General features: G+C 65.8%; 193 protein-coding genes, 2 tRNA genes, 3 pseudogenes and 3 riboswitches. Of the genes and pseudogenes, 77 read left to right on the top strand and 121 right to left on the bottom strand.

Features of this window, described 5'->3' with window-relative positions; translation table 11 throughout:
* Positions 1-71: 71 nt before the first annotated feature.
* Positions 72-1,343, bottom strand: a complete 1,272-nt coding sequence (locus J7024_RS02380) for an SGNH/GDSL hydrolase family protein (RefSeq protein ID WP_124831009.1) — start codon at positions 1,341-1,343, stop codon at positions 72-74.
* A 200-nt stretch (positions 1,344-1,543) separates the two neighbouring features.
* Between J7024_RS02380 and paaA the strand changes: the two genes are divergently transcribed.
* From paaA to J7024_RS02340, 8 genes are all read left to right on the top strand, one after another.
* A complete protein-coding gene (gene paaA / locus J7024_RS02375; protein WP_124831010.1) occupies positions 1,544-2,542 on the top strand; it encodes a 1,2-phenylacetyl-CoA epoxidase subunit PaaA in 999 nt (332 codons plus the stop codon).
* A 36-nt stretch (positions 2,543-2,578) separates the two neighbouring features.
* Positions 2,579-2,863: a 1,2-phenylacetyl-CoA epoxidase subunit PaaB gene (gene paaB, locus J7024_RS02370; RefSeq protein WP_006752453.1), complete on the top strand. Its 285-nt coding sequence runs from the start codon at positions 2,579-2,581 to the stop codon at positions 2,861-2,863.
* Between the two features lie 9 nt (positions 2,864-2,872).
* On the top strand, positions 2,873-3,676 hold the full coding sequence (gene paaC / locus J7024_RS02365) for a 1,2-phenylacetyl-CoA epoxidase subunit PaaC (RefSeq protein ID WP_124831011.1): 804 nt from the start codon (positions 2,873-2,875) through the stop codon (positions 3,674-3,676).
* 26 nt (positions 3,677-3,702) lie between these two features.
* Complete coding sequence (paaD, locus tag J7024_RS02360) at positions 3,703-4,266, top strand: 1,2-phenylacetyl-CoA epoxidase subunit PaaD (RefSeq protein ID WP_124831012.1); 564 nt, start codon at positions 3,703-3,705, stop codon at positions 4,264-4,266.
* 1 nt (position 4,267) lies between these two features.
* Positions 4,268-5,356, top strand: a complete 1,089-nt coding sequence (paaE, locus tag J7024_RS02355; RefSeq protein WP_124831013.1) for a 1,2-phenylacetyl-CoA epoxidase subunit PaaE — start codon at positions 4,268-4,270, stop codon at positions 5,354-5,356.
* A 129-nt stretch (positions 5,357-5,485) separates the two neighbouring features.
* Complete coding sequence (locus J7024_RS02350; protein ID WP_124828715.1) at positions 5,486-6,301, top strand: DUF1835 domain-containing protein; 816 nt, start codon at positions 5,486-5,488, stop codon at positions 6,299-6,301.
* Positions 6,302-6,323: 22 nt separating this feature from the next.
* Positions 6,324-6,929 (top strand): TetR/AcrR family transcriptional regulator, encoded by a 606-nt coding sequence (locus J7024_RS02345; protein ID WP_124828716.1) that lies wholly within the window; start codon positions 6,324-6,326, stop codon positions 6,927-6,929.
* 233 nt (positions 6,930-7,162) lie between these two features.
* A complete protein-coding gene (locus J7024_RS02340; RefSeq protein ID WP_124828717.1) occupies positions 7,163-7,810 on the top strand; it encodes a GNAT family N-acetyltransferase in 648 nt (215 codons plus the stop codon).
* Positions 7,811-7,877: 67 nt separating this feature from the next.
* On the opposite strand, the gene J7024_RS02335 is transcribed toward J7024_RS02340, so the two are convergent.
* Complete coding sequence (locus J7024_RS02335) at positions 7,878-8,402, bottom strand: Lrp/AsnC family transcriptional regulator (protein WP_096508218.1); 525 nt, start codon at positions 8,400-8,402, stop codon at positions 7,878-7,880.
* A gap of 200 nt (positions 8,403-8,602) precedes the next feature.
* Here J7024_RS02335 and hppD point away from each other — a divergent pair, with 200 nt between their 5' ends.
* A complete protein-coding gene (gene hppD, locus J7024_RS02330; protein ID WP_124828718.1) occupies positions 8,603-9,700 on the top strand; it encodes a 4-hydroxyphenylpyruvate dioxygenase in 1,098 nt (365 codons plus the stop codon).
* A 133-nt stretch (positions 9,701-9,833) separates the two neighbouring features.
* Here hppD and J7024_RS02325 read toward each other — a convergent pair whose 3' ends face one another.
* A complete protein-coding gene (locus J7024_RS02325; RefSeq protein ID WP_124828719.1) occupies positions 9,834-10,028 on the bottom strand; it encodes a hypothetical protein in 195 nt (64 codons plus the stop codon).
* A gap of 320 nt (positions 10,029-10,348) precedes the next feature.
* On the opposite strand from J7024_RS02325, the gene J7024_RS02320 reads away from it, so the two are divergent.
* Entirely contained in the window at positions 10,349-13,939 is a 3,591-nt protein-coding gene (locus J7024_RS02320) for an indolepyruvate ferredoxin oxidoreductase family protein (protein WP_124828720.1), read from the top strand.
* A 147-nt stretch (positions 13,940-14,086) separates the two neighbouring features.
* On the opposite strand, the gene J7024_RS02315 is transcribed toward J7024_RS02320, so the two are convergent.
* The gene (locus tag J7024_RS02315; RefSeq protein WP_175752257.1) at positions 14,087-16,357 is read right to left on the bottom strand and encodes an NADP-dependent malic enzyme; all 2,271 of its coding nucleotides are present in this window, start codon (positions 16,355-16,357) and stop codon (positions 14,087-14,089) included.
* A gap of 463 nt (positions 16,358-16,820) precedes the next feature.
* Here J7024_RS02315 and J7024_RS02310 point away from each other — a divergent pair, with 463 nt between their 5' ends.
* The 8 genes from J7024_RS02310 to J7024_RS02275 all read left to right on the top strand — a co-directional run bounded on the left by J7024_RS02310 (position 16,821) and on the right by J7024_RS02275 (position 25,595).
* Entirely contained in the window at positions 16,821-17,507 is a 687-nt protein-coding gene (locus tag J7024_RS02310; RefSeq protein ID WP_006752465.1) for an orotate phosphoribosyltransferase, read from the top strand.
* A 242-nt stretch (positions 17,508-17,749) separates the two neighbouring features.
* The gene (locus J7024_RS02305) at positions 17,750-18,352 is read left to right on the top strand and encodes a YbhB/YbcL family Raf kinase inhibitor-like protein (protein ID WP_124828722.1); all 603 of its coding nucleotides are present in this window, start codon (positions 17,750-17,752) and stop codon (positions 18,350-18,352) included.
* 228 nt (positions 18,353-18,580) lie between these two features.
* Complete coding sequence (locus J7024_RS02300) at positions 18,581-19,153, top strand: flavodoxin family protein (protein WP_096508212.1); 573 nt, start codon at positions 18,581-18,583, stop codon at positions 19,151-19,153.
* A 165-nt stretch (positions 19,154-19,318) separates the two neighbouring features.
* Complete coding sequence (argC, locus tag J7024_RS02295) at positions 19,319-20,269, top strand: N-acetyl-gamma-glutamyl-phosphate reductase (protein ID WP_124828723.1); 951 nt, start codon at positions 19,319-19,321, stop codon at positions 20,267-20,269.
* A gap of 487 nt (positions 20,270-20,756) precedes the next feature.
* Complete coding sequence (locus J7024_RS02290) at positions 20,757-21,749, top strand: IS5-like element ISBmu23 family transposase (RefSeq protein ID WP_007182917.1); 993 nt, start codon at positions 20,757-20,759, stop codon at positions 21,747-21,749.
* Positions 21,750-21,914: 165 nt separating this feature from the next.
* Complete coding sequence (locus J7024_RS02285) at positions 21,915-23,342, top strand: DUF2957 domain-containing protein (protein WP_124828724.1); 1,428 nt, start codon at positions 21,915-21,917, stop codon at positions 23,340-23,342.
* A gap of 161 nt (positions 23,343-23,503) precedes the next feature.
* Entirely contained in the window at positions 23,504-24,745 is a 1,242-nt protein-coding gene (locus tag J7024_RS02280; RefSeq protein ID WP_175752253.1) for a DUF2957 domain-containing protein, read from the top strand.
* Between the two features lie 16 nt (positions 24,746-24,761).
* The gene (locus J7024_RS02275; protein ID WP_124828726.1) at positions 24,762-25,595 is read left to right on the top strand and encodes an OmpW/AlkL family protein; all 834 of its coding nucleotides are present in this window, start codon (positions 24,762-24,764) and stop codon (positions 25,593-25,595) included.
* Positions 25,596-25,799: 204 nt separating this feature from the next.
* Here the strand turns inward: J7024_RS02275 and J7024_RS02270 are convergent, their stop codons facing one another.
* On the bottom strand, positions 25,800-26,720 hold the full coding sequence (locus tag J7024_RS02270; protein ID WP_124828727.1) for a LysR family transcriptional regulator: 921 nt from the start codon (positions 26,718-26,720) through the stop codon (positions 25,800-25,802).
* Positions 26,721-26,886: 166 nt separating this feature from the next.
* Between J7024_RS02270 and J7024_RS02265 the strand changes: the two genes are divergently transcribed.
* Positions 26,887-27,909, top strand: a complete 1,023-nt coding sequence (locus J7024_RS02265) for an MFS transporter (RefSeq protein WP_327796254.1) — start codon at positions 26,887-26,889, stop codon at positions 27,907-27,909.
* Positions 27,910-28,168: 259 nt separating this feature from the next.
* On the opposite strand, the gene J7024_RS02260 is transcribed toward J7024_RS02265, so the two are convergent.
* Entirely contained in the window at positions 28,169-28,804 is a 636-nt protein-coding gene (locus tag J7024_RS02260) for a LysE family translocator (protein WP_124828729.1), read from the bottom strand.
* A 71-nt stretch (positions 28,805-28,875) separates the two neighbouring features.
* Positions 28,876-29,922, bottom strand: a complete 1,047-nt coding sequence (locus tag J7024_RS02255) for an NAD(P)-dependent oxidoreductase (RefSeq protein ID WP_260435064.1) — start codon at positions 29,920-29,922, stop codon at positions 28,876-28,878.
* Between J7024_RS02255 and J7024_RS02250 the strand changes: the two genes are divergently transcribed.
* Positions 29,842-30,603 (top strand): Mut7-C ubiquitin/RNAse domain-containing protein, encoded by a 762-nt coding sequence (locus J7024_RS02250; RefSeq protein WP_234744768.1) that lies wholly within the window; start codon positions 29,842-29,844, stop codon positions 30,601-30,603. The genes J7024_RS02255 and J7024_RS02250 overlap by 81 nt on opposite strands.
* A gap of 79 nt (positions 30,604-30,682) precedes the next feature.
* On the opposite strand, the gene J7024_RS02245 is transcribed toward J7024_RS02250, so the two are convergent.
* Complete coding sequence (locus tag J7024_RS02245; RefSeq protein WP_124828732.1) at positions 30,683-30,916, bottom strand: hypothetical protein; 234 nt, start codon at positions 30,914-30,916, stop codon at positions 30,683-30,685.
* A gap of 369 nt (positions 30,917-31,285) precedes the next feature.
* On the opposite strand from J7024_RS02245, the gene J7024_RS02240 reads away from it, so the two are divergent.
* The 4 genes from J7024_RS02240 to J7024_RS02225 are packed head-to-tail and all read left to right on the top strand — an operon-like array spanning position 31,286 to position 35,544.
* Entirely contained in the window at positions 31,286-32,491 is a 1,206-nt protein-coding gene (locus J7024_RS02240) for an efflux RND transporter periplasmic adaptor subunit (RefSeq protein ID WP_124828733.1), read from the top strand.
* Between the two features lie 10 nt (positions 32,492-32,501).
* Positions 32,502-33,200, top strand: coding sequence for an ABC transporter ATP-binding protein (locus J7024_RS02235; protein WP_124828852.1), 699 nt, complete (start codon positions 32,502-32,504; stop codon positions 33,198-33,200).
* Between the two features lie 18 nt (positions 33,201-33,218).
* Complete coding sequence (locus J7024_RS02230; RefSeq protein WP_124828734.1) at positions 33,219-34,373, top strand: ABC transporter permease; 1,155 nt, start codon at positions 33,219-33,221, stop codon at positions 34,371-34,373.
* 4 nt (positions 34,374-34,377) lie between these two features.
* Positions 34,378-35,544 (top strand): ABC transporter permease, encoded by a 1,167-nt coding sequence (locus tag J7024_RS02225; protein WP_124828735.1) that lies wholly within the window; start codon positions 34,378-34,380, stop codon positions 35,542-35,544.
* Positions 35,545-35,576: 32 nt separating this feature from the next.
* On the opposite strand, the gene J7024_RS02220 is transcribed toward J7024_RS02225, so the two are convergent.
* Both J7024_RS02220 and J7024_RS02215 read right to left on the bottom strand, forming a co-directional pair.
* Positions 35,577-36,908, bottom strand: a complete 1,332-nt coding sequence (locus J7024_RS02220) for a carotenoid oxygenase family protein (RefSeq protein ID WP_124828736.1) — start codon at positions 36,906-36,908, stop codon at positions 35,577-35,579.
* A 16-nt stretch (positions 36,909-36,924) separates the two neighbouring features.
* The gene (locus tag J7024_RS02215) at positions 36,925-37,569 is read right to left on the bottom strand and encodes a DUF2239 family protein (protein WP_124828737.1); all 645 of its coding nucleotides are present in this window, start codon (positions 37,567-37,569) and stop codon (positions 36,925-36,927) included.
* A gap of 296 nt (positions 37,570-37,865) precedes the next feature.
* Here J7024_RS02215 and J7024_RS02210 point away from each other — a divergent pair, with 296 nt between their 5' ends.
* The 3 genes from J7024_RS02210 (at position 37,866) to J7024_RS02200 (ending at position 42,049) form a co-directional block, all read left to right on the top strand.
* On the top strand, positions 37,866-39,206 hold the full coding sequence (locus J7024_RS02210; RefSeq protein ID WP_124828738.1) for an MFS transporter: 1,341 nt from the start codon (positions 37,866-37,868) through the stop codon (positions 39,204-39,206).
* A gap of 62 nt (positions 39,207-39,268) precedes the next feature.
* On the top strand, positions 39,269-40,666 hold the full coding sequence (locus J7024_RS02205; RefSeq protein ID WP_124828739.1) for an enolase C-terminal domain-like protein: 1,398 nt from the start codon (positions 39,269-39,271) through the stop codon (positions 40,664-40,666).
* A gap of 408 nt (positions 40,667-41,074) precedes the next feature.
* Entirely contained in the window at positions 41,075-42,049 is a 975-nt protein-coding gene (locus tag J7024_RS02200; protein ID WP_175752245.1) for a hypothetical protein, read from the top strand.
* Here the strand turns inward: J7024_RS02200 and J7024_RS02195 are convergent.
* The 6 genes and pseudogenes from J7024_RS02195 to J7024_RS02170 all read right to left on the bottom strand — a co-directional run bounded on the left by J7024_RS02195 (position 41,992) and on the right by J7024_RS02170 (position 47,300).
* On the bottom strand, positions 41,992-42,273 hold the full coding sequence (locus J7024_RS02195; RefSeq protein WP_006761785.1) for a PAAR domain-containing protein: 282 nt from the start codon (positions 42,271-42,273) through the stop codon (positions 41,992-41,994). The two genes, J7024_RS02200 and J7024_RS02195, sit on opposite strands and share 58 nt — an antisense overlap.
* A gap of 10 nt (positions 42,274-42,283) precedes the next feature.
* The gene (locus J7024_RS02190) at positions 42,284-43,171 is read right to left on the bottom strand and encodes a DUF4123 domain-containing protein (RefSeq protein WP_175762221.1); all 888 of its coding nucleotides are present in this window, start codon (positions 43,169-43,171) and stop codon (positions 42,284-42,286) included.
* Between the two features lie 32 nt (positions 43,172-43,203).
* Positions 43,204-44,229 carry a hypothetical protein gene (locus tag J7024_RS02185; RefSeq protein WP_234744767.1) on the bottom strand — a complete coding sequence of 342 codons (1,026 nt, stop codon included), beginning with the start codon at positions 44,227-44,229 and terminating at the stop codon, positions 43,204-43,206.
* Positions 44,210-45,340 carry a T6SS phospholipase effector Tle1-like catalytic domain-containing protein gene (locus J7024_RS02180; protein ID WP_234744766.1) on the bottom strand — a complete coding sequence of 377 codons (1,131 nt, stop codon included), beginning with the start codon at positions 45,338-45,340 and terminating at the stop codon, positions 44,210-44,212. Before J7024_RS02180 ends, J7024_RS02185 begins: the two co-directional genes overlap by 20 nt.
* Before the next feature lie 42 nt (positions 45,341-45,382).
* A complete protein-coding gene (locus J7024_RS02175; protein ID WP_175762217.1) occupies positions 45,383-46,006 on the bottom strand; it encodes a DUF3304 domain-containing protein in 624 nt (207 codons plus the stop codon).
* 206 nt (positions 46,007-46,212) lie between these two features.
* Positions 46,213-47,300: pseudogene (locus J7024_RS02170) on the bottom strand (IS5 family transposase).
* 68 nt (positions 47,301-47,368) lie between these two features.
* On the opposite strand from J7024_RS02170, the pseudogene J7024_RS02165 reads away from it, so the two are divergent.
* A pseudogene (locus J7024_RS02165) lies at positions 47,369-47,581 on the top strand (DUF2130 domain-containing protein); the annotation flags it as partial.
* Between the two features lie 471 nt (positions 47,582-48,052).
* On the opposite strand, the gene J7024_RS02160 reads toward J7024_RS02165, so the two are convergent.
* The 5 genes from J7024_RS02160 to J7024_RS02140 form a co-directional block, all read right to left on the bottom strand.
* A tRNA-Ala gene (locus tag J7024_RS02160) sits at positions 48,053-48,128 on the bottom strand.
* Between the two features lie 64 nt (positions 48,129-48,192).
* The gene (locus J7024_RS02155) at positions 48,193-48,546 is read right to left on the bottom strand and encodes a c-type cytochrome (protein ID WP_124828762.1); all 354 of its coding nucleotides are present in this window, start codon (positions 48,544-48,546) and stop codon (positions 48,193-48,195) included.
* Entirely contained in the window at positions 48,543-49,340 is a 798-nt protein-coding gene (locus J7024_RS02150; protein ID WP_124828763.1) for a BON domain-containing protein, read from the bottom strand. The genes J7024_RS02155 and J7024_RS02150 overlap by 4 nt, the downstream gene beginning before the upstream one ends.
* Before the next feature lie 17 nt (positions 49,341-49,357).
* Positions 49,358-49,942 carry an SIS domain-containing protein gene (locus J7024_RS02145; RefSeq protein ID WP_234744765.1) on the bottom strand — a complete coding sequence of 195 codons (585 nt, stop codon included), beginning with the start codon at positions 49,940-49,942 and terminating at the stop codon, positions 49,358-49,360.
* Between the two features lie 126 nt (positions 49,943-50,068).
* A complete protein-coding gene (locus J7024_RS02140; protein WP_175761677.1) occupies positions 50,069-50,497 on the bottom strand; it encodes a YraN family protein in 429 nt (142 codons plus the stop codon).
* Positions 50,498-50,543: 46 nt separating this feature from the next.
* On the opposite strand from J7024_RS02140, the gene rsmI reads away from it, so the two are divergent.
* Positions 50,544-51,422, top strand: a complete 879-nt coding sequence (gene rsmI, locus J7024_RS02135) for a 16S rRNA (cytidine(1402)-2'-O)-methyltransferase (RefSeq protein WP_175761644.1) — start codon at positions 50,544-50,546, stop codon at positions 51,420-51,422.
* Positions 51,423-51,508: 86 nt separating this feature from the next.
* Here the strand turns inward: rsmI and J7024_RS02130 are convergent, their stop codons facing one another.
* Positions 51,509-52,120: a septal ring lytic transglycosylase RlpA family protein gene (locus J7024_RS02130; protein WP_124828767.1), complete on the bottom strand. Its 612-nt coding sequence runs from the start codon at positions 52,118-52,120 to the stop codon at positions 51,509-51,511.
* Positions 52,121-52,777: 657 nt separating this feature from the next.
* On the opposite strand from J7024_RS02130, the gene J7024_RS02125 reads away from it, so the two are divergent.
* The 3 genes from J7024_RS02125 to J7024_RS02115 all read left to right on the top strand — a co-directional run bounded on the left by J7024_RS02125 (position 52,778) and on the right by J7024_RS02115 (position 54,628).
* A complete protein-coding gene (locus J7024_RS02125) occupies positions 52,778-53,422 on the top strand; it encodes an MBL fold metallo-hydrolase (RefSeq protein ID WP_124828768.1) in 645 nt (214 codons plus the stop codon).
* The gene (locus J7024_RS02120; RefSeq protein ID WP_124828769.1) at positions 53,419-54,078 is read left to right on the top strand and encodes an exonuclease; all 660 of its coding nucleotides are present in this window, start codon (positions 53,419-53,421) and stop codon (positions 54,076-54,078) included. Before J7024_RS02125 ends, J7024_RS02120 begins: the two co-directional genes overlap by 4 nt.
* 79 nt (positions 54,079-54,157) lie before the next feature.
* A complete protein-coding gene (locus J7024_RS02115) occupies positions 54,158-54,628 on the top strand; it encodes an Lrp/AsnC family transcriptional regulator (RefSeq protein WP_006477376.1) in 471 nt (156 codons plus the stop codon).
* Between the two features lie 30 nt (positions 54,629-54,658).
* Here the strand turns inward: J7024_RS02115 and J7024_RS02110 are convergent, their stop codons facing one another.
* The 3 genes from J7024_RS02110 to J7024_RS02100 all read right to left on the bottom strand — a co-directional run bounded on the left by J7024_RS02110 (position 54,659) and on the right by J7024_RS02100 (position 57,361).
* A complete protein-coding gene (locus tag J7024_RS02110; RefSeq protein WP_175751681.1) occupies positions 54,659-55,816 on the bottom strand; it encodes a cation diffusion facilitator family transporter in 1,158 nt (385 codons plus the stop codon).
* 237 nt (positions 55,817-56,053) lie between these two features.
* Complete coding sequence (locus tag J7024_RS02105; RefSeq protein ID WP_096508184.1) at positions 56,054-56,347, bottom strand: H-NS histone family protein; 294 nt, start codon at positions 56,345-56,347, stop codon at positions 56,054-56,056.
* Positions 56,348-56,701: 354 nt separating this feature from the next.
* Entirely contained in the window at positions 56,702-57,361 is a 660-nt protein-coding gene (locus J7024_RS02100; protein ID WP_124828771.1) for a HugZ family pyridoxamine 5'-phosphate oxidase, read from the bottom strand.
* A gap of 281 nt (positions 57,362-57,642) precedes the next feature.
* Between J7024_RS02100 and J7024_RS02095 the strand changes: the two genes are divergently transcribed.
* Positions 57,643-58,857, top strand: coding sequence for an MFS transporter (locus tag J7024_RS02095; protein ID WP_175858632.1), 1,215 nt, complete (start codon positions 57,643-57,645; stop codon positions 58,855-58,857).
* Between the two features lie 94 nt (positions 58,858-58,951).
* On the opposite strand, the gene J7024_RS02090 is transcribed toward J7024_RS02095, so the two are convergent.
* Entirely contained in the window at positions 58,952-60,094 is a 1,143-nt protein-coding gene (locus J7024_RS02090) for a branched-chain amino acid ABC transporter substrate-binding protein (RefSeq protein WP_124828773.1), read from the bottom strand.
* A gap of 459 nt (positions 60,095-60,553) precedes the next feature.
* The gene (locus J7024_RS02085; protein ID WP_234744764.1) at positions 60,554-61,633 is read right to left on the bottom strand and encodes an NAD(P)H-dependent flavin oxidoreductase; all 1,080 of its coding nucleotides are present in this window, start codon (positions 61,631-61,633) and stop codon (positions 60,554-60,556) included.
* 261 nt (positions 61,634-61,894) lie between these two features.
* Here J7024_RS02085 and J7024_RS02080 point away from each other — a divergent pair, with 261 nt between their 5' ends.
* Both J7024_RS02080 and J7024_RS02075 read left to right on the top strand, forming a co-directional pair.
* Positions 61,895-62,587, top strand: a complete 693-nt coding sequence (locus J7024_RS02080; protein ID WP_096508180.1) for a dienelactone hydrolase family protein — start codon at positions 61,895-61,897, stop codon at positions 62,585-62,587.
* A gap of 76 nt (positions 62,588-62,663) precedes the next feature.
* Positions 62,664-64,142: an amidase gene (locus tag J7024_RS02075; protein ID WP_124828853.1), complete on the top strand. Its 1,479-nt coding sequence runs from the start codon at positions 62,664-62,666 to the stop codon at positions 64,140-64,142.
* Positions 64,143-64,232: 90 nt separating this feature from the next.
* Here J7024_RS02075 and metF read toward each other — a convergent pair whose 3' ends face one another.
* The 24 genes from metF to flhD all read right to left on the bottom strand — a co-directional run bounded on the left by metF (position 64,233) and on the right by flhD (position 88,973).
* Positions 64,233-65,063 carry a methylenetetrahydrofolate reductase [NAD(P)H] gene (gene metF / locus J7024_RS02070; RefSeq protein ID WP_096508178.1) on the bottom strand — a complete coding sequence of 277 codons (831 nt, stop codon included), beginning with the start codon at positions 65,061-65,063 and terminating at the stop codon, positions 64,233-64,235.
* A gap of 24 nt (positions 65,064-65,087) precedes the next feature.
* A complete protein-coding gene (locus tag J7024_RS02065; protein WP_096508177.1) occupies positions 65,088-65,441 on the bottom strand; it encodes a phage holin family protein in 354 nt (117 codons plus the stop codon).
* 98 nt (positions 65,442-65,539) lie between these two features.
* On the bottom strand, positions 65,540-66,958 hold the full coding sequence (gene ahcY / locus J7024_RS02060; RefSeq protein WP_124828775.1) for an adenosylhomocysteinase: 1,419 nt from the start codon (positions 66,956-66,958) through the stop codon (positions 65,540-65,542).
* Positions 66,959-66,990: 32 nt separating this feature from the next.
* Positions 66,991-67,113: riboswitch (S-adenosyl-L-homocysteine riboswitch) on the bottom strand.
* A 76-nt stretch (positions 67,114-67,189) separates the two neighbouring features.
* Positions 67,190-67,924: an RNA polymerase sigma factor FliA gene (locus tag J7024_RS02055; RefSeq protein ID WP_096508175.1), complete on the bottom strand. Its 735-nt coding sequence runs from the start codon at positions 67,922-67,924 to the stop codon at positions 67,190-67,192.
* A 15-nt stretch (positions 67,925-67,939) separates the two neighbouring features.
* On the bottom strand, positions 67,940-68,749 hold the full coding sequence (locus J7024_RS02050; RefSeq protein WP_124828776.1) for an AAA family ATPase: 810 nt from the start codon (positions 68,747-68,749) through the stop codon (positions 67,940-67,942).
* Positions 68,742-70,502, bottom strand: a complete 1,761-nt coding sequence (gene flhF, locus J7024_RS02045; RefSeq protein WP_175796541.1) for a flagellar biosynthesis protein FlhF — start codon at positions 70,500-70,502, stop codon at positions 68,742-68,744. The genes J7024_RS02050 and flhF overlap by 8 nt, the downstream gene beginning before the upstream one ends.
* Positions 70,499-72,601: a flagellar biosynthesis protein FlhA gene (gene flhA, locus J7024_RS02040; protein WP_124828778.1), complete on the bottom strand. Its 2,103-nt coding sequence runs from the start codon at positions 72,599-72,601 to the stop codon at positions 70,499-70,501. Before flhA ends, flhF begins: the two co-directional genes overlap by 4 nt.
* The gene (flhB, locus tag J7024_RS02035; RefSeq protein ID WP_175751686.1) at positions 72,598-73,794 is read right to left on the bottom strand and encodes a flagellar biosynthesis protein FlhB; all 1,197 of its coding nucleotides are present in this window, start codon (positions 73,792-73,794) and stop codon (positions 72,598-72,600) included. The genes flhA and flhB overlap by 4 nt, the downstream gene beginning before the upstream one ends.
* Positions 73,795-74,121: 327 nt before the next feature.
* The gene (locus J7024_RS02030) at positions 74,122-74,616 is read right to left on the bottom strand and encodes a VOC family protein (RefSeq protein WP_234744763.1); all 495 of its coding nucleotides are present in this window, start codon (positions 74,614-74,616) and stop codon (positions 74,122-74,124) included.
* A gap of 143 nt (positions 74,617-74,759) precedes the next feature.
* Positions 74,760-76,010, bottom strand: coding sequence for a DUF3443 domain-containing protein (locus J7024_RS02025; RefSeq protein WP_175751690.1), 1,251 nt, complete (start codon positions 76,008-76,010; stop codon positions 74,760-74,762).
* 16 nt (positions 76,011-76,026) lie between these two features.
* Positions 76,027-76,530: a DUF2844 domain-containing protein gene (locus J7024_RS02020; RefSeq protein ID WP_124828782.1), complete on the bottom strand. Its 504-nt coding sequence runs from the start codon at positions 76,528-76,530 to the stop codon at positions 76,027-76,029.
* Positions 76,531-76,774: 244 nt separating this feature from the next.
* Positions 76,775-77,506, bottom strand: a complete 732-nt coding sequence (gene cheZ / locus J7024_RS02015) for a protein phosphatase CheZ (protein ID WP_124828783.1) — start codon at positions 77,504-77,506, stop codon at positions 76,775-76,777.
* Position 77,507: 1 nt separating this feature from the next.
* Positions 77,508-77,903 carry a chemotaxis response regulator CheY gene (gene cheY / locus J7024_RS02010; protein WP_124828784.1) on the bottom strand — a complete coding sequence of 132 codons (396 nt, stop codon included), beginning with the start codon at positions 77,901-77,903 and terminating at the stop codon, positions 77,508-77,510.
* Between the two features lie 67 nt (positions 77,904-77,970).
* A complete protein-coding gene (locus tag J7024_RS02005; RefSeq protein ID WP_124828785.1) occupies positions 77,971-79,062 on the bottom strand; it encodes a protein-glutamate methylesterase/protein-glutamine glutaminase in 1,092 nt (363 codons plus the stop codon).
* On the bottom strand, positions 79,059-79,796 hold the full coding sequence (gene cheD / locus J7024_RS02000) for a chemoreceptor glutamine deamidase CheD (protein ID WP_124828786.1): 738 nt from the start codon (positions 79,794-79,796) through the stop codon (positions 79,059-79,061). Before cheD ends, J7024_RS02005 begins: the two co-directional genes overlap by 4 nt.
* A complete protein-coding gene (locus tag J7024_RS01995; RefSeq protein ID WP_175770506.1) occupies positions 79,793-80,746 on the bottom strand; it encodes a CheR family methyltransferase in 954 nt (317 codons plus the stop codon). Before J7024_RS01995 ends, cheD begins: the two co-directional genes overlap by 4 nt.
* 3 nt (positions 80,747-80,749) lie before the next feature.
* Complete coding sequence (locus J7024_RS01990; RefSeq protein ID WP_124828788.1) at positions 80,750-82,696, bottom strand: methyl-accepting chemotaxis protein; 1,947 nt, start codon at positions 82,694-82,696, stop codon at positions 80,750-80,752.
* Positions 82,697-82,733: 37 nt separating this feature from the next.
* Positions 82,734-83,249 (bottom strand): chemotaxis protein CheW, encoded by a 516-nt coding sequence (gene cheW / locus J7024_RS01985; protein WP_124828789.1) that lies wholly within the window; start codon positions 83,247-83,249, stop codon positions 82,734-82,736.
* 48 nt (positions 83,250-83,297) lie between these two features.
* The gene (gene cheA / locus J7024_RS01980) at positions 83,298-85,496 is read right to left on the bottom strand and encodes a chemotaxis protein CheA (protein ID WP_175761651.1); all 2,199 of its coding nucleotides are present in this window, start codon (positions 85,494-85,496) and stop codon (positions 83,298-83,300) included.
* A 33-nt stretch (positions 85,497-85,529) separates the two neighbouring features.
* The gene (locus J7024_RS01975; protein WP_124828791.1) at positions 85,530-85,907 is read right to left on the bottom strand and encodes a response regulator; all 378 of its coding nucleotides are present in this window, start codon (positions 85,905-85,907) and stop codon (positions 85,530-85,532) included.
* A 24-nt stretch (positions 85,908-85,931) separates the two neighbouring features.
* Positions 85,932-86,951, bottom strand: coding sequence for a flagellar motor protein MotB (motB, locus tag J7024_RS01970; RefSeq protein WP_124828792.1), 1,020 nt, complete (start codon positions 86,949-86,951; stop codon positions 85,932-85,934).
* A 13-nt stretch (positions 86,952-86,964) separates the two neighbouring features.
* Positions 86,965-87,825, bottom strand: coding sequence for a flagellar motor stator protein MotA (gene motA / locus J7024_RS01965; RefSeq protein WP_124828793.1), 861 nt, complete (start codon positions 87,823-87,825; stop codon positions 86,965-86,967).
* 177 nt (positions 87,826-88,002) lie between these two features.
* Positions 88,003-88,557, bottom strand: a complete 555-nt coding sequence (flhC, locus tag J7024_RS01960) for a flagellar transcriptional regulator FlhC (RefSeq protein ID WP_057930165.1) — start codon at positions 88,555-88,557, stop codon at positions 88,003-88,005.
* A 95-nt stretch (positions 88,558-88,652) separates the two neighbouring features.
* On the bottom strand, positions 88,653-88,973 hold the full coding sequence (flhD, locus tag J7024_RS01955) for a flagellar transcriptional regulator FlhD (protein ID WP_098550089.1): 321 nt from the start codon (positions 88,971-88,973) through the stop codon (positions 88,653-88,655).
* 665 nt (positions 88,974-89,638) lie between these two features.
* Between flhD and J7024_RS01950 the strand changes: the two genes are divergently transcribed.
* Positions 89,639-90,703 carry a glycosyltransferase family 4 protein gene (locus J7024_RS01950; RefSeq protein WP_234744762.1) on the top strand — a complete coding sequence of 355 codons (1,065 nt, stop codon included), beginning with the start codon at positions 89,639-89,641 and terminating at the stop codon, positions 90,701-90,703.
* A gap of 101 nt (positions 90,704-90,804) precedes the next feature.
* Here the strand turns inward: J7024_RS01950 and J7024_RS01945 are convergent, their stop codons facing one another.
* Complete coding sequence (locus tag J7024_RS01945; protein WP_124828854.1) at positions 90,805-91,101, bottom strand: H-NS histone family protein; 297 nt, start codon at positions 91,099-91,101, stop codon at positions 90,805-90,807.
* Between the two features lie 299 nt (positions 91,102-91,400).
* On the opposite strand from J7024_RS01945, the gene aqpZ reads away from it, so the two are divergent.
* Positions 91,401-92,144: an aquaporin Z gene (aqpZ, locus tag J7024_RS01940; RefSeq protein WP_175770507.1), complete on the top strand. Its 744-nt coding sequence runs from the start codon at positions 91,401-91,403 to the stop codon at positions 92,142-92,144.
* Positions 92,145-92,249: 105 nt separating this feature from the next.
* Here the strand turns inward: aqpZ and J7024_RS01935 are convergent, their stop codons facing one another.
* Both J7024_RS01935 and J7024_RS01930 read right to left on the bottom strand, forming a co-directional pair.
* Complete coding sequence (locus J7024_RS01935) at positions 92,250-93,083, bottom strand: Cof-type HAD-IIB family hydrolase (RefSeq protein WP_124828797.1); 834 nt, start codon at positions 93,081-93,083, stop codon at positions 92,250-92,252.
* A 145-nt stretch (positions 93,084-93,228) separates the two neighbouring features.
* The gene (locus J7024_RS01930) at positions 93,229-94,110 is read right to left on the bottom strand and encodes a BadF/BadG/BcrA/BcrD ATPase family protein (protein WP_124828798.1); all 882 of its coding nucleotides are present in this window, start codon (positions 94,108-94,110) and stop codon (positions 93,229-93,231) included.
* Between the two features lie 140 nt (positions 94,111-94,250).
* Here J7024_RS01930 and J7024_RS01925 point away from each other — a divergent pair, with 140 nt between their 5' ends.
* Positions 94,251-94,853 carry a DNA-3-methyladenine glycosylase I gene (locus J7024_RS01925; protein WP_124828799.1) on the top strand — a complete coding sequence of 201 codons (603 nt, stop codon included), beginning with the start codon at positions 94,251-94,253 and terminating at the stop codon, positions 94,851-94,853.
* A gap of 13 nt (positions 94,854-94,866) precedes the next feature.
* Here J7024_RS01925 and J7024_RS01920 read toward each other — a convergent pair whose 3' ends face one another.
* Complete coding sequence (locus J7024_RS01920; RefSeq protein ID WP_233409936.1) at positions 94,867-96,180, bottom strand: PepSY-associated TM helix domain-containing protein; 1,314 nt, start codon at positions 96,178-96,180, stop codon at positions 94,867-94,869.
* Between the two features lie 228 nt (positions 96,181-96,408).
* Between J7024_RS01920 and J7024_RS01915 the strand changes: the two genes are divergently transcribed.
* Complete coding sequence (locus tag J7024_RS01915) at positions 96,409-98,532, top strand: TonB-dependent siderophore receptor (protein WP_124828800.1); 2,124 nt, start codon at positions 96,409-96,411, stop codon at positions 98,530-98,532.
* A 121-nt stretch (positions 98,533-98,653) separates the two neighbouring features.
* Here J7024_RS01915 and rpsU read toward each other — a convergent pair whose 3' ends face one another.
* Both rpsU and J7024_RS01905 read right to left on the bottom strand, forming a co-directional pair.
* A complete protein-coding gene (gene rpsU / locus J7024_RS01910) occupies positions 98,654-98,866 on the bottom strand; it encodes a 30S ribosomal protein S21 (RefSeq protein WP_006401410.1) in 213 nt (70 codons plus the stop codon).
* 235 nt (positions 98,867-99,101) lie between these two features.
* On the bottom strand, positions 99,102-99,386 hold the full coding sequence (locus J7024_RS01905) for a hypothetical protein (protein WP_124828801.1): 285 nt from the start codon (positions 99,384-99,386) through the stop codon (positions 99,102-99,104).
* Between J7024_RS01905 and J7024_RS01900 the strand changes: the two genes are divergently transcribed.
* From J7024_RS01900 to J7024_RS01890, 3 genes are all read left to right on the top strand, one after another.
* Complete coding sequence (locus J7024_RS01900) at positions 99,385-100,926, top strand: flagellin N-terminal helical domain-containing protein (RefSeq protein WP_234744761.1); 1,542 nt, start codon at positions 99,385-99,387, stop codon at positions 100,924-100,926. The genes J7024_RS01905 and J7024_RS01900 overlap by 2 nt on opposite strands.
* Before the next feature lie 170 nt (positions 100,927-101,096).
* The gene (gene fliD / locus J7024_RS01895) at positions 101,097-102,599 is read left to right on the top strand and encodes a flagellar filament capping protein FliD (RefSeq protein ID WP_124828803.1); all 1,503 of its coding nucleotides are present in this window, start codon (positions 101,097-101,099) and stop codon (positions 102,597-102,599) included.
* A gap of 22 nt (positions 102,600-102,621) precedes the next feature.
* Complete coding sequence (locus J7024_RS01890; RefSeq protein ID WP_175751696.1) at positions 102,622-102,921, top strand: flagellar protein FliT; 300 nt, start codon at positions 102,622-102,624, stop codon at positions 102,919-102,921.
* 148 nt (positions 102,922-103,069) lie between these two features.
* Here J7024_RS01890 and J7024_RS01885 read toward each other — a convergent pair whose 3' ends face one another.
* Positions 103,070-104,659: a TIGR04222 domain-containing membrane protein gene (locus J7024_RS01885; protein ID WP_234744760.1), complete on the bottom strand. Its 1,590-nt coding sequence runs from the start codon at positions 104,657-104,659 to the stop codon at positions 103,070-103,072.
* 522 nt (positions 104,660-105,181) lie between these two features.
* Between J7024_RS01885 and J7024_RS01880 the strand changes: the two genes are divergently transcribed.
* Together J7024_RS01880 and J7024_RS01875 are read left to right on the top strand one after the other, a co-directional pair.
* Positions 105,182-106,462 carry a hypothetical protein gene (locus J7024_RS01880; RefSeq protein ID WP_234744759.1) on the top strand — a complete coding sequence of 427 codons (1,281 nt, stop codon included), beginning with the start codon at positions 105,182-105,184 and terminating at the stop codon, positions 106,460-106,462.
* Between the two features lie 54 nt (positions 106,463-106,516).
* The gene (locus J7024_RS01875) at positions 106,517-106,690 is read left to right on the top strand and encodes a hypothetical protein (RefSeq protein ID WP_234744758.1); all 174 of its coding nucleotides are present in this window, start codon (positions 106,517-106,519) and stop codon (positions 106,688-106,690) included.
* Between the two features lie 225 nt (positions 106,691-106,915).
* Here J7024_RS01875 and J7024_RS01870 read toward each other — a convergent pair whose 3' ends face one another.
* The gene (locus J7024_RS01870; protein ID WP_234744757.1) at positions 106,916-108,640 is read right to left on the bottom strand and encodes an ATP-dependent nuclease; all 1,725 of its coding nucleotides are present in this window, start codon (positions 108,638-108,640) and stop codon (positions 106,916-106,918) included.
* A 1,312-nt stretch (positions 108,641-109,952) separates the two neighbouring features.
* Here J7024_RS01870 and J7024_RS01865 point away from each other — a divergent pair.
* The 3 genes from J7024_RS01865 (at position 109,953) to J7024_RS01855 (ending at position 112,381) form a co-directional block, all read left to right on the top strand.
* Positions 109,953-111,052 (top strand): IS3 family transposase gene (locus J7024_RS01865; protein ID WP_175752763.1). Its coding sequence is split into 2 segments (ribosomal slippage): positions 109,953-110,205 and positions 110,205-111,052, totalling 1,101 coding nucleotides; the frame shifts between segments, so codons are not numbered across the junction.
* Positions 111,053-111,101: 49 nt separating this feature from the next.
* The gene (locus J7024_RS01860) at positions 111,102-111,437 is read left to right on the top strand and encodes a helix-turn-helix domain-containing protein (RefSeq protein WP_234744756.1); all 336 of its coding nucleotides are present in this window, start codon (positions 111,102-111,104) and stop codon (positions 111,435-111,437) included.
* Positions 111,350-112,381: a tyrosine-type recombinase/integrase gene (locus J7024_RS01855; RefSeq protein WP_268837713.1), complete on the top strand. Its 1,032-nt coding sequence runs from the start codon at positions 111,350-111,352 to the stop codon at positions 112,379-112,381. The genes J7024_RS01860 and J7024_RS01855 overlap by 88 nt, the downstream gene beginning before the upstream one ends.
* Positions 112,382-112,435: 54 nt before the next feature.
* Here J7024_RS01855 and J7024_RS01850 read toward each other — a convergent pair.
* Positions 112,436-112,511 (bottom strand) — tRNA-Arg (locus J7024_RS01850).
* Between the two features lie 250 nt (positions 112,512-112,761).
* On the opposite strand from J7024_RS01850, the gene J7024_RS01845 reads away from it, so the two are divergent.
* Positions 112,762-113,661: a c-type cytochrome gene (locus J7024_RS01845; protein WP_124828806.1), complete on the top strand. Its 900-nt coding sequence runs from the start codon at positions 112,762-112,764 to the stop codon at positions 113,659-113,661.
* Between the two features lie 108 nt (positions 113,662-113,769).
* Here the strand turns inward: J7024_RS01845 and J7024_RS01840 are convergent, their stop codons facing one another.
* Complete coding sequence (locus J7024_RS01840; protein WP_175751699.1) at positions 113,770-115,857, bottom strand: UvrD-helicase domain-containing protein; 2,088 nt, start codon at positions 115,855-115,857, stop codon at positions 113,770-113,772.
* Between the two features lie 277 nt (positions 115,858-116,134).
* On the opposite strand from J7024_RS01840, the gene J7024_RS01835 reads away from it, so the two are divergent.
* The 8 genes from J7024_RS01835 (at position 116,135) to J7024_RS01800 (ending at position 126,462) form a co-directional block, all read left to right on the top strand.
* Positions 116,135-116,845, top strand: coding sequence for an SGNH/GDSL hydrolase family protein (locus J7024_RS01835; protein WP_124828808.1), 711 nt, complete (start codon positions 116,135-116,137; stop codon positions 116,843-116,845).
* A 214-nt stretch (positions 116,846-117,059) separates the two neighbouring features.
* Positions 117,060-118,112: an oxidoreductase gene (locus J7024_RS01830; RefSeq protein WP_175751700.1), complete on the top strand. Its 1,053-nt coding sequence runs from the start codon at positions 117,060-117,062 to the stop codon at positions 118,110-118,112.
* 213 nt (positions 118,113-118,325) lie between these two features.
* On the top strand, positions 118,326-118,691 hold the full coding sequence (locus J7024_RS01825; protein WP_124828810.1) for a hypothetical protein: 366 nt from the start codon (positions 118,326-118,328) through the stop codon (positions 118,689-118,691).
* 111 nt (positions 118,692-118,802) lie between these two features.
* A riboswitch (glycine riboswitch) is annotated at positions 118,803-118,905 on the top strand.
* Positions 118,906-118,937: 32 nt separating this feature from the next.
* Positions 118,938-119,069, top strand: a riboswitch (glycine riboswitch).
* Between the two features lie 85 nt (positions 119,070-119,154).
* Entirely contained in the window at positions 119,155-120,273 is a 1,119-nt protein-coding gene (gene gcvT / locus J7024_RS01820; RefSeq protein WP_124828811.1) for a glycine cleavage system aminomethyltransferase GcvT, read from the top strand.
* 114 nt (positions 120,274-120,387) lie between these two features.
* Positions 120,388-120,768: a glycine cleavage system protein GcvH gene (gcvH, locus tag J7024_RS01815; RefSeq protein ID WP_124828812.1), complete on the top strand. Its 381-nt coding sequence runs from the start codon at positions 120,388-120,390 to the stop codon at positions 120,766-120,768.
* 61 nt (positions 120,769-120,829) lie between these two features.
* Positions 120,830-123,757: an aminomethyl-transferring glycine dehydrogenase gene (gene gcvP, locus J7024_RS01810; protein WP_124828813.1), complete on the top strand. Its 2,928-nt coding sequence runs from the start codon at positions 120,830-120,832 to the stop codon at positions 123,755-123,757.
* Positions 123,758-123,909: 152 nt separating this feature from the next.
* Entirely contained in the window at positions 123,910-125,046 is a 1,137-nt protein-coding gene (locus J7024_RS01805; protein WP_124828814.1) for an alginate lyase family protein, read from the top strand.
* A 27-nt stretch (positions 125,047-125,073) separates the two neighbouring features.
* Positions 125,074-126,462 (top strand): L-serine ammonia-lyase, encoded by a 1,389-nt coding sequence (locus J7024_RS01800; protein ID WP_124828815.1) that lies wholly within the window; start codon positions 125,074-125,076, stop codon positions 126,460-126,462.
* 67 nt (positions 126,463-126,529) lie between these two features.
* Here J7024_RS01800 and J7024_RS01795 read toward each other — a convergent pair whose 3' ends face one another.
* A complete protein-coding gene (locus J7024_RS01795) occupies positions 126,530-126,931 on the bottom strand; it encodes a type II toxin-antitoxin system VapC family toxin (RefSeq protein ID WP_124828816.1) in 402 nt (133 codons plus the stop codon).
* On the bottom strand, positions 126,931-127,167 hold the full coding sequence (vapB, locus tag J7024_RS01790; RefSeq protein ID WP_124828855.1) for a type II toxin-antitoxin system VapB family antitoxin: 237 nt from the start codon (positions 127,165-127,167) through the stop codon (positions 126,931-126,933). Before vapB ends, J7024_RS01795 begins: the two co-directional genes overlap by 1 nt.
* A gap of 304 nt (positions 127,168-127,471) precedes the next feature.
* On the opposite strand from vapB, the gene J7024_RS01785 reads away from it, so the two are divergent.
* Both J7024_RS01785 and J7024_RS01780 read left to right on the top strand, forming a co-directional pair.
* Positions 127,472-129,175, top strand: coding sequence for a thiamine pyrophosphate-binding protein (locus J7024_RS01785; protein ID WP_124828818.1), 1,704 nt, complete (start codon positions 127,472-127,474; stop codon positions 129,173-129,175).
* The gene (locus J7024_RS01780; RefSeq protein ID WP_124828819.1) at positions 129,172-130,263 is read left to right on the top strand and encodes a glycosyltransferase family 9 protein; all 1,092 of its coding nucleotides are present in this window, start codon (positions 129,172-129,174) and stop codon (positions 130,261-130,263) included. The genes J7024_RS01785 and J7024_RS01780 overlap by 4 nt, the downstream gene beginning before the upstream one ends.
* 49 nt (positions 130,264-130,312) lie before the next feature.
* Here J7024_RS01780 and J7024_RS01775 read toward each other — a convergent pair whose 3' ends face one another.
* From J7024_RS01775 to exaC, 3 genes are all read right to left on the bottom strand, one after another.
* On the bottom strand, positions 130,313-131,347 hold the full coding sequence (locus tag J7024_RS01775) for a helix-turn-helix domain-containing protein (RefSeq protein WP_175751702.1): 1,035 nt from the start codon (positions 131,345-131,347) through the stop codon (positions 130,313-130,315).
* Positions 131,348-131,553: 206 nt separating this feature from the next.
* Positions 131,554-132,093 carry a hypothetical protein gene (locus tag J7024_RS01770; RefSeq protein WP_124828821.1) on the bottom strand — a complete coding sequence of 180 codons (540 nt, stop codon included), beginning with the start codon at positions 132,091-132,093 and terminating at the stop codon, positions 131,554-131,556.
* A 310-nt stretch (positions 132,094-132,403) separates the two neighbouring features.
* Positions 132,404-133,930 (bottom strand): acetaldehyde dehydrogenase ExaC, encoded by a 1,527-nt coding sequence (gene exaC / locus J7024_RS01765; protein ID WP_124828822.1) that lies wholly within the window; start codon positions 133,928-133,930, stop codon positions 132,404-132,406.
* A gap of 322 nt (positions 133,931-134,252) precedes the next feature.
* Between exaC and J7024_RS01760 the strand changes: the two genes are divergently transcribed.
* Positions 134,253-134,681, top strand: coding sequence for a pyridoxamine 5'-phosphate oxidase family protein (locus tag J7024_RS01760; protein WP_124828824.1), 429 nt, complete (start codon positions 134,253-134,255; stop codon positions 134,679-134,681).
* A gap of 244 nt (positions 134,682-134,925) precedes the next feature.
* On the opposite strand, the gene J7024_RS01755 is transcribed toward J7024_RS01760, so the two are convergent.
* Positions 134,926-136,548, bottom strand: a complete 1,623-nt coding sequence (locus J7024_RS01755; protein ID WP_124828825.1) for an MFS transporter — start codon at positions 136,546-136,548, stop codon at positions 134,926-134,928.
* 146 nt (positions 136,549-136,694) lie between these two features.
* On the opposite strand from J7024_RS01755, the gene J7024_RS01750 reads away from it, so the two are divergent.
* Positions 136,695-137,579, top strand: a complete 885-nt coding sequence (locus J7024_RS01750; RefSeq protein ID WP_124828826.1) for a LysR family transcriptional regulator — start codon at positions 136,695-136,697, stop codon at positions 137,577-137,579.
* 42 nt (positions 137,580-137,621) lie between these two features.
* On the opposite strand, the gene J7024_RS01745 is transcribed toward J7024_RS01750, so the two are convergent.
* The 9 genes from J7024_RS01745 to J7024_RS01710 all read right to left on the bottom strand — a co-directional run bounded on the left by J7024_RS01745 (position 137,622) and on the right by J7024_RS01710 (position 149,488).
* A complete protein-coding gene (locus tag J7024_RS01745; protein WP_124828827.1) occupies positions 137,622-138,062 on the bottom strand; it encodes a hypothetical protein in 441 nt (146 codons plus the stop codon).
* Positions 138,063-138,241: 179 nt separating this feature from the next.
* Positions 138,242-138,529 (bottom strand): PAAR domain-containing protein, encoded by a 288-nt coding sequence (locus J7024_RS01740; RefSeq protein ID WP_175751703.1) that lies wholly within the window; start codon positions 138,527-138,529, stop codon positions 138,242-138,244.
* 1 nt (position 138,530) lies between these two features.
* A complete protein-coding gene (locus tag J7024_RS01735; RefSeq protein WP_233409935.1) occupies positions 138,531-139,976 on the bottom strand; it encodes a hypothetical protein in 1,446 nt (481 codons plus the stop codon).
* Positions 139,966-143,511: a type VI secretion system Vgr family protein gene (locus J7024_RS01730; protein WP_175770512.1), complete on the bottom strand. Its 3,546-nt coding sequence runs from the start codon at positions 143,509-143,511 to the stop codon at positions 139,966-139,968. Before J7024_RS01730 ends, J7024_RS01735 begins: the two co-directional genes overlap by 11 nt.
* 133 nt (positions 143,512-143,644) lie before the next feature.
* Complete coding sequence (locus tag J7024_RS37070; protein ID WP_260435085.1) at positions 143,645-143,767, bottom strand: hypothetical protein; 123 nt, start codon at positions 143,765-143,767, stop codon at positions 143,645-143,647.
* A gap of 378 nt (positions 143,768-144,145) precedes the next feature.
* Positions 144,146-144,937, bottom strand: coding sequence for an ethanolamine ammonia-lyase subunit EutC (gene eutC, locus J7024_RS01725; RefSeq protein ID WP_124828831.1), 792 nt, complete (start codon positions 144,935-144,937; stop codon positions 144,146-144,148).
* Positions 144,934-146,331, bottom strand: coding sequence for an ethanolamine ammonia-lyase subunit EutB (locus J7024_RS01720; protein ID WP_124828832.1), 1,398 nt, complete (start codon positions 146,329-146,331; stop codon positions 144,934-144,936). The genes eutC and J7024_RS01720 overlap by 4 nt, the downstream gene beginning before the upstream one ends.
* A 92-nt stretch (positions 146,332-146,423) precedes the next feature.
* Positions 146,424-147,836, bottom strand: a complete 1,413-nt coding sequence (eat, locus tag J7024_RS01715) for an ethanolamine permease (RefSeq protein ID WP_124828833.1) — start codon at positions 147,834-147,836, stop codon at positions 146,424-146,426.
* 188 nt (positions 147,837-148,024) lie between these two features.
* The gene (locus J7024_RS01710) at positions 148,025-149,488 is read right to left on the bottom strand and encodes a mechanosensitive ion channel (RefSeq protein WP_175770513.1); all 1,464 of its coding nucleotides are present in this window, start codon (positions 149,486-149,488) and stop codon (positions 148,025-148,027) included.
* Positions 149,489-149,821: 333 nt separating this feature from the next.
* Between J7024_RS01710 and J7024_RS01705 the strand changes: the two are divergent.
* A pseudogene (locus J7024_RS01705) lies at positions 149,822-150,382 on the top strand (AraC family transcriptional regulator); the annotation flags it as partial.
* Positions 150,383-150,465: 83 nt separating this feature from the next.
* On the opposite strand, the gene J7024_RS01700 reads toward J7024_RS01705, so the two are convergent.
* Complete coding sequence (locus tag J7024_RS01700; RefSeq protein ID WP_124828836.1) at positions 150,466-150,813, bottom strand: zinc ribbon domain-containing protein; 348 nt, start codon at positions 150,811-150,813, stop codon at positions 150,466-150,468.
* Between the two features lie 10 nt (positions 150,814-150,823).
* The gene (locus tag J7024_RS01695) at positions 150,824-153,409 is read right to left on the bottom strand and encodes a heavy metal translocating P-type ATPase (RefSeq protein WP_234744755.1); all 2,586 of its coding nucleotides are present in this window, start codon (positions 153,407-153,409) and stop codon (positions 150,824-150,826) included.
* Positions 153,410-153,490: 81 nt separating this feature from the next.
* On the opposite strand from J7024_RS01695, the gene cadR reads away from it, so the two are divergent.
* Entirely contained in the window at positions 153,491-153,922 is a 432-nt protein-coding gene (gene cadR, locus J7024_RS01690; RefSeq protein WP_124828838.1) for a Cd(II)/Pb(II)-responsive transcriptional regulator, read from the top strand.
* Positions 153,923-153,990: 68 nt separating this feature from the next.
* The gene (locus tag J7024_RS01685; protein WP_124828839.1) at positions 153,991-154,563 is read left to right on the top strand and encodes a PadR family transcriptional regulator; all 573 of its coding nucleotides are present in this window, start codon (positions 153,991-153,993) and stop codon (positions 154,561-154,563) included.
* A gap of 81 nt (positions 154,564-154,644) precedes the next feature.
* Here the strand turns inward: J7024_RS01685 and J7024_RS01680 are convergent, their stop codons facing one another.
* From J7024_RS01680 to J7024_RS01670, 3 genes are all read right to left on the bottom strand, one after another.
* A complete protein-coding gene (locus J7024_RS01680; RefSeq protein WP_124828840.1) occupies positions 154,645-155,433 on the bottom strand; it encodes an ABC transporter substrate-binding protein in 789 nt (262 codons plus the stop codon).
* 112 nt (positions 155,434-155,545) lie between these two features.
* Entirely contained in the window at positions 155,546-156,700 is a 1,155-nt protein-coding gene (locus J7024_RS01675) for a pyridoxal phosphate-dependent aminotransferase (protein ID WP_124828841.1), read from the bottom strand.
* Positions 156,701-156,912: 212 nt separating this feature from the next.
* Positions 156,913-157,593 carry a TetR/AcrR family transcriptional regulator gene (locus tag J7024_RS01670; protein ID WP_124828842.1) on the bottom strand — a complete coding sequence of 227 codons (681 nt, stop codon included), beginning with the start codon at positions 157,591-157,593 and terminating at the stop codon, positions 156,913-156,915.
* Between the two features lie 119 nt (positions 157,594-157,712).
* Here J7024_RS01670 and J7024_RS01665 point away from each other — a divergent pair, with 119 nt between their 5' ends.
* The 3 genes from J7024_RS01665 (at position 157,713) to J7024_RS01655 (ending at position 161,638) form a co-directional block, all read left to right on the top strand.
* Positions 157,713-159,365 carry an acyl-CoA dehydrogenase family protein gene (locus tag J7024_RS01665; RefSeq protein WP_124828843.1) on the top strand — a complete coding sequence of 551 codons (1,653 nt, stop codon included), beginning with the start codon at positions 157,713-157,715 and terminating at the stop codon, positions 159,363-159,365.
* 43 nt (positions 159,366-159,408) lie between these two features.
* The gene (locus J7024_RS01660) at positions 159,409-160,926 is read left to right on the top strand and encodes a class I adenylate-forming enzyme family protein (protein WP_234744754.1); all 1,518 of its coding nucleotides are present in this window, start codon (positions 159,409-159,411) and stop codon (positions 160,924-160,926) included.
* A 259-nt stretch (positions 160,927-161,185) separates the two neighbouring features.
* On the top strand, positions 161,186-161,638 hold the full coding sequence (locus tag J7024_RS01655) for a PAAR domain-containing protein (RefSeq protein WP_124828845.1): 453 nt from the start codon (positions 161,186-161,188) through the stop codon (positions 161,636-161,638).
* Between the two features lie 182 nt (positions 161,639-161,820).
* Here the strand turns inward: J7024_RS01655 and J7024_RS01650 are convergent, their stop codons facing one another.
* The 4 genes from J7024_RS01650 to hemE all read right to left on the bottom strand — a co-directional run bounded on the left by J7024_RS01650 (position 161,821) and on the right by hemE (position 171,186).
* Positions 161,821-162,960 carry a branched-chain amino acid ABC transporter substrate-binding protein gene (locus J7024_RS01650; RefSeq protein ID WP_124828846.1) on the bottom strand — a complete coding sequence of 380 codons (1,140 nt, stop codon included), beginning with the start codon at positions 162,958-162,960 and terminating at the stop codon, positions 161,821-161,823.
* 84 nt (positions 162,961-163,044) lie between these two features.
* Positions 163,045-166,977 carry a trifunctional transcriptional regulator/proline dehydrogenase/L-glutamate gamma-semialdehyde dehydrogenase gene (gene putA, locus J7024_RS01645; RefSeq protein WP_124828847.1) on the bottom strand — a complete coding sequence of 1,311 codons (3,933 nt, stop codon included), beginning with the start codon at positions 166,975-166,977 and terminating at the stop codon, positions 163,045-163,047.
* A gap of 404 nt (positions 166,978-167,381) precedes the next feature.
* Positions 167,382-169,643, bottom strand: a complete 2,262-nt coding sequence (locus J7024_RS01640; protein ID WP_175751715.1) for a primosomal protein N' — start codon at positions 169,641-169,643, stop codon at positions 167,382-167,384.
* 448 nt (positions 169,644-170,091) lie between these two features.
* The gene (hemE, locus tag J7024_RS01635; protein WP_279607702.1) at positions 170,092-171,186 is read right to left on the bottom strand and encodes a uroporphyrinogen decarboxylase; all 1,095 of its coding nucleotides are present in this window, start codon (positions 171,184-171,186) and stop codon (positions 170,092-170,094) included.
* A 149-nt stretch (positions 171,187-171,335) separates the two neighbouring features.
* On the opposite strand from hemE, the gene J7024_RS01630 reads away from it, so the two are divergent.
* Positions 171,336-172,130: a transporter substrate-binding domain-containing protein gene (locus J7024_RS01630; protein WP_175761673.1), complete on the top strand. Its 795-nt coding sequence runs from the start codon at positions 171,336-171,338 to the stop codon at positions 172,128-172,130.
* A 102-nt stretch (positions 172,131-172,232) separates the two neighbouring features.
* On the top strand, positions 172,233-172,571 hold the full coding sequence (locus J7024_RS01625; RefSeq protein WP_175751721.1) for a hypothetical protein: 339 nt from the start codon (positions 172,233-172,235) through the stop codon (positions 172,569-172,571).
* Positions 172,572-172,858: 287 nt separating this feature from the next.
* On the opposite strand, the gene J7024_RS01620 is transcribed toward J7024_RS01625, so the two are convergent.
* The 25 genes from J7024_RS01620 to J7024_RS01500 all read right to left on the bottom strand — a co-directional run bounded on the left by J7024_RS01620 (position 172,859) and on the right by J7024_RS01500 (position 202,053).
* On the bottom strand, positions 172,859-174,586 hold the full coding sequence (locus J7024_RS01620; protein ID WP_234744750.1) for an AMP-binding protein: 1,728 nt from the start codon (positions 174,584-174,586) through the stop codon (positions 172,859-172,861).
* Between the two features lie 245 nt (positions 174,587-174,831).
* The gene (locus tag J7024_RS01615) at positions 174,832-175,257 is read right to left on the bottom strand and encodes a F0F1 ATP synthase subunit epsilon (protein ID WP_096506708.1); all 426 of its coding nucleotides are present in this window, start codon (positions 175,255-175,257) and stop codon (positions 174,832-174,834) included.
* Between the two features lie 152 nt (positions 175,258-175,409).
* Positions 175,410-176,804: a F0F1 ATP synthase subunit beta gene (atpD, locus tag J7024_RS01610; protein WP_124830321.1), complete on the bottom strand. Its 1,395-nt coding sequence runs from the start codon at positions 176,802-176,804 to the stop codon at positions 175,410-175,412.
* Between the two features lie 66 nt (positions 176,805-176,870).
* Entirely contained in the window at positions 176,871-177,746 is an 876-nt protein-coding gene (atpG, locus tag J7024_RS01605; protein WP_124830320.1) for a F0F1 ATP synthase subunit gamma, read from the bottom strand.
* Positions 177,747-177,815: 69 nt separating this feature from the next.
* Positions 177,816-179,357 (bottom strand): F0F1 ATP synthase subunit alpha, encoded by a 1,542-nt coding sequence (atpA, locus tag J7024_RS01600; RefSeq protein WP_124830319.1) that lies wholly within the window; start codon positions 179,355-179,357, stop codon positions 177,816-177,818.
* Between the two features lie 48 nt (positions 179,358-179,405).
* Positions 179,406-179,945, bottom strand: a complete 540-nt coding sequence (locus tag J7024_RS01595; protein ID WP_124830318.1) for a F0F1 ATP synthase subunit delta — start codon at positions 179,943-179,945, stop codon at positions 179,406-179,408.
* 2 nt (positions 179,946-179,947) lie between these two features.
* A complete protein-coding gene (locus J7024_RS01590; protein WP_124830317.1) occupies positions 179,948-180,418 on the bottom strand; it encodes a F0F1 ATP synthase subunit B in 471 nt (156 codons plus the stop codon).
* A 128-nt stretch (positions 180,419-180,546) separates the two neighbouring features.
* The gene (gene atpE, locus J7024_RS01585; RefSeq protein WP_025990054.1) at positions 180,547-180,816 is read right to left on the bottom strand and encodes a F0F1 ATP synthase subunit C; all 270 of its coding nucleotides are present in this window, start codon (positions 180,814-180,816) and stop codon (positions 180,547-180,549) included.
* Between the two features lie 77 nt (positions 180,817-180,893).
* A complete protein-coding gene (atpB, locus tag J7024_RS01580) occupies positions 180,894-181,745 on the bottom strand; it encodes a F0F1 ATP synthase subunit A (RefSeq protein WP_124830316.1) in 852 nt (283 codons plus the stop codon).
* Positions 181,746-181,856: 111 nt separating this feature from the next.
* Entirely contained in the window at positions 181,857-182,393 is a 537-nt protein-coding gene (locus tag J7024_RS01575) for an ATP synthase subunit I (RefSeq protein WP_124830315.1), read from the bottom strand.
* A 560-nt stretch (positions 182,394-182,953) separates the two neighbouring features.
* Positions 182,954-184,084, bottom strand: coding sequence for an SLC13 family permease (locus tag J7024_RS01570; protein ID WP_124830314.1), 1,131 nt, complete (start codon positions 184,082-184,084; stop codon positions 182,954-182,956).
* A gap of 13 nt (positions 184,085-184,097) precedes the next feature.
* Entirely contained in the window at positions 184,098-184,991 is an 894-nt protein-coding gene (locus J7024_RS01565; RefSeq protein WP_124830313.1) for a ParB/RepB/Spo0J family partition protein, read from the bottom strand.
* A gap of 31 nt (positions 184,992-185,022) precedes the next feature.
* Complete coding sequence (locus J7024_RS01560; protein ID WP_124830312.1) at positions 185,023-185,802, bottom strand: ParA family protein; 780 nt, start codon at positions 185,800-185,802, stop codon at positions 185,023-185,025.
* A gap of 50 nt (positions 185,803-185,852) precedes the next feature.
* Entirely contained in the window at positions 185,853-186,539 is a 687-nt protein-coding gene (rsmG, locus tag J7024_RS01555; RefSeq protein ID WP_124830311.1) for a 16S rRNA (guanine(527)-N(7))-methyltransferase RsmG, read from the bottom strand.
* Positions 186,536-188,506, bottom strand: a complete 1,971-nt coding sequence (mnmG, locus tag J7024_RS01550) for a tRNA uridine-5-carboxymethylaminomethyl(34) synthesis enzyme MnmG (protein WP_175752071.1) — start codon at positions 188,504-188,506, stop codon at positions 186,536-186,538. Before mnmG ends, rsmG begins: the two co-directional genes overlap by 4 nt.
* A 538-nt stretch (positions 188,507-189,044) precedes the next feature.
* Positions 189,045-189,800: an ABC transporter ATP-binding protein gene (locus J7024_RS01545; protein WP_124830309.1), complete on the bottom strand. Its 756-nt coding sequence runs from the start codon at positions 189,798-189,800 to the stop codon at positions 189,045-189,047.
* Positions 189,800-191,584 (bottom strand): branched-chain amino acid ABC transporter ATP-binding protein/permease, encoded by a 1,785-nt coding sequence (locus tag J7024_RS01540; protein ID WP_175752067.1) that lies wholly within the window; start codon positions 191,582-191,584, stop codon positions 189,800-189,802. The genes J7024_RS01545 and J7024_RS01540 overlap by 1 nt, the downstream gene beginning before the upstream one ends.
* Positions 191,585-191,588: 4 nt before the next feature.
* Positions 191,589-192,644: a branched-chain amino acid ABC transporter permease gene (locus tag J7024_RS01535; RefSeq protein WP_124830307.1), complete on the bottom strand. Its 1,056-nt coding sequence runs from the start codon at positions 192,642-192,644 to the stop codon at positions 191,589-191,591.
* A gap of 199 nt (positions 192,645-192,843) precedes the next feature.
* Positions 192,844-194,001, bottom strand: a complete 1,158-nt coding sequence (locus tag J7024_RS01530; protein ID WP_124830306.1) for an ABC transporter substrate-binding protein — start codon at positions 193,999-194,001, stop codon at positions 192,844-192,846.
* 1,115 nt (positions 194,002-195,116) lie between these two features.
* Positions 195,117-196,091 (bottom strand): branched-chain amino acid ABC transporter permease, encoded by a 975-nt coding sequence (locus tag J7024_RS01525; protein ID WP_175752065.1) that lies wholly within the window; start codon positions 196,089-196,091, stop codon positions 195,117-195,119.
* The gene (locus J7024_RS01520; RefSeq protein WP_124830303.1) at positions 196,091-196,975 is read right to left on the bottom strand and encodes a branched-chain amino acid ABC transporter permease; all 885 of its coding nucleotides are present in this window, start codon (positions 196,973-196,975) and stop codon (positions 196,091-196,093) included. Before J7024_RS01520 ends, J7024_RS01525 begins: the two co-directional genes overlap by 1 nt.
* Positions 196,976-197,089: 114 nt before the next feature.
* Positions 197,090-198,289, bottom strand: coding sequence for an ABC transporter substrate-binding protein (locus J7024_RS01515; protein WP_175752063.1), 1,200 nt, complete (start codon positions 198,287-198,289; stop codon positions 197,090-197,092).
* A 77-nt stretch (positions 198,290-198,366) separates the two neighbouring features.
* Complete coding sequence (locus J7024_RS01510; RefSeq protein WP_124830301.1) at positions 198,367-199,122, bottom strand: ABC transporter ATP-binding protein; 756 nt, start codon at positions 199,120-199,122, stop codon at positions 198,367-198,369.
* The gene (locus tag J7024_RS01505) at positions 199,119-199,898 is read right to left on the bottom strand and encodes an ABC transporter ATP-binding protein (protein ID WP_096506728.1); all 780 of its coding nucleotides are present in this window, start codon (positions 199,896-199,898) and stop codon (positions 199,119-199,121) included. The genes J7024_RS01510 and J7024_RS01505 overlap by 4 nt, the downstream gene beginning before the upstream one ends.
* Positions 199,899-200,364: 466 nt before the next feature.
* Complete coding sequence (locus J7024_RS01500; protein ID WP_124830300.1) at positions 200,365-202,053, bottom strand: GMC family oxidoreductase; 1,689 nt, start codon at positions 202,051-202,053, stop codon at positions 200,365-200,367.
* Positions 202,054-202,355: 302 nt separating this feature from the next.
* On the opposite strand from J7024_RS01500, the gene J7024_RS01495 reads away from it, so the two are divergent.
* Positions 202,356-203,255 (top strand): LysR family transcriptional regulator, encoded by a 900-nt coding sequence (locus tag J7024_RS01495; RefSeq protein ID WP_124830299.1) that lies wholly within the window; start codon positions 202,356-202,358, stop codon positions 203,253-203,255.
* 213 nt (positions 203,256-203,468) lie between these two features.
* Positions 203,469-204,002: a class IV adenylate cyclase gene (locus J7024_RS01490; RefSeq protein ID WP_124830298.1), complete on the top strand. Its 534-nt coding sequence runs from the start codon at positions 203,469-203,471 to the stop codon at positions 204,000-204,002.
* Positions 204,003-204,056: 54 nt separating this feature from the next.
* On the opposite strand, the gene J7024_RS01485 is transcribed toward J7024_RS01490, so the two are convergent.
* The gene (locus tag J7024_RS01485) at positions 204,057-204,542 is read right to left on the bottom strand and encodes an Lrp/AsnC family transcriptional regulator (protein WP_006408082.1); all 486 of its coding nucleotides are present in this window, start codon (positions 204,540-204,542) and stop codon (positions 204,057-204,059) included.
* A gap of 106 nt (positions 204,543-204,648) precedes the next feature.
* Here J7024_RS01485 and phhA point away from each other — a divergent pair, with 106 nt between their 5' ends.
* Together phhA and J7024_RS01475 are read left to right on the top strand one after the other, a co-directional pair.
* The gene (phhA, locus tag J7024_RS01480; protein WP_234744748.1) at positions 204,649-205,581 is read left to right on the top strand and encodes a phenylalanine 4-monooxygenase; all 933 of its coding nucleotides are present in this window, start codon (positions 204,649-204,651) and stop codon (positions 205,579-205,581) included.
* The gene (locus J7024_RS01475) at positions 205,581-206,009 is read left to right on the top strand and encodes a 4a-hydroxytetrahydrobiopterin dehydratase (RefSeq protein ID WP_409333480.1); all 429 of its coding nucleotides are present in this window, start codon (positions 205,581-205,583) and stop codon (positions 206,007-206,009) included. The genes phhA and J7024_RS01475 overlap by 1 nt, the downstream gene beginning before the upstream one ends.
* 92 nt (positions 206,010-206,101) lie before the next feature.
* Here J7024_RS01475 and J7024_RS01470 read toward each other — a convergent pair whose 3' ends face one another.
* Complete coding sequence (locus J7024_RS01470) at positions 206,102-206,332, bottom strand: DUF3717 domain-containing protein (protein ID WP_069746363.1); 231 nt, start codon at positions 206,330-206,332, stop codon at positions 206,102-206,104.
* Between the two features lie 122 nt (positions 206,333-206,454).
* Between J7024_RS01470 and J7024_RS01465 the strand changes: the two genes are divergently transcribed.
* Both J7024_RS01465 and J7024_RS01460 read left to right on the top strand, forming a co-directional pair.
* A complete protein-coding gene (locus J7024_RS01465; RefSeq protein ID WP_006401494.1) occupies positions 206,455-207,147 on the top strand; it encodes a response regulator in 693 nt (230 codons plus the stop codon).
* A gap of 118 nt (positions 207,148-207,265) precedes the next feature.
* Positions 207,266-208,750, top strand: coding sequence for a sensor histidine kinase (locus tag J7024_RS01460; protein ID WP_234744742.1), 1,485 nt, complete (start codon positions 207,266-207,268; stop codon positions 208,748-208,750).
* 107 nt (positions 208,751-208,857) lie between these two features.
* On the opposite strand, the gene J7024_RS01455 is transcribed toward J7024_RS01460, so the two are convergent.
* The 7 genes from J7024_RS01455 to mnmC form a co-directional block, all read right to left on the bottom strand.
* Positions 208,858-209,388 carry an SET domain-containing protein gene (locus tag J7024_RS01455; RefSeq protein ID WP_124830294.1) on the bottom strand — a complete coding sequence of 177 codons (531 nt, stop codon included), beginning with the start codon at positions 209,386-209,388 and terminating at the stop codon, positions 208,858-208,860.
* A gap of 179 nt (positions 209,389-209,567) precedes the next feature.
* Positions 209,568-210,680: an NADH:flavin oxidoreductase/NADH oxidase gene (locus J7024_RS01450; RefSeq protein WP_124830293.1), complete on the bottom strand. Its 1,113-nt coding sequence runs from the start codon at positions 210,678-210,680 to the stop codon at positions 209,568-209,570.
* A 188-nt stretch (positions 210,681-210,868) separates the two neighbouring features.
* On the bottom strand, positions 210,869-211,579 hold the full coding sequence (locus J7024_RS01445; protein WP_124830292.1) for a glutamine amidotransferase: 711 nt from the start codon (positions 211,577-211,579) through the stop codon (positions 210,869-210,871).
* Positions 211,580-211,607: 28 nt separating this feature from the next.
* Positions 211,608-212,246 carry a MarR family winged helix-turn-helix transcriptional regulator gene (locus J7024_RS01440; RefSeq protein ID WP_096506737.1) on the bottom strand — a complete coding sequence of 213 codons (639 nt, stop codon included), beginning with the start codon at positions 212,244-212,246 and terminating at the stop codon, positions 211,608-211,610.
* 505 nt (positions 212,247-212,751) lie between these two features.
* Positions 212,752-213,867 (bottom strand): YbdK family carboxylate-amine ligase, encoded by a 1,116-nt coding sequence (locus J7024_RS01435; protein WP_096506738.1) that lies wholly within the window; start codon positions 213,865-213,867, stop codon positions 212,752-212,754.
* 14 nt (positions 213,868-213,881) lie between these two features.
* Positions 213,882-215,096, bottom strand: a complete 1,215-nt coding sequence (locus J7024_RS01430) for a cation:proton antiporter (RefSeq protein ID WP_124830291.1) — start codon at positions 215,094-215,096, stop codon at positions 213,882-213,884.
* 687 nt (positions 215,097-215,783) lie between these two features.
* Entirely contained in the window at positions 215,784-217,754 is a 1,971-nt protein-coding gene (gene mnmC / locus J7024_RS01425; RefSeq protein ID WP_175761979.1) for a bifunctional tRNA (5-methylaminomethyl-2-thiouridine)(34)-methyltransferase MnmD/FAD-dependent 5-carboxymethylaminomethyl-2-thiouridine(34) oxidoreductase MnmC, read from the bottom strand.
* Positions 217,755-218,142: 388 nt separating this feature from the next.
* Here mnmC and J7024_RS01420 point away from each other — a divergent pair, with 388 nt between their 5' ends.
* On the top strand, positions 218,143-218,421 hold the full coding sequence (locus tag J7024_RS01420; RefSeq protein ID WP_006401505.1) for an HU family DNA-binding protein: 279 nt from the start codon (positions 218,143-218,145) through the stop codon (positions 218,419-218,421).
* Between the two features lie 131 nt (positions 218,422-218,552).
* Here the strand turns inward: J7024_RS01420 and J7024_RS01415 are convergent, their stop codons facing one another.
* Together J7024_RS01415 and J7024_RS01410 are read right to left on the bottom strand one after the other, a co-directional pair.
* Positions 218,553-219,866: a GTP-binding protein gene (locus J7024_RS01415; protein WP_175761980.1), complete on the bottom strand. Its 1,314-nt coding sequence runs from the start codon at positions 219,864-219,866 to the stop codon at positions 218,553-218,555.
* 159 nt (positions 219,867-220,025) lie between these two features.
* Entirely contained in the window at positions 220,026-220,475 is a 450-nt protein-coding gene (locus J7024_RS01410) for a lytic transglycosylase domain-containing protein (protein ID WP_124830287.1), read from the bottom strand.
* A gap of 367 nt (positions 220,476-220,842) precedes the next feature.
* On the opposite strand from J7024_RS01410, the gene gspD reads away from it, so the two are divergent.
* Both gspD and gspE read left to right on the top strand, forming a co-directional pair.
* Entirely contained in the window at positions 220,843-223,173 is a 2,331-nt protein-coding gene (gene gspD, locus J7024_RS01405; RefSeq protein WP_124830286.1) for a type II secretion system secretin GspD, read from the top strand.
* On the top strand, positions 223,170-224,669 hold the full coding sequence (gene gspE / locus J7024_RS01400; protein WP_124830285.1) for a type II secretion system ATPase GspE: 1,500 nt from the start codon (positions 223,170-223,172) through the stop codon (positions 224,667-224,669). Before gspD ends, gspE begins: the two co-directional genes overlap by 4 nt.
* Positions 224,670-224,679: the final 10 nt, after the last annotated feature.

Here is a 224,679-nt window from a genome sequence, read left to right as displayed (position 1 = left end):
GCAACGAGCAACGTGCCGGTTGCGAATCTGACGTTACCCACAGCTCATCGCCCCCTATATATAAGACGCCATCACTTGCCGCCGGCCGCGGCCTGCAGTTGCTCCAACGGTACCGCTTCGGCCATCGCTGCGTAGCCGGCATCGCTCGGGTGAATGCCATCGCCGCTGTCGTACCGGCGCTGCAGTACGCTCGGGTGAGCCGGATCACGCAATATCGCGTCGAAGTCGACCACGCCGTCGAACCCGCCGCCACTCCGAATCCACCGGTTCACCTCGAGCCGGATCGCTTCGCGTCCGGCCGGCAACGCTGCCGGCGTGAGCGTCGCACCGAATACTTTCACGCCCTGGCGATGCGCGGCCTCGATCAGCCGGCGATAACCATCGATCAACGACCCGGCCGTGACCTGCGTATGCGGGCTGTCGCAATCGAGCCCCGCGCGCGGCGGCATCGCCGCAAAGTTGATGTCGTTAATGCCGATCAGCACGATCACGACCTTCACACCCGAGCGCGACAGCGCATCGTGCTCGAACCGCGACGCCAGCGACGTGCCATAGCACGCCGAGCCGCTGAGCAGCCGATTTCCGCTGATGCCGAGGTTCACCACGCCGAGCGCATCCGCACCCGACGCAATCAGCCGACGCGTCAGCGCGTCCGGCCAGCGATGGTTCCGGTTCAGGCTCGAACGCAGTCCATCGGTGATCGAGTCGCCGATCGCCGCGACACTCGCCCGCGCGGAACCAGCCTCGACCGCCAGTTCCGTCACCCAAGCATATTGAGTAAAGCGGGTACGGAATGCGCCGGTGCCTGGATCGCCCACATGATCGCCCGGCGCCGACACGTAATTGAACTGGTTCGACACACGGTGCCAGACGCTCATCCGCTGATTCGCTCCCATCCGGAGACTGATCGCATACGGTCGCCCGGCAGTCACGTCGATCGCCACCGGATCGCTTTCGAGTTCCTGGCCCGGCGCGAGCGTCACCGACGCCTTGCCGCCGAAACGCACCGGCGCAACCGAGCGTTCCGCCAGTGCTGCGCCGTCACCCGCACGCGCAAGACCGGCATCCTCGATCACCAACGGCGCGCGGCCGTATGCATTGCTGACGCGAATTCGCGCGGCACGCCCCGATACCGTCGGGTAGACAATCTGCCGAACGGTCCGCCCGGCCACATCGGGTGCGCGATAGAGCGGCGGCGGCGCAGCCAGGTCGGGAATCGGCTGCAACGCGGTCGCCCACGCAGCGACCCACCCGGCGGGTGCGGGCGCGGCCGAGGCCGCGAGCGGCGACAGAAAAACGGACGCGCCCAGTAAGGTCGCGACGAAACTGCTTCGGAATGACATCGGCGAAATCCTCATCGGAAAGCGGGCATTGTGCCGCAGAAGCCGCCCGTCTCACGCGACGGACCGCCTTCACGCACGACGATCGCGCCCCAACGCCTCTCGTTTACCCGAGTCTGACCGGAAATCCACAAGAAATTTATTAACCGACCGGTCGGTTGGTTTATACTTCGCACACATTCAACCGGACGAGAACCTCCGCCATGTACACGCAATCCCTCGACATCCCCGGCAACGTCGCGCCACTCGACGCCGCAGCCGAGTCGCCCGAGCAAGCGCGGTTCGACGCGATCATGGCCGCGGACGGCAAGATCGAACCTCAGGACTGGATGCCCGACGCCTATCGCAAGACGCTGGTGCGCCAGATCTCGCAGCACGCGCACTCGGAAGTCGTCGGCATGCTGCCGGAAGGCAACTGGATCTCGCGCGCGCCGAGCCTGAAGCGCAAGGCGATCCTGCTCGCGAAAGTCCAGGACGAAGCCGGCCACGGCCTCTATCTTTATAGCGCAGCCGAAACGCTCGGCGTATCGCGCGATTCGCTTATCGATGCGCTGCACGCCGGCAAGGCGAAATATTCGAGCATCTTCAACTACCCGACGCCGACCTGGGCCGACGTCGGCGTGATCGGCTGGCTCGTCGATGGCGCCGCGATCATGAACCAGATCCCGCTGTGCCGCTGCACGTACGGGCCGTACGCACGCGCGATGATCCGCGTGTGCAAGGAAGAGTCGTTCCACCAACGCCAGGGTTTCGACGCGCTGCTGTCGATGATGAAGGGCACCGACGCGCAACGCGCGATGGTCCAGCAGGCGGTGAACCGCTGGTGGTGGCCGGTGCTGATGATGTTCGGCCCGAGCGACGCCGATTCGGTCCACAGCAGCCAGTCCTCGAAATGGGGCATCAAGCGGATCTCGAACGACGACCTGCGGCAGAAATTCGTCGACGCGACGGTCGACCAGGCGAAGGTGCTCGGCGTAACGCTGCCTGACCCGGACCTGAAATGGAACGAAGCGCGCGGCCACCACGACTACGGCACGATCGACTGGGATGAATTCTGGCGCGTCGTCAACGGCGACGGCCCGTGCAACAAGGAACGCCTCGCGACCCGGGTGAAGGCGCACAACGACGGCGCATGGGTACGAGAAGCCGCGCTCGCGCACGAGGCGAAGCGACGCGCCCGCACCGAACAGCACGCCGCCTGAGCGGCAACCATCGAATACAGGATTCAGGAGAGAGTGATGAACAAGGAATGGCCGATCTGGGAAGTGTTCGTGCGCAGCAAGCAGGGCCTCGACCACAAGCATTGCGGCAGCCTGCACGCAGCCGACGCGTCGATGGCGCTGCGCATGGCGCGCGACGTCTACACGCGCCGCCAGGAAGGCGTGAGCATCTGGGTGGTGCCGTCGTCGGCGATCACCGCGTCGGACCCGGCCGAGAAGGCCGAGCTGTTCGAGCCGGCGGGCGACAAGATCTACCGTCACCCGACGTTCTATACGCTGCCCGACGAAGTCAACCACATGTAACGCCGCGCCATGACGATCACGCCCGAACACCTCTCCTACGTGCTGCGCCTTGCGGACAACGCGCTGATCCTCGGTCAGCGCAACGCCGAATGGTGCGGCCACGGCCCCGTCCTCGAGGAAGACATCGCGCTCACCAACATGAGCCTCGACCTCATCGGCCAGGCGCGCATGCTGTATACGCACGCAGCCGAACTCGAACGCCAGCTCAACGGCGCGGCGAAGACGGAAGACGATTACGCATACTTCCGCAGCGAGCGCGAGTTCGCGAACTTCACGCTCGCCGAACTGCCGCACTACGGCCCGATCGCCGGCACCGCGCACGCCGACAAGGACTACGCGGTGACGATCGTGCGCAACTTCCTCTACGCGACGCTGATGCTGCACGTGTGGACCGCGCTCGAAACGTCGACGGACGCGCAACTCGCCGCGATCGCCGCGAAATCGGTGAAGGAAACCCGCTATCACGTGCAACACGCGCGCGAATGGCTGGTGCGCCTCGGTGACGGCACCGACGAATCGCATCGCCGCGCGCAGGCCGCGCTCGACTATCTGATACCGTACACGCGCGAATTCTTCGCAGCCGACGCGATCGACGACGCCGTCGCCGCGCCCGGCATTGCCCCGGCACCGGCCGCGCTCGAAGCGGTATGGCGTGCGGATGTCGACGATGCGCTCGCGGAAGCGACGCTGACCCTGCCGGCGCCTGTGCAGCACGTGAGCACCGGCAAGCAGGGCGAGCACTCGGAACACATGGGTTACCTGCTCGCGGAAATGCAGAGCCTCGCGCGCCAGCATCCCGGCGCGACCTGGTAATCGACCGACCCAACGGAGAGCCGACGATGTCCGTCCAGACCGCAGCCCCCGCCAACGCCGCACCCGCCGCGCATCGCAACGATCCGTTGCTCGCGCGCGCGTGGGACGTGCTCGAAGCGGTGCCCGATCCCGAAATCCCGGTCGTGTCGATCCGCGAGCTCGGCATCCTGCGCGACGTCCGTCGTGCGGACGACGGCCTGCTCGAAGTCGTGATCACGCCGACCTACTCCGGCTGCCCGGCCATGTCGCAGATCGCCGAGGACATCGCCGCCGCGCTGCAGGCCGCCGACCTGCCGCCGCACCGGATCGAGACGGTACTCGCGCCCGCGTGGACAACCGACTGGATCACGCAGGAAGCGCGCGACAAGCTGCGCGAGTACGGCATCGCGCCGCCCGTCGGCCAGTGCGGTAGTGCCGCGCCACGGGAAAACGTCGTGCGTTTCATGCCGCCGCCTGTCGCGGCGCCCGTTTGCCCGCGCTGCGGCTCCGCCCGCACCGAGCGTCTCGCGCAATTCGCGTCCACGGCCTGCAAGGCGCTGTATCGCTGCATCGACTGCCGCGAACCCTTCGACTACTTCAAACCCTACTGATATGGCGACCCCGCAATTTCATCCGCTGCGTATCCGCGACGTGCGGCCCGAGACCGCCGACGCCGTTACCGTCTCGTTCGACGTGCCGCCCGAGCTGCGCGACGCTTACCGCTTCACGCAAGGCCAGTTCGTCACACTGAAGACCCACATCGACGGCGAGGAAACGCGCCGCTCGTACTCGATCTGCGTCGGCACGACCGACTACGACCGCGACGGCGAACTGCGCATCGGCATCAAGCGCGTGCGCGGCGGCCGCTTCTCGAACTTCGCTTTCGACACGCTGAAGCCGGGCCACACGATCGACGTGATGACGCCGGACGGCCGCTTCTTCACGCACCTGAACGCTGACCACGGCAAGCAGTACGTCGCGTTTTCCGGCGGATCGGGCATCACACCGGTGCTCGCGATCGTGAAGACGACGCTCGAACTCGAGCCGCGCAGCACGTTCACGCTGATCTACGGCAACCGCAGCGCCGACGCGATCATGTTCGCGGAGGAACTCGAGGACCTGAAGAACCGCTACATGAACCGCTTCGTCCTGTACCACGTGCTGTCGGACGATCAGCAGGACGTCGAGTTGTTCAACGGCGTGCTCGACCAGGCGAAATGCGCGGAATTCCTCGACACGCTGACGCCAGCCGACGCAATCGACGAAGCGTTCATCTGCGGCCCCGCGCCGATGATGGATGCGGCCGAAGCCGCGCTGAAGGCCGCCGGCGTGCCGCAGGCGAAGGTGCACGTCGAGCGCTTCGGCACGCCGCTGCCGCAAGCCGGCGCGCCCGTCGTCGAAATCACCGACCAGACGCCCGCGGCAGACCTCGAAATCGTGCTCGACGGCAAGAAGCGCAAGCTGCGCCTGCCGTACGAAGGCGTGAGCCTGCTCGACGTCGGCCTGCGCGCGGGCCTCGCACTGCCGTACGCGTGCAAGGGCGGCGTGTGCTGCACGTGCCGCGCGAAGGTGGTCGAAGGCGAAGTCCGGATGGAGAAGAACTACACGCTCGAGGAACACGAAGTGAAGGACGGCTTCGTGCTCACGTGCCAGTGCCATCCGATCAGCGACAAGGTCGTCGTGAGCTTCGACGAGCGTTGAGCGACGTCGCATCGGCGCGCCGCACCGGTTTCTCGTCGTCACACATCTCGCTTACACTAGGGGCCGCCGGCCGGCTGGACGTTGCAACGTCCAGCCGGCCGGCGGTTTTCTTTTGTTGATGACAGGCCGATGAGTACCATTCACGTGATTCAGGGCGGCACCGCTGCCGCGTCGCTGCGCGAGGCCCTCGCACAAGCCGGACGCGACGAGCTAGTCGTCGGATTGCTCGACGATCTCGCCGTCGGGCCGCTGAAGGGCGCCGACGAGACGCCCGACACGCGCGCCGCCTTCTGGCAGCGCGTGCTCGGCGACCAGGTTCCCGACTGGAACGCGGAAGTCGAACACGAATTCGCACGCCTCGACCAGCTCGCGATGGACACGGGTCAGGTGGTCGTCTGGCACGCGCCGAGCGTCGGCGACAAGCTACTGCTGCGGCGCGTCGCCTATCATCTGCGCAACGTGCCGCAGCGCCTGAACGAGGTACGGCTGTCCGCGGCCGACCTCGACGCGCCCGAGCGCGCGGCGCTGGCCCGCAGCGACCAGGCATGCTCGACCGGGATGTTCTCGCCCGCGGCGCTTGCCCGCAAACGGCCGGTGGCCGCGCCGATCTCGGTGCTGCGCATCGGTCGCCTCGCGCTCGAATGGCAGGAGGCGAAACACCTGAATGCCGAGCTGCGCTACTGGGTCAGCAACACGATCAAGAGCGGCCAGTACGCGGACCTCGATGCGCTGATCGTCGCGCATGCGGAACCCGGCTGGCTGCCCGCGCGACAGCTCGTCGGCGCCATCATGGCCGGCGCCGACCGCGGCGGGATGTTCGTCAGCGACGCGATCGCCTGGTGGCGCTGTCGCGAACTCGCGGCGGCCGGACGACTCGAGTTGCAGGACGACGCGCCGACCGCCCTCTCTTCCACGCAGGTGCGCGCGGCAGCCGCGTATCGCTAACGCTACTCTTCAGCATTCGACCATGGCCCGTACCCGAGCGCCCGACCACGAATCCCAGCGCGAGCAGATCCTCGATCTCGCCGCCGAGAAATTCGCGCAGACGAGCTACCCGAGCACGTCGATGTCCGATCTCGCAACCGCGAGCGGCACGTCGAAGGCACGTCTTTACCACTATTACGAGAGCAAGGAAGCGATCCTGTTCGACCTGCTCGATCGCTACACGAAGCGGTTGATGCTGATCATCGCGGAGGTCGAGGGCGCGAGCCAGCGGCGCGGGCTCAGCGAGCGCGACGCGTTCGCCGAACTCGTGCGCGCCTTCCTCGCCGAGTACGAGACATCGCACAGCCGCCACGTCGCGCTGCTCAACGACGTGAAGTATCTGGAGGACGCGCAGCGCGAAATCGTGCTCGATCGCCAGCGCGACATCGTCGCGGCCTTCTCGCGTCAGCTCGCGCGCGCCTATCCGGACCGGATCTCGAAGGAAAACCAGACGTCGGTCACGATGATGGTGTTCGGGATGATCAACTGGACGTTCACATGGCTGAAGCCGGGCGGCCGCCTCGGCTACCGCGACTTCGCCGAACAGGTCATCGACCTGATGGAACGCGGGCTGGCCACGGGCGCCTGATTGCCGCGCAGCAACATGCGTTGCGCAGCAGGCACAGTGCGGCGCCCCGCCGCACATTTCATGCGATGAATTTAAAATCCCTTTAAAATCAATAAGATATATTGTTAACTAAGCAGATTTAGAATTCATCCTCAAGACAAAGTACGGGTTTTCCCCAATCTTGGGGCTGCACTCGGGTAAAATGCTGCTGCAATGCACAACCCGTTGTGCGGTCACACACTGAGGAACCCACGATGAACATGCAATTCAACGGCCGTGCCGATGCTGTCGGCAGCGCCGCCAATGCGCCGGTTCTCGTCAGGGAACTGGCTTCCAAAGACCGTGAGCAAATGCTCACCCACTTTCTCTCGCTCGACGAAGAGGACCGCCTGCTGCGCTTCGGCCAGATGGTCCCCGACCACGTGATCGAGAACTATGTCCGTACGATCGATTTCGGTCGCGACACCGTATTCGGCGTGTTCGACCACGCGCTCGAGCTGATCGGCGTCGGCCATCTGGCATACCTGCCGGCCGACGGCGACAAGCGCACGGCCGAATTCGGCGTGTCAGTGCTCGAAAGCGCTCGTGGCCGCGGCGTCGGCTCGAAACTGTTCGAGCGCGCGGCCATCCGCAGCCGCAACACGCGCGTGACGATGCTGTACATGCACTGCCTGTCACGCAATGCAACGATGATGCACATCGCGAAAAAGTCCGGGATGCGTATCGAGTATGCGTACGGCGAAGCCGACGCGTACCTGTCGCTGCCGCCGGCAGACCACTCGACGATCGTCGCCGAGATGCTGCAGGAGCAGGCCGCGGTGTTCGACTACGCGCTCAAGCGCCAGGCCCACCGCACGTCGAAGTTCATCGAATCGCTGATGCCCGCCGCGCTGACGGCGTGACGTCGGCCGCCCGGGCTGCCACACGGCGCCCGGTCTTCTCCTTTTCCCTCCGCCACGGCGCGGCGCCCTAGCGCACCGACCGGATCGGCAACGCCGTCGTCTCCTTGAAACATTCGAGCGAAAAGCTCGTCTTCACGTCGATCACCGACGGATGGTGCAGCAGATGCTCCTGCACAAAGCGGGAGAAATGCGCCATGTCCTCGACCTGCACGCGCAGCAGGTAATCCATGTCGCCCGTCATCGCGTGGCACGCGACCACTTCCGGCCAGGTCTGCACGGCCGCGCGGAACAGCTCCGCGTGGGTCGCGCCCGCGCGCGCAGACGTCTCGTCGGCACGGACCGGCGCCAGGCCGCCGCGCTTCTCGAGCCGCACGCTCACATACGCAAGCAGATCGAGACCGAGCTTCTGCGGATCCAGCAGCGCAACGTAGCCGGTGATCACGCCGATCTCCTCGAGCCGCCGGATTCGCCGCAGACACGGGCTCGGCGACAGGTTCACACGCTCGGCGATCTCCTGATTCGACAGGCGGCCGTTCTGCTGAAGAATCGCGAGAATCCGCCGGTCGATCGCATCCAATTCGACCTGCGCCATTTTCTGCCCCCCATGAATTATTTTGAGACTAGTAATTGCGCCATCGTAGGCACGGACGATCAAGTTCGCAAGTTTACGCTCCGCCCTGCCCGCTACACTTTGTCGCATGAACCGATGCGTGGCGCGCGCCACCTTCGACATGAAACCGGCCCGGACCCTGTAACGCCCGGGCGAATCGCAAAGCACACTGGAGACACGGCATGCAGATCCCCAACTGGGAAAACCCCGTCGGCACCGACGGCTTCGAATTCATCGAATACACCGCACCGGATCCGAAAGCACTCGGACAACTGTTCGAACGGATGGGTTTCACAGCGATCGCACGCCACCGCCACAAGGATGTGACGGTCTACCGTCAGGGCGACATCAACTTCATCATCAACGCCGAACCCGATTCGTTTGCGCAACGCTTCGCGCGCCTGCACGGCCCGTCGATCTGCGCGATCGCGTTTCGCGTGCAGGACGCCGCGAAAGCATACAAGCGCGCACTCGAACTCGGCGCATGGGGCTTCGACAACAAGACGGGCCCGATGGAGCTGAACATCCCGGCGATCAAGGGCATCGGCGATTCGCTGATCTACTTCGTCGACCGCTGGCGCGGCAAGAACGGCGCGCAGCCGGGCGCGATCGGCGACATCAGCATCTATGACGTCGATTTCGAGCCGATCGCCGGCGCGAACCCGAACCCGGCCGGCCACGGCCTCACCTACATCGACCACCTGACGCACAACGTGCATCGTGGCCGCATGCAGGAATGGGCGGAATTCTACGAGCGCCTGTTCAACTTCCGCGAAGTGCGCTACTTCGACATCGAAGGCAAGGTGACGGGCGTGAAATCGAAGGCGATGACGTCGCCGTGCGGCAAGATCCGGATTCCGATCAACGAGGAAGGCTCGGACACGGCCGGCCAGATCCAGGAATACCTCGATGCGTACCACGGCGAAGGCATCCAGCACATCGCGCTCGGCACGAACGACATCTACGGCGCGGTCGACGGCCTGCGCGGCAAGGAAGTAAAGCTGCTCGACACGATCGACACGTACTACGAGCTGGTCGACCGCCGCGTGCCGAACCACGGCGAATCGCTGGAAGAGCTGAAGAAACGCAAGATCCTGATCGACGGCGCGCGCGACGACCTGCTGCTGCAGATCTTCACCGAGAACCAGATCGGGCCGATCTTCTTCGAGATCATCCAGCGCAAGGGCAACCAGGGCTTCGGCGAAGGCAACTTCAAGGCGCTGTTCGAATCGATCGAGCTCGACCAGATCCGCCGCGGCGTGGTTCAGGACAAGGCCTGACCCATCGCGCGATGCGGCGGCCCGAGGTAGCCCGGGCGTCCGCGCGAACCGGCGGCACAAAGAAAAAGGGCGGGAATCACGAGATTCCCGCCCTTTTGTCGTTCCGGCGCGGCCCGACGGCCGCGCGAACGGATCAACGCACGCTCGCCTTCGGCGCGACGGCGTGCCCGGCTGCCGGCTGCGCGTCGGCGTCCTGCGCCGGCGCGATCTGACGCATCTGTGTGCCTGCTGCCGCCAGCGCGCTCGCGCCTTGCGCGTGCACCGGGCCGGTCATCGCGAAAAACGCGGCGGACACGATCAGGAAACTCTGGATATGACGTGTGTTCATTGCACCTCCTTTAAAACTGCCGGCGCCTCCCCGGTTGCATCGAATCGGGCCGACGCGGCCGGGCACCTCCGGCAGGTCGACAAGATTAACGGCATTTGTAGGAAGAAGGGAACGGCTTTACATGCTTTTACATGATGTAACTCAGCGCCTCGCGCAATTTCGGTGATGCATCGCGGCAGGCCAGCTGGTGGGCGGCGGGTTTATCCCAGTGCTACCATCACTTAAAACCGGCCAATATGCCGGCCACTGCCGACATGTTCACAAGACATCGAAGCAACTGAAGTTTTGGAGATCCCAAACTGGGTGGAGGAGACATTTCAATGAATGCCCCGCTAGACGCAGGCCAACGCGCGTCGCTTGAAGCCGCGCTGAAGTCCGTCACGCTTGACGACAAATACACGCTCGAACGCGGCCGCGCATACATGAGCGGCATCCAGGCACTGGTGCGTCTGCCGATGCTCCAGCAGGAACGCGACCGCGCCGCCGGCCTCAATACGGCCGGCTTCATCTCCGGTTATCGCGGCTCTCCGCTAGGCGGCCTCGACCTGTCGCTGTGGAAGGCCAAGCAGCACCTCGCCGCCCACCAGATCGTATTCCAGCCCGGTCTCAACGAAGACCTCGCCGCCACCGCCGTGTGGGGCTCGCAGCAGGTGAACCTGTATCCCGGCGCGAAGCACGACGGCGTGTTCGGCATGTGGTACGGCAAGGGTCCTGGCGTCGACCGTACCGGCGACGTATTCAAGCATGCGAACTCGGCCGGCTCGTCGCGGCACGGCGGCGTACTCGTGCTCGCCGGCGACGACCACGCGGCGAAATCCTCGACGCTCGCGCACCAGTCCGAACACATCTTCAAGGCGTGCGGGCTGCCGGTGCTGTTCCCGTCGAACGTGCAGGAATATCTCGACTTCGGCCTGCACGGCTGGGCGATGAGCCGCTACTCGGGCCTGTGGGTCGCGCTCAAGTGCGTGACCGACGTGGTGGAATCGTCGGCATCGGTCGACATCGACCCTCATCGCACCCAGATCGTGCTGCCGACCGACTTCATCATGCCGGACGGCGGCCTGAACATCCGCTGGCCGGATCCGCCACTCGTGCAGGAAGCGCGGTTGCTAGACTACAAGTGGTACGCGGCGCTCGCGTATGTGCGCGCGAACAAGATCGACCGGATCGAAATCGATTCGCCGCAGGCGCGCTTCGGCATCATGACGGGCGGCAAGGCGTATCTCGACGTGCGCCAGGCGCTGATCGACCTCGGCCTCGACGACGAAACCTGCGCGCGGATTGGCATCCGGCTCTACAAGGTCGGCTGCGTGTGGCCGCTCGAAGCGCAGGGTGCGCAGGCATTCGCGCGCGGCCTCGACGAAATCCTCGTCGTCGAGGAAAAGCGCCAGATCCTCGAATACGCGATCAAGGAAGAGCTGTACAACTGGCCCGATACGCAACGGCCGCGCGTGTTCGGCAAGTTCGACGAGAAGGACGGCGCCGGCGGCGAATGGTCGGTGCCGATGGGCAACTGGCTGCTGCCCGCGCACTACGAACTGTCGCCCGCGATCATCGCGAAGGCGATCGCGACGCGTCTCGAGAAGTTCGAACTGCCGTCCGACGTGCGCGCACGCATCGCCGCGCGGCTCGCGGTGATCAACGCGAAGGAAATGGCGCTCGCGAAGCCGCACGTGCAGACCGAGCGCAAGCCGTGGTTCTGCTCGGGCTGTCCGCACAACACGTCGACCAACGTGCCTGAAGGCTCGCGTGCGATCGCCGGCATCGGCTGCCACTACATGACCGTGTGGATGGATCGCAGCACGAGCACCTTCAGCCAGATGGGCGGCGAAGGCGTGCCGTGGATCGGCCAGGCACCGTTCACCGAAGAAAAGCACGTGTTCGCGAACCTCGGCGACGGCACCTATTTCCACTCGGGCCTGCTGGCGGTGCGCGCGGCGATCTCGTCGAAGGCGAACATCACCTACAAGATTCTCTACAACGACGCTGTCGCGATGACGGGCGGCCAGCCGGTCGACGGCGTGCTGACGGTGCCGCAGATCACGCACCAACTCGCGTCCGAAGGCGCGAAGAAGATCGTGATCGTCACCGACGAGCCGGAGAAGTACGACAGCCAGAAAACGCTGCTCGCGCCGGGCGTGACGATCCATCACCGCGACCAGCTCGACGACGTGCAGCGCGAACTGCGCGAGATCGAAGGCACGACGATCCTGATCTACGATCAGACTTGCGCGACCGAGAAACGCCGCCGCCGCAAACGCGGCACGTATCCGGATCCGGCCAGGCGCGTCGTGATCAACGACGCGGTGTGCGAAGGCTGCGGCGACTGCTCGGTGCAGTCGAACTGCCTGTCGGTCGAGCCGCTCGAAACCGAATTCGGCACGAAACGCCAGATCAACCAGTCGAGCTGCAACAAGGACTTCTCGTGCCTGAAGGGCTTCTGCCCGAGCTTCGTCACGGTCGAAGGCGGCCAGTTGAAGAAGCCGAAGGCCGTGGCAGTCGACGGCGGTGGGCTGCCGCCGATTCCTGAACCGACGCTGCCGGCAATCGACCGTGCGTACGGCGTGCTCGTCACGGGCGTCGGCGGCACGGGCGTCGTCACGATCGGCGCGCTGCTCGGGATGGCGGCGCACCTGGAGAACAAGGGCGTAACCGTGCTCGACGTCACGGGCCTCGCGCAGAAGGGTGGCGCCGTGATGAGCCACGTGCAGATCTCGCACGCACCGACCGACATCCACGCGACGCGGATCGCGATGGGCGAAGCGGACCTCGTGATCGGCTGCGACGCGATCGTCACGGCCGGTGACGAATGCACGTCGCGGATGCGCCATGACACGACCCGCGTGGTCGTCAACAGCGCGCAGACGCCGACCGCCGAGTTCATCAAGAACCCGAACTGGGCGTTCCCGGGCCTGTCCGCGGAGAACGACATCCGCGCTGCAGCCGGCGAGGCCGTCGATTTCATCGACGCGAACCGCTTCGCGGTCGCGCTGCTCGGCGACGCGATCTACACGAACCCATTCGTGCTCGGCTACGCATGGCAGAAGGGCTGGCTGCCGCTCACGCTCGCGTCGCTCGAACGCGCGATCGAGCTGAACGCGGTGTCGGTCGAGAAGAACCGGGCGGCGTTCGGCTGGGGCCGGCGCGCCGCGCACGACCTCGCGAGCGTGAAGCAGGCCGCGGCCGGCGATGCACGCCCGGCGCAGGGCGCCACGGTAATCGCGCTGCACACGAAGAAGGCGGTCGACGCACTGATCGCGAAGCGTGTGACGGTCCTCACCGCGTACCAGAACGCCGCGTATGCATCGCGCTATTCGGCATTCGTCGACAAGGTGCGGGCAGCAGAACGCGCGCTGGCCGACGGCAACGCCATGCAGGAGCCACTGACCGAAGCGGTCGCGCGCAACCTGTTCAAGCTGATGGCGTACAAGGACGAATACGAGGTCGCGCGGCTGCAGTCCGATCCCGCGTTCCTCGCACGCCTGTCGTCGCAGTTCGAAGGCGACTGGAAGCTGAAATTCCACCTCGCGCCGCCGCTGTTCGCGAAGACGGATGCACACGGCCATCTCGTGAAGAAGGCGTACGGACCGTGGATGATGTCGGCCTTCCGGCTGCTCGCGAAAGCGAAGTTCCTGCGCGGCACGAGGCTCGACCCGTTCGGCCGCACCAGGGAGCGCCGCACCGAGCGCGCGCTGATCGGCGAGTACGAAGCGCTGATCGGCGAAGTGCTGGCCAGGCTGAGCGAAGCCAACCGCCCGCTCGCACTCGAGCTCGCGGCGCTGCCGGACGGCATTCGTGGCTACGGCCACGTGAAGGAGAACAACCTGCGCGCGGTGCGCCAGAAGTGGGACACGCTGCTCACGCAGTGGCGTTCGCCGACGGACGGTCATTCGCGCCAGCAGGTAGCGTAACGGCAGACGGCGGGCGTTCACGATCAGGATGCTCGCCCGCACTGCCGCGGTTCACCGGAAAGCCCATAAAAAAAACGCCACGGAACGCAGGTTCCGTGGCGTTTTTCATTGCGCCGCGCACGAGGCGCGGCACACGCGGGCGCGAACTTACTTCGTGTTCGCGTTCGCGGCGGCCACCGCCGTCATGTTGATGATCCGGCGCACGGTCGCGGCCGGCGTCAGGATGTGGACCGGCTTCGCTGCGCCGAGCAGGAACGGGCCGACCGTCACGCCTTCGCCGCCGACCATCTTCAGCAGGTTGTACGCGATGTTCGCCGCTTCGACGTTCGGCATGATCAGCAGGTTCGCTTCGCCCGACAGCGTCGTGCCCGGGAAGGCAGCCTTGCGGACCGCTTCGGACAGGGCCGCATCGCCGTGCATTTCACCGTCGACTTCGAGGTTAGGGGCACGCTCGCTGATCAGCTTGCGGGCTTCCGCCATGCGGCGCGACGACGCCGAGGGCGCGCTGCCGAAGTTCGAGTTCGACAGCAGTGCGGCCTTCGGCACGATGCCGAAGCGCTCGATCTCGGCCGCAGCCTGGATCGTCATGTCGGCGAGCTGTTCCGCGCTCGGCAGTTCGTTCACGTACGTGTCGCACAGGAACAGGTTACGGCCCGGCAGCATCAGCAGGTTCATCGCCGCGTAGTGCTCGGCGCCCTTCGCACGGCCCAGCACCTGCTCGATGAACTTCAGGTGCGTGTGGTACGTGTCGATCATCCCGCAGATCATCCCGTCCGCATCGCCAAGGTGCACGAGCATCGCGCCGATCAGCGTGTTGAACTTGCGCAGTGCGGCCTTCGCGACTTCCGGGGTCACGCCGTCGCGCGCGCCGATGTCGTGATAGGCCTGCCAGTAGCGGTGGTAGCGCGTGTCGTCTTCCGGATTCACGATCTCGAAATCGACGCCGGCCTTCAGCTTCGAGCCGATCTTCTGCAGGCGCATCTCGACGACCGACGGACGGCCGACGATGATCGGCTTTGCGATCTTCTCCTGCAGCACGAACTGAGCGGCACGCAGCACGCGCTCGTCCTCACCTTCGGCGAACACGATGCGCGCCTGCTTCTTCTTCGCGGTCGCGAACACCGGGCGCATCACCATGCCCGTGCGGTAGACGGTCGCGCCGAGCTGCTCGCGATACGCATCCATGTCCTCGATCGGGCGCGTGGCGACGCCCGAATCCATCGCGGCCTGCGCGACGGCCGGCGCGATCTTGATGATCAGGCGCGGGTCGAACGGCTTCGGAATCAGGTAGTCCGGCCCGAACTCGAGCGAGTGGCCTTCATAGGCCTTCGCGACTTCCTCGCTCTGGTCGGTTTCCTCGGCCAGTTCGGCGATCGCGCGCACGCATGCGAGCTTCATTTCTTCCGTGATCGTCGTCGCGCCGACATCGAGCGCGCCGCGGAAGATGAACGGGAAGCACAGCACGTTGTTGACCTGGTTCGGGTAGTCCGAACGGCCGGTCGCGACGATCGCGTCCGGACGCACGGCCTTCGCGTCTTCCGGGCGAATTTCCGGCTCCGGGTTCGCGAGCGCCAGGATCAGCGGGCGGTCGCCCATCGTCTTGACCATGTCCTGCTTCAGCACGCCCGCGCTCGAGCAGCCCAGGAACACGTCCGCGCCGACGATCGCATCGGCGAGCGTGCGTGCGTCGGTGGTCGCCGCATAGCGCTGCTTCGACGGATCGAGGTTGCCGCGCCCTTCGTAGATCACGCCCTTCGAATCGGCGACGAGGATGTTCGACTTCGAGAGACCGAGGTTCACCAGCAGGTCCAGACACGCGATCGCTGCGGCGCCCGCGCCCGAACACACGAGCTTCACTTCCGACAGCTTCTTGCCGACGACCTTCAGACCGTTCAGGATCGCGGCCGATGCGATGATCGCGGTGCCGTGCTGATCGTCGTGGAAGACGGGGATCTTCATGCGCTCGCGCAGCTTCTGTTCAATGTAGAAGCACTCCGGCGCCTTGATGTCTTCGAGGTTGATGCCGCCGAGCGTCGGCTCGAGCATCGCGATCGCCTCGACGAGCTTGTCGGGGTCGGACTCCGACAGTTCGATGTCGAACACGTCGATGCCCGCGAACTTCTTGAACAGGCAGCCCTTGCCTTCCATCACCGGCTTCGCGGCGAGCGGGCCGATGTTGCCGAGGCCCAGCACGGCCGTGCCGTTGGTGATGACGCCGACGAGGTTGCCGCGCGACGTGTACTTCTGCGCGTCGAGCGGATCGGCGTGGATCGCCTCGCACGCCGCGGCGACGCCCGGCGAATACGCGAGCGAGAGGTCGAGCTGGTTCGACAGCGGCTTGGTCGGGGTGACCGAAATCTTGCCGGGTTTCGGGTTCAGGTGATACGCGAGAGCAGCCTGCTTCAGTTGTTCGTCCATGATTGACCTGCGAGAGACATGCGAAATTTTGACGGTTCAGTACACAGCACCTTGAGCCGCGTCTGCTTGAATCGAGGGGATGGTCGACTGCGAGACGGCACGCGACGCGCCGGGTCGGCACGCCATCGAACCTTGGCGGGTAGTGGCAAGAAGAAAGTACAAAGTACTGAACGATTTCTAAGGGTCGCTTAGTGTACACCCCCTAAATGGCGCACGTTGGTGCAGCGCCGCATCCTCGGCATCAGCATCCAGCTGGTCGAACCCCGTTTGTTTCGCCGGTGGTGAGCGGCGCGCCGAACCTGCGCGAATTCCGCCGAAAACCGGCCTGAATCGGGTAAAATAGCGGGCTACGCGCGCAGCGATGCGATCGGCCCTCCGATCGCGCCCCGGCCCCTCCGGCAGGTTCCCCTTGCTGCGCCACCGGGCCCGCGCCCGCTCTTCGCTCATCACCCAAGGAATGCCCATGACAGGCTACGATCGTCAGTCGATCTCGGATACGACCGCCAAAATCCTGCTCGAAGTGCAGGCGGTGCACTTCAACGCCGAAAAACCGTTCATCTTCACGTCCGGCTGGGCGAGCCCCGTCTATATCGACTGCCGCAAGCTGATCTCGTATCCGCGTGTGCGCCGTGCGCTGATGGAAATGGCGGAAACGACGATCATGCGCGACGTCGGCTTCGAGCAGATCGACTCGGTGGCGGGCGGCGAGACGGCCGGCATCCCGTTCGCGGCATGGCTCGCGGACCGCATGATGGTGCCGATGCAGTACGTGCGCAAGAAGCCGAAGGGTTTCGGCCGCAACGCGCAGATCGAAGGTCATCTGGAAGAAGGTTCGCGCGTGCTGCTGGTGGAAGACCTGACGACCGACAGCCGCAGCAAGATCAACTTCGTCAACGCGCTGCGCACCGCGGGCGCGACGGTGAACCACTGCTTCGTGCTGTTCCACTACAACATCTTCAAGGAAAGCGTGTCGGTCCTGAAGGACATCGACGTCGACCTGCACGCGCTCGCGACCTGGTGGGACGTGCTGCGCGTCGCGAAGGCATCGGGCTACTTCGAGACGAAGACGCTCGACGAAGTCGAGAAATTCCTGCACGCGCCGGCCGAATGGTCGGCTGCGCACGGCGGCGCGACGGCCCCGAAGGAATGACGCCGCGCCGGCATGCAGGCCGGCATCCTGGCTGAAAAAAACCGCTCGCTTCATCGCGAGCGGTTTTTTTTCGTCCGTCGGATCCGCATCAGGAACGATCGAAGTCGCGCGCCGCACGTGCGTCGCTCATCGAACCCTAATGCTAGACTTGATCCATCGCCGCCATCAGCTGCGCGAGCTACGCACAACGCCAACAAACGCCGGGCTCGTCGGGCCGGCCCACGTGACGGGAGAAGCGCCATATGCGTGTGGATCGCCGGATCACTTCGCCTGCGCCCTCGGGTCGTCCGCCTGCGTTCATCGCCGCCCTTCTCTGCATCGCCGTCTGCGGCGCATTCGCCATTCGGCCCGCGCGCGCCGAAGGCCCGTTCACCGTGTCGAGCGACGACCTGACGCCGGGCGGGCGCGTCGGCCCCGCGAACGTGTTCGATCGCGGCGACTGCAAGGGCGAAAACCGCTCGCCGCAGCTCACGTGGCGCAACCCGCCCCCCGGCACGCGCGGCTACGCGGTCACGATCTTCGATCCCGACGCACCCGGCCACGGCTGGTGGCACTGGGCCGTCGCCGGCATTCCCGCAACCGTCACGAGCCTGCCCGCCGATGCGAGCGCGTCCGGCTTCCTGCGACGCATCGGCGCGAGCGAGGCGCGCAACGACTTCGGCACCGACGGCTACGGCGGCCCGTGCCCGCCGCCTGGCAAACCGCACAGCTACGTGATCACCGTCTACGCGCTGAAGGGAACGGACCTGCGCGTCGCGCAGGGTCGCCCCGCGCCGATGTTCGAGCACGAGATCGGCACGCTGACGATCGGTACCGCGCGGCTCACGGTCACTTACGGGCAATAGCCGAGCGCGCATCGCACGCACCGTATCGCGCCGGCCGCCTGGCCGATTCCCCGCAGCAACGAATTTCTGTGCGCGCACGGCGCGCGTTTTTCCCGTCATTCCGGCTTGCTAGACTCTGCTGCACCGGTCGCGGCATCCCGCCGTGCATCCGCCGCGTCGCCTGACCGCGACGCGTGACGCGGCAGGCCGCGGCGCCTGCCGTTGTCGTCCCTTTCCGGAGAACGCTTCATGTCGAACATCGTCATCGTCTATCACAGCGGCTACGGTCACACGCAGAAACTGGCCGACGCCGTTCACGCGGGCGCGCAGGACGCCGGCGCCACCGCACGCCTGATCGCCGTCGGCGAGCTCGACGACGCGAGCTGGGCTGCCCTCGACGCGGCGGATGCCATCGTGTTCGGCGCGCCGACTTACATGGGCGGGCCGTCCGCGCAGTTCAAGCAGTTTGCCGACGCAACGTCGAAACCGTGGTTCACGCAGAAGTGGAAGGACAAGATCGCCGCGGGCTTCACGAACTCGGCGACGATGAACGGCGACAAGTTCTCGACGATTCAGTATTTCGTCACGCTCGCGATGCAACATGGAATGGTGTGGGTCGGCACGGGCATGATGCCGGCCAACTCGAAGGCGGCCACACGCAACGACATCAACTATGTCGGCGGCTTCACGGGCCTGCTCGCGCAGTCGCCGGCGGACGCGACGCCCGACGAGGGCCCGCTGCCGGGCGACCTCGAGACCGCGAAGGCGTTCGGCCGGCGCGTTGCCGAAGCAACGGCCCGCTGGGTGGCCGGCGGCCGCTGAACGCGCCCGCGCCGCCGGCGAAGCAATGCCGGTGCGCGTCAAAGGGACACAAGACGGCCCGCAGGCCGTCTTTTTTTCGCCCCGTGCGGTGCAGGCCCGCCGGATGACGTCTTAAAATATTGGTTTAAGGGCGCCGCGGCTCCCGTTTCATTCAGCGAGAACGAAATGAGCACCAAAGTTTTTGTCGACGGCCAGGAAGGCACGACCGGCCTCAAGATCTTCGAATACCTGTCGGCACGCAACGACATCGAGATCCTGCGCATCGATGAGGCGAAGCGCAAGGACGTCGACGAACGCCGCCGCCTGATCAACGCGTCGGACGTCACGTTCCTGTGCCTGCCCGACGTCGCGTCGCGCGAATCGGCATCGCTGGTCGAGAACCCGAACACGACGCTGATCGACGCGAGCACCGCATTCCGCACGAGCGCCGACTGGGCGTACGGTCTGCCGGAACTGACCCGCACGCAGCGCGAGAAGATCCGCACGTCGAAGCGCATCGCGGTGCCGGGCTGCCATGCGTCGGCCTTCGTGCTCGCGATGCGTCCGCTCGTCGACGCGGGCATCGTCGCGCCGACGTTCGCCGCACACAGCTACTCGATCACCGGTTACAGCGGCGGCGGCAAGTCGATGATCGCCGAGTACGAAAGCGCAGCGCCGGGCGGCAAGCTCGCGAGCCCGCGTCCGTACGCACTCGCGCTCGCGCACAAGCACCTGCCGGAAATGGCCGCGCACACGGGCCTGGCGCACGCGCCGATCTTCACGCCGATCGTCGGGCCGTTCCTGAAGGGTCTCGCCGTGACGACCTACTTCTCGCCCGAGCAGCTCGCGAAGCGCGCGACGCCGCAGGACGTGCAGCGCGTGTTCGCCGAGTACTATGCGGACGAACCGTTCGTGCGTGTCGCGCCGTTCAACGCGGACGCGAATCTCGACAGCGGCTTCTTCGACGTGCAGGCGAACAACGACACGAACCGCGTCGATCTGTTCGTGTTCGGCAACGAAGAGCGCTTCGTCACGGTCGCGCGACTCGACAACCTCGGCAAGGGTGCGTCGGGCGCGGCGATCCAGTGCATGAACCTCAACATCGGCGCCGCCGAGGACAGCGGCCTGAAGCGCTGATCCTCCTTGCACGCGATGCAAAGCCGGCCGCTGGCCGGCTTTTTATTTACCCGTGCCAGGCAATATATAAAACCATGCCCGCGCATTTACAAATATTTACAAGCTTTCCATTGCGCGATTACCGGTGAATTAATTCACCCTTCTTTTTATCCAGTAAATCCCGAATAGGGATAAACCGGATACCGTCACTTTAAACGCTGCCGTTATACGCAGGAAGGCCGTTCGCAAGCCGGCCGTGCGTGGCAGCGGCCCCACTTCGGCAGCGCCTCGCCAGCCTCGTCGCGTTTTAATTCTTACTTGAAGCCCCATCCGGAAAGGAATTGAAACATGCAGGTCGTTTCAATCGCCTTTTTTAGACGAGTTCATCAATTGACAGCAAAAACCCAGGCAGCGACATTAGGGAAACACTGATCAATTCGGCTTGGCGGTCATCGCTGACGAGGCCAAGGGCGTTGTAGAAAGAAGCTCACGGAACGGACCCACGACGATGCAGCGGCAGATCGGTTTTGCGGAAGCGGAAAGTGCGGGCAAGAAGCGGGTGACCAAGCGTCAACGCTTTCTGGCCGAGATGGAGAAGGTCGTCCCTTGGTCGCGGCTGCTGTCGGTGATCGGGCCGTATTACCCGAAGGGCGAGCGTGGCCGGCCGCCGATTGGCCTGGAACGGATGCTGCGGATCTACTTGCTGCAGCAGTGGTACGGGTTGTCGGACGAAGGGCTTGAAGATGCGCTCTACGACAGCATCGCGATGCGCGCCTTCGCGGGCATCGACCTGGCGCGCGAGAACGTGCCGGACGCCACCACGCTGTTGAAATTCCGGCGCCTGCTGGTCGAGCACGCACTGACGCGAAAGCTGTTCGACGAGATCGGCATCGAGTTGTGCGAGCGCGGGCTGATGATGAAGGAAGGCACGCTGGTGGATGCGACGATCTTCGAGGCTGCGCCGTCCACGAAGAACGCCGGGAAGAGCCGTGACCCGGAGATGCATCAGACGAAGAAGGGCAACGACTGGTATTTCGGCATGAAGGCCCATGTCGGCGTCGACGCCGACTCGGGTCTGGTGCATAGCGTGGTCACCACGGCGGCCAACGAGCCGGACGTATCGCAGGCCCACGCCCTGCTGCACGGTCATGAGCAGGAAGCGTTTGGCGATGCGGGCTACACCGGCGTGGACAAGCGCGAGGAGATGAAGGGCAAGACGGTGAAGTGGCACGTGGCGCTCAAGCGCGGAAAGATCAGGGCGATGCAGGAAGGTCCGCTGAAGGACCTCGTGATCGCGGTCGAGCGAACCAAGGCGCAGATCCGCGCCCGGGTCGAGCATCCGTTTCATGTCGTGAAGAACCTGTTTCGTCATCGCAAGGTGCGCTACAAGGGTCTAGCCAGGAACACGGCACAGCTGTTCAGTCTGTTCGCGCTGGCGAACCTGGTGATCGCGAAAAATCAGCTGTTGTCGACTCATGGGAGCAATCCGTCATGTGTGTGAAAAACGCGGGAAGTGAGGCCCGAATACGAGCGAAACTCACCTCGCATGTCGTCAAATTCCTACGTCAATCTGAAAATTGCAACCTGCCTCGTCCGTTATGCGGACGACAGGCTCATTGATCAGCGTTTCCTTAGCTCGCACAATTAAACGATTGGAGACAGCGGCATGTCGCACGCCTTATCGAAGGGGGTGGCAACGGCCTTTGCCATCGCCCCTTTCCTGATTGCCTGTGGTGGAGGAGACGGCGGCTCGCCCGCGCCGATCAACACACCACAATGTTCCGGGTCGAACTGCGGCACGCAAGGGCCGCCGCCATCGCAGCCCGTCAGCGGCGCGCTGTGCCCGGCGGACGCCGACATCGTGAAGAGCACGTATCTCGGCGGCGCCGGTAGCGGCGAGATCGTCAGCGTCAACATCGACGCGGTCGCGATGACCTACACGCTCAAGTGGCTCGAATCGCCGATTCCGCTCGCGACCGGCACGGTCACGCCGAGCCGCGCCGGCACGACCATCACCGGCAAGGTGATCCACCCGCCAACGGGCACGCTGCCGACAGCCGAACAGACGCGCTGCGCGTTCGTCCTCACGCCGGGCACCGGTACCGCGCCGAACGGCTCGACCTATTCGACGGCCGCCGACTTCAACCAGGCGAATCCGCCGATGCTGCTGGTCGGCATGGGTGTCGCAGGCGGCGGCATTCCAGGGGCGACGGTCCAGTACGACGGGCTGACGATCAGCCTCGCCGGTATCCCGCTCTACAAGAACGTCGGCCAGGTGCCGAACCGCCACTTCGATTTCTATCCGTTCCTCGGCTTCGCGAACACGACGACCGATCTCACGAAGCTACCGGGCACGTACAACGCACTGCTCTACCACCTCGTGCCGTCGGGCAACTATGCGACGAAGGGCATCAACGCGAGCGAGACGTTCGACGCGAACGGCGCATGCACATCGACCTCCGGCAGTTGCGAAACGACCGGCAATCCGTGGACGGTGAACGCGAACGGCAGCTACCTCGACAGCACGCAGGCCCCGCAGATCCTGCCGCAAACGTCGCTCCCGGTGGTCGGCACGACGGGCAAATCGGGTACCGCGCACATGGTGATCGGCCAGCTCAACGGCGCGACGGTGCCGGTGGTCGTCCGCACGGGCTACGTGTATCTCGGCACCGATGCGGCGCTGCACACCGACGCAAAGGTCGACGACGAATCGGGCATCGCGGTGCTCGCCGCTGCGAGCGCGATCCAGTCCGGCGCAATCGACGGCGGCTACGCGGGCGCGGATTCGAACTTCAAGTACACGGCCGCACTGATCCGCGGCAGCAACGCGTCGTTCATCAATCCGACCACCCAGGCCGAAGAAGACGGCTTCACGCTCGACTACGGTCAGACGACGGCAGGCCTGCTGAACGCAACGACCACGCCGCAGAGCGGCGCGAGCTACCCGTCCGCATCGGGCGTGGTGATCGCGACGGGCGGGCTGTATGCGGCGCTGATCCAGGGCACGGTGAACGGCGGCGTCACTCAGACGTCGGCGAATTCGACGACATCGTCGACACCGTACTTCGGCGTGGGTGCGCAGATCAGCAAGTAGCGATCGGGGACGCGGCGGCGGCCGGTGCGCCGCCGCGTATGGCAGGGAGAGGAAGGCACGACACGACGGCGTCAGGCACGACGCAAGCGCAACGCGCACAAGCAAACAGAAGCGGTCGACAGGGAGCCGGCCGCCGTACAAGACAAATCTGGAGGAGCAACATGAAGCGCAACCTCATTCTGGCGGCGGCCCTTGCCGCCCCCCTTCTTTCCGGCTGCGGCGGTGGCGACGACAATCCGCCCCCGCTCGTCGAAGACCGGCTCTGCCCCGCGTCGCTCGACTACAGCACCGTATTCACGGGCGGTGCGGGCAGCGGCGAACTCGCGAAGGTCCAGCTCGACACGACCAAGATGACCTGGCAGGTCACCTACGTCGAATCGCCGGTTCCGGAAACGACCGGCACCGTCACGCCGACCCGCGCGGGCACCGTCGACAGCGGCACGCTCACGCAGGAAACGCTGCTGCCGACCAACAAGCTGAACCAGTGCGCGTTCCGCCTGAACGGCGCGAGCCTCGATCCGTCGCGCCCGGCGCGCATCTTCGTCGGCGAAGGCGTCGCGGGCGGCACGATTCCGGGCAAGGAAATCCAGTTCAACGGCGTGCTCGGTCAGGCCGCGGTGCCCGACACGAAATTCCCGTACTACCCGTTCATCGGCTTCTCGTCGATCGAAACGGACATCACGAAGGTCGCGGGCACGTACAGCCATGTCGGCTTCGGCGAAGTGCCGTCGCAGAACTTCGCGCCGGCGTCGATCGATGCGAAGGTGACGATCAACGCCGACGGCTCGTGGACCAAATGCGACACGACCGGCCAGTTCGCCGGCGGCGCGTGCACGCAGCAAGGCACGAATTTCGTACAGTCGGCCGACGGCAGCGGAGCGTTCCAGAGCAACAACTACCAGAGCCAGCTGAAGCCGACGCTGTCGGCGACGCCGCAGGGCAAGGGCTTCATGATCGTCGGCAAGCTGCGCAACCAGCTCGTGCCGATCCTTGTGCGCACGGGTGTCGCGAACCCGAACCCGACGCCGGACAGCAACGGCGTGCCGGGCCTGACCGCCGACGACGAATCGAGCATCTCGATCCTCGCGCCGCAAACGACCATCGCGCTCGGCTCGCAGAACGGCGAGTACATCGGCGTCGACAGCCAGTTCGACTACCGCACCACCGCTCTGGCCGACACGCAGGCCACGCTGCTCGATCCGTTCCAGCCGTCGCAGGCATCGCTTGCGACCGCGCTGAACCTCGACTACACGCAGGCGGTGCCGGGCACGGTCACGACGACCCACGTGGGCGCGAGCAGCACGACGCCGACCGGCAAGTTCATCTTCACGGGTGGCGTGTTCGGTTTCCTCGACAACGCGGGTTCGACGCCGTATTTCACGATCGGCGCGTTCGTCCAGTAAGAGGAGGCAAGCCGTGATGAAGAAGACCCTTCTCTGCGCGGCGGCCGGCGCCGCCGCCCTGGCGCCGCTCGCGGCGCACGCGCAGAGCGCCGGCAGCAACGTCGTCACGCTGGGCTGGTTCCACGTGATGCCGCAGCAGAGCAGCACGCCGATGACGACCAACGTCGCGCCGACGCCGATCAACACGCCGCTGCGGTTGCCGCCGTCGTTCACGTCGCCGGGTACCGGGCTGCGCACCAGCGGCGCGGATACCGTCGGCCTGACGGTCAGCCACTTCCTGACCGATCACATCGCGGTCACGTCGGTGGCCGGCGTGCCGCCGGTGTTCAAGGTGTCGGGCCAGGGCACGATCAAGCCGCCCGGCCCTGCCGGCGCGCTGGGCACGCAGAACATCGGGCTCGCGTCGGTCAACCCGATCGTGAAGAGCGTGCGGCAGTGGAGCCCGGCGGTGATCCTGCAGTACTACTTCGGGCAGGCGACCGCGAAGTTCCGGCCGTTCCTCGGCCTCGGCGTGTCGTACAACTGGTTCAGCGACCTGCAGCTCAACACGAACTTCATCAAGCAGACGCAGGACAACCTCGGCGCGATTCTCGCGGCGGGCGCGGGCAAGCCGGGTACGACATCGGTGGAGGCAAAGGCGTCGTCGTCGTGGCAGCCGGTGTTCAACGCGGGCCTGCAATACAACATGACCGAGCATTTCGGGCTGGTGGCATCGGTGACGTACATCCCGCTGAAGACGACATCGACGGTGACGATCAAGGCGGCCGACGGCTCGGTGCTCGCCGAGTCGAAGTCGGACCTGAAGGCGGACCCGATCATCAGCTACGTCGGGATGACGTACAAGTTCTGAGGCCGGCGACGGAGGACGAAACGAGGGAAGATGGATGACCCGCACCAAAAACGCGGGCAAAAAAAAGCCCGCCTAAGAGGCGGGCTGAATCCATATCAGAGGAGACATGGAGGAGACAGGTGTAACTATAGCGAATCGATTTCCGCATTGCAACATTTCCGTAGAGAAAATAAGGATTTTCCCTCGAATGCGCACTCTAGATCGCTAGTCAGTATCCGACCCCTTCATGTTTTCCCGCTCGAGCACGTCGCCGAGCGCATCGCCCAGCAGCGCGACCGGCCGCGTCAGGCGGACCGGCAGCGCGGCGTGCACGATCCACACGTTGATCCGCGTTTCCAGCCCCGTCGTTTCCACCACCCTCAGCGCATCGCGATGCGCGCTGCGTGCCAGCGCGTTCGGCGGCGCGATGCCGATGCCCGCGCCGCGCGCGACGAGCGACAACTGCAGCTCCGAGCCGAACGCCTCGACCGCGACATCGAACGGCAACCCGGCTGAGCCGAGCGCGCGGCTCAGCGCCGAGCGCATTCCGCAGCCGTCCTGGCTCAGCACCCACGGAAAACCCGACAGCACGTCAAGCGATAGCGGACCGTCCGGCAACGGGAAATCGCGCGCGGCGACGAGCACCGTCGGCTGCGTGCCGAGCAGGGTCGCCGCCAGCGTGTCGGGCAGCGCCGCGCTGGCCGGCACCATCACCGTCGCGACATCGAGCGAGCCGCGCTCGATGCCCTGCACGAGCGCCGGCGACCAGCCGGCCGTCACGCGCAACGTCAGCCGCGGAAATGCATCGCGCAACCGGTCGATCGGCCGCTCGAGCGCGAGTTCGGACAGGAACGGCGGCACGCCGATGCGCAGCTCGCCGGACGGCTCGCTGTCCGGCGCCCCCGCGGCCATCAGCTCGTCGACCGCGCACAGCACGTTGCGCGCGAGCGCGTAGACGTCGCGCCCGGCGGCAGTGGGCTTCAGCGGCTTGCTCTGCCGTTCGAGCAGCGACACGCCCAGCAGCGTTTCGAGATTCTGCACGCGGCGGGTAAGGCCCGGTTGCGTCAGATGGAGCCTCGCGGCAGCGGCGACCATCGATCCGCTGTCGACTACCGCGACGAACGCCTGGAGGTCACGCGTATTCAAAACAAACTCGCATAATCATGTTAGATATATTTCAATTGTCGCATAAACATCGGCCACCTACGATGGGGATTCCTTCGCTCCTCCCCCCAGGCTTCCGATGAACTGCCCTGCCGATTCCTGTCCTGCCGCCATGCGCCGCGGCGCACCGCCCGCGCTGAGCACGGGCATGACGCTCTTCTTCGCCGCGACGGTCGGCGTGATCGTGATGGACCTGTTCGCCGCGCAACCGCTGACGGGCCCGATCAGTGCCGACCTGCGCCTGCCGCCCGGCCTCACCGGCCTCGTCGCGATGCTGCCGCAGCTCGGCTACGCGGCCGGCCTGGTACTGCTGGTGCCGCTCGTCGACCTGCGCGAAAACCGCCGGCTGATCGTCGCGACGCTCGTCGCTTGCGCGGCGGCGCTCACGCTGCCGGCGTTCACGCGCTCGGGCGCCGTGTTCCTGGTCGCGACGCTGATCGCCGGCGCCGCGTCGAGCGTGATCCAGATGCTGGTGCCAATGGCCGCGTCGATGGCGCCCGAAGCACAGCGCGGCCGTGCGGTCGGCAACGTGATGAGCGGACTGATGCTCGGCATCCTGCTGTCGCGGCCGCTCGCAAGCCTGATCGCGGGCACGGCGGGCTGGCGGGCGTTCTACGCGCTGAACGCCGCCATCGCGAGTGCGGCCGACAGCGCATGCCGGCGCAGCTGGCGGTTGCCGGTGCGCCAACCGGCGGTGACGGCTGGCTATCGCACGCTGCTCGCGTCGATGGGCCGGCTGCTCGCCGACGAACCGGTGCTGCGCCGGCATGCGCTGTCGGCCGCACTCGCGATGGCGGCGTTCAGCGCGTTCTGGACGGCCATCGGGCTGCGGCTCGCGCAGCCGCCGTTCGGCCTCGACCTGCACGGGATCGCGCTGTTCGCGTTCGCCGGCGCGTGGCGGCGCGATCGTCACGCCGCTCGCCGGCCGCGCAGGCGATCGTGGCCACGGCCCGCTGCGCAGCGCATCGCGCACGTGACGATGCTCGTGGCGCTCGCCGTGCTCGGTGTCGCCGGCGCCGGCTGGTTCGGCTTTCGACGTGCACGCATCGCGGCGTCGCGCTGGTATTCGCTGGCCGGCGGCGCGGCGCTGCTCGACGCGGGCGTGGACCGCGTCGACCAGACGATCGGCCGGCGCGCCATCAACCTGTTGAACCCGCACGCGGGCGCCTGAACGGCTTGTTCCTGGTCGGGCTGTTTTCGTCGGCGGCGCACTCGGCGCGGCGCTCGCGGGCAGCGCGTGGGCGTGGGCGGATGGAGCGCCGTGTGCGGCGTCGGCTTCGCGTTCGCCGGCGCGGCCGCGGGGTTCGGTCTGTCGGCCGCGCGCCGGACCGGTGCGGCCGCATTGCCGCGCGCATAGGCCGAGGCCGGATGTGCAAACGCCCCGCCCTCTGACGAGGCGCGGGGCGTTGCGCAGGCCGCGAGGCCCGGAATCAGTGACGGACCAGCGCCATCATCGCGCCGAAACCGACGAAGATGCCGCCCGTCAGCCGATTGAAGATCTTCGCGACGCTTTGGCTCTTCAGCGTCGCGCCGATCCGCGTGCCGAACGACGCGTAGACGAGATACCAGCTCACCTCGATCACCGCGAACGTGACGACCAGGATGCCGAACTGCGGCAGCGTCGGCTCCGACGCGTTAATGAACTGCGGCAGCAGCGCGGCCGCGAACAGGATCGCCTTCGGGTTGCTGCCCGCGACCAGGAAGCCATTGCGGAACAGCGCCAGACGCGATGCCGACGCGCCCGGCGACACCGCGTCGACGTCGGCGGCCGGCGCGTCGTCGACGCGTGCGCGCCACGCCTTGACGCCGAGATAGATCAGATAGGCGGCGCCCGCGAAGCGCAACGCGTTGAACATCGCCGGCCATGCCTCCAGGACCGCGCCGAGGCCCGCCGCCGACACCGACAGCATCAGCACCAGCGCACTCAGGCAGCCGGCCATCGTTGACGACGAGCGGCGCAGCCCGTGCCGCGCGCCGTGCGTCATCACGAGCAGCATGTTCGGGCCCGGAATCGCCGACACGACGAACACCGTCGCCACGAAAAGCCACCACGTATGCAGGTTCATGACCGCCTCGACCGAAAGAAAAACGAAACGTCGATTATGCCGCGTGTGCCGCGCTTCTGTCGCGCGCCGGCTCAGCGGCCCGCGCGGCGCAGCGCGACTTCGCCGAGCACCGCGAAGTCCTGGTCGCCGCCGCCGTGCGCGAGTGCGTCGAGCAGGCTGTCGCGCACGACGCTCGCCACCGGCAGCGGCACCGCCGCCGCGTCGCCGGCTTCCAGCGCGAGCCGGACGTCCTTCAGGCCAAGCCGCGCCTTGAAGCGCGCGGGTTCGTAGCTGCGCTCGGCGATCATCCCGCCGTAGCCCTGGTAGACCGGCCCGGGAAACACGCTGTTCGTGATCACGTCGAGGAAATCGCGCATCGCAACGCCGTGCGCGCCGAGCAGCGCGGACGCCTCGCCGAGCGTCTCGATCGCCGACGCGAGCGTGAAGTTCGCCGCGATCTTCGCGACGTTCGCGTGCTGCGGCAGCGAACCGAACCGCCAGGTTTTCTGGCCGATCGCGTCGAACAGGGGCTGCACGCGGTCGATCGCCTCGGCCGGGCCGCCGGCCATGATCGTCAGGCGCGCGGCGGCCGCGACGTCCGGGCGCCCCATCACGGGTGCGGCCACGTAGTCGAGCCCGCGCGACGCATGCGCGTGCGCGAGCGATTCGGCCAGTGCGACGGAGACCGTCGCCATGTTCACGTGGATCAGGCCGCGCGGTGCCTGCGCGAGCAGCGCGTCGTCGAACACTTCGCGCGCGGCCGCATCGTCGGCGAGCATCGAGAACACGGCGTCGCCGCGAAACGCATCGGCTGGCGACGCAACGATCTGCGCACCGAGTGCCGCGAGCGGCTCGGCGCGCTCGCGCGACCGGTTCCAGACACGCACGGTGTGCCCCGCCTTCAGCAGGTTCGCCGCGATCGCCTGCCCCATTTCGCCCAGCCCGATAAATCCCAGATCCATTGCCCGCTCCTTCGATCCATGAAGCCGCGAGTTAAACACAGATGACGACGGCTTGCAGCGGCCGCGGCCGGCCGTGCGCGGTGCGATACTGGACGAATGGCGACCGCGACCTTCCGCTTCCACGGCGAACTGAACGCGTTTCTCGCGCGGGCGCGGCGCGAGTGCGCGTTCACGCATGCGTTTGCGCGCGACGCAACGCTCAAGCATGCGATCGAGGCGCTCGGCGTCCCGCATACGGAAATCGGTCAGCTTTGCGTAGACGGCGCGCCGGCCGACCTCGACCGGCCGCTCGGCGACGGCGAGCGCGTCGACATCCACCCGCAGCGCGCCAGGCAAGCCGCGAACGGCGCGCCCGCGCCGCAGCCGGACCGGTGGCGCTTCGTCGCCGACGCACATCTCGGCAGCCTCGCGCAGTTGCTGCGGCTCGCCGGCTTCGACACCTGTTACGACAATCACTACCGCGACGACGAGCTCGTCGCGCTCGCCGCGCGCGAAGACCGCATCGTGCTGACCCGCGACCGCGAGCTGCTCAAGCGCCGCGCGGTCGTACGCGGCTGCTACCTGCATGCGCAGCAGCCGGCCGAGCAATTGCGCGAGCTGTTCGGGCGGCTGGACCTCGCGCCGCACATGCGGCCGTTCCGGCTGTGCCTGCGCTGCAACGCGCCGCTGCACCCGCTGGAGGCGGCAGCTGCCGCGTCGCGGGTGCCGCCCGGCATACGCCAGCGGCACCGGCGCTTTGCCGCGTGCGACGTGTGCGGGCGCGTGTTCTGGGAAGGCTCGCACTGGCGGCGCATGCGCACGGTGGTCGACGCGATGCGCGCGCCACCGGCCGACGCGCCGGACATTCCAGACGCCTGAAAAAACAAAACCCCGCATGCCGAAAGCGTGCGGGGTTTCGCGACGGGCGGCCGGCGGTGCCGGCCCCGACGAGACGCGCTTAGTTCGCTGCGCCTGAGTCGTTCGTACCGGCGGCCGATGCGGCTGCGGCCTTCGCCTTGCCCTTTGCCGAGCCGTGGTGCTTCAGCATGTGCTTCGGCTTGCTGTGATCCTTCTTCATCGGTGCCGGCGCAGCAGCCGACGTGTCGGCGGCCGGCGCGGACGCCTGTGCGAATGCCGAAACCGATGCGAGAGCGAATGCTGCGGTCATGATCGAAGCGAGCGTCTTCTTCATTGTTCTTCCTTTAACGGAGAAAAAGTCAAACGTACCGGTAAAAGATGCGAGGCATCCGCATCGGAACGTCAGTCGCGCCGGGTTCACGGTCGCCGCCGGGCGGCTCGGCTCTCGCCTTTTCGCCTCGACAAATACTGACGCACTGGCTCCATAACGCACCGCCCGCGCGGCCAGTTGACACGTTCCTTGCAACCCTCGGGTTTCCCCGGAGGCGCAGGTTGCGGGCCCGCCCGACGTGCCGCCCGGGCCCGCGCCAATCGTCCGACAAACCGGCTCTCGCGCCCGCCGCAGCAACGCTATACTGGCCTCCTTCCGTTCCAACCGGATCGCGGCCGGTCATGAGACCGCCGCCGTCGCGAGGCGCCCAAATTGCCCGATCACAATCTGGACAAACTGAAAATCGACCGGCGTCCGATCGCGCCCGCGCCACGCCGGCGCCGGTGGGTCCGCCATGTGGTCGCGACCGCAATCCTGGTTGCCGCGATCGTCGCCGCGCTCCTCCTCACCGGCCGGCCTACGGTCGACACGACATCCGTCACGTCCGCCTACCCCTACCAGAACGACACGCAGCTCAATGCGACCGGCTACGTCGTGCCGCAGCGCAAGGCCGCGGTCGCGTCGAAGGGCCAGGGGCGCGTCGAGTGGCTCGGCGTGCTGGAAGGCACGCGCGTGAAGAAGGACGAGATCATCGCGCGGCTCGAAAGCAGCGACGTCGAGGCGTCGCTCGCGCAGGCGCTTGCACAGGTGAAGGTCGCCCACGCAAACCTCGGCGTCGAGCAGGCCGAGTTGAAGGATGCCGAGATCGCGCTGCGCCGCACCTCGGTGCTTGCGCCGAAGGGCGCCGTGCCGGCCGCCCAGCTCGACACCGACACGGCCCGCGTGAACAAGGCGCGCGCATCGGTCAACAGCGACCAGGCCGCGATCGCGTCCGCCGAAGCCAACGCGCAGGCCGCGCAGGTCGCGGTCGACCAGACGGTGATCCGCGCGCCGTTCGACGGGATCGTGCTCGCGAAGCACGCGAACGTCGGCGACAACATCACGCCGTTCTCGTCCGCGTCGGACAGCAAGGGCGCGGTCGTGACGATCGCCGACATGGACACGCTCGAGGTCGAAGCCGACGTCGCCGAATCGAACATCGCGAAGATCCGCGCCGAACAGCCGTGCGAGATCCAGCTCGACGCGCTGCCGGACATGCGCTTCGCGGGCCGCGTGTCGCGCATCGTGCCGACCGTCGACCGCTCGAAGGCGACCGTGCTCGTGAAAGTGCGTTTCGTCGACCGCGACGAGCGCGTGCTGCCCGACATGAGCGCGAAGATCGCGTTCCTGTCGAAGCCGGCGACGCCGCAGGACCGGCAGCCGGTGACGGCCGTGCAGGCGAGCGCGGTGGTCGAGCGCGACGGCCGGCCGGTCGTATTCGTCGTGAAGGACGACACCGTGCACGCGACGACGGTGACGGCCGGCACGCGGATCGGCGAGCTGGTCGCGATCCGCGGCGTAAAGCCTGGCGACACGGTCGTACTCGCGCCGGGTGCGAAGCTGAAGGACGGCGCGAAAGTGACCGTCGCGAAGAAATAGCGTGGCGCGCGTGAACGACGCATCGCCGCCCCTCGTCGAGATCAGCCACGTCGCGAAGTCGTACCGGCGCGGCAACCAGGTCGTGCCGGTGCTGACCGACATCACGCTCGACATCGGCGAAGGCGACTTCGTCGCGCTGATGGGGCCATCGGGCTCCGGCAAGAGCACGCTGCTCAATCTCATCGCCGGCATCGACCGCCCCGACAGCGGCGAGTTGCGCGTGGGCGGCCTGGACATCTCGCAGCTCGAGGAGGCGCAACTGGCCGAATGGCGCGCGGCGAACGTCGGCTTCATCTTCCAGTTCTACAACCTGATGCCGGTGCTGACCGCGTTCGAGAACGTCGAGCTGCCGCTGATGCTCACGCACCTGTCGCGCCGCGAGCGGCGCGAGCGCGTCGAGATGGTGCTCGACATGGTGAATCTGGGCGACCGGACGAGCCATTACCCGTCCGAACTGTCGGGCGGCCAGCAGCAGCGCGTCGCGATCGCGCGTGCACTGATCACCGACCCCGTGCTGATCGTCGCCGACGAGCCGACCGGCGACCTCGACCGCGCATCGGCCACCGACGTGCTCGCAATGCTGCAACGAATGAACGCCGAGCTCGGCAAGACCATCATCATGGTGACCCACGACGCGCATGCGGCCGGCGCCGCGCAATCGCTCGTGCATCTGGAAAAAGGGGAGCTGATCGATGGGCACGCCGTCTGAGCGACGGGAGCGCGCACGATGTACGTGCTGAAGCTGATCGCACGAAATACGCTGCGGCACCGGCTGCGCACGCTGCTGACATTGCTCGGGCTGACCATCGCGGTGCTGGCGTTCGGGCTGCTGCATACCGTCGTCGACGCGTGGTACGCGGGCGCGGCCGCCGCGTCGAGCGGACGGCTCGTCACGCGCAACGCGATCTCGCTCGTGTTCCCGCTGCCGGTCAGCTACGAGAACCGCATTCGCGGCGTCGACGGCGTGACGACTGTGGTCCGCTCGAACTGGTTCGGCGGCGTGTATCGCGATCCGAAGAACTTCTTCGCGAGCTTCGCGGTGTCGGACAACTACCTCGATCTCTACCCCGAATTCATTCTCCCGGCGCAGCAGCGCGCCGACTACGACCGCGATCGTCGCGGCTGCCTCGTCGGGCGCCAGCTCGCGACGCAGTTCGGCTTCAAGGTCGGCGACGTGATTCCGCTGAAGGGAACGATCTACCCCGGCACGTGGGACTTCGTCGTGCGCGGGATCCTCGACGGCCGCGACGATTCGACGATCACGCGTCAGCTGGTGTTCCACTGGGACTACCTGAACGAGACGGTGCGCAAGCGCACGCCGAAGCAGGCCGACCAGGTCGGCGTGTTCGTGGTCGGCGTCGCGAACCCGGACGACGGCGCCACCATTGCGCGCAACGTCGATGCCGTCTTCAAGAACTCGCTCGCCGAGACGCTGACCGAGACCGAACAGGCGTTCCAGCTCGGCTTCGTCGCGATGTCGAACCAGATCATCGCGGCGATCCGCGTCGTGTCGTATGTCGTGATCCTGATCATCATGGCCGTGATGGCCAACGCGATGGCGATGAGCGCGCGCGAGCGCACCGCCGAATACGCGACGCTGAAGGCGCTCGGCTTCGGTCCCGGCTTTCTCGCACTGATCGTATTCGGCGAATCGGTCGTGATCGCGGTGGCCGGCGGCGGGCTCGGGATGCTCGCGACGCCGCCGGCCGCGAGCCTCTTCAAGCAGGCGGCGGGCGGCATCTTCCCGGTGTTCAGGGTATCGACCGAAACGATGGCGCTGCAGGCCGCGTGTTCGGTCGCGGTCGGCATCGCGGCCGCGCTCGTGCCGGCGTGGCAGGCCGCACGGGTGCGCGTGGTCGAAGGCCTGCGGGCGATCGGGTAGACGCATGGCGATTCCGCTCACCTACATCGCGCGCAACCTGTGGACCCGGCGACTCACCACCGCGCTCACCGCGGGCGGGATGGCGCTCGTGATCTTCGTGTTCGCAACGGTGCAGATGCTCGATGCGGGGCTCACGCAGACGCTCGTGTCGACCGGTGAACCGGACAACGTCGTGGTGATCCGCAAAGGCGCGGAAACCGAGATTCAAAGCTCGATCGACCATCAGCAGGCGAACGCGCTCGAAATGCATCCGGCCGTCGCGCTCGGCCCCGACGGCCGGCCGCTCGTGTCGAAGGAAGCCGTCGTGCTGATCTCGCTCGTGAAGACGTCGACCGGCAAGCCGTCGAACGTCGTGATCCGCGGGGTGTCGCCGGCCGGCCTCGCGCTGCGTCCGCGCGTGAAGCTCGTGGCCGGCCGCCCGTTCGCGCCGGGCTCGTCGGAGATCATCGTCGGCAGCGCGATCGCGAAAGGCTTCAGCGGCACGCAGCTCGGCGACAGTCTGCATTTCGCGCAGCGCGACTGGACGGTCGTCGGCGTGTTCGACGCGGGCGGCAGCGGCTTCGATTCGGAGATCTGGGGCGACGTCGATCAACTGATGCAGTCGTTCCGGCGCACCAGCTATTCGTCGATGGTGCTGCGCATCCCGAGCGCCGACGGCTTCGCGCGATTCAAGGCCGACATCGACGTCGATCCGCGCCTGACCGACGAAGCGAAGCGCGAGCAGACCTTCTACGGCGACCAGTCGAAGGCGCTGTCGACCTTCATCAACATCCTCGGCATCACGCTGTCGACGATCTTCTCGATCGCCGCGATGATCGGCGCGATGATCACGATGTACGCATCGGTCGCGAACCGCACCGCCGAGATCGGCACGCTGCGCGCGCTCGGCTTCAAGCGCATGAACGTACTCGCCGCGTTCCTGCTGGAAGCGCTGCTGCTCGGCTTCGTCGGCGGCGTCGCGGGGCTCGCGTGCGCATCGCTGATGGGGTTCGCGTCGTTCTCGACGACCAACTTCCAGACGTTCTCGGACCTGTCGTTCCGTTTCGTGCTGACGCCGGCGATCGTCGTGAAGACGCTGCTGTTCTCGCTGGTGATGGGGCTCGTCGGCGGGTTCCTGCCGGCGATGCGCGCCGCGCGGCTGAACATCGTCGACGCGCTGCGCGCGCAGTGACGCGCGCAGCCGCTCAAGGTCACCGCTCGCGGTCATCGTTCGCGCGGCACCCATGCGCCGTGGAACCCGGCCGGCACGCGGCGCGGCAGGTGCACGGTCGCGACCGGCCCTGCATCGATCGCGCGCGCATCGAGGATCACGACGTCGCTCGTATCCGTCGCCGCGCGGTAGACCACTACCAGCAACCAGCCGTCGTCTTCGTCGGCGCCGCCCGGACGCGGCACGAACACCGGCTCGCCGTTCTGGTCGCCGGCCGGTACCCTGTAATGCGTGCTGGTGCCGCGCGCGTGGTCGAAGCGCATCACGCCGCGCATTTCCGCGGCGTTCGGCTGCTCCACCGCATACAGGTAGCGGTAGCGACGCCCCGTCCGGCTTTCGTTGATGCGCGGCAACTCGATGCCGCCGTCGGCGAGCGGCCCTTCGTCGACCAGCCCGTTCGCGGTATCGATCACGTAGCGCCACAGCTCGCCGACCGGATTCTCGGCAAAGCGGCCCGTGCGCGCGTCGAGCCGCAGGAACCATGGATAGCGCACCGCATCGAGCACGATGCACGACGCGTCGCAGTCGTACGCGTTCACGACGTGCATGATGAAGCACGGCTCGACGCCGAACCAGCGCACGTCGCCACCGTGGCGCCGAATCACGCCGATCCGCGCGGCGCGGTCGTCGTGCCAGCGCAGCGGCATCCGGTGGCCCTGCTCGAGCATCGAGAAGTCGTAGCCGACGCCCAGATCGAGCAGCAGGCTGCGGGTTTCGGTGATCGCGAGATCGTGCATCATCGACGGCGCGCTCACGTCGACCTCGATATCGACGCGCTGCACGCCCTGCGCGTCCGCGACACCATAGCGCAGCCACGGCGCGCGCCAGTCCGCGCGAAACGCGATCAGTTCGCCCGTCACCGGATCGACCTTCGGATGCGCGGTCATCCCGCCGCCGAAGCCCGCGTGCCGCGCGCTCGCACCGAGCGAATCGAGCGCGGCGGTGATCGCGAACGGCGCACCGCCCTCCGACAGCGCGAGCAATTCACCCGCGTGCTGCATCACGCTCACATTCGGATTCGTGTCGGGCAGATGCGGCGCCTGTGCGGGCGCATGCACGGCGGCCCAGCGTTGCGTACGCGCCCAGCGGTTGCGGTAGCCGGCCGCGCGGCCGTTTTCGAACGCGATCGCGTGCAGCATCGCGGCCTCCGGCCACCACGACAACATGTCGTTCCCTTCGAAGCGGCCGCCCGGCGGGTTCGGGCCGTTGCGCAGCAGCGTGCCATCGAGTTCGGACGGGATGGTGCCGGTCACCCGCAGGTCGACGAGGTCGACTTCGTCGGCGACCGGCGCAAGCCCGCCGCGGTTCAGATCGAATACGGTCATCGCGTCACTCGCTCCATCAGCAGTCTTCGGTCGACGGTGGCAGATCGCCGCGCGCCAGCGCGAGCGCATGGTCGCGCACGTCGTCCGGCCAGCCGGCGATCAGCTCGGCCATCCGCGCGAGGTCGTTCGCGTACAGCACACGCACGGCTTCCTCGAAACCGGGCAAGTCGCCCGCGATCGCCGACATGAAGTGGTACGCGCGCGCCTGCGCGTCGCGGCGCCGGTCGGCCGCCGCATGCGTGCGCCGCGCGTCCTCGACGAGCTTGCGCAGCGCGACCGACGCGCCGCCCGGCTGCGCGGCAAGCCAGTCCCAGTGACGCGGCAGCAACGTGACTTCGCGCGACACGACGCCGAGCTTCGGACGGCCGCGACCACGCTGTTCGCCCGCGCTGGCCGGCTCGCCGGTCAAGGCAGAGGGCGTGGCTTCGGCAGATGCATCGGCCGGCGGCGGCGCGTAGCGCGCCCGCACTTCGTCGGCCGACCCGCGCAGGTCGAGGTCGATCGAGCGGCCGGTCGTGTCGTCGAAAATCACGATCGCGCCGGACATCGCCTCGCCGGCCGCCTGCCGGACCGCCAGCGCCACTGTCGCGGGCGGGCCGGACGCAACGCGCCGATGGCCGTCGAAAGCCGTATAGGAAGGAAGCAGCGTGGAAGAGGTCATCGTGGTTGCCCGTTGGCAGGAATCGGAATGACGTTATTTTTATCCGGGTATAAATTGAATGTCAATATCACCCGGGTAAAAATATTATTCACTGTTGCTGACCATCAATTCAAACCTTGAATCGATCAAGTCATTAATTGGCATGAAAGCGCATATTTCGCCGTGACAGAATGGTCCGGACGCACGGCCCGCCAGTCCGGCGTCCGGCTTTCGGCCGACAACACCGCACGAAAAAACGCGCGCACTCGACGCGCCTGCCGCACGACGGCACCTTCCGCCATTCGGAGGAGACAGTCATGAATCCGCTTCAAGCGCTGCCGGCGTCCGCGTCGGCAACGGCCCGGCGCACCCGCGTGCGCTGGCTCGTGCTGGCCGTGCTGTTCGCCGTCACGACCATCAACTACGCGGATCGCGCGGCGATCGCGATCGCGGGCCCGGCCCTCGCCCGTTCGCTGCACCTGAACCATGTGCAGATCGGTTTCATCTTCTCGGCGTTCGGCTGGTCGTACGTGGTCGCGCAATTGCCGGGAGGCTGGCTGCTCGACCGCTTCGGGTCGCGCATCGTCTATGCATGCAGCATCTTCTTCTGGTCACTGTTCACGCTGTTGCAGGGAACGATCGGCTTCTTCGGCGGCGCCGCCGCGTTCGCGCTGCTGTTCGGGCTGCGCTTCCTGGTCGGCGCGGCCGAGGCGCCGTCGTTTCCCGCCAACAGCCGGATCGTGTCCACCTGGTTCCCGGCACCCGAGCGCGGCACCGCGTCGGCGATCTTCAATGCCGCGCAATATGCGGCGACCGTCGTGTTCGCGCCGCTGATGGGCTGGCTCGTGCATGCGTTCGGCTGGCAGTCGGTGTTCGCGGTGATGGGCGTGCTCGGCTTCGCGTTCGTGCTCGTGTGGAACCGCACGATGTACGACCCGAAGGTGCATCCGCGCATCAACCGCGCGGAGCTCGACTACCTCACCGAAGGCGGTGCGCTCGTCAACATCGACCAGGCGACGGGCGCGCGCGACGGCGGCCCGTCGCTGCATCACGTGAAGGCGCTCCTGAGAAACCGGATGCTGGTCGGCGTGTACGTCGCGCAGTACTGCATCAACGCGCTCACCTATTTCTTCATCACGTGGTTTCCCGTCTATCTCGTGCAGGCGCGCGGGATGTCGATCCTCAACGCGGGGCTCGTCGCGTCGATCCCGGCCGTGTGCGGATTCCTTGGCGGGATACTCGGCGGCATCGTGTCCGATGCGCTGCTCAAGCAGGGCCGGTCGCTGTCGGTGGCGCGCAAGGTGCCGATCGTGATCGGCATGCTGCTGTCGATGTCGATGATCGTCTGCAACTACACCGACTCGCACGTGCTCGTCGTGCTGTTCATGGCGCTGTCGTTCTTCGGCAAGGGACTCGGCGCGCTCGGCTGGGCCGTCAACGCCGATACCGCGCCGCGCCAGATCGCGGGTCTGAGCGGCGCGCTACTCAACACGTGCGGCAACCTTTCCAGCATCACGACGCCGATCGCGATCGGCTATATCGTCGACCGCAGCGGCTCGTTCAACGGCGCGCTCGTCTACGTCGTCGCGCACGCGCTCGTCGCCGTGATCTGCTACCTGTTCGTCGTCGGCGAGATCCGCCGCGTCGAGCTGACATGAACGGCGCTGGCTGCGCCGGTGCGTCCGGCGGGCCCGCGCATTACGGAACCAGGAGCGAACCGATGTCCGAATCCCGCCGTGCCGGCACCCCGCGCGTCACGCGCATGCAGGTGATCCCCGTCGCCGGCCGCGACAGCATGCTGCTGAACCTGTGTGGTGCGCACGCACCGTATTTCACGCGCAACCTCGTGATCCTCGACGACAGCAGCGGGCATACGGGCGTCGGCGAAGTGCCGGGCGGCGAAGGTATCCGCCACGCGCTCGAACGGATGACCGATCTCGTCGTCGGCCAGTCGATCGGACGCTACCAGGCGACGCTCAACGCGGTGCGCGCGGCGCTGTCCGGCACCGGTGCAGGCGCAGGCCGCACGATCCGGCACGAGGTGACGTCGGCCGGCGAGGCGGCCGTGCTGCGCCAGCCGCACGAGATCAACCTGCGGCTCGACAACGTGATCACCGCGATCGAGGCCGCGCTGCTCGACCTGCTGGGCCAGCATCTCGACGTGCCGGTCGCGGCGCTGCTCGGCGAAGGCCAGCAGCGCGATGCGGTGCCGATGCTCGCGTACCTGTTCTATATCGGCGAGCGGCGCCGCACCGACCTGCCGTATCGCGACGAGACGCACGCGGCGGACCCGTGGTTCCGGCTGCGCAACGAAGCGGCGCTCACGCCAGCTGCGATTGCGCAGCAGGCCGAGGCCGCGGTCGAGCGCTACGGCTTCGTCGATTTCAAGCTGAAGGGCGGCGTGATGGCCGGCGCGGACGAGATGGAAGCGATCGCCGCGATCAAGGCGCGCTTTCCCGACGCGCGCGCTACGCTCGATCCAAACGGCGCATGGTCGCTCGACGAAGCCGTCGCGCTGTGCCGCGGGCAAGGCCATCTGCTCGCGTATGCGGAAGATCCGTGCGGGCCGGAAGGCGGTTATTCGGGCCGCGAAGTGATGGCCGAATTCCGCCGCGCAACCGGCATTCCGACCGCGACCAACATGATCGCGACCGACTGGCGGCAGATGGATCATGCGGTACGGCTGCAAGCAGTGGACATCCCGCTCGCCGATCCGCACTTCTGGACGATGCAGGGTTCGGTGCGGCTCGCGCAGCTGTGCCGCGACTGGGGGCTCACGTGGGGCTCGCATTCGAACAACCACTTCGACGTGTCGCTCGCGATGTTCACGCATGCGGCCGCGGCGGCGCCCGGCACGATCACCGCGATCGATACGCACTGGATCTGGCAGGAAGGCGATGCGCGGCTCACGCGCGAGCCGCTCGAGATCGTCGGCGGCCGGGTGGCCGTGCCGGAGCGGCCAGGGCTCGGGATCGAGCTCGACATGGCGCAGGTCGAGGCCGCGCACGCGCTGTATCGGGAAGTCGGCGGCACCGCGCGCGACGATGCGATGGCGATGCGTTATCTGGTGCCGGGGTGGACGTACGATCCGAAGCGGCCGAGTTTCGGGCGGGGGTGATGGCGGCTGCCGACGAACGGTCGGGATAAGGGGCCCAGCCGGCGTGCAGCGCAATCCGCGCGCGAATGCGTCGCGCGATTGCTTCGTGCGATTGCCAAACCGCGGAAACGACCGCATCCTGCCGGCCAGCATCCTCGGCCTTCGACAGGCACCCGCCTGTCACCCTGATGTCACCCGGCAGGGTGTCGAACCAGGCTATGACGGAAGTAGAGCCCAAATGAAAAAACCGGCCTAAGTGTGCGACAGGGAGCATATTTCCACGATGGCTGGAACCATGTCTCTGCACTGACGCCGCATCAGTTGGCCTCCGAAATCCGTCCTCGATGATTTGGGCGGAACCATATATTTGCACTTTGTCGGGATGCGAACGAATTCGTTGCACTTTGTTCAGTCGAGGACGAACCGTGAATGTCTAAGCGGGTTGCGGCCGAGCAGGCAGCCTCAGACCTCGGCGCGACCTTCGTTATCCGCTCGTCGCGAGAAAACTCATGGGCGCTCATCGAGAACCTTGAATTTTTGCGCGACTACAAAGCGTGGAAGCCCCAGAACGACGTGTCGCAAATTGCCCGCCTCCACGAACGCATCGCGTGTCGCCCGTGGAGCACTATCGCTTCAGTACTTAATGACCTCCTTGATATCGCCGACACGTTGTACTCCGAGATCTCATGTGGGCGGGTTGTGTTCAATTTGCCCAGCGATCGCCTAACGAATCCGCAGGAAGCGCTGGTTTTCCGGGACAGACATGCAGCCGTCGCATACCGCTCCTTCGCAAAATCCGAAACTACATCCCCCCGTCAATCGGTCACGCTCTCGATCAGCCCCGGCGCTCGCTTCCTGTGGGACGGACAGCTTTGGGAAGTCCTGAACCGCGGTGATTCATCGATCGCATGCCGCAGTATCGATCAGAAGCCAGGCCGCCACTCAAACTTCATTGAGCTTACCCCTGCCGTCCTCGACGAACTTGCTCAACAGGGAAAGATCATCCCCGAATTCGACAAACCCCTTGCCGATCGGCGAGACGCGTTAGCAATCCTCGAACGCGTCAGTATTCAAAAGCTAGAAATCGCCGTCGAACGATATCGTGTCCTATTCGAGCCTGATGCTGCCACCACACTGGCTCATCGCACGCCCCGCACACAGAGATACTGGCTCGCAGCGTATCGAGAAGCGGAACTCCATTACGGGTACGGATTCATTGGCCTAGTTCCTAACGTCGAGCAATGCCAGGGCAACCGCTGTCGCAAAATTGGGCCAGCCTTGCCGGTAAACGAAGAAATCAAATCTGTGCCATACGAGGTCCGAGGTCCGCTTCGGACGTCGTTGGTTCAGTCACCGACGCGGGCAGTCATGCTGCCAATCAAGGTGCACCCGCACTCGGTATGATGGCCGTGCAACGCGACGCGCTGGCCATCGATCGTCACCGTCGGATGCGCCTCGATAATTTTGTTGATGCCGTGCGGTCGACCGTCCGGATATTTTTCTGGACAGTCCACAAGGTCATGCAGGCGTGCAATCTTTTTGCCGTCGATACTGTGAGTTTCCGAACCGGTGATCACTCGCCCGCCGTGCGAGGTTTCATCACCGACCACGATCATCTGTAATGCCATCTTGCTCCCCTTATAGCGTGACTGACTGCGACGCAGGCTCCGTGTCGCGCGCCGTCAGTATCTCAACCTCTGCCCAGACATTCATCGGGACCCGGGCGATGGCGACGCCGAACAATTCGTGCGACTGCTGACGCCGAGTTAGTAGATCATGGATAACCTGATGCCGATCAAAATCGACGCCGTACAGGTAGGTGTACTGGCAGAAAACTAGGCGATCCCCCGGCTCAGTGACTCCCCACTGCACCGCGCGGTGGTATCGGGGAATGAAGTCCTCAAACCGGTCAAAATACGGGCGATCGCCGTTGGCATCACCGGACTCGATCAGCGCAGCAAGAATTTCGTCCGGCTCCGTATGTGCCGTGAGGACGTCAATATCAGCCTGCTCGAGCTGGACCATGATGGAGCGGCATATCCGCGCGTTGGAGGTCGAATCGTTTTGGATGCGCTGCCACGCCTTGTGGCGCCCCCGATACATCCACTGCTCGATCGGGCTCATGAACATGGCGCAAACCTGCTCGCCCCATGCGTCAAAGACCACGCCGGTGTTACGCGGGTCAAAGAACCGGACCATAGCGGTCATGTTGTCGCCAATGTCCGCAAACAGGAACGCTTGCAGGTGCGTGACCAGCGCATCCATTTCGACCCGGCTCCAGATCAACGACAAACATGGACTTTGAAGGTCGAGTTGATCGAGCTCCGCAAACCAGTCCGAATCCGTGTCGCTCACCGGCACTAAGAAAAGCGAAGCGGGTCCGAGTTCTTCTTCGGGCAACCCCGCGAAAACGGAGCGGAACGGTACGCCGGAGCGTTCAAGTAATGGCACGACCTTCGGCGGACATACCGCCCCGTCGATCAACCCCATCAGGCGCGCTGGCGGGGACGTAGTCTGTAGTTCCATCGAAGATCCAGGTTAGCGGCTTCCAGCCCACTTCACGCCCAGCCGGCTTGGGTTTGGCCAGTGCCGAGGTCCAGTTGCGAAGCGTTTGATGCGAGGCCGAGATAGGCCTTGCGATTGTCCCCGCCTGCAAATATGACTCGCGGGAAACCATATCCCCCGGGTGCATATTCATGGAAATACGGTATCCGGAACCAGCAGCGGCTGTCGTGCACGTAGTCGTCAAACAGGGTAATGGCGGCCGCGGGCAACTTGTTCACGGCGTCGGGCGACGTATGTTGGCGCAGGAATGATTCCACGCCCGGCAATGGCGCAGCCATCACGTCGTCCTGCACTCGATAATGTTGCACAATCGTCGACCAGGTCGAGTTGAGCAATATTCCGCTATACGCAAGTGTGACGCAGGGAGAGTCGCTCCCCGGTTGATCGTGCGCGACAACAAGAGTTGGCGGCACCTTGATCATTTCGCCGCCGGGAATCACCACCGGACGATGTTCCGTGCGCTTCACCTGCCACCGTTCGCACTGGTCCGGATACAGGTACCCCAGAAGCAGCCGCATTTCTTCCGCGCCCTGCCGCAGGTCGGTCTGATCATTGGTCGCAACATCCAGCGGTCCTTCCCCCGGACGCGCAGGCTTGGGCTTATTGACCCCGGGATGAGCCACCGCGCCGGCCAGTTGTTCGTTGCGCCGATCCATTGCCTCGCGAATCACCTTCACCTGTGGTGTCGAGCTCATGTACGACGCGTATCCGCCGATCGACGATGTCATAGCATTTGCCCGGAGGAGATCGTATTGCGACTGCAGTTTCTTCATCGTCGCATCGTTCTCTGCCGCCTTCGGGAGCGCCTGCTGAACCTTGTGCGGCGTCATCTGGTCTTCGTGGGCGCGCTTGAAGAATGGCTGTCCGGTGACATAGCGCTGCGGATTGCCGATATCCGCACGCAGCGTTCGCCATGCCAACATCTGACCGAGTCCGACCTTCAGCGCGTCTTCTACGCTGCTGACATTCTCGACGGTCTTGCGCCACGCATTGAACGCATCAATCTGTTTTTGTTTCAAGCAGAAGACGGCATACGAGATCTGCGCGTTTGCTTATCGAATCACTATCCACCAACGGCACACCATACGAGGCCGCCTTCAGGTACATATCGTGCAGCGGGATCTGACTTAGCTTGTGGCTGTCGTCATTCGCTTTCGACGTGGCTCCTCCTTTGCCCTGTTCGTTGGGGGCGTAACCGCCACCCACGTCTGAATGGACGCCTGGATAGGCCACCTCTTCACGAATGCCGCCACCGTAGCTGTCCCCGTTGCGGATCGAGTCAAGCGGGAAACTCATGCGTTGCTCATGTACCGAGAACGCGTGATAACAAAATCGCACATCCTTCGGGATATTAAGCCGGCCGTCGTCAGCGAATGCGAAGTGCCCGTCGAATGCGCCGAAGTCCACGGTTGCGCGCGTCGAGTCGGGTGGTCCAACGGAGGCAACCGTATCGAAAAGACCGACGAAGTTGACCTTGTAGTTCAGTGCATACTTGCCAGTCTGGTAGCCAATCCGCCCATTCGGTGCCCATTCATTCATCAGCTTGTTCACGAAGACGCGCGCGGATGCCGCCCCCCGCGAGAAGCCGATCACGTTGATCCAGATCTGCTTGACCGTCTGCGGATATCGTCCCTCATCGACGGCCTGCTTATGGGCGAGACCCAGTCGATCGGTGCAGCCGACCAGCGGGAGTTTGTGGCCATCGGCTACGGCTGCGCAAATGTCGTTGGCTTTGTCATCCGGAATCAGAAATCGGGTCTTGTCCGTAGCAATGGCCTTGTAAATGGCATTGAGCACTCTCGTGTAGCCCCACACGCACCGACTGCCGAAACCCTTTGCCATCGACTTACCATCGGTCGAGTACGTCAACTCGCCAATTTCCTTGAACGGCGTACCTACGCCTGGAATATAGAAACGAAATATTCCTTCTTCATTCTTATCCTGTGCCGCGCTGTAAAGTCGAGCAACGTTGCTATGCGTGCGAGCGAGCGAATCCCGTAACGGATTGGTCTGCACGTCGTTATTGTTCGTGCCGTCAAAGAAGAGCGTGATGTGGAGCGTCTGGGGGCAGGACATCAATGCGTCGCAAACCAGCGCGCGCCCTTTCCTCAACGCCGTGACGCTGCCCACCAGACGCCCCCCCCTGGGGCATGGGGTCGGCCCATTTGACGCTCATTGTGTGTTTCCTCCGTCACGGTATAACCGGTTCCATTCCTGATCCACCACACCGTGCGCGATGTACGGATCGTTGTCCGGGGGGCGTATGCCAGGGTCGTTAGCATCCCCTTTCTGGCCGTCCGCTACCATGATGCGAACCCGGTCACCCGGCAGGAAGACGGCCCACAGGCCTCCCATCACTCGCCCATATTTCGGTATCCGAACGTTCTCGGCCTTGTACCAGTACCCCGGTGTCTTCCCGTCCTGCTTCTTGTCGACCAGCCAGCGCACCGTCAGCCTCAGATCCGGCTGCCATGCTGTAGGGATGTCGCTGCAACACGTTTCAGCACCGCCGCCGGACGGCTTGCCGTCCGCTCCCGCCGGCCATACATTAGGGCCACCGCCAGTCACCCCTGACCCATCGGGTCCCTCGATCCCCCACTGATGGATGTACCAAGGGGTGTAGTTCAGCGTCAATGAACTTGCGCCGAGCGTGTCGTAGTGCGTCGGCAGGTTCGCCAAGTCGAGTTGTTGCGCCACGGCGCCAGGATGCTTATCGCATGCGCCGAGGCCAAACACGGCAATAAGGGCGATGGTCTGGATCGTACGTCGCCCATAACGGGAAAATCGGTCTGTCATCGTGAATAGGTCTACGGTTTAACGGGGCACCAGGGCTGCTCCGCCCCGGGCCGCCTTAACAGGCCGTTGAAATACCCATCGACCGGATTCAGACCACTCTCGCAAATGACATGAATTCGCTTAACGGCTCGGCAATTTTGTTGCGTCACGCCGGGTTCAGCGGTAGAGCCCGGCCGGCGAAGGTATTTCCCGCCAGATTTCCTGCATTACGCGCCCTGCGGACGCACGAATCCCAACGTTCTCAGCCGCGTCAGGTTGTAGGCCGCCATCGTCAGCGTGAGCAACTGATCAACTTTCTCCAAGCCTCTCACCATCACCTGCCGGATCGGCCCGATCCGTTTGCCCCAGCCGAAGCACTGTTCGATGCATTTCCGTTTTGCCGTAACCAGTGCGTAACCGAGATGCCGCGTCGTCCGACCATCGATTGCACTTCCGCCGGTGCGCTTCGTGTTGCGTGCGACGTGCGGCGTCACGTTGTAGTCGCGGCAGGCCTTCACAAATCCACGCGTGTCGTACGCCTTGTCTGCGCCCACCGTAATACGCACGTCGAACCCGACACATCGCGCAGCATGTCCGTCGCCACTTTGCGTTCCGCTCGGCCATTCGCCTCGCTGGCCTGAACGTTCACGACCAGACCGTGCCGGTTGTATCCGTCAGCACATGGCCCAGGTAACTCGGCAAGGCTGGCGCGGCATTGCTCTTGCGATAGAGCCGGCTCTCGTCGCTCTTCGATTCGTGCGTTTCATTACTGCGCGATTCGCCATGCCAATTGTCAGGCGGACGATCATCGTCCCCGCCATCCTTGCGCCGGATGCTCTTGTGGCTGGCCCACGCATGGATCAAGGTGCCGTCCACACTGAAGTGCTCGCCCGACAGCAAGCCGCGTTTATGCGCCGTTTCCACCGTCGCGTTGAACAGGTCAGTCACTGCGTCGAGTCGATCAGTCGATCCCGGTTCTTGCTGAACACCAGTGATTCCACACCGCGTCTTCGATCGACAGGCCGACGAACCAACGGAACAAAAGGTTGTACGAGATCTGCTCGACCAGTTGCCGCTCGCTGCGAATGCTGTATAGCACCTGAAGTAGCATCGCCCGCATCAGCTTCTCCGGCGCAATGCTCGGCCGACCGCCTTTGATGTCCGCTTCGTACATCGCCGAGAACTTGGCATCCATATTCGACAGCGCCTCGTTCATCCAAGTCCGGATCGGGCGCAGCGGATGCGTTTGCGGTACGAACTCCTCCAGTCTGACTGTACTGAACAGGGATTCGTTGTAGCTGTCGGTGCCTCGCATGCTGCCTTCGTGCCTTGGGATCGGGTTCGCTACATCGTGACGGATCGGCGGGGGGATTTCAACGGCCTGCTAGGCGCTTCCAAACGGCGATCGATGAGATCGACAAGTCGATCGACCACCTGCAGAAGACGAAGGAAGCCCTGCTCGGCACCGATCGGAACCTTCGTCTTGCAAACGACAAGGCTCAGGACGTGACGATCAAGAGGTTGACTCGGGGCAACCCGACGATGGCGGCCAAATTCGCCGAGCTCAAGAACGATGACCCTCCCGATGCTGGATGAGTTAGGCCATCTACGCCCAAGACTCGTCTTGGATCCGCAGATCACCCCCAGCGAGTTCAGGTGATTGCACGATCGATCGCTTGAAATATTCGTTGAGTTGTCACCAGCCGAGGAACCGACTGGCGGATTGTGGCCGATTATGCGCCTGAACTCGTGCGGCGCACGAGACCCACACTCGATCTAAGCCACTCTGCTCATGATTTCATCGACGATCGCCAACAGATTTAGGGGTGAAAGGGGCCACGGTCGGTCGCGTGATCTCGACGGCGCATTCACCTATTCGCCTAGGCTCGATACATGTCCGGGCACGGCCGAGCTACAGTTAGTCGCGCAAAAACAACAAAGCCGGCACAAGGCCGGCTTTGTTGTTCGAGAAGCATAACGTTGCACTTTGTCAGGGAAGCATATCTTTGCACTTGGGGCAAAAATATGCTTCCTGTCTCAAGCCATCGGCTAAGCCCTTGATTCTATTGGTGGAGCGGAGGAGGATCGAACTCCCGACCTTCGCATTGCGAACGCGACGCTCTCCCAGCTGAGCTACCGCCCCAACAGACAACCATCATACACACGCATTTCCGCGCTTGGCAATAGGGGTTCGCTACCCAAATGCGTCACTTCGACGGTGCGCCCGCGAGCACCCATTCGACCACGGAACGCAGATCCGCATCGCTCATGCGCGGGTGCGCCGGCATCGGAATCGCCCCCCACACACCCGAGCCGCCGTCCTTCACTTTCTTCGACAGCTTCGCGACGGCCTGCGGATCGGACTTGTAGCGCGCGGCGATGTCCTTGAACGACGGGCCGACGAGCTTGCGGTCCACTGCGTGGCAGCCCATGCAGGCGTTGCCGCGCGCGACCCTCAGGCCATCGGCGACATCGGCATGCGCGGTGCCGAGCGCACCGGCCGCGAGTGCCGCAGCCGCGGCGCCCTGCACCATCCAGTGTTTGATCTGTATCAGCTTCATTGCGGCGTCGCCTTCGGGTTGCCCGGGTGCACGCTCGACGAATTCGAGATCGGCGCGGGCGGTTGCAGCGGGGTGGACTGGACCGACGCATCGGGCACCGCACCGACCGTCGCGGAATCTGCGGGTGCGGCGGCGGCCTGCGCGCCGGACGCATCGCTCGGCGACGCAGCCTGCAACGCCTGCGCGTCCTGCGGCTGGATGTACTGGAACACCTTCACGACCTTCTCGACGCCCGGCACCTGGCTCGCCGCATCGGCGCCGCGATTGCCTTCGTCGACCGTCACGAGGCCCATCAGGTAGATATTGCCGCGCTCGCTGACGACCTTGTAGTAGTTCGCCGACACCCCCTTCGTCGCGATCAGCTCGGACTTCACCCGCCCTTCGAGATACGAGTCGTTCGCGCGCGACGACAGCGACGACGCCGGCTCGACCGACAGCTCGTTGACGATCCCGTTCACGTTGTTGATGCCGCGCACGATCTCTTCGGCGCGCTGCTTCGATGCATCGTTCGGCACTTCGCCCGTCAGCAGCACGCGGCGGTTGAACACCGTCACGTTCACGTGCGACTGATCCGGCAGCCCGTTGTTGATCTGCGTGAGCGACTTGACCTGGATCTCGCGATCCTCCGTCTGCGCGCCGAGCGTACGGCGGTCGGTCGCGATCAGCGCGCCGCCGCCTGCCGCAGCACCCAGCACGCCGAGCACGCAGCCCTGCAGCGACACGGCAAGGCCCGCCGTCAGCGCGACGAGCAACGTGGTTCTGACGAGCGTCCCTTTGACGCGGCTTTGATTCATCGACGGCTCTCCTTCGTTCAATCCTCACCCAGCAGCATCGCGTCGATGCCGTCGCACAGGCAGTGGATAGTCAGCAGATGGACTTCGTGGACGCGCGCCGCGCGAGAGGCGGGCACGCTGATCGGAATATCGGTGGCGGACAGCGCGGCCGCGACTGCGCGGCCGTTGCCGCCGGTCAGCGCGACGACGGTCATCTCGCGCTCGTGCGCCTCGTCGATCGCGGCCAGCACGCGTGGCGACGCGCCGCCCGCGTCGAGCACCAGCAGGATGTCGCCCGTCTGCCCGAGCACGCGCACCTGCTGCGCGAACAGCTGATCGGCGGCCGCCGCACCGGTGAGCCCGCCCTGCGACGCATCGGTGGCCAGCGCAATCGCCGGCAGGCCAGGACGCTCGCGCTCGAAGCCGCCGACGAGGGACACGGCAAGGTAGTGCGCAGCGGCAGCCGACGGGCCGTCGCCGCACGCGACGATCTTGTTGCCGTTCGCCAGCGCGGCGAACATCGCATCGACCGCGGCTGCGATCGGCAGCGACAGCGCATCGGCCGCCTCGGCGTGAAGCGCGGCACTGTCGCGGAAATGTTGCTGAATACGTTCGACTGACATCGATTCCTGGTGAACTGGGCGCGTGGCACGCAGCGCGCGACATCATGGGTGCGGCGAGTTTACCGCACTCCGGCGCCCTGTCCGGGGGTACGGCAAGAACTCTTTACATCTCGTCACAGCTCGCGGCTACACATCGTCGGCACGAAATGCGTCGCACAGCCAGTCGAGCCGGCCGGCCTCGAACGCGACGACGTCGAAGCGACACGCGGCGCCCGCGCCGTGCCGCGCCCAGAAACCAAGCGCCGCCGCGATCAGACGCCGCCGCTTGCGCCAGCCGACGCTCGCGGCCGCGCCGCCGTGCCGCGTGCTGCGCCGCGCACGCACCTCGACGAACACGAGCACACCGTCGGGCGCACGCATCACGAGGTCGAGCTCGCCCCCGCGCATCGTCACGTTGGCCGCGACGAACGCGAGGCCGCGACGCTCGAGGAACTGCCGCGCACGCTGCTCGAACGCCGCGCCGACCGGTTTGGATCGCGCGGCGCCGGAAAAGTTGTCGCCGGTGGCCGGCAATCCGCGCGCGCCGCCCGGCGCGGCCGGCTGCGCGTGGCACAATGCCGTCCTTGTTCCGCTTGCGCCGCGATTGCGCGCATTGCCTGCCATGACTGCCCTCCTCGAACTCGCGCAAACGCAGCATTACCCGAGCGCCGCGCTCTACGTGGTCGCGACGCCGATCGGCAACACCGCCGACATCACGCTGCGCGCGCTGCACGTGCTAGCCCTCGCCGACCGCATCGCCGCCGAAGACACCCGCAACACGGGCCAGTTGCTCGCCCGTTACGGGATCTCGAAACCGCTCGTTGCCGTGCACGAGCACAACGAACGCGAAGCCGCACTGCGCGTGATCGAGCAGCTGCGCGCGGGCGAACGCGTGGCGTACGTGTCGGACGCCGGCACGCCCGGCATTTCGGACCCGGGCGCGCGGCTCGTCGACGCCGTGCGCAACGCGGGCTTCGCGGTAGTCCCGCTGCCGGGCGCGAGCGCGGCCGTGACCGCGCTGAGCGTGGCAGGCGACTGGGCCGGCACGTTCACGTTCGCGGGCTTCCTGCCGCCGAAGTCGAAGCAGCGCGCCAGCGCACTGCAGGCACTCGTGCAACATCCGTACGCGCTGGTGTTCTACGAAGCGCCGCACCGGATCGCCGAAACCGTCGCCGCACTGGCCGACGCATTCGGCCCCGCGCGTCGGCTGCTGATCGCGCGCGAGCTCACCAAGCTACACGAGCAGTTGTTCCAGGGCACCCTGGCCGAAGGACAGACCTGGCTCGGCGGCGATGCGAACCGGCAGCGCGGCGAGTTCGTGCTGGTGGTCGAAGGCGCGCCGGCCAATCGCGACGAGGCGGACGACACCGCGCACGACGCGCTGCTCAAGCTGCTGCTGGAAGAAGTGCCGGTAAAGGGCGCGGCGAAGCTCGCGGCGGCGCTGACGGGCGCGTCGCGCAACGCGCTGTATGCGCGCGCGCTGGCGCTGAAGGATGGTTGACGCGCGGCGTGCGCGGCACGAGCCGCTGAAACGAAAAAGGGCTGCCCGAAGGCAGCCCTTTCTGCATGGGCGGACGAACCGTCGCGTTACTTGGACGACAGCGACGCTAACATCTCGTCGCGCGCCTCGCGCGCTTCCTGCGGCGACAGCCCTTCGATCTTCACGCGACCCGTGCCGGCATGCACGAGACCGATGATCTTGGCGGCCGCATACGACAGGTCGAGCACACGCCCACGCTTGAACGGCCCGCGGTCGTTGACCTTCACGACGACCCACTTGCCGGTCGACGCGTTCGTCACCTTGATGTACGAAGACAGCGGCAGCGTGCGATGCGCGGCGGTCAGCGCGTTCATGTTGAAGCGCTCGCCGTTCGCGGTGCGGCGGCCGTGGAAATCGCGGCCATACCACGATGCCCGGCCCGTCTGACGGAAATCCGATACGTCCTTGCCGTCGATCGGCTCGGCATCCGCCAGCGAAGACTTGTTCGCGTCCTTGCTGTCGGCTGCCGGCATCGATGCCAGCGCGGAATCGAAATTGAGTTGTTGCTTGTCGTCGTCCGCTTTCGCGGCGGCGGCCGTCCTGTCGACCGCACCCTTCTGATTGGCGTTGCCGGTGGTCTGGCTGGATGGCACCGCACAGCCCGTCAACGCAAAAAATAATGCAATGGTCCCGAATCGAGTCGGAAATCGAAAATTCATCGACGTGTCGCCTTCTGGTTCGGGCCGCACCGATACAACGCTGCTCAACAACGCGGATACGCGGCCCGGACGGCAAATGCGTGCACGCCCCGCTCGGATGCGAGCAGGCGGCTAGCATGGGCGCGGCTTTCGTCTCGGCCGCAACCGTCCTGATTAGTTTTCACGTCTGGCGCAACCTGTCCCCGGCAGCCTGACCAGACCCCACATGCCGCCATCGAACATGGCTTTCACGTTCGCGCGCGTCGCGTACAGCCAACGCACAGGAACGGCGGCACAGGCCTCATCCGGCGGCGCGGCAGCAGGGCCGCAGGCGGGCGCGCAGCACCCGGCCGGACAAGACGTGAGCACCGAATGCTCGGTGCTGGATACACCGCCGGACTCCCCGGCGGTCGATGCTTGACGGTGAATCCGACGCCCCATTTAACGGGGCCGAAACACCAGCGAATTGCGTGAAATTCACGCGCAATGGGGCGCATTATACATAAATCAAAACCCCATCTCGAAATTCGCCCCTCCCCAGCCATTGATTCTCACTATGGCGGTAACAATCGGATGCTCCGGGATTGCCCGCACGGCGTGCGCCGGGCGGCCCGAAGCTGGGCCGGCGGGCGGCTCGCGCGACCGGTACAATCGGTCCTTTTAGCCGCCGGTGCCCTCATGAAAGTCACGCTCATCCCGGTCACGCCGTTCCAGCAGAACTGCTCGCTGCTCGTCTGCGAAAAGACCGGCCGCGCCGCCGTCGTCGATCCGGGCGGCGATCTCGAACGGATCGAACAGGAGATCGCGCGGCAGAACGTGCAGGTCGAGAAAGTGCTGCTCACGCACGGGCACGTCGATCACTGCGCAGGTGCAAAGGCGCTCGCTACGCATTACGGCGTGCCGATCGTGGGGCCGCAGGAAGACGAACGCTTCTGGATCGAACAACTGCCGATGCAGAGCCAGCGCTTCGGCTTTCCGGCCGCCGAAGCGTTCGAGCCGGACCACTGGTTGAACGACGGCGACACCGTGCAGTTCGGCGACGAGACGCTCGAAGTCTATCACTGCCCGGGCCACACACCCGGCCATGTCGTGTTCTTCAGCCGCGCGCATCGCGTCGCGATCGTCGGCGACGTGCTGTTCGCCGGCTCGATCGGCCGCACCGACTTCCCGCGCGGCAATCACGCGGACCTCGTGCGTTCGATCAAGGAAAAGCTGTGGCCGCTCGGCGACGACGTCACGTTCGTGCCGGGCCACGGCCCTGTGTCCACCTTCGGCGACGAGCGCCGCACGAATCCGTTCGTGTCCGACAAGGCATACGGATGAACCAGACCGCCATCCCCGAAATCTACGTCAGCACCGACGTCGAGGCCGACGGCCCGATTCCCGGCCCGCACTCGATGCTGAGCTTCGCGTCGGCCGCCTATACCGAGGACAAGCAGCTGATCGCGACGTTCTCGGCGAACCTCGAGACGCTGCCCGGCGCCCACGCCCATCCGGTACAGGAAGCGTGGTGGAAAACGGAGCCCGACGCGTGGGCCGCGTGCCGGCGCGATCTGCAGGCACCCGAGGCCGCGCTCGTCGCGTACGTCGAGTGGGTCGAGGCGCTGCCCGGCAAGCCGGTGTTCGTCGCGATGCCGGCCGGCTTCGATTTCACGTTCATGTTCTGGTACATGATGCGCTTCGCGGGCCGCTGCCCGTTCTCGTGGTCGGCACTCGACATCAAGACGCTCGCGTTTGCGATGACGGGCCTGCCATACCGCAAGGCCATCAAGCCGCGCTTTCCGAAGCACTGGTTCGACGATCACCCGCATACGCACGTCGCACTCGACGACGCCATCGAGCAGGGCGCGCTGTTCTGCAACATGCTCGCCGACCTGCGCCGTCAGCAGGCTGCGCTCGCGGGCCTCGCGGTATCCGACACCGACCGGACGGAACACGCGGGGGCGGGGCAAAATCCCACGGATCCACGCGCAAATTAGCGAATCTCGCTCATCGGCACGCCGTCAGATTGCCTTTCCTTTCCCGGCCCTCTAACATTCAGCGTGTTGTAGCTGCCGCATGGAGGCGCAGGTGACGCTCGATTCCTTTTCGCAAAAAATCCTTCGCCTGTTGCAGCTCGACGCGCGCCGTTCCGTTCAGGAAATTTCCGACCAGGTCGGCCTGTCGAGCACGCCGTGCTGGCGCCGCATCAAGGACATGGAACAATCCGGCGTGATCCAGCGCTATACCGCGCTGCTCGATCGCGAGAAACTCGGCCTGCACGTGTGCGCGCTCGCGCACGTGCACCTGACCCGCCACAACGAAGGCGGCGTCGAACAGTTCGAGCGCGAGATCGCGACCTGCCCGGAAGTCACCGAGTGCTACAGCACGACGGGCGAAGCCGATTACATCCTCAAGATCGTTGCGCCCGACATCAAGGCCTACGACGTCTTCCTGCACGAACGGATCTTCAAGATCCCGGCGGTGTCGCAGGTACGCACGAGCGTCGTGCTGCGCGAAATCAAATTCGACACGCAGTTGCCGCTGTAACGCGCGGCGCGCTTCGCGAAAACGCCGGCGTCACGCCGGCGTGGGCAGCGCGCGCGTGAAGCCGATCCGGCGCGCGCCGAACTGACGCTTCAGCGTGTCGACGTCGAGCCGGCCGGCCAGCGCCGCGTCGGTATCGCCCGCATCCGCGGCGAGCGTCACGTCGATCTCGAGCCCCGTGCTCAGGTAGTGCAGGTCGATCGCGTCCGCATGCAGCCCGCGCTGCGCGAGCGCGTCGTCGAGCCGCGCCGTGATTTCGACGCGCGGAGGCAGCGCGAGCGCCGGACGGCGCGCCGCATCGTTCTCCGGGTCGACGTGAATCAGCGCATCCAGCACGCGCGGGTCGCGCAACACGCGCGCACGCGCGGTTTCCGCGATGTAGTGTCCTTCCGATACCGAGATCATCGGATCGACCAGGATGTGCGCGTCGACGAGCGCGGCATCGCCCATCTTGCGCGTGCGCAGGTCGTGCACGTCGCGCACGCCGGGGGTCGCCGCGAGCAGCGCACGGATCTCGTCCGTATCGGTCGTGTCGAGCGCGCGATCGGACAGGTCCTGCAGCGCGTCATAGCCGAACGTCCAGCCCATTCGCGCGACCATGAAGCCGACGATCGCGGCCGCGATCGGATCGAGCAGCCGCACCCCGGCCAGGCTGCCGACGATGCCGATCGCCACGACGAGCGACGACGCGGCATCCGAGCGCGCATGCCAGGCGTTCGCAACGAGCATCGCCGAGCGCACGCGCCGAGCCTCGCGCAGCATGTAGCGAAACAGCGCCTCTTTCGACACGAGCACCGTCAGCGCGACGATCAGCGCGGAGAAATGCACGGCCGGGATGTTTTCGAGATTTACGAGGCGATTGCCGGCGCGCCAGAGCATGCCGATACCGACCGCGATCAGGATCGCGCCGAGAAACAGCGATGCAACTGTCTCGTAACGGCTGTGCCCGTAATTGTGGTCGGCGTCCGGCGATGCACCACTATGACGATTCGCAACCAGCACGACAAAATCCGAGATCAAATCGGAAATCGAATGAACACCGTCAGCAATCAATGCCTGCGAATGCGCAACCACGCCCACGACGATCTGAAACGTCGCAAGCACGACATTCAGCACAATACTGACGAGGGTGCTCTTGCGCGCGACCGCGTGCTTATCGGCGCTTTGCGCGTCACCGGAAAACGTGGACATGAAATACGAGATATCGGTTGGGGCACGGAATTCTATCAAACGAAGCCCTCCGGGCATTCCGATAACCCTAAATTTTCCAGTTAAATCAACCGGTTATGCGAACGGGTCGCATTTCCATTCACACGGCATTTCTGACATTTTCATGACATCCCGCATACATTCCGATACCGCCATACAAAAAAGCCGCGCTCCTACACGGATACGCGGCTCTTTTGAGACAACGATTTAAACGTTTGTTTAAATCGAAAATTGTTCGCGGTCCTTGCCGGCGATCCAGCGCGGCGGCTTGCCACGGCCCGACCACGTCGCGCCCGTTTCCGGATCGCGGTATTTTGCCGCCACGCCTGCGCGCGGACGACCGACCTTGCCTGCCTTCGCACGGCTCAGGCCGAGTTCGGCGAGCGAAAAGCCGTAGTCGGCAATTTTCTGCTTCACGTCATTCAGCACTTCAGCGTATTCGCGCGACTTCGCTTCTTCGATTTGCTTCTCCAGCTTCTCCCGCTGGGCCAGCAGGTCCTTGTAAGAAGACATAGTTTCCCTTTCTATATGACCAATGGCACCGGTCTGTAGCCGGCTAGCCATTCATGGAATATTGGTGCCTCGGATTTTCGAAGGCAGAGATTAGCACAAAAAAGATTTGATAGAAGCGGGATTCACGAAAATCCCGAGATCAATTGTAAATCACGTACGCCATTTTGGGCCGCCACGGCCTTTTCTCAAATTTTCTCGCGGTTACATAGAGATTAGGACATTACCAATGGCGTATTAGGCCTATCAGCATACGCAATTACCCTGCATGCGCAAAATCGAAGCTTTCATCCGGCGACAAGTTCGCGAAAATCGCGGCTCGCGGCCTGCCAAACGCTCAAACCGGCATGCGCGACGTCACGTCGCATCACGCGCGCATGCAATCAGCCGATCGCGCAATGCGTCCGAATCCGCCGGAGATACATCGAATGGCGTTCGTACGCGGCGGCCGTCGCAGCGCCAGTCGGCGCCGTGGCGGTCGACGCCGAGCAGTTCGAGCCCGTCGCGACGCGCATCGCTCGCATCGTAGGCGTCCCAAAGCGCCCGTTCTTCGTCGAACCCGAGCGGCGGCAGCGTGTCGAGCCCCGTGCCGTCCACCCAGCCCATCCGGCCGAAGCCGCCGATATAGCGCAGCCGCTCGATGTCCAGCGCCCAGAACGTGAAATCGCCGAGCGCGAGATAGCGCGCGGCGTCCGGTTCGTAGCGCACGTAGCGTGCGGCGACATGCGGATCGTCGCCGAGCGGCACGAAACGGCCGAGCAACGTCGCGCGCTCGGCATTGAGTACGTCGCCGTCCGGTGCGTCGACGACGAGAAAGCCCGCGCGCGGATCGGCGGCGAGATTGCGCGTATGTTCGGCGAGACTGCTCACGAGAATCACGGGCCGATGGTTTGCATCGGGCGCAAACGGTACGACCGTCGGATACGGAAAACCTTGCGGGTCGCGCGCGTGGGTCGCGAGCGTGCCCAGCGCGCAGCGGTGCAGCAGGTGCAGGGCAAGGGCGGGATCGATGTTCACGGTAACTCCTACGGTCGAAAGACTGACGCGGCGATGACGGCGGACGAGCACGCAATGCGTGCCGCGCGCCGGGCACCGCGCATGCGCATCGATGTTACCTGCGCGCGCGGCATGCCGCGCATCGGCCGGATGGATGGCGGATGCGCCCGTACCGGCGCCACGCAAGGCGGTCCCGATCGGCTGAACGGCAAGTGCGCCGGCAAGACCGTAAGCGGTTCGATAGAATCGGACGAATCAGACGGGCGCGACGCGCCCGCGCATTTTCCATCGAAGAGCATTCCGTGTCCGAATCTTCCTCCCGATCCTCGTCCGATTTCGCCGCCCCGCCCGACGCGCATCGCGTGCTGGCCCTGCCGGTCCGCCAGCGCGCGCGCACGGCGACGATGGCGCTGTTTTTCGTCGCCGGCATGATGTACGCGTCGTGGGGCGTGCACGTGCCGACCGTGCGCGACAAGTTCGCACTGAGCCCGGGGCTGCTGTCGATCGCGCTGTTCGCGGTCGCGGGCGGCTCGATCGCCGCGATGCTGACGATCGCGCGCTGGATCGCGCGCGTCGGCTCGCAAACCGCGTGCCTCGCGGGCGGCCTCGCGCTGTCCGCGTGCGCGGCGCTGATCCTCGTCGTGCCCGACTACTGGACGCTGCTCGCCGTGCTCGCGCTGTTCGGTTTCTCGATGGCCACGCTGGACGTCGCGATGAATGCCGAGGCGAGCGCAGTCGAGATCGCGCTCGGCAAGCCGATCATGTCGTCGCTGCACGGGATGTTCAGCATCGGCGGAATGTCGGGTGCGGCGGCCGGCGGCGCGCTGCTGTCGGCCGGCATGGCGCCGGCCGCGCACCTGGCGCTCGCGGCAGCCGTCAGCGCGGCGGTGCTGCTAGCCGCGAGCCCGGCCGTGCTGCCGCACGTGCCGCATCACGAACACGCGCATGGCGGCGGCAATCGCTGGCGCTCGTCAGCGCTGTGGATGCTCGGCGGCATCGCGCTCGTCGCACTGATCGCCGAAGGCGCGATGTACGACTGGGCGACGGTCTACATGCGCGACGTGGTCGCGGCGAGCCCGGCGCTCGCGAGCGCAGCATATGCCGCATTCTCCGGCGGAATGGCGATCGCGCGCTTCGCGGGCGACGCCGTGCGAGCGCGCTTCGGCGCGCCGCAGCTCGTGTTCGTCAGCGCGTCGCTAGCGTGCGCGGGGATGGCCGGCGCCCTGCTGCTGCCGAACCCGGTAGCGGTGCTGACGGGTTTCACGCTGATGGGCCTCGGCCTCGCGAACATGATGCCGGTGCTGTTCGCCGCGGCCGCGCGCGTGAAAGGAATCCACGCGACCGAAGGTCTCGCGCACGTGGCCGGGCTCGCGTATTTCGGACTGCTGTTCGGTCCGGTCGTGATCGGCGCGGTCGCGCAAGCCGCGAACCTGACGATCGGGCTGTCGGTGGTCGCGCTGTGCGCGGCGCTCGTCGCGGGCGTCGCGCCGAAGGTGCTCACGCATCTGAAGATCTGACGGGCGCGCCGCGCCTGCTGCGGGGCTCCAAAAAGAAAGCGCGCCTGCATTGCCGCAGGCGCGCTTTCACCCCTTCTGTCGACCGCTTTTCAGCTTACATCTTCACTTCGTCGAGCAGCGTCTTCTTGCCGCTCTTGTAGTTGTACAGCGAAATCACGCCGTGTTGCAGATCGCCCTTCGAGTCGAAGGTCGTCGTGCCGATCACGCCCGTGTAGTTCGTCGCCGGCATTGCCGCGAGAATCTTCGCCGGGTCCGTCGAGTTCGCGCGCTTCATCGCATCGACGATGATGTACACGGCATCGTACGTGAACGGTGCGTAGATCTGGATCGGCTGGCCGAAACGCTTCTCGTACTTCGCCTTGAACGCGGCACCGCCCGGCATCTTCTCGAGCGACGCACCGGCTTCCGAGCACACGATGTTGTCGGTCGCATCGCCGGCCAGGTCGGCCAGCTTTTCCGTGCACACGCCGTCGCCCGCGAAGATCTTCGCGCGCAGGCCGAGCTGCTTCGCCTGTTTCGCGAACGGGCCGCCGGTGGCGTCCATGCCGCCGTACATGATCGCGTCCGGATTCTCGCCCTTGATCTTGGTCAGAATCGCGCGGAAGTCGACCGCCTTGTCGTTGGTCGCGTCGTGCGACATCACCTTCAGGCCGAGCGCCTTCGCCTTCTTCTCGAACTCGTTCGCGAGACCCTGGCCGTAAGCGGTCGAATCGTCGACCACCGCGACGCTCTTGATGCCCTTCGAGTGCGCGTAGTTCGCCAGTGCCGGACCCTGCTGCGCATCGGTCGCCACCACGCGGTACGTGGTCTTGAAGCCTTGCTGCGTGTACGCCGGGTTGGTCGCCGACGGCGAGATCTGCACGATGCCCGCATCGCTGTAGATCTTCGAGGCCGGGATCGACGTGCCCGAGTTCAGATGGCCGACCACCGCGACGACCTTGTCGTCGACGAGCTTCTGCGCAACCTGCGTGGCCTGGCGCGGGTCGGCCGCGTCATCCTGCGCATCCAGTTGCAGCGTGATTTTCTGGCCGCCGATCGTGAGACCCTTGGCGTTGATCTCCTCAACCGCGAGACGTGCACCGTTTTCGTTGTCCTTGCCCAGGTGTGCAATACCGCCCGTCAAGGGCGCGACGTGGCCGATCTTGACGACTTGATCGGCGGCCGCGTTGCTTGCAGCTGCAACGCACAGCATCGCCGCGGCGGTGATCGGCAACAGCTTTTGCATCTTGATATTCATGTAAGTCTCCAGTTTCGGTCCCAATAAACGCCATCGCCCGGTGCCCCGCTGCCATCCCTGTGTTTGCATTCACTGGACGATTCGCCGGTTGCATCGTTCATGCACTTGGCCTCAAGCACGTGGAGAAACAGCCGCTTTTAGCAACTGCCCGCCCGTACTTGCGCGCAAGTGTAGGTGATCAAATTAATTTGTGGGACTTTTTTGGGGTAGTGGTAACACTACCGATACGGCGCTTTGGAATAGCTACTCGAATATCGCTGCAAGCCCCGCCGGATACGGGTTTCCGCTAATCGCCAGAAGCTGGATGAAAGCTCGCTTTGAAGCATTCCCGTGCCATTTCGATTCGGTATTTTGTGCACGGGATCATTGAATGAAACGCGCGTGACAGCACGCGCGTTTCGGGCTCGGCAAAGCACCGTTCAGGCAGCTTTCGAACGGCTCACGCAGGCATCGACACGTTCATGCGGGCGTCGCACGCCATTCGGCATCGAGCGCCGCGACGAGTTGCGATGTCGTCAGCGCAGCGTCGCGGTGCCGCGCGAGCGGCGCGCCCTGCCCGGCCCACAGCGACAGATAGTCGCCGTCGTTCGCGCGCGCGGCCGCCTGGCGCAGCGGCTGCGTCAGCGCGTTCTGCACCGGATACGGCGCGGCGTCGGCGACACGCTCGCCGAGCCGCGTCATCAGCGCGTTGCGCAACCCGCGCGCATGGCGCCCGGTGATCGCGCGCGTCACCTGCGTCGACGTATCGGCGCTCGCGAGCAGGCGTGCCTTCCAGTCGGCCGCGATCGCGCTCTCGGCGCAGGTGAGGAACGCGGTGCCGAGCTGTGCGCCCTGGGCGCCCAGCGCGAGCGCGGCGGCGATCCCGCGGCCGTCCATGATGCCACCCGCGGCGAGCACCGGCAGGCCGGTCGCGTCGACGAGTTGCGGCACCAGCGCGAGCGTGCCGATCAACGCATCGTCGGCCGGGCCGATGAAGGTGCCGCGATGCCCGCCGGCCTCGGCACCCTGAGCGGACAACGCATCGGCGCCGGCCGCCTGCCACGCGAGCCCTTCGGCGACGTGCGTCGCGGTACCGACCACGTAGGTGCCGCCGGCCTTCAGCCGAGCGACGTCGGCCGCGTCGAGCACGCCGAACGTGAAGCTCGCGACCGGCACGCGCAGTGCGACGAGCGCATCGAGCTGCGCGCGGAAGTCGGGCGCATACCGCGCGGGCGTGGTGCCCGGCGGCAACCCGAGCGATGCATTCAGCGGATCGATCGCGGCGAGCGCACGCGCGACCGTCGCCGCGTCGGGCGATGCATCGGGCAGCACGAACAGGTTCACGGCGAACGGACGATCGGTCGCCGCGCGAATGGCGTCGACTTCGGTCGCGAGGCGATCGGGCGCGAATGCGCCGGCGCCGAGACTGCCGAGCGCGCCGGCATTGGATGCGGCCGCGACCATTGCGGCCGTGGTCGCGCCGACCATCGGCGCCTGCACGAGCGGCAGGCGCAGGCCGAAGCGTGCCGAAAACGGTGTGGAGAATGAACGGGCGGACATGGCGAATCCTTCGATGATGATGCGCGAAAGCGCTTTGTAAAGGCCGACCCATCGACTCTATCGAAGCGGCGCGGCGCCGAAAAATGAATAATCGAGATCGAAACGATCGCTGCGCGAGAAACGGGTTCGACAGCACGCGGGAGAAGCACGTCCGCATCGCGGGCGCGAGCGCTGCACCGCCCGGGGATTGGTGGCACACTAGGCCGCCCCTCTTCCACCCACGGCGCGCATCTCGCACGCCCGTTCGCCAGGAGTTCAAACGTGACTGCCCAATGGATCGACATCCCGACCGGTAACGACAGCTTCGGCGGCTATCTCGCGCTGCCCAAGCGCGGCAAAGGTCCCGCCGTCATCATCATCCAGGAGATCTTCGGCGTGAACTCGCACATCCGTGCGGTCGCAGATCAGTACGCGGCCGACGGTTTCGTCGCGCTCGCGCCGGACGTGTTCTGGCGCACGCAGCCGCGCGTCGAGCTGACCTATGAAGGCGCCGATCGCGACAAAGGCATCGAGCTGATGAAGAAGACCGACATCGGCCTCGCGGTCGCGGACATCGGCGCGGCCGCCGACGCGCTGCGCGCGCGCCCCGAAGTCGCCGGCAAGATCGCCGCGATCGGCTACTGCTTCGGCGGCCAGCTGGCGTATCGCGCGGCAGCCGCGGGCAAGGTCGATGCGGCGGTCGCCTACTACGGCGGCGGCATCCAGAATGCGCTCGACCTCGCCGGCAAGGTCACGCAGCCGATCCTGTTCCACTACGCGGAAAACGATCACGGGATCCCGCTCGAGGCCGTCGAACAGGTGAAGGGCGCATTCGCGGGCCGCGGCAACGCGTCGTTCCACGTGTACCCGGGCGCCGAGCACGGCTTCAACTGCACGGACCGTGCGTCGTACCATCAGCGCGCATCGGCGCTCGCGCACGGCCGCACGCTGACGTTCCTCGCCGAGCAGCTGTAAGAGTAAGCGGGGCCGGCACGCCGGGCCCCGCGTTATTCTCCTTTCATCGCCACGAGTCACAACGGGGGTGACAGCGATGCACTCGGACTATCTCGCGCATGACGCGATCGGCCTCGCCGCGCTCGTGCGCGAACGCAAGGCGAGCCCGCGCGAACTGCTCGACGCCGCGATCGGACAGGCCGAAGCGGTCAATGGCGCGGTCAACGCGATCGTGCTGCAGGACTACGAGGCCGCGCGCAAGCGGACGGAGCCGACCGGCGATGCCGGCGCCGACGCACCGTTCGCCGGCGTCCCGTATCTCGTGAAGGATCTCGGCGCGGCTGTCGCCGGGCTGCCGCTGTCGATGGGCAGCCGGCACTACCGCTACTTCGTGCCCGCCGACGATTCCCCGGTGATCGCGCGAAGCCGCGCGGCGGGGCTCAACGTGTTCGGCAAGACCAACACGTCCGAGATCGGCCAGATGCCGTACACCGAACCCCAGTTGTTCGGCGCGTGCCGCAACCCGTGGAACCTCGATCACACGCCGGGCGGTTCGAGCGGCGGCGCGGCGGCGGCCGTCGCGGCCGGCATCGTGCCGATCGCGCATGCGTCCGACGGCGGCGGCTCGATCCGGATTCCGGCGTCGTGCTGCGGGCTGTTCGGCCTGAAGCCAAGCCGCAACCCGTTGCTGGTCGACCTGCCGTCGAACGGCGAGCTGGTCGTGCAGCACGCCGTCGCGCGCAGTGTGCGCGACAGCGCACTGCTGCTCGACGTGACGACCGGCCAGACGTTGCCGCCCGGCGCGCCGGGCACCTACCTCGGCGCACTCGACACGCCGCCCGGTCCGCTGCGGATCGGTCTCGTCGCCGATCCGATGCTCGCGCCCGCGCTCGCCGGCGATACGCTCGCCGCGCTGGACGACGCGGCCGCCCTCGTCGAATCGCTCGGCCATCACGTCGAACCGGCGACGCTGAACATCGACCATGCCCGCGCGGCCGAAACCTTCCTCACGCTGTGGGCGACGATCGCCGAGGAGATGGTGCTCGGCGCGCGCGCGCTGACCGGGCGCAACCCGAAGCGCAACGAGTTCGAACCCGCGACGTGGGCGATGGCGGTCGTCGGCCGGCGCCTGGCGCGTGCGCGCCTGCCGGACGTGCTCGAATGGCAGCGCCAGCTCACCGTGCAGGTGGCCGGCCTCGTGTCGCGCTACGACGCGATTCTGTGCGCGACGCTCGCGGGCCCGCCGGTCAAGATCGGCGAGCTGCAGCCGACGCCGTTCGAAGCCGCGCAGATGAAGCTGCTCGGCGCGCTGCCGGTGAAGCCGCTGCTGCAGGAAATGCTGTCGAAGGCATCGGAGAAGGCGTTCGCGTGGGCCGGCTGCACCGAGCTGTTCAACTTGACCGGGCAGCCCGCGATGTCGGTGCCGCTCTACTGGAACGCGCGCGGGCTGCCGATCGGCGTGCAGTTCGTCGCCCGCCATGCCGACGATGCGCTGCTGCTCCGGCTCGCGCGCCAGCTCGAACAGGCGCGGCCGTGGTTCGACCGGCGCCCGCCGCTGATGCAGGCGCAGCGCTGAACCGGGTCGAGCCGAACCGGGCTGCGGCGATAAAAAAAGCCCCGCCGGAGGAACCGGCGAGGCTTTTCGCACGCGGGCGTCGCGCGGTGCTTAACCGGCGAGTCGATCGCAGATCGTCCGGGTCGCGGACGCCGCGTTCAGCGTGTAGAAGTGCAGTCCCGGCACGCCCGCGTCGATCAGGCGCCGGCACAGATCGGTGACGACATCCGCGCCGAATGCACGGATCGCGTCGCGATCGTCGCCGAAGCTCTCGAGCCGGCGCGCGACCCAGCGCGGCACTTCCGCGCCGCACATTTCCGAGAAGCGCATCAGTTGCGAGAAGTTCGTGATCGGCATGATGCCGGGCACGATCGGCACGTCCACACCCAGCTTGCGCGCATCGTCGACGAAGCGGAAATACGCATCGGCGTTGAAGAAGTACTGCGTGATCGCGGAATTCGCGCCGGCCTTCACCTTGCGCGCGAAGTTCTCGAGATCGGCCTTGGGCGAACGCGACTGCGGGTGGTACTCCGGATAGCCCGCGACTTCGATGTGGAACCAGTCGCCATGCTCGGCGCGGATGAAGCTCACGAGCTCGGACGCATAACGCAGCTCGCCAACCGCGCCCATCCCCGACGGCAGGTCGCCGCGCAGCGCGACGATATGCCGGATGCCGTGCGAGCGGTACTGGTCGAGGATCGCGCGCAGGCTGTCGCGCGACGAGCCGATGCACGACAGGTGGGGGGCGGCCTCGAGGCCGTCTTTCTGCATGTCGAGCACGGTATCGAGCGTGCCCTGCTGCGTCGAGCCGCCGGCGCCGAACGTCACGGAGACGAATTTCGGCTTCAGCGGCAGCAACTGCGCACGCGTCGCGCGCAGCTTCTCGACGCCCTCCGCCGTTTTCGGCGGGAAGAATTCAAACGAGAGTTCGATCGGTTTCATGATTCGGAAGAGAGGCCCGCGCCGTCAGCCGAAGTCGCGCTGCCCGAAGATCAGCGCGGACAGCAGCCACGACACGATGCTGTACAGGATCGAACCGAAGAAGGCGGACCAGAAACCCGACACCTCGAAGCCCTTCAGCAGCGACGACGCGAACCAGAAGCACAACGCGTTCACGACGAGGATGAACACCCCGAGCGTGACGATCGTGACAGGCAGCGTCAGCAGGATCAGCACCGGACGAATCACCGTGTTGATCAGGCCCAGCACGACCGCGATGATCAGCGCGGTGCCGAAGCTCTTGATGTGGATCGACGGCACGAGGTACGTGATGATCAGCAGCGCGAGGGCGTTGATGACCCAGGTGAGGATGACGCTCATGGAGGGCTCCGGTTCGGTTGTCGATCTGTGCGGTCAGGCGCCGCTGCCGCGCCGCGCGCCCCGTAACGGGGCACGCACGGCGCGGCAGCGGCGGCGCATCAGTAGCGGTAGTGGTTCGGCTTGAACGGGCCGTCCTTCTGCACGCCGATGTACGAAGCCTGCTCGTCCGACAGCACGGACAGGTTCGCGCCGATGCGCGCGAGGTGCAGGCGCGCCACCTTTTCATCGAGATGTTTCGGCAGCACGTACACCTTGTTCTCGTACTCGCCGCCGCGCACGAACAGCTCGATCTGCGCGAGCGTCTGGTTCGCGAACGAGTTCGACATCACGAACGACGGGTGGCCGGTCGCGCAGCCGAGGTTCACCAGGCGGCCTTCGGCCAGCAGGATCACGCGCTTGCCGTCCGGGAAGATGATGTGGTCGACCTGCGGCTTGATGTTTTCCCACTGGTACTGGCGGGTCGACGCGACGTCGATTTCCGAGTCGAAGTGGCCGATGTTGCAGACGATCGCGTTGTGGCGCATCGCCTTCATGTGATCGTGGTTGATCACGTGGTAGTTGCCGGTCGCCGTCACGAAGATGTCGGCCTTGTCGGCCGCGTATTCCATCGTCACGACGCGGTAGCCTTCCATCGCCGCCTGCAGCGCGCAGATCGGATCGATTTCGGTGACCCACACGGTCGCGCCGAGGCCGCGCAGCGATTGCGCGCAGCCCTTGCCCACGTCGCCGTAGCCCGCGACGACCGCGACCTTGCCCGCGATCATCACGTCGGTCGCACGCTTGATGCCGTCGACGAGCGATTCACGGCAGCCGTACAGGTTGTCGAACTTCGACTTGGTGACCGAGTCGTTCACGTTGAACGCCGGGAACGGCAGGCGGCCGTCCTTTTCCATCTGGTACAGGCGGTGCACGCCGGTCGTGGTTTCTTCGGTCACGCCCTTGATGTGCGCGAGGCGCTTCGAGTACCAGGTCGCATCGATGTCGAGGTGCTTCTCGATCGACTTGTACAGTGCGACTTCTTCCTCGTTGGTCGGCTTCGCGATCACCGAACGGTCCTTTTCGGCCTTCGAGCCGAGGATCAGCAGCAGCGTTGCGTCGCCGCCGTCGTCCAGGATCATGTTCGCGAATTCACCGTTCGGCCATTCGAAGATGCGGTGCGAGAACTCCCAGTATTCGTCGAGCGACTCGCCCTTGAACGCGAACACCGGCGTGCCCGATTCGACGATCGCGGCAGCAGCGTGGTCCTGCGTCGAGAAGATGTTGCACGAGGCCCAGCGGACGTCCGCGCCGAGCGCCTTCAGCGTCTCGATCAGCACGCCGGTCTGGATCGTCATGTGCAGCGAACCCGCGATGCGCGCGCCCTTCAGCGGCTGCTGCGCCTTGTATTCGTCGCGGATCTGCACGAGGCCCGGCATTTCGGTCTCGGCGATGTTCAATTCCTTGCGGCCCCAGCCGGCAAGCGCCATGTCGGCGACGACGTAATCCTTGGAAGCCTGGGAATCGATAATGGCGTTCATCACGCCCTCCTTTCTAAAAAGTTTCTAGATTGGTGACGTGAGCGCCGTTCAGGAAGCGGGGCCGGCGCGAATCCAACGTCTCGCCGCACGGCTGCTTGGTGAAGCTCTCCGAGCCTGGCGGACACAGAAGGTCCGTCGCAACGCTCCTCGGAAAACGGGAGGGATTGTAGCAAATCGGCGCGAGAATTGCGCGGCACGCGCGGCGTCGGCGCGCGTGGGCACAAGAAAGGGTCAGGTCTCCGCGCCGACCCACGCCTGTTCGCGCAGCCGCGCGCGCAGTCGCGCGACGGCCTGGCTGTGCAGCTGGCACACGCGCGACTCGCTGACTTCGAGCACCGCGCCGATCTCGCGCAGGTTCAGCCCGCGCTCGTAATACAGCGACATCAGCAGCTTCTCGCGCTCGGGCAGCCGCTCGATCGCGTCGACGAGCGCATCGCGCAGATGGTCGTCGAGCAGCGCCGACAGCGGATCGGCGTGATCGACGCGATAGCGGTCGAGGAACGGCTCGTCGTCGGCCGCGCGGTCGAAATCCTCGTAGTAGATGAGCTGGCTGCCGTGCAGGTCCTGCAGCATCCCCTGGTATTCGTCGAGCGGCATCTTCAGATGCTGCGCGATCTCGGCCTCGCTCGCCGAGCGGCCGAGCTGCTGCTCGACCTGGTGCACCGCGTGCTCGACCTCGCGCGACGTCTTGCGCAGGCTGCGCGGCAGCCAGTCGTTGCTGCGCAGCTCGTCGAGCATCGCGCCGCGAATGCGCTGCGTCGCATAGGTCTCGAACTGCGCGCCCTGGTCTTCCTTGTAGCGGCCGGCCGCATCCATCAGGCCGATCATGCCGGCCTGGATCAGGTCGTCGAGGTCGACGCTCGCGGGCATCTTCGCGACGAGCTGCAGCCCCAGGCGCCGCACGAGCGGCGCGTATTGCGCAAGCACGTCGGCCTGGGTCATCTTTCCTTGAGCGTTGTACATCATGGCTCTCTCCTTCGCTCACGCGGCGTGGGCCGCACCCGCCTCGTACGACGGCTTGCCGCCCGCATGGACGGCGCGGCCCGCCCCCGAGCGCGGGCGCATCGGCCAGTACAGCAAGTCGGCGGCAATCTGCCGGTAGTCGCGCGCGGCAATCGACGACGGGAACGCGTCGACCGCGGTGTGCGTCAGTTCGCGCGCCCGCTCGACGAGCGGGTCGGCGCTCACGCAGCCGGCATCCGCGATCGACACCGTCAGGTAGCGGCTCGCGACGCCTGCCAGGTTGTCGAATGCGGTCTTCGCGTCCGCGTGGTTGCCGACGTGGTTGGTCAGCACGCGGAACTGCGCGAGCGCTTGCGCGAAGTGCAGGCGCTTCATGCACGCGTAGGCTTCGGTGATCGCCTTCGCGGAAACCCGCGTGACGATCAGCACGTCGTGCGCCTCGCGCGCGAGCGCCGAGAGCGCGCCGTCGGCGCCAGGCCGCGCATCGACCAGCACGATGTCGGCCTGGCCGTCGATGAAGTCGCGCAACTGCGCATCGCTGTAGCCGGCCTGCCCGGCCGCGCACAGGCCGAAGCCGGCGGCCACCCGCGTGCGCTCGCCATCGCGCAGCCGTGTCCCCGCGAGCGTCGCGGTGGCCGAACGCGCGCCGGCGCGCTCGTCGACGACGAGCACGTCCTTGCCGAGCGCGGCCAGCGCCGCCGCGAGGTTCACGACGGTGGTGGTGCAGCCGACGCCCGCCGGGCCGCCCGTCACCGCGACGACGCGCGACGCGCGTCCGGCCAGCAGGCGGCGCAGCCCTTCGGCCTGATCGATGATCCGCTTATCCAAATCGCACCTCGTGCAGTTCGGCGGTGGAACGTGCGGTCAGTGCGGAAAGCAGCGTCGGCATGTCCTCGTCTTGCGGCACGAAGGGTGAGCCGTCGCGCGGCACACAGAACGCGCTTTTCAGCAGGAAGCGGGTCGTCGCGACATACAGGTTCTCCGGCACCTTCTGGCCGGTCGACACATAGTGGACGGGCAGCTTGTAGCGGATTACCGTATCGAGCACGCCGCCCAGATGCGTCGCCTCATCGAGCTTGGTCAGGATGCAGCCGGCAAGGCCCGGGGATCCCGCCTGCGGATGTTCGCCCGCGCTGCGGTACGCCTGGACGACTTCGTTGAGCGTGTCGCCGTGGCTCGTCGCGTTGAGCAGCAGCAGGCGCTGCACCGGCGCGTTCGCGCCGTGCAGCATCGCGATCTGGTCGGACAGCGCGCGATCGCGCTGGCTCATGCCGATCGTGTCGATCAGCACAATGTGCTTGTTGCGCAGCTCGGACAGCGCGAGCGCGAGATCGCCCGCATCCTTCACCGCGTGCACCGGCACGCCGAGGATCTTGCCGAAGATGCGCAGCTGCTCGTGACCACCGATCCGGTAGCTGTCGGTGGTCAGCAGCGCGACCTTGCTCGCGCCGAAGCGCATCACGCAGCGCGCGGCGAGCTTCGCGGTGGTGGTGGTCTTGCCGACGCCCGTCGGCCCCATCAGTGCGAACACGCCGCCGCGCTCCATCAGCGCATCCTCGCTGTCGAGCACCGGCAGGTTCGCCGCGAGCACCGACTGCGCCCATTCGAGCGCCTGCTCGAAGGTCTGCGTGCCGGCGCCCGACGGCAGGTTGTCGACCAGCATCCGCACGAGCTGCGCGGAGAAGCCGGCCGCGAACAGGTGCTTGGTCAGCGCGCCGTGCACCGGGCTGCGGCGCTGGCGGTCGTGCCACATCAGGCTGTCGAACTGCTCCTGCATCATCCCGCGCATCGCGCCGAGCTCGTGCATCACCGTGTCGTTGACGACGCTCTCGATGCGCGACTTCACGGCATCGGCGACCGCGGCGGCCGCGTCGGCGGACAGGCGCGCACGCTCGGCCGGCTTCGCGGCGTCCGCGTCGTTCGCACGGGCGGCGGCGGTGTCGTTCGCACGGGCGGCGGCGGCCGGCATCCGGCGTTCGGCGTCGCGCACGATGTCGCGCGCCCAGCCGGCCGGCGCCGCGTCCTGCGGTGCGGGGGCCGGTGCTTGCGGCGCGGCGGGTGCCGAGTGCGTACGGATCATCAGCGCGTCGCGCTGCTGCGTCAGGCGCTTCGCGTGCTCGACGAGCCAAGGCGCGGGTTCGGAGGCCGCCGCGGACGCCGACGTGGCGCGCGACGGCGACAGCCCGGCCGGCGCATTCGTGTCGGCGTCGAATGCAGCCGGCTCCGTCGCTTCGGCACTGGCGCCGAATACCGACGAGAACACATCCGGCAGGCCGCCGGCGCCAGCTGCATACGGATTGCCGGCCGGACGTGCGGGTGCGGGCGCGGCACCGGGGCGCGACACGATGCCCGGCACCGCGGCAGCCGGCACGGACTCCGGCACACGCGGCGCGCTCGCACGCGGGCGGACGGCAGCCGACGGCGCGACCGCGGCGAGGTCCGAATCGGCGAGTGCAACGATTTCGACGCTACCGTCATCGAGCGTGCGGTTCGACAGCACGACGGCGTCGGCGCCGAGTGCCTCGCGCACGAGGCGAAGCGCGTCGCGGCTGGTCGCGCCGGTGAATTTGCGAATGTTCAAGCGGGGCCCCCGATGACGTTAACAACTTTGATCGTGCGTGTATCCGGCACTTCGGCGTACGACAACACTTTCAATTGCGGCAGGCTGCGGCGCAGGAAACGCGCGAGCATCGCGCGCAACGCGTGCTGCACGAGCAGCACGGGCGGCAGCCCGAGATTCTGTTGACGCAGCATCGCTTGTTGCGTGCCGGTCAGAAGGTTGTGCGCAAGGCCCGGCTCGAGGCCCGGATTTGCGCCGGTGGCGAGCGCCTGCGACAGCACGCGCTCGAGATTCGAATCGAGCCCCATCACCTGCATCTCGCCCGCACCCGGATACCACTGCTGCGTGATCGCGCGGCCGAGCGACAGCCGCACCGCGGCGGTGATCTCGTACGCGTCGCCGCGGCCCGCGTGTTCGGACACGGATTCGAGGATCGTGCGCATGTCGCGGATCGGCACGCCTTCGTCGAGCAGGTTCTGCAGCACTTTCTGCAGCGTCGTGAGCGAGATCGTCTTCGGCACGAGGTCCTCGACGAGCGACGGCGCGTCCTTGCCGGTGCGCTCGACGAGCGCCTGCACTTCTTGGCGGCCGAGCAGTTCGGCCGCATGCTGGACGACCAGATGGTTCAGATGCGTCGCGACCACCGTGCTCGCATCGACCACCGTGTAGCCGTACACCTGCGCCTGCTCGCGCATCGCGACGTCGATCCACACGGCCGGCAGCCCGAACGCCGGATCCTGCGTGACGGCGCCCGGCAGCGCGGCCGTCACCTGGCCCGGGTTGATCGCGAGCCACTGGCCCGGGAACACTTCGCCGGTACCGATCTCGACGCCCTTCAGCGCGATCCGGTATGCGTTCGGCCGCAGCTCGAGGTTGTCGCGGATGTGGATCACCGGCGGCAGGAAGCCGATTTCCTGCGCGAATTTCTTGCGGATGCTCTTGATGCGCTTGAGCAGCTCGCCGTCGCTGTTCTTGTCGACGAGCGGAATCAGCCGGTAGCCGACTTCGAGGCCGAGCGGATCGATCAGTTGCACGTCGTCCCAGGTCGCTTCGTGGCTTTCGCCCGGCAACGCGGCGGGCGGTGCGATTTCGGTCACGTCGCCGGCCGCCACGCGGGCCGCCGCGCGGCGGGTCTGCGTGCGTGCCAGCCAGATCGCGCCGCCGCCGAGCGCGAGGAACGCGAAATGCGGCATGCCCGGGATCAGCCCCATCAGCACGATGATCGAGCCGGTGATGACCAGCACGCGCGGGTTCGCGAACAGCTGGCCGGTGATCTGGGTGCCGATGTCCTCGTCGGTCGCGACGCGCGACACGATCACGCCGGCCGCCGTCGAGATCACGAGCGAGGGGATCTGCGCGACGAGGCCGTCGCCGATCGTCAGCAGCGTGTAATTGGTGCCCGCCGCGGCGAAGCTCATGTCGTGCTGGACCATCCCGACGATCAGCCCTCCGATCACGTTGATCGCCATGATGATCAGGCCGGCGATCGCGTCGCCGCGCACGAACTTCGACGCACCGTCCATCGACCCGTAGAACTCGGCCTCCTGCGCAACCGCGGTGCGGCGCTTGCGTGCCTGCTCTTCGTTGATGAGGCCCGCGTTCAGGTCGGCGTCGATCGCCATCTGCTTGCCCGGCATCGCATCGAGCGTGAAGCGCGCGGACACTTCGGCGATCCGCCCGGCGCCCTTCGTGATGACCATGAAGTTGATGATCATCAGGATCACGAACACGACGATGCCGACCGCGAAGTTGCCGCCGACGAGGAAGTGGCCGAACGCCTCGATCACCTGGCCGGCCGCGTCGGGGCCGGTGTGGCCCTCGAGCAGCACCACGCGCGTCGACGCGACGTTCAGCGACAGGCGCAGCAGCGTCGAGAACAGCAGCACGCTGGGGAATGCCGCGAAATCGAGCGGCTTCATCGTGTACATGCTGACAAGCAGCACCATCACCGACAGCGCGATATTGAACGTGAACAGCAGATCCAGCAGCAGCGGCGGCAGCGGCAGGATCATCATCCCCAGGATCATGCAGATGAGGATCGGGCCGGCGAGCGCGCGCAGGTTGGTGCCGGCGAACGGGTTCGGGCGCTTGCCGAACAGGCCGGTGGTCGGGGTGCTCATGCCGCGCCTCGCGTGCCGAGTGCGTCGTCGGCTTCCTCGCGCGCGTCGTCGGTCGACACCGACGTGCCCTTGTCGAGCTCGGCCGGCACGGCGAGATCGACCGGCGCCGCCGGGAACGCTCCGCCTTCCGCGCGGAAGCGCTTGAGCTGGTAGACCCACGCAAGCACCTCGGCGACGGCCGAGTACAGCGAGCCGGGAATCTCGCGCTCGAGTTCGACGTTGTGATACAGCGCACGCGCGAGCGGCGGCGCTTCGAGCAGCGGCACGTTGTGCTCGGCCGCGAGCTCGCGGATGCGCGCGGCGACGAGGTTCACGCCCTTCGCGACGACCTTCGGCGCGCGCATCTCGCCATCCGTGTACTGCAGCGCGACAGCGAAGTGCGTCGGGTTCGTGACGACCACGTCGGCCTTCGGCACGGCGGCCATCATCCGGCGCCGCGCGATCGCGCGCTGCTGCTGGCGGATACGGCCCTTCACGTGCGGATCGCCTTCGTTCTCGCGATGCTCGCGCTTCACTTCTTCCTTCGTCATGCGCAACTTCTTGTTGTACTGCCAGATTTGGTAAGGCACATCGAGCGCGGCGACGACCAGCATCCCGGCAACGGTCGTGCCGCAGCACACGGCGACCAGATGCAGCGCGTCGGCGAGCGCCGAACCGAGCGGCTGGGTCGCGAGGCCGAGCAGTTCGTCCTTGCTGCGCCAGATCGCAATCCCGCCGATCCCGCCGACGACGAGCGTCTTCGCGAGCGACATCCCCAACTGGATCGGCCCCTGGATCGAAAAGATGCGGCCGAGGCCGGAGATCGGGTTCAGGCGGTCGAACTTCAGCTCGAAGGTCTTTTGCGAGATCAGCCAGCCGCCGAGCGCCATCGGCGCGGCCAGCGCGGCCACGCCAGTCAGCGCGAGCAGCGGCAGCAGCGCGGCGAAGCCTTCGGCGCTCGCGCTGCCTGCCGCGGACAACATCCGGTTCGTGTCGAACGCCGTGGCGCGGTCGAACGAGAAGGCGCCACGCAGCATCGTCTGCAGATGCTCACCCGACGGACCCGCGAGCAACCATGCACCGTAGAACCCGGCCGCGAGCAGCGCGAACGAAGCCAGTTCGCGCGAACGCGCGACCTGCCCCTCCTCGCGCGCCTTCTCGCGGCGTCTCGGAGTGGCGGCTTCGGTTCTGTCGAGATCGCTCTCGTCTGCCACGGGGCCTCCAGTCGGGTACGGCGACATGCCGCTTTCCAGTGACACCGATTATTCATGCGCGCGTCAAACGCCGATCGGTCGAGCAAAGCCGGAAAGGGGGGTATTTCGGGGAATCGGACGGCTTGTGGCGGGGGCAATCAGGGGACGAACGGCAACGCGGCGGGGGTGGGGGCGGTGAAGGCGTCGACGGAGGAAGGGAGGGAAGCGGCGATGCGGCGGATTCGCCCTGAGCTGAAGCGATGAGGCAAGCTGCCCACGGAGGCGGCAGCGCCGCACGCCAGGGCGCCGGCCCGCATGGCCACGCGAGGCCGGCATGCGGGCGCGGTTCTACCCGGCCGCCGCCTGCTGCAGCAGCCCGAGATCGAGCCGGATCTTCATCACCTGCGCCATCACGCCCTCGGCGCGCGCCGGGTCGCCCGTCATCAACCCGGACATCTGCACCGGCACGACCGGCCACGACACGCCGAAGCGGTCGCGCAGCCAGCCGCACTGCTGCGCGCGCTCGTCGCCGCCTTCGGACAGCGCCGCCCAGTAGCGGTCGATCTCGCGCTGGTCGCGGCAGTTCACCACGAACGACACGGCCGGCGTGAGCGGAAACGCCGGGCCGCCGTTCAGCGCGAGGAACGCCACCCCGTCGAGCTCGAACGATACGGTCATCACCGCGCCCTCGGCATGCCCGGACACCTGGGCACCGGCCTTGCCGTAGCGCGCGACGTGCACGATGCGTGCGTCGTCGAACACCGAGACGTAGAAGTTGGCGGCGGCCTCGGCGTCGCGGTCGAACCAAAGGAACGGCGTGATGCGTTGAAAGCGCTGGCTCATGATGCTGCCTCCTCGATGTCTTGTGGGCATCCGTGCCTGGCCTCATATCGTGGGCGCTGGATCCTCACGCCGCGCGAGGCCGCCCCGGGGATAAAAAAAAGGGCGATCGCTCGCCCCCTTTTGCTGCGGTGCCGCGTGCGCGATCAGAACGCGACGTAGGGTGCCGCGCCGCCGCTCGCGGTCTTGTCCATCCCGAAGTAGATCGTCTTGCCGTAGAAGTGCGGCATGCCGAGATCGAGCCATCCCGATGCGCCGAACGGGCCGGCGATGTCGTTGAACGCGAACGTCGACGGGTTCGCGAACAGCGAATCGGCGTTCTGGATCGACATCGACACGCCGCCCGTGGTCCCGTTCTGGCCGGTCAGCGTCGCCGTGTAAGTCGCCGTCGACGACGGGCAGTAGAACTGCGGGTTGGTCGAGCACATCGTCTGCGACGAGTCGTTGAAGAAATACGCGTTCGAGCCCGTATCGAAGAACGCGGTCGCGCTGCCGCCGAGGAACGTCGCGCTCACGTCGCCCGTCGTCGTCGACGTCATCACCGTCGACGCGGCGAGCGCGTTGTTGCTCTGCGTGCCGATCCCGAACGTCAGCTGGCCGGTCGCGCTGCTCTGCCCGCTGTTGGAAATGCTCGGCATCTGCACGATCACGCCGTTGTTGTCCGTCGCGAAACGATGGACCGGGTTGGCCACCTGCTGCGTAATCGGCACCAGCGCGACAGCACAGCTCGAATTGCCGTTCGGGCACGCATAGTAGTTGTTGTAGGTCGCCGACGTCGACGTCGCGCAGTTCGTGCCGCAGTCCACCGGCGCCGGCCCGATGCCGAGAATGCCGTTCGCGCCGAGATCATTGGCCGAGTTCGCCGACGTCCCGCCGTTAATGCACGAGCTCGGTACGCCGGTCGTGCCGAGGTCGCCGATGATCTGCACCGGCAGCGAGCTCGCCTGCTCCGAGCCGATCGTCAGGTCGACGGTACGCACCGTGCCCCATGTGTAGCTGGACACGAACTTGCCGCATTCGGCGACCGGCGCGCCGCCGCTCGTCACCTGCGGCAGGTTGCCGAGCACGCTCGACACGGCGCTGCCGACCAGCCGCAGCCCGTACGACGCCGTGTCGACGAGCACGTTGTTGACCACCTGGCAGTTCGACGTGCCGGGCACGCAGATCTTCACGTTGACGGTCGGGATGTTGATCACGCGCGCGACGCCGGTGCCGACGGTGATCGCGGCCGTATTGGCGGTGTTGCCGTCCGATACACCGGGGTTGCCGCCGCTATTACCGTTGTTACCGTTGTTGTCGCCGCCGTCGCCGCCGCCGCATGCCGTCACGAGCGCGGCCGTCGCGGCAGCCAGGCTCAGCAGGCCGAGCCAGCGCTTGAATGTACGAGGAATTCTCAAGGTCGCTCTCCCGCTGTCACTGGATGTCGGTGCCGGTCAGCCCGGCAGGCAGCGCCGCCGGCAGCCATGCCTGGCCCGCGAACGCGCCCATGTGGCCGCCCGTGCGGATCACGAGGTTGCTCGTGTCGACGGACACCGGTGCGCGCCAGCCGCGCGCGGCGTGGGCCGCCTGGACGCCGGCGGTGTACTGCGGGAAATAGCTGCCGAGGAGCGACGCCAGATCCGGCATCGTCGGCCCGCGCCACGCGAGGCCGAACACGGTGCCGGCCGTGGACGTGTATTCGTGGATGACGGTGCCCGATCCGAGCGCGATCTCGCGCACGGTATAGGCGGCCGCGCTCGCCTGCGCGCCGTCGGCCGAGCGCATCGCGCGCTGCAGCGCGCGCACGGTGGCCGCGTGATCGTCCGCCGGCGGCGACATCGGCGCGCCGCCCAGTTCGGCCTGTGCGTGGACGGTCCACAGCACACCCATTGCAACCGCCGCATGCGCGGCGGTCCAGCCCAAGCGTTTCAGCTTCACGTTCCCCCCCAAAGGGACTGGCTTCGTTGCCGTCGGCCCCGCTGTCAAGCTCGGCGCCGCAGGTCAACCAATGAAAGTCGTACGAATGACGCTTCGTTGCTGCTGACGCGTAGTATGCCTGCGGAGTGCGCCGGAGTGTCAAATCGACGCAGCGCGGCCCGCTCGCGGCAGACCCGGGGGGACGTGGAAGCCATGTGCACCGGGCCGCGCCACGACAGGGACGGACCGGCGCGACGCCGCAGAGTCAGAAGCCCAGGCTCGCGAGCAGGTCGTCGACCTGCGCCTGGTCCTGCACCACGTCGGACTTGCCTTCGGGCGCGACCTGCGGCCCGTTCAGCAGCGACTCGGGACTGCCGGTCGTGCTCACGTGCTCGGCCGCGAACGCGGCCGCGGTCGCCGCGAACTGCTCGCGCCGCTCGGGCGCGATGTTCTCGACGAGCACGGTGAGCAGTTGCTGCTCGATCAGGTAGACCATGTCCATGATCTTCTTGATCACCTGCCCGGTCAGATCCTGGAAATCCTGTGCGAGCATGATCTCGAGCAGTTGCGCGCTGGTCGCGGACGTCGCTTCGGGCAAACCGTGCAGGAACGCGCGCGTGTCGCCCATCAGCTCGCGCACTTCCGCGTGCTCGATCGGCGCCGCGTACCACTGCGCCCAGCGCGCGTCGAGCGCCTCGGCCTCGTTCTGGATGCGCTCTTGCACGGGCTTCGCGATCTCGATCGCGTTCAGCACGCGCTCGGCCGCCTGCTCGGTCATCGTCGCGACGTAGCGCAGCCGGTCGCGCGCGTCGGGCACGGCTTCGGCCGCGCGCTCGACATGCTTGTCGAGCCCGAGCTCGCGCATCGAATCGCGCAGCGTACGCGTAAGCTGGCCGATGCGCGCGAGGATGCGGTCGCTCGCGAGATCGGCGCCTTCGGCGTGGCTGTCGGCGTTGAACCCCGCGCCGGCGAGCGCCGCATGAATCGGCTCGTTCACGTCAGCTCCCGGCCTTCGCCATCTTGTCGATGATCTTGTTCAGCTTCTCGTCGAGCGTCGCGGCCGTGAACGGCTTCACGACGTAGCCGCTCGCGCCTGCCTGCGCGGCCGCGATGATGTTCTCCTTCTTCGACTCGGCCGTGACCATCAGCACCGGCAGGTGCGAAAGCGCCGCATCCCCGCGGATTTCCTTCAGCATCGCGAGACCGTCGAGGTTCGGCATGTTCCAGTCCGAAATCACGAAGTCGAAGCCGCCGCCGCGCAGACGCGCGAGGCCGGCCGCGCCGTCCTCGGCTTCGTCGACGTTCGCGTAGCCCAGTTCCTTGAGCAGGTTGCGGACGATCCGGCGCATCGTCGGGAAATCGTCCACCACCAGGATTTTCATGCTCTTGTCCATCGTCGTTCCTTTGCAGATTCGTTACCGTCGGGCCACGCAACCTTGCACGCGCCCCGTGACATTTCATTCAGACACGCTGTACGCGGTCGCCCATCGTCGCGAGGCGCGCCATCACGCGCCGGCTCATCTCCGCAAGCGGCGCCACCTCTTCCGCGCCGCCGAGCGCGATCGCCTCGCGCGGCATGCCGAACACGATGCAGCTCGCCTCGTCCTGCGCGAACGTGTGCGCGCCCGCGCGCTTCATGTCGAGCAGCCCGGCCGCGCCGTCGCGCCCCATCCCCGTGAGGATCACACCGATCGCGTTCTTGCCGGCGTGCTGCGCCGCCGAGCGGAACAGCACGTCGACCGACGGCCGGTGACGGTTCACCGGCGGTTCCTCCGACAACTGCGCGATGTAGTTCGCACCGCTGCGCGCGAGCAGCAGGTGCGCATGGCCGGGCGCGATGTACGCATGGCCCGGCAGCACGCGCTCGCCGTGCTCGGCTTCCTTCACCGCGATCCGGCACAGGCCGTTCAGCCGCTGCGCGAACGATTTCGTGAAGCCCGGCGGCATGTGCTGCGCGATCAGCACCGCCGGCGCGTCCGGCGGCAGCGGCGTCAGCACTTCGCGGATCGCCTCGGTGCCGCCCGTCGATGCGCCGATGATGATCAGCTTCTCGGTACTGACGAGCGGGTTGTTGATCATCGGCGCGGCCGACGGGCCGCCCGCCGCGCGCGCGGCGGCCTGCGGCTGCGGCGCCTGCCGCACGCGGGCGCGCGACGCCGCGCGGATCTTGTCGGCGAGCTTTTCCGCGTATTCGAGCATGCCGTCGCGGATCCCGACGCGCGGCTTCGTCACGAAATCCACCGCGCCAAGTTCGAGCGCGCGCAGCGTGATCTCCGAGCCGCGCTCGGTCAGCGACGACACCATCACGACCGGCATCGGCCGCAGCCGCATCAGCTTCTCGAGGAAGTCGAGCCCGTCCATGCGCGGCATTTCGACGTCCAGCGTGAGCACGTCCGGGTTGTGCTGCTTGATGAGCTCGCGCGCGACCAGCGGGTCGGGTGCGGTCGCGCACACCGTCATGTCGGGCTGGCTGTTGATGATCTCCGTCATCAGGCTGCGAATCAGCGCCGAGTCGTCGACGCACAACACTTTGATCTTCTGCACTGCGGTCATGCCTCCTGCTTTCTCGAAAGGTTGGCCGCATACGGGCCGCCGGCATTCCCGCCCGTCGCCGGCGCGCCACCGGCGCCGCGCGCGCCGAACAGCTCGATGCGCGGCCGCACCGGCGGCGGCGCGGCCGGCCGCTTCGCCGCGAACAGCTCGACGTGCGCGCGCGTCCGCGCGGCGCGCACGCGGTTGGCCTCCGCGGCTTCGCGCTCGGTCACGCCCGGCACCTGCAGCCGCAGCTTCTTCACCAGCGCGCGGCCGGTATGCGGCATGAACGCGACCTTGCGCGGATGCACGCCCTGCAGATCCTCCGCGGTGATGCGAATGCGCTCCAGCGCGAGATAGCGGCGCACGAAATCCGCGTTGCGATCGCCGATGTTGATGGTCGTCATTCCGGCCAGCACGGCGGCACCGCCGAACACCTTCGCCTCGAAGCGTTCGCGGCGCCCGCCCGCCTTGATCAGTTCGTTGATCAGCACTTCCATCGCGTACGCGCCGTAGCGCATCGAATCCGACGCGGCCGCGCCCGCATCGGCGCCGTCGTCGGGCAACATGAAGTGATTCATCCCGCCGATGCCCGCGAACGGATCGTGCAGGCAAGCGGCGACGCACGAGCCGAGCACGGTCATCAGCACCATGTCCTCGGACGTCGTGTAGAACTCGTTCGGCAGCAACTTCACGCCGGGGCGTTCGAAGTGATTGTCGAAGTAGCGATTGGTCGCGATCGGTAAGGCGCTCATCCGCGGCCTCCATAAGCGGGCATGGCGCCCGCGGCGCGGGCGGGCGCGCGCGCCCGCGTGCCCGGCACGGCATCGCGCGTCAGTTCGTACACTGTCTGCCCGCGCAGCCGGAATGCCTGCGTGACGTACGTGAAGTTCTCCGAATGACCGGCGAACAGCAGCCCGCCCGGCTTCACGAGCGGCTCGAAGCGCGCCAGCACCTGCCCTTGCGTCGGCTTGTCGAAGTAGATCATCACGTTGCGGCAGAAGATCGCATCGAACGGCTTCGCGATCCCGTAGTCGGCATCGGTCAGGTTCAGTTGTTCGAAGCGGATCATCGCACGCAGCTCCGGGCGCACCTTCACGCGGCCGGCCTGCGCGCCGGTGCCTTTCAGGAAGAAGCGCTTGAGCCGCTCCGGCGCCAGATGCTTGACCTGGTCGTAGGTATAGATGCCGGCCTCGGCCTTCGCGAGCACCTGCGTGTCGAGGTCGGTCGCGAGGATCGATGCGCCGCGCGCGGCCGATTCGCCGAGCGCCTCGATCAGCGTGATCGCGATCGAATACGGCTCTTCGCCGGTCGACGCCGCCGAGCACCACACCGACACCGGCGCGGCGCGCCCCTTCACGAAGTCCGCGAGGATCGGAAAATGGTGCGACTCGCGGAAGAACGCGGTCAGGTTCGTCGTCAGCGCGTTGGTGAACGCCTCCCACTCGAGCGGATCGTTCTCCTGCTCGAGCAGGTCGAGGTAGTCGCGAAACGTGTCGAGTCCGCGTGCGCGCAGCCGGCGCGCGAGACGGCTGTATGCCATGTCGCGCTTGTGCTCGGACAGCGAGATCCCCGCGCGTTGATGAATCAGCGCGCGGATGCGTGCGAAATCCGCGCCGGTGAACGCGAAGTCGCGCCCCGGTTCGCCCGCGCGAGGCGAGACGTCCGGTGCATCGGGTCGAAACTGTGCGCGCGCGTCCGGCATGACTTAGAAGGTCTCCCAGTCGTCGTCGGACGTGCCGGCAGCTGCCAGCGCAGGCTTCTCACCGTTCAGCGCCGGACGCAGCAGCGCAGGCTTGTCAGCCGCCTTGGGCGCCGCTGCGGCGGCCGTCTTCGACAGGCGGGGGCCGTAGCCGCTCGCGGCCGGCGCGTCCTTCTGCGCGCGCGCGCCGCTCTCGGCCGCGCGCTTCGGTTCGTGGCTCGCGGCCGGGCCCGCCGCAGGCGAAGCCGGCGCGGCGCGGCGCGCGTGCTGGGCGGCAGCCTGCGGTGCCGGCAGTGCCGGCGCGGTTTCGTAACGGCTTGCCGACGGCAGCTCAGGCGCCGCGGCCGGTTCGCGCGCGGCCGGGCGCACGGCGCTGCGCGACGGCGCGAGTGCGATGCCGCCGATGACGTGCCAGCTCGACACGACCGACTTCATCTGGCGCGTCTGCTCCTCGAGCGACGCGGCCGCCGCCGCGGCCTGCTCGACGAGCGCCGCGTTCTGCTGCGTGACCGAATCCATCTGGCCGACCGCGCGATTGACCTGCTCGATGCCGGTCGACTGCTCGTCCGACGCGGCGCTGATCTCGCCCATGATGTCGGTGACGCGGCGCACCGCCTGGACGATCTCGTCCATCGTCGAGCCGGCGCGCGCGACGAGTGCCGACCCGCTTTCGACCTTCTCGGCCGAATCGCCGATCAGCTGCTTGATTTCCTTCGCGGCACTCGCGCTGCGCTGCGCGAGCGAGCGCACTTCGCCCGCGACCACCGCGAAGCCGCGGCCCTGCTCGCCCGCACGCGCCGCTTCGACCGCCGCGTTCAGCGCGAGAATATTGGTCTGGAACGCGATGCCCTCGATCGTGCCGATGATGTCGACGACCTTGCCCGAACTTGCCGCGATGTCCTGCATCGTCGACACGACCTGGCCGACCACCTCGCCGCCCTGCGTCGCGATGTCGGACGCGTTCACCGCGAGCTGGCTCGCCTGCCGCGCGTTCTCCGCGTTCTGCCGCACGGTGCCGGTGAGCTGCTCCATGCTCGACGCGGTCTCCTGCAGCGATGCGGCCTGCTCTTCGGTACGTTGCGACAGGTCGGTGTTGCCGGTCGAGATCTCGCGCGCGCCCACGTCGATCGACTCGGTGCCGCGATGCACGGCCTGCACCATCGTCGTCACGGCGTCCTGCATCCGCTTGATGCCGCCGAACAGGCGGCCGATCTCGTTCTTGCTGAACACGTTCACCGGTTGCGTGAGGTCGCCGCCGGCGATGCGCTCGAAGTGCGCGATCGCATCCTCGAGCGGCTTCACGATCAGCCCGCGCAGCGCGAAGCGGATCGCGATCACGACGATGAACGCGATTGCGATGCCGGCCGCGATCAGGCCGATCATCAGCGAAATCTGCGACTGCGTCGCCGCCTGGCGCTCGTTCGCATGCTTTTGCAGCGACGCGATCACGGCCGACGCGGCCTGGTCGTAGGCGACGAACATCGGGCTGATCCTGGTGTCGGCGACCGCGTGATACGCGGTCATGTCGCCCGCGCGCGCGGCCGCGAATTCCGGCTCGACGCCGTCCTTCACGATCGCCGTGTAGCGCGTCGAAAGCTCGTCGACGAGCGCCTGGTCGACACCGAGCTTCGGTGTCGCCTGGAACGTCTGCCAGTTCTCGTTCGACTTCGCGTAGAGCACCTGCGCGCGGTCGAGCACCTTGCCGGCCTCGGCCGTGTTGCCTGCCTCGGTCAGCGAACGGAAGCGGTCGAGCGACACGCGTGCGCGCAGCAGGTACGACGACGTATCGTCGAGCGCGTGGATCGCCGGCAGGTCGACGTGCGCGATCTCGTCGAGCGAGCGGCTCGCATGATTGAGCGCGTAGAGGCCGAGCCCGCCGACCGCGGCAGCCAGGCACACGAGGATGAGTCCGACCGCCGTGAGCGTCGTGCGGATCGACCAGTTATGCAACATTGCGGATTCTCCCGAAGTTCCTGCGCGCTCGGCGCGCTTACGCGCCGAGCGCCTCGATCAACGCCATTTCCCGGCTCGACATCAGCTTCTCGATGTCCATCAGGATCAGCATCCGGCCGTCGACCGTGCCGAGGCCCGTCAGGTACTCGGTCGTCAGCGTCGCGCCGAATTCCGGCGCCGGCATGATCTGGTCGGCCTGCAGCGTGAGCACGTCCGACACGCCGTCGACCACCATCCCGACCACGCGATGCGCGACGTTCAGGATGATCACGACGGTCTGGTGGTCGTACTCGACGCGGCCCAGATGGAACTTGATCCGCATGTCGACGATCGGCACGATGATGCCGCGCAAGTTGATCACGCCCTTGATGAAATCCGGCGCGTTCGCGATGCGCGTGACGCTCTCGTAGCCGCGGATTTCCTGCACCTTCAGGATGTCGATCCCGTATTCCTCGTCGCCGAGCGTGAACACGAGGAATTCCTGGCCCGTCGCATCGCCTTGCCCGGCGTCGCGGCGGCTGCTGGCCGCGTTCGCCGCGGCCGGATTGATCATTTGGACTTCAGCAGACACGTTTGCCCCCAGTGGGTTGAATGGCGAGAGTCAGAAGATCGCGAGCTCGGCGCCGGCTCGGGCGCCGTGCGTCGCACGGGTTTCGCGGTTCAGCGCCGCGACGTCGACGATCAGCGCGACGCTGCCGTCGCCCAGGATGGTCGCCGCCGAGATGCCGTGCACCTTGCGGTAGTTGGTTTCGAGGTTCTTCACGACCACCTGCTGCTGGCCGACCAGTTCGTCGATCAGCATCGCGAAGCGGCGCCCTTCGGTTTCCATGATCGTGACGATCCCCTGGGTCGGGTCGGTGCGTGCGCCCTCGACCGAGAACACCTCGTGCAGCGCGACGAGCGGCAGGTATTCGCCGCGCACGCGCACCACGCGCTCGCCGTTGCCGACTGTGTAGATGTCGTCGATCGACGGCTGCAGCGACTCCATCACGAAGTTCAGCGGCAGGATGAAGATCTCGCTGCCGACCTTCACCGACATCCCGTCGAGGATCGCGAGCGTGAGCGGCAGCACGATCCGCGTGGTCGTGCCGCGGCCGGCCTGCGACGTGATCTCGACGTGACCGCCCATCGACTGGATGTTGCGCTTCACGACGTCCATCCCGACGCCGCGGCCCGACACGTCGGTCACCGTCTCGGCGGTCGAGAAGCCCGGCGCGAAGATCAGGTTCCACACTTCGTCGTCGGACATGTTGTCGGGCACCTGCATGCCCTGCTTCGCGGCCTTCGCGAGGATCCGTTCGCGGTTCAGGCCCGCGCCGTCGTCGCTGACCTCGATCACGATGTTGCCGCCGTGATGCGCGGCCGACAGCACGAGCTGGCCGACCGCATCCTTGCCGGCAGCCACGCGCTTGTCGACCGTCTCGATCCCGTGGTCGAGGCTGTTGCGCACGAGGTGCGTAAGCGGGTCGATGATCCGCTCGATCAGGCTCTTGTCGAGCTCGGTCGCCTGGCCGAACGTGACGAGCTCGACCTGCTTGCCGAGCTTGCCGGCGAGGTCGCGCACGAGCCGCGGGAAGCGGCTGAACACGTAGTCCATCGGCATCATCCGGATCGACATCACCGCTTCCTGCAGGTCGCGCGCGTTGCGCTCGAGCTGCGCCATGCCGTTGAACAGGCGATCGTGCAGCGCCGGATCGAACGCGCTGGCCGTTTCCGCCAGCATCGCCTGCGTGATCACGAGCTCTCCGACGAGGTTGATCAGCTGGTCGACCTTCTCGACGCCCACGCGGATCGAGCTGCCTTCGGCGCCCGACGCAGCCACGGCGGCCGGGCGCGCGCGCTTGTCGTCATGGTGCGCGGCGGCCGATGCGGCGGGTTCCGCGTGCGGAGCCGGTGGCGCCGGTTGCACCGGCTCCGGGGCGGCGGGCGCCGGCGATTGCGGCGCGGCAGCGGCCGGCGCGAACACCTCGCCCCGCGCGGCGGGTTCGGCCGCGGCCGGCGCCGCAGCGGGTGCGGCCGGCGCGGTGCCGCGTGCGACGCGGATCTGGCTGTCGTCGATCACGAAGCAGCACACGGCGACGATGTCGTCGGACGGCACGTCCGATTCGAGCCACAGCGTCAGGTCGGCACCCGCTTCCTCGCGGCCGACGATCACGCCGAGATTGCCGAGCTCTTCGGTGAGCAGCGCCTGGTCTTTCGCGTCGACGCCCTTCAGCGTGATCTTCAGGTGCGGGCCGTCTTCGGCGGCGCCGGCGGCAGCGGTCAGGTCGACCGCCGGATGCGTGGCCGCGACGGCCTGCTCGACCACGTGATCGGGTGCGCCACCGGTGACGGCCGGCGCCGGTGCACGCGCCGGTGCGGCCGCAGCGACGGCGGGCGCGACAGGCGCGGCGTCGGATGCGCCCGCGCCGCTCTCGGCCTTCAGCCGTTCGAGCTTCGCGCAGATCGCCGCGGCGGCCGCCGCGTCCGGCTCGGCGCTCGCCCGATAGTCGACGAGCTGGTCGGACAGCACGTCCTTGGTCTCGAGGAATGCGTCGACCATTTCCTTGGTCAGCGTCAGCTCATGGTTGCGCGCGCGGTCGAGCAGCGATTCGAGGATGTGCGTCGTCTCGGTCAGCGCGGAAAAGCCGAAGGTCGCCGCGCCGCCCTTGATCGAATGCGCGGCGCGAAAGATCGCGGCGAGATCCTCGGGGTCGGGCGAGCCGACGTCGAGGTTCAGCAGCAGTTGCTCCATCTGCGCGAGCAGCTCGTCCGCTTCGTCGAAAAAGGTCTGGTAGAACTGCGTGATGTCGAGAGTCATGCCCGGTCACCGGTTGGGTTCGTCGCATTCATGTCAGGAAGCCGCCGGCTCGGAGAGCGTCGCGACCAGATCGACCAGCACGGCCGGGTCGATCGGCTTTTCGATCCAGCCCGTCGCGCCCGCGTCCCGCGCGGCGTTCTTGAAGGCATCGCTGCCCTCGGTTGTCAGCACGAGGATCGGCGTGTCCGCATACGCGGTGAGCTTGCGCAGCGCGGTGATCACTTCGAGCCCGTTCTTGCGCGGCATGTTCTGGTCGGTCAGCACCAGGTCGTACGCAACGGTGGCGGCCATGTCGAAGCCGGCTTCGCCGTCCGGCGCCACCGTCACGTCGTAGCCCGCCTGCGCAAGCGTCGCCTGCAGCAGCGCACGCATGGTCGCGGAGTCGTCGATGGCGAGAATGGTTCGGATCATGTCTGTCTCGGAATCTGGGAAACGTCAGGGTTTCGGCGCCACGGCGGCGGCGCTCGCGAGCGCCGGTCGCGCCGCCGCCGACGGGCCGCCGAGCTGCTGCGCCAGCAGCTTCGAGCCCGCCGCGTCGGCCGACAGCGTCGTGGTCGTCTGGTCGTCGCGCATCAGCGCGTCTTCGGATTTGCGGTTCAGCACGATCACGCTGATCCGGCGGTTTTCCGGATCGAGCGGATCGGCCTTGTTCAGGTTCTGCGTCGATGCGAGGCCGAGCACGCGCATCACCTTCGCCTCGTCCATGCCGCCCGCGATCAGCTCGCGGCGCGACGCGTTCGCACGGTCGGCGGACAACTCCCAGTTGCTGTAGCCGCCTTCGCCGCCCGCGTACGGCACGGCGTCGGTGTGGCCCTGGACGATGATCCGGTTCGGCACATCGTTCAGGGTCTTGCCGATCTCGCGCAGGATGTCGCGCATGTACGGCTCGACGTGGTCGCTCGACATCGCGAACATCGGCCGCTTCTGCGTATCGACGATCTCGATGCGCAAGCCCATCAGCGTCGAATCGATGCGGATCTGCTGCTTGAACTGGCGCAGCGTCGGGTTCGCCTCGATCGCGGCCATCAGCTTGATCTGCAGGTCGTGCAGGCGCGCCTGCTCGAGCCGCTCGAGCGCACCCTGCGCCTGCGCGTGCGACTGCTCGTCGATCGGCTTCGCGACGCGCTCCGCAAGCGGCGTCGTGCCGTCCGTGCGGCGCAGCGTGCCCGCATCGAGGCTCGACAGGTCGCGCCCCCCGCCGTTGATGATGCTCGCTTCCTGCGAGCTGCGATCGCCGCTGCCGAACAACGCGGCCTTCAGCGGCGTGTTGAAATAGTCGGCGATTCCCTTCAGCTGCACCGGCGTGACCGAGCCCAGCAGCCACATCAGCAGGAAGAACGCCATCATCGCGGTCATGAAATCCGCATACGCGAGCTTCCACGCGCCACCGTGGTGGCCCTTCTTCTGCGGCGCCACCCTCTTCACGACGATCGCGCGATCCGTGTTCTTGCTCATCGGGCGCTCCGTGTCACTTCGCCTTCACGCGGCGCACGTGCTCTTCGAGCTCGGCAAACGACGGACGCTCGGTCGAGAACAGCACCTTGCGGCCGAACTCGACCGCGATCGCCGGCGCATAGCCGTTCAGGCTCGCGAGGATCGTCACCTTGATGCACTGGAACATCTTGGTCGATTCGGCGACGCGCTGCTCCGCGAGGCTCGCGAGCGGCCCGATCAGCCCGTACGACAGCAGGATCCCGAGGAACGTGCCGACCAGCGCCTGCGCGATCATCGCGCCGAGCACCGCCGGCGGCTTGTCGGCCGACGCCATCGTGTGCACGACACCCATCACGGCCGCGACGATCCCGAACGCCGGCATCGCGTCGCCGACGCGCATCAGCGCGTGCGCGGGCGCTTCGCCTTCCGTGTGGTGCGTCTCGATCTCCTCGTCCATCAGGCTCTCGATCTCGAACGCATTCATGTTGCCCCCCACCATCAGGCGCAGGTAGTCGGTCAGGAATTCGACGATGTGGCGATCGGCGAGGATCTTCGGGTATTGCGTGAAGATCGGGCTCTTGTCCGGATCGTCGATGTCGGCCTCGAGCGTCAGCGTGCCTTCCTTGCGCGCCTTCGCGAGCACGACGTACAACAGCGCCATCAGCTCCATATAGACGTCCTTCGTGTACTTCGAGCTCTTGAAAAGCGTCGGGAGCACGCGCAGCGTCGCCTTGATGGTCTTCATGCCGTTGCCGAGGACGAACGCGCCGACGCCCGCGCCCACGATCATCAGGATCTCGAGCGGCTGGACCAGCGCGCCCAGATGCCCGCCTGCCAGCGCATAACCGCCGAAGACGGACAACAGCGTCACGAGTGTTCCCACGATAATCAGCACTGCCTGTCCCTCACGAAAGACCGGCGGGGAGACCGCCGTTAAACAGGTTTACGGCAGTCGTCGGGAAAACTTTGGCGGTCGTGGGACGGCGGCGCGGCGGTGTTTACCAGCAATCCCGGGCGGTTCGCGCGGCGCGCGGGAGCCGCCCGGCTCCGCCCGCCCCGCGCCCGGCGGCGCTCAGGCGGCCGCGGCGGCCAGCTCCGCGCGTGCGGCTGCGGCCTTGCGGGTCTTGCCCGCGCGCGACGGCGGCTGGCACAGGCCGCAGACGAAACCTTGATGCGGATCATGTGCATGCGCGACAAAGTGACCGCCGCAGCGCGTGCACGGGGTCGTCTGCAGCATCCCGGAGTCGAAGAAACGCACGAGCGTCCACGCGCGCGTGAGGCTCAGCGCAGCCTCGTCGCCGGACAGGTTCACGTGCTCCAGATATAGCCGGTACGCCTTCACGATCGACTGGATCGGCTCGCAGCGACCGTGGTCCTGCATGAACCGGTAGATGTTGTAGAACAGCGACGAGTGGATGTTCGGCTGCCACGTCATGAACCAGTCGGTCGAGAACGGCAGCATCCCCTTGGGTGGCGACACGCCCTTCAGTTCCTTGTACAGCTTGATCAGGCGGTCGCGCGACAGGCTCGTCTCCGCCTCCAGCAGTTGCAGCCGGGCGCCCAGTTCGATCAGTTCGATGGCGAGGGTGATTTCCTTCACCTCGATCACGACGCTTTTGCTTGCCATGGTGAATAACCGTCCGCTTGACGTTGTTCGGATGAGTGGCCAATACGCTGCCCGCCGGCGCGCTGCGCCGGGACGAACCGCAAGGCGGGGAAGGATCAGCGGATGCTTTCGACCGGCTGGCCGGCCATCAGGATGGCCGAATGCGCGTGCGCGACCACATCGCTGCGCCCTTTGTCGGCGAGCGAGGACAGCAACGCGTGATCGTCGAAGCGGAAACGGCACAGCATCTGGTTCGACGCGGCGAGCTTCACGGTCTGGGCGAGCGTGAGGTTCGCGAGCACGTCGGCCAGTTCCTGCGAGATTCCCATGCGGAACATGCCCATCGCTTTGTCTTCCCGCAGCAGGCGCTGCGCGAGGAGGAGGTACGACAGGTTGACCTCTTTGATCTCACTGAGCATTTCGCTGGTAGCGCTCATGATTCCCCCGTTAAAAACTTTGCTTTGGCCTTTCGTGTTATGAAAACGTTTGCTCGATCAGGGCGCCCTCGGCGCCGGGTCGGCACGTTTATAGTCTTACAGGGCGAATTTTGGCCAAACGGCATTTACGCCGGTATCAGCGAAGTGGCGTATGCCATGCAGGATTTGTCTGTAAACCGTGTAGGAATTTTTCCGACAAGGCGAATTGAAAGGAAGAAAGCGGAGGGGCATGCGGGGCGCGGATTCGGCCGAATGGGTTTCGGCGTCGGGCGAATTCGGCAAAAGACCGTCCGGCAAGGCTGCCGGCGAGCGAATCGGTAAAAATTATAGTGCTTTTTCACGATAGCGCAACAATAGTTGCGGCCATCCCGCTTCGTGTTTCTGCGCCCTTTTTATCGGGGTTTTCGCGTATTTCATCGTGTAACAAGCCTTAAGTGTTTGAAAAAACACTCGAACCCCGGAAGGCGGTATCGATAATGGACTCCAATAGGCGGCGGCGTCAGCCGCGCCGGCCCGCCCCGCAGCTTGCCGCCCGGCGTCCCGCGCACCGCGCCACGGACCCGGCCACGTACCGCAGAAAGCATGCGTCGGCGAGTTCCGCAACCCTTTCATCGGACCAGCATACGCATTCGAGCGCTCATGCTGGTCGACACTGGAGAACGCCCATGCGTATTGCCCAGATCGCGCCGCTTTACGAAGCTGTCCCGCCGAAACTCTATGGCGGCACCGAGCGTGTCGTGTCCTACCTCACCGAGGCGCTCGTCGAGCTTGGCCACGACGTGACGCTGTTCGCCAGCGGCGACTCCGTCACGTCCGCCCGTCTCGAGGCGGCGTGGCCGCGCGCACTGCGGCTCGACCCGTCGATTCGCGATTCGATGGCGCCCCATATGCGGCTCATCGAGCAGGTCGCTCGCGTCGCGCACGAATTCGACGTGCTGCACTTCCACCTCGACTACCTGCCGTTCGCGCTGATGTCGCGTCTCGATACGCCATACGTGACGACGCTGCACGGCCGGCTCGACCTGCCGGAACTGCAGCCGGTGTTCGACGCGTTCCCGGAATCGCCGGTCGTGTCGATCTCGAACTCGCAGCGCAAGCCGCTGCCGCAGGCCGCGTGGGCCGGCACCGTGTATCACGGGCTGCCCGACACGCTGCTCACGCCGCAGCCCGACGTGAAACCCGAATATCTGGCCTTCCTCGGCCGGATCTGTCCCGAAAAGCGTGTCGACACCGCGATCAGGATCGCCGCACAAAGCGGGCTGCCGCTGAAGATTGCCGCGAAGGTCGACAAGGCCGACGCCGACTACTTCAAGGAAGTGATCGAGCCGCTGCTCGGCGAAGCGCACGTGGAATTCATCGGCGAGATCAATGAGGCGCAGAAACCCGCGTTCCTGTCGGGTGCGAAGGCGCTGCTGTTCCCGATCGACTGGCCGGAGCCGTTCGGCCTGGTGATGATCGAGGCGATGGCCTGCGGCACGCCGGTCGTGGCGTTCAACCGCGGCTCGGTGCCGGAGGTGATCGAGGATGGCCTGACCGGCTTCATCGTCGAGGACGTGCAGGGCGCAGTGGGTGCGCTGCACCGGATCGACAGCCTGTCGCGCGACGCGATTCGTGCGCGTTTCGACACGCGCTTCAGTGCTAAAGCGATGGCGCGACGTTATGTCGAAACTTACGAATCGCTTTGCACGGCGGCAAAACAGCCGACCTTGCGCCGGGTCGCGAGCGCCTGACGCCGAAATTCATCCGGAAATATTCTGTAAAATTCGCGCCGAAATTCGGCGTTTAAAACCAAAGAGCCGCATCCTCGATGCGGCTCTTTCTTTTTTACCGGTCATTCGATCAGGAAACGATCGCGGTTTTTTCCGACGATCCAATTCGGCGGCTTGCCGCGGCCACTCCAGGTCGCACCCGACTTCGGATCCTGATATTTCGGCGGCAACGGTGCCTTTTTCGGCGGGCGACCGCGCCGCGCTCGTTCCGCGAAGCCCAGGTCCTGGGCCGTGAGGCCATATTCGGCAATCATTCGCTGGACGTCGGCAATCACCGCCGCCACTTCCTGACGCCGCACATCTTCCGCCTGTGCCTGCAGATCCGCGATCTGCGCCTTGAGTTTCGCGTATTGAGACATTTTTCGACTCCCCTTTTCCATGATGCGGTTCCGGCGAGTCCGGCCGGAACATCGACACCCGTTACGTCATCTGCACTGACGCGCTGCCCTTCGAAATTAATACCATCATCTTTAACCAATTCAACTATATCGAGAATGCGGACTTATTCTAATAAGAGCCATTCGTCAGTCATTCAAATTTAACAATCGTTGACCCTCGCCGAGCCGATTCATTTCCTATAATCCAGACCAATTCCGGGCGACGGGATTATTCAGCGCGTCGTCCGATTGTCATCAATCCACTTGAACGAGGTCCTTACATGAATCTTTCTCAGCGTCTGGCTGCAGAGGTATTCGGCACGTTCTGGCTGGTGCTCGGCGGGTGCGGAAGCGCCGTGCTGGCTGCCGCCTTTCCGGGCCTCGGTATCGGTTTTGCCGGTGTCGCCCTTGCATTCGGCCTGACCGTGCTGACGATGGCATTCGCGATCGGCCATATTTCGGGTTGCCATTTGAATCCCGCCGTGAGCGTCGGCCTGACGGTCGCCGGCCGCTTCCCGGCACGCGATCTCGCACCGTACATCGTCGCGCAAGTCGTCGGCGCCACGATCGGCGCGTTCGTCCTGTATCTGATTGCTTCCGGCAAGCCGGGCTTCGACGTCGTCGGCAGCGGTTTTGCGACGAACGGCTTCGGCGATCGCTCGCCCGGCAACTACTCGCTCGGCGCGGCGTTCATCTGCGAAGTCGTGATGACGGGCTTCTTCCTGTTCGTGATTCTCGGTGCGACCGACAAGCGCGGTGTGCCGGCCGGTTTCGCGCCGATCGCGATCGGGCTGTGCCTGACGCTGATCCACCTGATCTCGATTCCGGTCACCAACACGTCGGTGAACCCGGCCCGCTCGACCGGCCCGGCGCTGTTCGTCGGCGGCGATGCGATCGGCCAGCTCTGGCTGTTCTGGGTCGCGCCGCTGATCGGCGCGGTGCTCGCCGGGATCATTTACCCGCTGGTCGCCGGGCGCGACGATACCGTCGACCTGTTGCCCGCATCCGCTCGCACAAGCGAATAAAACACTACGGGGTCACGCGAGCAGAGCAGCGAGCCTCACGCTGTCCAACAATATCGAGGCAGGTCATTTCGACGGGCGCCATGGGCGCCCGTTTTTCATTTCCGTTCAGGAAGCGGCGACGCCGCCGAGGGTGTCCTCGAGCGAGAACAGCGTGCGCAGGTGCCGGGCGACGCCCGCGTCGAAGTTGTTGCCGATGCGCGGGATGTGCGGCAGGTGGGCGATCAGATCGGGATTCGCGTTGTTCATCATGAACGCGTGACCGGCGGTTTCGAGCAGATCGATGTCGTTCATGTTATCGCCGAACGCGATGCAGTGGCCGGCGTCGACGCCGAGCCGCTCGAGCACCGCGCGCAGCGCACGGCCCTTCGACACGTTCGCGGTCATCACTTCGAGGCAGTCGGGCAGCGAGTACGTAACGTACAGCGCATCGCCGAACTGCACGCGCATCTGCTCGGCGACTACCGCCAGATCGGCCGGCTCGCCGATATACAGTACCTTCGCGATATCGGCGCCGTCGTGCGCGGCCATGTCGATCACGTCGTACTGAAAACCCGAATCCTGGTGGAATTCGAGCAGGTGCGGCGCGTCGCGATCGATCAGCCAGCCGCGGTCGGTGAACAGGTTGACGATCACGCGCCCGTGCGCGCCGACCACGCCCGGCTGCACGAGGCCGCGGACGATCGCCGGATCGATGTCCTGCGCATGGATCGCCGTGTCGTCCGGCGCATGCACGCGCGCGCCGTTCGACGTGATCAGGTACGGCCGAATGCCCAGCACGTCGCGGATGCCGGCGACGTCCGCGTAATGGCGCCCCGTCGCGATCACGAACTGCAGGCCGTCGCGGTCGAGCCGGCGAACGGTCTCGATCGTGTACGGATCGAGCTGGTGGTCGCTGTTCAGCAGGGTGCCGTCGAGATCGGTGGCGATGACTTTGTACATGGCGGGCGGGCTAAAAGGCGCGCAGGATTCTGCGGAACCGTCATTTTAACGTCGCGCCCGGAGGCGCGTCGGGCGGTTGGGGAATGGGGACGGTGTGCCGGGATTCACCCTTCACCCTTCACCGGCAAGGCTGGCGTTTTTTCGTTCAGCCCGCTTCGGCTTCTTTCAACGCCCGCAGCGCGAGCCGCAATGCACCGTGTGCGGAGTCCGCGATCGGTGCGCACAGCCGGGCGGCATAGCGCGCCGGTACCGCCGGCGCGAGCGCGTCGGCCAGCCCGCCGCACAGCGCGACCGGCAGCGCCTGATGCGGATCGAGGGCATCGATCATCTTGCCGATCTCGTCGCCGGCCTGTGCGATCAGCGCGGCAGCAAAAGGATGTGTGCGGTGTGCAAGCACGATCGGCGCAAGGCTCGCGTAGATCGTCTGACTCGCATCGCACGACCACTGGACGAGTGCGTCGCGGTCGTGCGCGCCCGTCTCCGCGAGCAGCGCGTCGGCGAACGCGTCGCGCGGCACGCGACCGTCGAGCGCCTGCTGCGCGTACGCGAGCGCGCGCATGCCGAGCCATGCGCCGCTCGCCTCGTCGCCGGACGGAAAGCCGAAGCCGCCCGAGATGCGGCAGGTGCCCGTTGCATCGAGCGACGCCGCGATGCTGCCCGTGCCGAGCGCGACGATGAGCCCCGGCGCGCCGCCGTGCGCGCCGACGACGGTCGTATAGGCGTCGCTCTCGATCGCGAGCGCGCCGAGCGGCGCCTGCGCGCGGAACGCGGCGAGCCACGCGGCATTGTTGACGCCCGCGAGCCCGCAGCCGAGCGCGCACTGCGACCAGTCGAACGCGAATCCCGCGCGCCCGAACGCGTCGGCACAGGCCGCGCCGATCGATGCCCACGCGCGCTCGATGCCGAGACCAAGGCCCGACGGACCGCCACGCCCCTGCGCGAGCTCTTTCCCGTGCCGATCGGCCAGTACCACGCGGGTGCCCGTGCCGCCGCCGTCGACCCCGATCGCAAAAAGTAATGCCGTCATGCCTTGACCCCGCTGATTCGAACAGGCGCCAAGCTTAACCGGATCGGCACCGCGCGCCCATCTGCCGTTCGCCAGCTATCCCGTGCAGGGGGCTTCCGCTATGCTGACGCGATCGAATCGACACTGGAACGAGGCTGACGATGTCGCAGCGGTGCAATTGGGTGAAGACGGAAGCGGATGCTCACTATCACGATACCGAGTGGGGCGTGCCGTCGCATGACGACCGCCATCTGTTCGAAATGCTGATTCTGGAGGGTGCGCAGGCGGGGTTGTCATGGTCGACGATCCTGAACAAGCGAGCCGGCTATCGCGAAGCATTCGCGGACTTCGACGTCGACGCGGTCGCACGCTTCACGCCGAAGCGCATCGAGAAACTGCTCGAGAATCCCGGTATCGTGCGCAACCGCGCGAAAGTCGAATCCACGGTGACCAATGCGCGGGCCGTGCAGCGCATTCGCGACGAGCACGGGTCGCTCGCGCAATTCCTGTGGTCGTTCGTCGACCATACGCCGATCCAGAACGCGTGGGAATCGTATCGCGACGCCCCCGCGTCGACCGTCGAGTCCGATGCGCTCAGCAAGGCGCTGAAGGCGTACGGCTGCAAGTTCGTCGGCTCGACGATCTGCTATGCGCTGATGCAGGCTACCGGGATGGTCAATGACCACGAGGTCGGCTGCCCGTGCCACGCGCAATGCGCGGCGCTCGGCGGCAAGCAGTCGGCACGGCGCCGCAACGCGGGCTGAAAGCGGCGAGGCCTTATCGGCCCGCCGGATCGGCGACCCGCCGGGCATCGGCAGTCGCCCGCGCCCCGTCGCGACCGGGCCTGTCGCCGGGCGCGTCACGCGTGACGACGTCGGCGCGGCTGCCCGCACGCACGCTGCGCGCCGCCCGCCCCCGTGCGCTGCGCTTCTTCACCCAGATACAGATACCCGTCACGCTGAGCATCGCGATGACGATGCCGAGCACACTCACCGCAATACGGCCCGCCACGCCGGCTATCCGCCCCGAGTGCAGCGGAAACTGCGCCTGCATGAACAGGTCGCCGGCCGAGCCGCGACCCGGCACCTGTGCGGCAACGGGCTTGCCGGTCACCGCATCCCAGTAGAGCCACGCGTTGCCGAGCCCGACGTCGCCGTGATCGTTGCCGGGCGTAAAGAACCCGACCGCGTAAACATTCATCGCCGGCGCGAACAGCAGCGCGCCAGGCGGTGCGGCGATCCCGGCTTCGCGTCCGGCCGAGCGCGCGAGTTCGACGATCCGCTCACGCGGCAGCACCTGACTGCCCAGCGGGGCCGGCGGAAAATGCTCGGGATTCGTGTACGGCGTCTCGGCAAGCGGTGAAACCAGCGACACGAGCGGACGCACGACCGGGACGGCGAGATTCATCGAGATCGATGTGACCGCAACGACCAGCAGCAGCCCCCACACCCAGACGCCACCCGAGCGGTGCAGGTCGAACACGAGCGGATAACCGCCGCGCCGCACGCGAAACGCGAACGACTTGCGCCAGCTCTTCGGGCTCGGAAACGCAAGCACCAGCGCGATCAGGCTGTCGAGCGCCCAGACGATGCCGACCATGCCCATCACCCAGAACCCGAAGTTGATCCCGCCATACATGGGCAGAAACAGCGAATAGTGCAGCCGGTAGATGAACGGCATCAGATCGAGCCGCGCGAGCGACAGCGCGCCCCATTCGCGGCGCGCCTGCACGGCGCCCGTCGCGGGATCGACCGCGATCTGGTTGAAGTCGAGCACGGGCAACCGGCCGGTCTTCGAATCGGCGCGCGGCATCACGCCCGCCTGCAGCGTGTGTCCCGGCTCGGTCGCCAGCGGCAGGTAGGTCACCTGGACGCGCGGATCGGCAGCTTCGATGCGCGCCGCGAGCGCGAGCGGCGTCAGCGGTGCGACATCGCTGCGCGCGACGTAGAAATCCGGGTTCAGCGCGGCGTCGAGTTCGTGATCCCAGGCGATCAGCGCACCGGTGAGGCCCGCGACGAACAGGAGCAGCGCGATCGCCAGGCCGAACCAGCGGTGCAGGCGAACGAGGAACGGTCGCAGGAGCGCATTCATCGCGCGCTCCGCGAAAGAAAGGCGGGCCGGCGCGAACGGCGGCTCCGAATCGACGTGATGCAGGTCATTGGCTGTAAGGCGCCGCGACAACCGTCCCGCCGTGACGATGCGTGGCCGGAAGTCCTTGCGTGCGGTATGGAATTGTTGCGCGTGACGCGAGTTTTGATACGATGCGCGACATTTTAACGCAACGCGAATGATTCTTAATCGCATTTTTATTAACTTCCCATGACCGCCTGCCTCGCCTGCCCTCCCGTTCGCCCGCGCCGCATGGCGGCCGTCCTCGCCTGCTTCGCCGCGTCGCTCGCGCACGCGGACGATTCGCCCGGAGATGCCGCGCTGCTGCCGGCCCTCAACATCACGGCCGCACACGATTCGCCTCAGCACCTGACCGACGAGCTGTCGGCCGGCGCGCTGGGCGCGCGCCGCCAGCTCGACACGCCGTTCTCGACGACCATCGTGACGTCCGAAGAACTCGAGGCACGTCAGCCGTACAAGCTCGGCGACGTGTTCGCGAACGATGCGGCCGTGTCCGACAACAGCGGTGCATACAGCGCGTGGGCCAACTACGTGACCGTGCGCGGGATGCAGCTCGACTGGCAGAACGGCTACAAGATCGACGGGCTGCCGTTCATCTCGTACGGCGTCACGATGCCGTACGAGCAACTCGAGCGCGTCGAACTGCTGAAAGGGCTCGGCGGCTTCCTCTATGGCTTCGTGACGCCTGGCGGCGTCGTCAACTACGTGACGAAGCAGCCCACCGCCGAACCCGTGCGCAGCATCGATGTCGGCTATCGCAGCACCGCCGTATGGACCGAGCACGTCGATCTCGGCCAGCGCTTCGGGCCGGACAACATGTTCGGCGCACGGCTGAACGCAACGCACGAGGAAGGCAAGACGTACAACGACGGCAACATTCGCCGCGACAGCGTGTCGCTCGCGCTGCAGGCGAACCTCACGCGCGACCTGTCGGTAACGTTCGGCGCGCTGTATCAGGAGCGCCGCGCGTCGGGCCAAACGCCGTCGATCTTCGTCGGCGGCTATCCGGGCGGCGCGCTGCCCGCGACGATCAGCGGCGGCACGCCGAATCTCGGCGGCAAGGACCAGTACCTGAACACGAACCTGCAGCTCTACACGGCCGGGCTGCAGTACCAGCTTGCGCCCGACTGGCAGCTCGACGTCGCGTACAGCTACAGCCGGTCGACGCGTGACCGCAACGAAAGCACGCTGTCCCTGGAGAATGCGGCCGGCGACTACTCGGACAGCCGTTATGCCGGGCTGGAGGACAACCGCTTCAGCCAGTGGCGCGCGATGGTCGAGGGCAAGGTACGCACCGGCCCGTTCAGCCATCAGATCGTGCTCGGCGCGTCATGGCAGAAACAGACGAACGACTATTCGGCAAACAGCGTGTACGTGCCGCTCGGCACGGGCAATCTCTACTCGCCGAACCCGTACCGCTACGAGAGCCCGCACGGCTTCGTCCAGTACCGCACGAGCGAGATCACGCAAAAATCGCTGTTCGCGAGCGACACCGTGCAACTCACCGAGCGCTGGTCGGTACTCGCCGGCGTGCGCTACATGAACTACGAGCAGCGCTCGTTCGAGTCGAGCGGTGCCGAGGATCCCGGCTACAGCCAGAACGGCGTCATGACGCCCACCTTCGCGGTGATGGTCAAGCTCGCGCCGACCACTACCGCATACGCGAGCTACGCCGAATCGCTCGAGCCCGGCAGCCGCGTGAACGACGTTTACGCCAACGCCGGCCAGACTCTCAAGCCGCTGCGCAGCAAGCAGTACGAACTGGGGATCAAGAGCGAGCATGCGCGCTGGAGCGCGACGGCCGCGCTGTTCCGCGTCGAGCGCAGCGCCGAATATGCGAACGCCGCGAACGTGTACGTGCAGGATGGAGAATCGGTGATCCAGGGGATCGAATTCGGCGCGCGCGCGAAACTCGGCGCGCGCTGGCACGCCGGCGTCGACGCGATGCTGCTCGACGCGTGGTATGCGAACGGGATCGGCAACAACGGCAACCGCGTCGCGGGCGCACCGCGCTTCGTGCTCGCGGGCGACCTCGGATATGCAGTGCCGGGCGTTCCGGGCCTGACGCTCGGCATCGACGCGAAATTCACCGGCGCGACGCCGCTACGCGCGGCGGGCGGGCTCGACGCGCCCGGCTTCCTCGTCGTCAACGCAGGCGCGCGCTACCTGACGCGCATCGGCCGCCACGACGTGACGCTGCGCGCATCGATCGACAACGCGTTGAACCGCCGCTACTGGGAATACCAGTACGCCGATTATGTGAAGCCGGGCGATCCGCGCACGGTGAGCCTGAACGCGAAAATCGACTTCTGAGCGAGGCGACCGGCGGCCCGGACCGCCGGTCGAAACCGCCAAACCGGCGCCAAAAAGCAAAACGGCGGAGCGGCTTCTTTCGAAGCACACTCCGCCGTTTCGCGGCGAACCGGAGACGCTCTTAGTGGAGCTTCTTCGGCAGCATCTGGCTGCGCAGGCGCTTGTGCAGGCGCTTGACGGCTGCTGCCTTCTTGCGCTTGCGGACTGCGGTCGGCTTTTCGTAGGACTGGCGTTCGCGCAGTTCAGCGATCAGGCCATTTTTTTCGATAGCACGGCGAAAGCGGCGAATCGCCACTTCGAACGGCTCGTTTTCTTTCAGAAGAATCGTCGTCATGTCGTTCCTAAATTGCTTAAACGGTCAAAAACGTAGCGGCCAAGCGCCACGCACCGGCCATCCGGGCGTTCCCACAACAGGCGAAACGAGCGGAAATACGGCCTCGGAGGCCGGAAATGAGAGGCGGAAAGCACCGCGAGTACGCTTCACAAGCCGCGTGCAGCGCCGCGTTTGACTGCCAGCAGGAATGCCGTAACGGCATAGGCGTGACAGAAAATCTCAATTCAGCCCGCCATCATAGCAGAGAATCACAGACAAAACCATCCTTTTGTCGATTGCACGTGCGCATCCGCGCCACATCGTAGCCGAGCCATTCCGCCCCCGTTTTTATCCGGCGCCGTGTCGGGTCCGGTCGAAATGACAAAGAACGACAAAAAATCGGGCCGAATGACAACGGTGCCCTCAAGTTTTGTTTTGGGCCGCCGAAATCCTGCTCTGAGGCGGCCAGCAATGAACGAGTGCTTCCGCCGATGCCAAAACGGCTTTCCAGGGCTTTCGGCTTAAACAGGAGAATTTCCATGCTCGGAATCAATAGCAACATCAACTCGCTGGTTGCACAGCAGAACCTCAACGGCTCGCAAAACGCCCTGTCGCAGGCAATCACCCGCCTGTCCTCGGGCAAGCGCATCAACAGCGCGGCCGACGACGCGGCAGGCCTCGCAATCGCGACCCGCATGCAAACGCAGATCAACGGCCTGAACCAGGGCGTGTCGAACGCGAACGACGGCGTGTCGATGATCCAGACCGCATCGAGCGGCCTGTCGCAGATCACGTCGAGCCTGCAGCGTATCCGCCAGCTGGCGGTGCAATCCTCGAGCGGCTCGCTGTCGCAAAGCGACCAGCAGGCACTGCAGACCGAAGTCGCACAGCAGATCTCGGAAGTGAACCGTATCGCTTCGCAGACGAACTACAACGGCAAGAACCTGCTCGACGGTTCGGCCGGCAACATCAGCTTCCAGGTCGGCGCGAACGTTGGCCAGACGATCAACCTGAACCTGTCGCAAAGCCTGTCGGCTGCGTCGCTCGGCAGCGGCGTCGCGACCCAAGGCTCGACGCTGGGATCGTACACCGGCATCGCTCTGAACAGCGACGGCACCGCTTATACCGGCTCGGGCACGGCAGCGATCACCCAGATCAACGTGATCGCCGACGGCAACGGTGGCTTCCAGTTCACGGATCAAAACAATCAGGCACTGAAGAGCGGCGCCGTCTCGAACCTGTTCGGCGCGAGCACGACCGGCAATGCGACTACGCCGGCACCGCTGACGCTGTCGCCGCAAGGTGCCCTCGCAGCAACGTCGAACACGCAGTCTCAGGCTGCAAGCCTTGCAGGCGCGACGCAGAACATTGCTGCACTGAGCGCAACGAGCAAGGCAACCGCGACGGCGGATCTCGCGACGAGCGGCACGAAGCTCGGCGAACTGACCGGCCTGAGCCTGAACGCAGACGGCACGGCCTACACCGGCAGCGGCACGCCGGCCATCACGTCGCTGCAAATCTACGCGGACGGCAACGGCGGCTTCCTGATCGGCTCGAATGGCGCGGACATCTCGCAAGAGGCCACGCCTGCCCAGGCCGGCGACGCGACCGGCATTGGTTCGCTGTTCACGGAATCCGCCAACGCCGGCTTCGGTGACACGCTGGGACTCGCTAACGCGCTGACTGGCGGCACCGCCTATGCCGTTCCGTCGAACCTGGCAAGCGTCACCGGCACCACCGCCTCGATCAACGCAGCGAACAAGCCGGGCACGGTCGCAAGCATCGACATCAGCTCGACCGCAGGCGCAAACCTCGCGATGGAGTCGATCGACAACGCGCTGGCAGCCGTCAACAACCTGCAGGCAAACCTCGGCGCCGCGCAAAACCGCTTCACCGCGATCAGCACGACGCAGCAAACGCAGTCGACCAACCTGTCGCAAGCCCAATCGCAAATCCAGGACGCGAACTTCGCGCAGGAAACCGCGAACCTGAGCAAGGCACAGGTGCTGCAGCAGGCCGGTATCTCGGTGCTCGCGCAAGCGAACTCGCTGCCGCAGCAGGTCCTGAAGCTCCTGCAGTAATATCGCTTTCCGCTGTCACGCCCGGGGCCTCGCGCAAAGCAACGCGCGGCGCCCCGGGCGCTTTGGCCTGTACGGGCCGGAATCAACCGAATCGCAACACCGCAGGCCTTCTCGCACTACGCGTTCGATAACCACATACGCATCGCTCATCCGGGGCACGGAGCCATCATATGTCCACCGTCAACACCAGTACGTCCAGCGCCAGCGCGGACAGCGCGCTTCAGCAAGCCGCGCAGTCGATCATCAGCGGCTCGACCGGCAACACGACGATGGACGTCAACTCCCTCGTGACGGCGCTCGTGAACGCGAAAACGGCAGGCCAGACATCCGCGCTGACCACGCAGCAAACCTCCGACAACACCCAGATTTCCGCGTACGGCACGCTGTCGGCCGCATTGAGCGCGCTGCAGGCCGGCCTCGCGACGCTCACCAACGGCACGCTGCAGAGCACCTTCACCGCGACGCCAAGCGGCAACGGCCTCACCGCGACGGCCGGCCAGGGCGCGGTCGCCGGCACCTACACCGTGAACGTGAGCCGGGTCGCATCCGCGCAGGCACTGTCGTCGGTCGGCTTCACCGACCCGACCAAGGGCCTCGGCAGCGGCACGCTGGCCCTGTCGCTCGGCAACCAGTCGTTTTCCGTCAACATCGACAGCTCGAACAACACGGTGGCCGGCATCGCGGCGGCGATCAACGGCGCATCGGGCAACCCCGGCATCACCGCCACGGTCGTCACCGGCACCGACGGCGCCCACCTGGTGCTGAGTTCGGCGTCGACCGGCGCGGCCAACACGATCAGCGTCGCAGTCAGCAATCTGAGCGGGGACGCCGGACTGTCGAATCTCGGCGTCACGTCCGCCCCCGGCCAGAACGGCGGTCCGTCGACCTACACGTCCGCCAACACCAATGCCGCATGGTCACAGAGCACGCCCGGGCAGGATGCCGCATTCTCGATCAACGGCATCGGCGCAACGAGCGCGACCAACACGGTCAATACCGCGATCGCCGGCGTCACGCTGAACCTGACGTCCGCCGCGGTCGGCGACGCGCAGGCGCAGACCCTGACGATCGCGCCCGACACGAAGTCACAAGCCACGGCGATCAACAATTTCGTGAGCCTGTACAACACCCTCGTCACGACGATGGGCACGCTCACCCAGTTCACGTCCGGCGCGACTACGCAGGGCCCGCTACTCGGCGACTCGACGTTGAACACGATCAAGAACACGCTCGCATCGCTCGTCACGACCGGCGTGAAGAGCGGCAACTCGACGCTGACGCTGTCGTCGATCGGCATCACGCTGCAGGCCGACGGCACGCTGCAGGCCGACAGCACCAAGCTCAATACCGCGCTGCAGAACAACGCGGCGGGCGTCGCCGCACTGTTCAACTCGACAAACGGCATCGGCGCGCAAATGTCGACGGCCATCACCCAATTCACCCAGACGGGCGGCCTGATCGACGTGCGGACCTCCGCGCTCAACGCCGACCTGAAGAGCATCGCGCAACAGCAGTCGAATCTGGCGGACTACACGACTCAGCTGACGAACCAGTACCAGGCGCAATTCACCGCGCTGAACACGCTGATGGCGACGATGAACAACAATTCGCAATACCTGACGCAGTTGTTCGGCGGCACGAACAGCGCCGGCGCATTGTCGAACAACAAGTAAGCAGCGCGTACGAGGCGGACAAATGGAACAGCACGAACTGATCGGGCGGCTGAACGCGCTCACCGACGCCATCGAACACGCAGCGTCGATGGCCGACTGGGCGGAAGCCGCGCGTCTCGCGGAAGTCCGCTCGCCGCTGCTCATGGCGATGACGGCGAACCAGCCGCCGGAAGGTCTCGCCGCGATGCGCCGCATTCAGGCCAGCAACGAGCGCATTTTTGCCGAAGCCCATCTCGCGCAGCGCGAACTCGCCGACGAATATCACGCGGCCATGGGACGTGTGCAGGCCGTCAGCGAATATCACCACATGGCGCGCCTGTAACGGCGCCCGCGAAGCCGTATCCACGGACAACAAGCACTACACGCCGAAGTGAGGGCGTGCTCGTTCGACTCATGCCCGCGTTCGCGCGGGCATTTTTTTGTCCGTCGATCCAGTACACGCCGATGGCACGGCACAACGCGAAGCGCGTTCAACTACTCGACGAACACCCGCCGCAACTGCTCGAACTGCACGAGCTCGAGCTGCATGAACTCGACGACGAGCAACTCGACCCGAAGTCGCTCGAGCCGCTGCCGACCGACGCCCCGGTCGATCCGCCCATGCGCGCCGCCGCGACCATCATCGGCGGCGGCTCCATCAACGCGCTCGCATGCATCGCCCACGCGGTGCCGGCCAGCGCGCCCGCACCGAACAGCGCGGTGGCCCACAGCAGGTCGTCCGGCGTATTGCGCTCGTCCCGGCGATCATTCCGGTGCGCGGCGAGCGTCGCCTGCCCGCCGACCGACAAGCCGCCGCGCCCGAAACCCGTCATGCGCCGCGCGATAACGCGATAGGCGATCGCGAACACAGCCATGCTGATGCCGAGCAGCAAAACCGGTCGCCCGCGACTGAGCCCGACCGCGAGTTTCGCGATGCCCGTGCCCAGCACGACCAGCACGATCGCGCGCGCAGCCAGCCGCGCCGTGCGCATCTCGCCAGGTGCCCACGACCAGCCGCGCCGGCGCATCGCGTCCGCATACTCGCCCACGCGGCGCGCCAGCAACTGACGAAACGCGCCGAAGCTCGCCTCGCCGCCCGGTTGCGCGGCCAGCCATTCGCACTCGTCCGCATATCCACCGGCGCGGGCCGGATCGCCGATCTGTACACGCGCGCCCAGCCGTCCGGCCATCCGCAGGTCGATCGCGCCTGTCTGGATCAGCGACAGCGTCATGACCTGCACGACCCGCGACGCGTCACCCGCGATATAGGCGAGTTGCTCGGCAGTCAGGTCCGGCATCGCTTCGCGCGTGAATACGCCCCTGCGCCGGCAACGGTATTCGATCTGCTGCAGGCCGACGATCAACAGCAGCGCGACGATGCAGGCCGGTATATAGAACGCGAGAAACCGCGGCCCCGTGTAGTTCAGCACATCGAAGTCCTGCGCCGATGCAGCGGTCGCGGCGACGCTTGCGACAGCCGCAGGCCACAGCAGCTTCGACAGCCGGTTGCGCCAGCTTCTGCGCGCCACGGGCACGGGTGCCGCCGCAGCCTCGCGCTCGTCCGGCGCGCCTGCGGCCGGCCTGCTGCCCGCAGGCACTGGTTCGGCCTCGACGCGCGAACGCGCGGGGCGAGGCCAGATCGATTCGGGCGGCTCGCAGCCGAACAGCCGACGATAGCTGTCGAGCGTGTCGCGATAGCGCTGCTCGTACACGACAGCCTCGTCCGGCGCGCCGGTGCCGGGCATATGATGCAGCCGCGCCTGCAACACGCCGGCACAGAACACGTCCCAGTATTCGACCGTGTATTGCAGGTGGAAATGCCACGCGGCATCCACCGCGACCGACGGCGTGACGGGATGCCCGGCCGCCTGAGCAAGGAACGCGAAGCGCTTGTATTCGTCGATCACGGCGAACGCGTGCGCATGCGTCCAGCCTTCCGCGTCGGCAAGGCGCCGGCTGTACGGCAGCGCGGCATTCCGGTCATCGGGGGAATAGGCTTGCAGGCGCGCGAGCAGCGCCTGCTGCGCGTCGGTCGGCACGCAGGCGTCGCCGGCGGTCGGAGAGGACGGAATGGCTGCCATCGGAAGTCGGCGCGATGCGCGGACGGCCGCCGCGATCGACGCTTGAGTTGTCGTTGCGGGGGATTCTCGCATAACGGCGCGGCGGGGCAGTCATGCAGGAAACGGCCGGCTGCCGCCGATACGCCATTGCATCGACGTGACTGCGCCGCGCCGGGAAGCCATGCGGACTCGACCGATTACGCAACGCTGTACTGCGGGCACTTCAGGAAACGATTCGGGTAATACGACGCCTGGAATCAGGCAATTTGGCGCGCCCGGCTGGGATCGAACCAGCAACCCCTGCCTTCGGAGCTTTGCCGACGCGAAGCACTTTCTTTTAAATCAAAGCCTTACGCAACTCGCAAACTGCAAAACCAAGGCTACACGAGGTCAATCAAGGCCAATCCAGCTCGTCCAAGCTGCAATTTAGCTGCACTCGCCTAACCGCGCCCGTGGTCGAGCAGGCAGCGAATTGAATATTCACCAGGCACAGGGGCGAGCCAGTAGACTATCCCGACAAACAACAAGCAAACGGGGATCGCAATGACCTGTGAAGTTGCCGTTCTGAATCGCCTCGCTGTCGCTCTCGCAGCGGACAGCGCAGTAACGTTCACATCGCTCGCTGGCGGCGCACAACAACATACTTTTGCGACGGGGGCCAACAAGATTTTCCAGCTCGCAAAAGCTGCTCCAGTCGGAGTCATGCTGTACAACGCGGCTGATCTGCAAGATGTTCCGTGGGAATTGGTAATCAAATCGTTTCGTAGCGAAGTCGGCAACCCGCGCGACACGCTTTCGGACTACGCGACGTCGTTAGTGAACTATATTCGCGATCACACCGCTCTATTCCCACCGGCTCATCGCGAGAAGCATTTCCGCCAGTTAGCAGCTGGTGGTTTCTTGAGACTGCTCGACAAAGCTCTCACGGTGTACCCCGCCCTGACACAAAGCGGGCCGCCTGATGTGCTGCAGGCAGCGATGCGTACGTTCATGGAGACCGAAGTCGCATTGAACGCAGCAACGGCGCTCGGAACCCATTTCACCGAAGCTGATGTGGTCGGTGCGAAAACAGCTCAGCGGGCGTGGTTGGCCCACGAAATTGCGGATTATCTCGGCGCGCCTGGCTTACATCACCATCTAGCGACTATCGTCGACGCCGACGCCTTTGCCGATGTCGTCATCGAATCGCTGTATCGCTTCTACCATTGGCACTTTGACGGCCAATACTCTGGGATTGTTGTGGCAGGGTATGGCGAAAAAGAGTATTTACCCTCATACATCGAAACAAGGTATTACGGATTTCTCTTAGATAAGCTTATTGCAGACGAATATTCTTCCAAGTCGATCGACCACAACATCGACGCGCATATCGATGCGTTCGCGAAGAAATCGATGGTGCAGACCTTCATGTCCGGCTTTGCGCCGGAAGTCTTCAACACCGTCACCAACCTCTTTACGACACATGCGATAGGTTTGATGGCCGGGCTGAATCTCGACCCGGCCGTGGCGGCCGACATGCCTCAGCGCATTGAGCAGGCAAAGCACGACTTCTCGCAGGCCTGGACCTGGCAAACGTGGAATTCGCACCGTGCGCCCCTCAATTCCGTTATTTCGGGGCTCCCGCCCAGCGAAATGGCCGAGTTGGCAGAGACTTTGGTCGTGCTAGAATCGTTGAAGGAAAAGGTGACCCAACGCACGCAGTCGGTTGGCGGTCCAGTCGACGTCGCCGTAATCACGCGCTCGGAGGGGCTTGTTTGGATCAAGCGAAAACATTACTTCCGCGCGGACCTGAATCCGCGATATTTTGCACGACAATCTAACTGACGCACGAGTGAGCCCACCATGACCGAACCTAGGTTTGTCACATCCGAAGAGTTCATGGAATTGCTGCGCCACGAACAAGTTAGCCCCTTCATCAGTCCCACAATGCCTGCGCCCGAGGCTGAATCGGTCGAGGCGAACGATGAAGCCTATGCCGCGCTTCGACGGGAATTTGACGCTGACCTTTACGGTCGAGTCAGCCTGAAACGCATTGCGAATCTGTCTCGATAATACCCATCGGGACCTACAAAATGGCCGCGATTCCGCGGCCATTTTTGCATCCGCACTCGGCGCCGGCAATCTTCCCAAGCCGAGCACGCCCCTCCGCCCCTATCCGGCCATTGGGCCACCGATGAGCATTGCTATTTCTAACAACCGAGGCGCCCTACGGGCGATACCATACCCCCGCCGGCGGGGACGGGGCCGTGTCGACTATGAACTCGTGAATTACGTCCGTCACGCCTCTACCACTTCACTGAGGTAGCGCGCTACCTTGCCCGCCAGTCCACGTCCCCAGTTCACCTCTTCGAGGCGGCATGTTCTGGCATGTTCGGCAACGGCCGCTGCGACTGCTGACTTCACGTCGTCCGACAATGCGTCCCACTTCATACCTTGAGCGTCCAATATCCGCTCCATGACGACAGACCATTTCGCACATCTCCGACCTCTCCCTCCGCTTCGCCGCTGCGCGTCGTGAAATTCTTCAGTTGTAATGTCGAAGGCAACAGTCTGTGAAACTGCATTGAGATATATCTCCGGCGCGAACAAGTCTTCAAACTCCGTGTCGGGACAGTCCGGGCGGGCAGCCACCTCGAAGACGTCTTCACGAAGCATGTGCCCCGATTCGCTTACGCGTTTCGCCGCGGCCCGTCCTTCATCATCTCCATCAATGAACACTAGACACGTGGCGGCGTCTCGCGCGAGCGCCCGCACTACTGCAGGAATATTGGCCGCGCCCCCGGCAGACAGCACCTTGACACGCCCTGACGCAAACGCCGTAGCCAGCGCCGCCGATATTCGTCCCAGAACGGAAGGCAGTACTGTTTCCTCGCTCGCCCCTTCAACCACAATCACCACTTCCGCCGTCGTCATGTTTTCGTGCGGCTTTATACCGAGCGATTTCCGAATATCCTCAAGCCTGCCAGCCGCTCGCGCCGTCGAATAAAAATCCCCTTCCCCTCCCGAACTCTCTACGATCACGTTTGCCCTAATATCATCCCTCTGGATCAAAATCGGGGAGTGCGTAGTACACAGCACTTGAAAATCAGACGACAAATTGCGAAGTGCGCCCTTAATTTCATAGATAGCCGATGAATGAAGATGCGCCTCTGGCTCTTCAATTGCAAATATCAAATTCCTTGTGCTCTTTTGCCTTGCAACATATTGCAAAAGTGACATAGAGAAAAGGCTCTTGAATCCGTCACCCTTATGACGAAGTAGAGTTTTTGCACCATCATCTACAATCACGTCACTAACTGAAACTAGACGCTCAAGACTCCAATCCTCAATGGAAAAATTCATTTCCCTTACGGATGGGAGATATTGGCGCAATTCTTCGACGAGCTCTTCCTCGACAACCGCAATTTCTGCCTTCACATCCTCGAAGAGCCTCTCCAACGCCTGAAGGCGTTGCTTACTACGACTGATCCGCGCCAACGCGCCAGATACAACTTCATCATATATCGTTCGGCGAAAATTCGTTACGCCACGCTCGGCTGAAATGTAGACGTATCGAACGTGCTCGGACAACCAGTTGAAAAGCCGCTTTTCGAGCCCCTTTGGCACTCCTGTCAGATAATAACTAGGGCGAAATGATTTACTGATATCGTGCCATTCGAATTTTATTGCGACTGAAATTGTCGGATCAGGTCCCTGATCGGCGTCCTCTTGTATCAGTGCTATATCCTGGTCATCAATGTCCATTTCGACTTTGATTTCTGTCGGCCAACGCCTCCCCGACCTACCTTGATATCGCTTCGGATAATCAATTTCATACGAATACGATCCAAATCTCCTAGCCCGCCCCGTCTCGAAATGCGAAAAAAATACTTCCAACGCACTAAGGACAGTTGATTTTCCCAGGTTATTAGGTCCGGTAACGACAGTAAAGTCCTTAAGTGGAATTGTCACTTGTCTATCAAACGCCCGGTATCTTCGTATTTCAACCTTTGATATTTTCATGCTATCCCCATCGCATTTTTTGTGTCGTTCTTCCGTAGCGCCCTTTGGACACCGTTGTTGATCTAACGTGCCTTCAGTGACCACGTCAGTGTATCGCTACCGTGCACATTCAGGCTTTCGCCTCATCGCCACGGGGCTCCGGATCCCCCACAGTATCCCGGGCAAACGCAGAAAGCGGGGGTTGCATAATCAATGCGCATAAAAGTGCATAGCCGTATCGGCGAGTCAGCCGCGGCGCGGCCCGTGCTGGTCGGGCTCGTGCGGCATGTGCATGCGTGCATAAAAACCGCTCGTTTTGGCGGGCAGGTGGGGAGGGGCTACAACTGCGCGCGCCGGGTCCGCGCCTGCCTCATCCAGCCCGACCCGGCCCTAAAATGCCCCCTGTCGCGCGTCAGCAGGCCCGTCACGGGCCCGCCGCGCTCGGGCGCAGGGGCGAACCTCACACCGGCGTCTAGCCGCCCTACGCCCTCCTGACCCTGCATGCCGCGCGCACGGGCACGGGCGAAAAAAAAGCCGCCGGGCACCGTAGTGCCTGGCGGCTTCTTCTGCGCGACAGCATGGAGGCTGCGTGATCGCTTCTACGCCCTCGCGGCCGCAACGCGGCCGTGCGCCTTACTCGCCTTTTTCCGGCCGCGCAGCGGCCCTGTATTCAGGTTTCCGGTGCGTGCGCCGATGCGCGCAGCAATCGGCGCGCGCGATCGCCCGACCGCCGATTTTCCCGCTTCCCCCCGTACCCCCCGCGAGTGGAAACAGCCGGCGAACGGCGCTGCCCTTAGAGAAGGGGGGCCAGCAAGGCTGTTTTTCACGCGGGGAAGGCGGTGGCAGCGCAGATAACTCGTGGTTTTCGGGGGGTGTCGCTCGTAAGTCCTTGATTCTGGAAGCGAGTGCCGCCATGAGTCACCCCGTTTTTGCCACGAGTCGGGCCGTTTTTGCCACGAGTCTGTTTTTCCGCCGATTGCCCGCCGACCCTTTCTTCTCTCTCTCTAAATTATTGAAAAAGAAGAAGAAAGAATACGTAGAAGGGCGGGAAATCAGCCGGAAAGGCGTGCCACTAGTCGGGCGCGTTTTGCCACTAGTCGCGGACGCTGCCTATTTTTTAGGCCACGAGTCAGAAGGGGGTGCCACGTGTTTTTGATGGCACTAGTGGCACACCGAAATCTTTAAAAATCAATCGCTTATGTTTGAAAAAACGCGCTTGCCATCAATCCACGAGTTGTTCTGCGTGTGCCTCCCCCGCGTCAGTGACCTGAGACGTTTCTTGTAGCCATCCGGCAAGTGAGTTCTCTTTTATCCTATGGACAAGGAGGACTCGATGAAGAAGCGATTTACCGACGAGCAGATCATCCGCATTTTGCGCGAGGCCGAGAGCCGGGATGAGCCGGTGAAGGATCTATGCAAGCGCCACAACATTTCGGAACAGACGTTCTATCGTTGGCGCAACAAGTTCGGCGGGATGGACGTGGCTGACGCTCGTCGGCTCAAGGAGCTGGAATCGGAGAACGATCGGCTCAAGCGCCTGATCGCCGAGCAGATGCTGGTAATCGACGGCCTGAAGGAGTTCAGCCGAAAAAAATGATCACCCCGACGGGCCGGCGCGAAGCGCTGGAAGTCCTGACTCGGCGGGGGCTCTCGCAACGCAAGGCATGTCGCTACCTGGGACTGAGCCGCCGAGTGGCGACCTATACGCTCAAGCAACCGGAGAAGGATCGGAGTTTGGGCGAGAGGCTGATGGCGGCCGCGCAAGAGGTGCCGCGCTTCGGCTATCGCCGGATGTCGGCCTGGCTGGCGTTGAGCGAATCGCGCGTGCGGCGAATGTGGCGAGCCCTTCAGCTCAACATTCCGCGCCGACGTCCTCGCCGACGTCGTTGCGGCGACGACATACGCCTGCCAGGCGCCACACAGCCCAATTCGGTTTGGAGCTATGACTTCGTGCACGATCAACTAGTGGATGGCCGGGCCTTGAAGATGCTATGCGTGATCGATGAATACACCCGCGAGTGTCTGGCGATCGAGGTTGGCGCCAGCCTGCGGTCGCAGGACGTGATCTTGACGCTATCGCGACTCATGCGGCTGTACGGCAAGCCCGCGTTTGTTCGGTCGGACAACGGCGCCGAATTTACCGCTGCCAAGGTCATGCGTTGGCTGCGAGACGCTGCAATCGGTCCGGCCTTCGTTGCGCCTGGCAGTCCATGGCAAAACGGATTCGTCGAAAGCTTCAACGGCAAACTGCGAGACGAATTGCTAAACCGCGAATGGTTCCGCAGCCGCGCCGAGGCCAAGGTGCTCATCGAGCGCTGGCGGCAGTTCTATAACGAGCGCCGGCCCCACAGCGCTCATCGCTACCAACCTCCGGCCACGGTCCGTCGAGCCTGGCTGGATTCCGATAATATCGACGCGAGACTCACTGCCTGACTGGCTACAAAATTCCGCCGCAGGTCATCAGCTCGAAAACGGTGCCCCGATGAACACGATCGACCTGGCTCAGGCCGCCGCGCTGCTCGGCGCCCACCCCGAAACGGTGCGCCTGAAAGCGAAGGCCGGCGATGTACCAGGCCGCAAGGTCGGGAAGCGCTGGATGTTTTCGACGATTGCCCTTGAGCGTTACCTCGCCGGAGAATGGATCCCGCGAGTTGTGCAGGGCGAACGTCCTGGAGAAGTTGAATCATGTCGCTCTACAAACGGAAGACCAGCCCCAACTGGCAATACAAGCTGTACCCCCCTGGCGGCGGAACGCCACTACAAGGCAGCACTGGCACCAGCAACAAAGCGCAGGCCGAAGAATTCCACGACCGGCTGAAGGTCGAGCTGTGGAACCAGGCGAAGCTCGGCGTGCGGCCGCGCTACACCTGGAACGATGCCGTCGTGCGGTACGTCAGCGACCGCGAAGGGCTCTCGAGCCTGGCGACGTCGAAGACCCATCTGCGCTGGCTCGACCAGCACCTGTCGGGCGTGGCCCTGGCCGACATCAACCGCGATCGCATCGACGCGATCGCCCTGGCGAAGAGGAGGGAACCGAAAGTCATCCGCACCAAGCACCGCGTCATCGTCACCGACCAGACCGCCAGTGCGGGCACGGTGAGGCGCGTGATCGGCGTGCTGATGGCGGTGTTGAATGCGGCCGTCGCGTGGGAATGGCTCGACCGCGCGCCGGTGATGAAGCGAACGAAGAGCGCCGCGAAGCGGATCCGCTGGCTGACGCAGCCCCAGGCCGAGCGGCTGCTCGCCGAGCTGCCGGATCACCTGGCCGAGATGGCGCGGTTCGCCCTCGAGACCGGCCTGCGTCGTTCGAACGTGACCGGGCTGCAGTGGTCGCAGGTCGACATCGTGCGGCGGGTCGCCTGGATCCATCCGGACCAGGCGAAGGCGAAGAAGGCGATCACGGTGCCGCTGTCCGATACGGCGATCGCGGTGCTGCTGCGCCAGCGCGCAAAGAAGCGTGCGCCCGAGTACGTCGACAGCGTGTTCGTCTACCACGGCCGGCCGGTCAACCAGACCGTGACCGAAGCCTGGCGCAAGGCGTTGAAGCGGGCCGGGATCCGTGACTTCCGGTGGCACGATCTGCGCCACACCTGGGCGAGCTGGCACGTGCAACGCGGCACGCCGCTGCAGGTGCTGAAGGAGCTGGGAGGTTGGGAGACGTTCGAGATGGTGCAGCGGTATGCGCACCTGTCGGCGGATCACCTGGCGCAGTGGGTCACGCCGCTGACGGCCGAGCCGACGCCGAGGCTAGCTGCAATTTAGCTGCAATGAGACTGTCCGACGAGGGAAGGAAACTGCTGAGAGCCTTGATAGGCTTGGCGCGCCCGGCTGGGATCGAACCAGCAACCCCTGCCTTCGGAGGGCAGTACTCTATCCATTGAGCTACGGGCGCCTGTGACAGTGAAACGACCCCAATAAACCGGCCGCCCACCATTGGCAAGACGGCAAGGATACCCGGTTTCCCATGACGCGTCCACCTTCCCGCCGAATCCCTGCCAGTGCGCCATTCGTGCGGGTAAACACGCGCCATCGCGCCGCTCGCCGTGATGTAAACGTTCCGTCTATAATCGACCGTGCTTCATTGGATTGCCATTTGCCGTTGCACCGCGCTCACAATTCCTATTCACGGAGACGAGGCAAGCATGAGCGAAGCACCCCACGAATCTCCCGTCAAAACTCCCGGGCAGTTGATTGCCGTCATCATCGCGTCGTTCGCGATTCCGATCGCCCTGATCGTCCTCTTTGCCAACTATGCCAACCATGCGTTCCGTTCGGGCGCCGGCACGGATGCGCTATCCGACGAACAGGTCGCCGCACGTATCGCGCCGATCGCACAGGTCACCGTGAAGGACGCCAATGCGCCGCGCACGTACAAGACCGGCGAGGAGGTCTACAAGGCGGTCTGCGTGACATGTCACGGCACGGGCGCCGCGGGTGCGCCAAAGTTCGGGAACAAGGATGACTGGGCGCCGCGCATCGCGCAGGGCTTCGACACGCTGCTGAAAACGGCGCTGTCCGGCAAGGGCGCGATGCCGCCGCGCGGCGGCACGAGCCCCGACGACGTCAGCGACTATGAAATCGCCCGCGCGATCGTCTACATGGCGAACAACGACGGCGCGAACTTCCCCGAACCGGCCGCACCGGCCGCGAATGCAGCGCCGGCGGCAGGCGGAGCATCGGGCGCAGCAGGCGCATCGGGCGCCGATGCATCGAACGCGCAAGCCGCCGCCGCGATGGCCGCGATCGCCGCGATTCCGAAAGCCGGCGAAACGCCTGCGGCCGCGCCGACCAGCGCCGACGCCGCATCGGCCGGCAAGGCGCTGTACACGCAGGTGTGCCAGGCATGTCACGCAGCCGGCGTGCTCGGCGCGCCGAAGTTCGGCAGCAAGGATGACTGGGCGCCGCGCCTGAAGGATCCGATGGACACCATCTACAACTATGCGCTGCACGGCAAGGGCGCGATGCCGCCGAAGGGCGGGTCGAACGCGTCCGACGCCGACGTGAAGGCGGCCGTCGACTACATGGTCAACGCTGCGAAGTAACGCCCGCCGACTCACCGGCCAGAAAAAACCCCCGCGGTGCACGCGCATCGCGGGGGTTTTGTTTTGGCGGCGAGTCGACCGGACGTCAGGCCGCCGCGGCAAGCCGCGTCACTTCTGCAGCAGCGCCTTCAGGCTCGCGAGCCGATCCTTCGGCGTCATCGGCGCCTCTTCCGGCGTGGGCGGCGGCGCTTCGTCGAGCCCCATCTCCGGGATGAAGCGCGACGGCTCGCACACGACCGTCTCGCGCGCCCGCTTGCGCTTCTTGCACCAGTTCAGGTGCAGGCTGCGCTGCGCGCGCGTGATCGCGACGTACATCAGCCGGCGCTCCTCCTCGATCCGCTCGCTGTCGATCGGGCCGTCGTCCTCGCTGCCGCCGCGGTGCGGCATGATGCCCTCCTCGACGCCGACCAGGAACACGTGCGGATATTCGAGCCCCTTCGACGCATGGACGGTCGACAGCCGCACGGCGTCCGGATCCTCGTCCTTGCCCTCGAGCATCGACATCAGCGCGACGGTCTGGATCAGGCCAAGCAGGTTCTTGCCGGTGTCCGCCAGCCCGTCCGCGTTGTGGAAACCTTCGGCCTCGCCGTCGACGGCCTCCGTCTCGGGCTTGGTGCCCTTGCGCTTGAGCCACTCGAGGAATTCGAGCACGTTCTGCCACTTCGACTGCGCCTGCCGTTCGTCGAACGCGTCGTACAGGTAAGCCTCGTAGTGGATGGCTTCCATCATGTCGTCGAGCACGACGGTCGCGGGTTCCTTGTCCGCGCGATCGGTGAGGCGCTGGATGAAGTCGCAGAACATCCGCAGCGGCTCGACCTGGCGCGCGGACAACCGCGCCTCGATCCCGCCCATGTACACGGCCTCGAACAGCGACACCTTGGCCTGGCCCGCGAACGAGCCGAGCGCTTCGAGCGTGGTGTTGCCGATCCCGCGGCGCGGCGTCGTGACCGCGCGGATGAACGCGGGATCGTCGTCGGCGTTCGCGATCAGGCGCAGGTATGCGCACAGATCCTTGATCTCGGCCTTGTCGAAGAACGACTGGCCGCCCGACAGCACGTACGGGATCCGCTCGCGTCGCAGCACCTGCTCGAAGATCCGTGCCTGGAAGTTGCCGCGATACAGGATCGCGTAGTCGCGAAACTGCGCGCGCCGCTCGAACTTGTGCGCGGACAGCCGGAACACGACCGACTCGGCTTCATGCTCCTCGTCGTTGCACGGCGTGACGGTGATCGAATCGCCCATCCCGTGCTCGGACCACAGCTTCTTCTCGAACAGCTTCGGGTTGTTCGCGATCACGTTGTTCGCGGCGGTCAGGATCCGCACCGTCGACCGGTAGTTCTGCTCGAGCTTGATCACGTGCAGCTTCGGGAAATCCTTGCCGAGCTGCGCGAGGTTTTCGAGCGTCGCGCCGCGCCATCCGTAGATCGCCTGGTCATCGTCGCCCACGGCCGTGAACGCGGCGCGCGGGCCGGCAAGCAGCTTCAGCAGCTCGTACTGGCACGCGTTGGTGTCCTGGTATTCGTCGATCAGCAGATAGCGCAGCTTGTTCTGCCAGCGGTCGCGCACCTGCTCGTTCTTCGCGAACAGCTCGGCCGGCAGGCGGATCAGGTCGTCGAAGTCGACCGCCTGGTACGCATGCAGCGTCGCGACGTAGTTGCGGTAGACCAGCGCCGCCTGGTGCTCGTCCTCGTTGGCCGCGATCGTCATCGCCTCCTCGGGCATGATCAGGCCGTTCTTCCACAGCGAGATGGTGCTCTGGATCTTGCGGATCAGGCCCTTGTCGGTCGTGCCGATCTGCTCCTGGATCATCCCGAAGCAGTCGTCCGAATCCATGATCGAGAACTGCGGCTTCAGGCCGACGTGCTCGGCCTCCTGACGCAGGATCTGCACGCCGAGCGAGTGGAACGTACACACGGTGAGCTGGTTGACGGGCACCTTGCGGCCTTCCTTGCCGGGCGTGGTGAGCGTCTTGCCCTCCAGCAGCTTCGAGACGCGCTCGCGCATTTCGGCAGCCGCCTTGTTCGTGAACGTGACGGCCGCGATGTGGCGCGGCTCGAAGCCTTTGGCTTCGATCAGGTGCGCGATCTTCTGCGTGATCACGCGGGTCTTGCCGCTGCCCGCGCCGGCGAGCACGAGGCAGGGACCGTCGAGGTAGCGCACCGCTTCGTTCTGAGCGGGGTTGAGGCCTGCGGACATGATGGCGGATGATGTTGCGGTTGACGGCGGGACGCCGGGAGGATGCCGCGCGCGGCGGGCCTGAAATGCAGGCGGACACACGGGCAGGACGCGCATGTTAACACGTCGGCGGCGCGGATTTCGGGAGCGCCGCCGGACGGGGCCGCGCAGGCAGGGGGCCGTTCCGTCCCCTATCCGAACGGTCAATCCGGCCCCGAGTGCGGCGCGATCGGCCACAATGCACGGACGTCGGCGCGCCCCCGCGCCGCGCCCGCATGCACGCCACCGGATCGACTTCATGGGATACCCGCTCGCCACCGCCGCCCTCGGCCCGCTGCTTTTCCTCCAGGGGCGCCACGTGCGCCGCGTCACGCCGCGCCTGCCCGAAGCGGCAGGCCCGCGCGACGGCGTCGCCGGCGACGGCCCGCCGCTGCGCGTGCTGGTGGTCGGCGATTCGGCCGCCGCGGGCGTCGGCGTGGCGACGCAGCACGATGCGCTGTCCGGGCAGCTGGCGCGCACGCTGGCGGCCACGCACCGGGTCGGCTGGAAGCTGCTCGCGCGCACGGGCCTCACCACGCGGGAACTCGTCGACTGGCTCGCGACCGAACCAGCCGAGCCGTTCGACGTGGCGGTGACGTCGCTCGGCGTCAACGACGTGACGGGCGGCGTGCCGCCGGCGCGCTGGCAGGCTCAGCAGGCCGAGCTCGTGCGGCTGCTCGCGGCACGCTTTCAGGCGGGGCACGTGATCCTGTCGGCGGTGCCGCCGATGGAGCGCTTTCCGGCGCTGCCGCAACCGCTCGCGTGGTATCTCGGGCTGCGCGCGAAACGGCTCAACGCGGCGCTCGCCGATTGGGCCGCGACGCAGCCTCACTGCACGTTCCTGCGCGTCGCGCTGCCGCTCGAGCGCCACCTGATGGCCGCCGACGGCTTCCATCCCGGCGCAGCGGCATGCTCGGCCTGGGCCGCGCAGGTCGCGAGCGCAGTACTGCGGCAGCGGGCCGGTGCATGACGCGGGCCGGCGCCGCCCCACCGGCCGGAAGCGCCCGGCACCATCCGGCGTCACGCAAAATGCCAGCCTCATCCGCGCATGCCCCGTGCCGAACCGCGCGTTTTGCCGAACGCGCCGGTACACGCCGTCGCGCCGTGCCAAAATAGCCGGTCGTGCCCGCGCCTTCGCGGCGCGCCATCCATCCTTTCGTTTCGTTCGCAGCCAGGGATTTGCCATGTCGTCATTGCTCAGGATTGGTTTGATGGGTTTCGGTTTCGCCGGCGCGACGTTCCACGCGCCCGTGATCGCCACGAGCGGCCGCACCGAGGTCGCCGCGATCGCGACGGGCCAGGCCGATCGCGCGCGCGCCGCGTATCCGGGCGCGCGCATCGTCCCCGATCTCGATACGCTGCTCGGCCTCGATGACATCGACTGCGTGGTGATCGCCACGCCCAACGACACGCACTTCGCGCTCGCGCGTCAGGTGCTCGAAGCCGGCCGCCACGTCGTGGTCGACAAGCCCGTCACGCTCACCGCCGACGAAGCGCTCGCGCTCGCGCGGCTCGCGAATGCACGCAGCCGCCTGTTCGCACCGTTCCACAACCGCCGCTGGGACGGCGACTTCCTCACCGTGCGCCGCATCGTCGAATCGGGCGAACTCGGCCGGCTCACTTATTTCACGTCGCACTTCGACCGCTTCCGGCCGACCCCGCGCACGCGCTGGCGCGAGGAGCCCGCGCGCGGCGGCGGCCTGCTGCTGGACCTCGGCCCGCACCTGATCGACCAGGCGCTCGCGCTGTTCGGGCTGCCCGAGACGGTGAGTGCGACGGTCAAGACGCGCCGCGACAACGGCACGGCGCCCGACTTCGTGCACCTGCTGCTCGGCTATCCGGACAAGGACGTCGCGCTGCACGCCAGTGCGCTGTCGGCGATCGAGCCCGCCCGCTTCACGCTGCACGGCACGCGCGGCAGCTATCAGAAGTTCGGGCTCGACACGCAGGAAGACCAGTTGAAAGCCGGCCTCACGCCGGACGACGTCGAATTCGGCGGCGGCAATCCCCCCGGCGTACTGCGCGTACTCGACGGCGAAGTCGAGATCGAACGGCCGGTGCCCACGCTCGACGGCCAGTACGCAGAGTTCTACCGCGCGCTCGCCGCGTCGGTCCACGACGGCGCGCCGTTCCCGGTCACGCCGCAGGACGCCGTCGACGTGATGACGATCATCGAGCTCGCAGCACAGAGCGAGCACGACGGCCGCCGGGTACCCTTCGTGCGCCGGATGGTCTGACGGCTGCCGGCCGGGTCAGTGCCGATCGGGCCGCACGCTGCCCCCGCCCCGTGCGTTGCCGCACAGCACGCGGGCAGACCCCACGCGGCGCCACTGCGGTGGCGCCGTTCCGAACATTCCGTTACAAATGGTGCGGGAACGCAAGTCAGCGGTGAGCCGGTCTGACGCGTTTCTCAAAAAGTCGATCCGACACCAAACCGTCAGGAGAATGTGATGCAACGGTTGATTCGCGCAGCGGCATGCTGCGTCCTGGTTTCCTCGCTCGCGGCCTGTGTCGTGCAGCCGCAGCGGCCGGCGCGACAGGCGCCGCCACCACCGCGGCCGAACCCGCAAGTCGTCGCGAACGATCGCCTGCAGGAGATCCAGGGCCGGATCGACAACCTGCACCGCCGGATCGATGCGCGCGTGAACGGCGGCTACTACCCGCCGCCGTACGGTGCGCAGCTGCACCACCGCCTCGACGTCATCCGCCAGGAGTCGAACGACATGTCGGCGCAGCACGGCGGCGGCCTGTCCGGCGACGAGCAGCGCGTGCTGAACCAGGAACTCGACACTGCCGCGCGCGCGATCGGCGAGTAACGCCGGCGCCCGCCGGCGGCGAAAAAGCGGCGGCACCCCATGCCGCCGCTTGTCGCAAAGCGACATTTTTTTGCTCAAATTGACAATGCCCACCCGCTCGCGTACAGTCGCCCGCACGCGTCGGGAGAGCGTGTGACCGCGTAGCTGTAACGCCGGTCGCGCCGCCGAAGGGGCACACCCGCAAACTCTCAGGCAAAAGGACCGACCGCGTCGGGGAATCCCGTCCGCGCATCGCGCGGGCCGCACTCCCTGCACTCTGGAGAGCGGCAGTAGCCCGTTGCGCATATGCAGCGCGGGCAAGCTGCCCACCGAAGGGGCGCGCGTTCGCCGGCTTTGCCGCAGCGCAATCTCTCAGGTATCGAGGACAGAGGGGCATGTACCGGATCGCTCGCAGGCCACACAGCCGCAGTGGTCGGCACATGGCCGTTCTGACCCGCGCGCAAGCGCCTTGCCTGAGGCCTCGATGACTGCACTGAATCACACCCCGCTCAACGCCGCGCACCGCGCGCTCAATGCCCGCATGGTCGACTTCGGCGGCTGGGACATGCCCGTCAACTACGGCTCGCAGATCGAAGAACACGAAGCCGTGCGCACCGACGCCGGCATGTTCGACGTGTCGCACATGTGCGTCGTCGATTTCACCGGCAGCCGCGTGCGCGCATTCTTCGAGCACGCGATCGCGAACAACGTCGGCAAGCTCAGGATCCCCGGCAAGGCGCTCTACTCGTGCCTGCTCAATCCGCAGGGCGGCGTCATCGACGACCTGATCGTCTATTACTTCACCGAAGACTTCTTCCGCGTCGTCGTCAACGCAGGCACGGCCGAGAAAGACATCGCGTGGTTCAACCAGCTCAACGAACAAGGCGGTTACGGCCTGACCATCGCGCCGCGCCGCGATTTCGCGATCGTCGCCGTCCAGGGCCCGAACGCACGCGAAAAAACCTGGACGACGGTGCCCGCCGCACGCGCCGCGACCAGCGAACTGAAGCCGTTCAACGCCGCGCAGGTCGCCGGCACGCCGTTCGGCGATCTCACCATCGCACGCACCGGCTACACCGGTGAAGACGGCTTCGAAGTGATCGTCCCGGCCGTGCACGTGGAAGCGCTGTGGAACGCGCTGCAGCAGAACGGCGTGCGCCCGTGCGGGCTCGGCGCGCGCGACACGCTGCGCCTCGAGGCCGGCATGAACCTGTACGGCCAGGACATGGACGACAACGTGTCGCCGCTCGACGCGGGCCTCGCGTGGACGGTCGACCTGTCGGCGCCGCGCGAATTCGTCGGCCGCGCCGCGCTCGAGCGCGACGGCTCGCGTGCCGCATTCGTCGGCCTGATCCTGCAAAAGGAAAACGGCAAGGCGGGCGGTGTGCTGCGCGCACACCAGAAAGTCGTCACGCCGCACGGCGAAGGCGAAATCACGAGCGGCACGTTCTCGCCGTCGATGCAGGAATCGATCGCGTTCGCACGCGTGCCGGCAGCCGTCCAGGTCGGCGACACCGTTCATGTGCAGATTCGAGACAAGCAACTTCCCGCGCGCGTGGTAAAACTGCCGTTCGTGCGCAACGGCAAGGTCCTCGCTGCGTAACGACCGGGGGCGCCGACTCCCGGAAAGCCGGGAAATGGCGCCCGGCGCAACCACACCCGGCGCGCCCGGCGGCGCGCCAGCATAACGAACACACCTTTTATCCAGGAGCATCCGATGAGCAACGTCCCGGCCGATCTGAAGTACACCGACGAACACGAGTGGATCCGCACCGAAGCCGACGGCACGCTGACGGTCGGCATCACCGATCACGCGCAGAACACGCTCGGCGACATCGTCTTTCTCGAGCTGCCGCAAGTCGGCAAGTCGGTGCAGGAAGGCGACGCCGTCGGCGTCGTCGAATCGGTGAAGGCGGCATCCGACATCTACTCGCCGGTGTCCGGCGAGATCATCGCCATCAACGAAGAAGCCGTCGACTCGCCGGAAGAAGTGAACAGCGACGCGTACGACACGTGGCTCTTCAAGATCAAGCTCGCGGCCGGCGCGTCGACCGACAAGCTGATCGACGCTGACGCCTACAGCAAGCTGATCGACTAATTTTCCTTACCCGAACCGCGCGGGCCGGCCAGCCGGCCTCGCGCGGGACCAGAGTCACGCCATGAAGCTCGAACACCCGGACCGCCTGATGAACCGCACGCCCCTCTCGCTCGCCGCGCTCGAAACGCACGACGCGTTCGCAGAACGCCACATCGGCCCCGATGCCGCCAGCCAGCAGGCCATGCTCGACACGCTCGGCTTCGCGTCGCGCGCCGCCCTGATGGACGCCGTGATCCCGGCCTCGATCCGCCGCGCCGAAACGCTGCCGCTCGGCCCGTTCGCGCAACCGAAGAGCGAGGCAGAAGCCCTCGCCGCGCTGCGCGCTCTCGCGGACAAGAATCAGGTGTTCCGCTCGTATATCGGCCAGGGCTACTACGACTCGCACACGCCGGCCGTGATCCTGCGCAACGTGCTCGAAAACCCGGCGTGGTACACGGCTTACACGCCGTACCAGCCCGAAATTTCCCAGGGTCGCCTCGAAGCGCTCCTGAACTTCCAGCAGATGGTCGCCGACCTGACCGGTCTCGCGATCTCGAACGCGTCGCTGCTCGACGAAGCCACCGCCGCGGCCGAAGCGATGACGCTGCTGCAGCGCACCGGCAAGCCGAAGTCGAACGTGTTCTACGTCGCTGACGACGTGCTGCCGCAAACGCTTGAAGTGATCCGCACGCGCGCGCTGCCGGTCGGCATCGAAGTGAAGACCGGCCCGGCCGCCGATGCCGCGCAAGCGAACGCGTTCGGCGTGCTGCTGCAATACCCGGGCGTCAACGGCGACGTGCGCGACTACCGCGCGCTCACCGAGGCCATCCACGCGGCCGGCGGCCATGTCGTCGTCGCGGCCGACCTGCTCGCGCTCACCGTGCTCACGCCGCCCGGCGAATGGGGGGCGGACGTCGCGGTCGGCAACACGCAGCGCTTCGGCGTGCCGATGGGCTTCGGCGGCCCGCACGCCGCGTATCTCGCGGTGCGTGACGAATTCAAGCGCCAGATGCCGGGCCGCCTCGTCGGCGTGACCGTCGACGCGCAGGGCAAGCCCGCGCTGCGCCTTGCGCTGCAGACGCGCGAACAGCACATCCGCCGCGAGAAGGCGACGTCGAACGTGTGTACCGCGCAGGCGCTGCTCGCGATCATGGCGAGCATGTACGCGGTCTACCACGGCCCGCACGGCCTGAAGACGATCGCGCTGCGCGTGAACCGCATCGCGGCGCTGCTCGCCGCCGGCGTGAAGCACCTCGGCTTCGCGACCGTCAACGATACGTTCTTCGACACGCTGACGATCGACACCGGCGCGCGCACCGCGCAGGTCCATCAACTCGCGAAGGACAAGCGCATCAACCTGCGCCGCGTGAGCGACACGCAAGTCGGCGTGTCGGTCGACGAAACGACGACCCGTGACGACCTCGCCGATCTCCTCGCCGTGTTCGCACAGGCGGCCGGCGGCACCGCGCCGACCGTCGACGCGCTGGACGCAGGCCTCGCCGGCGTCGCCGCGCTGCCTGCCGGCCTCGAGCGCACGAGCACGTACCTGACGCACCACGTGTTCAACCGTCACCATTCCGAAACCGAAATGCTGCGCTACCTGCGCAGCCTGTCGGACAAGGATCTCGCGCTCGACCGCTCGATGATCCCGCTCGGCTCGTGCACGATGAAGCTGAACGCGACGTCGGAAATGCTGCCCGTCACGTGGCCCGAATTCGGCCGGATCCACCCGTTCGCACCGGCCGAGCAGACCGTCGGCTACCGCGAGATGATCGACCAGCTCGAGCAGATGCTCGTCGCGGCCACCGGCTACGCGGCCGTGTCGCTGCAGCCGAACGCCGGCTCGCAGGGCGAGTACGCGGGCCTGCTGGTCATCCACGCTTACCACGCATCGCGCGGCGAAGCACATCGCGACGTGTGCCTGATCCCGGCATCCGCGCACGGCACGAATCCGGCCTCCGCGCACATGGCCGGCATGAAGGTCGTGGTCGTCGCGTGCGACGCGCAGGGCAACGTCGACATCGCCGACCTGAAGGCGAAGGCCGAACAGCATTCGAACGACCTCGCGGCGATCATGATCACGTATCCGTCGACGCACGGCGTGTTCGAACAGAACGTCCGCGAGATCTGCGAGATCGTCCATGCGCACGGCGGCCAGGTGTACGTCGACGGCGCGAACATGAACGCGATGGTCGGCCTGACCGCGCCGGGCCAGTTCGGCGGCGACGTATCGCACCTGAACCTGCACAAGACCTTCTGCATCCCGCACGGCGGCGGCGGCCCGGGCGTCGGCCCGGTCGCGGTCGGCGCGCACCTCGCGAAGTTCCTGCCGAACCAGCGCTCGACCGGCTACACGCGCGCGGAAGACGGCATCGGCGCGGTGTCGGCGGCACCTTACGGCTCGGCGTCGATCCTGCCGATCTCGTGGATGTACATCGCGATGATGGGCGCGAAGAACCTGACCGCAGCCACCGAAACCGCGATCCTCAACGCGAACTACATCGCGAAGCGCCTCGCGCCGCACTACCCGGTGCTGTATTCGGGCCCGGGCGGGCTGGTCGCGCACGAGTGCATTCTCGACCTGCGTCCGATCAAGGAAACCAGCGGCATCAGCGTCGACGACGTCGCGAAGCGCCTGATGGACTACGGCTTCCACGCGCCGACGATGAGCTTCCCGGTGCCGGGCACGCTGATGGTCGAGCCGACCGAATCGGAATCGCAGGAAGAACTCGACCGCTTCATCGCCGCGATGATCGCGATCCGCGACGAAATCCGCGCCGTCGAGGAAGGCCGCGCCGATCGCGAGGACAACCCGCTGCGTCACGCGCCGCACACGGCAGCCGTCGTCACCGCGAACGAATGGCCGCACGCGTACTCGCGCGAGCAGGCTGCGTACCCGGTCGCGTCGCTGGGCACGAACAAGTACTGGCCGCCGGTCGGCCGTGCGGACAACGCCTACGGCGACCGCAACCTGTTCTGCTCGTGCGTGCCCATGTCGGAGTACGCATAACGCCTGCCTCACCCCGGAGTCCGGCCGTGACCACACCGCACGCAACCGCCGGTTGCGTGCGGTTTTTGCGTTCATCTCCCGACCATCCGGTTCACGCTCGCCCGCCAATCCGGCTAACATCAAACGCGATCCAGCCAATCAAGGAGTTCCGCATGGTGCGTCCGATGTTTCCGGGCCATGGTGCAGTGCCGAAGCGGGTGCGCACGCGCCGTTTCGCGCCGCTGCTCGTCGCGTCGCTGTCGTTTGCCGCTGCCGGCCTCGGCGCGGCCGGCAATGCACATGCCGCGATGAATTTCTGCGCGGCGCCCGCATTGCAGGCAAGCGAGACGACGCAGGCAGAGCCGGGCGTGCAGGCGCTGATCCGCAGCGTCGACGCGCACATCGGCGACCAGCCGAAGGCGATGGCGCGCGTGCACACCGAGGACACGCTGCCGCACGAAGGGATCTACGACCAGAGTGCCGAAGCGCTGAAGGACATGGAGCTGATGCGCGACGCCGCGCTCGCATGGCGCGTGACGAATGCGCCGCGCTATCTGCAGCTCGTCGACCGTTTCCTGTCCGCGTGGGTTTCGACTTACCAGCCGAGCTTCAACCCGATCGACGAGACGCGCCTCGACAGCCTGATCATCGCGTACGACATGACGGCGAGCGCGCTGCCGGTCAAGACGCGCAATGCGACGGCGACCTTCATCGCGAAGCTGGGCGCCGGCTACGTCGCGCAGGTGGACGCACAGAAGCGGCCGCTCACAGGCACCTGGCGCAACAACTGGCAGAGCCACCGGATCAAGCTGATCGCGCTGTCCGCGTTCACGCTCGGCGACCGCAAGATGATGAACGCCGCGCAACGGCTGTTCGTCGAGCATCTCGCGGACAACATCGGCCCGGACGGCAAGACCTGGGATTTCGACGAGCGCGACGCGCTGCATTACGCGGTGTACGACCTGCAGCCGCTGGTGACGGCCGCGCTGGCCGCGCGCCGCTTCAACCGCAACTGGCTGCGCGAGCGCGGCTCGAACGGCGCGACGCTCGCGGCGGCGCTCGACTGGCTCGTGCCGTATGCGCTCGGCGAGAAGACCCACGAGGAATTCGTGAATTCGCCGGTGCCGTTCGACGCGAAACGTCGCGAAGCCGGCTTGCCCGGCTACACAGGGCAGTGGGACCCGAAAAACGCCACCGAACTCTTTCATCTGGCCGCGCGGCTCGACGGGCGCTATGCCCGCGTCGCGCGGCAGCTATCCCCCATGCCGCCCGCATGGCTCGCCGCGTGCCTGCCATTGCAGGCGCGGTAGTATTTATAAAGCAAGGCAGGAATCGAAATGGCAGTCAGCGTGTTTGACCTCTTCAAGATCGGCATCGGTCCGTCCAGTTCGCATACGGTCGGACCGATGCGTGCGGCGCTGTTGTTCGCCCAGGGCCTCGAGCGCGACGGGCTGCTCGACGCGACGGCGCATGTGAAGGTCGAGCTGTACGGCTCGCTCGGAGCAACCGGCAAGGGCCACGGCACCGACCGCGGTGTGATGCTCGGCCTGCTCGGCGACGCGCCCGACACCGTCGACCCCGAGACGATCGACGCGCGGCTTGAAGACATCCGCAAGACGAAGCAGCTCGCGCTGCTCGGCACGCACCCGGTGCCGTTCGTGCTGAAGGAGAACATCGCGTTCTACCGGCAGGCGCTGCCCGAGCATCCGAACGGGATGAAGCTGCGCGCGTCCGACGCGAACGGCTCGGTGCTGGTCGAGCGGACCTACCTGTCGGTCGGCGGCGGCTTCGTCGTGACGGCCGGCGCGCCGAACACGAAGGTGCTGAGCGCGGCCGAGCAGATGACGCACCCGTTTCGCACCGGCGCCGAGTTGCTCGCGCTGACCGAGTCGACCGGCAAGTCGATCGCGCAGCTGATGTGGGAAAACGAGCGTGCATGGCACACCGAGGAACAAACCCGCGACGGGCTGCTGAAGATCTGGGCCGTGATGCAGTCGTGCGTGTCGCGCGGCTGCGGGATCAGCAACCCGGAGGCCGACGGCAACCTGCCCGGCCCGTTCCAGGTCAAGCGCCGCGCGCCGCAGTTGTACCGCGCGCTGACCAGCAACCCGGAGCGCGCGCTGCAGGATCCGCTGTCGATGGTCGACTGGATCAACCTGTACGCGATCGCGGTCAACGAGGAAAACGCGGCCGGCGGCCGTGTGGTCACCGCGCCGACCAACGGCGCGGCCGGCATCATCCCTGCCGTGCTGCATTACTACACGCGTTTCACGCCGGGCGCGAACGAGCAGGGCGTGATCGACTTCCTCCTGACGGCTGCCGCGATCGGCATTCTTTACAAGCTCAACGCGTCGATTTCGGGTGCGGAGGTGGGCTGCCAGGGCGAAGTGGGCGTCGCGTGCTCGATGGCGGCCGGCGCGCTTACGGCAGTGCTCGGCGGCACGCCGCGTCAGGTCGAGAACGCGGCCGAGATCGGGATGGAGCACAACCTCGGCCTCACCTGCGATCCGGTCGGCGGGATGGTGCAGATTCCGTGCATCGAGCGTAACGCGATGGCGTCGGTGAAGGCCGTCAATGCGGCGCGCATGGCGCTGCGCGGCGACGGCTCGCATTACGTGTCGCTCGACTCGGTGATCAAGACGATGCGCGAGACGGGTGCCGACATGAAGACGAAGTACAAGGAAACGTCGCGCGGCGGGCTGGCGGTGAATATCGTCGAGTGCTGATTGCCGGCTCCGGCGGTAACGCGGGCGGATCGATATCCCGCGTTACCGCCGGACATGACACCCGACGCTAGTTCTTCAGCCAATTCTCCAGCCGCAATCCCGGATAGCTGACGAAATCCTGCTCGTTGTTGGTCACGAGGACGACGTCGAGCGACACCGCATGAGCGGCGATCAATTTGTCGGGGTGATCCTTCCTCCGCTCGCGCGCGGCCTCGCGAACCGGGCCATATGCTTGCGCAGCCGCGACGTCGAACGGCGCGACAGGAATATCGTCGATCAGCGCGGCAAGATTGCGACGCTCCCGCGCAGGACTCGCGCACACGGCGACACCGTACTCCAGCTCGGCGTACGTGATCGCCGACATCGCGACGTCACCCGTGTAGCACTGCACAAATCGTCTCGCGACCGACTCCGGCTGATGCCTCATCAAATAGATGCACATGTTGGTGTCGAGCATGTAGCGCGGCATCACCAACCCTCGCGTTCGGTCTGCTCCTGATCCCCACGCCCTTCGGCCATGAAGTCCGGCCCGAACTTCGCGAATTTCTGGAGTACATCGGTCAAAGGCCGCCGCATCGGCCGAATAAGGATTTCGTCACCGACGCGCTCGATTTCCAGCTCGATATCGCTGCGCTCATAGGCGAGGTCGGCAGGAATCCGCACGGCCTGCGAGTTGCCGTTCCGGAATACCTTTGTAGTATGCATGTCAATCTCCGCCCGGATGTACATTGTCCAACGCGGTCTGCGATGTAAATCCATGTGTGTACATAAGCCTTCCGATGGCGTTCCGTTCGTCGATTGGCCGTGAAGCATCGATTCGCCGCCGAACGCCCACTTTTCACCATCGCCTCCGTGTGCACAAGCTGGCCGTTCGGCCAGCTGAAGCCGGCGCGTGGAACACGTGCTGCCCGAATCGCCCCGCGTTCCGACACTTTTCAGCGGCCGGCGTACCGGCGGCCGGCCAACGGGCGTAAGCTGTACGTCCCGCTACCCAGGGAGACGGCAGCCCATGTCGCATTCCAAGGATCTCGAGCCACGCGCCACCACCGGCGCACGATTGCTCGTCGATGCGTTGCTCGCCAATCACGTCGAACGCGCGTTCTGCGTGCCGGGCGAGAGCTTTCTCGCCGTACTCGATGCGCTGGCGGACGACACCGCGCACATCCAGACGGTCGTCTGCCGCCACGAAGCGGCGGCGGCGAACATGGCGGAGGCGGTCGGCAAGCTGACCGGCCGCCCCGGCATCGCATTCGTCACGCGCGGGCCGGGCGCGACCCATGCGTCGATCGGCGTGCACACCGCGTTCCAGGATTCCACGCCGATGATCCTGTTCGTCGGCCAGTGCGCACGCGAGCACCTCGACCGCGAAGCCTTCCAGGAAATCGACTACCGCCGGATGTTCGGCCAGATGGCGAAATGGGTCGCGCAGATCGACGACCCGCGCCGCATTCCCGAATACCTGAGCCATGCGTTCCACGTCGCGACCTCAGGCCGTCCCGGCCCGGTCGTGATCGCGCTGCCGGAAGACGTGCTGTCCGAAGCGTGCGCGCCGCAGCCGGTCGCACCGGCCGCGAAACGCATCGCGGCATCGCCGTCGGCCGCGCAGCTCGACGAGCTGCGCGAACGGCTTGCGCGCGCCGAGCGGCCGTTCGCGATCGTCGGCGGCAGCGGCTGGACACCCGATGCGTGCGCGCACCTGCGCACCTTCGTCGAGCGCTGGCAGTTGCCGGTCGCATGCGCATTCCGCTTCCAGGACACATTCGACAACGCGCACCCGAACTACGCGGGCGACGTCGGCCTCGGGATCAATCCGGCGCTCGGCAAGCGCATCCGCGACGCCGACCTGCTGCTCGTGATCGGGCCGCGCCTGGGCGAAGCGACGACGGGCGGCTACACGCTGCTCGACATCCCGAAAACGCGCCAGACGCTGATCCACGTGCATCAGGGCGCGGATGAACTCGGCCGCGTATATGCGGCGGACCTGCCGATCGTGTCCGGGATGCCCGAGATCGCGGCGCCGCTCGCCGTGCTCGAGCCGCCGGCACAGCCGGTGTGGGCCGGCACGGCCGCCGACGCGCATCGCGCGTACCACGAATGGCATGCGCCGCTGCCGATGCCGGGCGACGTCCAGCTCGGCGACGTGATGGTGCAACTGCGCGAACGCCTGCCGCACGACGCAATCCTGACCAACGGCGCCGGCAACTACGCGATCTGGCTGCATCGCCACTTCGCGTACCGGCACTTCCGCTCGCAGCTCGCGCCGACCAGCGGCGCGATGGGCTACGGGCTGCCCGCCGCGCTGGCCGCGAAGTCGCTGTACCCGTCGCGCGCCGTCGTCGCGCTCGCCGGCGACGGCTGCTTCATGATGGCCGGCAACGAGCTCGCGACCGCGATGCAGTACGGGCTGAACATTGTAGCCATCGTCGTCAACAACGGGCATTTCGGCACGATCCGCATGCATCAGGAGCGCAACTATCCGGGTCGCGTGCACGGCACCGGGCTCACGAACCCCGATTTCGCCGCCTATGCGCGCGCGTTCGGCGCGCACGGCGAGACGGTCGAGCGCACCGCGGACTTCGCCCCCGCGCTGGAGCGCGCACTGACCTGCGGGCTGCCGGCGCTGATCGAGATCCGCATCCCGCAGGACGCCAGCACGCCGGCCGCGACCCTCGAGCAGATCCGCGAACAGGGCCGCCGCGCGCGCGGCGAATGATCGTGGAGATGCGTGCCGCGCCGGCTGGCCCCGCGTTGTCGCACGACGACGCGCTGGCCCACCCCGGCACGCTGCTTGCGCCCGACGGCACGCTCGTCGCGCCGTACGACGTCGAGCACGGCGCCGGTCGTGCGGAAGGCCACGTTCCGGCCGCGCCGGCGCTCGGGCTGCTGCACGCCGTGCATCGCCCGTTCCGGCTCGACTACGACCGCGCGACGGATGTGCACGTGATCAACGGCATGGGCGTCGCACTCGGCGACTCGGTGATCGGGCTGACCGCGCTCGCCGCCCTGCGCGCCATGCATCCGGGCCTGCGCTTCACGCTGTACCGGCCGGCCCGCGCGCCGCGCTACGTCGACGCGCTGTATGCGCTCGCCGCTGACGTCGTCGGGCCGTCGCGCCAGCTGCCATGCGCCGTCGAAACGCTGCCCGCACACGCGCCGTGCATCGATCTCGGCAATCACCTGTACTGGCCCTCATTCGCGCGGCTGCCGATGGTCGACTTCTTTCTCGACGCGCTGGGTGCGGATCCTGCCGCCGTGCCGGCCGCCGCTAAGCGCAATCGCTGGCTCGCGCAGTTACGCCTGCCCGCGCTACCGATCGAATGGCGGCGACCGTACGTGCTGTTCTGCCCGAACGCGAGCACCGCGGTGCGCAGCGTGCCGCCCGCGCTGCGCGCGGCGTTCGTCGAACGGCTGGTACGGCGCTACGGGCTGCCGGTGGTCGGATTCGGCCCCATCGCGCACCCTGCGTACGTCGACGTGAGCCGCGATGCGGCCGACACCGCGTGCTTCATTGCATGGGTCAAGGGGGCGAGCCTGCTGTTTGCGCCCGATACGGCCGCACTGCATCTCGCCGACGGCTTCGACGTGCCGACGCTCGGCTGTTTCACGACGATCGCGCCGGCGCTGCGCGTGCGCGACTATCCGCACTGCGTGCCGGTAACGCTCGACCTGCCGGACGCATTGCACGGACTGCATCGCAGCGAGCGGCCGGACGATCTCGCCGCGGTCGAAGCCGCTTACCGGGCGATCGACTGGGACGCGCTGCCGTGGCCGGCGCCGCGCGAAGCGGGGGCCAGCGCCTGACAGGGAAACGGAACGCGGTAGCGGCGGCATCCACGCGCCGCCGCGTGGCTCACCCGGCAGCCACCATCGTCGCGCGCTCGCGCAGCGTTTCCGACGGTCGCTTGCCGAACAACCGCCGGTAGTCGGTCGCGAACTGGCTCAGATGCCAGAAACCCCACGCTTCCGCGACATCCTGCACCGAACCCGCCACCCGCCCGCACAGGTCGCGCCGCGCGCCGTTCAGCCGCAGCGTGCGCAGATAGGTCGCGGGCGCCATGCCGAGCACGTCCTGGAAACAGTACTGCAGCGTGCGCCGGCTCACGTGAAGCTGCTCGCATAGCTCGGGCACGCCGACCGGCCGCGTGCGATGGGCGAGCACGTATTCGCGTGCCTGCTCGACGATCCAGCGCCGCGTCGACGGTGCGCCCCCGGCCCCGTCGTCCGCCGGTTGCGCGCACGCATCGAACAATGCCGCCAGCACCTCGGCCTGCAGGTCGTCGCGCTGCGCGTCCGGCAGCGGGCCGCCCACGGCCGCCGCACCGTCGAGCCGGCGGCCGAGCAACGCACACAGACGCGCGAGCCGCGTGTCGCCGACCTGGATCACGTGCTGCGTGAACAGCCGCTCGTCGAGCGCGCGGTGTTCGACCTCCTCCGCATAACGGCGCAGCACGTCGCCGCGCACGACGACGCCGTAGATCGAGAACTGCGCAGGCGTCAGCAATTCGAATTCGACGTTGCCGGGCCGGAACGCGAGCGCACCGGGCCCGATGCGGCACGCATCGACGCGCGCCGTGCCGTCGCTCACCAGCGGGACGCCGAACCAGTAAGCGTCACCGCGCACCTCGCACGCCTGGCGCAGCAGGTGGCTGGTCGATTCGCGAAACAGCTTCATCGTGTCGAGCGGCAACTCGGTCAGCGTGCCGACGAAGCGGCCGGCCGCGAGCTGGTCGTAGGTCTGTCGCCAGCCGATCAGGTTGCGCGCCTGCTCGTCGGCGTCATGCGCGACGCTGACGACGGCCTGGCCGGCCAGCGCGTCGTCGCCCTGCGCGCTGCACCGCGTATCCTCGGCCGTCGGCTCGCCGATGCACGCCACTCGTTGATCCATCGTGTTCTCCTCACCTGCCCGGAACCGCGTCCATCACGCAAATCCCGTGCCGAACCGCTCGGTCCGGCGACAAGCCCGTCATTCCACGCTGCCCGGGCGACGCGCGCCATGCGGGCGCACCCGGAGACGGCGTGCCGCGCACCATGCGGGTGCGACATATGCACGACCGGCGGCTGGCGGCTGCGAGAGGCCGCGCGGGCCACGGGCTACGCGCCGGGCCGCAACCGCACGACCCGCGTGCCGCAGTTGCCGTATGCCTGCCCGACCGCCAGTTCGACGATCGGGCTGCCGGCCGGCCAGGGCGCCGCGTCCGCTTCCGGCAGATCGGTACGCAACGTCGCGCGGCCATTGATCCGGTAGCGGATGCCGCGCACGAAATCGATGAACAGCAACCCGACGCCGCCGTCACAAGCACGCGCATCGATCCGCTCGCCTGCGCCGCGCATCGGCAGCGCGAAGCGCAGCGTCTTCGTGTCGATCACGCGCACGACCGGCCACAGATCGCCGTTCGCGTCGCGCCTGCTCTGCACGATGTCGCAGGTCACGAGCGCCGGCCCGCCGCTCGTCGCGCCGACGAACATGAACGGCTGCGACTCGACGAACTGTCGCACGCCGATGCTCAGCCGCGTCGTCACGACGTCGCTCATCCGCTCGGCTTCGTCGGCGACGCCGAACCGGCGATGCGCGTCGAGCTCACCGGCGTGGAACACCGGGTGGCGCGGATAGGATCGGGGTGGTTCTGCCATGCGGGTTTCCATCAGGCCCATCGGTGCGCGATGCGACGACCGATGCCGTTACCGACACCGACCGCCGGCAACGCGCAGCCGATGCCGCGTATCGAATGTCGAATGTCGAATGTCGAAAGGCGAAAACGGCGAAGTGCCGGACGAACGCTCACCGGCGCATTGCGTCGGCGCGGGTGCCGCCTGACGGCCGGACAGGCATCGTCCGGCCGTCGAACCTTCCGCGAAATCCGCCGCCGGCCGCAACCGTCAACCGCACCGGCCAGCGTTGCGCTGCTGGCCGGCTCCGGCACTTCGCCGCCTGCTTCGGCGATCAGAAGAACCCGAGCGCCTCGGCCTGGTAGCTGACCAGCAGGCACTTCGTCTGCTGATAGTTCGACAGCGCCATCTTGTGCGTCTCGCGGCCGATGCCCGACTGCTTGTAGCCGCCGAACGCCGCATGCGCCGGGTACAGGTGGTAGCAGTTGGTCCACACGCGGCCGGCCTCGACCTCGCGGCCCATTCGGTACGCACGCGTGCCGTTGCGCGTCCAGACGCCCGCGCCGAGCCCGTAGAACGTGTCGTTCGCGAGTTCGATCGCTTCCTGCTCGTCCTTGAACGTCATCACCGACGCGACCGGCCCGAAGATCTCTTCCTGGAACACGCGCATCTTGTTGTTGCCGAGCAGCATCGTCGGCTTCACGTAGTAGCCCGTGCCGAGCTCGGCTGCCGGCGCCGTGCGCTCGCCGCCCGTCAGGCATTGCGCGCCTTCGTCGCGGCCGATGTCGATGTACGACAGGATCTTGTCGAGCTGCTGCTGCGATGCCTGCGCGCCAATCATCGTCTGCAGGTCGAGCGGGTGGCCGGCCTTGATGCGCTCGACGCGCGCGACGGCCTTCTCGATGAAGCGCTCGTAGATCGATTCCTGGATCAGGATCCGCGACGGGCACGTACACACTTCGCCCTGATTCAGCGCGAACATCGCGAGGCCTTCGAGCGCCTTGTCGAGGAACGCGTCGTCCTGGTCGAGCACGTCCGCGAAGAAGATGTTCGGGCTCTTGCCGCCCAGTTCGACCGTCGACGGAATCAGGCTCTCGGCCGCCGCGCGCAGGATGTGTTTGCCGACCGGCGTCGAGCCGGTGAACGCGATCTTCGCGATCCGCTTGCTGGTCGCGAGCGCTTCGCCCGCTTCCTTGCCGAAGCCGCTCACGATGTTGATCGTGCCGGCAGGGAACAGGTCGCCGATCAGCTCCATCAGCACCATCACCGACGCAGGCGTCTGCTCGGCCGGCTTCATCACCACGCAGCAACCGGCCGCGAGCGCCGGCGCGAGCTTCCATGCGGCCATCAACAGCGGGAAATTCCACGGGATGATCTGGCCGACGACGCCCAGCGGCTCATGGAAGTGATACGCGACGGTGTTGTCGTCGATCTCCGAAATGCCGCCTTCCTGCGCGCGGATGCAGCCCGCGAAATAGCGGAAGTGGTCGATCGCGAGCGGCAGGTCGGCTGCCATCGTCTCGCGCAGCGGCTTGCCGTTGTCGATCGTCTCGGCCACCGCGAGCAGCTTCAGGTTCTTCTCCATCCGGTCGGCGGCGGCGAGCAGCAGGTTCGCGCGCTCGGCCACCGACGTCTTGCCCCACTTGCGGCGTGCGGCGTGCGCGGCGTCGAGTGCGATCTCGATGTCGTCGGCGCTCGAGCGCGGCACGCGGCAGAACGGCTTGCCGTTGATCGGCGACACGTTCTCGAAATACTCGCCCTTCACCGGCGGAACCCACTTGCCGCCGATGTAGTTGTCGTACTGCTGACGATACGGATATTCGACGTCGAGGCCCAGTTGTTTCAGGTCAAACGGGTTCATACATGTCTCCTGTTCATCGTGCTTGGCTTGTGTGAATACAGCGCCGGTTGGATCGCGCTGCACCGGTTACGCAACATGCGTGCCAAACGGAGCCGAGAGGGAACAGGAACGGTGCGCCCGGCCGCTCGCGGCTGGCGGGGCACGCGCGCGATGAACGGGTGTACCGATTCTGAACACCGCGCCGGCACATCGCCGCGGCAGGTGTTCGGATTTTCCACAGTGCCGATGCACGGCGGCGCACCGTGTGTGACGCCCGATGCATGGCATGTCGCTTGCGTGCTGACGCCGTATTCGCAACATCGGCCACCCACCGACCGACACCATGAGCGACCCCGCCCCCCTGAGCGACGACGCCATCGCGTTCATTCGCGAGCAGGCATTCCTGATCGTCGCGACCGCCAATACGGCGGGCGACAGCGACTGTTCGTACCGCGGCCGGCAGCCGCGCGCGGACGGTTCGTTCTGCCCGCTCGTCGACCTGCCCGATCGCCGCACGCTGGTGCTGCCCGATTTCGCGGGCAACAAACTGTTCAACACGATCGGCAACCTGCTCGTGAATCCGGCAATCGCGCTGCTGTTCGTGGATTTCGTCGGGCGGACGACATGGCTCGTGCAGGGACGCGCGACGATCGACGAGGATGCGGGAAGCCGTGCGCATCTGTGGCCCGATGCGCTGCGCCATGTGGTCGTTGACGTCGAGCGTGCGCACATGCGGGCTGATGAAGCCCTGCCGCCGCTCGTGCTGGCGTGACGCGCGGCGTTCTCGCTCTTTGCCGCTGTCGAAACAAGGCCGACGACACTGCGTTACCGCTGCGCGTACCGACGCGATGCGTCGGATCAATCATCGGTACGACGACGCAACGCAACGCAACGCTCGATGGCTCGAGGATGATTCGCACAGGGAGCGGATCGTCGATGCGCGGTTACGGTGAAGACGAAATGCACGAACGCCCCGCACGCCGTCACCGTCATGCCAACCCTCTACGACACACCACTCACCGCCCGCTCGCCTCCGCGCAATCCGGTTCGGTCCGGCGGCACGCTGGCGCGTCGACATGCGGATGGGCCTCTCCATCCTCCCGCGCGTCGGCGTCACCCACCGCCGGCCGCGCGCCAAGAAACGCGAACACCACGCCCGCACACAGCACCGTCACGACCGCCAGCCCGATCAGCAGCCGATCGAACGCATGCGTATAGCTCGCGAGCAGCGCCGCACGACCGATACCCGGCAACACGGCCGCCGCACCGGCGAGATCGCCGGTCGCGAGCCGCGCGGCCGCGCGCAGCGTCGCGTCGGACGCGTCTGACGTGCCGGTCGTCGCCAGCGACAAGCCGGCATGCGCGAGCGCCGCCAGCACCGCCCCGACGATCGCGAGCGCGATCCCTTCGCCAGCCACGCGCGTCGTGCTGAAGATCCCCGTCGCCATCCCCGCGCGCTCCTTCGGCACGACGCTGACCGACAACCCGTCCATCAGCCCCCACGGCATGCCGGCCCCGACGCCGATCGCGAGCATCGGCGCGATCGCGGCCGGCCCCGCGCCGCCGCGCAGCGCGATGCCCAGCCATACGAGCCCCATGGCCGCGATCAGCAGCCCGATCCCGGAAATCACGCCGGGCGACAGCCAGCGCGTGAGCGTCGCCGCGACGAGCGGGACGACCAGCATCGGCGCGGAAATCGCGAGCATCAGCCAGCCCGCGTCAATTTCGCTGAAGCCGTCGATGCCGATGAAGCGCAGCGGCAGCACGACCAGCAGCACGATGTAGCAGCAGCAGGTCGACACCGGCAGCACCTGCACGCCGACGAAGCGGGCAATGCGAAACAGCGACAGGTCGAGCATCGGCCGCGCCACGCGCGTCTCGATCGCGACGAACGCCGCCGCGCCGAGCGCCGCGCCCGCCAGCAGCGCGACGACGAGCGGATCCGCCCAGCCGCGCGCGGGCGCCTCGATCACGCCGAACGTGAACGACGTCAGCGCCGCGGTGAACGCGGCCGTGCCGGGCCAGTCGAGCCCCGTCGCATGCGGATCGCGCGACTCGTGCATGCGCGGCAGCCCGACGCCGAGCGACAGCGCGCCCGCTACGGCGCCCGTGACGAAGATCGCGCGCCAGCCGTAGTGTGCGATCAGGCAGCCGGCGAGCACGGGCCCGAAAGCGAGTCCGATCCCGAACGTCGTGCCGAGCAGGCTGAATGCGCGCGTGCGCGCCGCGCCGTCGAACTCCTGCGCAAGCGCCGCCGTGCCGCCCGCGAGCGCCGCGGCCGCCGCGAGCCCTTGCGCGGCCCGCAGCAAATCGACCGCGAGCATCGACGGCGCGAACGCAAGCGCAACCGACATCAGCGTGAAACCGCCGACGCCGATCGCGAACACGCGCTTGCGTCCGAACTGGTCGGCGAGCGCGCCCGTCGCCATCAGGAAGCTGCCGAACGCGAGCATGAATGCGTTGGTGATCCAGTTCATCGCGACCGGCCCGCCATGCAGGTCACGGCCGATCGCGGGTGTCGCGACCGCCCCGCCCGAAAACGACAGCGGCAGCGCAACGGCGGCCATGCAGACGGCGGCCAGCACCCACGCACGCCGGCGTGCCGACTGCGTCGAAGCGGCTGAAAAAGGCTGATACATCATCGCTCCTCGAAAAGCCGCGCAGACGCGCCGCCAGAGCGACAGAAGATAAATCCGATTCAATCCACGAAAAACCACGCGAAGCTCCGGATATAACGGACTAAAATTCTGCAATCATCCTGCACCGAACCAGCTCGCTTACGTCGATGGAAAACCTGAACGGCATCGCCGCCTTCGTGCGCACCGCAGAAGCGCTCAGCTTCGTCGCGGCCGGCCGCGCGCTCGGCATCTCGGCATCGGCGGTCGGCAAGACGATCGCACGGCTGGAGCAGTCGCTCGGCGTGCGCCTGTTCAACCGCACGACGCGGCGCGTCACGCTGACTGACGAAGGGCGCCATTTCTACGAGCGCTGCCAGCGCATCCTCGAGGATTTCCGCGATGCCGAAGCCACCGTGACGGCGTCCGCGCAGCGCCCGCGCGGCAAGCTGCGCGTGAGCCTGCCGGTAATCGGCTACCGGTTCCTGCTGCCGGTGCTGCCCGAATTCAAGCAGCACTATCCGGACGTCGAGCTCGACCTGGATTTCAACGACCGGATGGTGGATGTCGTCGAGGGCGGCTTCGACGCGGTGATCCGCAGCGGTCCGCTGTCGGATTCGAGCCTGATGTCGCGGCGGCTCGGCCCGTTCGCGTTCGTGCTGTGCGCGACGCCCGCGTATCTCGCGCAGGCCGGCACGCCGCACGCACCGCGCGATCTCGAAGCGCACGATTGCGTGCGCTACTGCTTCCCGACCACCGGCAAGCTGCAGGACTGGGCGCTCGCGGCCGACGACGGCACGCCGCTGAAACTGCGCACCGCGATGACCTGCAACAACATGGAAGCGCTGCGCGGCGCCGTGCTCGCCGGGCTCGGTATCGGCTACATGCCCGACTTCCTCGCGCGCGACGCGCTTGAACAGGGCGCGCTCGTCACCGTGCTCGACGACTACCGGATCGCGCCGGGGCAGTTCTCGATCGTGTGGCCGTCGAGCCGGCAGTTGTCGCCGAAGCTGCGCGTGTTCGTCGATTTCCTGTGCGAGCGGCTGTTCAGGTAGCGTTCAGTCCGGCGCCTGTGAATCAGGAACGCCGATGCGACGTCATACCTCGTGGTTTCGGGCCGCGCGTATCTGCCGCTTCATCGCACGGTCATACGCCTCAAAACGCTGCCACGCATCCGCCGTGCGCACATGCGGCCGTTCCCGATGTGAACTGATCCACCACGGCTTGCCTCGATGCTCATACCAGCGCCACACCGCCGCCTGCGCAATCTCGTGTTCCCGGTCAGGACACACGCCGTCGACGACATCCTCTATATGAAGGATGCATGCGAGATGCCATCGCCAGCGATCGCACAGTTCGTCTGCGATCAGCCCCACCGTGAAGCCCAGAAAGATCAACGCATATTGCAAGGGAGTTGCCGTACCCAGTACTTCCGACGCATACCAGTAACTCGCAGTCATCCAGACGGCACACGCCAGCAGCGAGAGCCACCACAACGCCACGAACCGGGGAATGCTGAATTGCCGAAATGCCTTCATCGCTGCTTACCCGTATTGGCGCCACACGTCGTCGGCATAGAGCCGCTGCGCCAGCCACCGCACAAGATCACGAGGAACAAGACGAGGTAGACCCATACAGGCGGCGGTTTGGGGTGCTGCCACTCGGGCGGCACGCGTTGATCCCAGCGATATTTCATCGCGTCTTCGTGAATATCGCGTCACGCTTCGATCATCGAGTGGCGCTGCGATGCAATCAGCCGCGGCGAGGGATTACACGCGCACCGGCAAAAGTCGTCTTCGAGCGCGGGCTGTTTGTCGCTCAGTTCATGGTCCAAGCGCTCACCGACCGGCTCGATCCGGCCAATGGTGTTGCACGCAGCACATTGGACCCGCGCGCCCACGTGGCTCAACTTGCGATCGTCGAGTTCGACGTCATCGAGGCCGTCAAGCACGACGCCGTTCGCCGTCGTCCGGTCATGCTGATAGATCAGGGCACGTTCGCACATTTCAGACTCCCACCCATTCCCATTCGGCGTTGCCGGCGTTGCCGGCGTCGCTCGGAATCGACGGCATCGGCTGGCCGCGCCGCATCGTGACGATGCGGGACAGGTCATAGCGGTATTCCGGCGTCGGGTAGCCCGCATTCGCGCGAACGCGCGCCACCCAACGGCCGCCACGCGGACACGTCGCGCCGGGCGAGCTGAACTGCTCCGTGCCTTCGACGTAGGCCGACGAGAATGGCTTCGTGGGGGTCGGGGCACTGCCTTCCCATATCCACTGTACCGGCCCATTGAGATGGACACCGTCTCCGGACTCCAGCGGCATCTTCACGCTGTCGGTCGTGGCGACGTCGCCGGCCTTGAATGGCATCACTTGCAAGCTGCGGTAGCTGCCGCCGGCATTCAGACGCACTGCGCGATACAGGCCGTCCTCCGCGAACGTCTCACCCGGGTTGATGGGAAAATATGACAGGCGAGTCCGCTGGTACGCTTCCCACTGCTCGCGCTCCTGCGGCGTCGAGGGATAATCGCGGTCGAAGGTGACGCAGGTCGGATTCTTGTAGTCCGAATGGAAATCGACCCGCACCAGGCTGGACTGGATTCCCGAAACCTCGATGTTCATAAACACGCCAACATTGAGATCGTAGCTACCCGCGACGAATTTGCTGACGGATGTTGTTTTTATCTTGATAGTTACCGAACTGTGCGGCGCAAGACTGACCTCGCCATCAGGAAATTCGCCCGAATTTTCAAGCGACTTACCCGCCAACCCGAGTCCAAATTTAGAATCACGCGATCCAATTCGGTAGCCGTTTACGCCCAAGATATCCATATTCCTGCCAATTTCGGCATCCCATTTATCAGGCGTCTTGAACTTGATCGGGTAATCGCCAGCGTTGTCGAATCTGACAGAAACTATGAATCCATCCTTAGCGTGAGTAATAGCCGTGAGCGAAGCATCCAGTTTCACAACTTTTCGCCCATCCTGAACTCCCGCATCCCTTAGTAAGTCCACCAAGTCGGCGATCCTGATTGCGATAGGTCGACTAAAATCTCTCACGTAGCTACTCTTGATCTCTCCACCACATTTTGCGACGTAAAGATCGGAAATTGGCACGTCACTTGCCGGGTCTTTTGGCGAACATAGCAAATCGGCCAATTTTCGGGCGGACTCAAGGTTTTTGCCTTGCAGCTTCAATTTATAGACCCCGATTCCGTTGACATTCTTGCTTCCCACGGAATCCCCAATCTGAACCGTTAATACATCGCCGGAAACTGCGACTTCGTTATTTCCATATGAATTAATACTGCCATCCGCCCCGCCATTTGTGATATAGCTGAATTGCATCGCATCATTTTCCATGCCCACACCCCCTCCATTTGCATACCCCACCAAAACAACCGGGGAGATTGCAAGAACGCTTAATGCAATACGCCGGAAGTTACGAATCATAGCCAACCCTCCACAATTTGTTTGTCGCCAGCGAGAATTGACGCCGCACATATTCCAGGTAATACGGCTTTATGGTTGCCGTTACCTTACCAATCTGCCACGATGAATTTGCACCATAACCCATCAGGTTCGTCGGCGAGCGCGCCTGCCACACCATGGTTCCAGCTTTTGCATCGACCAGCGAAAAATCAATCTGCTCACCCTTAATATAAGACTCGTGAAGCCAGCCGCCCCGATCGTAATATTCGTCAGGGAAATTGAAATAATGCCCACACTCGTGCGCCTCTACATTCGCACGCTCAGAATCATGTACCTCCCCCTGGTCGTCCTGCCATTTCTGCCCCTCCCCCCATGACGACGCATCTGCCCGAAGAACAGCCGGATACAGGTGATTCGTGACATGAGGCTTAAATCCAGCAATAGGCGCCCCCCTGACCGATATGCGAAGATCGACCCTGAAATCAACTTTCACCCGGCATCCACACGCAGCCCCTTTAGAGCAACCGTCCAGAATCAACTTGTAGGTTCTCTGGTTCAGCACGGCCTCAATCCGATTTCTCAGAGCGTCAACGTCATATTTATCCCCGACCGTACCGCGGTAGCCCATCTTCACACCGTCGACCGTGGAACCAGGCATCATTCGCCAGTGAGTTGTCGCCTCATATGGGACAGTTTGCGGCGAAACTGTAAGATCACGATTTCCGGTGACATCAACCGGAAACAAATCCATCGGAATCAGCATCACCCTGACAGTGCAAGTAATCGTCTTGTCCTGCTCGTTGTACGCGAACTCAAAATTCGAGTCCCTCGAACCACCGCCTCTGATCTGATTTCCATTGCTGTCTTTCCACGGCGTCCGGTTGTCTAACATCCCCCAATACGGCTTGGCTTCGATATGCTGCCGCACATCAACCTTCAGGTCCGTGATCTTCCAGTCACAGGGAACCGCATTTGCGAGCTTGATGGGATCGGGGGCGACGTAACGTTGCGTCTGATCGTCGGGGCCGTTCAATTCGACCTTGGCTTTCGGCACGTTCGAATCAACGTTCGACGGCTTTCCATCGAAGGGGGAGAAGTCGCTCAGCTTTCCCCCATCAGCCGCAGGTGCGAGGGCACGCGCAACGGCCCCAGTATTACCCTGTGACTCCCATTGCGACCCGTTCGGCTCAGGTGCCGAGGCTGGCGGCTGTACAAAATTCGGATTGGTACGCCAGACCTCACACTCCGTCTTGAACGGCACGAAAGCCGGCGCGAACGCCGCGCCGCTCAGATCCAGTTGCGCTGGCCCGGTCTTCTTCAAGCCACTTGTCCTGAAGTGCACACGACCGCGCGAGCCCATCTCGATCCCTTCCGGATTCAGGCGGATATACGAGCCGCCGACGTTGAGCAGGATTTCCTTCGGCGACTTCACGTGCAAAACGCCATTGACCGTTTCGACCGTCATGTCTTCCTGCGCCGCAAGCTGCATGCGGCCTCGCTGGGCCTGCACAACGACCTCGCCGGCCGACGCGATCAGGCTCATGCCCTTCCGCGCGAACAGTGACAACTGACCGCCCGCAGCGGCGGTGATCCTCTTGAGCGCGCTAAAGTGGATTCCTTTCTTCGCGGTCCCGATGATCGAACCATCGGCGGCGAGTTGCACACCGTCGCCCGAGACCACGCCAACCGGTCCCGGTGCAGTCACGACCGCGCCCGGCCTTTTCAATTCGTCCAGCCCGTCGCTGATCGCCTTTTGCGCCTGGGTATCCGCAGGCGATGCCTTCGACGCCTCGACCGACTTCGCCAGCGATTCGGCCAGCGCCAACATTTCCTTGAGTTGCGCGATCGTCTCGGCCATATCAAGCTGCTTGCCCGCGCCGCCCGGCCGGTCGTAGGCCGTCACCATCACACCTGCGCCGCCTCGCGCGACCGCATGCCCTGAAGTCCGCAGTTCGGCACCCGCGCCTCGCTGGTTCAGTGCGCGGTCCACCATATGGCCGAGATGGAGTTGCGAGCGGCCGGAGTGCTCCGTACCGAGTTCGATGCCTTCCTGATTGTCCCAATCGTCCATCCAGAACTTGTTGCCGGATTGCGTTCGGATCTCGTTACGCGACATGCGCCGTCGTGACGAATTAATCAGGTCGGGGCGCTCGCTATTGTGGATAAAGGCCGCAATAAAGGGCTTGTTCGGATTGCCTTCGCGAAAGCCGATCAGTGCTTCGTCGCCGTCCAACGCGGGCATGTGCATGCCCGTATGGTTCCTGCCTGCGAACGGCTTGGCGAGCCGCAACGGAACGCTTTCCCCACCCTTGGGCCAGTTGCCGAAGTCGCAGTGAAACCGCGCAACGTACTCGCCTTTGTCGGTCAGGTAGGCGAATTTGTACTTGTCAGGCGACGTAATAGTCGCGCCTAGCGTGCCCGGAATTTTCGGCCACCGACGCTCGTCAATTTCCCGCCGGTACGGGCGATCGGCCGGAATCGCCGTAAAGCTGTTCACGTAGCTCGCGTTCCGCGCGCCGCGATGCACGACCGTTGTCACGAACATTGCCGCGCCGGCATCCTCGAGCGCCCGATCAGACTGCACGATGCTCCCAGGCCGGATGGCCAGCACGGTCGACTCCACCGAGTAACGAATCTGGCTGGCGCATGCCGCTTCATGGCGCAACTGCGCCTCGCGTTTGGCCCCTTCGGCGTCGTCGTGATGCGTGCCCCAGACATAGGGCTTGCCGATCATGGTCTCGTCGTCCGATACGGCGCGGTCCTCGGCACGGAAGCGCTCCCACGCCTGCTCTGGGTTGTAGTCAGCAACCAGGTAGGATTCCGGCACGACGCGCGAGCGGACCTTGAAGGAAAAAATCGATTCCTCGAAGGTCGCCAACCCGGCAGTGGGACGATCCAGTACGGGTACTGCGGGGCGCATATAGCCGTCAACGTCGTCCGCGATCACCAGCACGTCGCCGTGCTCGCCGGTCTTTGTGTAGCAGTACAGGCCCGCTTGCTCCATCTCGAGCTTGATGTAGTCCCAGTCGCCCATGTTGTACTGGAAGCGGAATGGGTGCCTGGGATGCTCGCGGCGCAGATTGAATTCGACCTGTATCCAGAAGCGGAGGTCGTAACGCGCCAAAATCTCCTTGATGATTTCCCACGAGGCCATTCCCTGGTACGTGGCGCAATTGCTCGGGCCGTCCATGACGGCCAGATGCTGGCGCATCACAATACGGTAGGTGTAACCGTCACGGGATTCCGATACGGAGTCGAACTGCGTCACGAAGCCGGCAAATTCGCGCTTGGCGCGTCCGTCCTCGGGTTGAACCGAAAACTTCGCGAGTTGCCCGAGCACCGTCTTTCTCGGAATCGCAATTGGTGCGGCAACTACCGCCTTGACGCTGTACGGCTCGCAGATCGCCTCGCGCACGACCCACGATACGACCGACACCGTGGGCATGGGAGGCGGTTCGCCCGTCTCCGGATCGCGCTTCGACTTGCGCCGCATCAGTTTCAGATACGCCGATTGCCGCCCCGTCAAATAACTTGTCACGCGATCGAATTCCGCCATTCTTACCCTCGTTATATCGGGCGCCAGCCATATCACATCGAAACGCGGCCGCTATCCATGGACAAACATTGCGGAAAATCCGCAACAAATGAAATGAGGCCAACCGAATCAACCGATCCGATTTAATCGTGCGTCAATCCAACAATCGCTTTCGCCTTGGCATCACCCGAATGGTGCTGCTGGCCTTGGTCACGCGTGCAGCAAATGAGTTGCCGGTGAAGGAAAGATGGGGCGGTGCATTCGACTCGTCACTCATCGGGTCTCCTTTCTCGACAAATCGGTGATGATTGCGCCACACGAAATTTGCGCGAATGAGAAAGATGAATCAATCAGACGAATTCGAAATTCGCAATGCGAATTTTCAAGCGCGCTGACCGGCGTCAAATGCGCCAGTAGTCGCGCGCTTTCAGGGCCGATGAGCCCGGAAGCCGTGCAAACGATCGAGGTAGTGGTTTGCCAGGTGCGCGAAACCTGTTCGACGGACCGATCGAGACAGAGCGCAGCAATGCCAAGATGCGCGGCGCTTGCAACGCTCGCGCCGTCCCGCGTGCGGCAAGCAATCAACGTGTTGCGCCAAGCCGGCAGTTGTCGCCGAAGCTGCGGGTGTTTATGGACTTTCGATGCGAGTGGCTATTCAAGCAGCCCCGATCCGCTCCGCATGAGCCGGCGGCGCCAGTGCATCGCTGTCGTCCTTCAGCCCGACGCCCGTCAGCCCGAGGCGGCGCGCGTGCGTCATCAGGTAATGCAGCTTGTGCGCGGCGGCCGCGTGCGGCAGCCCTTCGGGCCGCACGTTCGAGATGCAGTTGCGCAGTGCGTCGTGACAACCGACCTTCGGCGCCCAGGTGAGGTACACGCCGAGGCTGTCCGGCGAGCTGAGCCCCGGCCGTTCGCCGATCAGCATCGCGACGACCTGCGCACGCAGCAGCTCGCCGATCTCGTCGCCGAGCGCGACGCGCGCCTGCGTCGCGACCACCACCGGCCCGATCCGCCAGCCGTCCGCGTCGAGCCGCGGACGCATGGCCTCCAGCAGCGGCAGCGCCTGCTTCGCGGCCGCGAACGCCGACAGCCCGTCGCCGACCACGAACACCACGTCCGGCGCGTCGTCGAGCGCCGCGCCATAACCGGCCAGCAGCGCACGCCCGTCGTCGGACAGCTTGCGGCCGAGGTCGGGCCGGCGCAGGTAATGCTGACGGTCGGGCGCGGCGCTCTGCACGCCGAGCGTCGCGAAGCCGGCCGCATCGATCTCGCGCCGCAGCGCGTCCGCGTCGAGCGGCTGGTGCACCGCGTCGCGCGCCTGCGCGTGCGACAGGTTGAACGCAAGCAGCGGCGCGGTCGGCAGACTGTTGCCCGCGCGGCCGAGCGCGATGCGCGCGTTGGTGAACGACTTCAGCTGCGCCCACGGGTTCTTTTCGACGGCGTCGCTCATGCGGAAATCCCCATCCAGTCGTTCGCACCCGCGAGCAGCGGAACGCGCGAGTTCGCGGCGCGCAGCGCACCGTGCGCGTCGGCGATTTCCATCGTCTCCAGCCACTCCTCGAACTCGGGCGCGCGGCGCAGGCCGAGCACCTCGCGCACGTACAACTGATCGTGAAACGACGTGCTCTGGTAGTTCAGCATCACGTCGTCCGCGCCCGGAATCCCCATGATGAAGTTGATGCCGGCCGCGCCGAGCAGTGTCAGCAGCGTGTCCATGTCGTCCTGGTCGGCTTCCGCGTGGTTGGTGTAGCAGATGTCGCAGCCCATCGGCACACCGAGCAGTTTCCCGCAGAAGTGGTCCTCGAGCCCCGCGCGGATGATCTGCTTGCCGTCGTACAGGTATTCGGGCCCGATGAAACCGACCACCGTGTTCACGAGGAACGGGTCGAACTTGCGCGCGACCGCGTACGCGCGCACTTCGCAGGTCTGCTGGTCGACGCCGAAGTGAGCATTCGCCGACAACGCACTGCCCTGCCCGGTCTCGAAGTACATCAGGTTGTTGCCGACGGTGCCGCGCTTGAGCGACAACGCGGCCTCGTGCGCCTCGCCGAGCAGCGCGAGCGAGATCCCGAAACTCGCATTCGCCTTTTCGGTGCCCGCGATCGACTGAAAGACGAGATCGACCGGCGCACCCTTCTCGATCGCCGCGATCGTGTTCGTCACATGCGTCAGCACGCACGACTGCGTCGGCACGCCGTAGCGCTCGCGAAACGCGTCGATCATCGCGAGCAGCTTCACGATCGCCGCGAGGCTGTCGGTCGCCGGGTTGATGCCGATCATCGCGTCGCCGCAGCCGTACATCAGCCCGTCGAGCATCGACGCGGCGATGCCCTTCACGTCGTCGGTCGGGTGGTTCGGCTGCAGCCGCACCGACATCCGGCCCGCGAGCCCGACCGTGTTGCGAAAACGCGTGACCACGCGGCGCTTGCGCGCGCCGGCGATCAGGTCCTGGTTGCGCATCAGCTTCGACACGGCCGCGACCATCTCGGGCGTGAGGCCCGGCGCGATCCGTTCGAGCGCGGCGCCGTCGGCGACCGGCGACAGCAGCCAGTTGCGGAAATCGCCGACCGTCAGATGCGAGATTTCGGCGAACGAGGCCGCATCGTGATCGTCGAGGATCAGGCGCGTGACTTCGTCGTGTTCGTACGGAATCACCGCTTCGTTCAGGAACGCTTTCAGCGGCACGCCCGCGAGCGCGATCTTCGCGGCGACGCGCTCCTCCTCGCTCGCCGCCGCGACACCGGCGAGCTGGTCGCCCGAGCGCAGCGGGCTCGCCTTCGCGAGCAGCGTCTTCAGGTCCGCGAAGCGGTACGTGCGCGGGCCGATCGTCTCCGTATAGGACATCGTTCGAATCTCCTTGCCAAATGCCGACGGCGCACCCTGCTCGGCAGGGCACGCCGGATGCCGTCAGGAACGGCTGTTCGCGTTCGCCATGCTCATTCCTCGAGCACCGCGTCGCCCGGCGCGCTCGCGCGCTGCGAACGCGTCGCGAGGAAGTACGCATAGCCGAGCGCAAGGAACGCCACGAACACCATCGCCACCAGCCCATTGAAGTACACCATCGTGCCGAGGCATATCAGGGCCGCAACGATCGCGAACGCCGGGAAGAACGGGTACAGCGGCGCGCGGAACGGCCGCGCCATGTTCGGCTGCGAACGGCGCAGCTTGAACAGCGACGCCATGCTTACGATATACATCACGATCGCGCCGAACACCGACATCGTCACGATGTTCGCGGTGAGCGTCTGGCCGCCGAACTGGATCAGCTCGTCGCTGTAGATCGCCGCGATGCCGACCACGCCGCCCGCGAGGATCGCGCGGTAAGGCGTCTTGAAGCGCGGATGCACCTTCGCGAGCCATTCGGGCAGGTAGCCTTCGCGGGCCAGCGCGAAGATCTGGCGCGAATAGCCGAGGATGATCCCGTGGAACGACGCGACGAGTCCGAACAGCCCGAGCCACACGAGCATGTGCATCCAGCCGCTGTTCGCGCCGACGATGTACTTCATCGCCTGCGGCAGCGGGTCGTTGATGTTCGCGAGCCGGGTCCAGTCGCCCGCGCCGCCGGCGAACACCATCACGCCGACCGCCAGCGTGACGAGCGTCAGGATGCCGGCCACGTAGGCGATCGGAATCGAACGCTTCGGGTTCTTCGCCTCCTCGGCGGCCATCGCGACGCCCTCGATCGCGAGGAAGAACCAGATCGCGAACGGGATCGCCGCGAACATCCCGTGGAATGCGCCGACGCTGAAATGATCGGCGCCCGACCAGCCGCCCTTCAGGAAATTGCTCCACGCGAAGCCCGGCGACACCACGCCCATGAACACCAGCAATTCGAAGATCGCGAACAGCGTGACGATCAGCTCGAACGTCGCGGCGATCTGCACGCCGACGATGTTCAGCGCCATGAACACGAGATACGCGCCCATCGCCGCGTTTTTCGGTTCGAGTCCCGGAAACTGCACGTGCAGGTACGCGCCGATCGCCAGCGCGATCGCGGGCGGCGCGAACACGAATTCGACGAGGGTTGCCACCCCGGCCAGATAGCCGCCCGCGGGGCCGAATGCACGCCGCGCATACGCGAACGGCCCGCCCGCGTGCGGGATCGACGTCGTGAGTTCGGTGAAGCTGAAGATGAAGGTCGTATACATCGCCGCGACGAACATCGCGGTGATCACGAAACCCAGCGTGCCCGCACTCGCCCAGCCGTAGCTCCAGCCGAAGTACTCGCCGGAAATCACGAGGCCGACCGCGATGCCCCACAGCTGCCAGGTCCCGAGCGTCTGCTGCAGCGCGGGCTGGCCGGACGACTTGGCGCCGGCGACGGGCCGGCCATTCGACTCTGCTTTCATCGGATTCTCCTGAAAGGTGCGGGCCTGCCGGCCTGCTCGACTGAGAATCGATGCTAGAGAGTCATTAAACGACGTGTTATCGAAATTCGGCAAAGATGGCCGCTGACGTTTCGCCGACGGCAACGCCGCCGCGCGCAGCTTGACCGCCCCGGCTACCCTCCTCGGACAGCCGGGGCGCCGTGGCCTGCTTACTGGCCGCCGCCGCGCTGGTTGAACCAGCGGTCGAGCAGCTTGCCGGCCGCTTCGCGGCCGCCAAGGCCGAACGACAGCGCGACCGCCACCGCGATCGCGCCGAGCACGAGGCCGAACGCGAGCTGCACGATCTCGTTGGCAATGCCCATCGCGCGCAGCCCCATCGCGAACACCAGGCCGAGGATCGCGAATTGCGCGATCCGCGCGAACAGCACGCTGTGTTCGCGGTCGGCCTGCTCGATCACGCGACGCGCGAGGCCCGCGAGCCACACGCCGATCACGAGAATCACACCGCCCATCAGCACGTGGCCGCCGAATTCGATGAACAGCGTGACAACGTCGCGCACCTGCGTGAAACCGAGCCGGTTCGCGGCTTCGACCGCGGCGAACAGCATCGCGAAGAACACAATCAGCCGTGCGACCAGCACCGACGGCTGCAGCATCCCCGAGAACACGCGTTCGACGCCGAGCACGGCCGGCAGCCCGTCGGCGCCGGCGGCTTCCAGCAGCTTCTGTGCGAGCGATGCGACGAAGCGCGCGAAATAGAACGTGACGAGCACGATCACGATCGCCGCGACGATGTCCGGCACCGCGCCGAGGAACTGGTTCAGCATGTTGGTGGCGGGAATCGAGATCGCGTCGATCTTCAGCGCATCGAGCGCGGAGATCAGCGTCGGCACGAACACGAACACGTAGACGATCGTGCCGATCAGGCTCGACACGCGCACCGGCGTCGGACTGTCGAGCCGCGCGGTGAGACGATCCGCGCCGGCGGCAACCAGCAGGTTCGTCACGAGGCCGCGCAGCACGCGCGCGACGACCCAGCCGACGAAGCCGATCACCGCGGCCGCAAACAGGTTCGGCACGATCGCGAGCAGCTTGTCGATCATCCCCTGCACCGGCGACAGCAGGCCGGACAGCGCGAACGACGCGAGAATCGCCGGCAGGAACATCAGGATCACGAGCCAGAACAGCACGTCGCCGAGATAGCCGCTCATCGGCTGCATGCCCGCGCTTTCGGACAGCTTGTCGTCGACCTTGCTCGCCTTCAGCGCGCGGTTCGCGAGGCTGCGCAGCAGCGACGCGATGAGCCACGCGATCAGCGTCAGCGCCGCGCCGCCGATCAGGTTCGGCAGGTAGTTGACGATGTGCGTGACAAGCAGCGAGAACGGATTGGAGACCGCGTACAGATTCAGCACGTTGAAGATGCCCACCGCGGTGACGAGCAGCACGAGCCAGAACAGCCCGCCGGCGACGATCCGCTCGACGCAGGCGCCCTGGCCGGTGCTTTCGTTGATGCGCTGGTCGACCTTCAGCGCGTTGAGCAGCCGGAGCGTGCCGGCCCGCACTACCACGGCGACCAGCCAGCCGATCACCAGGATGCCGATCGCGCCCGCGATCTTGGGCAGGTAGCCGCCTAGCGTGGTCTGCAGCGACGTGATGAAGCTGGAAGCATCCATTTCTTCTTCTCCCGAAAAACGTGGCGTTGCGATTGAACATCGACGAACTACCTGCGTACTTCGAAAACCGTGCTGTGCCGCCCCAGCAACTTACCCGAGAAAAATGACGCATTCATCGGATTTCACCGTCTTTAACTTTAGTCATAGATCGCAGGGGCGGAACCCCATTTCGACGAAATAAAAAAGGGACGGATTCGGCATGCTTACGCATCTCCGCAAGATTTATTCAGCACGCGCGTGCTACCGTGACGTCGATTCCTGCCGCGGCATGCCGATGCCCGTCGCCACGAAAGCCGGCACGCCCGCGTGGCGGAGCCATGCGGCGCGAGTCGCGCGCCTGAATTTCGCGATGCTTACGGTGTGCCGCCTCTGCAGCACCGGCCGATCTATCCGTTACAGCGAGGAGAAGAAGGCATGTTCAAACATGAAGTGGAGATCCGGCGGCTGCCGGAACTGCGCGGGTATGCGGTTGCGCACACGGGTGCGTACCTGAAGGTCGTCGACGCGTTCGGGCACGTCGGCGCGTGGGTCGCGCAGCATGGACTGACCGGCCCCGGCGCGATGATGATCGGGATCTTCTATGACGATCCGGATACGACGCCCGAAGCGCAATTGCGGGCGAAAGCCTGTTTCGTGCCGGCCGCCGGCGCGCCGGATGTCGCGCCGGCGCCGCCAGTCGAGCGTGTGACGATCGCGGGCGGCGATCATGCGGTGCTGCTGCACACGGGACCGTATGCGGATCTGAAAACGGCCTACCAGTGGCTGTACGGCGACTGGCTGCGTCGCTCGGGCCGCGAAGCCGCCGATGCGCCGCCGTTCGAGCTGTATCTGAACACGCCGATGGATGCGGCGCCAGCCGACCTGCAAACCGAGATCTATTTGCCGCTGCGGTGAGTGCAGGAGCGCGGTCCGGTCGGCGTACGTTGAGGCCAGGATGATGCGTCCGCCTGGTCCTGCGGCCGGCCAAGGGCTGGCGATCAGGCGCGGCCGGCTTGCGTCCCGCAGCTCGGGCAAAAGCGTGCATCGGCCGCCAGCGCCGCGTGGCAGCGGCTACACGCGTTGCCACGCTGTGAGGTACCGCACTGCGCGCAGAATCGCGCGTCCGCCGCGTTGAGCGCGCCGCAGCCCGCGCAGGCGAGCTGGCGCAGCGGCGCGTTGCCGCCCTGGGCGTCGGGCTGCGACTGCCAGCCCCAACCGTGACGGTCGCGGCCGCGCGCATCGTGGCTGCCATGACCTTCCGCACCGTGCCCGCCGTGATGCCCGCCACCGTGGTTGCCGCGATGCCCGCCGCCGTGGCCACCCAAGATCCGTTTCAGAAAGCTCATCGCCCGCTCCTCATCGCTGCGTCTGCGCGCCATCGAACACGCCGGCCTTCGACAGCAGCCGCAAACCGTTGCCGACGACGATCAGGCTCGCGCCCGCATCGGCGAACACGGCCATCCACATCGTGCCGATCCCTGCGACCGTCAGGCCGAGGAACACGATCTTCAAGCCGAGCGCGAAACCGATGTTCTGCACCAGCACGCGATGCGTCGCGCGCGACAGCCGCACGAACGCGGGAATCTTGCGCAGGTCGTCGTCCATCAGCGCGACGTCGGCCGTCTCGATCGCCGTGTCGGTGCCCATCGCGCCCATCGCGAAACCGATGTCGGCACGCGCGAGCGCCGGCGCATCGTTGATCCCGTCGCCGACCATCCCGACCGCGCCCGCGCCGCCGGCTGCCAGCTCCTCGACCGCCGCGAGCTTGTCCTCCGGCAACTGGTTGCCGCGCGCGTCGTCGATGCCGGCCTGCCGCGCGATCGCCTGCGCGGTGTGCGGGTTGTCGCCGGTCAGCATCGCGGTGCGGATGCCGAGCGCATGCAGGTCGGCGATCGCCGCGCGGCTCGTGTCCTTGATCGTGTCGGCCACTGCGAAAATGCCGAGCACGCGCGTGTCGTCGACCAGCATCACGACGCTCTTGCCCTGCCGCTCGAGCACGTCGAGCTTCGCCTCCAGCACCGGCGAGCAACGTTCGAGTTCCTCGACGAGCCGGTGGTTGCCGAGCCAGTAGCGTGTGCCGTCGATCGTGCCGCGCACGCCGCGCCCGACGATCGCTTCGAATTCCTCTACATTGGCGAACGCTGCCGTCTGCGCATCGCGTGCTGCCGCGGCGATCGCCTGCGACACCGGGTGATCGGAGCGTGCCGCGAGGCTCGCGCCGAGATGACGCACCTGCGCAGCATCGACGTCGACGGCATGCAGGTCGAAATCGGTCTGCACCGGCTTGCCGTGCGTGATCGTGCCGGTCTTGTCGAGCGCGAGCCACGCAAGCTTGCGGCCTTCTTCCAGATAGACGCCGCCCTTCACGAGAATCCCGCGCCGCGCCGCAGCCGCGAGGCCCGACACGATCGTCACCGGCGTCGAGATCACCAGCGCGCACGGGCACGCGATCACGAGCAGCACCAGCGCGCGGTAGATCCAGTCGTGCCAGGCGCCGCCCAGCACGAGCGGCGGCGCCACCGCGACCAGCAGCGCGATCGCGAACACGATCGGCGTATAGACGCGTGCGAACTGGTCGACGAAACGCTGCGTCGGCGCCTTCGCGCCCTGCGCTTCCTCGACCGCGTGGATGATCCGCGCAAGCGTCGAATTGGCCGCAACCGCCGTCACGCGATAGTCGAACGATCCCGACTCGTTGATCGTGCCTGCATACACCGCGTCGCCGGCTCCCTTCTCGACCGGCAGGCTTTCGCCGGTGATCGGCGCCTGGTTCACCGTCGAGCGGCCCGCGACGACTTCGCCGTCCAGCCCGATCCGCTCGCCCGGCTTCACGCGCACGACCGCGCCGAGCGCCACCTGCGCGGCTTCGACGGTGCGCCAAGCGCCATCGGCGTCCTGCACGGTCGCGGTGTCGGGAGCGAGCCGCATCAGGCCCTGGATCGCATTGCGCGCGCGATCGAGCGACTTCGCCTCGATCAGTTCGGCGATCGTGAACAACACCATCACCATCGACGCTTCCGGCCACTGGCCGATCGCCATCGCGCCAGTCACCGCGATGCTCATCAGCGCATTGATGTTCAGGTTGCCGTTGCGGATCGCGATCCAGCCTTTCTTGTAGGTGGTCAGCCCGCATGCGAGCACCGCCGCGAGCGCGAGCACGGCCGATAGCCACACCGGCAGGCCGACCCAGTTCGCCGCTTCGGACGCGATCGCCGCGACGCCCGCCAGCGCGAGCGGCCACCACGGCTTCGCGGGCGCGTCAGCGACCCGGGCGGCCGGTGCATCGGCCGACGCGGCCTCCGGCGTCATCCCGAGCGTGCGGATCGCGCTTTCGATCGCGGGCTGCGCGCCGGGCACGTGTTCGACGGTCAGCATCCGCTGCATCAGGTTGAATTCGAGCGCCGATACCTGCTGCATGCCGCCGAGCTTCTTGCGGATCAGCGTTTCCTCGGTCGGGCAGTCCATCTGCATGATCCGGAATGCGGAGCGCACGTGCCCCGACGCGGTGGCCTGCGCGACCGGGAGCGGCGCGAGCGTCAGCGCGGCGGGCGCGCAGCAGTCGCCGGCCGCGTGGTCGTGGTCGTGGTCGTGGTCGTGGTCGTGGTCGTGGTCGTGGTCGTGACCGGCATGGTCATGTGCAGCGTGATCATGCGCGGCATGGTCGTGCAAACATGCCGCGCCGTGCCCATGCCCGTCGCCGTGTGCGTGGCTGGTGTGGTCGTGCCCCGTGCCGTGCGCAGGTGCATGATCGTGGTCATGGTCGTGGCCGCATTCATGCGGCTGCGCGCCGCGCGATGCGCCGTCGCCGTGCGCGTGCTCGCCGGCCGCCGGCGCCGTGTCGTCGACGGTCGCCGCCTGCGTGTCGCACGCGTCGGCGCAGCAGGTCTCGGCGCCGCCGGCATGACGGTGTCGTGGGTCGTGGGTACGCTGGGCGTCGGTCATGACAACCTCCTCAATGGCTTGACGGTGTAGAGTTAACACCTTGAAGCCACTACAAGGTCAAGCCTTACAACGGAGAAAGCCATGAAGATCGGCGAACTGGCCAAGGCGGCCCGCTGCACGCCCGAAACGATCCGCTTCTACGAGAAGGAGGGGCTGATGCCGGATGCGGAGCGAACCGATTCGAACTACCGGAACTACACCGACGTGCACGTCGAACGGCTGCGCTTCATTCGCAACTGCCGTGCGCTCGACATGGCGCACGACGAAATCCGCGCGCTGCTGCAGCTCACCGACACGCCGGCCGACCCGTGCGATTCGATCAACTCGCTGCTCGACGAGCATATCGGCCACGTCGACGCACGCCTCGCGGAGCTCATGCATCTGCGCGATCAGCTCATCGAGTTGAGGCGTCAATGCGTTGGCGAACATTCGGTCGAAGACTGCGGCATCGTGCATGGTCTGGCGACGATGGAAACCGTCGCACCAGCTGCGAAGCGCTCGCACCTCGGCTGAAACCCTTGTGGAATATGATAGTCTAGTCGATACTAGTTATATTTCAACTAGACACAATATAACTATTCATGACATCGAGCCGCCCGTCTCCGCTTGCGCTCGCGGTCCTCGCGACGCTCACCGAAACGCCGATGCATCCGTACGGAATGCTGCAGCAGTGGAAGGCCCGCGGTTACGACGAAGTCGTCAACGTGCGGCAGCGCACGAGCCTTTACCAGACGATCGACCGGCTGCTGCGCGACGGGCTGATCGCCGTGCACGATACCGAGCGCGACGGCGCGTTTCCCGAGCGCACGCTGTACACGCTGACCGAAACCGGACACACGGCCGGGCAGGCGTGGCTGCATGCGCTGCTCGCCGAACCCGCGCGCGAATTCCCGGCGTTCGGCGCCGGCCTCGCATTCCTGCCGCTGCTCGACGCCGAAGATGCGCGCCACCAGCTCGAGCGCCGCATCGCCGCGCTCGAAGCCGAGCGCGAACGCCTCGAATCGCTGCGCAACGCCGCGCAGAACGATCAGGTGCCACGCCTGTTCCTGCTGCAGAACGAGCACGCGCTCGTGCTGCTCAACGCGGAGCTCGACTGGGCCCGCAGCGTCGTCGAACACCTGAAGATCGGCGCGCTGAGCTGGGTCGACGGTTGACTTGACGGCGAACGCGCAAGCGCCGCACGTCTACGGTCCGTCATGCATCGCTGCGGCCATCGCGGCCGCCGCTTTCCCCGTTTACTGCGTCGAGATGTCGATATTGCCGAAGTACTTCTGGCCCAGCGACTTCACCGTGCCATCCGCCTTTAGCTTGTCGATCGCCGCATCGAGTTTCGTCTTCAGCGCGTCGTCGCCCTTGCGCAGCCCGAACGCGATCCCGCTGCCGAGAATCTTGTCGTCGCGCACCGGCTGACCGACGAACGAGAAACCCTTGCCGTCCGGACGCGACAGGAAGCCGCGCTGGCCGGCCGGCGCGAGCACCAGCGTCGCGTCGAGACGGCCTGACACGAGATCCGCGTACGCCTGGTTCTGATCCTGGTACGCGACGATCGACACGCCGGCCTGCTCCCAGTGCGCCTTCGCATAGGTTTCCTGGATCGACGCCTGCAACACGCCGACGCGCTTGCCCTTCAGCGATTCCGGCGTCGGCAGCAGGCCGCTGCCGGTGCGCGCGATCAGCTGCGTCGGCACGCGGTAGATGATCGTCGTGAAGTCGATTGCCTGGCGCCGCTGCTCGGTCGCGTTCATCGCCGAGTTGATCGCGTCGAACTTGCGGCCCTTCAGCGCGGGAATCAGTCCGTCGAAGGACGTTTCGACCCACTTGCACGACAGCTTCGCCGTCTGGCAAACGGCATTGCCGACATCGATGTCGAAGCCCTGCAGGTCGCCGTTCGGCGCTTTCGACTCGAACGGCGGGTATTGCGCCTCGAGGCCGAAGCGCAGCGTCTGCCCGTCGGCGAGCGCCGCGCCGGAGCCGAGCGCGCACGCAAATGCGAACGCGAGTTTCAGGGTGTGTCCATGTTTCATCGTGATCTCCTGACTTGTCGACCGCAGCCGTGCTTCGACACATGCTGCAGCCCATCGGTGGCTTTCCGGGCGACGTATACGTCGCCTTCCTGGGTGCGGGCCGCACCCGCGATTACAGCGAACGCAACCGCCGCGCGCCCTCGATCAGCGTCGCGTCGTCCTTCGAGAAACTGAGCCGGATCACGCCCGCGTCGGTGCCGTCGGTGTAGAACGCCGACAGCGGAATCGTCGCGACGCGCGCATCCCGGATCAGGCGCAGCACGAAATCGCTGTCGCTTTCGTCCGAGAAGTGCCGGAACCGCGCGAGCATGAAGAACGAGCCTTCGCTCGGCAGCAGCTCGAAGCGCGAATCGGCCAGCTCGTGCGCGAGCAGGTCGCGCTTGGCCTGGTAGAACGCCGACAGTCCGAGATAGCTTTCCGGTCGCGCGAGGATTTCCGCGAACGCGACCTGCATCGGCGTATCGGCCGAGAACACCATGAACTGGTGCACCTTGCGGATCTCGTCCATCAGCGCGGCCGGCGCGATGCAGTGGCCGACACGCCAGCCCGTCACGTGAAACGACTTGCCGAACGACGACACGATCACGCTGCGCTCGGCCAGCTCGCGGTGACGCGCGACGCTCTGATGCTGCGCGCCGTCGAACACGACGTGCTCGTAGACCTCGTCGGACAGCACCACGATATCGGTATTGCGCGTGAGCTGCGCGAGCCGTTCGAGATCGTCGGCGGAAAACACCGTCGCGGTCGGGTTGTGCGGCGTGTTCACGACGATCATCCGCGTGCGTGGCGTGATCGCCGCGGCGACCTCGTCCCAGTTCACGCGGAAATGCTCGGGCGACAGCTTGATCGCGACCGGCGTTGCGCCCTGCATCCGCACGATCGGCGCGTAGCTGTCGAACGACGGCTCGAAATAGATCACTTCGTCGCCCGGATGCACGAGCGCGCTGATCGCCGCGTAGAGCCCTTCGCTCGCGCTCGCGATCACCGTGATCTCGGTGCCCGGGTCGTAGCGCGTGCCGTACAGCGCCTCGGTCTTCTCCGCGAGCCGCTCGCGCAGCGACACGATGCCGGCCATCGGCGCGTACTGGTTGTGGCCGTCGCGCATCGCGCGTGCGACGCCCTCGACGAGCGCCGGATCTGGCGCGAAATTCGGCGCGCCCTGCGACAGGTTCAGCGCATCGTGCTGCGCAGCAAGCTGGCCGATCACCGTGAAGATCGTCGTCCCGACGTCGGGCAGTTTCGAACGGGGCGTGGTGGCGCTTCGCATGACTCCTCCTTCTGATGTCCTTCGGGCGGGCCCGCACGAAACGCGCGGCCCTGCACATGCCGCATGATTTAGCCCCAGCCAATATCGGCGGACAATCGAAAGTTCGTCATGGCGGCCATGCATTTTTCTCATGGCTCTTGGCACGAAAGGCTCGGCGGGACGGTGGCGCCGCCCACGCCGCATGCGAATCGGGCATTACCCCTAGGGTCTGTTCACGCGGATGACGGGCTGGCGCCGGCCGCCAGATACGCGCCCAGCAGCGTGTGCAGCTCGCCGCGCAGCGCGCCGAAGTCGAGTGCCGGCCCGAGCGTCAGCAACGCCTGCGACACGCCGCCGTAACAGACCGTATGCGCCATCCGCGCGAGCCCGTCGAGCCGCTCGGCCGGCGGCGGATCGGCGGCCTGTGCGAGCGCGTCGCGCCACAGCGCGACGTAGGCATCGTAGTGCCGGCGGTAGGCGACGAGCTGCGACACCTGCCGCTCCAGCGCGAACAGCGCGCTCCATAGCGCAGCGTCCGCGCCGATTGCGTCGAGTTGCAGGTCGACGAGCGCGGCCGCGAGTTCGGCGCGCGGCGCGCCGCGCAACCCGTGCGCCGCGTCGCGCAACCGGTCGGCCAGCGCGAGCACGCGCCGGTGAATGCACAGCGCGGCGAGGCTCTGCTTGTCGCCGAAGTATTCGTAGAAGGTGCCGATGCTCACGCCTGCGACGGCCGCGATCTCGCGGATCGTCGCCTTTGCATAGCCGCGCTCGAGCAAAAGCTGAACGAATGCCTGCTGAAGCGCATCGGACGTGGCCTGCGCGCGCGACTGGCGCGGCCGGCGGCGCAATGCGGGCGCGGGTTGCGCCGCCGGCTGGCCGGGCGGCGCCGGAACCTGAACATGTCGCGACGGCATATTTGCTACTCTGAAATTCAGCGGAAACACGTTTGACCGGAAGCCGGCACCGGCATGCACGCGCCGGCAGCGCGGCACCCGGCCGGCCGGGCGCGAAGCATGAGACCGGAGACAACCCGATGACCGAATCGACCCATGCCGTCACGAACCAGTTCGACGAACTGGTCGACTATAACCTCTTCGCGACGGACGCCGCGCTGCGCGAGGCGCTCGCCCGCGCCGGCGCCGACTGGGCCGTGCCGCGGCTCGACGCGTACGGCGCGCGGCTCGGCAGCGCCGACACCGCGCGGCTCGCCGACGAAGCGAATCGCCACACGCCGGAGCTGAACGCGTTCGACCGGCGCGGCCGGCGCATCGACCGCGTCGACTTCCATCCGGCGTGGCACACGCTGCTCGGGATGTACCGCAACGAAGGCTTCGTATCGCTCGCGTTCCGCGATACGCGCCCCGGCCGGTGGGCCGCGACCGCGGCCGGCTTCTACCTGCACGGCCAGATCGAGGCCGGCACACTGTGCCCGGCCACGATGACGCAGGCCGCGATTCCCGTGCTGCAGAAGGAGCCCGCGCTGTGGGCGCTGCTGCGCGACAAGCTCTACAGCGACGACTACGACCCGCGCGACGTGCCGGTCGCCGACAAGCGCTCGATCTGGTTCGGCATGGGGATGACCGAAAAACAGGGCGGCTCCGACGTGCGCGCGAACGCGACGCTCGCGACTGCCGTCGGCGCGGGCGGGCGCGGCGGCGAATACCGGCTGCGCGGCCACAAGTGGTTCTTCTCCGCGCCGATGTGCGATGCGCACCTCGTCGTCGCCCACACCGAAGCGGGTAGCCCGTCGTGCTTCTACGTACCCCGCTGGCGGCCGGACGGCACGAAGAACGCGGTCGAGATCCAGCGGCTGAAGAACAAGGTCGGCAACCGCAGCAATTCGAGCAGCGAGATCGAACTGAACGACGCGTGGGGCATCATGCTCGGCGACGAAGGCCGCGGGATTCCGACCATCATCGAGATGGCCACCTACACGCGGCTGAACTGCGTGCTCGGCAGCGCGGCGATGCTGCGCCAGGGCGTCGTGCAGGCGATCGCCTATACGCGTCAGCGCCACGCGTTCGGCCGCGCGCTCGCCGAGCAGCCGCTGATGCGCACCGTGCTCACCGATCTCGCGCTCGAAAGCGAAGCCGCGCTTGCCCTGGCGATGCGCCTCGCCGATGCGTTCGAGCGCGACGACTCGCCGCGCGAACGCGCGTGGAAGCGGATCGTCACGCCTGCCGCGAAATTCTGGGTCTGCAAGCGCGCGGTCGAACTGAGCGGCGAAGTGATGGAAGTGTTCGGCGGCAACGGCTACGTCGACGACGGGCCGATCGCGCGGCTGTTTCGCGAAGCGCCCGTCAACTCGATCTGGGAAGGCTCCGGCAACGTGATGTGCCTCGACGTGCTGCGCGCGGTGTCGCGCGAGCCCGACGCGGCCGCCGCGCTGCTGGCCGAGCTGGACGACCTCGGCGCGGGCGAGCCGCGCATCCGTGCGGCGCTCGACACGCTGCGTGCGATGCTCGCGGCGCCGGCCGACACGCTCGAGGCATCGGCGCGCGTGTTCGCGCAGCGGCTCGCGCTCGTCGCGCAGGCGTGCCTGCTGCGGCGCGATGCGCCTGCGGCCGTCGCCGATGCGTTCATCGCGACGCGGCTCGCCGCACCCGACTGGGGCCGCATCGTGGGCGGCTTCGATCCGCACGCGCTCGACGTCGGCGCGCTGCTGCAGCGCGCGTACCCGGCCTGACGCCTGTCCGCCCGCTCATCCGTCACGCCCGCCCGGAGCCCTGATGAACCTCGTCGCCGCCCTCGATCGCGCCGCCCGCGCGACGCCCGACAAGCCGTTCCTGATCCACGACGACACGGCGATCACGTACGCCGCCGCACGCGAGCGCTCGCATCGCGCGGCGGCCGTGCTGAGCGCGCTCGGCGTCGCGGCCGGCGACCGCGTCGCCGCGATGTGCGTGAACACGCCCGCGTTCGTCGACCTGATGTTCGGCGCATGGCGGCTCGGCGCCGCGTTCGTGCCGGTCAACCACAAGCTGCAGGCGCCGGAGGTCGACTACGTGCTCGAACACAGCCGCAGCAAGGTGATCCTGTTCGATGCGGCGCTCGCGCCGGTGCTGTCGCGCGTGATCCATCCGGCGCAACGGCTCGTCACCGAAGGCCATGCCGACGGCGTGCCGGACTTCGACGCGATGCGCACGGAAATGGACGGCATAGCGGGCATCGAGCCGGCCGACAACGACGTCGCGCAGATCCTCTACACGTCCGGTACGACCGGCCGTCCGAAAGGCTGCGTGCACAGCCACCGCACGGTGACGTTCGCCGCGATGGCCGCCGCGCTCGCAACCGGAATCGGCCGCAACGAACGTACGCTGATGGCGATGCCGCTCTGGCATTCGTCGCCGCTGAACAACTGGTTCGGCGGCACGCTGTATGCGGGCGGCACCGTCGTGCTGCTGCGCGAATACCATCCGCTGCGCTTCCTGCAGGCGATCGAGCGCGAGCGCGTGACGTTGTATTTCGGTGCGCCGGTGTCGTACACGCTGCCGCTCGACACGATCGAGCACTTCGCGACGTTCGACCTGTCGAGCGTGCGCGCGTGGCTCTATGGCGGCGGCCCGATCGGCGCCACGCAGGCCGAACGGCTCGCACACGCGTATCGCAGCGATGCATTCTTTCAGGTTTACGGAATGACGGAGACGGGCCCGGCCGGCACCACGCTGTATCCGGACGAGCAGATCGCGAAGGCCGGCTCGATCGGCCGCCAGGGCGGCCCCGGCGTCGACCTGCGCGTCGTGTCCATGAACGGTGACGGAGCGCGCGATGCGCAGCCCGGCGAAACCGGCGAGATCTGGCTGAAGGCCGACAGCATGATGCTCGGCTATCTCGACGACGCGGCCGCGACGCGCGCCGCGTTCGCGCCGGACGGCTGGTATCGCACCGGCGACATCACACGCATCGATCAGGATGGCTATCTGTTCATCGTCGACCGGCTGAAGGACATGATCGTGACGGGCGGCGAGAACGTCTATTCGAAAGAAGTGGAGGACGTGCTCGGCGCGCATCCAGGCATCGCGGAAGCGGCCGTCGTCGGCGTCCCGCATCCGGACTGGGGCGAAACGGTCGTCGCGCACGTCGTGCTGCGTGCGGGCACCGCGCCCGATGCGGATGCGCTGCGCGCGTTCTGCGGCGAGCGGCTCGCCGCCTACAAGATCCCGCGCGAATTCGTGTTCGCGGAAACGCTGCCGCGCACGCCGACGGGAAAATTGCAGAAGTTCCTGCTGCGCGTGCGCAGAGACTGAGTATCCGCGGTTGAGCCGGCGCATGGGTAACTCGCACACCCATATTCCCCTTGCGAACCCAAAAGCTGGATACGGCACCATTGCCTATCCGCGACACCTGACCTAACGCATTCGCGCACGCTCGGTCAATGCAACAAGCCGTACGGAACAAGTAATAGAAGTTAGCAATACTAAATCATACTCGTCCGATTGATCGACGTTTCTTATCTGGAATAGCGTCTCCAGGCAGCCATTCCATTTACTGAGACAGGGAAGCCGGATGAAAAACGAACTCCAAGCACCGACCCATCTTTTCGCCGCCGTTGGCGCACTCACGGAACGCGGTGGACGCGTCACCACCGCAACCAGCGGCTTGACCTTGGCTGGATTGGAAGTCGCCTGCGTCGGCGATGTAGTGACCTATGACGACGGCAGCGAGGCTGCGATTATCGACGGCGCGGAAAACCACCATAGCGGAGGCAAGCCATTCGCATTGGTGGGTAGCCGGTTGAGCAGCGGCGACCGCATTACCGAAACGCTGCGCAGTTCATGGGGCATTCGCGTGGAGGATGGGCAACGCGTTGCGGGCCTGTTCGATCCGACCTATGTGCCGCCGCTCGCGCCGCCCGCCTACAGACTGGCGATACGTGGCGCGACAACAGCGCGCGGCGGTGTATTGCGCGAGCCTTCCGGCACGTGGGAAGTAGCGCCGCACGTGGGAACGAGGCATTGACATACACCGCGACGCACCTGCCGGAACATACCCACATCGCTGAACCGTCGCCGGCAAAATCCATATGTACTACCTGGCCGCGCACCGCCAAAGAAAAAGCCACCGGACCCGACGGCCCGGTGGCTTCTTCACATGCTGCGCACGGCGGCGCCTCTCGACACCGCTCGCGACGCCCATTCTGCTTACTTGCCGCCGATGCTCTTCAGCGGCTTCCACTCACCCTTCTCGACCTTGTACATCGTGATGCCGCCGTTCTTCAGGTCGCCCTTCGCGTCATACGCGACGTGCGTCGACGTGACGCCAGCCATGTCGGTCTTCGCGAGCACCGGCAGGTACTTCGCCGGATCGGTCGAATCAGCCTTCTTCATCGCATTGAGCATCGCCATCGCGCCGTCGTATGCGTACGGCGAATAGGTCTGCACGTCTTCGCCGAAGCGCTTCTTGTACTTCTCGGCGTACGACTTGCCACCCGGCATTTCGTCGAGCGGGAGGCCTGCCAGCGATGCGATCGTACCTTCGGCCGCAGGGCCGGCGATCTTCAGGAACGTCGGCGTCTTCACCATTTCGCCGCTCATCAGCGGCGCGGTGATGCCGAGCGTCTTCATCTGCTTGACCATCGGCGCTGCCTGCGAGTCCGCGCCGCCGTAGTAGACGAGGTCCGGCTTCGTCGCCTTGATCTTGGTCAGGATCGCCTTGAAGTCGACTGCCTTGTCGTTCGTGAATTCACGGTCGACGATCGTCGCGCCGCCGGCCTTCGCGGCCTTCTCGAACTGGTCGGCGAGACCCTGGCCGTAGGCCGTGCGGTCGTCGACGATCGCGATCTTCTTCAGGCCGAGACCCTTCGACGCGAACGAGCCCGCCACCGAGCCCTGCTGCGTGTCGGACGTCATCATGCGGAAGGTCGTCTTGTAACCCTGCTGCGTGTATTCCGGTGCCGTCGCCATCGCGATTTCCGGAATGCCGGCGTTCGCATAAATGCGCGAAGCCGGAATCGTCGTGCCCGAATTGAAGTGGCCGAGCATGCCCTTGATGCCGTCGTCGACGAGCTTCTGCGCAACCGTCGTGCCGGTGCGCGGGTCAGCCTGGTCGTCCTGCGTCTCGAGCGTGAACTTCACCGGCTTGCCGCCGATCTTCGGGTTCGTCGCGTTGAAGTCTTCCAGCGCGAGCACGATCCCGTTCTGCATATCCTTGCCGTAGTGCGCCTGGGCACCCGTCATCGGCCCTGCGTAACCGATCTTCACGTCATCTGCATGGGCCGTCCCCGCAAGCGACATGACCGCGACAAACGTCGCGCCTGCCAGCTTTTTCATCGTGTGTTGCATTGCATCTCCTTGGTACCAGGGTAAATGGAGCGGCTTCGGGATCGCCTTGCCGCTTCCTTTGGTTGATCCGAACGGCAAGGATGGTCAGCCGATCGTCATCAAGTTCGCATTGCCGCCCGCCGCGGCCGTGTTCACGCTGACCGAGCGCTCGGTCAACAGCCGCTCGAGCGCGTAGTCTTCCGCATCGCCGTTCTCGAACGCGCCCACCGACACGCCCTGCACCGACACGATCGGGCCCGGCCGCTGCGCGACGTCCTTCACGAGCTTCTGCAGTTCGTCGCTGTCGCCTTCGAACAGCACCGCGTCGAACGGCGCATCGGCCTGCTTGCGCACGGCCGCATGTGCCTTCAGCGCAGCCGGCAGCGCGGCCGCCAGCGCCTCGCCCGCCGCACCGGCGAACAGCGCGCGGTTGCCCGTCGCCAGCACCGCCGCGAACTGCGCGCGGGCGCCGCCTGGCGTCGCCGCGACACACAGCACCGTGCCGCGCGGGCCGAGTGTATACGTGTTTCGCTCGCCCGTCGGACCGTTCAGCACCGCGGTTGCACCGGCCGGCACTTGCGCGAGATAACCGTCGCAGCGTGCGGCGAGCGCCGGCTCGCGCTGCTCGATCAGCCAGTCGCGCAGCGCGATGAGCGCCGCCGCCGGATTGCCGCGCTGCTCGCCTGCGACCGCGCCGTCCGCGATCAGCGTCTGCGCGAGCGAACGCGGCAGGCCCGACGGACGCGTCGCGAGCAGGCGCTGCAGATACAGCGCGCCGCCGGCCTTCGGGCCCGTGCCCGACAGCCCTTCGCCGCCGAACGGCTGCACGCCGACCACCGCGCCGATCACGTTGCGGTTCACGTAGATATTGCCGACGTGCGCATTCGAGATCACGTGCGCGATCGTCTCGTCGATCCGCGTGTGGATGCCGAGCGTGAGGCCATAACCGGTCGCGCGGATCGCCTCGAGCAGCTTGTCGAGCTGGCTGCGGCGGTAGCGCACGACGTGCAGCACGGGGCCGAACACTTCACGCTTCAACTCGTCGATGCTGCCGATCTCGATCAGCGTCGGCGGCACGAACGTGCCGTGCGCGCAGGCTTCCGGCAACGGCAGTTGCGTGACCGCATGCCCCTTGTCCTTCATCGACGCGACGTGCGTGTCGATCGTCTGCTTCGCTTCGGCGTCGATCACCGGGCCGACGTCCGTCGACAGACGGTCCGGGTTGCCGAGCGTCAGCTCGTGCATCGCGCCCTTGAGCATCGTCAGCGTACGGTCCGCGACATCGTCCTGCAGACACAGAACGCGCAGCGCCGAACACCGTTGACCGGCCGAATCGAACGACGACTGCATCACGTCCGCGACGACCTGCTCCGCGAGTGCAGACGAGTCGACGATCATCGCGTTCTGGCCGCCCGTTTCGGCGATCAGCGGAATCGGCTTGCCGTCCGGGTCGAGGCGCGCGGACAGCGTTTTGTTGATCAGGCGGGCGACTTCAGTCGAACCCGTGAACATCACCGCCCGCGTGCGCGGATCGGCAACCAGCGCAGCACCGACGGTTTCGCCCGTGCCCGGCAGCAGTTGCACCGCGCCGGCCGGCACGCCGGCCTCGCGCAGCAGGCGCACGGCCTGCGCGGCGATCAGCGGCGTCTGTTCGGCCGGCTTCGCGAGCACCGTGTTGCCGGCCGCGAGCGCCGCGGCCACCTGGCCCATGAAGATCGCGAGCGGGAAGTTCCACGGGCTGATGCAGACCACGGGGCCGAGCGGACGGTGCGTGTCGTTCGAGAACTCGTCGCGGATCTGCGCTGCGTAGTAGCGCAGGAAGTCGACCGCTTCGCGGATTTCGGCGATCGCGTTCGGCAGCGATTTGCCGGCTTCGCGCACGATCAGGCCCATCAGCGTGTGCATCTGCGCTTCGAGCAGGTCGGCCGCGCGCACCAGGCAGTCGGCGCGCGCATCGACCGGCGTCGCCTGCCAGATCGGCGCGGCAGCCACCGCGTGCGCGAGCGCCGCGCTTACGTGTTCGGAGGTCGCTTCGCTGACCGTGCCGACGATGTCGCGCTGGTCGGCCGGGTTGCGCACGTCGCGCACCGGTGCGTCGGCGAGCGCATCGTCGGCCAGCATCGGTGCCGCGCGCCACGGATGGTGCGCGCTCGCGAGCAGCGCGGACGACAGCGACGCGAGACGGTGTTCGTTCGACAGGTCGAGGCCCATCGAGTTGGGGCGTTCGTCGCCGTACAGGTTGCGCGGCAGCGGGATCTTCGTGTGTGGCGCGCCGAGCGGCACGACCTTCGATGCCTCGTCGACCGGGTCGGCGACCAGTTCCTTCACCGATACGGTTTTATCCGCGATGCGGTTCACGAACGACGTGTTCGCGCCGTTTTCCAGCAGACGGCGCACCAGGTACGCGAGCAGCGTTTCGTGCGTGCCAACCGGTGCGTACACGCGGCACGGACGATTCATCTTGTCGCGGCCGGTGACTTCCTCGTACAGCGGCTCGCCCATCCCGTGCAGGCACTGGAATTCGTACTGGCCCGGGTAGTAGTTCTGGCCCGCCAGGTGATAGATCGCGGCCAGCGTGTAGGCGTTGTGCGTCGCGAACTGCGGGTAGACGGCGTCGGGCGCCGCGAGCAGCTTCTTCGCGCACGCCAGATACGACACGTCCGTGTAGATCTTGCGCGTATAGACCGGGTAGCCTTCGAGGCCGTCGACCTGCGCACGCTTGATTTCGGTGTCCCAGTACGCGCCTTTCACCAGACGGATCATCAGGCGGTGACGGCTGCGGCGCGCGAGATCGATCAGGTAATCGATTACGAACGGGCAGCGCTTCTGGTAGCCCTGCACGACGAAGCCGATGCCGTTCCAGCCCGCGAGATCCGGATCGAAACACAGCGCCTCGAGCAGGTCGAGCGACAGTTCGAGACGGTCCGCCTCTTCCGCGTCGATGTTCAGGCCGATGTCGTAGCGACGCGCGAGCAGCGCCAGCGCGCGCACGCGCGGCAACAGTTCGCTCATCGTGCGGTCCTGCTGCGAGCGCGAGTAGCGCGCATGCAGCGCCGACAGCTTGATCGAGATGCCCGGGCCTTCGTAGATGCCGCGGCCGCCGGCCGCCTTGCCGATCGCATGGATCGCCTGCTCATACGATGCGTAGTAGCGCTGCGCGTCCTCTTCGGTCGTCGCCGCTTCGCCGAGCATGTCGTACGAGTAGCGGAAGCCGCGCGCTTCGTACTTGCGGCTGTTCGCGAGCGCTTCGGAAATCGTCTCGCCAGTGACGAACTGCTCGCCCATCAGGCGCATCGCCATGTCGACGCCCTTGCGGATCAGCGGCTCGCCGCCGCGGCCGATCAGGCGCGTGAGCGCCGACGACAGGCCCGCTTCGCTGTTGGTCGTCACGAGCTTGCCGGTGATCATCAGCCCCCAGGTCGCCGCGTTCACGAACAGCGACGGTGCGTGGCCGACGTGCGAGCGCCAGTCGCCCTTGCTGATCTTGTCGCGGATCAGCGCATCGCGCGTCGCGCGATCGGGAATACGCAGCAGCGCTTCGGCCAGACACATCAGCGCCACGCCTTCCTGGCTCGACAGCGAAAACTCGTGGATCAGCCCTTCGACGCCGCCGCCCGAGCTCTTCTCGCGCAGCGCCTCGACGAGCGTCGTCGCGAGCGTCTGCACGTCGGCCTGCAGGTTCGCCGGCAGGCGGGCCTGGCCCAGCAGGAACGGCACGCATTCCGGCTCGGGGCGGCGGTACGCTGCCGTGATCGCCGCGCGCAGCACCGATTGCGGCTGCACGTTCTGTGCGAACTCGAGGAACGGATGCGGCGAGTTGTCGTCGTCGCCGTCCGTCGACTGTCCGTCGGCCAGCTCCGTGACTCCGCTGCTGCCCGACAGCTCGGGCGGCAGCTGGCCGTGCTCGATCCGCTCGAGATACGCGAAGATCGCCTGCTTGATCAGCCAGTGGGGGGTGCGCTCGAGACGCGCTGCCGCGTCTTTCAGGCGCGAGCGGAGAAGGTCGTCGACCTTGACGCCGAGAGTCGTGCTTGCCATGGTGGGTTCGTGCGCCGGTGCGAGCCCGGCAATATGGTGTGAGAGGATGCGCGAAATCCTACGGCACGCAATAAAAAGGTGCAACCAGATTGGGAGGTCGGTTGCACCTGATGGTTAGTCAATATAATCAGCCACTTAGATGGTTGCAACCTAGGGGTTGCCCGTGGTCGGCGGATCGGTGTTTTCCCTGATCGGGACCGATTCGGCCCATATGCGCAACCTTTGATGCGTACGACGGCGGGAGAAAACGGGTTGCACTGGGGGGGTGCGAGCGGGTCCGCGCGGAACGGGAACGGGAACGGGGACGAGAGACGGGAAAAAGCGCGGCCCGGCGGTCGGCCCGGGCGCGGGGCGGCAAGACGGTGACGGGCAGCGCGACAACCGCGCCGGCGCCGCCCGGATACTCAGATATCCAGCGGATCGACCTCGACGCTCCACCGCAGCACGCCCTTCAGCGCACGCAGCTCCGGCTGCCATGCGCGCAGCGCATGCTGCAGCGCGGCCCGCGACGCGCTTTCGAGCAACAGTTGCGCTCGATGGACGTTCGCGACCTTCACGATCGTCATCGGCACCGCGTCGTACACGGTCACGCGATCGGCACCCGGCAATCCAGGCAATGCAGCCGCGGCCTGCTGCAGGAACGCCAGCGCCGCGTCCAGCGTGCGCCCTTCGGCGCGCAGCAGCGCCTGATAGACGAACGGTGGCAGATGCGCGTCGCGACGCTCGCCGAGCGTCGAATTCGCGAAGCCTACGTAATCCTGCCGCCCGAGCGCGTGATACAGCGCGTGACGCGGATAGCGCGTCTGCACGAGCACCTCGCCCGGCAGGCCCGCACGCCCCGCGCGGCCGCTCACCTGCATCAGTTGCGCGAACAACCGCTCGCTCGCGCGGAAGTCGTGCGAGAACAGCGCCGTATCTGCGTTGAGCACGCCGACGAGCGACACGCGCTGGAAGTCGTGCCCCTTCGCGATCATCTGCGTGCCGACGAGAATGTCGACTTCCCCCGCATGCACGTCCGAGAAAAGCGCCTGCGCACTGCCCTTGCGGCGAGTGCTGTCCGCGTCGATCCGCAACACGCGTGCGCCCGGCACCGCCTCGGCGAGCGCCTCCTCGATGCGCTGCGTGCCGCGCCCGAGCGGCGCGATGTCGACGTTCCCGCACTCCGGACACGAGCGCGGAATGCGCGCTTCCCAGCCGCAGTGATGGCAGCGCAGCGCGTGCTCGGGCTTGTGCAGCACGACGTACGCGCTGCAGCGCGGGCAGCCGGCGACCCAGCCGCATGCGTCGCACGCGAGCTGCGGCGCGTAGCCGCGCCGGTTCAGGAATACGAGGCTCTGTTCGCCGCGCTCGAGCCGCGCCTTCAGCGCCGCGACGAGCGGCCCGGACAGCCCGCCCATCGACGCGCGCCCGCGTCGCCGCTCCTCTTCGAGATCGATCAGCCGCACGGTGGGCAGCGTCGCGTCGGCCACCGCGCGGCGCGACAGCGTGAGCCGCGTATAGCGGCCTTGCTCGGCCTGCCACCAGCTTTCGAGCGACGGCGTCGCCGAGCCGAGCACGACCGGAATGCCAAGGTGTTTCGCTCGCCAGACGGCGAGATCGCGCGCCGAATAGCGCAGCCCTTCCTGTTGCTTGTATGCGGGCTCGTGTTCCTCGTCGACGACGATCAGCGCAAGCGTCGGCAGCGACGCGAGCACCGCGAGCCGCGTGCCGAGCACAATCCGCGCACGGCCCGTATGCGCGGCGAGCCAGTTGCGCGCACGCTCGCCTTCGGCGAGCCCGCTGTGCAGCGTGACGATCGCGTCGTCGGCCAGCGCGCCCGCGAAGCGCGCGCGAAACGCGGCCTCGAACTGCGGCGTCAGGTTGATTTCGGGAACGAGCACGAGCGCCTGCGCGTCCGGCCGCGCGTCGAGCAACGCCGCCAGCGCGTGCAGATAGACCTCGGTCTTGCCGCTGCCCGTCACGCCGTGCAGCAGGAACGGCGCGAACCCCTGGCCCGCGCGGATCGCGTCCAGCGCCTCGGCCTGCTGGTCGGTGAGCGCCGGCGGCACAGCTCGCCCACTGGTTGTCGACAGGTTATCCACAGCTTTGGGCACAGGCGTATCGGCCCAGCCGATTTCCTCGACGGCGACCCAGCCGCGCGCCGCCCAGTCGTCGAGCGTCGCGACCGCCTTCGGATGCAACACGCGCGCATCGGGCAGCGTCAGCGAATCGGTGTCGGCAAGCGCCTGCGCGAGCCGGCGCAGGGCAGCCCCGCGCGCGGGCAGCGCATCGGGAAGCGCAGCGCGGCCGGCGTCGGTCAGCCGGTAGCGAACCTCGGGGGCAAGCAGCCGCCCCCAGCGCTGCGCGTCGCGCAGCGCCTGCGGGAGCGCCGGCAGCGCGACTTCGCCACGCCCGCGCTGGTAGTAGTCGGCCGCGAACGATACGAGCGCGAGCCAGTCCGGCGACAGCGGCGGCAGTTCGGTGCAGATGGCGTCGATCGCGCGCAAACGGGACGGCGGCACATCGGTGTGAGTCGTTACCTCGCAGACGAGCCCGACGGCCTGCCGCCTGCCGAACGGGACTTGCACGAGCGTGCCGGGCTCAGGCGCCGGCTGCACGTCGCAGCGGTAGTCGAACAGGGTGGCGAGCGGATGGTCGAGCGCGACCCGCAGGTAGGTACCGTCCATCACTGCACTCCGGCAGCGACTCGGGCAGTGCGGACGACTGGCCCCCACGTCCGCGTCAAGGTGGCGAACTTAAAGTAAAACTTCAGATTCGGCGCTAAGTTTTGGATTCGCATTAGGAATCGCCGTATACCCTGACCAGCCTGTGGATAACTTTGTTGAGAACTCGCCGTTCAACAGCCGCGAAGCACGCGGGGCCGTGCTTTCCGCTGTTTTCGGCCGCCCGCTGCCGCGCCCCGCGGAGCCTTATTCCATAAGGCTGCTATTCAAATTACCGAACCATAGCGAGACAATTCGACCGATACAGGGCTCTACCGCGCTGCAACGTGGAAAATGTGCATAAGTCAAGTCTTGACAAGCAAGGAATCGGCAACCGGGGCGGGGTTGCGCCCTGTTTAGCGCAGACAGCGAAACGCCGTTACCCCGCAGTGCAGCATAACTGCCCTTGCATTCAGCCTGCCGCTCCGCTACGGATTGCGCGGCTGTGGCTATGCACTTCGTCGACGAGTTCGGCGACGTGATCCGGCGACGTGAACTGCGAAATCCCGTGGCCGAGGTTGAATACGTGGCCCGGATGGTTGCCATAGCTGTCGAGTACCGCGCGCGCCTGCTCGCGCACCGCAGCCGGCGGCGCAAACAGGATCGTCGGATCGAGGTTGCCCTGCAGCGCGACGCGGCCGCCCACGCGCTCGCGTGCGGCGCCGAGGTTGACCGTCCAGTCGAGCCCGACCGCGTCGACGCCGGTCGCCGCGATTTCCTCGAGCCACAGACCGCCACCCTTCGTGAACGTGATCACCGGCACGCGCTCGCCGTCATGTTCGCGTTTGAGCTGCGCGACCACGCGGCGGATGTAATCCAGCGAGAAGCGCTGGTACGCGCCATCCGCCAGCGCGCCGCCCCACGTATCGAAGATCATCACGGCTTGCGCGCCGGCTTCGATCTGCGCGTTCAGGTACGCGGCCACGGCCTGCGCATTCACGTCGAGAATCCGGTGCATCAGGTCGGGGCGCGAATACGCCATCGACTTCACCGTGCGGAAGTCGTCCGACCCGCCGCCTTCGACCATGTAGCACGCGAGCGTCCACGGGCTGCCCGAGAAGCCGATCAGCGGCACGCGCTGGCGGCCCTGGGCGTCGGTCAGCGCGCGGCGGATCTCGCGCACCGCGCCGGTCACGTAGCCGAGCGTCTCCTCGATGTCCGGCACCGCGAGCTTCGCGACGTCGGCCTCGGTGCGCACCGGATGCGCGAACTTCGGCCCTTCGCCGACCTGGAAGTCGAGGCCGAGGCCCATCGCGTCGGGAATCGTCAGGATGTCCGAGAACAGGATCGCGGCGTCGAGCGGAAAGCGATCGAGCGGCTGCAGCGTCACTTCGGTCGCGTAGTCGGGATTCTTCGCGAGGCCGAGGAAGCTGCCCGCGCGCGCGCGGGTCGCGTTGTATTCGGGCAGATAGCGGCCCGCCTGGCGCATCAGCCAGATCGGCGTGTAGTCGGTCGGCTCGCGCAGAAGCGCACGCAGGAAGGTATCGTTGAGCAGGTTATGGGCCACGGTAGGAGCGACGATGCGAAGGCAAAGCGGCATTTTACCGGAGCGGGGCCGCACGGCCGCGTATGCCGATGCGATGGCGGCCATATGACGCGCGCGATGGCTCCGTTATGATCGGACGCTGATATCAAACCGAACGAAGGAGGAGACCGATGAAGACGTTCGCCACGCTGGCGCTCACGACGGCTGCCATGCTCTGCTGCGCCGCCGCGCATGCGCAGGCCGCCGCTGCCGCGCCCGCCGCCGGCTCGCGGCTCGACGACGTGATCGCGCGCGGCACGCTGCGCGTGTGCACGACCGGCGACTACAAGCCGTACTCGTACTACCGAACCGATGGCCGCTTCGAGGGCATCGACATCGACATGGCCGAATCGCTCGCGAAATCGCTCGGCGTAAAGGCCGACTTCGTGAAGACGAGCTGGCCGAACCTCACCAGCGATTTCATCGCGAAGTGCGATATCGCCGTGGGCGGCGTCTCGACGACGCTCGAGCGCCAGAAGCGCGCGTTCTTCACGCAGCCGTACGTGATAGACGGCAAGACGCCGATCGCGCGCTGCGCGGACGTCGACAAGTACCAGACGGTCGCGCAGATCGACCGGCCCGAGACACACGTGATCGTGAATCCTGGCGGCACCAACGAGCGCTTTGCGAAGCAGTTCTTCCCGCATGCGAACCTGACCGTCTATCCGGACAACGTGACGATCTTCAAGCAGATCCTTGCCGGCAAGGCCGACGTGATGGTGACCGATGCATCCGAGACGCTACTGCAGCAAAAGCTGAATCCGGGCCTGTGCTCGGTGCATCCGGACAAGCCGTTCCAGTTCGGCGAGAAGGCATACATGGTGCCGCGCGGCGACGTCGTATTCCAGCAGTACGTCGACCAGTGGCTGCACCTCGCGCTATCGACCGGCGAATACCGGGCGATCTCCGACAAGTGGCTGAAGTAAGCGGATCCGGCCGCGGCGGGCGCGTTCGATAACGGGCGCCGACCCCGCGGTCGCGGCCGACAAATCCGTCGTGGACGGCGATGTGCGACTGCAGCATGCGCATTGCCGTTACACATTGGCGTGCCGCGCAAATTGCGCCAAGCCGCGAAATTGGCTAAATGGCCGACTATTGCGCGCGCCGATCACGTTTCAAAATCTTTCCGACAAATCAATCGTCATGCGTGGTATCTGTCGTGCGATGCCATTTCCGCCGTGCAAATCGGCAATTCACCGGCGCGAAAACGCACGAAAAACGCGTCGCGCGCATGCGATGAAAACTCTGCAGAAAAGACGGGTAAAAATTGCCTTTTTCAGTACCCCGAAAACAGCAAAAAATCCCGCGAAGCCTTATCTGGCGGGCGTTACAACCTGAAACACTTTGTTACCGCGAGGGGTCGTTAATTCGCCCACAATGGCTTCAACGGTTTCAACACGGATGCGGTCTCGTGTGCCAAGTGTGAGCGGACGCGAAGCGCTGCGAGCCAGTCGGTCACGTACCGAAGCCCTTCCGAGGGGCATCCCTGTTGGAGTCGTTTCCGGCCCCCCGCCGGACACGGTTTCATCTTTGGTCTCCTCGCGCTAACCCCGTAGCGTGTGGTTTTTAGCGGGCTAATAAGCCCGCTTTTTTTCGTCCATAGAGAACGCAACGGCCCGCAGGCCGCCGCATTTTTTCCCGTCGCCAGATCGCTTTACGCGGTCTTCTGCACGTCGAGTTTCAGCTCGTCGATCATCCGCTCGCGCATCACGAACTTCTGCACCTTGCCCGTCACCGTCATCGGCAATTCGTCGACGAAACGGATATAGCGCGGAATCTTGTAGTGCGCGATCTGGCCGTTGCAGAACGCACGCACGTCGTCCTCGGTCATGTGCTCGTCTGCGCGCAGCACGATCCACGCGCACAGCTCCTCGCCGTACTTCGCGTCCGGTACACCGAACACCTGCGCGCTCTGAATCTTCGGATGCCTGAACAGGAATTCCTCGATCTCGCGTGGATAAACGTTCTCGCCACCGCGAATCACCATATCCTTCAGCCGGCCGACGATGTTGCAGTAGCCGTCCTCGTCGAGCGTCGCGAGATCGCCCGTATGCATCCAGCCGTCGACCAGCACTTCGCGCGTCTTCGCGTCGTCGTCCCAGTAGCCGAGCATCACCGAATAGCCCTTCGTGCACAGCTCGCCCGTCGCACCGACCGGCACGATATCGCCGTTCGGATCGACGACCTTCACTTCCAGGTGCGGCTGGATGCGCCCGACCGTCGTCGTGCGCTTCTCCAGCGGATCGTCGGTCGAGCTCTGGAACGACACAGGGCTCGTCTCCGTCATCCCGTACGCGATCGTGATTTCCGACAGATGCATCTGCGACACCACGCGCTTCATCGTCTCGATCGGACACGGCGAGCCGGCCATGATGCCGGTGCGCAGCGTCGACAGGTCGAATTTCGGGAACGCCGGATGATCGAGCTCCGCGATGAACATCGTCGGCACGCCGTGCAGCGCGGTGCAGCGTTCGTCGGCCACCGCCGCGAGCGTCGCGACCGGATCGAACGCCTCGCCGGGGAACACCATCGCCGCACCCGTCGACACACACGCGAGCACCGCCAGCACCATCCCGAAGCAGTGATACAGCGGCACCGGAATGCACAGCGAATCCTGCTCGGTGAAGCGCATCGCCATCGCGATGAAACGCGCATTGTTGACGACGTTGCGATGCGTGAGCGTCGCGCCCTTCGGGCTGCCGGTCGTGCCGCTCGTGAACTGGATGTTGATCGGGTCGGTCGCCGAGAGCGTCGCGCCGGTCGCATCGAGCGCCGCGACGTCGAGCGAATCGCGGCCGCGCGCCATCACGTCCGCGAAGCGGAACATCCCGGCCGGCGCGACCTCGCCCATCGACACGACCGTGCGCAGGCTCGGCAGCCGCGCCGCATGCAGGTCGCCCGGCGTCGCGCTCGCGAGCTCGGGGGCGATGGTCTGCAGCATCTCGACGTACGCCGAGCTCTTGAAGCGCTCGGCTGCGATCACGGCCTTGCAGCCGACCTTGTTCAGCGCGTATTCGAGCTCCGCGAGCCGATAGGCCGGATTGATGTTGACGAGGATCGCACCGATGCGCGCGGTCGCGAACTGCGTGAGCAGCCATTCGCTGCGGTTCGGCGACCAGATGCCGACGCAATCTCCCTTCGCGATGCCGAGCGCGACGAGGCCGGCCGCGAGCACGTCGATCTCGTGCGCGAACTCGCGCCACGTCCAGCGCACCTGCTGTTCGCGGAACACGACGGCCGGACGATCGGGAAAGCGGCCGGCCGTGTCGAGCAGGAACCGGCCGATCGTCGCTTCGGAGAGCGGTACGCTTGTCTCGCCGCGCACGTACGACAGTCCGTTTTCGGGCGCGATCAGCGCCGCCTTGCCAAGGTCTGCTGCCATCAATGTCTCCATCCGTTTTTGTCTGATCGGCCCGGGCGAGCGACTGACGCACGCGCCCGCTCTACCGCCATTGGGGCGGACAGCCTCACCGCGGATGATGCCGCGCTCCGCTGACGACACTCTGACATCAAATCGCGGCGGACGGATGAAATAGCACGACCGGACGAAACGACGCGGAAACGGGCCACGGGCGAAAAAAAAGCAGCCCGGAGGCTGCTTTCTTTCGCGAGGTACGCGCGCGCGGCTTAGTGCCGGCTGCGAACCTTCGCCAGACGCTGGATCGCTTCGAGCTGCGCCATCGCGGTCGCGAGCTCCGATTGCGCCTTTGCGAGGTCGAGGTCCGACTTCGCGTTCTGCAGCGTTTCCTCGGCACGCTTGCGCGCTTCCTCGGCTTTCGCCGCGTCGAGGTCCTTGCCGCGGATCGCGGTATCGGCGAGCACCGTCACGGCGCCCGGCTGCACTTCGAGAATGCCGCCTGCGACGAACACGAATTCGTCGTTGCCGCCCTCGACTTCGATGCGTACCGCACCCGGACGAATCCGCGTGATCAGCGGCGTGTGACCCGGCAGAATACCCAGCTCACCCGTTTCGCCCGGCAGCGCGACGAATTTCGCCTGGCCCGAGAAGATCTGCTCTTCCGCGCTGACGACGTCTACTTTGATGGTTGCCATATCGACTCCTGTCGACGAGTGCCCGCGCCTGCGGCGCGCACCCTCGTCCCATGCACGGCGGGTTGAGCGTATTACGTGGGCGCCGTGTCTCCTGTCGCCAGTGCTACAGGAGAATCAACGGCCAACGGCGCCCGCGGCGTTACACCCGACCCTTACTGGATCTTCTTGGCCTTTTCGAAGGCTTCGTCGATCGTGCCGACCATGTAGAACGCCTGTTCCGGCAGGTGGTCGCACTCGCCGTCGACGATCATCTTGAAGCCACGGATCGTTTCCTTCAGCGGTACGTACTTGCCCGGCGAGCCCGTGAACACTTCTGCGACGTGGAACGGCTGCGACAGGAAACGCTGGATCTTACGCGCACGTGCGACCGACAGCTTGTCTTCCGGCGACAGTTCGTCCATGCCCAGAATCGCGATGATGTCGCGCAGTTCCTTGTAGCGCTGCAGCGTCTGCTGAACGCGACGCGTGATCGTGTAGTGCTCTTCGCCGATCACGTTCGGGTCGATCTGGCGCGAGGTCGAGTCGAGCGGGTCGACTGCCGGGTAGATACCCAGCGAAGCGATGTCACGCGACAGAACGACGGTTGCGTCCAGGTGGCCGAAGGTCGTAGCCGGCGACGGGTCGGTCAAGTCATCCGCAGGGACGTACACGGCCTGGACCGACGTAATCGAGCCCTTCTTGGTCGACGTGATGCGTTCCTGCAGCTTGCCCATTTCTTCAGCCAGCGTCGGCTGATAGCCCACTGCCGACGGCATACGGCCGAGCAGTGCCGACACTTCGGTACCGGCCAGCGTGAAACGGTAGATGTTGTCGACGAAGAACAGCACGTCGAGGCCTTCGTCACGGAAGTGCTCGGCCATCGTCAGGCCGGTCAGCGCGACGCGCAGACGGTTGCCCGGCGGCTCGTTCATCTGGCCGTACACCAGCGCGACCTTGTCGAGAACGTTCGAGTCCTTCATTTCGTGGTAGAAGTCGTTCCCTTCACGGGTACGCTCGCCCACGCCCGCGAACACGGAGTAACCGCCGTGTTCCTTCGCGATGTTGTTGATGAGCTCCATCATGTTGACGGTCTTGCCCACGCCAGCACCGCCGAACAGACCCACCTTGCCGCCCTTTGCGAACGGGCAGATCAGGTCGATAACCTTGATACCCGTTTCGAGCAGTTCGGTCGACGGCGACAGTTCGTCGAACGCCGGAGCCTTCTGGTGGATCGAGCGCGTCACGTCGCTCTCGATCGGGCCAGCTTCGTCGATCGGACGGCCGAGCACGTCCATGATACGGCCGAGGGTCGGCTTGCCGACCGGTACCGAAATCGGCTTTGCCGTGTTCTTCACGGTCAGACCGCGGCGCAGGCCATCGGATGCACCCAGACAGATGGTACGGACCACGCCGTCGCCCAGCTGCTGCTGGACTTCGAGCGTCAGTTCCGAGCCATCGAGAATGAGCGCGTCGTAGATCTTCGGCATGCTTTCGCGCGGGAATTCCACGTCGATAACGGCGCCGATGCACTGTACGATCTTGCCTTCTACCAAAGCAGCAGTACTCATCGCTTTTCCTTTAAATACCTGATTCTTTACTCGCGCAAGGGCGCAGTTGTCGTCCGGGGCGCGCGCTTAAACAGCGGCTGCGCCGCCGACGATCTCCGACAGTTCTTTGGTAATCGCGGCCTGACGGCTCTTGTTGTACACGAGCTGCAGTTCGCTGATCACCGTCTTCGCGTTGTCGGACGCAGCCTTCATCGCGACCATCCGCGCCGATTGCTCGGACGCCATGTTTTCCGCGACGGCCTGGTACACCAGCGCCTCGACGTAACGCACGAGCAGTTCGTCGACGACAGCCTGTGCGTCCGGCTCGTAGATGTAATCCCACGACGTCGACGGCGTGCCGTCATCCGCTTCGAAGTGTTCCGAAGACAGCGGCAGCAGTTGCTCGATCACGGCTTCCTGCTTCATCGTGTTGATGAAGCGCGTGTACGCGATATAAACCGCCGACAGCTTGCCTTCCGAGTACAGATCGAGCTGCGTCTTGACCGCGCCGATCAGCTTGTCCAGGTGCGGGGTATCGCCGAGGTGTACGACCTGCGACATCACCTTCGCGCCGAAGCGATTCAGGAACCCGAGGCCCTTGCTACCGATTGCGGTGGCTTCGACCTTCTGGCCCCTCTCTTCCAGCTCCTTGAACTTCTGCACCGTCGCACGCAGCACGTTGGTGTTCAGACCGCCGCACAGACCCTTGTCGGTCGTGACGAGGATGATGCCGGCCGTCTTCACGCCGTCGTTCGCCACCATGAACGGGTGGCGGTATTCCGGGTTCGCGCGGCTCATGTGCGCGGCGATGGCACGGACCTTGTCCGCGTACGGACGAGCTGCGCGCATGCGTTCCTGCGCGCGGCGCATCTTCGATGCGGCCACCATCTCCATCGCCTTCGTGATCTTGCGCGTGTTTTGCACGCTCTTGATCTTGCCGCGAATTTCCTTCATTCCAGCCATAGCTTGCTCCTTGACCGAAGCGGCGCGGGCGCATCAGCACCCGCGCGGCCTCAGTGTGTCACTCGCGGATCAATAGGCACCCGACTTCTTGAAGGACTCGATTGCAGCGCGCAGCGCGCCTTCGTCGTCCTTCGAGAGATCCTTGGTGTCTTCGATGCGCTTGATGAGGTCAGCGTGGCTGGTCTTCAGGTTGTCGCGCAGGCCCTTCTCGAACGCGAGCACTTGCTTCACGTCGAGGTCGTCGAGGTAGCCGTTGTTCGCGGCGTACAGCGACACGGCCAGTTCCCAGACCTGCAACGGCTGGTACTGCGGCTGCTTCAGCAGTTCCGTCACGCGGCGGCCGCGCTCGAGCTGCTTGCGGGTCGCTTCGTCGAGGTCCGATGCGAACTGCGCGAATGCAGCGAGTTCACGGTACTGCGCGAGGTCGGTACGAATACCGCCCGACAGCTTTTTCACGACCTTCGTCTGAGCGGCGCCACCGACTCGCGACACCGACACGCCGGCGTTGATTGCCGGGCGGATGCCTGCGTTGAACAGGTCGGTTTCCAAGAAGATCTGGCCGTCGGTAATCGAGATCACGTTCGTCGGAACGAACGCGGTCACGTCGCCAGCCTGCGTTTCGATGACCGGCAGTGCCGTCAGCGAACCGCTCTTGCCCTTCACTTCGCCGTTCGTGAACTTCTCGACGTACTCTTCCGACACGCGAGCTGCACGCTCCAGCAGACGCGAGTGCAGATAGAACACGTCGCCCGGGTATGCTTCACGGCCCGGCGGGCGGCGCAGCAGCAGCGAGATCTGACGGTATGCCCAGGCTTGCTTGGTCAAGTCGTCATAGATGATCAGCGCGTCTTGGCCGCGGTCGCGGAAGTACTCGCCCATCGTGCAGCCGGCGTACGGTGCCAGATACTGCATTGCGGCGGAATCCGATGCCGAAGCGGCGACGACGATCGTGTATTCCATCGCGCCCGTTTCTTCGAGCTTGCGAACCACGTTCATGATCGACGAAGCCTTCTGGCCGATCGCGACGTAGATACAGATCAGGTCCTTGCCCTTCTGGTTGATGATCGCGTCGAGCGCCACCGCGGTCTTGCCGCACTGACGGTCGCCGATGATCAGCTCACGCTGGCCACGGCCGATCGGCACCATCGCGTCGATCGACTTGATGCCCGTCTGCACCGGCTGCGACACCGACTTGCGCCAGATCACGCCCGGGGCGATCTTTTCGATCGCGTCGGTCAGCTTCGCGTTGACCGGGCCCTTGCCGTCGATCGGGTTGCCGAGCGCATCGACCACGCGGCCGATGAGTTCCGGACCAACCGGGACTTCCAGAATGCGGCCCGTCGTCTTGACGATGTCGCCTTCCGAGATGTGTTCGTATTCGCCGAGAATCACCGCGCCGACCGAGTCGCGCTCGAGGTTCAGCGCGAGGCCGAACGTGTTGCCCGGGAACTCGAGCATTTCGCCCTGCATCACGTCCGACAGGCCGTGGATACGCACGATACCGTCGGTCACGGAGATCACGGTGCCCTGGTTGCGAACGTCTGCGCTCGCTTCAAGGCCCTGGATCCGGCTCTTGATCAGCTCGCTGATCTCAGAGGGATTGAGTTGCATTATTCGCTCCTGATAGTCAATTCTGTTGCGTGCCGGCTGCCTGGGCGCTCAAGCGCACAAGGCTGTCTGCATGCTGGCGAGCCGCGCGCGGACCGAGGTATCGAGCACTTCGTCGCCGACCGTCACGCGCACGCCGCCGATCAGCGACGCATCGGTCAGGACAGTCGGCTTCAGCTTGCGCTTGAACTTGCGTTCGAGGCTGGCGAGGAGTTCGGTGAGCTGTGCGCCTTCGAGCGGAAACGCGCTGACGATCTGCACGTCGGCGGCGCCTTCGCGCGCATTCTTCAGTTCGTCGAACTGTACGGAGATTTCCGGCAGCAGCGCGATACGGTGATTTTCGACCAGCATCTGCACGAAGTTCTTCGCTTCCGCGCTGGTCGCGAGCGGCGACTTCACCGCGGCGAGCAACAGCTCGTTGACCTGCGCGCGGCTCACTTTCGGGCTCGACGCGACGGACAGCACTTCGGGCAGTTGCGCAACCTGAGCCAGCTCTTGCACGAGCGTGGACCAGGCGGCGATATCACCACCCTCGGCCACGCGGAACAGCGCTTCTGCGTAAGGGCGGGCGATGGTTGCAAGTTCGGCCATGATCAGAGCTCGGCTTTCAGTTGATTCAGCAGTTCGGCGTGGGCCGTTTGATCGACTTCGCGCTTCAGGATCTGCTCGGCGCCCTTGACCGCCAGCGTGGCGATTTCGCCGCGCAGCGTTTCACGCGCCTTCACGATTTGCTGATCCGCGTCCGCCTTCGCCTGAGCGATGATGCGGGCGGCTTCGGCATGGGCTTGAGCCTTGATTTCTTCGGCCACGGCCTGCGCGCGCTTTTCAGCGTCGGCAATGCGTTGTTGACCGTCATTACGGGCTTGCGCGAGCTCCTGATCGACGCGCTTGTGCGCCGCTGCGAGTTCCGCCTGACCCTTTTCCGCGGCGGACAGGCCGTCGGCAATTTTCTTCGAGCGCTCGTCGAGGGCGTTGACCAACGGCGGCCACACGAATTTCATCGTGAACCACGCGAGGATCAGGAACACGACCATTTGCGCAAACAGGGTTGCGTTGAGATTCACGGTGTTTCCTTATCTGCTATTCCGGAAATTGAAACGAGGAGGAGCGCGTCGAAAATGAATTCGATTGGCGCTCGTCATCCGTTCCACCCTGCGCCGGCTCGTCGCTGGCGCAAATCTTCCGAGGAACCTTAGCCTGCGAGCTTCGACAGGAGCGGGTTCGCGAATGCAAACAGCATTGCCACACCAACGCCGATCAGGAACGCCGCGTCGATCAGACCAGCCAGCAGGAACATCTTCGTTTGCAGCGGGTTGATCAGCTCAGGCTGACGTGCGCATGCTTCGATGTACTTGCCACCCATCAGACCGATACCGATACAGGCGCCGATCGCACCCAGGCCGATGATGATACCGATACCGATAGCGGTCAGACCTTGGATGTTGGCGATGAAAGCTTGCATGATCACTCCTTTGTGAAAAGACTTGGAACTGGAATTAAAAGAAAACTAAAAACAAACCTGCTTGATTGTCCGGCTGCTTAGTGCGATTCGTGAGCCTGGCCGAGGTACACCAGCGTGAGCATCATGAAAATGAACGCTTGCAGCAAAACAATCAGGATGTGGAAGATCGCCCAGACGCTACCCGCGAGGATGTGGCCGATGAAGCCGAGCACCGACGCGTCCGCACCGAAGCCCCACATGCTGCCGAGCAACGCGATCAGCAGGAACAGCAGTTCGCCTGCGTACATGTTGCCGAACAGTCGCATGCCGAGCGAAACGGTCTTGGCGACGTATTCAACGATGTTCAGGCCGAGGTTCGGGATCCACAGCAGCGGGTGCGCGCCGAACGGAGCCGACACGAGTTCATGCAGGAAGCCGCCCGGGCCCTTGATCTTGATGCTGTAGTAGATCATCAGCACGAAGACGCCGAGCGCGATGCCGATCGTGCCGTTCAGGTCGGCCGTCGGAACGATGCGGTGATGCGGGATGACTTCCGACAGACCCAGCCAGCCGATCACGCGGCCCGGCAGGTCGACGGGGAGGAAGTCGAGGGAGTTCATCAGCGCGACCCAGACGAACACGGTCAGCGCGAGCGGAGCAATGAAAGTACGATTGCCGTGCACGACAGCCTTCGACTGATCTTCGACCATCTCGACGATCATTTCGATCATGCACTGGAAACGACCCGGGACGCCCGGCGTCGCCTTGCGGGCAGCCATGTACAGGATCAGGATCGTGGCGATACCGCAGACGATCGACCAGAACAACGTGTCGAGATTCCAGACGTGGATATCGAAAATCGACGTCTGATGCGCGGTGGAGAAGTTCTGCAAGTGGTGCGCAATGTACTCGGACGGATCCAGAGCACGCGAGCCTTCGCTGGTTGCCATATCGTTAGTGCCACCCAAATTGTCGAAAATCGGTCTTCCGCTTCACCGCAACACTCTATTGCGGGAACGCGCCTGCGCATGTTCCGGTCGAACTGCGCAAGGTCTCACAGCCTATCGCCAGGCCAACGCAATCCAGTACGTTTTCAGCACGAGCAGGTACGTGATGAGCAGGGGCACCCAGTGCACGCCGGGGTACCACACGGCAATCGCTACGAACAACGCGATCGTCGCTCCCATCTTGAGTACTTCGCCGACCACCCAACCCATCACTGTGTCGGCACCGCCTCGCCTCAAACGCGCCGCGAACAATGCGCTTGGCGCCCAGCCAATCGCTCCGCCCAAAAATGCGGATTGCGCAGCGGCGCCCGGCGGCTTCGAAGAAAACAGCCACCACGCCAGCGTTGCAACCAAGGACAGGACCACTTGCGCGACCACTACCCGGTAGGGCGTGACCCGCGAGGGTCGGCTTACGTCCGGCCCGAACAGCGTTTCCGCTTCGGCCCGCGTAAGCGGAACGATTGTTGTGTCGTCTTGCTGCTCGGCATCCCAGTCGTCGGCGGCTGCATGCCGCTGCCCGACAGCCGGTTCGGTGTTGCGGCGTGCGCTGCGCTCGTCGTGCCCATTGATCGGCTGCTCCTGACTCGCCATCGCTACCTTCCGCAAATTCCCAATCCGCCCCAAACTTTCCGAAAGCTTTCGGGGGTGCCTAGCTAACAAATCCGGGCGATTGTAAGCGATAGTTGCAGGTGATTCAAGGCTTTAGACGCGACAAAAATCTGCGTAAAACGCGTCCTCATCATGTGAAAAACGCGCGAACGAGCGACGTACGATGACAGTTGTAAGGTGGGATTTTCGCGTCGGTACTTCTTGCTGGAAAAGTGTCGCCGCAACGAATGACGCAGAACCGGCGCTCTGCGAGTATCACGGCCACCCGGCAGGCGCACAGGCAAAAAAATCACTGTGAGACGACAGCGAAAAACATCGCAACACAAGGACCAGGAACAAGCGGAACGCTGTGACGACAAACCGCACTCATCGCACGAGACAAGCCAGCCGCGAACCCGCTCGTTCACGCAATGAGTTGCAACGTCACCACAGACGATCGACTGTGGATCGCCGGACTTATCCACAACCCGACAGCCTCGCGGAATGCCGTGCGCCCCCCCCGCCCACCGGATCGAACGCCTGTGCCACGCGCTACCGCAGGTTCAGCCGTGCACGAGCAGCCACGCACCGAGCGCGCCGCTGGCGAGTGCAAATGGAATCGACACCAGGTGAAACGGCAGCCACATGCGCGACTCCTTCGCGAGACGCACGGCGATCAGGTTCGCGAGCGAGCCGATCGCGAAACCGAAGCCGCCGACCGATACGCCGAACGCGAGCGCACGCCAGTCGTGCGTGAATTCCGACAGCAGGATCGCGGCCGGCACATTGCTGATACCCTGCGACAGCACCGCGCCCGCGGCAAACACGCGCAACGGCGAATCGAGCTGTGCACGCGCGATTGCTTCGTGAACGACGGGCAGCGCAGCCGCGCTGCGCAGCACGACGAACATCAGCACGAAAATCAGCAGCAGCAGCCAATCGATCTTCAGGACTGCATCACGTTTCGCGACGAGCAGCGCGATTACGACGGCGACGAGGCCCGGCACCGGATGGTGCGCATCGGCGAGCAATACGAATGCACCGAACAGCACCACCGCAAGCAGCGCATGCATGCGTTGCACGGGGACCGTGTCGACGTCTCCGGACAGATCGAGCGGCTTCGCGCGAAACGCACACGCCGTCAGCAAGAGCAGCAGCACCATCAATGCAAGCGCGAGCGGCCCCAGCGTGACGACGAAACGGCCAAACGACACGCCGCTCAATTGCCACAGGAAAAGGTTCTGAGGATTGCCGAGCGGCGTTGCGACCGACCCCGCATTGACGGCCAGCGCGACCACGATCACGAGCCGCCGGAACGGCAGCGGCGTCAGCGCGCGCAGCGACACCATCAGCGGTACGACGACGAACAGCGCGACGTCGTTGGTGAGCCACATCGCAAGCGCGGCCGCGAATATGACGAGCAGCATCGCGAGTCCGCGCTCGGAGTGCACGTGATGCACGATGCGATGCGCAAGCCACATCAGGCACCCGGACAACTCGAGCGCCTTGGTCAGCATCAGCAGGCCGGCCAGCGTCAGCACGGTTTGCCAGTCGACGAGGCCGGTCAGTACGGCAACTGGTTGCGGACGCAACCATTGAAGAATAATCAGTGCAAGCGCCAGCACCGTCAGTACCGGCTCCTGCAACAGCCATCCGAGCCACCGGCGCGGCGCTGCCGCGCCTGTGTTCTCCATCGATCGACTCTCGTTACTCTTCGGCCGCGACGTTGCCGCGCAGGCGCGCGAGAATGCCCTCGAGCGCATCGAGGTTGCCGAAGTCGATGAGCACCTGTCCTCGCCCGCGGCGGCCGAGCTTGATCTTCACCGTCGATGCGAGCAGGTCGGACAGTTCCTCCTCGAGACGACGCGTGTCGCGACCGCCATCGTCCTTCGCACGCGCCTTCACCGCCGGCACTTCCTTGGTCGTGTGCGCGACGAGTTTCTCGGTCTCGCGCACCGACATGCGCTTGTTGACGACCTGGTGTGCAAGCGTGATCTGCGTCGCAGCATCGACCGCGAGCAGCGCGCGCGCATGCCCCATATCGAGATCGCCGGCCAGCAGCATCGTCTGTACCGGCGAAGCGAGGTTCAGCAGACGCAGCAGGTTCGACACCGCGCTACGCGAACGGCCGACCGATTCGGCCGCCTGCTCGTGCGTGAAACCGAACTCGTCGAGCAGACGCTGAATGCCGTGCGCCTCTTCCAGCGGGTTCAGATCCTCGCGCTGGATGTTCTCGATCAGCGCCATCGCAGCGGCAGCCTGATCGGACACATCCTTCACGAGTACCGGCACTTCATCGAGACCGGCCAGACGTGCCGCGCGGAAACGCCGCTCGCCCGCGATGATCTCGTATTTATCGGACGCAATCGGCCGTACCAGGATCGGCTGCATCACGCCTTGCGCGCGAATGCTGGCCGCCAGCTCCTGCAGGCTACCCTCGTCCATCCGCGTGCGCGGCTGATACTTGCCGGCCTGCAGCTTGCCGAGCGCGAGCGTGTTCGGCGCCCCTTCGATCTTCACCGCTTCGGTGATGTCCGCACTGCCGCCCAGCAGCGCTTCGAGGCCACGTCCCAAGCCCTTCTTCTTTGGTACCGCGTTCATGTCTTTCTTCCTCGCTTCGCTCATGTCCGGATCACGACACCTCGAACGCGCGCACGCGATCGATCATCTCGGCACCGAACTGGAGATACGCCTGCGCACCGCGCGAGTTGCGGTCGAACACGACGCCCGGCAACCCGTAACTTGGCGCTTCCGCCAGGCGCACATTACGCGGAATCACCACGTCGAACACCTTGTCGCCGAAGTGCGCTTTCAGTTGATCGGAGACTTGCTGCTGCAGCGTGATACGCGGATCGAACATCACGCGCAGCAAGCCGATGATTTTCAGGTCGCGGTTCATGTTCGCGTGAACCTGCTTGATCGTGTTGACGAGGTCCGACAGCCCCTCCAGTGCGAAGTACTCGCACTGCATCGGGATCACGACGCCATGCGCCGCGCACAGCCCGTTCAGCGTCAGCAACGACAACGTTGGCGGGCAATCGATCAGCACGAAGTCGTAATCGTCGGCCACGCGCTCGAGCGCGGCCTTCAGCCGGCGTTCGCGGTTGTCGATGTTGATCAGTTCGATCTCGGCGCCGGACAGTTCGCGGTTGGCCGGCAGCACGTCGTACGTGACGCCTTCCGGACGCACGCGCGCGTCGGTCACCGATACGCCGTCGACCAGCACTTCGTACACGGTCGACTCGCAGGAGGCTTTGTCGATCCCGCTGCCCATCGTCGCGTTACCCTGCGGGTCGAGATCGATCAGCAGGACTCGTTGCTCCTGCGCTGCAAGGCTTGCGGCGAGATTGACCGATGTCGTCGTCTTGCCGACGCCCCCCTTCTGGTTCGCAACGCAGAAGATCTTTGCCATCGTTGGTGTGTTCCTCTTACTTCAAACAAATGGCGCGCTACCGCGCGCCTTCAATTCGCTTCGGCGACCGTGACTTCGATCAGATGCCGTTCGGCATCGAGCATCGGCACCGCCAGCCGCATCGTCTGCTTCACGCGACTACCTTCCGGCAGCCGGGCGATCTCGTCGTCCGGGTGCACGCCCTTCATTGCCCAGATCGATCCGCCGGGCGCGACGAGATGTCGAGCAAGTTTAACGAAGTCGGATAGATCCGCGAAAGCGCGGGATACGATCATGTCGAATTTTTCCGGCACTTCGACGCCCGGCTGCAGCGATTCGACCCGGCCGGTGACGACCGACAGGTTCAAGAGTTTCAGCTCCGCACGCATCTGGGTCTGGAATGCAGACTTCTTCTGCACGATATCGTTCAGCGTCACATGCCATTCCGGCTGCACGATCGCCAGCACGATACCGGGCAACCCACCGCCCGAACCAACGTCGAGCACACGTGCCGACGTACGGCCGCGCAGATGCGGGACGATGGAGAGCGAATCCAGGATGTGCTGGATCAGCATCTGCTTCGGATCGCGGATCGCGGTCAGGTTGTAGACCGCATTCCACTTGCCGAGCAGCGCAACATAGTCGAGCAGCTGGTTGCATTGAGCATCCGTCAATGCGATGTCGAGCGCGGCCGTGCCGTCGACGAGCATCCCTTCAAGTACGTCCCGATTAACCGCCGGCGCGCGACGCGCCGTCATTGTTGCGTCGGGACTGTACCGTCCCCCTGCTCGGTCGCCCCTGCGGCAATACCATTACGACGGCCAAGACCACGGCGCTTCAGGTGCACCATCAGCAGCGAGATCGCAGCCGGCGTGACGCCCGAGATACGCGATGCCTGACCAATCGTTTCCGGACGGAACTCGTTGAGCTTCTGGCTCACCTCGAACGACAGGCCACGCACCTCACGGTAGTCGATTCCGTCCGGCAAGCGCGTGTTTTCGTTCGCATCATTGCGCTCGATTTCGCTCGCCTGACGCTCGATATAGCCCTGGTATTTGATGCCGATCTCGACCTGCTCCTTGATCTGCTCGAGCAGCACCGGATCGTCCGCGAGCGGCTCCGCAGGGCCGCACTCGCCGCCCTTCAGCCCGCACACACCGTCGTAGCTGATGCCCGGACGGCGCAGCAGTTCGGCAAGACTGTACTCGTGGTCGATCGCCTTGCCGAGCAACGCGGTCGCCTCTTTCGGCGGCAGCGTCTTCGGCGTAACCCACGTGGACTTCAGCCGTTCGGTTTCACGTGAAACAGCATCGCGCTTCCGGCTGAACGCATCCCAACGAACATCGTCGACGAGTCCCAGTTCGCGACCAAGCTCGGTCAAGCGCATGTCTGCGTTGTCTTCACGCAGGCTCAGGCGGTATTCGGCGCGGCTCGTGAACATCCGGTACGGCTCGGCCACGCCGCGCGTGACGAGGTCGTCGACCAGCACGCCCAGGTAAGCCTGGTCGCGGCGCGGGCACCATGCGTCCTTCTCCTGCACGTAACGACCGGCGTTCAGGCCAGCCAGCAGGCCTTGCGCCGCAGCCTCTTCATAGCCGGTCGTACCGTTGATCTGGCCCGCAAAGAACAGCCCGTTGATCGCCTTAGTCTCGAGCGACGCCTTCAGCGCACGCGGATCGAAGTAGTCGTACTCGATCGCGTAGCCAGGGCGCAGGATGTGCGCGTTCTCGAGACCGCGCATCGAGTGCACGAGTTCGAGCTGCACGTCGAACGGCAGGCTCGTCGAAATTCCGTTCGGGTAGAACTCATTGGTCGTCAGCCCTTCCGGCTCCAGGAAGATCTGGTGCGATTCCTTCGACGCGAACCGGTGGATCTTGTCCTCGATCGACGGGCAATAACGCGGGCCGACACCCTCGATCACGCCTGTATACATAGGCGAACGGTCGAGACCGCCGCGAATGATGTCGTGCGTACGCTCGTTCGTGTGTGTAACCCAGCACGGCAGCTGCTGCGGATGCTGCTCTGCCCGGCCGAGGAACGAGAATACGGGGATCGGATCGAGGTCGCCCGGCTGCTCGTCGAGCTTCGAAAAGTCAATCGAGCGCCCATCGATACGCGGCGGCGTACCGGTCTTCAGGCGGCCCTGTGGCAGCTTCAGTTCCTTCAACCGTGCCGACAGCGACACGGCCGCCGGATCGCCCGCGCGACCGCCCGTATAGTTGTTCAGGCCGACGTGGATCTTGCCGTCGAGGAACGTGCCGGCCGTCAGCACCACCGCGCGTGCGCGGAAACGGATGCCGATCTGCGTAACGGCGCCGACCACGCGGTCGCCTTCGACCATCAGGTCGTCGACGGCCTGCTGGAACAACCACAGGTTCGGCTGGTTCTCGAGCCGGTGGCGGATCGCGGCCTTGTACAGGATACGGTCGGCCTGCGCGCGCGTCGCACGCACAGCCGGCCCCTTCGATGAATTGAGGATCCGGAACTGAATACCACTCTCGTCCGTCGCGGCCGCCATCGCGCCGCCGAGCGCGTCGACTTCCTTGACCAGATGGCCCTTGCCAATGCCGCCGATCGACGGATTGCAGCTCATCTGCCCGAGCGTTTCGATGTTATGGGTCAGCAGCAGCGTCTTCGCGCCCATACGCGCGGATGCCAACGCAGCCTCCGTACCGGCGTGACCGCCACCGACGACGATGACGTCAAATTCTGTGGGAAAAAGCATGGTGGATTCCGTACGCAGAGCTACGCACGAACCTATCTGAGAAATGTATGGGCCGAATTATAGCGGGTTCGCTTTTCACCCGAAGACCGTCCGAATGGTAGGGTCGGTTCGTTTCGCTGTTTTTTTTGTTTTTTTGCGCGCCAAGCGGTCGAACTGTGGGGCTGAGCCCTGCTCCGACCGCACATCCGCCACCTCACAGCACATCGTCACGCTGCGCAGAATCGACGGATTGGATAGAACGGACTTCCCCGGAGCTTCCACCACAGTGTTCTCGATCCGTCGCCAGGCACTTATCCACTGTGCCATGCAACACGCGCCGGCGGGGCCCCGTCGGTCACGCGACCCTCGGGATTCTGTGCAATTCACACGTCGCCAAGATCAATCTCTTTCCTGCTCATCACAGAGCTTCCGACTATTCCTTCGGCACTTATCCCCTGCCAAGTCCCCCCCACGCAATCCAATCGCCCTGTGCCCCAAAACAAAAGCGGCGTGTTTCACGTGAAACACGCCGCCCGTTTCCCGCCAACCGTACCGATCATCAAGCCATTTTCTTCGCCAACCCGAGGTACGTCTCGATCACACGCGGATTCTGAGCCAACTCGGCCGCCGGCCCTTCGAGCACAAACTCCCCGGTCTCCAGCACATAGCCGTAGTCGGAGATCTGCAGCGCGGCTCGTGCATTCTGTTCGATCAGCAGCGTCGCGACGCCCGTGCCGCGCAACGCGCTGATGATATGAAAGATCTCCTTCACGATCAGCGGTGCCAACCCGAGGCTCGGCTCGTCGAGCATCAGCAGATCCGGCTTGCCCATCAGTGCACGGCCAACTGCGAGCATCTGCCGTTCGCCGCCCGACAGCGTGCCGGCGGCCTGCTTGCGCCGCTCCTTGAGCCGCGGAAACAAGGCAAACACGGGGTCGAGCTGATCCAGAAAGCTGGATTCGCCCGCCAGCTTGCGGCGGTACGCGCCCAGCACAAGGTTGTCCTCGACCGTCATCGTGCTGAACAACTCGCGCTTCTCCGGCACGAGGCACATCCCGCGCGCAACGCGCTGCTCGACGGGCAGCGCGCCGACGTCGTTGCCGCGATACACGACCGCGCCCGATGCATGTCCGGTCACCGGCAGCGCACCCATGATCGCGTTCAGCAACGTCGATTTGCCCGCGCCGTTCGGGCCGATCACGCTGACGATCTGTCCCGCTTCGACCCTGATCGCTGCACCGTGCAGCGCCTCGACCTTGCCATACCGGACCGCCAGCCCGCGTACTTCGAGAATCGGCATCGTCGTGTCCGTCATCACTCCACCCCGCCCAGATACGCTTCGAGCACCGCAGGATCCTGCTGCACATCCTGCGGCAGCCCTTCCGCGATTCGCGTGCCAAATTCCATCACCACCAGCCGGTCGGTGAGATTCATCACGAAATCCATGTCATGTTCCACCAGCAACACGCTCATCCCTTCAGCCTTCAGGCGTCGCAGCAGATCGGCAAGCTGCTGCTTCTCCTGGTAGCGCAGCCCGGCGGCCGGCTCGTCGAGAAGCAGCAGCGTCGGGTCGCAGCACAGCGCGCGCGCGATTTCGAGGATGCGCTGTTGGCCGAGTGCGAGGCTGCCTGCTTCGTCGTACATGTGCTTTTCCAGCCCGACACGGCGGATCTGCCGCGCGGCTTCCGCGAGCAACTGCGCTTCCTCATGCCCATTGAGCCGCGCGATGCTGCGCCACACGCCCGTCCGGCCGCGCAGATGCGCGCCGATCGCGACATTCTCGAGCACCGTCATCGTCGGCAGCAATTTCACGTGCTGGAACGTACGGCCGATGCCGCGCCGCACGATCTGGCGGGACGTGAGCCCGTCGATCCGTTCGCCGCGGAATGTGATCGTGCCGCCGGTCGGCTGCAGCACGCCGGTCACGAGATTGAAGGTAGTCGACTTGCCGGCGCCGTTCGGCCCGATCAGCCCGATGATTTGCCCCGCTTTCACATCGAAGCTGACGTCGTTGACCGCCACCAGTCCGCCGAACTGCTTGCGCGCGTTGTCGACCACGAGCAGCGGCTCGCCCGCGACCGGCTTGCCGCGCTGCGGTAACGGATCGGCATGTTCAGGGACGTGCGCACGCGGCCCGCGCGGAAACAGCCTCGCGACGAACGGCCACACGCCCTGGCGCGCGTACTGGAGCAGCAGCACCATCAGCACGCCGAACACGATGATCTCGAAGTTGCCTTCCGAGCCGAGCAGCTTCGGCAGCAGCGTCTGCAGGTAGTCCTGCAGCACGGTGAGGATCGCCGCGCCGAGCACCGCGCCCCACACATGCGACACGCCGCCAACCACGGCCATGAACAGGAATTCGATCCCGTGGTTCAGGCCGAACGGGGTCGGGTTCACGGCGCGTTGCAGGTGCGCGTACAGGAAGCCCGACACCGCCGCGAGCACGGCCGCGTAGACGAAGATCACGACGCGCATCCATGCCGTGTTCACCCCCATCGCCTCGGCCATCACGCCGCCGCCGCGCAGCGCGCGGATCGCACGGCCGGGCCGGCTGTTGAGCAGGTTCTGCACCGACACGATTGCGGCCAGCACGACGACCCAGATCAGGAAGTACAGGCTGCGGCCGCTGTCGAGCTCGATGCCGAACAGGTTCAGCGCCGGAATCCCGTTGATCCCGTCGTACTTGCCGAGCAGTTCGAGGTTGCCGAACAGGTAGAACAGCGCGAGGCCCCATGCGATCGTGCCAAGCGGCAGGAAGTGCCCGGACAGCCGCATCGTGACCGCACCGAGCACAAGCGCGACGAGCGCCGTCAATACGACGCCGACGATCAGCGCGAGCCACGGCGACACGCCGTACTGCGTTGTCAGGAACGCGGTCGCATAGGCACCGATGCCGACGAATGCCGCCTGCCCGAAGCTCGTCATCCCGCCGACACCGGTCAGCAGCACGAGCCCGATCGCGACGATCGCGTACAGGCCGATGTAGTTCAGCAGCGTGATCCAGTACTCGGGCACCTGCAGCGCGCCGGGCAGCACCGGCAGCGCGAACAGCACCACGAGAAACACCCAGAAGGTCTTGTTGCGTACGATCGTCTTCATCGCGTCACTCCTCTTCCTCTTCCGCATGCGGCGTCGCGAAGCTGCGCCACAGGAGCACCGGGATGATCAGCGTGAACACGATCACTTCCTTGTAGGAACTCGCCCAGAACGACGAATACGATTCGAGCACGCCCACGAGCAGCGAGCCTGCGGCCGCGAGCGGATAGCTGACGAGCCCGCCGATGATCGCGCCGACGAAGCCCTTCAGGCCGATCAGGAAACCGGAGTCGTAATAGATCGTCGTCAGCGGGCCGACAAGGATGCCGGACAGCACGCCGAGCCCCGCCGCCAGCGTGAACGCGAGCCGCCCTGCCGCGGTCGTGCCGATGCCGACCAGCTGCGCGCCGAGCCGGTTCACCGACGTCGCCCGCAGTGCCTTGCCGGCGATCGTGCGGCCGAAGTACACGTAGAGCGCGCCGATCAGCACCAGCGCGGTCACGACCACGAGAATGCTCTGCACCGACACCGTCATGCTGCCGATCGACAGCGACGCATCGGCGAATCCGTTGGTGCGTGAACCTTCCGCGCCGAACATCACGAGTCCGAGGCCGACCATCGCGAAATGGACGGCGACCGATACGATCAGCAGCAGCAACGTCGTGCCTTCCGCGATCGGCTGATAGACGAGCCGATAAATGAACGGCCCCATCGGCACGACGATCGCGAGCGTGAGCGCGATCTGCGCGAGCATCGGCAACGGCTGCGCGGCGACGCTGCGCGTGATCGCGAACACCGCCAGCGGCAGCAGGACGTAGCGGCTGGCAAGCGTGGCGAGCGTGCGTCCGAGCTGATGGCGGCGCTCGCGATGGCGGACCAGTCCGCCGACTTCCAGCAGGAAGCACGCGATGCCCATCACGAACAACAGCCAGCACGTGGCGGGAAATTTTTGCGCCTGCAACGCAGCGAGCGTCAGCGCACCGTAGGCGACGAATTCGCCCTGGGGAATGAAGATCACCCGCGTGACGGAAAACACCAGCACGAGCGCCAGCGACAGCAATGCATAAATGGCGCCGGTCGTGATGCCGTCTTGCGCGAGGATCGCCGCAATCGAGAGATCCATACGTTTCGTGTATCGAGAATGCTGCGGGGAAACGGCGATGGGAGCGGCCCGGGCGCGTGCCGGCAGAACCGGAGTGCAGGCGCCGCGCGGGGGCTTCCCGGAAGTTCCATGCGGCGCGAATGCAGGCCGCGAGGCCCGCTGCGCCGCCGACGGCGTGCGCGGCGCCGTTCGCGCCGCGCACGCCGGTTTCACGTGATGCTTACTCGGCTTGCAACTTCCACTTGCCGTCGACGATCTGCACCATCACGCGCGCACGCGTGTCGAAGCCGTTGTGATCGGTCGGCGTCATGTTGATCACGCCGTGCGACACGGGCAGATCCTTCACGTTCTCGAGCGACGCGCGCAGCGCCTCGCGGAATGCCTCGGTGCCCGGCTGGCCCTTCTTGAGCGCTTCGGGAATCGCACGCTGCAGCAGCAGCCCCGCATCCCACGCATGTCCGCCGAACGTCGACAGCGAACCCGCGCCATATGCTTTCTCGTACGCCGCCTTGTACGCGAGCGCCGGCTTCTTTACCGGATTCGAATCGGGCAGTTGATCGGTCACGAGCACGGGGCCGGCCGGCAGGATCTCGCCTTCGCAATCCTTGCCGCACACGCGCAGGAAGTCGTTGTTTGCAACGCCGTGCGTCTGGTAGATCTTGCCCTTGTAGCCGCGCTCCTTCAGCGTCTTGGCCGGCAGCGCGGCCGGCGTGCCGGAACCGGCGATCAGCACCGCGTCCGGGTTCGAGCTCATCAGCTTCAGCACCTGCCCCATCACCGATGCGTCGGTGCGGTTGTAGCGCTCGTTCGACACGACCTTCAGGCCGTTCTTCGCGGCCGCCGCGTTGAATGTGTTGTACCAGCTGTCACCGTACGCGTCGGCGAAGCCGATGAAGCCGATCGTCTTCACGCCGTGCTTGGCCATGTAGCCAGCGATCGCGTCGGCCATCAGCTGGTCGTTCTGCGGGACCTTGAACATCCACGCACGCTTCGCGTCCATCGGCGCGATGATCTGCGCGCTCGCCGCGAGCGAGATCGTCGGCGTCTTGCCCTGCGACACCGGGTCGAGCATCGCGAGCGAGTTCGGCGTGACGGACGAACCGATGATCGCGTCGACATGATCCTCGTCGATCAGCTTGCGCACGTTCTGCACCGCGCGGCTCGTGTCGGACGCATCGTCGAGCACGATGTACTGCACGCTCTTGCCGGCGATTTCCTTCGGCAGCAACGCGATCGTGTTCTTTTCCGGAATCCCGAGCGACGCAGCCGGGCCGGTGGCCGACAGCGTCACGCCGATCTTCACCTGTGCCGACGCCGTTGCCGACGCACACACGAGGCCCACGGCAAGCACGGCTTCCATCCATCGATTCATCTTCATTTACGTTGTCTCCAAACGCTGCTCGAAAAATCCGCGGGTCGCTCGGGCGGCCCCGGTCATCAAACAAGTTAATATTTTAAGTATCTCGCTGTGCCACTGCCTACGCTCGTTTTCCCGTGAAACACCGCTGCGACAGGCCTCTGCCGGCATCGGCACTGCTCACGCACGCGCCGCGCCGCGGCCGCAACGGTCGTGCGACCGCCACGATGCGTGGCAGCAATGTCGTCAGGATGAAGAAAGCCGGAAAAGGTGACGTTGCAGACGCAACGATCGGGGGAAGATGCGCAGACCTGGCGCGGCTCGACCACGCTCGCCGACGGCGCAAAACAGGAAAAGCGGCCGCTCATGCGCAGGCGATCGAGGAGTCGGATGCGGACACAACGACCGGGGGGACAGTCGTGCAGGCAAATCGCGCCGGAGCGCGCATACCCGCCGCAGGACGGTTCGCGACAGCCGGGACATGCCCAGGCACCCCCGAACTCGAACGAGCGGCCCATGCCACCCCTGCTGCCCCGACGATTCGTCCTGCGCTTCTCATCCAACCGTGCTCCCTCTTCTGCATTTTGCTTGTAGGAGAACTGCCGACCGATTTTCCCGACCGTGCGGTCGGCGAAAGCCGAGTGTAACGGACGCTTTTTGCGCACGCCAACCGGGTAAGCCCGAACGGCATGCGCGTGGCCGCGCGCCATCTGCGACATGCTTGCGGCAAAAGGGAAGAACGGGGGGACGGACGTGAAACGCGGGAGATGCGAGATACCGGCGCGGTCGCGAACCTGCGACGCCGGCCGCTGCACCATCAAAGGTAATTCGCGCACACAAATGAAAAAGCGCTGTTGGATTCCGTCCAACAGCGCTTTGGGGTCCGGGCACTTTGTGCCTCGATTGTCTCCTCGTTCTCCACCTGCAAATTCGTTTCGCGGTGCATCAGAACTGAAACGAAGATTAAAGGAGCTTTCACCCTGCGACAACTTAGCATTTACCCCTATGGTGCATCGCCGCACGAAATTGGGGCACCAGCCTTGCCGCGCGGCGCCGGCCGGAGCCGGTCGCGATGCCCTTTCCGGCCGCGCCGGATGGTGCTTCGCATCAACGCGCCGCAAGGCCGCCCCCCGCTCTCAGGACGGCCTGAGTGGCTTGATTCGCGCGACCATCTCGCCGACGATCCCGCGCCGGAACGCCAGCACGCATGCGATGAAGATCAGCCCCGTGACGATCGTTGCCGACTCGCCGAGCGAGTGGAACCAGCCGATACCGGTGGTCGACGCGAGCCATTCGCCGATGTCGCCGAGGCGATCCTCCAGCGCGACGATCAGCGCCGCGCCAAGCAGCGGCCCGAACAGCGTGCCCATCCCGCCGACGAGCGTCATCAGCACGACCAGCCCCGACATCGTCCAGTACGCGTCGGACAGCGTCTCGAAGCCGAGCACAAGCACCTTCAGCGAACCGGCCAGCCCCGCGAGCCCGGCCGACAGGATGAACGCAAGCAGCTTGAAGCGGTCGGTGTCGTAGCCCAGCGAGATCGCGCGCGCCTCGTTCTCCTTGATCGCGACGAGCACCTGGCCGAACGGCGAGTGCACGATCCGCACGATGAACGCGCATGCGGCGACGATCACCGCGAGCACGATGTAGTACAGCGTCACGTCGCTGGACAGGTCGAGCAAGCCGAACAGATGCCCGCGCGGCACGCCCTGCAGGCCGTCCTCGCCGCCGGTGAACGGCGCCTGCAGGTAGATGAAGTAGACCATCTGCGCGAACGCGAGCGTGATCATCGCGAAGTAGATCCCCTGCCGGCGGATCGCGAACAGCCCGACGACGAGCCCGAGCAGCGTCGCGGCGAACGTGCCGACGAGCACGCCGAGCTCCGGCGTGAAGCCGAGCGTCTGGATCGCATAGCCGGTCGCGTAGCCGGCGGTCGCGAGGAACATCGCATGGCCGAACGACAGCAACCCCGTATAGCCGATCAGCAGGTTGAACGCGGCCGCGAACAGCGCGAACGTGAGCACCTTCATCACGAAGACCGGATACGCGCCGATGAACGGCGCGGCGAGCAGTGCGGCGAGCAGCACGCCGTAGAGCACTTTTCTCTGCATCATTTTTCCTTGCCGAACAGGCCCGCCGGGCGGATCAGCAGCACGATCGCCATGATCACGAACACGACGGTGGCCGACGCCTCCGGATAGAACACCCGCGTGAAGCCCTCGATCACGCCGAGCAGCAGACCGGTGACGATGGAGCCGAGAATCGAGCCCATCCCGCCGATCACGACCACCGCGAACACGGTGATGATCATCGGCTGGCCCATCAGCGGCGACACCTGGATCACCGGCGCGGCCAGCACGCCCGCGAACGCCGCGAGCGCGACGCCGAACCCGTAGGTGAGCGTGATCATCATCGGCACGTTCACGCCGAACGCCTCGACGAGCTTCGGGTTCTCGGTGCCTGCGCGCAGATAGGCACCCAGCCGCGTCTTCTCGATCACGAACCACGTTGCGAGGCACACCGCGAGCGACGCGACGACCACCCAGGCGCGGTAGTTCGGCAGGAACATGAAGCCCAGATTGGTCGCGCCGGACAGTTGCGACGGCACGTCATACGGCTGGCCGGACGAGCCGTAGATCGACCGGAACACGCCTTCGACGACGAGCGTGAGGCCGAACGTGAGCAACAGTCCGTACAGGTGATCGAGCTTGTACAGCCAGCGCAGCATCGTCCGCTCGATCACGATCCCGAACGCGCCGACGATCAGTGGCGCGAGCACGAGCATCGCCCAGTACGGCAACCCGAAGTACGACAACCCCATCCACGCGAGCATCGCGCCCAGCATGAACAGCGCGCCATGCGCGAAGTTGATCACGTTGAGCAGCCCGAAGATCACCGCGAGCCCGAGACTCAGGATCGCGTAGAACGAGCCGTTGACGAGCCCGAGCAGCAACTGGCTGAGCATCGCCGGCAACGGAATGCCAAAGATTTCCATCGACTTAGCCGTCAGAATGAGTTTCGTTGCGTGCGCAACGTTCAAGCCGTCGCGCACGCGGGCGGCGCAGCGGGCGCATCGCTGCGGCCGCCGCCGCGCGCCGCTACGTCGCGCTTACTTCCACAGCGCGCAGCGCGATTCCTGCTTGGTGCCGAACGCCTGGTCGCCCGGAATCGTCGCGAGCACCTTGTAGTAGTCCCACGGCTCCTTCGATTCCGACGGCTTCTTCACTTCCATCAGGTACATGTCGTGGATCATGCTGCCGTCCTGGCGGATGTAGCCCTTCGCGTAGAAGTCGTTGATCTTCATCTTCTTCAGCTCGGCCATCACCTTGTCGGAGTCGGTCGTGCCGGCGGCCTGCACGGCCTTCAGGTAGGTCGTCACCGATGAATAGTCGGCCGCCTGCAGGCTCGACGGCATCTTCTTCATCTTGCCGAAGTAGCGCTGCGCCCACTGGCGCGATGCCGCATCGCGGTTCCAGTACCAGCTGTCGGTCAGCACGAGCCCCTGCGTCGTCTCGAGGCCGAGGCTGTGCACGTCGTCGATGAACATCAGCAGCGCGGCGATCTTCATCGTCTTCGTGATGCCGAATTCCTTCGCGGCCTTGATCGCGTTGATCGTGTCGCCGCCCGCGTTCGCGAGGCCGAGGATCTGCGCCTTCGACGCCTGCGCCTGCAGCAGGAACGACGAGAAGTCCGACGCCGACAAAGGATGCCGCACCGAGCCGAGCACCTGGCCGCCGTTCGCCTTCACGACGTCCGACGTGTTTTTCTCGAGCGCCTTGCCGAATGCATAGTCGGCGGTCAGGAAGAACCACGTCTTGCCGCCCTGCTTCACTACCGCCGACCCCGTGCCCTTCGCGAGCGCCATCGTGTCGTATGCGTAGTGGACCGTGTACGGCGTGCACTGCTCGTTGGTCAACGTGTCGGCGCCCGCGCCGATGTTGATGTAGACCTTCTTCTTTTCGGCCGCGACCTGGTTCATCGACAGCGCGGTCGCGGAGTTCGTGCCGCCGACCAGCAGGTCGAGCCCACCGCGGTCCATCCATTCGCGCGCCTTCGACGCGGCGATGTCCGCCTTGTTCTGGTGGTCCGCATAAACGACCTCGATCGGCTTGCCGAGCACCTTGCCGCCGAAGTCGGCGACCGCCATCCGGATCGCCTCGAGGCCGCCCTGCCCGTCGATGTCCGCGTACAACCCCGACATGTCGGTGATGAAGCCGATCTTCACGCTGTCCGCGGCGTGTGCGGCACCGGCGGTCAACGTTGCAGTGGCGAGTGCGAGACACGCATGCGCAAGGGTCTTCATTTTCATTGACGTCTCCTGTTGTTCTGATGCGTTGTGGTTGTTAGAGGGCCGCCACGGCTAGCGGCAAGGGAAACGGGGCGGCGTCACACCCCAAGCAGGTCGTGAAGGATCGGCATCTTGCCTTCCAGTTCGGCCGCGCGGAAATGCTCGACGATGCGGCCATGCTCCATGACGTAGAACCGGTCAGCGAGCGGCGCGGCGAAGCGGAAATTCTGTTCGACCATCACCACGGTGTAGCCGCGCGCCTTCAGCGCGACGATCATCCGCGCGAGCGCCTGCACGATCACCGGTGCCAGGCCCTCGGAAATCTCGTCGAGCAGCAGCAGGTTCGCGCCGGTACGCAGGATCCGCGCGACCGCGAGCATCTGCTGTTCGCCGCCCGAGAGCCGCGTACCCTGGCTCTGCCGGCGCGAAGCGAGGTTCGGAAACATCGCGTAGATCTCGTCGAGCGACATCGCATGGTCGCGCGGCCCGATCGGCGGCGGCAGCATCAGGTTCTCCTCGCACGACAGGCTCGAGAAGATCCCGCGCTCCTCCGGGCAGTAGCCGACGCCGAAATGCGCGATGCGATGCGTCGCGAGGCCGATCGTCTCGTTGCCCGCGACCTTGATCGAGCCGCTGCGGCGGCCCGTGAGCCCCATGATCGCGCGCAGCGTCGTCGTACGCCCCGCGCCGTTGCGGCCAAGCAGCGTGACGACCTCGCCGCGATGAACGCTCAGGTCGACGCCGTGCAATATGTGGGATTCCCCGTACCAGGCTTCGAGGCCCGTGATCTCCAGCGCGGGCGTGCCGCTCTCGACACCGCTCAATTCGCGTTCCTCCCGTTCGCTGCGCTTCATGCGTGCGCCCCCGCGAGCGCCGCGTCGGCGCTGCCCATGTATGCCTCGATCACCAGCGGATTCTTCGATACTTCCGCATACGACCCTTCGGCCAGCACTTCGCCGCGCTGCAGGACGGTGATCGTGTCGGAGATGCCCGCGATCACGTTCATGTTGTGCTCGACCATCAGGATGGTGCGGCCATTCGCGACCTTCTTGATCAGCGCGGTCACGCGGTCGACGTCCTCGTGGCCCATCCCCTGCGTGGGCTCGTCGAGCAGCATCAGTTCGGGCTCCATCGCGAGCGTCGTCGCGATCTCGAGCGCGCGCTTGCGGCCGTAGGCGAGTTCGACGGTCGGTACATGCGCGAAATCGGTAAGGCCGACCTGCGTGAGCAGGTCCATCGCGCGATCGTCGAGGCGCCGCAGCGTGCGCTCGCTGCGCCAGAAATGGAATTCGGTGCCGAGTGCGCGCTGCAGGCCGATGCGCACGTTCTGCAACGCGGTCAGGTGCGGGAATACCGCCGAGATCTGGAATGAACGGATGATGCCGCGGCGCGCGACCTGCGCGGGCCGCTCGTCGGTGATGTCGATCCCGTTGAAGACGATCTGACCGGCCGTCGGCGTCAGGAACTTGGTCAGCAGGTTGAAGCAGGTGGTCTTGCCTGCGCCGTTCGGTCCGATCAGCGCATGGATCGCACCGCGTCGCACACGCAGGTTGACGCCATTCACGGCGGTGAAGCCCCGGAATTCCTTCGTCAGTCCACGTGTTTCCAGAATCGTGTCGCCGAGAATCATGTTCCCTTCCGTACGAAGTCAGGCGAAGCACCGGGGAAGATTCGCGCAAGCGACCGCGAACAGGTCAGCGGATGAGCGGACTGCCCCCGGCGCCGTGCAATGCATCGAGGGTGGTCTCCCGCGCCGATGCACATGCATGCTGCGCAACATTGTCGCCCCGTTGGTGCAGTGCAATCATCGGGATTTGCACTTATAGGGCTGGCCGCCATACGGGGCGTTGCCGTGCTCGGTTTTTCGACGCGTTTTTTGGCGCGCGCATCATCGTCGACGGTACGCGTCAGGCTGCGCCCGCTCGTCCGCTAGACACAATGCAAGCCGCGCTCGATGCGCCGCTTCATGATCCAGCCCGTTCGAGCACGACAACCGGGCGCACCGTGCAAGTTGCTTCGCATGGCGAATCAGCAGACGCCTGCGTGGCCGCCCGCTGTCGCGCGGGTCGGCGTATGTCAGCGCGTGTCGGCATGTGTCATGCCGCGGTCATCACCGTTTCCGTTCGCACCTGCGTCGCTTCTTCGCGCGATGCGCGACGATCGGCGCGGATCATGTCGCTCGCGCGCTCCGCGATCATCAGCGTCGGCGAATTCGTGTTGCCGGACGTGATGAACGGCATCACCGACGCGTCGACAATCCGCAGCCCGGCGATGCCGCGCACGCGCAACCGGCTGTCGACGACCGCGCGATCGTCGTCCGCGCGGCCCATCCGGCAGGTCCCGACCGGATGGAAGATCGTGGTGCCGACGGCCCCCGCCGCTTCGATCAGTTCCGCTTCGGTCTGATACTGCGTGCCCGGCAGGATCTCCTGGGGACGGTAGCGCGCGAGCGCCGGCGCGGACGCGATCCGGCGCGTGAGTCGCAGCGCGTTCGTGGCGACATGGCGATCGTGATCGGTCGACAGATAGTTCGGCGCGATCGTGGGCGCCACACCCGAATCGGGGCTGGCGACATGCACGCTGCCGCGCGAGCTCGGCCGCAGATGGCACACGGATGCGGTAAAGGCGTTGAAACGGTGCAGCGGCTCGCCGAAGCGCTCGAGCGACAGCGGCTGCACGTGGTATTCGAGATCGGGACGCGTGAGCGCCGGATCGTCGGGATCGGATTTTGCGAATGCGCCGAGCTGCGACGGCGCCATCGACATCGGCCCGCGTTGCAGCAGCGCATATTCGGCGCCGATCATCAGCTTGCCCCACCAGTGCGCGGACAGCGTGTTGAGCGTGCGTACACCTTCGACGCGATATGCCATCCGCAGCTGCAGGTGATCCTGCAGGTTTTCGCCGACGCCCGGCAGGTCCTGCACGACGTCGATGCCGAGCGCCTGCAGCCGGTGCCCCGCACCGATGCCCGACAGTTCGAGCAGTTGCGGCGAATTCACCGCGCCTGAGGTCAGCAGCACTTCGGCGCGGGCACGCGCGACGTAATCGGTGCCGCCGCCACGATATTCGACACCCACCGCGCGCCGCCCGTCGAAAACCACCCGCTGTGCCTGCGCGCCGGTGATCACGGTCAGGTTCGGGCGCGTCATCGCGGGCCGCAGGAACGCCTTCGACGTATTCCAGCGCACGCCGCGCTTCTGGTTCACCTCGAAATAGCCGACCCCGGAATTGTCGCCGCGGTTGAAATCGTCGGTTGCCGGGATGCCCGTCTGCTGCGCGGCTTGCGCGAACGATTCGAGGATCTCCCAGCGCAGCCGCTGCTTCTCGACACGCCAGTAGCCGCCCGCGCCGTGCGCGTCGCTTGCGCCTGCATGGTGATCCTCGCTGCGTTTGAAGATCGGCAGCACGCTGTCCCACGACCAGCCGGCGTCGCCGGTTTCCTGCGCCCAGCTGTCGTAATCCTCGCGCTGGCCGCGCATGTAGATCATCCCGTTGATCGACGAGCAGCCGCCGAGCACGCGGCCGCGTGGATACGACAGCGCGCGGCCGTTCAGCGCTGCCTCTGGTTGCGTCTTGTACAGCCAGTCGGTGCGCGGATTGCCGATGCAGTACAGATAGCCGACCGGGATGTGGATCCAGTGGTAGTCGTCCTTGCCCCCCGCCTCGAGCAGCAGCACGTGGATGTCGGGATCCTCGGTCAGGCGGTTCGCGAGCACACAGCCTGCGGTGCCTGCGCCGACGATCACGTAATCGAATTCGCCCTCGAGCGTGCGTTGAGTAGTCACGGTATGTCTCCTGTCGACCCGAGTCAGCGCTTTGGCGCTTACTCCATCCCCACGGCGGTCGACCTGAGTCAGTGCTTCAACGCCTACTCGGGTCCCACCGCGAAGCTGGACGAAGTTAGCACCTCAGCGCTTGCTCGTATCCCACCCCAATCTTTTTGTTGTCCAACGCGCGGCGCAACGCTGCTCTCATTCCAGCATAGTGCGCCGCCGGTGACGCGATTGATGAAGCGTACTCCCGCAGCCGGCCGGCGATCCAATGAGTTATGCTGAACTGCGTTATAAGCTGCACTCATATCACGACGATGGATCTCACCCTGCTCCGCGCGTTCGCGACGGTCGCCCGAGAAGGCAATCTGACGCGGGCCGCTGCCCAACTGCACGTGACGCAGCCGGCCGTGAGCCTGCAGATCAAGCATCTGCAGGAAACGCTCGGCGTCGCGCTGTTCACGCGCACGTCGCGCGGGCTCGCGCTCACGCGCGACGGCCAGACGCTGCTGCCGCACGCGGAGCGCGCGCTGGCTGCGGCCGCCGACGTCGCGCGCGCCGCTGCTGCGCTGCGGCACGAGGTGCGCGGCCGGCTCCGGATCGGCACGATTCTGGATCCGGGCTTCCTGCGGCTCGGCGGCTTCCTGCGCGCGCTGGTCGAAACCCACCCGCAGGTCGAAACCGCGCTGCGGCACGGGATGTCGGGATGGGTGCTCGAACAGGTGCGTGCGCGGGCACTCGACGTCGGCTATTACATCGGCCGGCCCGGCGAGGACGATCCGCGCGACGATGCGCTCTTCCACACCGTCACGCTCACGCATTTCCAGTACCGCGTGCTCGCACCGGCCGGCTGGCGCGAGCGCGTGCAGCGAGCGCACGACTGGCGCGCGCTCGCCGCGCTGCCATGGATCTGGACGCCGCCGGCATCCGCGCATCACCGGCTGCTGTCGCGCGTGTTCGCGGCGGCCGGCGCGCAGCCGGTCAAGGTTGCCGAGGTCGACCAGGAGCAATCGATGCTCGATCTCGTCAAATCGGGCATCGGGCTGACGCTCGCGCGCGATTCGACCGCGCTGGCCGAAGCGCACGCGCATGCGCTGACGATCGTCGAACGCGTGACGATGCCGACCCAACTGACGTTCGTAACGCTCACCGAGCGGCGCGACGAGCCTGCGATCACGGCTGCGCTGCGGCTGATCGAGACTCAGTGGGCGATATGAGTGCGGCTGATGGCGTCGTGGGCGGGCGTTCGATGAACTGCAATGCGTGACGTGTTGGCAATCGGGCAATCGTAGTCGCGCGCCCCGCACCATCGCGGTCGAGCCCGATCGCCCGCCCCGCCTCGCATCACCGCGTCGTCACGCCACCATCGCAAGCTTTTTGCTAGATTGTGCGTTCGCACACCGCGAGACCCCGGATTGAAGGAGACCCGCATGGCCCGCAACATCGAGATCAAAGCCCGCGCCCGCGAATTCGACCAACTGCGCGAACGCGCGGCGGCGCTCGCCACCGAAGCGCCGCTCTTCTACCGCCAGCAGGATTTCTTCTACGACGTGCCGCGCGGCCGGCTGAAACTGCGCCGCTTCGAGGACGGTACGCCGGCCGAGCTGATCTTCTACCAGCGCGACGACCGCGACGGCCCGAAGGCGTCGTACTACACGCGCAGCCCGGTCACGAACCCGGACGCGATGCATTCGCTGCTCGCGACCGCACTGACCACGCGCGGGATCGTGACGAAGGAGCGGCACGTGTACCTGGCCGGCCGCACGCGCATCCACCTCGACCGTGTCGACGGCCTCGGCGACTTCATCGAACTGGAAGTCGTGCTCGGCCCGGACGACGATGAAGCCGGCGGAGAGGCCGAAGCGCACGACGTGTTCGCGAAGCTCGGCGTGTCGTCGGACGATCTCGTTGCGGTCGCGTACGTCGACCTGCTGAACGCCGATACGCAGTCCGAAGCGGCCTGATCCGGCCCTCGCCGCGGCGAGGCCTTGTACCCCGCCGCCGGCCCGGCCACCGCATCATGCCGCGCCGGGCGCCAGATGCGCGAGCGGCAGTGCGCCGTTGCGCTTGAAGGTCGTCAGCACGATGTTCGAGCGCACGCTGTCGACACCCGGCACGCGCATCAGCTTCTTCATCACGAACTGCGACAGCGCGTTCAGGTCCGGCGCGACGATCCGCAGCAGATAGTCGGCATCGCCGACCACCGCATGGCATTCGAGCACTTCGGGCAGCACGTCGATCTGCTGCTGGAACTGCTCGATGATCGAATCGCCGTGGTGCTTGAGCTTCAGGCTCGTGAACGCGGTGACGCCGAGCCCGAGCTTCTCGGGGCGCAGCATCACACGGTAGCCTTCGATCACGCCCGCCGCTTCCAGCCGCTGCAGCCGCCGGCCGATCTGCGACGGCGACAGCGGCACCTCCTCGCCGAGCTGCTGGTGCGTCGCGCGTCCGAAGCGCTGCAGCACGTCCAGCAGCGCGAGATCGAAGTGATCGAGTTCCAGCATGAGCATTCTCCGCATAAATTCCTGATTTGATGCGCAATTATCGCATCAACATGTAAATCCACGCCATCTTTGCGCCCATTCCGCACGGCTGCCGCTCTACACTTGCATGATTCCCAACCACGGCATGCAGAGCCCGATCATGTCCACCGTCGTCACCGCGAAACTGCAGGAGCAGTTCGACGCGGGCCTCGAAACCCGCGCCGATTTCACCATCGACCAGCCGCTCGAACGCTACGGCCAGGTCGACCACGCGGTGTGGCAGCAGCTCTATGCGCGACAGTCGGCGCTGCTGCGCGGACGCGCGTGCGACGCATTCGTCGCCGGACTCGGGAAGATCGACCTGCCGGCCGACCGCGTGCCGTCGTTCGCCGACGTGAACCGCCAGCTGAAGCCCGCCACGGGCTGGGAAATCGTCGCGGTGCCGGGCCTCGTGCCCGATCGCGTGTTCTTCGAACACCTTGCGAACCGGCGCTTTCCGGTCACCTGGTGGATGCGGCGCCCCGACCAGCTCGACTACCTGCAGGAACCGGACTGCTTCCACGATCTGTTCGGCCACGTGCCGCTGCTGATCGACCCGGTATTCGCGGACTACATGCAGGCGTACGGCCGTACCGCGCTCGCGGTCGCGGTCGCGGACGACGAAGCAGCGCTCGCGCGGCTGGCGCGGCTGTACTGGTATACGGTGGAGTTCGGCCTGATCCGCAACCCGAATGGCACGAACGGGCTGTCGATCTACGGCGCGGGGATCGTGTCGAGCAAGGGCGAGAGCCTGTACAGCCTCGAAAGCGCGGCGCCGAACCGGCTCGGCTTCGAACTGGAGCGCGTGATGCGCACGAAGTATCGGATCGACACGTTCCAGAAGACCTACTTCGTGATCGACGATTTCGCGCAGCTGTTCGCGCTCGCCGACGTCGACGGCCATGCGCTGGCCGAGCGGCTCGCCGAACTGCCCGAATTCCCGGCCGGCGCGGTGATCGACGGCGACCGCGTGCTGCAGCGCGGCACGGGCGAAGGTTGGCCGGACGACCCGGACGCGTGATGCAAACACTGGCGCCCGCCTCCGGATGCCCGTTCGCCAACTATGAAACAATGACCGGTACCGGCTTTGCCGCGCGGCCTCTGCCCGCGCGCGAGCGCCGTTACCGAACGAGGTGCAACATGATCCACAAGCTCACATCCGAAGAACGCAAGACCCGGCTCGAAGGCCTGCCGCACTGGACGGCCGTGCCGGGCCGCGACGCGATCCAGCGCAGCCTGCGCTTCGCCGATTTCAACGAGGCCTTCGGCTTCATGACGCGCGTCGCGATCAAGGCGCAGGAAATGAATCACCACCCGGAATGGTTCAACGTGTACAACCGCGTCGACGTGACGCTGTCGACCCACGACGCGGACGGCCTGACCGAACGCGATATCCAGCTCGCGCAATTCATCGATCAGGTCTGCGCGCACACCCAACCCGCGGCCTGAGCGTTTCCTCTGCCGCCGCGCATCTTTCGACGCGCGGCGCGTCAACTTTTCATTTCGATGAACGTTTTCTAGGATGTACTCAGTGGAAGCCTTCAGCTTTCCAAGCCATCCTTAAGGCGCACGTAAGTCTCGTACGCTTTCCGCGCCTTGGGGTCCAAACCTTCCAGTTGCAGCGCGCTTTCGCGCTGTACAATCAGCAGCGCATACGGCTTGGAGAGCGCGTTGGCCTCTTCGCAGAGTTTGAGTTCGTCGCCGCTCGACGGCGAGCGGGCGCGCCAGAAATTGATCGCGGCTTCGAGGTCGTGGATCGAAATATCGGACATGATTGGATTTAATCGTTCGCTGGCCGCCATGCTTGATGTCAGGCGAAGCGGCGCCCCTGTGGAAACGGCGTCGTGCTGTCCGCGTGCCTGAACCGCCAACCCATTGTACTTGAGCGAACTTCATGCGACTCCTTCTGATCGAAGACGACCGCCCCATCGCACGCGGTATCCAAAGCAGCCTCGAGCAGGCTGGCTTCACCGTCGACATGGTGCATGACGGCATTTTTGCCGAACAGGCGCTGGCACAGAACCGCCACGAACTCGTGATCCTCGACCTCGGCCTGCCGGGCATCGACGGGATGACGCTGCTCACGCGTTTCCGCCAGACGAACCGCCACACGCCCGTCATCGTGCTGACCGCTCGCGACGAACTGAACGACCGGATCCAGGGCCTGAACTCCGGCGCCGACGACTACATGCTCAAGCCGTTCGAACCGGCCGAGCTCGAAGCGCGCATCCGCGCGGTGATGCGCCGCAGCGGCCCGCACAGCGACATGCCGCGTCCGGAAGTGTCGCTCGGCGGCGTCCGCCTGTCGGGCGTCGATCGCCGCATCTTCAACGACGACAAGCCGCTCGAACTGTCGCCGCGCGAGTTCGCGGTGCTCGAGATGCTGCTGCTGCGTCATGGCCGCGTCGTCAGCAAAGCCCAGCTGCAGGATCACCTCACGCACTTCGGCGGCGATCTCGGCGACACCGCGATCGAAGTCTACGTGCACCGGGTGCGCAAGAAACTCGAGCAGTGCCGTGTCGAAATCGTCACGGTGCGCGGCTTCGGCTACCTGCTGCAGGAAATCCGCCAGACGGCGAGCGTCTGAGCGGTGCCGCACGCCGGCCGGCCACGTGCCGCCGCCGGCGAGCGCCCTGCCCGCGTCGCCATCCGACGCACGACCGCGCCGCTCCCCGTGAGCGGCGCTTATCCATTTGCCCGTCGAAATGTCTTCTGATCCGGCTGTAACCACCAGCCTGCGCCGCTCGCTGCTCCGGCGCCTCGCCGCGCCGCTGTCGATGCTCGCGCTGATGAGCGGCCTGATTGCCTACTGGCTCGCGTGGCAATACACGCAACACGTGATCGACCGCTCGCTCGCCGATCTCGCGACCGCCATCTCCAAACAGATCCAGATCGCCGGCCCCGACGCGCCGTTCACGGTGCCGCCGCTCGCGCAGGCGATGTTCTCCGATCCGGCCGAGGCGCTGATCTACCGGATCAGCGACGGCGAGCAGGAGCTCGCCGGCGACCCGAAGCTGCCGCTGCAGGGCATCAACGTGCGCCGCATGCATCACGCGTACGTGTTCGAAGCCGAGTACGATAACCGCGCGGTGCGGGTCGCGCAGGTGCGCGTCGACGATGTCGAGGGCGGCCGGCCGATGGTGGTCGAAGTCGCGCAGCCGGTGCGGCACCGCTACCGGATCGCCGCCGAATTCCTCGTCGCGATCATGATGCCGCTGCTGCTGCTGCTGCTCGCGGGCTGGGGCATCGTGTGGCGCGTCGTGAACCAGCAGCTCGGCCCGCTCACCCATCTCGCCGATTCGCTGAACCGGCAGACCCACACGTCGCTGGAGCCGGTCGACGAAACCGACGTGCCGCTCGAGATCCGGCCACTGACGAGCGCGATGAATGCGCTGCTCGGCCGCCTGAAGACGGCGCTCGACGCGCAGCGCAAGTTCATCGCCGATGCCGCGCACCAGTTGCGCACGCCGCTCACGGCCGTGAAGCTGCATGCCGAGCAGGCGGCCGTCGCGCGCGACCCGCAACAGACCTATACCGCGGTGCGCGAACTACGCGCCGCCGCCGACCGCGCGGTGCGGCTGTCGAACCAGTTGCTGTCGCTCGCGCGCGCGGGGCCGGGCGAGCAGGCCGCGCGTTTCGTCGACGTCGACCTTGCGGCGATGGCGTTCGAGACGGGCGCCGAATGGGTGCCGCGCGCGCTCGCGTCGCATGTCGACCTCGGCTTCCAGCGCAGCGACGAACCCGGCGACGATGAAAAGCTGAACGTGCGTGGCAACCCGGTGCTGCTGCGCGAGGTGATCGCGAACCTGCTCGACAATGCGTTGAAGTATGTGCCGCTCGCGCGGCCGGACGGTGCGCGGATCACGGTGAACGTCGCACGCGGCGCGCTCGAGAGCGGCCAGCCCGCCGCCGAGATCGTCGTCGAGGACAACGGCCCGGGCGTGCCCGCGAACCAGCAGGCGGACCTGTTCAAGCGGTTCTTCCGCGGCGATGCGCAAAGCGGCAACGGCGTCGAGACGGGGGCCGGGCTCGGCCTCGCGATCGTGCACGACATCATCGCGATGCACGGCGGCACGGTGTCGTATGAAGACGCGTCGGAAGGCGGTTCGCGCTTCGTGGTGCGCGTGCCGCTCGCCGAACGGGCCGAGACGCCGACCAGCGAAACGCCGGCCGCCACACCGACGCACTGAGCCAGGAACGGCGGGCCCGCATCGGGATGGATGGCCGGGCTGCGCGGCGATACGGCGCACGGCGGCCATCCGGCAACGCAGCCGCGCGCGATGCGCGGCCGCGTGGTTCACTTCTTCTTTTTCCTGTCCTTCGCGCCGGACTCGGACTTGCCGTCCTTCTTGTCCTTCTTCTTTTTCTTTTTGCCGTCGTCGTCCGGCGTCGCGAGCAGCGTGCCGCGACACGTCGCCGCGCCGCAATGGCACGCGTATTCGCGCTTGAGCTTCTTCGTGAGCTTCTCGTCGATCACGAGGCCATAGTCGTAGAACAGCTCCTCTTCCGGGCCGATGTCGCGCAGCGCGTGGATGAACACGCGGCCCTTGATCTCCTCGGCCTCGCAGTTCGGCGCGCACGAATGGTTGATCCAGCGCGCGCTGTTGCCGTCGATCTTGCCGTCGATCACGCCACCCTCTTCCAGTGCGAAGTAGAACGTATGGTTCGGCTCGTTCGGGTCGTGCGGATGGCGACGCAGCGCTTCCTTCCATGAAATCCGCTCGCCCTTGTATTCCACTACGCGCTCGCCGGCCTTGATCGGTTCCACCGCGAACACGCCCTTGCCGTGTACTCCCGAGCGGCGCACCGCGATCCTGCGTGAACTCATCGAACGAATCCTTGTGAAGACGACTTGAATGGAAGACGGCCGCGATCGCGGCCCTGTGCCGCGCAAACGAAAACGCGGCACCGCTCGGTGCCGCGTCGGGGCATGCGGCGAATCACCCGCATCCTACACGTTCACGATTGCTTCGTTCAACATCGCGCGCAATGTTGCGCGCATGACGCTCAGCGCTGACCGAATTCGATGTCGCCGAACAACGCCTTGTGCTCGCGCGGCTGCGAGCGCCAGTACTGCGGCGGCGCCGACACCTGCGCGCCGAGCTCGGCGGCCGCATGCCACGGCCAGCGCGGGTCGTACAGCATCGCGCGCGCCATCGCGACGAAGTCGGCGTCGCCGGCCTCGATCAGGCGGTTCGCATACGCGGGCTCGTTGATCAGGCCCACCGCGATCGTCGGCATCCCGACCGCACGCTTCACGGCTTGCGCGAACGGCACCTGGTAACCCGGCGACAGCGGAATTTTCTGCAGCGGCGACACACCGCCGGACGACACGTCGATCCAGTCGCAGCCGCGCCGCTTCAGTTCGTGCGCGAACGCGATCGTGTCGTCGAGCTCCCAGCCGCCCTCGACCCAGTCGGTCGCGGACACACGCACGCCAACCGGCCGGTCCTCCGGAAACGCCGCGCGCACGATGTCGAAGATTTCGAGCGGGAAGCGCATCCGGTTCTCGCGCGAACCGCCGTATTCGTCGGTGCGCCGGTTCGAGATCGGCGAAAGGAACTGATGCAGCAGATAGCCGTGCGCCGCGTGCACTTCGATCGCGTCGATGCCGAGGCGTGCCGCGCGCTTGGCGGCCGCCGCGAACGCTGCGCGGATCCGGTTCAGGCCGGCCGCATCGAGCGCCAGCGGCGGCGTCTCGCCGTCCTTGTGCGGAACGGCCGACGGCGCATGCGGCAGCCAGCCGCCGTCGGCGACGGATACGAGCTGGCCGCCCTTCCAGGGCACCTCGCTCGACGCCTTGCGCCCGGCATGCGACAGCTGCATCGCAACGCGGACCGGCGAGTACTTGCGGATCGACGCCAGCACGGGCTTGAGCGCCGCTTCGGTCACGTCGTCCCACAAACCGAGGTCGCCGGCCGTGATGCGTCCATCGGGTTCGACGGCGGTCGCTTCGATGCAGAGCAGGCCCGCGCCCGACAGCGCGAGATGGCCGAGATGAATCATGTGCCAGTCGGTCGCCTCGCCGCGCTCGGCGGAGTACTGGCACATCGGGGAGATCACGATACGGTTCGGAAGGGTCACGCCGCGCAGCGTGAACGGGGAAAACAGCGCAGTCATGGATGCCGCTCGCCAGGAAGGGGAAAGAGCAGACGAGCGTAGCACGCAGCCTGCAAGCGTGCTGGCGACCGGATCGGCAGTAAGCGGATGGTCAGGTCGGGGCCGGCACACGGCCGACGGCGACACGGGATGCACGGCGAAGCCGGCCCGAATGCGAGCCGGTCACGCTCAGTCCGGAATGGGCGGGATCAAAGCCCGACGCTGTCGAGCCACTCCGCGAACATGCGCCGCGCGGCCGTCTCGAGCACGGGACCATGCTGCGCGGTATCGGCACGCAACTGGCGCGCGTCGATACCGGGCGTCGACGCGATCTCGCCTGCGTTCCCGATCAGCCAGGGTTCGAAGCGGTCGGCGCGGATTTCCGGATGGCATTGCAGCGCCAGCACATGCTGCCCCCACGCGAACGCCTGGTGGCGGCACACGGGCGTCGACGCGAGATGGATCGCGCCGCCCGGCAGATCGAACGTGTCGCCGTGCCAGTGCAGCATCGACGTCGCAGCACCATCGAGATGACGCAACGGCGACGCGCGGCCCGCGTCGGTGAGCGTCAGCGGCGCCCAGCCGAGTTCCACCTGCGCAGCCGGATAGACGCGCGCACCGAGCGCACGGGCGATGAACTGCGCCCCCAGACAGATGCCGAGGATCGGCAGGCCCGCGTCGATGCGCCGGCGCACGAGCGCCGCGAGCGGCGCGATCGACGGGTACTGCGCATCGTCGTACACGCTGAGCGGGCCGCCGAGCACGACGAACAGCGACGGCTGGAGCGCGTCGAGCACCTCGAAGCGCGACGAGCCGACGTCGACGTAACGCACCCGACGGCCGCGCTCCCCGAGCACCTGCTCGAAGCTGCCGAGGTCCTCGAAATGCACATGGCGGATCGCCACTACTTCAGCGTTCATCATCGGCCTCCCGGTCGATCGACGGACGTCAGCCGGCGAAAATCTTCCAGGTCTTCTTTTGCGTCGCCGCGTCGGCTTCTTCGTGCACCGAGCAGTCCAGACGCAGATCGCTGTCGGCCATCGAGATGTCGAGCGTCGCGCAATGGTGCAGCGTCTTCTTCGACGGCTTGCCCGGCTGGAACGACGAGCACGTCAGGCACATGCGCTGCGGCGGCGTCACGCCGGCCACCTGCAGTTCGCGCAACGTCTTCAGCAACGCGCGATACAGCGTGCCCTGCTCGTCCGCGCCCAGCTTGCCGACCGCCTTCGTCAGGAATTCCGGCCATTGCAGCGCCTTCTTTGCCGCCGTACGGCCGCGGGCCGACAGGCGCACCGCGAGTGCGCGGCCGTCGTCCAGCGCACGACGCTTCTCGACGAGCCCCTTCGTCTCGAGCGTGCTGACCGCATCGCTGGTGGTCGCGGCGGTGAGCTGCGTCTCGCGCGCGATCTCGCCGAGCCGCATCGGGCCCTTGCGCTGCAGCAGCAGCACCAGGATCTCGCCCTGCGTCGGCGTGAGGCCCGCGCCTTCCGCCCAATCCCATGCCTGGCTTCGCATGGCCGTACTCAACCGCAGCAGGCTGTGGGTCACACGTCCCGAAGCCTGATTCCCGTAAACGCCTTCGCTCATAGTCTTTTCGCTTTGCCGCCGCCCGGATTGCCGAGCAGCCGTAGTGTGGAGATCGAATGTCTATCTCAAAACAGACGCCCGTTGAAGAGCGTCGACACGGCCGTCGCGAGGCACACGCGGCGGTCGCGTTCGCGGCGACCGGTGAGACACGCGTCGTTCCGGTGTCCGCAAAGCCGACATTCTAAGCGAGAGCGGAAAATCGCACAGCTAAGTTATCCCCTTCATTTTGTGGAAAATCGCTGGATAACCGTTTTTTTTCGTTGTGCCTGCAATGTCCGCGGGCCGTGCGGCGGGACACGAAAACATTTTCCTGTTCGGATCGGCCGCCGTGCCGGCGGCCCGGATCCACCGGGTTATCCAGCCCGCAGAGCATTGACTTTGAAGCGGAATATCCGGTTATCCACAGAATTTCAGGACGATTGGCAACACGATCGGGCCGAATCGGCGTCGACCGTCGTCCAGCGAATCGCCGCGCGGTCGAGCCTGTAATCTGCAAAACATATTTTCATTCGCGCCAGCGCAGGCACTGCTGGCGAACCGTCTCGTTCAGCGATTTTTCCTGCTTGAAAACGGTTCTCAACCACGACGCGTCGTTGACGCGCGCCTTCGCGAGCGCGCCGATCTCGTCGAGCGCCGCGCGCGAGCCGAGCGCGGCCGCATGCGGCGCGATCCGGTCGAGCGTGTCGAGGATGTCCTCGGCGATCGTGCGGCGCTCACCCGTCTGAGGATTGACGCAGGTACCCTCGAGCCCGAAGCGGCACGCTTCGAACCGGTTGAACGTGTAGACGAGGTAGTCGTCCTCCGACAGCTTCAGCGGCCGGTCGGTCAGCAGGTAGCGCGCGAGCGTCTGGATGTAGCACGCAATCGCCGCCGCGCGGTCGACCGACAGCGGCGTATCCATCACGCGCACCTCGATCGTTCCGTAGCCGGGCTTCGGGCGGATGTCCCAGTAGAAGTCCTTCATCGAGTTGACGACGCCCGTGTTGACCATCTTCGTGAAGTACTCCTCGAAGCTGTCCCAGGTCAGCACGAAAGGCGCTCGGCCCGACAGCGGGAACGCGAACACCGAGTTCAGGCGCGCCGAATGAAAACCGGTGTCGACGTTCTGCACGAACGGCGAAGACGCGGACAGCGCGATGAAGTGCGGAATGAAGCGCGACATCGAGTGCAGCAGGAACAGCGCGCTGTCCGGATCCGGGCAGCCGATGTGCACGTGCTGGCCGAACACCGTGAACTGCTTCGCGAGATAGCCGTACAGCTCCGAGATGTACTGGAAGCGCGGCGCATCGTAGATCTGCCGGTCGCTCCATTGCTGGAACGCGTGCGTGCCGCCGCCGCCGAGTCCGACGTTGAGCTGGTCGGCCGCCTTCACGAGCACGTCGCGGATCGCATGCAGCTCGCTGACCGCCTGCTCGTGCGAATGGCAGATGCCGGTCGACAGCTCGATCATGCTCTCGGTGATTTCCGGCGTGATGTTGCCGGGGAAGGTTTCGCCCTGAATCAGGCGCATCAGGTCGGATGCAGCCTTGGTCAGATCGTAGTTGTGCGTGTTGACGACCTGGATCTCCAGTTCGACACCGAACGTGAACGGTTCGGAATTGACGAAGGTTTCGAGTGCCATGGCAGGTTCCGGAATCAGTTTCTGTCGCTACGTTCGCTGACCGCCGACAGGCATCGGTAGACGACGAACGGGCTGACGAGCTGCAGGATCACGATCGAGCACATCACGATCGCGCGCAGGTGCGGGTCGAAATTCGGATAAAGCTGGTAGGTGTCGTCGACGAGCAGGTACGACAGCGCGGACATCGGCGTGAGCGCGATGCCGAGCGCGACGCCCTGCTTCATCCCGAGCCCGCTCGGCTTCGCGAACACGACGACGCCGGCCAGCTTCGCGGCGAGCCGCGTGACGATCAGCGCGATCGCGAACAGCCCGCCGAGCGCGATGTCGCCCCACGTGAACGACGTGAGCGTCAGCACGAACAGGACCACCGTCAGCAGCCAGCCGGCCGTGCCGAAATGCTCCGGCCACAGCTGCGGACGCGCTTCCAGGTTCTTCACGATGATGCCCGCGAGCAGCAGCGTGAGCAGCGTCGACAGCTTCAGCGCCTGGGCAACCGCGATCGCAAGCATCACGAGGCCGAACAGCGCGACGAACGAATGCTCGTCGCGCATCGTCGAGGTCATGTGGCGGAACAGGTAGTTGCACGAGCGCGCGACCAGATACGCGACGATGAACGAACCGACGATCAGGTAAAGCGGTTGCAGGATCGTCGCGAAAACGTTCCCGTACGCTTCCTGGTGAAGCCAGCTCGTCACGAGCTTGGTCAGTACGATCGCGTACACGCTGTTGAGCGCGGTCAGCGTGATGAGACGCTGCGACACCTGCCCTTCCGCGCGCAGTTCGGTCTTCAGCTGGATCACCATCGATGGCGACGTCGCGATCGCGATCGCCGACAGCACGAGCGCGACCATGCCCGACACGCCGAGCGCGAGCATCACGAACAGCACGAGCACGAACGTGAGCGTCGCCTCCGCGAGGCTCGATGCGATGAGCCACGGATTGCGACGAATCCATTTCAGGTCGAGGCGACTGCCGAGCTCGAACAGCAGCAGGCCGAGCGCGACATTCATCAGCAGCCGCGAAGTTTCGTCGGTACTCGAATCGATCACGCCGAATCCGAACGACCCGGCGACGAGACCGATCACCGCATAACCGGTAATGCGCGGCAACCGCCACGCGCGATAGCACAGCTCGCCACAGAGACCGGCCGCAAACAACGCGAGCCCGGCCCAGAACACGGCATCCGGCGACAGCGGCCAGTTGGGCAGGAATGAGAACGCCGACTTCATCGTGGTGACTTCTCCTTTGGAAGCAACCGCCAGCGACGCGGGGTCAAGCGTCAGAAATGAGATGCGCGCCGGCTGGGTATCGCCCCGAATGTGATTGTTGTGGTCGACGACGGCGAGACATGGGATTCGCCTGTTCCGCCATCCGGCGGAAATGTCGTTCAGGTTGCCGATCTGGATTGTCGGCCTGGTGTGTGAACGGACTACGCAGTCTCGAAGATTCAGATTCGAAAACGAGCCGACCGTTCCGTTGAAGCATGTCCGGCGCTTGGCCGAACTGACGCGAAGGAAACCGATTGTGCCACAGCTTTTTCGCTCTGGAACCGATTGAATCGACTTGCGGTGCTGTGAGGCATCACAGGTCTTTGGTTTCAAAGGTTTATCCGTATATATACGTAGTAGGAGTTAACAAAGCAGGCTCGATTCTGTGGATAACTCTGGTTTACGTAGCAAGATCAATGTGTTGGCGCTGCCATAACCCGTTGCACAGACTGTTTGCTCACAGAGGTTTGAGTTGAGCAACTTTTGGGCCGCTTCACAGCTGTGCCGAGTTGCCCAGTTTACGTCCACTGTGATTGCACACGAAGTGCGTGCGGATTTTGCGCGGTTATCCACAGCGCTGCGTGGATAACCTTGCACGAAAAAATAGGAAGACTGTGAGGATTCGACCGACCAATCGGCCGGTAGGTGTCAGCCGATGTGACGACCTCGCAATGCGCGGATCAGAAACCGCGCCGGGTCGACGGCATCGGCGAGTTCGCGCTCGAGCGGCAGCGGCTCGCCTTCGAGCTGGGACGCGATGAGCTCCGCGCCGAGTGCGGCCCACACGAGGCCGCGCGAGCCGTAGCCGAATGCGCCGTAGAGACCGGCGGTGCGCGGCAGGTCGCGCGCCTTCGCACCGCTCAGCGAGCGTGCATTCGCGACGGCCTGCGCTTCGTCGGCGAGCGGACCGATCAGCGGCACCCGGTCGGCGACGACCCAGCGGAACGCGACGCGACCGCGCAGCGCATCCGGGGCCGGCAGATCGCCGATCAGGCCGGGCAGCAGACGCCGGACGCGCTCGAGGTTATCGATATGTCCGGCGGTGCGCATCGAGGGATCGACGTCGTCGGGCTCGAAGGTCGCACCGATCAGCAGCGTGCCGTCGTCGAGGGGCACCGCGTAACCGTCGCCGATCGTCGGGCATGGCAGTGGCGCAGTGCTGCCGGGCGGCAGCAGCGTGAGCTGACCGCGCACCGGTTGTACCGCGACATGCCGCAGGCCTGCGAGCCGCACGGCGTCACCCGCGTTCGCAAGCACGACGACCGGCGCTTCGGCCAGCGTGCCGCCCGCCGCATCGAGTGCACGCCATGCGTCGCCGTGCCGTTCGAGCCGTGCGACTTCGGTGCCGGCGACAAGTGTCGCGCGCTCGCCGGCGGCCGCGAATTGCGCTGCGCAGAGCCCGGCCGGCCACACGGCGCCGCCCTGCGGAAACAGCAGGCCGCCATGCGCGACCGGCAGGTTCAGATGCGCGCGCGCGGCGTTGGTATCGAGCAGCGATGCGTAGTCGGATGGCGTGCCGAGTGCATCGAATGCGTCGCGCATCCGTATGAAATCGTCGGCCGATTCCGCGAGATGGATCATTCCGTGCGTGCTGCGCGCGAACGCATGACCGGCCGCTTCGAGTGCGCGCCAGCGTGCGAGCGCATGCAGAAAACCGGTGCGCGTGAGCCGGCTCGCGATGTTGTCGTCGCGCGTCATCAACGGATGGAATACGCCGGCCGGATTGCCTGACGCCTCGCTCGCGATCCGCTCGTGCCGCTCGATCAGCGTGACGTCCCAGCCGCGCGCGGCGAGGCGTTCGACCACCGCGCAACCTGCGAGGCCCGCGCCGATCACGATCGCGCTGCGCTCGGAAACCGGCAACGCGCGCGGCGGTTCGTGCCGGCGCATGTGCCAGCGCGGTGCATATTCGCCGACGCGCAGCGCCTGTTCGCCTGCGCAATCGTCGACGTCTCGATGCGTGAAGCCAGATGCATCGAGTGCATGTTTCACGGTGTCGTCGTGCGAATGCGTTGCGTAAGTCGCGCCTTCCGCGGCGATGCGTGCGAGCGCGCGAATCACGTCGGCCGACAACGAATCGTCATGCCCGGCCGATGCGCGATGGCCAAGATAGAACGCATCGGCGCGCGCGACGAGCCGTTGCAGCAGGTCCTGCGCATTGCCGAATGCGAGCGTGAGCACCACACGCCCGGCGTCGAATTCGAGCCGGTGCAGGCCGGGCACGAGCATCGGCCACGCGTCGACGAGTGCAGCGGCGCACGTCGATACGTTCTCCGAAATGGTTGCGCACTCGGCCATGTTTGAAACGGCACGACGCAGGTCGTCGCGCGAGAACGGATGCGGTTCGACCGCGACGAAATGCAGCCGCTCGCAGCGCTGCGGATCGTCACGCCATGCGGCCCAGGTCGCGAGGAAGCGGCCGCCCGCGCCGAACCCGGTCTCGACGATCGTGAACGTGCGGCTGCCGTGCCAGCGGGCCGGCAGCCCGTTGCCGGCGAGCATGCGATTCGCGTGTGCGAGCGCGCACGACGCGTCGCGATGGAGGTCGCCGTACTGCGGCGAGACGAGCGTGCCGTCGTCGCGAACGGCGAGCGTGGCGGGAACGAGTCGGTCGGGCATGCGAAACAAAAAACGTGGCAGCCAAGCCTGGCAAGGGATTGCGCGGAGGCGTCCGCGACGCCGTTGGCAAAAACCAACGGCGTTGCGCGCGGGCGGACCCGGCTGCGTATCCTGTCCGGTTGGCGCAGGTCAAAAAACGGGCAATCGACGATTCATTCGGCGAAATACCGATGAAAATCTTTGAAACCCTTGTCGTTATTGGGTTTGCGCTGCGCTATCATAGCAACGCCGTACCGCGGGGTGGCCTCCGGCAAGCCGGACGGCACGTCGCGCGGGCCAGGATTCGGCGCTGTGCCGTTGGAGTCAGACTCTCGACGGCACGGTTCGCGCACGTATAATCGGCGCGTTCGCGCTGTTCGTGTCAACCTAACCTGAAAAAGGAACCTTAATGAACAAACAGGAACTGATCGACGCCGTCGCCGCCCAAACGGGCGCCAGCAAGGCTCAAACCGGCGAAACGCTGGACACGCTGCTCGAAGTCATCAAGAAGGCCGTGTCGAAGGGTGATGCGGTTCAGCTGATCGGCTTCGGCAGCTTCGGTTCGGGCAAGCGCGCAGCACGTACGGGCCGCAACCCGAAGACCGGCGAAACCATCAAGATCCCGGCAGCCAAGACGGTCAAGTTCACGGCTGGCAAGGCGTTCAAGGACGCCGTCAACAAGCGTTAAACCAGCGCCTGTTCAAAAAAAACCCGCCATTCGGCGGGTTTTTTGTTGGGCGCGCGCGGCATTTTTGCCACAGTCCGCGCCCGTCTTGCAAGAATTGACGGTTGTTTTACGCGAGCCGTTTTTACCGGCCGTTACGCGTGCACGATCTGCGCGTCGCCGGGATCTTCGTCGTCGTGCGCGTCGACGTCCCACGCTGGAAACGGATCGTCGAATGCGCTCCATTGCTCGGCGCCCAGCGCGAATTCCGTATCGGTGAGCAGGCACGCGTCGAGCTTCGCGCGCCATGCGTCGGCGTCGAGACCGATGCCGATCAGCACGAGTTCCTGACGACGATCGCCGACCGAGCGGTCGTCGAGATCACCCTGCCATTCCGCACGAATTTCGCCGAGCAGCTCGTCATCGTCCGGCCATTCCGCACGATCCTGCGCGGCCCACCAGAGGCCTGCGGGGCCGTGCCGGCATACGCCGCCCGCCTGCGACAGCGAACCTGCGATGTCGTTGCGCGTCGCGAGCCAGAAGAATCCCTTGCTGCGCAGCACGCCCGGCCACTCCCGATGCAGAAGCGCCCAGAGTCGCGCCGGATGAAACGGCCGGCGCGCACGGTAGACGAAATTACCGATGCCGAATTCGTCGGCTTCGCCGTGCACGTGCGCATGATGCGCATCGTGACAGTCGGGATCGTCGCAATCGGTGTGATCGTGATCGAGCGACGCGAGCCAGCCCGGCGCGTTCGCGGCTTCGTCGAAATCGAAACGGCTGGTGTTCAGCACTTCGGCGAGTGGCACATTGCCGAACGTCGATACGACCTGGTGCGCGCGCGGATTGAGCCGCGCGAGGATGTGCTGCAGGCGCGCGAGTTCGTCCGCGCCGACGAGATCGGCCTTGTTGATCACCAGCACGTCGCAGAATTCGATCTGCTCGATCAGCAGCTCGACGAGTGTGCGATCGTCTTCGTCCGACGCGGCGATGCCGCGCGCAGCGAGCGCATCGTCCGAACCGTAGTCGCGCAGAAAATTGAACGCGTCGACGACCGTGACGAGCGTGTCGAGCCGCGCGACGCTCGCCAGCGATGCGCCGTCGTCGTCGACGAACGTGAAGGTTTCGGCGATCGGCATCGGCTCGGCGATGCCGGTCGACTCGATCAAGATCGCATCGAAGCGGCCGTCCGCCGCGAGATTGCGGATTTCGACGAGCAGGTCGTCGCGCAGCGTGCAGCAGATGCAGCCGTTCGACATTTCGACGAGACGCTCTTCCACCTGCGACAGCGCCTGCGCATCGCGCACGAGCGATGCGTCGATGTTGACCGCCGCGAGATCGTTGACGATTACGGCGACCTTCAGGCCCGCGCGGTTCGCGAGGATATGTTTGAGCAGCGTGGTCTTGCCGGCGCCGAGAAAACCGGACAGCACGGTGACGGGCAACGGCTGGTTCATTGCCGGATTCATAGCGATATGCACCAACGGAAAAAATGAAAAAGCAGCCGCGACGCCCTTCAGGGGGCGCGATCGGCCAGGGGCCGGGCGAAACTGCGGCGTGAGCCCGCATTGTGCATCAAACGCGCGCCGGCCGAGCGGCACCGCGTCAGCGCGCGATGCGGCGCGGCGTCACCGGGTGGGCGGAAGCAGCTTCCACTGCGTCAGGATCCCGGCGATCTGCCGCGCGTACTTGTCGCGCAGCGACGGTGTTTCCGAATGATAGGCGCCGACGGCCTGCCATGTGTTGCCGTAGCGATTCATCTTCTGGCGCAAGTGCCACGCGGCGATGTAGACGTTCTTGCACGGCTCCATCAGCGTGTCGCGGCCGATGCCGTAGCGCGACAGCGTCGACAGGTGGATCGAGTTGATCTGCATCAGGCCGTAGTCGACCGAGCCGTTGTTGTTCTTGTTCAGCGCATCGGGCCGGTTGCGCGATTCCTGCCACGCGATCGCACGCAGGATCAGCGGATTGACCTTCTGGTACCGGGCGGCCTCGTCGAAACAATCCGCGCGCGCGTTTCCGCAGGCAAACCATACGCCGGCGGCGATCAGCGCGATCGAAGCGAACCGTCTGTTCATGGTGCGGAAACGAAAAGGAAATTGCGTGAGGGTCGGGAAAACCCGTGTTCTTTATTCGTGCGACGAGAAACGTGCCGCCCGTATCATACCGGCAGTCCGTCACGTCGCGACATACGGGAAGACGGCAGCCCGGTTATAGCGTATTTCCGCGTCGATTCATCGCAAATCGACGGCGATGACCGGAATGCCGACCAGGCGTCCAATCTTACATATCACATACACTGCGCCGGGTACATGTCGTATGTGAGACAGTCCTCGGATCAATGTGATATTTCGGACATGAAAAACTGCTAATGTCGCGCCTTTAGGACTTGGATCCCAGCACTACCGCCGGAAGTGGCCTGAGCCGGCATCGACCCATTCATCCATGACAAGAAATCGCTTCGTTATGCGGCGCGTTGCCACGACCCTGATCGCCGCCGGCATCATCGTCTCGCAGGCCGCCTACGCTCAGGTCACGCTCAATTTCGTGAATGCGGACATCGACCAGGTCGCCAAGGCGATCGGCGCCGCAACCGGCAAGACCATCATCGTCGACCCCCGCGTGAAGGGGCAGCTCAATCTCGTTGCCGAACGGTCGGTGCCGGAAGACCAGGCGCTGAAAACGCTGCAGTCGGCGCTGCGTATGCAGGGCTTCGCGCTCGTGCAGGATCACGGGGTGCTGAAGGTCGTGCCCGAGGCCGACGCGAAGCTGCAGGGCGTGCCGACCTATGTCGGCAACACGCCGCAGGCGCGCGGCGACCAGGTCATCACGCAGGTGTTCGAGCTGCACAACGAATCGGCGAACAACCTGCTGCCGGTGCTGCGGCCGCTGATCTCGCCGAACAACACGGTCACCGCCTACCCGGCGAACAACACGATCGTCGTCACCGATTACGCGGACAACGTTCGCCGCATCGCGCGGATCATCGCGGGTGTCGACAACGCCGCGGGCGCCCAGGTCCAGGTCGTGCCGCTGCGCAACGCGAACGCGATCGACCTCGCCGCGCAGATGCAGAAGATGCTCGATCCGGGCGCGATCGGCAACAGCGATGCGACGCTGAAGGTGTCGGTCACGGCCGACCCGCGTACCAATTCGCTGTTGCTGCGCGCATCGAGCGCCGCGCGCCTCGCTGCCGCCAAGCGCCTCGCGCAGCAGCTCGACGCGCCGAGCGCTGTGCCCGGCAACATGCACGTCGTGCCGCTGCGCAACGCGGATGCGGTGAAGCTCGCGAAGACGCTGCGCGGGATGCTCGGCAAGGGCGGCAACGACAGCGGCTCGTCGGCGTCATCCAACGATGCGAACAGCTTCAACCAGAGCGGTGGCTCGTCGTCGAGCGGCAACTTCTCGACCGGCACGTCCGGCACCCCGCCGCTGCCATCCGGTGGCCTCGGCAGCTCGTCTTCGTCGTCCTACGGCAGCGGCTCGTCGGGCAGCGGCGGCCTGGGCACGGCCGGCCTGCTCGGCGGCGACAAGGACAAGAGCGACGACAACCAGCCGGGCGGGATGATCCAGGCCGACGCGGCCACCAACTCGCTGATCATCACTGCATCCGATCCGGTCTACCGGAACCTGCGCTCGGTGATCGACCAGCTCGACGCGCGGCGTGCGCAGGTCTACATCGAAGCGCTGATCGTCGAGCTGAACTCGACGACACAGGGCAACCTCGGGATCCAGTGGCAGGTGGCGAGCGGCCAGTTCCTCGGCGGCACGAACCTGGCGGCCGTGGCCGGCAACGTGGCGGGCAACAGCATCATCAACCTGACGACGGGTACCTCGGGTACCACCGGCGCCGGCCTGGCGGCCAATCTGTCGACGCTCAACCAGGGCCTCAACATCGGCTGGCTGCACAACATGTTCGGCGTGCAGGGACTCGGTGCGCTGCTGCAGTACTTCTCGGGCGTGAGCGACGCGAACGTGCTGTCGACGCCGAACCTCGTCACGCTCGACAACGAGGAAGCGAAGATCGTGGTTGGCGAAAACGTGCCGATCGCGACCGGTTCGTATTCGAACCTGACGAGCGGCACGACGAGTAACGCGTTCAACACCTATGACCGGCGCGACGTCGGCCTGACGCTGCACGTGAAGCCGCAGATTACCGACGGCGGGATCCTCAAGCTGCAGCTCTATACCGAGGATTCGGCAGTTGTCGCCGGCACGACGAGCGCGCAGACCGGCCCGACCTTCACAAAGCGCTCGATCCAGTCGACGATCCTGGCCGACAACGGCGAGATCATCGTGCTCGGCGGCCTGATGCAGGACAACTATCAGGTATCGAACAGCAAGGTACCGCTGCTCGGCGACATTCCGTGGATCGGCCAGCTGTTCCGTTCGGAATCGAAGCAACGCCAGAAAACCAACCTGATGGTGTTCCTGCGCCCGGTGATCATCAGTGATCGCAATACCGCTCAGGAAGTCACGGCCAACCGCTACGACTACGTCCAGGGCGTGACGGGCGCATACAAGTCGGACAACAACGTGATGCGCGACAAGGACGATCCGGTCGTCCCGCCGATGCCGCTCGGCCCGAGCCAGGGCGGTACGCCGGCCGGCAACCTGTTCGATCTCGACAAGATGCGCCGTCAGCAGGTGCAGCGACAGGTGGTGCCGGTCCCGGCCCAGCCGATGCCGGAGCAGACGCCCGTGCAGCCGCAGAGCGTGCCGCAGCAGTCGGTGCCGCAACAACCGCTGACCGCCACGCCGGGAGTCTCGCAGTGAGCGACGTGCGCGCGTCCTCCGCCCCAGACGGCGCGCCGGGTGAGCGGCAGCCGCCGTCGCCGCTCGCCGCTCGCCTGTTGCCGTACGGCTTCGCGAAGAACGGCCAGGTGCTGATCGCGCACCAGCTCGACGACACGCTCGAGGTGTGGATCAGCGAACGCACGAGCGACGCGGCGCTCGCGGAAATCGCCCGCAACTTCGGCTCGATTTCCGTGCACCGCGTGCCGGCCGACGAGCTCGCGCAGGCGATCAACCAGGCCTACGCGCGCCAGGACGGCAGCGCCGCGCAGATCGTCGGCGAGGTCGAAGGCGAAGTCGACCTGTCGCGATTGATGCAGGACATCCCCGAAGTCGAGGATCTGCTCGAATCGGAAGACGACGCGCCGATCATCCGGATGATCAACGCGCTGCTCACGCAAGCGGCGCGCGAACAGGCGTCGGACATCCACATCGAGCCGTTCGAGAACGCGTCGGTCGTGCGCTTTCGCGTCGACGGCACGCTGCGCGACGTCGTGCGCCCGAAGAAGGCGCTGCACGGCGCGCTGATCTCGCGGATCAAGATCATGGCGCAACTCGACATTGCCGAGAAACGCCTGCCGCAGGACGGCCGCATCACGCTGCGCGTCGGCGGCCGGCCGGTCGACGTGCGCGTGTCGACGCTGCCGACCGGGCATGGCGAACGTGCGGTGCTTCGTCTGCTGGAAAAGGATGCGCAGCGGCTGAACCTCGAAGCGCTCGGGATGGGCCGCGACACGCTCGGCCAATTCGACAAGCTGATCGGCCGCCCGCACGGGATCGTGCTGGTAACGGGGCCGACCGGCTCGGGCAAGACGACGACGCTGTACGCGTCGATGTCGCGGCTCGAAACGGCGACGACCAACATCATGACCGTCGAGGATCCGATCGAATACGACCTGTCCGGCATCGGCCAGACGCAGGTGAACGAGCGGATCGGGATGACCTTCGCACGTGCGCTGCGTTCGATCCTGCGTCAGGACCCGGACGTGATCATGATCGGCGAAATCCGCGACCTCGAAACCGCGCAGATCGCGGTGCAGGCGTCGCTGACGGGCCACCTCGTGCTCGCGACGCTGCACACCAACGACGCGGCATCGGCGGTCACGCGTCTGACCGACATGGGCGTCGAGCCGTACCTGCTCGCGTCGTCGCTGCTCGGCGTGCTCGCGCAGCGTCTGGTGCGCCAGCTCTGCCCGGTGTGCAAGGAAGAACGGCAGGAAGAAGGCCGTACCGCGTGGCATCCGGTCGGCTGCGCGAAGTGCGGGCATTCGGGCTATGCGGGCCGGCGCGGCGTGTACGAGCTGCTGGTGATCGACGACGCGATCCGCTCGCTGATCCACCGCAACGCGGCCGACGCGGAAATTCTCGCCGCGGGCCGCGCGCAAGGCATGCGCACGCTGCGCGACGACGCCGAGCGCTGGCTCGCGGCCGGTGCGACGTCGCTCGAGGAAGTGTTGCGCGTGACGGGAGGCGCATAGCGCGATGCCG

The organism is Burkholderia sp. WTPI3, assembly GCF_021483755.1.
In the GTDB taxonomy this organism is placed as follows: Bacteria; Pseudomonadota; Gammaproteobacteria; order Burkholderiales; family Burkholderiaceae; genus Burkholderia.
The sequence above is the reverse complement of the archived record's forward strand: the minus strand, read 5'-3'. Positions and strand labels throughout refer to the sequence as shown.

Coding starts and splice junctions, on each gene's coding strand:
- J7024_RS02380 (WP_124831009.1), bottom strand. CDS start 1,343: ATGTCATTCCGAAGCAGTTTCGTCGCGACCTTACTGGGCGCGTCCGTT.
- paaA (WP_124831010.1), top strand. CDS start 1,544: ATGTACACGCAATCCCTCGACATCCCCGGCAACGTCGCGCCACTCGAC.
- paaB (WP_006752453.1), top strand. CDS start 2,579: ATGAACAAGGAATGGCCGATCTGGGAAGTGTTCGTGCGCAGCAAGCAG.
- paaC (WP_124831011.1), top strand. CDS start 2,873: ATGACGATCACGCCCGAACACCTCTCCTACGTGCTGCGCCTTGCGGAC.
- paaD (WP_124831012.1), top strand. CDS start 3,703: ATGTCCGTCCAGACCGCAGCCCCCGCCAACGCCGCACCCGCCGCGCAT.
- paaE (WP_124831013.1), top strand. CDS start 4,268: ATGGCGACCCCGCAATTTCATCCGCTGCGTATCCGCGACGTGCGGCCC.
- J7024_RS02350 (WP_124828715.1), top strand. CDS start 5,486: ATGAGTACCATTCACGTGATTCAGGGCGGCACCGCTGCCGCGTCGCTG.
- J7024_RS02345 (WP_124828716.1), top strand. CDS start 6,324: ATGGCCCGTACCCGAGCGCCCGACCACGAATCCCAGCGCGAGCAGATC.
- J7024_RS02340 (WP_124828717.1), top strand. CDS start 7,163: ATGAACATGCAATTCAACGGCCGTGCCGATGCTGTCGGCAGCGCCGCC.
- J7024_RS02335 (WP_096508218.1), bottom strand. CDS start 8,402: ATGGCGCAGGTCGAATTGGATGCGATCGACCGGCGGATTCTCGCGATT.
- hppD (WP_124828718.1), top strand. CDS start 8,603: ATGCAGATCCCCAACTGGGAAAACCCCGTCGGCACCGACGGCTTCGAA.
- J7024_RS02325 (WP_124828719.1), bottom strand. CDS start 10,028: ATGAACACACGTCATATCCAGAGTTTCCTGATCGTGTCCGCCGCGTTT.
- J7024_RS02320 (WP_124828720.1), top strand. CDS start 10,349: ATGAATGCCCCGCTAGACGCAGGCCAACGCGCGTCGCTTGAAGCCGCG.
- J7024_RS02315 (WP_175752257.1), bottom strand. CDS start 16,357: ATGGACGAACAACTGAAGCAGGCTGCTCTCGCGTATCACCTGAACCCG.
- J7024_RS02310 (WP_006752465.1), top strand. CDS start 16,821: ATGACAGGCTACGATCGTCAGTCGATCTCGGATACGACCGCCAAAATC.
- J7024_RS02305 (WP_124828722.1), top strand. CDS start 17,750: ATGCGTGTGGATCGCCGGATCACTTCGCCTGCGCCCTCGGGTCGTCCG.
- J7024_RS02300 (WP_096508212.1), top strand. CDS start 18,581: ATGTCGAACATCGTCATCGTCTATCACAGCGGCTACGGTCACACGCAG.
- argC (WP_124828723.1), top strand. CDS start 19,319: ATGAGCACCAAAGTTTTTGTCGACGGCCAGGAAGGCACGACCGGCCTC.
- J7024_RS02290 (WP_007182917.1), top strand. CDS start 20,757: ATGCAGCGGCAGATCGGTTTTGCGGAAGCGGAAAGTGCGGGCAAGAAG.
- J7024_RS02285 (WP_124828724.1), top strand. CDS start 21,915: ATGTCGCACGCCTTATCGAAGGGGGTGGCAACGGCCTTTGCCATCGCC.
- J7024_RS02280 (WP_175752253.1), top strand. CDS start 23,504: ATGAAGCGCAACCTCATTCTGGCGGCGGCCCTTGCCGCCCCCCTTCTT.
- J7024_RS02275 (WP_124828726.1), top strand. CDS start 24,762: ATGAAGAAGACCCTTCTCTGCGCGGCGGCCGGCGCCGCCGCCCTGGCG.
- J7024_RS02265 (WP_327796254.1), top strand. CDS start 26,887: ATGACGCTCTTCTTCGCCGCGACGGTCGGCGTGATCGTGATGGACCTG.
- J7024_RS02260 (WP_124828729.1), bottom strand. CDS start 28,804: ATGAACCTGCATACGTGGTGGCTTTTCGTGGCGACGGTGTTCGTCGTG.
- J7024_RS02250 (WP_234744768.1), top strand. CDS start 29,842: ATGGCGACCGCGACCTTCCGCTTCCACGGCGAACTGAACGCGTTTCTC.
- J7024_RS02255 (WP_260435064.1), bottom strand. CDS start 29,922: ATGCGTGAACGCGCACTCGCGCCGCGCCCGCGCGAGAAACGCGTTCAG.
- J7024_RS02245 (WP_124828732.1), bottom strand. CDS start 30,916: ATGAAGAAGACGCTCGCTTCGATCATGACCGCAGCATTCGCTCTCGCA.
- J7024_RS02230 (WP_124828734.1), top strand. CDS start 33,219: ATGTACGTGCTGAAGCTGATCGCACGAAATACGCTGCGGCACCGGCTG.
- J7024_RS02225 (WP_124828735.1), top strand. CDS start 34,378: ATGGCGATTCCGCTCACCTACATCGCGCGCAACCTGTGGACCCGGCGA.
- J7024_RS02220 (WP_124828736.1), bottom strand. CDS start 36,908: ATGACCGTATTCGATCTGAACCGCGGCGGGCTTGCGCCGGTCGCCGAC.
- J7024_RS02215 (WP_124828737.1), bottom strand. CDS start 37,569: ATGACCTCTTCCACGCTGCTTCCTTCCTATACGGCTTTCGACGGCCAT.
- J7024_RS02210 (WP_124828738.1), top strand. CDS start 37,866: ATGAATCCGCTTCAAGCGCTGCCGGCGTCCGCGTCGGCAACGGCCCGG.
- J7024_RS02205 (WP_124828739.1), top strand. CDS start 39,269: ATGTCCGAATCCCGCCGTGCCGGCACCCCGCGCGTCACGCGCATGCAG.
- J7024_RS02200 (WP_175752245.1), top strand. CDS start 41,075: ATGTCTAAGCGGGTTGCGGCCGAGCAGGCAGCCTCAGACCTCGGCGCG.
- J7024_RS02195 (WP_006761785.1), bottom strand. CDS start 42,273: ATGGCATTACAGATGATCGTGGTCGGTGATGAAACCTCGCACGGCGGG.
- J7024_RS02190 (WP_175762221.1), bottom strand. CDS start 43,171: ATGGAACTACAGACTACGTCCCCGCCAGCGCGCCTGATGGGGTTGATC.
- J7024_RS02175 (WP_175762217.1), bottom strand. CDS start 46,006: ATGACAGACCGATTTTCCCGTTATGGGCGACGTACGATCCAGACCATC.
- J7024_RS02155 (WP_124828762.1), bottom strand. CDS start 48,546: ATGAAGCTGATACAGATCAAACACTGGATGGTGCAGGGCGCCGCGGCT.
- J7024_RS02150 (WP_124828763.1), bottom strand. CDS start 49,340: ATGAATCAAAGCCGCGTCAAAGGGACGCTCGTCAGAACCACGTTGCTC.
- J7024_RS02145 (WP_234744765.1), bottom strand. CDS start 49,942: ATGTCAGTCGAACGTATTCAGCAACATTTCCGCGACAGTGCCGCGCTT.
- rsmI (WP_175761644.1), top strand. CDS start 50,544: ATGACTGCCCTCCTCGAACTCGCGCAAACGCAGCATTACCCGAGCGCC.
- J7024_RS02130 (WP_124828767.1), bottom strand. CDS start 52,120: ATGAATTTTCGATTTCCGACTCGATTCGGGACCATTGCATTATTTTTT.
- J7024_RS02125 (WP_124828768.1), top strand. CDS start 52,778: ATGAAAGTCACGCTCATCCCGGTCACGCCGTTCCAGCAGAACTGCTCG.
- J7024_RS02120 (WP_124828769.1), top strand. CDS start 53,419: ATGAACCAGACCGCCATCCCCGAAATCTACGTCAGCACCGACGTCGAG.
- J7024_RS02115 (WP_006477376.1), top strand. CDS start 54,158: ATGGAGGCGCAGGTGACGCTCGATTCCTTTTCGCAAAAAATCCTTCGC.
- J7024_RS02110 (WP_175751681.1), bottom strand. CDS start 55,816: ATGTCCACGTTTTCCGGTGACGCGCAAAGCGCCGATAAGCACGCGGTC.
- J7024_RS02105 (WP_096508184.1), bottom strand. CDS start 56,347: ATGTCTTCTTACAAGGACCTGCTGGCCCAGCGGGAGAAGCTGGAGAAG.
- J7024_RS02090 (WP_124828773.1), bottom strand. CDS start 60,094: ATGAATATCAAGATGCAAAAGCTGTTGCCGATCACCGCCGCGGCGATG.
- J7024_RS02085 (WP_234744764.1), bottom strand. CDS start 61,633: ATGTCCGCCCGTTCATTCTCCACACCGTTTTCGGCACGCTTCGGCCTG.
- J7024_RS02075 (WP_124828853.1), top strand. CDS start 62,664: ATGCACTCGGACTATCTCGCGCATGACGCGATCGGCCTCGCCGCGCTC.
- metF (WP_096508178.1), bottom strand. CDS start 65,063: ATGAAACCGATCGAACTCTCGTTTGAATTCTTCCCGCCGAAAACGGCG.
- J7024_RS02065 (WP_096508177.1), bottom strand. CDS start 65,441: ATGAGCGTCATCCTCACCTGGGTCATCAACGCCCTCGCGCTGCTGATC.
- ahcY (WP_124828775.1), bottom strand. CDS start 66,958: ATGAACGCCATTATCGATTCCCAGGCTTCCAAGGATTACGTCGTCGCC.
- J7024_RS02055 (WP_096508175.1), bottom strand. CDS start 67,924: ATGATGTACAACGCTCAAGGAAAGATGACCCAGGCCGACGTGCTTGCG.
- flhA (WP_124828778.1), bottom strand. CDS start 72,601: ATGAGCACCCCGACCACCGGCCTGTTCGGCAAGCGCCCGAACCCGTTC.
- J7024_RS02030 (WP_234744763.1), bottom strand. CDS start 74,616: ATGAGCCAGCGCTTTCAACGCATCACGCCGTTCCTTTGGTTCGACCGC.
- cheY (WP_124828784.1), bottom strand. CDS start 77,903: ATGGACAAGAGCATGAAAATCCTGGTGGTGGACGATTTCCCGACGATG.
- J7024_RS02005 (WP_124828785.1), bottom strand. CDS start 79,062: ATGACCGCAGTGCAGAAGATCAAAGTGTTGTGCGTCGACGACTCGGCG.
- cheD (WP_124828786.1), bottom strand. CDS start 79,796: ATGAGCGCCTTACCGATCGCGACCAATCGCTACTTCGACAATCACTTC.
- J7024_RS01995 (WP_175770506.1), bottom strand. CDS start 80,746: ATGCCGGACGCGCGCGCACAGTTTCGACCCGATGCACCGGACGTCTCG.
- J7024_RS01990 (WP_124828788.1), bottom strand. CDS start 82,696: ATGTTGCATAACTGGTCGATCCGCACGACGCTCACGGCGGTCGGACTC.
- cheW (WP_124828789.1), bottom strand. CDS start 83,249: ATGATCAATCCGGCCGCGGCGAACGCGGCCAGCAGCCGCCGCGACGCC.
- cheA (WP_175761651.1), bottom strand. CDS start 85,496: ATGACTCTCGACATCACGCAGTTCTACCAGACCTTTTTCGACGAAGCG.
- J7024_RS01975 (WP_124828791.1), bottom strand. CDS start 85,907: ATGATCCGAACCATTCTCGCCATCGACGACTCCGCGACCATGCGTGCG.
- motB (WP_124828792.1), bottom strand. CDS start 86,951: ATGAGCAAGAACACGGATCGCGCGATCGTCGTGAAGAGGGTGGCGCCG.
- flhC (WP_057930165.1), bottom strand. CDS start 88,557: ATGGCAAGCAAAAGCGTCGTGATCGAGGTGAAGGAAATCACCCTCGCC.
- flhD (WP_098550089.1), bottom strand. CDS start 88,973: ATGAGCGCTACCAGCGAAATGCTCAGTGAGATCAAAGAGGTCAACCTG.
- J7024_RS01950 (WP_234744762.1), top strand. CDS start 89,639: ATGCGTATTGCCCAGATCGCGCCGCTTTACGAAGCTGTCCCGCCGAAA.
- J7024_RS01945 (WP_124828854.1), bottom strand. CDS start 91,101: ATGTCTCAATACGCGAAACTCAAGGCGCAGATCGCGGATCTGCAGGCA.
- aqpZ (WP_175770507.1), top strand. CDS start 91,401: ATGAATCTTTCTCAGCGTCTGGCTGCAGAGGTATTCGGCACGTTCTGG.
- J7024_RS01935 (WP_124828797.1), bottom strand. CDS start 93,083: ATGTACAAAGTCATCGCCACCGATCTCGACGGCACCCTGCTGAACAGC.
- J7024_RS01930 (WP_124828798.1), bottom strand. CDS start 94,110: ATGACGGCATTACTTTTTGCGATCGGGGTCGACGGCGGCGGCACGGGC.
- J7024_RS01925 (WP_124828799.1), top strand. CDS start 94,251: ATGTCGCAGCGGTGCAATTGGGTGAAGACGGAAGCGGATGCTCACTAT.
- J7024_RS01920 (WP_233409936.1), bottom strand. CDS start 96,180: ATGAATGCGCTCCTGCGACCGTTCCTCGTTCGCCTGCACCGCTGGTTC.
- J7024_RS01915 (WP_124828800.1), top strand. CDS start 96,409: ATGACCGCCTGCCTCGCCTGCCCTCCCGTTCGCCCGCGCCGCATGGCG.
- rpsU (WP_006401410.1), bottom strand. CDS start 98,866: ATGACGACGATTCTTCTGAAAGAAAACGAGCCGTTCGAAGTGGCGATT.
- J7024_RS01900 (WP_234744761.1), top strand. CDS start 99,385: ATGCTCGGAATCAATAGCAACATCAACTCGCTGGTTGCACAGCAGAAC.
- J7024_RS01905 (WP_124828801.1), bottom strand. CDS start 99,386: ATGGAAATTCTCCTGTTTAAGCCGAAAGCCCTGGAAAGCCGTTTTGGC.
- fliD (WP_124828803.1), top strand. CDS start 101,097: ATGTCCACCGTCAACACCAGTACGTCCAGCGCCAGCGCGGACAGCGCG.
- J7024_RS01890 (WP_175751696.1), top strand. CDS start 102,622: ATGGAACAGCACGAACTGATCGGGCGGCTGAACGCGCTCACCGACGCC.
- J7024_RS01885 (WP_234744760.1), bottom strand. CDS start 104,659: ATGGCAGCCATTCCGTCCTCTCCGACCGCCGGCGACGCCTGCGTGCCG.
- J7024_RS01880 (WP_234744759.1), top strand. CDS start 105,182: ATGACCTGTGAAGTTGCCGTTCTGAATCGCCTCGCTGTCGCTCTCGCA.
- J7024_RS01875 (WP_234744758.1), top strand. CDS start 106,517: ATGGAATTGCTGCGCCACGAACAAGTTAGCCCCTTCATCAGTCCCACA.
- J7024_RS01870 (WP_234744757.1), bottom strand. CDS start 108,640: ATGAAAATATCAAAGGTTGAAATACGAAGATACCGGGCGTTTGATAGA.
- J7024_RS01860 (WP_234744756.1), top strand. CDS start 111,102: ATGAACACGATCGACCTGGCTCAGGCCGCCGCGCTGCTCGGCGCCCAC.
- J7024_RS01845 (WP_124828806.1), top strand. CDS start 112,762: ATGAGCGAAGCACCCCACGAATCTCCCGTCAAAACTCCCGGGCAGTTG.
- J7024_RS01840 (WP_175751699.1), bottom strand. CDS start 115,857: ATGTCCGCAGGCCTCAACCCCGCTCAGAACGAAGCGGTGCGCTACCTC.
- J7024_RS01835 (WP_124828808.1), top strand. CDS start 116,135: ATGGGATACCCGCTCGCCACCGCCGCCCTCGGCCCGCTGCTTTTCCTC.
- J7024_RS01830 (WP_175751700.1), top strand. CDS start 117,060: ATGTCGTCATTGCTCAGGATTGGTTTGATGGGTTTCGGTTTCGCCGGC.
- J7024_RS01825 (WP_124828810.1), top strand. CDS start 118,326: ATGCAACGGTTGATTCGCGCAGCGGCATGCTGCGTCCTGGTTTCCTCG.
- gcvT (WP_124828811.1), top strand. CDS start 119,155: ATGACTGCACTGAATCACACCCCGCTCAACGCCGCGCACCGCGCGCTC.
- gcvH (WP_124828812.1), top strand. CDS start 120,388: ATGAGCAACGTCCCGGCCGATCTGAAGTACACCGACGAACACGAGTGG.
- gcvP (WP_124828813.1), top strand. CDS start 120,830: ATGAAGCTCGAACACCCGGACCGCCTGATGAACCGCACGCCCCTCTCG.
- J7024_RS01805 (WP_124828814.1), top strand. CDS start 123,910: ATGGTGCGTCCGATGTTTCCGGGCCATGGTGCAGTGCCGAAGCGGGTG.
- J7024_RS01800 (WP_124828815.1), top strand. CDS start 125,074: ATGGCAGTCAGCGTGTTTGACCTCTTCAAGATCGGCATCGGTCCGTCC.
- J7024_RS01795 (WP_124828816.1), bottom strand. CDS start 126,931: ATGCCGCGCTACATGCTCGACACCAACATGTGCATCTATTTGATGAGG.
- vapB (WP_124828855.1), bottom strand. CDS start 127,167: ATGCATACTACAAAGGTATTCCGGAACGGCAACTCGCAGGCCGTGCGG.
- J7024_RS01785 (WP_124828818.1), top strand. CDS start 127,472: ATGTCGCATTCCAAGGATCTCGAGCCACGCGCCACCACCGGCGCACGA.
- J7024_RS01780 (WP_124828819.1), top strand. CDS start 129,172: ATGATCGTGGAGATGCGTGCCGCGCCGGCTGGCCCCGCGTTGTCGCAC.
- J7024_RS01775 (WP_175751702.1), bottom strand. CDS start 131,347: ATGGATCAACGAGTGGCGTGCATCGGCGAGCCGACGGCCGAGGATACG.
- J7024_RS01770 (WP_124828821.1), bottom strand. CDS start 132,093: ATGGCAGAACCACCCCGATCCTATCCGCGCCACCCGGTGTTCCACGCC.
- exaC (WP_124828822.1), bottom strand. CDS start 133,930: ATGAACCCGTTTGACCTGAAACAACTGGGCCTCGACGTCGAATATCCG.
- J7024_RS01760 (WP_124828824.1), top strand. CDS start 134,253: ATGAGCGACCCCGCCCCCCTGAGCGACGACGCCATCGCGTTCATTCGC.
- J7024_RS01755 (WP_124828825.1), bottom strand. CDS start 136,548: ATGTATCAGCCTTTTTCAGCCGCTTCGACGCAGTCGGCACGCCGGCGT.
- J7024_RS01750 (WP_124828826.1), top strand. CDS start 136,695: ATGGAAAACCTGAACGGCATCGCCGCCTTCGTGCGCACCGCAGAAGCG.
- J7024_RS01745 (WP_124828827.1), bottom strand. CDS start 138,062: ATGAAGGCATTTCGGCAATTCAGCATTCCCCGGTTCGTGGCGTTGTGG.
- J7024_RS01740 (WP_175751703.1), bottom strand. CDS start 138,529: ATGTGCGAACGTGCCCTGATCTATCAGCATGACCGGACGACGGCGAAC.
- J7024_RS01735 (WP_233409935.1), bottom strand. CDS start 139,976: ATGATTCGTAACTTCCGGCGTATTGCATTAAGCGTTCTTGCAATCTCC.
- J7024_RS01730 (WP_175770512.1), bottom strand. CDS start 143,511: ATGGCGGAATTCGATCGCGTGACAAGTTATTTGACGGGGCGGCAATCG.
- J7024_RS37070 (WP_260435085.1), bottom strand. CDS start 143,767: ATGAGTGACGAGTCGAATGCACCGCCCCATCTTTCCTTCACCGGCAAC.
- eutC (WP_124828831.1), bottom strand. CDS start 144,937: ATGAGCGACGCCGTCGAAAAGAACCCGTGGGCGCAGCTGAAGTCGTTC.
- J7024_RS01720 (WP_124828832.1), bottom strand. CDS start 146,331: ATGTCCTATACGGAGACGATCGGCCCGCGCACGTACCGCTTCGCGGAC.
- eat (WP_124828833.1), bottom strand. CDS start 147,836: ATGAAAGCAGAGTCGAATGGCCGGCCCGTCGCCGGCGCCAAGTCGTCC.
- J7024_RS01710 (WP_175770513.1), bottom strand. CDS start 149,488: ATGGATGCTTCCAGCTTCATCACGTCGCTGCAGACCACGCTAGGCGGC.
- J7024_RS01700 (WP_124828836.1), bottom strand. CDS start 150,813: ATGAGCTTTCTGAAACGGATCTTGGGTGGCCACGGCGGCGGGCATCGC.
- J7024_RS01695 (WP_234744755.1), bottom strand. CDS start 153,409: ATGACCGACGCCCAGCGTACCCACGACCCACGACACCGTCATGCCGGC.
- cadR (WP_124828838.1), top strand. CDS start 153,491: ATGAAGATCGGCGAACTGGCCAAGGCGGCCCGCTGCACGCCCGAAACG.
- J7024_RS01685 (WP_124828839.1), top strand. CDS start 153,991: ATGACATCGAGCCGCCCGTCTCCGCTTGCGCTCGCGGTCCTCGCGACG.
- J7024_RS01680 (WP_124828840.1), bottom strand. CDS start 155,433: ATGAAACATGGACACACCCTGAAACTCGCGTTCGCATTTGCGTGCGCG.
- J7024_RS01675 (WP_124828841.1), bottom strand. CDS start 156,700: ATGCGAAGCGCCACCACGCCCCGTTCGAAACTGCCCGACGTCGGGACG.
- J7024_RS01670 (WP_124828842.1), bottom strand. CDS start 157,593: ATGCCGTCGCGACATGTTCAGGTTCCGGCGCCGCCCGGCCAGCCGGCG.
- J7024_RS01665 (WP_124828843.1), top strand. CDS start 157,713: ATGACCGAATCGACCCATGCCGTCACGAACCAGTTCGACGAACTGGTC.
- J7024_RS01660 (WP_234744754.1), top strand. CDS start 159,409: ATGAACCTCGTCGCCGCCCTCGATCGCGCCGCCCGCGCGACGCCCGAC.
- J7024_RS01655 (WP_124828845.1), top strand. CDS start 161,186: ATGAAAAACGAACTCCAAGCACCGACCCATCTTTTCGCCGCCGTTGGC.
- J7024_RS01650 (WP_124828846.1), bottom strand. CDS start 162,960: ATGCAACACACGATGAAAAAGCTGGCAGGCGCGACGTTTGTCGCGGTC.
- putA (WP_124828847.1), bottom strand. CDS start 166,977: ATGGCAAGCACGACTCTCGGCGTCAAGGTCGACGACCTTCTCCGCTCG.
- J7024_RS01640 (WP_175751715.1), bottom strand. CDS start 169,643: ATGGACGGTACCTACCTGCGGGTCGCGCTCGACCATCCGCTCGCCACC.
- J7024_RS01630 (WP_175761673.1), top strand. CDS start 171,336: ATGAAGACGTTCGCCACGCTGGCGCTCACGACGGCTGCCATGCTCTGC.
- J7024_RS01620 (WP_234744750.1), bottom strand. CDS start 174,586: ATGGCAGCAGACCTTGGCAAGGCGGCGCTGATCGCGCCCGAAAACGGA.
- J7024_RS01615 (WP_096506708.1), bottom strand. CDS start 175,257: ATGGCAACCATCAAAGTAGACGTCGTCAGCGCGGAAGAGCAGATCTTC.
- atpD (WP_124830321.1), bottom strand. CDS start 176,804: ATGAGTACTGCTGCTTTGGTAGAAGGCAAGATCGTACAGTGCATCGGC.
- atpG (WP_124830320.1), bottom strand. CDS start 177,746: ATGGCTGGAATGAAGGAAATTCGCGGCAAGATCAAGAGCGTGCAAAAC.
- atpA (WP_124830319.1), bottom strand. CDS start 179,357: ATGCAACTCAATCCCTCTGAGATCAGCGAGCTGATCAAGAGCCGGATC.
- J7024_RS01595 (WP_124830318.1), bottom strand. CDS start 179,945: ATGGCCGAACTTGCAACCATCGCCCGCCCTTACGCAGAAGCGCTGTTC.
- atpE (WP_025990054.1), bottom strand. CDS start 180,816: ATGCAAGCTTTCATCGCCAACATCCAAGGTCTGACCGCTATCGGTATC.
- atpB (WP_124830316.1), bottom strand. CDS start 181,745: ATGGCAACCAGCGAAGGCTCGCGTGCTCTGGATCCGTCCGAGTACATT.
- J7024_RS01575 (WP_124830315.1), bottom strand. CDS start 182,393: ATGGCGAGTCAGGAGCAGCCGATCAATGGGCACGACGAGCGCAGCGCA.
- J7024_RS01570 (WP_124830314.1), bottom strand. CDS start 184,084: ATGGAGAACACAGGCGCGGCAGCGCCGCGCCGGTGGCTCGGATGGCTG.
- J7024_RS01565 (WP_124830313.1), bottom strand. CDS start 184,991: ATGAACGCGGTACCAAAGAAGAAGGGCTTGGGACGTGGCCTCGAAGCG.
- J7024_RS01560 (WP_124830312.1), bottom strand. CDS start 185,802: ATGGCAAAGATCTTCTGCGTTGCGAACCAGAAGGGGGGCGTCGGCAAG.
- rsmG (WP_124830311.1), bottom strand. CDS start 186,539: ATGACGGCGCGTCGCGCGCCGGCGGTTAATCGGGACGTACTTGAAGGG.
- mnmG (WP_175752071.1), bottom strand. CDS start 188,506: ATGCTTTTTCCCACAGAATTTGACGTCATCGTCGTCGGTGGCGGTCAC.
- J7024_RS01545 (WP_124830309.1), bottom strand. CDS start 189,800: ATGACGGACACGACGATGCCGATTCTCGAAGTACGCGGGCTGGCGGTC.
- J7024_RS01540 (WP_175752067.1), bottom strand. CDS start 191,584: ATGAAGACGATCGTACGCAACAAGACCTTCTGGGTGTTTCTCGTGGTG.
- J7024_RS01535 (WP_124830307.1), bottom strand. CDS start 192,644: ATGGATCTCTCGATTGCGGCGATCCTCGCGCAAGACGGCATCACGACC.
- J7024_RS01530 (WP_124830306.1), bottom strand. CDS start 194,001: ATGAAGATGAATCGATGGATGGAAGCCGTGCTTGCCGTGGGCCTCGTG.
- J7024_RS01525 (WP_175752065.1), bottom strand. CDS start 196,091: ATGCAGAGAAAAGTGCTCTACGGCGTGCTGCTCGCCGCACTGCTCGCC.
- J7024_RS01520 (WP_124830303.1), bottom strand. CDS start 196,975: ATGGAAATCTTTGGCATTCCGTTGCCGGCGATGCTCAGCCAGTTGCTG.
- J7024_RS01515 (WP_175752063.1), bottom strand. CDS start 198,289: ATGAAAATGAAGACCCTTGCGCATGCGTGTCTCGCACTCGCCACTGCA.
- J7024_RS01510 (WP_124830301.1), bottom strand. CDS start 199,122: ATGAAGCGCAGCGAACGGGAGGAACGCGAATTGAGCGGTGTCGAGAGC.
- J7024_RS01505 (WP_096506728.1), bottom strand. CDS start 199,898: ATGATTCTCGGCGACACGATTCTGGAAACACGTGGACTGACGAAGGAA.
- J7024_RS01495 (WP_124830299.1), top strand. CDS start 202,356: ATGGATCTCACCCTGCTCCGCGCGTTCGCGACGGTCGCCCGAGAAGGC.
- J7024_RS01490 (WP_124830298.1), top strand. CDS start 203,469: ATGGCCCGCAACATCGAGATCAAAGCCCGCGCCCGCGAATTCGACCAA.
- J7024_RS01485 (WP_006408082.1), bottom strand. CDS start 204,542: ATGCTGGAACTCGATCACTTCGATCTCGCGCTGCTGGACGTGCTGCAG.
- phhA (WP_234744748.1), top strand. CDS start 204,649: ATGATTCCCAACCACGGCATGCAGAGCCCGATCATGTCCACCGTCGTC.
- J7024_RS01475 (WP_409333480.1), top strand. CDS start 205,581: ATGCAAACACTGGCGCCCGCCTCCGGATGCCCGTTCGCCAACTATGAA.
- J7024_RS01470 (WP_069746363.1), bottom strand. CDS start 206,332: ATGTCCGATATTTCGATCCACGACCTCGAAGCCGCGATCAATTTCTGG.
- J7024_RS01465 (WP_006401494.1), top strand. CDS start 206,455: ATGCGACTCCTTCTGATCGAAGACGACCGCCCCATCGCACGCGGTATC.
- J7024_RS01460 (WP_234744742.1), top strand. CDS start 207,266: ATGTCTTCTGATCCGGCTGTAACCACCAGCCTGCGCCGCTCGCTGCTC.
- J7024_RS01455 (WP_124830294.1), bottom strand. CDS start 209,388: ATGAGTTCACGCAGGATCGCGGTGCGCCGCTCGGGAGTACACGGCAAG.
- J7024_RS01450 (WP_124830293.1), bottom strand. CDS start 210,680: ATGACTGCGCTGTTTTCCCCGTTCACGCTGCGCGGCGTGACCCTTCCG.
- J7024_RS01445 (WP_124830292.1), bottom strand. CDS start 211,579: ATGAACGCTGAAGTAGTGGCGATCCGCCATGTGCATTTCGAGGACCTC.
- J7024_RS01440 (WP_096506737.1), bottom strand. CDS start 212,246: ATGAGCGAAGGCGTTTACGGGAATCAGGCTTCGGGACGTGTGACCCAC.
- J7024_RS01435 (WP_096506738.1), bottom strand. CDS start 213,867: ATGGCACTCGAAACCTTCGTCAATTCCGAACCGTTCACGTTCGGTGTC.
- J7024_RS01430 (WP_124830291.1), bottom strand. CDS start 215,096: ATGAAGTCGGCGTTCTCATTCCTGCCCAACTGGCCGCTGTCGCCGGAT.
- mnmC (WP_175761979.1), bottom strand. CDS start 217,754: ATGCCCGACCGACTCGTTCCCGCCACGCTCGCCGTTCGCGACGACGGC.
- J7024_RS01420 (WP_006401505.1), top strand. CDS start 218,143: ATGAACAAACAGGAACTGATCGACGCCGTCGCCGCCCAAACGGGCGCC.
- J7024_RS01415 (WP_175761980.1), bottom strand. CDS start 219,866: ATGAATCCGGCAATGAACCAGCCGTTGCCCGTCACCGTGCTGTCCGGT.
- J7024_RS01410 (WP_124830287.1), bottom strand. CDS start 220,475: ATGAACAGACGGTTCGCTTCGATCGCGCTGATCGCCGCCGGCGTATGG.
- gspD (WP_124830286.1), top strand. CDS start 220,843: ATGACAAGAAATCGCTTCGTTATGCGGCGCGTTGCCACGACCCTGATC.